Below are 224,722 nucleotides of genomic sequence, written 5' to 3'. Positions count from 1 at the left end.
TTCAGCCTCGAACAGCCCTTCTTTCGACCTCAACGGCCTCGGTCGTCACACTTCCCGCCCCGGCCACAGGTCCACTTCCAGCGCCTTTTCCAGATTGGCGATGGTGAGCAGATCGGGCCAGGCCTCACCGGCCAGGGCCTTGGCAATCGTGTAACGGGCGACCCCGCTGCGCCGGGACAGCTCCGCGGCCGACCAACCTTTCTCGGCGATCGCCGCGTGGAGCCTGCCGGCCAGCGCCTGGGCGACACGCGCCCCGTGATGCTCCTCCATGACGGCCTCAGGCCACGCGCCGCTGGCGCAGTACGCGCGCGGCGGCAGTCGACGGGCATCTCCTTGGGGCATGAGGTGAAGTCTGACCCATCCGGTCCTCCCCGGTCGCGCGGGACTGCTGCCGCCGCTACATGTTATTCGAATAGCACCCCTCCTGCTGGGGTGCTGGTGTGGCGGCATGTGATGAGTCAGCGCATTGATTCCTATCGCCCGGCCGGCTCCCCCGCGGGGTGGAGCCGCGTCGGCGATGAAGTGCGCCGTGTGGTCCGTCTCGCGGACCCTCTCCTGCCCTACAAGGCCCGTGAACTACTCACTGCACTGGCCCAGTTGGCGCTCTTCTGCGACGGAGAAGGACTGCCCGCCAACGCCGAGGTATGGCTCTCCCGCGAAGCGATCGAAAGGTTCATCGCCGTCGGCTGTCCCCAGGTCGGCGACAGCACTCGGGGCAACTACCGCACCCGGCTCGTTCGTCTGCGCGAAGTCGTGATCGGCGGCGAATGCCGGACTGGGCAGCCGTCCAAGCTGTCGCCCTCCGTCGCCAACAGCCCGTACAGCCGCACTGAACTCGCGGATCTGTGGGGCTGGGCCGGTGGGCAACCCACCGAGGAGCTTCGCTGGGGGTGCAAGACGCTCATGGCACTCGGTCTGGGAGTCGGCCTCGATTCACCAGAGGTCATCCCCGTACGCGTCCATGATGTCCGCAGGACCTCCAGTGGCACCGGTCCAGTCGTCGTGGCCACTCGCGGAACCCGCAAGCGCGAGATCCTCTGCCGCCGTCCCTGGGAAGGCGTCCTGGCATCCGCTGCCGACCGGGTGGACACCACCGGCACCGCCCGCTACCTGTTCCGCCCCAACTGCGGCAGCCGCGGCACCAACACCGTCACGAACTTCCTGGCACGCACCCAACCGAGCGCGAACGTCCCCCGCCTGGTGATGGGCCGCCTGAGATCCACCTGGCTTGTCGAACTCTTCGAAGAGCGGCTCCCCATCACCGTCGTCGTGGCGGCTGCCGGCGTGGACACCCTCCACGGTCTTTCGCGCATCCTCCCGTACCTGCCCGCCGTCTCCGCCAACGAAGCGGCCCGCCTGCTGCGGGGCAGCCGATGACGGTCTCCCACGGGCTGCCCAGCGACCGGCACGAGCGACTGTTGGACATGCGCGCGGAGCGCCGACACATCAGCGATGCCGACGTCGAAACCGCAATCGAGGAGGTGGACGGCAGCGAACTCGTCGCACTGCTCGAGGAGTTCGTACACCTACCGCGGGGCCGGCGTCGCAGTCTGCACCTCAGAAGCCTCCTCATCGGCCTCTACCTGTGCACGCAGGACACCGGGGGAAAGATCGTCCTGGAACGAGTCACCGACATCCTGTACTTCCGCGTCTCCCCACGGGTGCGCGAGATGCTGGGCATCCCCGATTACGGCGACAGCGACCAGGGCTTCGAAGCTGCCTACGCGGTCGTCCGCCGGCTCTTCCACGCGATGAAGAACGCGATGAACCCGTCCCCGCTGCCACCCAACGGACACCTCTCCCGCGGCCAAGCCAACGCCCTGACCACTGCGGCAGACGTCGAAGACCTGGAAGAGCGCGAGCGCCGCCTGGCCCTGTTCACAGAGTTCGTCCTGGACGCATCCGTACGCCCTCTCCACAGCCTGCTGACGGAGCTGGCGGAGGTCTCTCTGGGTGTGGACGCCACCCCTGTCCGAACGTTCTCTCGCGGCCGCCGCACGAACGGACCAGAGCTCGCCACCGACCCGGACGCCGGCTGGTACGTGCGGGAGGGCGACCACAGGGATCCCGACGCACCGGTCGCCGAGTCCATGCGCCCGTCTCCGCCGCCCTCCAAGAAGGGAAAGCTCAAGCCTTCCCAAGACAGGCGAAAGACCTCGCTCAAGAAGAAGTACCTCTTCGGCTACGACGCCCACCTGATCGTGACCCGAGACGCCGAGCATGACGCCGTACTCCTCGACGACGGGACCCCCAACCCCAACGTGCTCCCGGCCCTGGTCCTCGGGGTCGCACTCGACAAGCCCGGTCAGCGCCCGGCCTACAACGGTCTGAAGGTCCTCAACCGACTCCGGGAGCGTGGATACAAACCTGGCTACCTTGCCGGCGACCGCGCCTACAACAACTCCGAGCCCGACGAGTGGCAGCTCCCCGTCCGGGCCATGGGCTTCAAGCCCGTCTACGACTACCGCGCAGACCAGCTCGGCAAGCAGGCGGGCGCACAGGGCGCGATCCTCGTCGAGGGCCGCTGGTACTGCCCCTCCATGCCCGAGCCACTCATCCAGGCCACCATCGACCTGCACGCCGATCGCATCGACCGGGAGACGTGGGTCCGATTGATCGCCGCCCGTCGCAGCTACCGCATCATGCCGAAAGAGAACGCCGACTCCGACGGCTACCAGCGGATGATGTGCCCCGCTCAGGCGGGCAAGGCCCAGTGCCCCATCAAGCCCCACACCATGGGTCGCGGCATCCACCTGCCCCTCATCGACCCGGAGCCCAGCCCCACCGGCCCGCTCAAGGTCTGCCGCCAGCGCACGATCACTGTGAGCCCCGAGGCCGGCGCCAAGCAGTGGCAGGCCCTGGACTACGGCGGCCCTGAATGGCAGCGGGTCTACTTCCGCCTCCGCAACAGCGTCGAGGGCTACAACGGCTACGCCAAGAACCCCCTCGCTGAGGGCATCGAGTCCGCCGGGTCCCGCCGCATCCGCGGCGTCGCGGCACAAACGATCCTGCTCGCCTTCCAACTGGCCCACGCAAACAGGCGCAAGATCAGGAAATGGCTGGACACGTTGTCGCTAGGCGGCGAGCGCCCACGCAGGCGCACCCACCACCGCCGGCAGACGAAAGTACCGAAGAGCTGGACCCCGACAGGCCACCTGGCACCAGCGGCATAGATCGCTTCGCCCGGCACTTCCACCACCACTGAGACAGGCCCCACCCGTGAGATAGCTCACGCGCGGGGCCTGCCGTATGCCCTGATCAGGCTGTGTGATGACTCACAACGATCATGGAAACGAGAAGCGGGCCCCTGCGGTGACTTCTGTCACCTACAGAGACCCGTTTCGTCGGTTTCTCAGAGTGCGCGAGGGGGGAGTTGAACCCCCACGCCCTTGCGGGCACTGGAACCTGAATCCAGCGCGTCTGCCTATTCCGCCACCCGCGCATTGGGTGTGTCCTCGGGGCCTTCCCTTGCGGTCCGGCGCCTTCCGACACCCAGAACATTAGCACGGCGGCCAGGGTGGGTTCACATCCCTTATCCGCAGGCAGCCGCCCGCCCAGGCCCGAGCTGGGGCCCACCAGCGCAGTCGGCGGCCGCCCCCGCACAGTGACCGATCCGCGGCGCCCCGCGCTCCGTATCAGGGAGTACCTGTTCACGTATCAACCTCGTACCGGTCCTGGGCATCTCCCCAGAAGCCGGTCGGGGTCCACAGTCAGGTGCGGGACACTGGTTTGCGGCCGCCTCTACGATCCATGGCAAGACTGTGTGCCGAAGGAGTTCGAAGCACAGCTCCGGAGGGAACTTCGAGGGCGTCGACACCCGTCGACCGGGCCGACAGGGGGAACCAGCCGATTTACCGGCGCGTGGATACGATCAGTAAGCAGTACCAGGTAAGGCAGTGCCCGCCCGGCGGGATGCAGGACGAAGCAGGCTACGGAGGAGGTGCCCCATGGGAGTCCTGAAGAAGTTCGAGCAGCGTCTCGAAGGTCTGGTCAACGGCACCTTCGCCAAGGTGTTCAAGTCCGAGGTCCAGCCGGTGGAGATCGCCGGAGCGCTCCAGCGCGAGTGCGACAACAACGCGACGATCTGGAACCGCGACCGGACCGTCGTACCCAATGACTTCATCGTGGAGCTGAGCACACCGGACTTCGAGCGGCTGAGCCCCTACTCCGGCCAGCTCGGCGACGAGCTCGCCGGCATGGTCCGCGACTACGCCAAGCAGCAGCGCTACACCTTCATGGGCCCGATCAAGGTGCACCTGGAGAAGGCCGACGATCTCGACACCGGCCTGTACCGCGTGCGCAGCCGCACCCTCGCCGGCTCCACCGACCAGCAGGCCGGCGGCCGGCCGGCGCCCGCACCCGCCGCCCCGGCCGGGCGGCCCGGTGGCCCCCAGGGCCAGGGCGGCTACGGCTATCCGCCGGCCGCCGCGCCCGCCGGCGCCCCGCCCATGCCGCCCGCGCCGCCGCCCGGCGGACGTCCCGGCGGCTACGGCTACCCGCAGCCCGCGGGCGGCCAGCGTCCTCCCGCCGCACCCGCGGCAGGCGGACGCACCCGCTACTGGATCGAGATCAACGGCACCCGCCATCAGATCTCCCGCGCCACGCTCGTGCTGGGCCGCAGCACCGACGCCGACGTGCGGATCGACGACCCCGGCGTCTCCCGCCGGCACTGCGAGATCCGGACCGGAACGCCCTCGACGATCCAGGATCTCGGGTCCACCAACGGCATCGTGGTGGACGGGCAGCACACCACCCGCGCTACGCTCCGCGACGGCTCGCGGATCGTCGTGGGCAGCACCACCATCATTTACCGGCAAGCCGAAGGGTGAAGCGGGGGCAATGTCAGAGCTGACCCTCACGGTCATGCGGCTGGGTTTCCTGGCCGTACTGTGGCTGTTCGTGATCGTGGCCGTGCAGGTCATCCGCAGCGACCTGTTCGGTACGCGTGTCACCCAGCGCGGGTCCAGGCGCGAGGCCGGACGCCAGCAGCAGGCCGCCCGGCAGGCGGCCGCGCCTCCGCAGCAGCGCGGCCAGCAGGGCGGCGGCCGCCAGCGCCGTAACGCTCCCTCGAAGCTGGTCGTGTCCGAGGGCACCCTCACCGGCACCACCGTCGCGCTCCAGGGCCAGACGATCACCCTGGGCCGGGCGCACGACAGCACGATCGTGCTGGACGACGACTACGCCTCCAGCAGGCATGCCAGGATCTACCCGGACCGCGACGGCCAGTGGATCGTCGAGGACCTGGGCTCCACCAACGGCACATACCTCGACCGAACGCGGCTGACGACCCCGACGCCGATTCCGCTGGGCGCGCCGATCCGCATCGGCAAGACCGTCATCGAGCTGCGGAAGTAGTGCTACATCATGAATGAGCGCGAGCGGAGCGAGCACGCAGCGGTGGCTCACACCACGGGCCCCGGCGCGCTCCCGACCGGAGGGTGGGCACCGTGCGGATGTACCCGGAGCCGACGGGCGAGGTGCGCATGAGTCTGTCACTGCGCTTCGCCGCCGGATCGCACAAAGGCATGATCCGGGAGGGCAACGAGGACTCCGGATACGCCGGACCCCGCCTGCTCGCCATCGCCGACGGCATGGGCGGCGCGGCCGCGGGCGAGGTCGCCTCCTCCGAGGCGATCTCCACCATCGTCGCCCTCGACGACGACGTCCCCGGCTCGGACATCCTCACCTCGCTCGGCACGGCCGTGCAGCGCGCCAACGACCAGCTGCGCTCGATGGTCGAGGAGGACCCGCAGCTGGAGGGCATGGGCACCACGCTCACCGCCCTGCTGTGGACCGGGCAGCGCCTCGGCCTCGTCCACGTCGGCGACTCCCGCGCCTACCTCCTGCGCGACGGTGTCCTCACCCAGATCACGCAGGACCACACCTGGGTGCAGCGGCTCGTCGACGAGGGCCGCATCACCGAGGAGGAGGCGACCACGCATCCGCAGCGCTCACTGCTGATGCGCGCCCTGGGCAGCGGCGACCACGTCGAGCCCGACCTGTCGATCCGTGAAGTCCGCGCCGGCGACCGGTACTTGATCTGCTCCGACGGCCTGTCCGGCGTCGTGTCCCACCAGACCCTGGAGGACACCCTCGCCAGCTACCAGGGCCCGCAGGAGACCGTGCAGGAGCTCATCCAGCTCGCGCTGCGCGGCGGCGGCCCCGACAACATCACCGTGATCGTCGCGGACGTCCTCGACCTGGACACCGGCGACACCCTCGCCGGGCAGCTGTCCGACACCCCGGTCGTGGTCGGCGCGGTCGCCGAGAACCAGCAGCACCACCCGCACGACAACGGCATCATGCAGACCCCGGCCGGACGCGCCTCCGGGCTCGGCCGCCAGGTGCCCGGACAGGGCGGCGGGGGCGGCGAGTTCGGCCCGCCCGGCTCCGGCGACACCACCGGCTACGCCCCGTCGGGCAGCTTCGGCGACTACACCGACGACGACTTCATCAAGCCCCGCACCGGCCGCAAGTGGCTCAAGAGGTCCTTCTACTCGGTCCTCGCGCTCGCCGTCATCGGCGGCGGACTGTACGGCGGCTGGCGCTGGACGCAGACGCAGTACTACGTCGGCACGAACGAGGAACACGTCGCCCTGTACCGCGGGATCAGCCAGGACCTGGCCTGGGTCTCGCTCTCGAAGGTGGAGAAGGACCACCCCGAGATCGAACTCAAGTACCTGCCGCCCTACCAGCAGAAGCTCGTCGAGGCGACCATCGCCGAGGGCGGTCTGAAGGACGCCCAGGCGAAGATCGACGAACTCCAGCTCCAGGCCACCGCGTGCAAGAAGCGGGCCGAGCAGCAGGCCGCGCAGAGCGAGCAGAACGCCAAGACCGGCGAGGGCGAGGCCGGAGGCACCACGGGAACCACCCGTACCTCTCTTACGTCCAAGGCGACGTCGACGCCGAATCCCTCGGCGTCGGGCAAGCCCCCGTCCTCGTCCCCCTCCACCTCCCCGACACCGACTGCGACGCCAAGCCCCGGCCCCACACTCTCGGAGGAAGAGCAGAAGGTCGTTTCGAACTGCGGTACGCAGTAGGCAAGCCGCGAGAGGCCCCGTCACACCATGAGCAGTACTACGAACTCGCCGACGCATCACACTTCCACGATCGGCGCGATCGGCGCGCCGAGCAGGCGCAACACCGAGCTCGCGCTGCTGGTGTTCGCGGTCGTCATCCCGGTCTTCGCCTACGCCAACGTCGGCCTGGCGCTCAACGACCAGGTACCGGCCGGCCTGCTGGGCTACGGAATCGGGCTCGGCCTGCTCGCGGGCATCGGCCATCTCGCCGTACGGAAATTCGCGCCGTACGCCGACCCGCTGATGCTGCCCCTGGCCACCCTGCTCAACGGCCTCGGCCTGGTCGTGATCTGGCGCCTCGACCAGTCGGAGAAGCTGCAGGCGAGCAAGACCTTCGTCGAGGCGGCCCCGCGCCAGTTGCTGTACTCCGCCCTGGGTGTCGGCCTGCTGGTGGCGGTGCTGATCTTCCTCAAGGACCACCGCGTCCTGCAGCGCTACACCTACATCTCCATGGCCACCGCGCTGGTCCTGCTCCTGCTGCCGCTCGTCCCCGGGCTCGGCGCCAACGTCTTCGGGGCCAAGATCTGGATCAAGATCCCCGGCCTCGGCACGGTCCAGCCCGGTGAGTTCGCCAAGATCGTCCTCGCCGTCTTCTTCGCCGGCTACCTCATGGTCAAGAGAGACGCCCTGGCCCTGGCCAGCCGCCGCTTCATGGGCCTGTACCTGCCGCGCGGACGCGACCTCGGCCCGATCATCGTCGTCTGGATGATCTCGATCCTCATCCTGATCTTCGAGACCGACCTCGGTACATCCCTGCTGTTCTTCGGGATGTTCGTCATCATGCTGTACGTCGCCACCGAGCGGACCAGCTGGATCGTGTTCGGTCTGCTGATGTCCGCGGTCGGCGCCGTCGGTGTGGCGAGCTTCGAGTCGCACATCCAGACGCGTGTGTCGGCCTGGCTCGACCCGATGCGCGAGTACACGCTCAGCCGCACCCCCAACGGCGACGGCCTCGTCCACTCCGAGCAGGCCATGCAGGCCCTGTGGGCCTTCGGCTCCGGCGGCACCCTCGGCACCGGCCTCGGCCAGGGCAACTCCGACCTCATCGGCTTCGCCGCCAACTCCGACTTCATCCTCGCCACCTTCGGCGAGGAACTCGGCCTGGCGGGCGTCATGGCGATCCTGCTGCTCTACGGGCTGATCGTCGAACGCGGCGTGCGCACGGCCCTCGCGGCCCGCGACCCCTTCGGCAAGCTGCTCGCCGTCGGCCTGTCCGGCGCCTTCGCCCTCCAGGTCTTCGTCGTGGCCGGCGGTGTCATGGGCCTCATCCCGCTGACCGGTATGACGCTGCCCTTCGTGGCGTACGGCGGTTCCTCCGTCATCGCCAACTGGGCACTGATCGGCATCCTGCTCCGCATCAGCGACACCGCACGCCGCCCCGCGCCCGCACCCGCGCCCAACCCCGACGCCGAGATGACCCAGGTGGTCCGTCCGTGAACAAGCCCCTACGCCGGATCGCGATCTTCTGCGGGCTGCTCGTCCTGGCCCTGCTCATCCGCGACAACTGGATCCAGTACGTCCAGGCGGACGAGCTCAGGACGGACAAGGCCAACCGCCGCGTCACCATCGAGCGCTACGGCACCCCGCGCGGCAACATCATCGTCGACGGCAAGGCCATCACCGGCTTCGCCGAGACCTCGGGCAGCGACTTCAAGTACAAGCGCACCTACACCAACGGACCCATGTGGGCCCCCGTCACCGGATACGCCTCGCAGGCCTTCGGCGCCAACCAGCTGGAGTCCATCGAGGACGGCATCCTCACCGGCAACGACGACCGGCTGTTCTTCCGCAACACCCTCGACATGCTCACCGGCAAGGAGAAGGAGGGCGGCAACGTCGTCACCACCCTCAACGCCGCCGCGCAGAAGGCCGCGTACGAGGGTCTGAAGGACCGCGGCAAGGGCGCGGTCGTGGCACTGGAGCCCTCCACCGGCAAGATCCTGGCGCTGGCGTCCTTCCCGTCGTACGACCCCTCGTCCTTCGCCGGCAACTCCACCACGACCGACTCCAAGGCGTGGACGGCGCTCCAGAAGAAGAACAACCCCGACGACCCGATGCTCAACCGGGCGCTGCGTGAGGTCTACCCGCCCGGCTCGACCTTCAAGGTCGTCACCGCCGCCGCAGCCCTGGAGCACGGGCTGTACACGGACGCCGACGCGAAGACGGACTCGCCGGACCCGTGGGTCATGGAAGGCACCACCACCAAGCTGCCGAACGAGGGCAACATCCCCTGCAAGAACGCGACCCTGCGCGTCGCCCTGCAGTACTCCTGCAACACCGTCTTCGGCAAGGTCGGCTCCGACCTCGGCAACGACAAGATGCTGGAGACGGCCAAGAAGTTCGGCTTCACCGAGGAGCAGTTCACCCCGACCCGCGCCAGCGCGTCGGTCTTCTCCGACGACATGAACCCCTCGCAGACGGCACTGTCCTCCATCGGCCAGTTCAACACCGCCGCGACGCCGCTCCAGATGGCCATGGTCGCCTCGGCCGTCGCCAACAACGGCACGCTGATGAAGCCGTACATGGTCGACGAGCTCCAGACCAACAACCTCGACGCCATCGAGAAGACCGACCCGGAGGAGATGAGCAAGCCGCTGTCGGCGGAGAACGCTCAGAAGCTCCAGTCCATGATGGAGACGGTCGTCGAGGACGGCACGGGCAAGAACGCCCAGATCAGCGGCGCGAAGGTGGGCGGCAAGACCGGTACCGCCCAGCACGGCGTGGACAACAGCGAGAACCCCTACGCGTGGTTCATCTCCTACGCCAAGCTCGGCGACGGCAGCTCGCCGGTTGCCGTGGCCGTCGTGGTGGAGGACCAGAACGCGGTCCGCGACGACATCTCCGGTGGCGGCCTCGCCGCACCCATCGCCAAGAGCGTGATGGAGGCGGTCATCAAGAGCAAGAAGTGAACCTGCTCACGTCCCCTTCACATCGGTGCACGTTGCGATACCGGTCCTGTATCGGGTTACGGGCTTGGCCAGGTCACACAAGATGAGCCGGGTACGGTATGCCCGGACGGCACACCGACCCACCCACAAGGGTGAGGTCGGGACCGACGGAGAGGGCTGGTAGGTAGCTATGGAAGAGCCGCGTCGCCTCGGCGGCCGGTACGAGCTGGGCCAGGTGCTCGGCCGTGGTGGCATGGCGGAGGTCTACCTCGCGCATGACACCCGGCTCGGCCGCACCGTGGCGGTGAAGACGCTGCGCGCGGACCTCGCTCGCGACCCGTCCTTCCAGGCCCGGTTCCGCCGGGAGGCCCAGTCGGCCGCCTCGCTCAACCATCCCGCGATCGTGGCGGTCTACGACACGGGCGAGGACTACATCGACAACGTGTCGATCCCGTACATCGTCATGGAGTACGTGGACGGCTCGACGCTCCGTGAGCTGCTTCACTCCGGCCGCAAGCTGCTGCCGGAGCGCGCCATGGAGATGACGATCGGCATCCTCCAGGGTCTGGAGTACGCCCACCGCAGCGGCATCGTCCACCGCGACATCAAGCCCGCGAACGTCATGCTGACCCGCAACGGCCAGGTCAAGGTGATGGACTTCGGCATCGCCCGCGCCATGGGCGACTCCGGCATGACGATGACGCAGACCGCGGCGGTCATCGGCACCGCGCAGTACCTGTCGCCGGAGCAGGCGAAGGGCGAGCAGGTGGACGCGAGGTCCGACCTCTACTCGACCGGCTGTCTGCTCTACGAGCTCCTGACCGTACGGCCCCCCTTCGTCGGCGACTCTCCGGTGGCCGTGGCCTACCAGCACGTCCGCGAGGAGGCCCAGGCCCCGTCGGTCTTCGACCCCGAGATCACGCCCGAAATGGACGCGATCGTACTGAAGGCCCTGACGAAGGACCCCAACTACCGCTACCAGTCGGCCGACGAGATGCGCGCCGACATCGAGGCATGCCTCGACGGCCAGCCCGTCGCCGCCACCGCGGCCATGGGTTCGGTGGGCTACGGCGGCTACCCGGACGACCAGCCGACCACGGCCCTGCGCGCCCAGGACGCCGGCGCCACGTCGATGCTGCCGCCCATGAACCCGGACGACGGCGGCTACGGCTACGACGACCGCCCGGACCGACGCCGCCAGAAGAAGTCCAACACCTCCACCATCCTGTTGGCGGTCGCGGCCATCCTGGTCCTCGTCGGCGCGATCCTCATCGGCAAGTGGGTCTTCGACGGGAACAACGCCAGCAACAGCCAGGTGGCTGTGCCGAGCCTGGTCGGTGAGACGAAGGAAAGCGCACAGGACCTGCTCAGCAACATCGATCTCAAGCTGGGCGAGATCACTCCGAAGGAGTGCGCGAACCAGCCCAAGGACAAGATCTGCGAGCAGACCCCCGCGGCCAAGTCCAAGGTCGACAAGGGCTCCACCGTCGACATCGTGGTGTCCACGGGCGCGCCGAAGGTGACGGTGCCGAGCGTGATCGGCCTGAGCCTGGACGAGGCCAAGTCGAAGCTGGAAGCCGGCGACTACGAGTTCGAGGTCAAGACGGAGACACGTGAGGTCTCCTCCGACGAACCGGGCACCGTCCTCGACCAGGACCCGAGCCGTGGCGAGGAAGTGGAGAAGGGCTCGACCATCACCCTCACCATCGCCAAGGAGGAGGAGAAGGCCACGGTGCCGGACGTCCTCGGCAAGTCCTGTGACGAGGCGACGGCGCAGATGGAGGCCAATGATCTGGTCGGCACCTGCACCGAGGTGGACACCCAGGACCCGAACCAGGTCGGCAAGGTCATCGCGACCACGCCGTCGGCCGGCACCCAAGCCGACAAGGGCGACACGGTGACCATCCAGATCGGCAAGCAGGCCCAGCAGCAGCAAGTCACGGTCCCGACCGTGACCCAGCTGTCGCTCAAGGACGCCAAGAAGGCCTTGGAGCAGGCGGGCCTCTCGGTCGGTCAGATCAGCGGTTCCCAGGACGACAACGCCGTGGTCCTCAGCCAGGACCCGCAGCCGAACACCCAGGTCGCCCAGGGCACCGCGGTCAACCTGGTCGCCTTCGGCCAGGGCGGCAACAACAACGGCGGCGGCGACAACGGCGGACAGATCTTCGGCGGCGTGACCGGAACATCGGCCCGCACGGAGGACTGACCCCGAACCTCATGAGTGAGGCCCCGGTGTCCTGAGCAGGGCACCGGGGCCCTTACCTTTCGCTGTGGGCCCGGGACCTGTACACACCCCAAGTTCATCGAGTGTTTGTGCTATTGTCAGGTCCACATCATCCCATGCGCATCACCTTTCACACGGGGAGAAAAACCGCAGATGCTCAAGACCCGCACAGCCACCGTCCTCGGCACCATCGCCGCAGCCACCATGCTCACCATCACCACAGCCTCCGCCGCCGACGGCCACCAGCACGCCACCGCCGTCGCCGGTCCCGACTGGGATGAATTCATGTGCGACGACGCCGTCGGCGCTCGCGCCTGCTTCTTCCACGACGGCGACTGGTTCTCGATCGAGGACCGCGACAAGGACGGCCACTCCGCAGTCGTCAAGTGGAAGATCAGCACCTCCTACAACGGCCCCGCCGTTCGCTCCGGATACATCTGGAACACCTCCGGCAACGACACCGTCCGCTACATGAACAAGGACTTCCCCGAGCTCTACGACGTCTACTTCTACGCCTGCGAAGGCAACTGGAGCACCAAGACGATCATCCAGGGAAGCTGCGGCACCGGCCAGTCCGGCCTGGCCTAGCAACACCACGGGCATGCGCACGGACCCGGCCCTGAACGCCCAACACTTCGTCCACTACGCCGGATAACTGTGCGCATGCCGATCGTGTCTTCACATTTCATGACTCGTTGATCGGGTGGGGTGGGGGCTCAGAACCCCGCCCCGGCCATACGGCCACACCGCGATCGAGGGGCAGAACGTGATCAACGAATCGGCACTGCTGGAATCCAAGAGCCTGCGCGACAGCGTGCTGGAACGAACCGATGTGCTCGACAGAGTGAAGGCCCTGTCACTGCTGCCGGACGGGATGCATGTGACGACGGCGATGGTGGCGACGTACTTCGAAGTCGCCGAGAAGTCATCAACAACCTGCTGAACCGCCACCGGCAGGAGCTCGAGGCCAATGGACTGCGAGTACTTCGTGGGCCTGAGCTGCGAGAGTTTAAGGAACTCAACTTGAGTTTCTATCGGAGCGGTTATCCACAGCCCCGCTCCAGCCTGGCCATCTGGTCCCGCCGCGCCGTCCTCAACGTCGCCATGCTCCTCCGCGACAGCGAAGTCGCACGTCAGGTGCGTGTGTACCTCCTCGACATGGAGTACCTGGCCCGCACACAGCCTGTGGAAAACTCAGCCCCCACCGACGACACGTCCCTCGACGACCGCATCGACCAACGCATCACCCACATCCTCGGCAAGACCGTCGTCCCCATGTTCAACGCCCTGATCGAAACGTCGGGCGAGCACCGCAAGGAACTGATCGCCCTCCGGGCGGGCGTCCAGCGCATCGAGCGACGCCTCCACCAGCACCACGCCCGACTGCAGAGGCTCGAAGGGGTACGAGACGACCGGCCCGCCGTCGGAGTCATGGCCGCCATGGACGCCATGCACGGCCGCACCTTCGAGCACCACATCGCCAAACTCCTCCGCCGCGACGGCTGCACCAACGTCGTCGTGCAGGGCGGCCACGGAGACCGGGGCGTCGACATCATCGCGCTCACGGCCGACGGACGACGACTCGTCGCCCAATGCAAAAGGTTCGCGCCCTACCTGAACATCACCAGCCCCGAGGTCCAGAAGTTCATCGGGGCGGGGAAGGTTCTGCACAACGCGGAAGTGGCGCTCTACGTGGCGACGTGCCCCTTCACCCCGGAGGCCCTGACCATCGCCGCCCAAGCCGGCATCACCGCGGTGCACCGTGGACTGCTCGAGGGCTGGAGCGCAGGGGAACCGCTGACGGTCCTGGAGTAATCACGACCAGACGCACAGAGGCCCGAAGCCGCAAAGGTTGGTTGCGGCTTCGGGCCTCCGTCATGTTAGCCGCGCAGCTCCTCCGGCAGCGTCCGTTCCTCGTCCACCTTGTCCACCCGCTCCAGTTCGCCCCACACGACGTATCGGTAGCGGCTCGTGTACACCGGCGTGCACGTCGTCAGGGTGATGTAGTGGCCCGCCTTCGTCCTGCCCGATTCCTTCGGGATGTCCGAGAGGACCTGGACGTTGTACTTCGACGTCTCGGGAAGGACGGCGTAGACCTTGTAGACGTACCACTTGTCCTTCGTCTCGAAGACGATCGGGTCGCCCTTCTTGAGCTTGTGGATGTTGTGGAACTTCGCCCCATGGCCGTCCCGGTGCGCCGCGAGGGAGAAGTTCCCCTTCTTGTCCGAGGCCGGAAGGGTCGCCTTGACCGGGTCGGTGTAGTAGCCGGCGACACCGTCGTTGAGGATCGACGACGTCGTGCCCTTCTCCACCAGAATGTCGCCCTTGGTCATCGCGGGGACATGCAGGAACCCGATGCCGTTCTTGGCGTCGTACTCGGCGGGACGACCGGAGTCCCCGTCCTGGTGGGCCCAGATGTCACGGACCTTGTCCGCCTGTTTGTCCGCCGCCCGGTCGGCGATCACGTTCGTCCACCACAGCGAGTACACGACGAACAGGCCCAGCACCAGGCCCGCCGTGATGAGGAGTTCGCCGAAGACGCTGACGGCCATCGCGATCCGGCCCATGCGCCGACGGCGCACCGGGGGACGTCGTGAGGCGGGCGCGGCCGTGTGGTCTTCCGTGCCCTCGGTGGTCGCTGCCACTTTTCATCTGCCCTTAACTGACGAGCGCATCCGGCTTGCCCTTGCTGCGCGGCCGTTCCTCGACCATCTTGCCCCAGACGATCAACCGGTACTTACTGGTGAACTCCGGCGTGCACGTGGTGAGTGTGATGTAGCGGCCCGCCTTGGTGAAACCCGACCCCGGCGGAACCGGCTCCAGCACACTCACATTGCTCGGCGACGTCACCGGAAGAATCGACGCCATCTTGTACACGAAGTACTTGTCCTGCGTCTCCACCACGATCTCGTCGCCCTGGGCGAGCCGGTTGATGTAGCGGAACGGTTCACCGTGTGTGTTGCGATGCCCGGCCAGACCGAAGTTCCCGGTCTTGTCACCCGGCATCGCCGTCTTCAGCTTGCCCTCGCCGTAGTGACCGACCATCCCCCGGTCGAGCACCTTCTTGTTGCTGATGCCCTCCGCGATCGGCACCACGACATCCAGCTTCGGAATGTGCAGGATCGCGAAACCCTGCCCCGGCTCGAACGTCCCCGGGTTGCGCTTGCCGTTGGCCCAGTCGTCCTGGAGGCTGCTGGCCTCCTTGTCCGCCTGCGCATGCGCCCGGACATTGGTCCACCACAGCTGGTAACTCACGAACAGCAGCATCAGCACGCCGGTCGTGATGAACACCTCACCGATCGCCCGGCTGGCGACGGTGGCCGGGCTGGCCTTGCGCGCCCTGGCCTGCCTGCGGGCCTCCACGCGGGAGAGGGGAGCAGCGGACTGCTCCTCCGAGCCCGACTCGGCAGCCTCCGACGCTTGACGGGTGCCCCCATGACGCCCGTGACGCCGCTTGGCGGCCTTTCTCCGGGCCGCACGGCCACCCGTCGGGGATCCAGCGGCCGAAGCGGCGGAGGAGGCGGCAGAAGGCCTCATGGACTCGCCGGCGGACGGTGGGGCCGAAACCCGCAGGGCTACGGTCTCGTCGTCCGCCGGGGGTATGTACGGCTCGGCATACGGCTCGGCATACGGCTGCTCGCCATAGGACTGATCGCCATAAGCCTGCTGACCGTAAGCCTGTGTGACGTAACTCTCCCCGCCGTACCACTCCCCAAGCGCACCAGAACCCTCGTACGGCTGCTGCCCGTACGAGGTCCCCTGGTCGCCGGCGTCGCCGTAGGAATCCGTGAAGGACTCCCCGTACGCGGCGCCGGACTCGCGCTCAGGGCGCAGGGCGGTCACGCCGATGCCCTGCCCACCACCGGGGCGAGCCCCACCGACCTCGCCACCGCGCCCTCGTCACCGCACTCCACCAGCCAGTTGGCCAGCATCCGATGCCCGTGCTCGGTCAGCACCGACTCCGGATGGAACTGGACACCCTCGACCGGAAGTTCACGGTGCCGCAGCCCCATGATGATGCCGTCGTGGGTGCGCGCGGTGACCTCCAGGTCAGCCGGCACCGTGACCGGCTCCGCCGCCAGAGAGTGATAGCGAGTCGCCGTGAAAGGCGACGGCAGACCGGCGAAGACACCCTTGCCCCCGTGCTCCACCAACGAGGTCTTGCCGTGCAGCAGCTCCGGCGCACGGTCCACCACACCGCCGTACGCCACCTGCATCGACTGCATACCGAGACACACACCGAAGACCGGCACCCCCGTCGAGGCGCAGTGCCGCACCATCTCGACGCAGACTCCGGCCTCCTCGGGCGTACCGGGGCCCGGCGACAGCAGAACGCCGTCGAAGCCGTCCTGGGCATGCGTGGTCGACACCTCGTCGTTGCGCAGCACCTCACACTCGGCGCCCAGCTGATAGAGGTACTGGACCAGGTTGAAGACGAAGCTGTCGTAGTTGTCCACGACAAGAATGCGCGCGCTCACTGGTTGTCCACCGTCACATCGTTGAAGGGCAGGAGCGGTTCGGCCCACGGGAAGACGTAGTTGAACAGGACGTAGACCACGGCCATGACCAGCGCGAGCGAGAGCAGCGCCTTCAGCCACGCATTCCCCGGCAGATGCCGCCAGATCCAGCCGTACATGCCGTCCCTTCCGTCGCACCACGGCACTCAGACTCACGCCGTACAGCCAACAGACTAACGGCGCAACGCCTCCGGTTTCCCAGCCTCCACAGGCTGCGTGGAGTCCAGGTGAGCCCACACGATCAGCCGATGACTGTGCCCCCACTCGGGATCGCACGTGGTCAGCGTCAGATAGCGGCCTTCACGCGTGTACCCCGACTTACGGGGCACAGGGTCAATCACCTCAACGTCGGAGGGCAGGGTTTTGTAGGGGCCTTTGTCGATCCGATACGTGAACCAGGTCGTCCCGTCCGTCAGCACCACCGCGTCACCGGCCCGCAGCCGGGGAAAGTCCTTGAACGGATCGCCGTACGTGCGCCGATGACCCGCGACGGAGAAGTTGCCCCTCTGACCGAGCTGGGCGGTGTTCGCGTAGTGGCCGAGACCCTTCTTCAGGGTCTTGGTCGCGGTGCCTTCGAGCACCGGCTTGTTCCACGTGAAACCAAGCCGCGGGATGTACATGATCGCGAAGGCCCTGTCCGCCGCGTACGGCGCCGGTTTCGGCGGGCTCACGGTCGCACCCGGACTCGCCGCCGCACCGCCGGGAACCGTGTCCGTCGGGCGCACCGCACCCCGCGCCCACTGCTCCTGCAACTGGTCGATCTGGTCGTCCATGACGTTGTCGGCCTTCACACCCGTCCAGAAAAGTACATAGACGACGAAAAGGACGATCACGGTGCCGACGGTGATACACAGTTCGCTGACGGTCCTCACGACGACGCGCACCGGCAGCTCCAGGGAAGATCACTCCACGGGCTTGGCGTATTGCAGATCCACTGTGCCCGAGTAGCCCGGCAGAGTCACCGTCCCGTCCTCCGTGACTTTCCAACCGAGGCCGTACACATTCACGTAGACCATGTAGTTCTGGATCGCCGTCGACGCAGCGAGCGCCTGCTGCATCTTCTCCGGGTCACCCACCGCAGTGATCTTGTACGGCGGCGAGTAGACCCGCCCCTGGAGGATCAGCGTGTTACCCACACAGCGCACGGCGCTGGTGGAGATCAGCCGCTGATCCATGACCTTGATGCCCTTGGCACCGCTCTGCCACAACGCGTTGACCACGGCCTGCAGGTCCTGCTGATGGATCACCAAATAGTCGGGCTGCGGCTCGGGATACCCCGGAAGCTTGGCCGTGGCATCCGGCGGGGCGTCATTCAGCGTGACCGAAATGGCCTCACCCGTCAGCTTCTGAGTGCCCGCGTTGTGCTCCAGCGCCGCGAGCTTGTCGTCCTCGGCCTTGGTACTGCCATCGTCCCGCTCCGCCAGCGCCTCCACGTCATCACGCAGCGACGCGTTCACATCATCGAGCTCACCGTTCTCACGACTGCGCTCATGGATCAGGTCCGAAAGCTTCAGCAGCGAGGCATCCGTACGGATATCAGTGCCTTTGGCAGTATTGAAACTGGTGAAGAAGATCAGCCCGGCGAGAGCGAAGACCGCCGCCGTGAGCACCCGCACCGGCCGGAAACGGCTACGGGCAGGGCTGGATCCCGTTGGGGGAGAGTCGGCAGAATTGCTCAACGTACCCTTATCTCCTTCGGCGCCGCGGAAGCACTACGCTAACGGACGCCCGGGGGAGCCATCAGAGTCCCCTTGTACACCCCCCGAGCCCGACCAGTTCCCTGCGCGGCCACGCAGCGCATCGACAGGAGAGACCCTCGTGCCGAAGTCACGTATCCGCAAGAAGGCCGACTACACGCCGCCGCCGTCGAAGCAGGCGGCCGCCATCAAGCTGAACAGCCGCTCCTGGGTCGCGCCCGTGATGCTGGCCATGTTCGTCCTCGGCCTGGCATGGATCGTCGTCTTCTACGTGACGAACGGTTCGCTGCCCATCGAGGCGCTGGGCAACTGGAACATCGTGGTGGGCTTCGGCTTCATCGCCGCCGGATTCGGCGTCTCCACCCAGTGGAAGTAGCGCCCGAACCGTCGGCCACCTCGCGGTGAACGCAGCTCTGCCCAGGGCTATCCGCTGAGTTATCCACAGCTTGCAGCAATTTCCACAAGTCGGCTGGGGAAAAGAAAGACGATCTGTGGATAACCCATCGGACGTTGACGCCGGTATGACTGCCACACCGGCCACCCGAGAGCACTCCGAACACTTGTACGCCCCCTGTCTGACCTGCGAGAACATGGGTCAAAGGCAGGGGGCGTGAGTATCCCCACACCGTACGCACAAGATCCGCCACACGCTGTGGACAACAGGGCCGCTCACGTGGATAACGTCCTGGCTCAGGTGAGCTGGACCGTCCTCAGCACGGTCATCAGCGCCACCGCGGCCAGGACCAGCGCACATGTGCCGTACTGCACCAGGGCTCGGTGCTCACGCGGGGCGTGGACCATGGCGTAGCCGATGACGACGCCGGCCACGAGGCCGCCGATGTGGGCCTGCCAGGCGATGTTGCTCCAGCCGAAGGTGAAGATGAGGTTGATCACCAGCAGGGCGATGATCGGGCGCATGTCGTACTGGAGCCGGCGCATCAGCACGGCGGTCGCGCCGAAGAGACCGAAGATGGCGCCGGAGGCGCCGAGGGATGCCTGGGTGGGGGCGGCGAGCAGATAGGTGAGTGCGCTGCCGGCCAGGCCGGAGCAGATGTAGAGCGTGAGATAGCGGGCGCGGCCGAGGGCGGCTTCCAGGGGTCCGCCGAGCCACCAGAGGCTGAGCATGTTGAAGGCGATGTGCCAGATTTCCTCGTGGGTGAACATCGAGGTCACCAGGCGGTACCACTCGCCTGTGGCGACGCCCTCGGCGGGTGTGAAGGGGGCCGGTGGCCACTCGCCTCGCAGGACGAGGTCGTAGAGCAGGGCATCGCTCGTCTGGACGGCGATGAAGACGGCGAGGTTGATCCCGATGAGGATCTTGGTGAGGAGCCGGGGGTCGGCGGCGATGGTGCCGCCGGCGATCGTGCGGGGCTGGGCGGCGGTGGGGGCGTGACCGGTGCCGGAGCCGTCGCGGACGCAGTCGGGGCATTGGAAGCCGACGGAGGCGCTGACCATGCATTCGGGGCAGATGGGCCGTTCGCAGCGGGTGCAGCGGATGCCGGTCTCGCGGTCCGGGTGGCGGTAGCAGCCGGGCAGGTTCTGCGCGTCCTGTGGGCTGCCGGCCGACTGGTCCATGAGGTCCCCTAGGTCGTCGTACGCGATGCACGTCCTCATGCACCGCCCCGCTCATCCTTACGGACGAGCGGGGCGTTTGGTTCCCTGTGGGAGGTGTCGGACTCAGCCCTCGCGGGTCTCCACGACGACCGACTCGATGACGACGTCGTTCACGGGACGGTCGGTGCGCGGGTTCGTCTGCGCGGTCGCGATGGCGTCGATGACCTTCTGGCTGGCGCCGTCGTTGACCTCGCCGAAGATGGTGTGCTTGCGGTTCAGCCACGTCGTGGGGGCGACGGTGATGAAGAACTGCGAGCCGTTGGTGCCCGGGCCGGCGTTGGCCATGGCCAGCAGGTAGGGCTTGTCGAACGAGAGGTCCGGGTGGAACTCGTCCTGGAACTGGTAACCGGGGCCGCCGGTGCCGTTGCCCAGCGGGTCGCCGCCCTGGATCATGAAGCCGCTGATGACCCGGTGGAAGACCGTGCCGTCGTAGAGCTTGGCCGTGGACTTCTCTCCGGTGGCGGGGTTCGTCCACTCACGCTCACCCTGGGCGAGTTCGACGAAGTTCTTGACCGTGATCGGCGCGTGGTTCGGGAGGAGCCGGACCTCGATGTCGCCTTGGTTGGTCTTCAGGGTGGCGTAAAGCTGCTCAGCCACGATCTGCCTTCCGTTGTCTTCCTGTGACCCCCCGATCCTCGCACGGTCTGCGGGATCCGTCGCCCGCCACTCGTTCACGGGCGCGCAACCGGGGGCTTCTGCGGCAGAAATGTGGGTGAGTGGGTCCTTGGCGGGGGCGCGCGGCGGCGAACCGTGGCATTGTCGACGACAAGCCACCGTTGAATCGCATTGGTCCGGTATTGGGTTTGATCAAGCCTATCGGCACCCATATGCCCGCCCGCACATGCCGCGGAGCGCTCCGGCAGGCATGATCCGTAAAAGGGTGGAAAGTCGAAATACCGTACGCCACCGAGGAGGAGGATCCCGTGACCCGCATCGACAGCGTGCGCGCCGCGACCGGCTCGGCGAAGGACAGCGTGCTGCACGCCGCGGAAGTGGTGGCGCCCTACGCCGACACCGCCAAGGACAGGGCCGCACTGTATGCGCACGAGGCACGCGTACGGCTGGCGCCGATGGTGTCGCAGGCCACCGATCAGGCCCGCGCCCAGGCTCGTCTGCAGTACGACGCGCATCTCGCGCCGCGGCTGGAGCAGGCTCTTACGCATGTGCCGCCGAAGGTCGACCTGGCCGCTCATGAGGCTGCTGTCCGTACTCGCAAGGCTGCCCGGCAGGCGGCCGACTACTCACGGCCGAGGATCGAGCAGGCGGTCGCCGCGGCCGGGCCTGTGCGTGACGAGGCCGCCGCGCGTGGTGCGGCGGCGTTGGCCGCGTTGCGCGGTCAGGTTTCGCCGCAGGAGATTCAGCGGCTGGTCCGTAGGCATGAGCGGCGGGCGAGGGCCGGCCGTGTGGTGAAGGTGCTGGCTGTGCTGGGTGTCCTGGCGGGCGGTGCCGTGGCGGCGTGGAAGTGGTGGGACAAGCAGGCCAACCCGGATTGGCTGGTCGAGCCGCCTGCTGCGACCGAGGTGCCTGAGTCGAACCGTCTGACGTCCGTGGACGGCAGCGGTCAGGACGGCTTGGACCCGGAGGTCCAGGCGAAGGAGGCCGAGGAGGAGGCTGCGCGGCGGGACGAGGGCCGGTGATGGACCAGGGCCCGGTGATGGACCAGGGCCGGTGACCTGAGGGTTTTCCCTTTCATCTTCATCGACGAGTGGTGTGCGACCCGTGCGGCGGGCGTGCACCACTTTGTCGTTCGTTGCCGCGCTGTCAGGTGTCGGCGATGATCGCCTCGCCGAGGGCGGCCATGGAGTCGGCGAGTTGGTCCATCCACGCGGAGACGGGTCTGCCGCCCTCGGATTGGAGGGCGACGAAGGCGCCGTCGTAGCCGGCCATTCCGAAGGGGGCGAGGGTCTCGGCGATCTTGTCGGCGGTCTCTTCGCCGACGCTCTGGAAGGACGAGCGGATCATGTGGGCCATGTAGGCGCGTCCTTCGTCGCGGACGGCGATGACGGTCTGCAGTGCTTCGGGCGCTTCTGCCGCTTCGCGGCTCATGACCAGGACGAGGAGCAGGCGTAGGAATTCCTCGCCGTCTTCCATGACTTCGCCGGTTCGGCGGAGGTACCAGTGGAGCCGTTCGCGGGGGGTGCCGTCTTGTGGGGGGTCGCGGTGGGCGTCGCGCATGGCGGCGAAGAAGTGGTGGGCGCCCTGTTCCATGACGGCGGAGAGCAGTCCGGCTTTGGATGAGAAGTGGTGGTAGAAGGCGCTCTTGGGCAGGCCGGTCTCTTTGACGAGTGCCGACATGGATGTGCCGGCGTAGCCGCGTAGGGACATCACGCGGGCGGCCGCGTCCAGGATCTCCTGCCGTGACCGGCGGCCGCGGCGGTTGCTGCGTGGTTCCGGCGCGGGCGTCTCGATCGTGTCCACTTTCCGGAGTTTAGGCGACGCCGGAGTGTGCTTTCGCGGTGGGACGCCGTGGCGACGGGGCTGTGGGCGGGGCTGGTGCTCGCCGTGTGCGGGAAATCGGTGGCCGGAATCTCTTGACGGGTTACGGAGGGGCGTTGTTACCTTCGGAATGTACCGACCGATCGGTCCAATACTTGGTGGATCGGTTCTCTTCTTCCTCCCTCGCGTCCGGGCCTGACCCACGGAGCCAGCGCATGACCAAGAGATACGCGGATGTCGCGATTGTCGGCTACGGCCCGACCGGTGTGATCGCCGCACTCACCCTCGCCCGATACGGCATCTCCGCCGTCGCCTTCGAACGGGACCGGGACATCTACCCCCGGGCGCGTGCCGTGACGGTGAACGACTGGACGATGCGGATCTTCCAGGACCTCGGCATCGACGAGCGCGTCGAGAAGGTGATCGACCCGCAGCGGGCGCTGCGCTGGGTGACCTACGACCGTACGGAGATCATGCGGATCGAGCATCCGCCGTCCACCCTGGGCCGCGCTCCGCGCTTCTACAACATCTACCAGCCGACGATGGAGGCCGAGCTGCGCGCGGCCGTGCGGGAGCGCTACGACGACCTGGTCACCGTCCACTACGGCGACGAGGTCACCGGCATCGAGCAGGACGCCGACGGTGTCACCGTCACCTCGGTGGCCGACGGTGCGACCCGCACCATACGGGCCCGGTATGCCATCGGTGCGGACGGCGGCAGCAGCGCGACCCGTGGCCGTATCGGCTGCAAGCTGCTCGGCGACACCGACAACGTCACCTGGGTGGTCGTCGACTGCCATGTGAAGCGGTGGTGGCCGGACCGCGACTTCCTGACCTTCTGGTCCGACAAGGAGCGCCCCGTCGTCGACATCGCCTTGTCCGCGGGCCATCACCGGTGGGAGATCCCGCTCAAGCCCGACGAGACCCCGGCGGACTATCCGACCGCCGCCGAGGTGTGGCCTCTGCTGAAGGCGCTCGGCGTGTCCGAGGACGATGTCGAGATCCACCAGCACGCCTTCTACCAGCATCACGTGCGGATGGCCGACACCTTCCGCCAGGGGCGGGTCTTCCTGGCCGGTGACGCGGCGCATCTGATGCCGCCGTGGGCCGGCGCGGGCATGCAGACCGGCATGCGCGACGCGCACAACCTGGGCTGGAAGCTGGCCCGTGTGCTCAAGGGCGAGCTGCCCGAGAGCTGGCTGGACACCTACGAGGCGGAGCGGCGCCCGAGTGCCGCCTTCTACACGGGTCTCGCGATCGGCCTGGGCCAGGTGATCAAGCAGGAGCTCTCCGAGGAGGAGCAGGCCGCGATGAACGCGGTGCCCGAGAACACGGTCACCCCGTTCGAGCCGCCGCTGACCGCTCCGCCGGTCCTCGCGGGCGGCTGGATGCGTGGTGAGACCGGTGACGCCAGCGTCATCGGCCGAATGATCCCGCAGCCGATCACCGGTGACACCGCCGGCCGGATGGCCCGCCTGGACGATCATCTGGGCCACCACTTCGTGCTGCTCGGCGACGACGTCGACCCGGCGACGCTGCTGTCGGCCGAGGAGAGGGCCGGCTGGGACGCGCTCGGGGCCCACTACCGCGCGGTGCGTCCGAAGACCTCGCACACCGAGGGGCCGGACGAGCTGGTCGATCTGGACGAGGTCGTCCTGCCCTGGATGCGCCGTTACGGGGCCCGTGTCATCGCGGTCCGTCCGGACCGGTTCGTGGCTGCCGCCGACACCCACGGCCTCGCCGTGCCCGCCGTCGGAGAGTTCTGAGAGTGAGGAGTAGAGAGTTGTCCGGTGTCAAGGAACTCGGTTACGTCGTCTACGAGGTGAGCGGCCTCGCCGACTGGGAGCACTTCGGTGTCGACCTGCTCGGCATGCAGCTCGGCGAGCGGACCGGGGACGGTTTCACGCTGCGTACCGATGAGAAGGCGCACCGCTGGGTCGTCACGGAGGGCCCGGCCGACGATCTGGTGGCCACCGGTTACGAGGTCGAGGGTGCGGGCGCGCTCGATGCGCTGGTCGTGAAGCTGCGTGCGGCCGGTGTCGAGGTCACCGAGGGCGACGAGGCTCTGGCCGCCGCGCGGAAGGTGGACCGGATCTTCCTCACCGCCGACCCGATGGGCAATCGGATCGAGCTGGTCGAGGGCCTGGCCGAGGCCGCCACGCCGTTCGTGTCCGCGTCGCTGCTCGGTGGTTTCGTGACCGGCGCCGGCGGTGCGGGACATCAGGTCCTGCTGGCGCACGGCGTGTCCCGCGAGACCTACCTGGGCTTCTACCTGGACCTGCTCGGCTTCAGGATCAGCGACATCATCGTCGAGGAGCTGGCCCCGGGTGTCGTCGCCGATCTGATCTTCCTGCACTGCAACGGCCGCCATCACACCGTGGCTTTCGGGGATCTGCCGTCGCCGAAGAAGACGCACCACTTCATGGTCGAGGTCGATGACATCCGTGACGTGGGTCTGGCCTACGACCGGTGCATGGACGCCAAGCAGCCGTTCGAGATGACGCTCGGCATGCACCCCAATGACCACATGTTCAGTTTCTACGTCTTCACGCCGTCCGGTTTCAGCATCGAGTACGGCTGGGGCGGGCTGATCATCGACGAGGAGACCTGGGAGGTGAAGACGCTCGACCGGCTGCACAGCTGGGGTCACCGCCCCCCGGGCGTCGTCGCCGGTCTGCTCGCCGCCGCGCCGAACCCGATGGAAGAGAACCACTGATGCCCCTCGACCCGCAGGACATCGCCCGCACCGTCGAGACCGCCGACTGGAGGCTGCGCTATTACGAGGCGGGCTCCGGCCACCCGGTCATCCTCCTGCACGGCAGCGGTCCCGGAGCCACCGGCTGGAGCAACTTCTCCGGCAACATCGAGGCCCTGTCCGAGCACTTCCATGTGTACGCCGTCGACATGCCGGGCTGGGGCGAGTCGGACGCCGCCACCGTCGACCGGCTCGACCACGTCGAGGCCGTGATCCAGTTCATGGACGTCCTCGGCATCGACAGGGCCGCCTTCGTCGGTAACTCGATGGGCGGGCAGACCTCGATCCGCCTCGCCACCGAGCACCCCGAGCGGATCTCCCACCTGGTCACCATGGGACCGCCGGTGGGGATGCGGCTGCCCACTCTCTTCGGCGCCGGCGACGGCCCGTCCGAGGGTTTGAAGGTCCTGATCGAGGCGTACCGGGACGCGAGCCCGGAGAACATGCGCCGGCTCGTCGAGATCATGGTCTACGACAAGGCACGGTTCGCCACCCCCGAGCTGTGCAAGGCCCGTTCGGACGCCGCTCTCGCCCGGCCGGAGCATCTGCGCAACTACGTGGAGGGCCTGCCCAAGGGTGCCCCGCTGCCCAAGTGGGTCAAGCCCGAGCTGCTGCCGACGATCCAGGTGCCGACCCTGCTGATCCATGGGCGTGACGACCGCGTGGTCTCCTACGAGACGTCGCTGTTCCTGCTGGCGAACATCCCCGACAGTCGTCTGGTGGTGCTGAACCGCTGCGGTCACTGGGCGATGATCGAGCACGCCGAGGAGTTCAACCGGCTGGTCACCGACTTCGTCGCCAACAACTGAGCCACGGGCCGACTGAGCCACGGGCCGACCGTCCATGAGCGGGCCCGTACGACGCCGCCGCGCCGGCGGTGTCGTACGGGCCCGTTCGTCTGTCAGGAGCTTTCCTCGGCGAGGTCCTGTTCCAGGGCACGCGCCGCGGCGTCCAGGGTGGCGACCAGGGACCGCAGGCGCAGCGGGTCGTAGCGCACGCTGGGCATGGAGACGGACAGGCCGGCCAGTGCGGTGCCGTCCCGGTCGCGCACCGGTACGCCGACGGCGGTCAGACCGCGTTCGGACCGCCCCCGGTTGACGGCGAACCCGTTGCTGCGCAGCCGCCGTAGTTCGGCCCGCAGCCGGTCCGGATCGGGGCGGTCGGCCGGGCGCTCGCGGTACCGCTCGGCGTCGTACACCTGGTCCAGTTCCTCGTCGGGGAGGTCGGCGAGCAGCAGCAGCCCCGCCGTGGTGCGGTGGGCCGGGAACACCATGCCCTCGCGGGAGCCGACCCGCAGGGCCTGCCGGCATTCGACGCTGGCGATGAATCGCACCGTGTCGCCGGTGCGCACTATCAGGTTCGCGGTCTCGTCCAGCAGGTCGACGACGCGGTGCAGATGCGGGAGGGCCGCGGCCCGCAGCCGGGAGACCAGGGACTGGGAGTGCGAGGCGAGTTCCAGGACCGGGCCGGCGCGGTATACGCGGTCCTCCCCCCGCACGGCGAAGTCCCGGTAGACCAGCATCGCCAGGATCCGGTGGGCGGTCGATCTCGCGACGCCCAGCCGTTCGGCGATCTGCGACACGCTCGCGCCGCCCTCCAGTTGCAGGATGGCCGCCGCCCGCAGTGCGTGGTCCACGCTGGCGATGGGGTAGGGCGGCGGTGTCTTCAGCGGCTTGTCCATGTGGTGCTCCCCGGCGCCCGGTGGCGGGTCGGCGACGCCGGTCGCTGCCGCCACCCCTCTCTCATTGTTCTGCTATCCAGAATATCTCTGTTCTCCAGAGAGAAACCGCGCACGCTGAGGCTTGTGACGCACTCCTCCTTCGCCCACGACATCGCCTCCGGTTCTCCGGTGCGGCTGCAGGCCGTCGCCGCGCAGGGGCAGCCCGAGGTCACCCCTGCTCTCGAAGAGCTGTACCGGGGCTTCGAGAACGAGCTGCTCGTCCCGCTGTGGACCGAGATCGGCGACCTGATGCCGGCCCACCCGCGCTCACGCGCCGCGGCGCACCTGTGGCGCTGGGAGCGGCTGCGTGAGCTGGCCGCGCGGGCCGGCGGCCTCGTCCCGGTCGGCCGTGGCGGCGAGCGCCGTGCCATCGCGCTGGCCAACCCCGCGCTCGGCGGCCGGCCGTTCGCGACCCCGACGCTGTGGGCGGCCGTCCAGTACCTGATGCCCGGTGAGGACGCCCCCGAGCACCGCCACACCCAGCACGCCTTCCGCTTCGTCGTCGAGGGCTCGGGCGTGTGGACGGTCGTCGGCGGCGACCCGGTGCCGATGAACCGCGGTGACTTCCTCCCGCAGGCCGGCTGGAACTGGCACGCCCACCACAACGCCACCCGCGAGCCGATGGCCTGGATCGACGGCCTGGACATCCCCTTCCAGTACGTCACCGAGGCGCAGTTCTTCGAGTTCGGCCGCGACGAGATCACCGACGCCGAACGGATCACCCCCGAACGCTCGCGTTCCGAGCGCCTGTGGGCCCACCCGGGTCTGCGCCCGCTGTCGGCCGCCCCGAGCACCCCGGGCAGCCCGCTGCTCTCCTACAAGTGGGAGTACACCGACGCCGCCCTGCGCGACCAGCTGCTGCTGGAGCGGGAGGGCTACGGCGGCACCGTCGAGCCCGGTCACGCCGCGGTGCGCTACGCCAACCCGCACGACGGCTGCGACGTGCTGCCGACCATCCGCGCCGAGTTCCACCGCATCGCCCGCGGCGCCGAGACCGCGCCCGTGCGCGAGACCGGATCCTCGGTCTACCAGGTCTTCGACGGGTCCGGCGTGGTGAGCGTCGGGGAGAGGTCCTTCACGGTCAGCCGCGGCGACCTGTTCGTCGTCCCGTCCTGGGAAGCGTTCTCCGCCCGCTCCGAGGCCGGGGCGGGCGACTCCGACTCCGGCGCCCTGGACCTCTTCCGCTTCTCCGACGCGCCCGTCTTCGAGGCGCTCGGGCTCAACCGCACCCAGAAGGACGCCTGACCATGAAGCTCGCCACCATCCGCACCGCCGACGGCACCCGGGCGGTCCGCCTCGACGGCGACGTCCACATCGACCTCGACCACGCCGACCTGGGCGAACTGTTCGCCGAGGCCGACTGGCAGGCCAAGGCCGCCGCCGCCCGCGGCACCGCCTACCCGGCCGAGGGCGCCCACTTCGCACCGGTCGTCCCGAACCCCTCCAAGGTCATCTGCGTCGGCCACAACTACACGAACCACATCAAGGAGATGGGCCGGGAGCTGCCCAGCCACCCGACGCTCTTCCCCAAGTTCGCCGACACCCTGCTGGGCGCGGGCGACGACATCGTCAGACCGGCCGAGACCGACGCCCTCGACTGGGAGGTCGAACTGGCCGTCGTCATCGGCGAGCAGGTGCGCCGCGCAGACGAACGGCAGGCCGCCGAAGCCATCGCCGGCTTCACCGTCATGAACGACATCTCGGTGCGCGACTGGCAGTTCCGGACCATCGAATGGACCCAGGGCAAGATCTGGGAGGCGACCACCCCGGTCGGCCCGTACGTCGTCACCCCCGACGAGGTCGGCGGCGTCCGCCCCGCCCTGAAGGTCAGGACCGTCGTCGACGGCCAGGTCATGCAGCAGGACGACACCGGCACGCTGCTGTTCGACCCGGTCTTCCTCGTGCGGTACATCTCCACCGTGATCACCCTGCGCCCGGGCGACATCATCGCCACCGGCACCCCGGCCGGCGTCGGCAACGCCCGTGACCCCAAGGTCTTCCTGCTGCCCGGGCAGAGCGTGGTCACCGAGATCACCGGCCTGGGCGCCTGCACCAACAAGGTCGTCGCGGCATGACCAGCGGCCCCCGCACCTTCGCCGACGCCCGCCGCTGGGCCCTGATCGGCTCCGAGCTGACCTTCGAGGCCGTCGCCGGACTCGACGACACCGGCTACGCCGCGCCCAGCGCCCTGCCCGGCTGGACGCGGGCCCACGTCGCCGCCCATGTCGCCGCCAACGCCGAGGCACTGTCGAACCTCGTCCACTGGGCCGCCACCGGCGAGGCCACCCCGATGTACGCCTCCGCGGACGAGCGCGCCGCCGGCATCGAGCGGGGCCGTGTGCTGCCGGCCGCCCGGCTGACGGCGTGGCTGCGCCGCTCGGCGGACAGCCTTGAGGCAGGGATGGACCGGCTCACCGAGGAGCAGTGGCGCCACGAGGTCGTCACCGCCCAGGGCCGGACCGTCCCCGCCACCGAACTGCCGTGGATGCGTTCCCGTGAGGTGTGCGTCCACGCCGTCGACCTGGCGAGGGGTGTCTCCTTCGCCGACCTGCCGGCCGACTTCCTCGCCGCCCTGTGCGACGACGTCACCGGCAAGCGCGCCGCGGCCCCCGGCCCGGCCGTGACCCTGCGGGCCGCGGCCATCGGCGCCACCTGGAAGCTGCCGGGCGACGGCGAGCCCGTCCCGGTCACCGGCGAACCGCACGACATCGCCGCCTACCTCACCGGACGGGACACCGGCCTGCGTGCCACCGACGGCTCACCCGCCCCCACGCTGGGCGCCTGGCTCTGATCCGGGGCCGGCCCCGCACTCCCAAGGAAGCGCACATGAACCCTGAACCCACCCCCGACGTCCTGGTGGTCGGCGGCGGCATCGGAGGCCTCAGCACCGCCTACGCCCTGTCCCGCCACGGTCTGCGGGTACGCGTCCTGGAACAGGCCCCGAAGTACGGCGAGGTCGGCGCCGGCCTGCAGATCGCCCCCAACTGCACCCGCATCCTCGCCGAGTACGGCCTGCTGGACGAGGCCAAGTCGCTGGGCGTCGTCCCCGAGAACATGGTGATGCGGGACGCGCTCGACTCCCGGGAGCTGACCCGGCTCGACCTCGGCGACCTCGAACGCCGCTACGGCTTCCCGTACATGGTCATCCACCGCAGCGACCTGCACGGCATCTTCCTGCGCGCCTGCGAGCGGGCCGGTGTCGAGTTGTTGAACGACCAGGTCGTCGTCGGCTACGAGAACGTCGAGGGCGGCGCCCGGGTCCTGCTGGAGGACGGCCGGGTGGAGTCCGCGCCGCTGGTCGTCGCGGCCGACGGGCTGCACTCCGTGGCCCGCCGCCAGTTGATCGGCGACGACGTGGTCAGCTCCTCCTACGTCGCCTACCGCGCGGCCGTCCCGATCCAGCAGGTCAAGGACAACGGCATCGCGGAGAGGGACGTCACCGTCTACATCGGCCCGCACTGCCACTTCGTCCAGTACGCCCTGCGCGGCGGCGACATGTTCAACCAGGTCGCCGTGTTCGAATCGCCGAAGGCGCTGGCCGGCCGGGAGGACTGGGGCACCCCCGACGAGCTCGACGCGGCCTTCGAGGACACCTGCGACACCGTCCGCAAGGGCATTCCGCTGATGTGGCGGGACCGCTGGTGGCGGATGTTCGACCGCGACCCGATCGAGACCTGGGTGCACGGCCGGATCGCCCTGCTCGGCGACGCCGCGCACCCGCCGCTGCAGTACATGGCACAGGGCGCGATCATGGCGATCGAGGACGGCTGGGTGCTCGCCGGGCACTACGCCCGGCTGGCCGCGGCCGCCCCGGCCGGTGCCGAGCCGGACTGGGACGGCGCCCTGGCCGCGTACGAGGCGGTCCGTGTGGAGCACTGCCGGCGGGTGCAGACGACGGCCCGCGCCTGGGGCGAGCTGTGGCACCTCGACGGTTCCGCGCGGCTGCGGCGCAACGCGGTCATGCGGGCGCGCGACACCTACGACTACTCCTTCACCGACTGGGTGTACAGTCCGACCGCGCTGACGCCGGACGAGGAGCCCGCGATGTTCACACCGATCCCGCTCTCCTCGGCGGCCGTCCAGGAGCCGGTGGGCTGAGCGGTCGTACGTGTTCAGGGGCGTCGGCGGGCGAGGGTGGTGCCCAGGCCCGTGGCCGCGGCGCGTACGGCGTTCGCATGGGCCTCGGGACGGAAGCGTCCGGCCGGGCCGGTCACGCTGATGGCGGCGACCGCCGTCCGGCCGTCGGGCGCGAGGACCGGCGCTGCCACGCACAGCAGGCCCGGTGTCGACTCCTCGTGCTCGTAGGCCACGCCCGTCTCGACCGCCTTCACCAGCTGCCGGCGCAACAGGCCCGGGGCGATCACGGTGTGCGGGGTACGGCGCTCCAGCGGGGCGGTGAGAACGGCGACCCGCTCGTCCTCGTCGGCGTGGGCCAGCAGGACCTTGCCGATCGCCGTGCAGTGCAGCGGCATCCGACCGCCGGTGCGGGAGGGCGCCTTGGCCTGGCGGTGCCCGCCGATCTTGGCGACGTAGACCACCTCATGGCCCTCGCGGACTCCGAGGTGCACCGTTTCGTGGGTGCGTTCGTACAGATCCTGCAGAAACGGCATCGCCAGCTCCAGCAGGGTGCGTTCGGCGGCGGCACGCAGACCGAGCTCGAAGAGACCACCGGAGAGCCGGTAGCCGTGGTCGGTCCGGTCGAGCAGCCGATGGTGGACCAGGTCCCCGGCGATGCGATGGGCGGTGCCCTTCGCCAGACCGGTACGCCGCACCAGCTCGGCGAGCGGCAGCACGGAGTCGGCCGGACCGAACGCCCGCAGGATCGCCAATGCCTTGCCCAGGACGGTGTCGCTGTCGTCCATGGAAAAGAGCGTACCGCTGAGTGGAACGCCGCCTTCGAGCTCGCCGCACCCCTTCCCGCAGATTGGATGACATGCCCCGCAACCACCCCGCTGTCGGCATCGACAGCATCGCCGCCGCGGCGGCCCGGCTCCGTCGGGCCGCCGCCACCGGCCTCCCCGCCGCCCCCGTGCGCGACCTGATCGGCCGCGACGACGTCAACGCCGCGTACGCCGTGCAGCAGCGGCTCGCCGCCGAGCGGATCGCGGCCGGTGCCACGGTCGTCGGCCGGAAGATCGGCCTGACCTCCGCGGCCGTACAGCGGCAGCTCGGCGTGGACCAGCCCGACTTCGGGTTCCTCTTCGACGACATGGAGTACGCCGACGGCTCCGTCGTACCGGCCGACGCGGTCCTCCAGCCGCGGGTCGAGGCCGAGATCGCTTTCGTGCTCGGGGCCGACCTGGCCGAGGGAGTGCTCGACGACGCCCAGGTGCGCGGGGCCATCGACCACGCCGTCGCCGCGATCGAGATCTGCGGCAGCCGGGTGGCCGACTGGGACATCAGCTTCGGTGACACGGTCGCCGACAACGCCTCGGCCGGCGGCTACGTCCTTGGCGCGCGGCGCGTCCCGCTCACCGGGTTCGACCCCGTCGCGGCCGAGATGGCCATGACCGTCGACGGCGAGACCGTCTCCACCGGCAGCGGCGCCGCCTGCCTCGGTGACCCGGTGGCCGCCGTCGTGTGGCTCGCCCGCCAGGCCCGCGACCTGGGCGAACCGCTCCGCGCGGGCCAGGTCGTCCTCTCCGGCGCCCTCGGCCCGATGCGTCCGGTGACGCCGGGCGCCGCCGTCCACGCCACCGTCGCCGGCCTCGGCACGGTGTCCGTCACCTTCTCCGCCAAGGAGCGACGATGAGCAAGACCAAGGTCGCCGTCATCGGGTCGGGCAATATCGGCACCGACCTGATGATCAAGATCATGCGCACCGCGCAGCACCTGGAGATGGGCGTCATGGTCGGGATCGACCCGGCCTCCGACGGTCTGGCCCGCGCCGCCCGCCTCGGGTTCGAGACCACCGCCGAGGGCGTGGACGGGCTGCTGAAGTCGCCGCGGATCGACGAGATCGGCATCGTCTTCGACGCCACTTCGGCCGGAGCGCACACATACAACGACGAGAAGCTGCGTCCGCTCGGCATCCGCATGATCGACCTGACGCCGGCCGCGATCGGCCCGTACGTCGTCCCGGCGGTCAACCTCGAAGAGCACCTCGACGCGCCCAACGTCAACATGGTCACCTGTGGCGGCCAGGCCACGATCCCGGTCGTGGCCGCGATCAGCCGGGTCGTCCCGGTGGCGTACGCGGAGATCGTCGCCTCGATCGCCGCCAGGTCGGCCGGTCCCGGCACCCGGGCCAACATCGACGAGTTCACCGAGACGACCTCCTCGGCGATCGTGCGGGTCGGGGGCGCCCGGCGGGGCAAGGCGATCATCATCCTCAACCCGGCCGAGCCGCCGCTGATGATGCGTGACACGGTCTTCGCGCTGGTCACCCTGCCCGAGGGCGAGGACGGTGAGACGGCGAAGGCGCAGATCACCGAGTCGGTCCGCAAGATGGTCGCCGAGGTCTCGGCGTACGTCCCGGGCTACCGGATGGTCCAGGACGTCCAGATCACCCCGATCCCGGCGCTCCAGCCGGTCGGGACGCTCCTGGCGGACGGCGCCACCGCACGGCCGACGCACCAGGTGTCGGTCTTCCTCAAGGTCGAGGGCGCGGGCATGTACCTCCCGGCGTACGCCGGGAACCTCGACATCATGACCTCGGCCGCGGTGCAGATGGCCGAGAAGATCGCCGCCTCGAAGGAGACCGCGAAGTGAGCACCCCGATCTTCGTCCAGGACGTCACCCTCCGCGATGGAATGCACGCCGTCCAGCACCGCATCACACCCGACGACGTCAAGCGCATCGTGGTGGCTCTGGAGGAGGCCGGCGTCGACGCGATCGAGGTCGCGCACGGCGACGGCCTCGCCGGCGGCTCGCTCAACTACGGCCCCGGATCGAACACCGACTGGGAGTGGATCGAGGCGGCCGCGTCCGTCCTGACCAACGCCCGCCTCACCACCCTGCTGCTGCCGGGTGTGGGCACCGTCCACGAACTGAAGCACGCCTACGACCTCGGCGTCCGCTCGGTGCGGGTGGCCACCCACTGCACGGAGGCCGACATCTCCGCGCAGCACATCGCCGCCGCCCGCGAGCTGGGCATGGACGTCTCCGGCTTCCTGATGCTCTCCCACATGGCCGGGCCCGAACAGCTCGCCCGGCAGGCCAAGTTGATGGAGTCCTACGGCGCCCGGTGCGTCTACGTCACCGACTCCGGCGGCCGGCTGACGATGAACGACGTCGCCGCCCGGGTCCGCGCCTACCGTGACGTCCTCGACCCGGCCACGGAGATCGGCATCCACGCCCACGAGAACCTCTCGCTCTCCGTCGCCAACTCCGTGGTCGCGGTCGACAACGGCGTCTACCGCGTCGATGCCTCGCTCGCCGGACACGGCGCGGGCGCCGGCAACTGCCCCATCGAGGCCTTCGTCGCCGTCGCGAACCTGTCCGGCTTCCAGCACAACTGCGACCTGTTCAAACTCCAGGACGCCGCCGACGACATCGTCCGCCCCCTGCAGGACCGCCCGGTCCGCGTCGACCGCGAGACCCTCACACTCGGCTACGCCGGCGTCTACTCCAGCTTCCTGCGCCACGCGGAGACCGCCGCGCGACGCTACGACGTCGACGTCCGCGACATCCTGACGGAATGCGGCCGACGCCGCCTGATCGGCGGCCAGGAAGACATGATCGTCGACATCGCCCTCGACCTGGCGGCCGCCCGCTGAGGTGTTCCTGGGTGCGGCGCGCCCAGGAACACTGTCCGTCGATCATGGCTGGGCCCCGGCTACTTGCTCGGCTCGGCCGCGCAGGCCAGGTCCTCGGCCGGGCGCTGTCCGGTGGTCAGGAACGCCGTCACCGTGTCGTTCGCGCAGGTGTTGCCGCCGAACGGGTAGACGCCGTGCCCGCCCTGGTCGGCGGTGACCATCCTGGCCCGCTCGCCGAATGCCTGCCGCAGCTTCCTCGCGCCGGCCAGCGGCGTCCCCGGGTCACGTTCGTTCTGCACCATGAGCACGTTCGACGGGCCCCGGTCACCGATGTGCACCGGCGGCTCGACCCGCTCGTCCGGCCAGTACGCGCACGGTTTGATGCTTCCGGTGATCCCGCCCAGCATCGGGTACCTCAACCGGTCGACGGCGGCATTGCGCTGGTAGTCCCGGACCTTCGTGGGCCAACGCGAGTCACCGCAGATCACGTGGAGGTGACTGGCAAGGAGGTTCTCCGGGACCGGTGGTGGAGGCGGCACGGGCCTGCCCTTGTCGAGCGCCTGCCAGTTCTCGGCCAGCGTGGGCATGAGGCCCTCGACGTAGAGGCGGTCGAACGTCAGCCCGCGAAACAGCGTCCCGTCGATGCCGGCAACCGGTTCGGCGTCGAGGCGCTCGGCGAGTTCGAAGAACTTGGCCCTCACCTGCTTCGGCGTGCTGCCCAGACCGTACTCGGGGTGCGCCGCCGCGAACGCCGCGAAGTCCGGGAACCGGTCCTCCATTCCGCGGCCGAGCAACCGGAAATCCGTGACGTCGTAGCCGCCTGGGCCCATGTTGCTGTCGAGCACGATCCGGTCGCTGCGCTCGGGGAACATCGTCGTGTACACCGCGCCGAGGTAGCTGCCGTAGGAGGAGCCGAAATAGGAGACCCTCGGCTCGCCCAGCGCCGCCCTGATCCGGTCCATGTCGCGCGCGGTGTTCGCGGTGGTGGTGTGCGGCAGCATCCACGCCGTCTTCGAGGTGGCGCACTGCCGGGCGATGGTCCGCGCGTTGTTCGCCTCGCGGGCGACATCGGCCGCGGTGTGCGCGTACGGCGGGAAGTTGCCGCGTTCCTGCTGCCGCGGTGTCAGGTCGCAGGTGACCGGCGTGCTGCGGCCGACGCCACGCGGGTCGAAGCCGATCACGTCGTAGGAGTCGAGGACGTCCTTCGGTATCCTCGCGGCGGCCAGGAGCGCCGGGTAGTCGAGTCCCGAGCCGCCGGGGCCGCCCGGGTTGGTCAGCAGCACACCGCGGCGCTTCGACGGGTCCTTGCTCGCCAGGCGGGAGACCGCGATGTCGATCTGCCGGCCCTCGGGGCTGCGGTAGTCCAGCGGGACGTGGAGCGTCGCGCACTCAAGACGGGGCGGGTCGGCTTTCTGCACCGGATCCTCCTGTGCCGGATCCTCCTGTGCCGGATCTTTCTGCGACGCGTCTTTCTGTGACGCATCCTTCTGTGGGCACGGGCCCCACCGCAGGGAGTCCGGGACAGCTGTCACCGTCTCCGGAGTCGTCGCCCTCGCCACCACGCCGGTCGCGCTCGCGGCGACCGCGACCGCGGTGGCGGTGAGGGCGAGGGCCAAGGTCTTCCTGCGCATCCGATGCATCCGATGTCCTCTCCAAGGGGGCGCACGAGGGCCATTGCCTGCCGGGTGTGTGCAAGCCTCCGTCCCGTGCCCGGCTTCGTGTCCGAGTCCTGTGTCCGGCTTCGTCTCGCCCAGGTGGTTCCGGCACGTGAACAACACTGTTCCGTCGGCCCACTTGGCACATCAGCCCAGTGGTCCGAACCGTCTTCGACCGCGGTAGAGGCGGACAGCCGACCGAGGTCGAGGCGGACATTCGACTCCGGTCGAAGACGCATCAGCCTCTGGACCGACCCGCCGGGCCCAGGGCCTCGCGATAATGACCGGGTGAACACGGACGTCGCGCCACGCCACGACGGATGGCAGCAGACCTGGCGGCTGGCGGCGGCCGCGGCCGCGGGCGTACCGGTCTGGTTCTCCACCGGTGTGCTGCTGCGGGGGCAGGGGGTCGAGCCGGGCTCCTGGTTCTTCATCGCTGATCCGCTGGTGGCTCTCGGCTGCCTGACCGCGCTCGCGTGGCGGCGGCGGTTCCCGCTCGCCATCGCCATGACGGTCGCGATCGCCTCGACCGCCTCAACAGCCGCCACGGGTGCGGTACTTCTGGCGCTCGTCTCGATCTCCACCCGTCGCCGTCCGGTGGAGATCGGGGCCGTCGTGCTGGCCTACGTGACCGGGTCGCAGTTCAGCGGCGGGCTCTACCCGATCCAGGGTCCGGCGCCCTCGTGGTGGCTGCAGCTGATGTTCCCGGCACTGACCGCGGGCATCGCGGTGGCCGTGGGTACGGCCATCGGCGCACGGCGCGCGGAGGTACGGTCCCTGCGGGCCCGGGCACAGAGCGCGGAACGCGAGAAGAGCGCCCTCGCGGCGCAGGAACGGGCCCTGGAACGCAACCGGATCGCCCGTGAGATGCACGACGTGCTCGCGCACCGGATCTCCCTGGTCGCCATGCAGGCCGGAGTCCTCGACCACCGCGGCGACCTGGCGGCCGAGGAGCGCCGCATGCTGATCCGCGGCATCGCCGACGGTTCCCACCAGGCACTGGAAGAACTACGAGACGTCCTCGGCGTGCTCCGAGCCGATCCGGACCGGCCGGAACCACCACAACCCACCCTCGACCGCATCCCCGAACTGGTCGCCGACGCCCGCTCATCGGGGCTGGACGTCACGCTCGCCACCACCATGACGGGACATCCGTCCGACACTCTCGGGCGCACTTGCTACCGGATCGTGCAAGAAGGACTCACCAACGCCGCAAAACACGCCCCAGGCGCGCGCGTCCACATCACCCTCGAAGGAACAGCGGGCGACATACTGCGGGTCGACGTCCACAATTCCCGGGCCAACACAGCCACCACGGCCACCACGAGAAGCGCACCGCCACCCGCATCGGGATTCGGCCTGCTCGGCCTCACCGAACGCGTCGCCCTCGCCGACGGGCACCTCGACCACGGCCCCACACCCGAGAACGGATACCTCCTCACCGCACAACTGCCCTGGCCGAACCACCACCACAGCGAGAAGAGACCATAAGTGGACAGCCAACGGGAGCCGGTGCGCGTCGTCATCGTCGACGACGAACAACTGGTGCGGATGGCACTGCGGCTCGTCATCGACGGCGAACCGGACCTGACCGTCGTCGCGGAGGCGGCCGACGGGGACGCCGCGCTCACCGTGGTGGACGAGCAGCGCCCGGACGTCGTACTGATGGACGTGAGGATGCCCGGCCGTGACGGCCTCAGCACGACCCGTGAACTCCTCGCCCGGCCGATGCCGCCACGGGTGCTCATGCTGACGACCTTCGACTCCGACGACCTGGTGCTCGGCGCACTGCGCGCCGGGGCACTCGGGTTCGTCCTCAAGGACACCCAGCCGCCGCAGATCCTCGACGCGGTGCGGACCGTCGCGGAAGGCAACCCCGTGCTCTCTCCGGCGGCCACAGCACGGGTGATCGCCGCGGCCACCGCACCGCAGTCCCCGCACTCCCGCGACTCGTCCCGTGATGCCGCACGCAGGAAGCTGTCCGCACTGACCGGACGAGAACTCGAAACCGCCCAAGCCATCGCGGACGGCCTGGACAACCCGGACATCGCCCGGCGGCTCAACATCGGCATCGCCACCGTCAAAGCCCACACCAGCAGCCTCTTCGCCAAGCTCGCGGTCCACAACCGGGTCCAGATCGCGCTCCTGGTCCGGGACGCGGAGCAATGACCTGCTCCACTCGGACTGATCGTGTGCGAGCTGATCGCGTGCGAGGTGTTGCGTTGCGGGCCGCGGCCCTCGTCCGCCGATCAGGACAAAAAACACCCCTCCGACCGCGTCTCCGCAGGTCAGAGGGGTGTATGCGAGTGGAGCCTAGGGGAGTCGAACCCCTGACATCTGCCATGCAAAGACAGCGCTCTACCAACTGAGCTAAGGCCCCTCAAAAAGAGACGTCCGGCCGGAGGAAAACCCATACCGGCGGGCGCCCAGACCAGAGTACCCGGTCGCCCCCCGGATCCCGCAAAAGGATTGGGGGTCCCGGTAAACGACCACTCTCCGTAAGATGCTCGGCGTGGTTCGCGACAGCGAACCGCGGTTCTGGGGAAGCGATGGGGAGACGCAATGGACGCCGCACAGCAGGAAGCCACCGCAAGAGCGCGGGATCTGCAGCGGAACTGGTACGGGGAGCCGCTGGGGACGCTCTTCCGTAAGCTCATCGACGATCTTGGTCTCAACCAGGCTCGTCTCGCGGGGGTACTGGGACTGTCCGCACCGATGCTGTCGCAGCTGATGAGCGGACAGCGGGCAAAGATCGGCAATCCCGCCGTGGTCCAGCGGGTGCAGCTGCTGCAGGACCTGGCGGGGCAGGTCGCGGACGGCAGCGTGAGTGCGGCCGAGGCCACCGAACGCATGGAGGAGATCAAGAAGTCGCAGGGGGGCTCGGTGCTCAGCAACACCACACAGACGACGAACAGTTCGGGCGCGCCGACGGTCAAGCGGGTCGTGCGCGAGATTCAGTCGCTGCTGCGCTCGGTGGCCGCCGCGGGCGACATCATCGAGGCCGCGGAGACCCTCGCCCCCACCCACCCGGAACTGGCAGAGTTCCTCCGGGTGTACGGCGCCGGCCGCACCTCCGACGCGGTCGCGCACTACCAGTCCCACCAGAACTGACCCCCTGGCCCGGTCGCCGAGGGGGTTCGGCAGCCGGGCCGACGGTGTGCGTCCTGAGCGGGCACGACGGGGGTCGTGCGGGGGAGTCCGCGAAGGACGGTCAGCGAGGGGGAGTCGTATCGCTCGTCGTGGGGGAAGCAAGGGGGGTAACCGGAGGGGGAGGAGCGACGCACAGCCATGGGTGAGGTCTTCGCCGGGCGCTACGAACTGGTCGACCCGATCGGACGCGGTGGCGTCGGCGCCGTCTGGCGCGCCTTCGACCACCGCCGCCGACGCTATGTGGCCGCCAAGGTGCTGCAGCAGAGCGACGCGCACTCGCTGCTGCGCTTCGTCCGCGAACAGGCACTGCGGATCGATCACCCCCATGTGCTCGCGCCCGCCAGCTGGGCCGCCGACGACGACAAGGTCCTGTTCACCATGGACCTGGTCGCCGGCGGCTCGTTGGTCCATCTCATCGGGGACTACGGCCCCTTGCCGCCCTCGTTTGTCTGCACCCTTCTCGACCAGCTCCTCGCGGGGCTGACCGCGGTGCACTCGGAAGGTGTCGTCCACCGCGATATCAAGCCCGCCAACCTGCTCCTCGAAGCCACCGGCACGGGTCGCCCAAGGCTCAGGCTCTCCGACTTCGGAATCGCCATGCGGCTCGGCGAGCCCCGCCTGACCGAGACCAACCTCGTGGTGGGAACGCCCGGTTACCTCGCACCCGAGCAACTCATGGGCGCGGAGCCGGACTTCCCCGCCGACCTGTTCGCCGTAGGGCTGGTCGCGCTGTATCTGCTGGAGGGGGCCAAGCCGGACGCCAAGGCGCTCGTCCAGTACTTCACCACGCACGGGACGCCGGGTGCGCCCAAGGGCATTCCGGAACCGCTGTGGCAGGTGGTGGCCTCTCTGCTGCAACCGGATCCGCACGCGCGGTTCCGCACGGCGACGGGTGCGCGCAAGGCCCTCGCCGCGGCCGTCGAGCTCCTGCCGGAGCCCGGACCCGACGACGAGATCATCGAGATCTTCGACCAACTCGGGCCGCTGCCATCGGGGTTCGCGCCGGAGGGTCCGCTCAAGCGGGCGCCGGGGATCGAAGGGGAGCGGACCGGCTCCGGCCAGTTCCAGGCCGGCGAGCGTTCGGTCGGGACGTCGGGCTCGGTGAACGGTGTCGGACCTGACCCGAGGAGCATCGGCTCCGTACCGAGCGGCACCGGGTTCGGGGCCGCCGGCACCGGGCTCGGGGCAGCCGGCACCGGGCGAGGCACGGCCGACAACGGGCGGGACGCATCCGGCACCGGAACCGGCTCCGGCTCCGTTTCCGGCGATCCGGGTCACCTGCCGGCTGGGCAGACACCGCGCGAGCCCTCCGCCTCCCCACAGGCGGGCGACAGCAGCGGCTCCGTCAACATGTCGGACACCGGCAGCTTCCATCTGCCGCTCCCGCAGCCCACAGGCTCCTCCCCGCAGGAACAAACGCCCTCGCGACAGCCGTACGCGGCACAGGCACCTTTCCAGCCCCAGTCGCAGCCCCAGCCGCAGCCCCAGCCGCAGCCGCAGCCGCAGCCGCAGGTCCCGACGCAGGGACCGGTTGCACACGGCGAAGTACGCAGAGGCGGCACCAGCCACCAGGGCGCCCAGCATCACCCGGCCGACCACCGCCACGACCAGCAGACCGGCAATCCCCCGACCCAGAACCCCCAGACCGGCATTCCCCCGGTCACCAGCTCCCCCTACGACACCACTCACGTCCTGTCCTCCCCCCAACCACACACGCCGCAGTACCCGCATCAGCCTCCGACGACGCCGCCCCAGCACCAGCGCGTCGATGCCTCTACTGCTTCGTACACCGCTCAGAGCCCGCAGGTTCCACCTTCGGCTCCCCCAGTTCCGCAGCCACGCCGTCGCGGCGGTCACCGAGCCGTCCGCCGAGCGGACCGCGGCCCCGCCCGCCGCCCCGGCCCGCCCGCCAAGGTGGCAGTGCCACTCCTGCTGCTGGCGCTGGCCTGTTACGCCGTGGGTTTCTGGGCCCTGGCCCAGCTCTGAGAACCGGATGGCGGGTGCCCTGGCCCAGAGGACCCCAAAGCCCTCCCGCCTGACTCCAAGCCGCCCGCCTGATCGCAAAGCACGCCGCCTGACCCCAAGCCCTCGCCTGACCCCAAAGCCCGCCGCCTGACCCCAAAGCCCGCCGCCTGACCCCAAAGCCCGCCGCCTGATCCCGAAGCCCGCCGCCTACAAGGCCCCGACCCTCCGCCGGGCCACCACCATCCACACCCCCAACACCACCAGCACCAAGGTCCCGGCCCCGAGGCCGCTGACCGCGAGCACGGTCAGCGCGGCATCCCCGCCGCCTCCGGCCCCGCCCCCGACTCCGCCGGCCGCAGCCGCCTCCCGGTCGCTCTCCGAGACCTGGAACACGTCCCTCGGCTCGGACTCCCCCGCATAACCGGGCCCGGCCTCGGCCGAATGTTCCTCCCGCACGCGCAGCGTCAGCTCGAACGGCCCGTCGCCGTACCTCTCGGCCACCACCACCGACAGATGCACCACGAGGTAGTAGGAGCCCGCGAACCGCATGGCGCTGAGCCGGGACGTGCGGGCGTACCGGTTCTCGTAGGCGACCGGCGGCAGGGGGTCGAGTTCGGCGGACTTCTCGCTGCCGTCGTAGTTGGCGCCGGCGTCGTCGACGAATCCACGTGCGGGGTTGTAGAGGGCGAGGTTCAGGGCCCCGACCGCGTAGCCGTCACGGCTCTTCGAGGCGCCCAGTTCGGCGGTGGCGTGCAGCTGGCGACCCCAGTCGAGCGGCACCTTGTAGAAGAGGGTCCGCCCGGGCTCGATGTCGGAGGTCCACGCGCCCTCGCCGACCGGTACCGCCGAGGCGAAGCCGGAGCCGCCCTTGCGGCGCTCGCCCTCGCCGGTGAGGGGGTCGGGTGTGGCGGAGTCCCAGGTCTCGGGGGCGCTGGTCTCGCCGGCCTGCTTCAAGGGCGGTTCGGTGACGGCGAAGAGTTCCAGGGCCCAGGTGTCCGGCGCGGACTCCGCCGTGGAGACGCGCTCGACGATCACGTCGTAGGCGCCCGCGGTCTCGCAGCGGGTCCGGGCGGCCGAGATGTCGCGCGTGCCCCATACCGCGATCGGGCGGGGGCTGTGGGCGACGCCGAAGGTCTCGGTGTCCTGGGAGCAGGAGTGGCCTGTGGCGTCCCGTACGGTCACCTCGATGCCGTCGCCCGCGTAGAGCGTGCTGCCGGAGGCGGGGACGGCGGTCACGGCGACATACGCGTCCGAGGTGTCGTCGAGGTCGAGGCGATAGTGGATCTCCCCGTCGCCGGGCAGGGAGCTCTTGTAGGTCGTGCCCGGGGCGAGAGGTGCGGCGTCCGCGGTGCTCGCGCCTCCGGTGACGGGGCGGGCGTCCGGCGCGAAGACGTACGGATCAGGTGTTCCGGCGGCGAGGGCGGGCCCGTTGGGCAGGGCGGCCGTCGCGCACAGCAGCAGCGCCGCCACGATGGCCGCACGCGCGCGTACCGGCGTAGAACCGCGCCACTTCCTCGCGGGACGCCACCACGCCGTACGCCGCCTCATCACGCGCCACCCCTCGTCACCACAACCGGACCTTGGACTCGCCCATCCTGCCCAGCCCGGCCGCGCGTCACCCCCACAATCCGTACGGCCGTCCGAAAAGCCCGGCTCTACGGCCTCCGGTCCGCCCGCGCAACTCGAAGCGGCGGCGCGACTCGAGGCGGCGGCGCCGTACGCCCCGGTGGGTACACAAAACCCCGGCCGCGTGGGCGACCGGGGTGTGTGTGCGATCCGATGTCGTGACTCACGAACCTGTGGGCACGGAGTCAGTCGCCTCCGTCCACAGATCCTGCTCGGCGCGATCCGCCTGGATCTGGCGGTACACGAGGAGCCCGCCGATGGCGGCCAGTGCGACCAGGAGAAGCTTCTTCACCGCGCGACCTCGTCTTTCCTTGACGTAGGGGACCTCTGGCGCCCGACTATACACACCGGTCGATATCAATCGGTGACCTGAGTCCGGGCTCAACTGCCCGTCGCCGCACCCCAGTAGAAGCGGATGCCGCCGCTCCGATCGGAGGGTGATCACACCCCGACGGACGGTGACCTTTGGCCCCTTTCCTCCATCTTCGCTCACTCATCGAATGCCATGCATCCATTCGAGTGCTGTTCATCTGAAGATCGACGCGCCACGGGCGTCGGTCCATGACTTCTCAGCCCCCATACACATCATTGGGAAAGTACGCAAATCGCCCAACCCGAAAGTGAGGGGCCATGACCAGGAACAAGGTCATGAACCTGTGGACCGCCATCGTCACCGCCTTCCTCGCGCTGTGCACGGCGCTCGGATTCGTCACCAACACCGCCGCGGCGGCCGTGCCGCACACCGAGACCAGCCGCCGGAGCAACGGCGACGACAACAACCGCAGCGCCGAGCTGCCGGTGCCGGCGATGCCCCAATGGGCCTGGTCCTACGCCAGAGCACTGCCCCCCACGATGAAGCAGCGCATCCGAGCCGAGGCACACGGCAAGACCCCCAGCTGCCGCCACCGCCCGCTCACCGAGACGGAAGCGGCCACCACGGGCTCGACCACCCGGGAATGCGCCCACTCCGCGGAACCGGCGCAACCACTGGTCCCGCACCAGCGCTGAACCCCGGCTCGACCCGAGCTGTGACCCTCTGCCTCAAAGCCTGTTGCCACACCTGTTCCAAGTGCTGTTCCTGAACCTGCTCCACAGCAACACCCAGGCGAACTGCTTCGCCCCTGCTCGTCCCCGACTCATCGCGTATCGACGATGTGCCGGAGATAGGTCCACGGGTCGTCGAGGTACCGCCGCCAATGATCGACGAGTTCCAGATCCCGCCAACCGGCGGGACGCATTCCGTGGTCACCCACCTCGATGATCTCGGCGCCCGGAAGCGCCGTCAGCACGGGTGAGTGCGTCGCGCAGATGATCTGTGCGCCGGAACGCCCCAGTTCGTGCAGCAGACCCACGAGTTGAAGACAAGAAGCGAAGGACAGCGCAGCCTCCGGCTCGTCCAGGACGTACAGCCCAGGCTCCTGAAACCGCTCGCGGAAGGCCATCAGAAAGCCCTCGCCGTGGCTCATCTCGTCCGCGGCGCCGGACAGCCTTCCCGACTTCTGCTCCCGGTCCAGCGCGTCGAGCGCCGTCTCCGCCCGCAGGAAGAATCCTCTGCGGCGCGTCCGAGGCCCACGCAACATACGACGACCGGCTGCTGTCGCCTCGAACTTCATCCGCCCGCCCAGGGCCGACGGCTCCCGCCAGGTCGCGTACTTGTAGCCCGCGGATCCGCCCCAGGAGTCCAGGCCGAAGCCCTCCGCCAGCGCCTCGACGAGGGTCGACTTCCCCGAGCCGTTCTCCCCCACCAGGAACGTGACGGGCGCGGTGAATCTCAGACCGTCCTCCAGGAGCTGCCGCACACACGGCACCGACCACGGCCAGCCGTCGCCCTCCCCCCGCTCGTCCTCGGCGACATGCGCGTATGCCCGTTCGACGATCATGTCGAAAGGCTCTCATCCGGCACTGACAATCGGACATGCGAAAACCCCCAGCCGTATCGACTGGGGGTTTCTCGCTGTGGGGCTAACAGGATTTGAACCTGTGGCCTCATCCTTATCAGGGATGCGCTCTAACCAACTGAGCTATAGCCCCGCCGCGCTCTGCGGTGTATCCCGCGCGCTGACTCCTGAAGATTAGCGCACGACCGGGGCAGTCCCAAAATCGGTTGTCGGAGGACCGTCAGCGGCGGTTCAGCGCCAGGTCACTCGTCCTCGGCGAGCGTCAGCTCGACGCCGCCCACGAAGCCGGCGGAGAGGTTGTAGATGAACGCGCCGAGCGTCGCCAGCGCCGTCGCCAGGACGACGTCGATGACCGCGATGATCGACGTGAACATCAGCACGTGCGGCAGCGACAGGAACGACTGGAGGTCGAAGCCGTTCGACTCGTTCGAGCCGGTCGCCTCGGAGATCGTGCCGCCGACCGTCGAGAAGACACCCATGGCGTCCATGACCATCCACAGCACCGCGGACGCCACGATCGTGCAGAGGCCCAGCGCGATGGAGAGCAGGAAGCTGACCTTCATCACCGACCACGGGTCGGCCTTGGCCACCCGCAGGCGCGCCTTACGGGTGCGCGGCGTCGTACGCGCCCCCGTGCGGGGCCGACGCACCGCGCCCGCCGGAGCGCCCGTCTGGTACGCCTGCGGCGGGTGGTAGGGCCCGGCGGCCTGCTGCGGCTGCCGTTCCCCGGGAAGCGGCGAGCCCGGGGCCGCCTGGTGCGCGCCCGCGGGCTGGGGCTGCGGCTGGGCGCCCGGCGCCCCGGCCGCGTACTGCTGGGCCTGCGGGCCTCGGGTGTCCGTCACGGTTCCCCCCTGGGATCCGGGTGCGTCGGGCGAGGGAGACCCTTTCGCCGGCGACTTGATCGCTTTCAGCTGGGTGGTGTGCGTGTCCGTCGCAGGCGCGGCGGAGCCACGGCCGCCGCCCGTCTCCGTACCGGCCGTAGAACCGGTCGAGGTACCGGACGATCCGGCGCCCGTGGCTCCGCTCACGATGACTCTCTCCTCGTGCTACTCGGCCGAGGGTGCGTCCTCGTCCGTGCCGATGGTCGTGGCGGCTCCCTCGGCGGTCTCGTCGACGACCACGTCGCCGTCGACTTCCTCCGCCTCGCGTCCCGCCTCGGCGTTGCGTGCGATACCCACGACGGCATCGCGCTTGCCCAGGTTGATCAGTTGGACGCCCATGGTGTCACGGCCCGTCTCCCTGATCTCGTTGACTCGCGTACGAATCACACCGCCGCCCAGCGTGATGGCGAGGATCTCATCGGTCTCCTCGACCACCAGCGCGCCGACGAGGGAGCCGCGGTCCTCGACGATCTTGGCGGCCTTGATACCGAGGCCGCCGCGACCCTGGACGCGGTACTCGTCGACCGCGGTCCGCTTCGCGTACCCGCCGTCGGTGGCAGTGAACACGAACGTACCGGGTCGAACAACATTCATCGAGAGCAGCTCGTCTCCCTCGCGGAAGCTCATGCCCTTGACGCCCGAGGTGGCGCGGCCCATGGGGCGCAGCGACTCGTCCGTAGCGGTGAACCTGATCGACTGCGCCTTCTTGCTGATCAGAAGAAGATCGTCGTCGGGCGACACGAGCTCGGCGCCGATCAGTTCGTCATCGGATCCGTCCTCCATCTCACGGAGGTTGATCGCGATGACACCGCCGGAGCGCGGCGAATCGTAATCCTTCAGAGGCGTCTTCTTCACCAGACCGGCCTTGGTGGCGAGCACGAGGTAGGGAGCCGCCTCGTAGTCGCGGATCGCGAGGATCTCGGCGATCGCCTCGTCCGGCTGGAAGGCCAGCAGGTTCGCCACGTGCTGCCCGCGCGCGTCCCGGCCGGCGTCCGGAAGCTCGTACGCCTTCGCCCGGTACACCCGGCCCTTGTTGGTGAAGAACAGCAGCCAGTGGTGGGTGGTCGAGACGAAGAAGTGGTCGACGATGTCGTCTTCCTTCAGCTTCGTGCCGCGTACCCCCTTGCCGCCGCGCTTCTGCGCCCGGTAGTCGTCCGTCTTGGTGCGCTTGACGTAGCCGCCGCGCGAGACGGTGACGACGATGTCCTCTTCGGCGATGAGGTCCTCGATGGACATGTCGCCGTCGTAGGGCACCAGCATGGTCTTGCGGTCGTCGCCGTACTTCTCGACGATCGCCGCCAGCTCCTCGCTGACGATGCCGCGCTGGCGGACCGGCGAGGCGAGGATCTCGTTGTACTCGGTGATCTTCGCCTGGAGCTCGTCGTGCTCCTGGATGATCTTCCGGCGCTCCAGGGCGGCCAGTCGGCGCAGCTGCATCTCGAGGATGGCGTTCGCCTGGATCTCGTCGATCTCCAGGAGCTCCATCAGGCCCGTACGCGCGATCTCGACCGTGTCGCTGGCCCGGATCAGCGCGATGACCTCGTCGATGGCGTCCAGGGCCTTCAGCAGGCCGCGCAGGATGTGCGCGCGCTCCTCGGCCTTGCGCAGCCTGAAGCGCGTACGGCGGACGACGACCTCGATCTGGTGCGTCACCCAGTGGCGGATGAACGCGTCCAGGGAGAGCGTGCGCGGGACGCCGTCGACCAGCGCCAGCATGTTGGCGCCGAAGTTCGTCTGCAGGTCCGTGTGCTTGTAGAGGTTGTTGAGTACGACCTTGGCGACCGCGTCCCTCTTGAGCACGATGACCAGCCGCTGGCCCGTGCGGGACGACGTCTCGTCACGGACGTCGGCGATACCGCCGATCTTGCCGTCCTTCACCAGGTCGGCGATCTTCTGCGCGAGGTTGTCCGGGTTTACCTGGTACGGCAGCTCCGTGACCACCAGGCACTGGCGGTTCTGGATCTCCTCGACCTCGACGACCGCGCGCATGGTGATGGAGCCGCGGCCGGTGCGGTACGCCTCCTCGATGCCCTTACGGCCCACCACAAGGGCGCCCGTCGGGAAATCGGGGCCCTTGATGCGCTCGATGAGGGCGTCCAGGAGCTCCTCGTGCGAGGCCTCCGGGTTCTCCAGGCACCACTGGGCGCCGGCCGCGACCTCGCGCAGGTTGTGCGGCGGGATGTTGGTCGCCATGCCGACCGCGATACCGGCGGAGCCGTTGATCAGCAGGTTCGGGAAGCGGGACGGCAGGACGGTCGGCTCCTGCGAGCGGCCGTCGTAGTTGTCCGTGAAGTCGACGGTCTCCTCGTCGATGTCACGGACCATCTCCATCGACAGCGGCGCCATCTTGCACTCGGTGTAGCGCATGGCCGCCGCCGGGTCGTTGCCCGGAGAGCCGAAGTTGCCGTTGGAGTCGACGAGCGGCATGCGCATCGACCACGGCTGGGCGAGACGGACCAGGGCGTCGTAGATCGAGGAGTCGCCGTGGGGGTGGTAGTTGCCCATGACGTCGCCGACGACACGGGCGCACTTGTAGAAGCCGCGCTCGGGGCGGTAGCCGCCGTCGTACATGGCGTACAGGACGCGGCGGTGGACGGGCTTGAGGCCGTCGCGGACGTCCGGCAGCGCGCGGGAGACGATGACGGACATCGCGTAGTCGAGGTACGAGCGCTGCATCTCCGTCTCGAGCCCGACGGGCTCGACACGCAGGATCTGTCCCTCGTCAGGCGTGACGGGAGTGTTCTCGTCGGTCATTGCTGGTGAAAGTCCTTCCTGGTGCGGTCAGCTGAGACCGACTCAGATGTCGAGGAAGCGGACGTCCTTGGCATTGCGCTGGATGAACTGGCGGCGGGCCTCGACGTCCTCGCCCATGAGGACCGAGAACAGGTCGTCGGCCTGGGCGGCGTCGTCGAGGGTGACCTGGCCGAGGACGCGGTGCTCCTGGTCCATGGTCGTCACACGCAGTTCCTCGGCGTTCATCTCGCCGAGACCCTTGAAGCGCTGGATCGAGTCCTCGCGGACGCGCTTGCCGCGCTGACGGCCCATCTCCAGGAGGGCGTCGCGCTCACGGTCGGAGTAGGCGTACTCGACCTCGTCCCGGCCCCACTTGATCTTGTAGAGCGGGGGACGGGACAGGAACACGTGCCCGGCCTCGACCAGCGGCCGCATGAAGCGGAACAGGAAGGTCAGCAGCAGGGTGTTGATGTGCTGGCCGTCGACGTCGGCGTCCGCCATCAGGATGATCTTGTGATAGCGGAGCTTCTCGATGTCGAAGTCCTCGTGCACACCCGTGCCGAAGGCCGAGATCAGCGCCTGGATCTCCTGGTTCTGCAGGATCTTGTCGATCCGCGCCTTCTCGACGTTGAGGATCTTGCCCCGGATCGGGAGGATCGCCTGGTACTGCGGGTTGCGGCCGGACTTGGCCGAGCCGCCGGCGGAGTCACCCTCGACGATGAAGATCTCGCACTTGGTGGGGTCGTTCGACTGACAGTCGGAGAGCTTGCCCGGCAGCGAGGCGCTCTCCAGCAGTCCCTTGCGACGGGTCAGGTCGCGGGCCTTGCGGGCCGCCACGCGCGCGGTGGCCGCCTGGATGCCCTTGCGGACGATGTCCGCGGCCTCGTTCGGGTTGCGGTCCAGCCAGTCGTTGAGGTGCTCGTAGACCGCCTTCTGCACAAAGGTCTTCGCCTCCGTGTTGCCCAGCTTGGTCTTCGTCTGGCCCTCGAACTGCGGCTCGCTCAGCTTCACCGAGATGATCGCCGTCAGGCCCTCGCGGATGTCGTCACCCGTGAGGTTGTCGTCCTTCTCGCGCAGCAGCTTCTTGTCGCGCGCGTACTTGTTGATCAGGTTGGTCAGGGCCGCGCGGAAGCCCTCTTCGTGCGTACCGCCCTCATGCGTGTGGATGATGTTGGCGAAGGAGTACACGCCCTCGCTGTAACCGCTGTTCCACTGCATGGCGACTTCGAGGGAGAGGGCCTTGTCCTTGTCCTCGGCCTCGAGGTCGATCACCGACGGGTGCACCACATCGCCCTTGCGGGAGTTGAGGTACTTCACGAAGTCGACGATGCCGCCCTCGTAGTGGTACGTGACGGCCTTGACCTCGGCCTTCTCGTCCGCACCGGCCTCGTCCGCACCGGAGGTGGCCTTCGCCGACTCGCGCTCATCAGTGAGTTTGATCGTCAAACCCTTGTTGAGGAACGCCATCTCCTGGAAGCGCCGCGAGAGCGTCTCGAAGGAGTAGTCGGTGGTCTCGAAGATGTCGGCGTCGGCCCAGAAGGTGACCGACGTGCCCGTCTCCTCGGTGGCCTCGTGCTGAGCCAGCGGAGCCGTGGGGACGCCCATCTTGTAGTCCTGCGTCCAGCGGTGGCCGTCGGTCCTGACCTCGACGGCGACCTTCGAGGACAGCGCGTTCACGACGGACACGCCCACGCCGTGCAGACCACCGGAGACCGCGTAGCCGCCGCCGCCGAACTTGCCGCCCGCGTGCAGCACGGTCAGCACGACCTCGAGCGCCGGCTTGTTCTCGGAGGGGACGATGCCCACCGGGATGCCACGGCCGTTGTCGACGACGCGCACGCCACCGTCGGCGAGGATCGTGACCTCGATCGTGTCCGCGTGACCGGCCAGCGCCTCGTCGACGGAGTTGTCCACCACCTCGTAGACGAGATGGTGCAGACCGCGCTCGCCGGTCGAACCGATGTACATACCGGGTCGCTTGCGAACCGCGTCCAGACCCTCGAGGACGGTGATGGCACTCGCGTCGTAGGACGCCGTGACGGAGGCCTCGGCGCCTGGGGCCGCGGCCTCGGTGGACGGGATGTTCTCGTTGGGGTTGCCGGAATCGGCCACGAAGCGCCCTTTCTGGCACAGCACGAGCCGGGCTCGTCGGCGGGTTGCCGGAGCGGCTGCGGCATGTTGCGTTGGTAAGCCTTGATCAGCGTTGCTCAGCTTTTCCCGGACGGTCCCCACGAGTGGGGCGGGATTGCGCTCCAGTCTACCGGTAGCGCCGACAGTGATGGGGGTTTGCCGGTACCTGAGTCCGCATGTGCCGCCCTGAACCCGCCTCTTCCGACTCCCGATATGCGGATGGGGGCTCCAAGAGGCTCACAGAGCCACTCAGCGCTTCCGGCCGTCAACCCTTTGCTACTTAGGAGTCAGGTCGCGATTCGCAACCGCGTGCGGTCGTACGAGGACGAGGTCACAGACGTCGTTCCGTAACCGGCGCCGGCTACTGATGTGATGTCGGTCACCTGTGCCCGACGGGGCTGTAGAGGCTGCTGTTACGGGGGTTCCGCAGGCCGATCGGACGCCGCCGGCCAGTGCACTCACCCGTATGTGTCGCCGGGACCCGTGCTGCCGGGGGCGCGCAGCGGGCCGTAACGGCGGGCCGGGCCGCCGGGGCCGTTCACCTTGATCTGGCGGACCGCGCCATGCCCGAGGTCCTCGTTGAGGCGGGCGACCAGCGTCGGGGCGAGCAGCCGCAGGTTCGTCGCCCAGGCCGTCGAGTCGCAGCGCACGACCAGGACCCGCTCGTCCTCGTCGTACCTCTCCGGCACACAGTGCTTGGCGACGTCGTCGCCGACGATCTGCGGCCAGCGGCCCATCACACCGCCCACCGCGGCCGGGGTCTCCCAGCCCCGCTCGGTGATCAAGCGGTTAATGGCGGCGCCGAGCGCCAGAGGGTCGCGTCCGTCGGCCCGCGCACCGGAGCGCAGGCCGCCCCCGCGCCGCGCCTGCTTCCTCTGCTGCGCCGCGTCCCCACGCGCGCGTGCCTGCTCCTTGGCTGCCCTCAGCGCCACACGCGCGAGGTCGACGCCGGAAGGCTCCGGAGCCTGCTTGGGAGCTCCAGGGCCGTCAGGGACGCTCTCGGACGGATTCCCGGACGGGTTCTCGCTCATACGCGCTCCACCGTCCCCTCAGCCACCGTGTACCGCGCCCCCGCCAGAACGGGCGGCACATCGTCGTCGACCGCGGCCGTCACCAGGACCTGCTCGCCGGGCGCGACCAGCTCCGCCAGCCGCTCACGCCGCCTGGCGTCCAGCTCGGCGAACACGTCGTCGAGGACCAGCACCGGCTCGTTGCCCTCGGCCCTGAGCAGGTCGTACGACGCCAGGCGCAGCGCCAGCGCATACGACCAGGACTCGCCGTGCGAGGCGTAGCCCTTGGCGGGCAACTGACCGAGTTTGAGAAGCAAATCGTCCCGATGAGGCCCTACGAGCGTGACGCCCCGCTCGATCTCCTGCTTACGGGCCTCGGCGAGCGCCGCCATCAGCTGCTCGAAGAGATCCTCGCGCGTGTGCGCCTCACCGGGAGCCGACGGCTTGTAGTCCAGCGCGACCGGGCCGCCGCCGGGGGCCAGCTGCTCGTACGCCTTGTCGGCCAGCGGTTGGATCGTCGCGATCAGGTCCAGGCGCTGGGCTAGCAGCTCGGCGCCGGCACGCGCGAGGTGCTGGTCCCAGACGTCGAGGGTCGACAGATCCATCGAGCGGCCGCCGTGCCTGCGGGCCAGCGCGGCCGACTTCAGAAGGGTGTTGCGCTGCTTGAGGACCCGCTCGTAGTCGGAGCGCACGCCCGCCATGCGCGGCGAGCGGGCGGTGATCAGCTCGTCGAGGAAGCGTCGCCGCTCGCCGGGGTCGCCCTTGACCAGCGCGAGATCCTCCGGCGCGAACAGCACGGTACGGACGATGCCGAGCACATCACGTGGCCTGACCTGCGAGGACCTGTTGATCCTGGCGCGGTTGGCCTTGCCCGGGTTCAGCTCCAGCTCGACCAGCTGCTGCCGGTCCCCCTGCCGCACCTGCGCCCGGATGACCGCCCGGTCGGCACCCATGCGCACCAGGGGCGCGTCGGAGGCGACACGGTGGCTGCCGAGGGTGGCGAGATAGCCGACGGCCTCCACGAGGTTCGTCTTGCCCTGGCCGTTGGGACCGACGAAGGCGGTGACGCCCGCATCGAGCGGGACCTCGACCCTGGCGTACGAGCGGAAGTCGGCCAGCGACAGATGCGTGACGTGCATGGTCGTTCGCCGACCTCCCCCAACATGTGGTTGAACCGTCCCCAGTTGTGGACAACCGGGCCACCCCCGAGGGTGCCAGGCCGGCATCCCCAGGGTGTGGATTACTTGTTCTCGTTTCTCGGTCTTGTCGTGCTCGGTCGTACGGCGCCCGGCGGGCTACTTCTTCTCCACCGCGTGGCCGCCGAACTGGTTCCGCAACGCCGCGATCATCTTCATCTGCGGCAAATCGTCCTGGCGGGACGCGAACCGCGCGAACAGCGACGCCGTGATCGCCGGCAGCGGCACCGCGTGGTCGATCGCGGCTTCCACAGTCCAGCGTCCCTCACCGGAGTCCTGTGCAAAACCCTTGAGCCTGTCGAGGTGCTCGTCCTCGTCGAGGGCGTTCACCGCAAGGTCCAGCAGCCAGGACCGGATGACCGTGCCCTCCTGCCAGGAGCGGAAGACCTCCCGGACGTCGGTCACGGAGTCGACCTTCTCCAGCAGCTCCCAGCCCTCCGCGTAGGCCTGCATCATCGCGTACTCGATGCCGTTGTGGACCATCTTCGCGAAGTGGCCCGCGCCCACCTTGCCGGCGTGCATCGCGCCGAAGTCGCCCTCGGGCTTCAGCGCGTCGAAGAACGGCTGCACCTTGGCGACGTCCTCCGCGTCCCCGCCGTACATCAGCGCATAACCGTTCTCCAGGCCCCAGACGCCGCCGGAGACGCCGCAGTCGACGAATCCGATGCCCTTGGCCGCCAGCTCCCGCGCGTGCCGCTCGTCGTCCGTCCAGCGGGAGTTCCCACCGTCCACCACGACGTCACCGGGCTCCAGGAGCTCGGCGAGCTCGTCGATCGTCGACTGGGTCGCGGCACCGGCCGGGACCATCACCCAGATCACGCGCGGGCCGGGGAGCTTACCCACAAGCTCTTCCAGGCTGTGGACATCCGCGAGGTCCTGGTTGCGGTCGTATCCGACGACGGTGTGGCCCGCGCGGCGTATCCGCTCGCGCATGTTGCCGCCCATCTTGCCGAGGCCGACGAGACCGAGCTCCATCAGTTGTTCCTTAGGTTGCTGTGGCGTATGAGGCACCTTCATGCCCACGCCAGAGCCTAAACCCGGACGCACGCGCACATCCGTGGGCATACGCGCTCATACGTACGCCCTCACCTGCGGCTTCTCAGAGGACCTCCCGAACGGGCCGGTGATCCACAGCCGTGCCGGGACTGTGGAGGAAGATCCGCGCCGAGTACCCGTCTCCGGACGAGCCGACGGCCGGGAAATCCACTGATTCCCCGGCCGCTGTGGACAACGTCAGCCGCTCAGACGCACCGGCATGATCAGGTACTTGTAGGCCTCGTCCGCCTCGGCGTCCAGCGCCGGCTTGCCGCTCAGCAGCGCGGGCTTGGTGGACGTCGTGAACGACAGCTGCGCCACCGGGGAGTCGATCGCGCTCAGGCCGTCCAGCAGGAACGTCGGGTTGAAGGCGATCGAGATGTCGTCGCCGTCCAGCTGGGCGTCAACCCTTTCCACAGCCTGTGCGTCATCGCTGGAACCGGCCTCCAGGATCAGCACGCCCTGCTCGAAGCTGAGCCGCACCGGGGTGTTCCGCTCGGCGACCAGGGCCACACGCTTGACGGCCTCCACGAAGGGGGCGGTCTCGATCACGGCGACGGAGTTGAACTCGGTCGGGAACAGCGTGCGGTACTTCGGGAGGTCGCCCTCCAGCAGACGGGTCGTCGTCCGGCGACCCGCGCCCTCGAAACCGATCAGACCCTCGCCCGCACCCGAGCCCGAGAGCGCCAACGTGACGCTGTCGCCGCTGGTCAGCGCCTTGGCGGTGTCCAGGAGCGTCTTGGCGGGGACCAGGGCGACCGCCGAGGCCTCCGGGTTCTCCGGCTTCCACAGGAACTCGCGGACCGCGAAACGGTAGCGGTCGGTGGAGGCCAGCGTGACGGTGTCGCCCTCGATCTCGATGCGCACACCGGTCAGGACGGGCAGCGTGTCGTCACGGCCGGCGGCGATGGCGACCTGGGAGGCCGCGGAGGCGAAGACCTCGCCGGGGACGGTGCCCGTGGCGGTCGGCATCTGCGGCAGGGCCGGGTACTCCTCCACAGGCAGGGTGTGGAGTGTGAATCGCGAGGAGCCGCAGACCACGGTCGCCCGTACACCGTCTGTGGAAATCTCCACCGGGCGGTTGGGCAGAGCGCGGCAGATGTCGGCGAGCAGCCGGCCGGAGACGAGGACCGTGCCCTCCTCCTCGACCTCGGCCTCGACGCTGACACGAGCGGAGACCTCGTAGTCGAAGCTCGACAGGCTCAGCTGACCGTCCTCGGCCTTCAGCAGGAGGCCGGCGAGGACAGGCGCCGGCGGACGGGCCGGGAGGCTGCGCGCCGCCCAGGCCACGGCCTCCGCGAGTACGTCGCGTTCCACCCGGATCTTCACTGTTGCCGCCTCCTGCTGTTGCCGGCGCTTCTCGCCCTGCCTGGCTTCGTCGTCTGTCGTGGTGTCGTCGGCCCCAGTGAGGGGAAGGACACCGGGAACAGTCTGACGCACCCCACTGACAGTAGGTGCCTCTCGGGGTCAAGTCGTGACGAGGGGCAGCCGGGAGCCGGACAGCGAGTTGTGCACAGGGCCCTCTTCGAAACGGATTCCCAGCTCTCTCTAGTTGGGAGTAGTAGTAGGGCCTGTGGATACCGTGGATAACCACGTTTTCCCAGTTCAGAGCAGAGATTTTGTCCACGGGCCCTGTGGGCGGAGGCAGTGGACAACCGAGCGTTTCTGTGGAGAACGGAAAGTTCTGCACACCCCATGCACAGCCTGGGGCGACTTCTCCCCAGCCCCGTCCCCAGCTTTGCTCACCTTTCCCACAGCCCGACCCGGCACCTTTGTGTGACGCCTTTCACTCGACCCGGTGAGGAGGCGCGTCGCGTTGCCGAACAGTGGACAGCGGTGTGGAGAAGCTGGGGATCGCTGGGGACAACTCGCCCCAGCCTGTGGGTTGTCGGTGGACAACTTCATGCACAGCCTGTGGATCTTCTCGCTGTCCACAGTCTGTGGAGATCGTTCGTCCACGAATCCACATGCAGTTGACCTGGTCCGATCGTCTTTCAACAGGGCCCGCTGTGGACACAGTCTGGACAACTTCCCAGTCCCCAGGGTGTGGACGCCAGAAAGTCACCGAATCTGTGGAGAGTGGCCGTAACCCGGCAGGTATTCGAACAGCCGAGGTCCGCGACATGACGAAGGGCGCCCCGGGATCTCGTCCCGAAGCGCCCTCAGTGACGTACGAGCGGCCCTCGCGGCCCGCCCGAGGCCGGCTCCGTCAGCCGTTCTTGATGCGGTTGGTGAGCTCGGTGACCTGGTTGTAGATGGAGCGCCGCTCGGCCATCAGATTGCGGATCTTGCGGTCCGCGTGCATCACCGTGGTGTGGTCGCGGCCGCCGAACAGCGCGCCGATCTTCGGCAGGGACAGGTCCGTCAGCTCGCGGCACAGGTACATGGCGATCTGCCGGGCGGTGACCAGCTGGCGGCCGCGCGAGCTGCCGCACAGGTCCTCGACCGTGAGGCCGAAGTAGTCGGCGGTGGCGCTCATGATCGCCGTGGAGGTGATCTCCGGGGTCGCGTCGTCGCCGCCGGGGATCAGGTCCTTGAGGACGATCTCCGTCAGGCCCAGGTCCACCGGCTGCCGGTTGAGCGAGGCGAAAGCGGTCACACGGATCAGCGCGCCCTCCAGCTCGCGGATGTTGCGCGAGATGCGGGAGGCGATGAACTCCAGTACCTCCGGCGGGGCGTTGAGCTGCTCCTGGACCGCCTTCTTGCGCAGGATCGCGATACGCGTCTCCAGCTCGGGCGGCTGGACGTCGGTGATCAGACCCCACTCGAAACGGTTCCGCAGCCGGTCCTCCAGAGTGACCAGCTGCTTGGGCGGCCGGTCGCTGGAGAGCACGATCTGCTTGTTGGCGTTGTGGAGCGTGTTGAAGGTGTGGAAGAACTCCTCCTGCGTCGACTCCTTGTCCGCGAGGAACTGGATGTCGTCGACGAGCAGGATGTCCATCTCGCGGTAGCGCTTGCGGAAGCTGTCGCCCTTGCCGTCGCGGATGGAGTTGATGAACTCGTTGGTGAACTCCTCCGAGCTCACGTACCGCACGCGCGTGCCCGGGTAGAGGCTGCGCGCGTAGTGCCCGATCGCGTGCAGCAGGTGCGTCTTGCCGAGTCCCGACTCCCCGTAGATGAAGAGGGGGTTGTAGGCCTTCGCGGGCGCCTCGGCGACGGCGACGGCGGCCGCGTGCGCGAAGCGGTTGGAGGCGCCGATGACGAAGGTGTCGAAGAGGTACTTCGGGTTCAGACGTGCCGTCGGCTCGCCGGGGCCGGGCGCCGGCGCGGGCTGCGCGGCCAGCGGACCGGGGGCGCCGGTGGCGGGCAGGCCGGGGCCGACGGGGCCGCCGCGGTGCACATGGCCGGAGCCGACGGGCGGCTCGGGCAGCTCACGGCGGCCGTCGCGGTCGTAGTCGGCGCGCGGCTGGTCGTAGTCGGGCCGCTGCTGCTCATATTCGGAGCGGTGCTTGTCGTAGTCGGAGCGGTGCTGCTCGTACTCCGAGCGGTGACCGTCGTACGGCGGCCGTTCCATCGGCTGCGGGCGGTAGTCCTGGGAGGGGCCGCCGTAGGAGTCCTGCTGGTACGGGTCCTGCTGGTAGGAGTCCTGCGACGGGGAGGCATAGGGGTCCCGCTCGGGGAAGCCGAGCCGCTGCTGCTGCCAGCTGTACTCGTCCTGTGTCGGACGCGGCCAGCTGCCGGGGGTGTGCTCGGGGCGCTGGTACTCGCCCGGGTAGGCCGGGCGTGCGGTGGGCAGCGGGTCGGCGGGGCCGGACATCTGGTCGTCGGCGCGGTGGCGGCCGTAGCTCTCGTACGACGGGAGCTCGGGCTCCTCGTAGCGGGGCTGCGGCGGGGGCTGGGGCGCAGGCGGGGCCGGGGGTTCGCCGGCGGAGTCGTCGACGGTGATCGCGATGCGGATCGGCCGGCCGCACTCGCGGCTCAGGGTGTCGCTGACGATCGGGGCGAGACGGCCCTCCAGTACGCCTTTCGCAAATTCGTTCGGTACGGCGAGCAGGGCGGTGTCCGCGACCAGCGCGAGGGGCTGGCAGCGCCGGATCCAGTGCTCGTCCTTGGTCTCCACTCCCTGCCCGCGGCCTTCACCGCCGAGAAGTTGCTCCAGTACTCGTGGCCACACTGCGGCAAGATCGGCAGGTACGTCAGCCACAGGGCACGCTCTCTCACAGGTCCCACGAACGTGTGATTGTGGGACGGGTCGGGATTCAATCGGGTGGAGCCAGAATCAAGGGGACAAGGGAACGAATCGGAGTCCAGCCACGGTAGTCAGGGCGGTGGGTGCGGTTCAAGTTGTTGTCCCCAGCCTGTGGATAGTGTCTCCCAGTGACCCCTGGTTTGACCGGATGGCGTAGCCGCGCGTACCGTAACCAGGTCGAGTTGTCGATGGCTGCTGCCGCCTGCCTCCGATGGGCACAGATCGCGTCAGGTGATCGGGAAGCGGTGCACTCGGGCGTAACTGCGAGCTACTCGTGGGCGCACGGTGACAGCCAGGACGGCACCCGCCAAACACCGATTTATCTCTGGAGCCCCCGAGTGAGCAAGCGCACCTTCCAGCCGAACAACCGTCGTCGCGCGAAGACCCACGGCTTCCGCCTGCGGATGCGCACCCGCGCCGGCCGCGCGATTCTCGCGAACCGTCGTGCCAAGGGTCGCGCCAGCCTGTCCGCCTGATCCTGATCAGGTCATGACGTCGTGCTGCCCACCGAGAACCGGCTGAGGCGGCGCGAGGACTTCGCGACCGCGGTACGACGGGGTCGCCGGGCAGGCCGCCCGACACTCGTCGTCCACCTTCGTAGCGGTGCCACGGACCCGCACGCGCCTGGGGAGAGCGCTCCCCCGACGCGTGCGGGTTTCGTCGTGAGCAAGGCAGTGGGTGGCGCGGTCGTACGGAACAAGGTGAAGCGCAGGCTTCGCCATCTGATGCGCGACCGAGTCGACCGGCTGCCCCCCGGTAGCCTGGTAGTCGTACGAGCGTTGCCCGGTTCGGGTGATGCCGACCATGCACAGCTGGCCCGAGACCTGGATGCCGCTCTGCAGCGGCTGCTGGGAGGGGGCGCGCGATGAAGTACCCACTGCTGGCTCTGATCAAGCTGTACCAGTGGACGATCAGTCCGCTGCTCGGGCCGGTGTGCAAGTACTACCCGTCGTGCTCCCACTACGGGTACACGGCCATCGACCGGCACGGTGCGATCAAGGGCACGGCGCTCACCGCCTGGCGCATCCTGCGGTGCAACCCGTGGTCACTGGGCGGTGTGGATCATGTCCCGCCGCGCAAGCGACCACGGTGGCACGAAATGGTGCGCAACGCGTGGCGCGCACGGAAGGGCGGGCCCTCCGCCGCCGAAACGGCCATCGAAGGTGAAGTTCCTTCAAGCCCGGCCGCAGAGACCCCGTCCCATGTCCAAGGAGCATGATTAGTGGACACGATTGCCAGCCTCTTCAGCTTCATCACGACACCCGTTTCCTGGGTCATCGTCCAGTTCCACACCGTGTACGGCGCCATCTTCGGCCCTGACACCGGGTGGGCCTGGGGCCTGTCCATCGTGTCCCTGGTGATTCTGATCCGTATCTGCCTGATCCCGCTCTTCGTGAAGCAGATCAAGGCGACCCGGGCCATGCAGACGCTCCAGCCCGAGATGAAGAAGATCCAGGAGCGCTACAAGAACGACAAGCAGCGTCAGTCCGAAGAGATGATGAAGCTGTACAAGGAGACGGGCACCAACCCGCTCTCCTCGTGCCTTCCCATCCTGGCGCAGTCGCCGTTCTTCTTCGCCCTGTACCACGTGCTCAACAGCATCGCGAACAATGACACCGTCGGTGTCATCAACCAGAGCCTGCTGGAGAGCGCGCAGAAGGCGCACATCTTCGGTGCCCCGCTGGCCGCGAAGTTCACCGACAGCTCTGCTGAGGTCGCCGCGCTCGACGCCTCGCTGACCACCGTCCGCATCGTCACCGCGGTCATGATCGTCCTGATGTCGGCGTCGCAGTTCTACACGCAGCGCCAGCTGATGACGAAGAACGTCGACACCACGGTGAAGACGCCGTTCATGCAGCAGCAGAAGATGCTGATGTACATCTTCCCGGTCATGTTCGCCGTCTTCGGCATCAACTTCCCCGTCGGTGTCCTCGTCTACTGGCTGACCACCAACGTGTGGACCATGGGCCAGCAGATGTACGTCATCCACAACAACCCGACCCCGGGTTCCAAGGCCCAGGCCGCGTACCTGGAGCGCTTGACCAAGCACGTCACGAACCACGGCAAGACCCGCCGCCGGGGCGAGCGCGCCATCGTCAAGGCCATCGTCGCCAAGGGCCGCGACCGCAACGAGTTCGAGCGCAAGTTCATCAACGGTCTGACCAAGGCCGGCCTCGCGGCGCAGGCCGACGGCACCGTGGTGAAGAGCGAGGGCGCCGTCGCCACCGTGACCGAGGACGGTACGCCGACCACGGCGACGCCCAAGCGTCAGCAGCCGAAGCGGCAGAGCAAGTCTCAGCGTCAGTCCGGTGGTCCGAAGCAGGCCGGCGAGCCGACCTCGCTGGAGAAGTCCGAGCCTCAGGACGCCAAGCCCGACACCGCCAAGAAGGCCGCGCCCAAGTCCGGCAGCAGCGGCCGCAGCAAGGCCCAGTCCGGGCAGCGCAAGGGCGGTCCGCAGCGCCCCAAGTCCCCGTCCAAGAAGTAAGAAGGAGCCCATCCCGTGACGGAAGGCACCACCTCCGCCGCTGCCGAGGGTGCAGACACCCTGACTCGCCTGGAGCAGGAGGGCGAGATCGCGGCGGACTACCTCGAGGGTCTGCTCGACATCGCCGATCTCGACGGCGACATCGACATGGATGTCGAGGCCGACCGCGCCGCTGTGTCGATCATCAGCGACGCGGGCAGCCGAGACCTGCAGAAGCTGGTCGGGCGTGAGGGCGAGGTGCTGGAGGCGCTTCAGGAGCTCACGCGCCTGGCCGTGCACCGGGAGACCGGGGACCGCAGCAGGCTGATGCTGGACATCGCGGGCTACCGGGCCAAGAAGCGGGCCGAGCTCTCCGAGCTGGGCGCCAAGGCCGCCGCCGAGGTCAAGAGCACAGGCGAGCCCGTGAAGATGAAGCCGATGACGCCGTTCGAGCGCAAGGTCGTGCACGATGCGGTGAAGTCGGCGGGCCTGCGGAGCGAGTCCGAGGGCGAGGAGCCGCAGCGGTTCGTCGTCGTACTTCCCGCCTGATCGGTCTCTACGTTTCTCCGGCCCCGTCTGTGCGCAGGCGGGGCCGAACTTTGTCAGCCTGTTAGTTCTGGTGGTTCTGGTGATCGGCGCCCGGAGCGCCGGCGCGGTACGGAAGGACGGTCCCCGTGACGGAGGCAGCGGAGCTCCCCCCTGTGCCCGAACAGGCACGTGAGGTGTTCGGCGATCGCTACGCTGATGCGGTCCGCTACGCCGAACTGCTCGCTGAGGCGGGTGTGCAGCGTGGCCTGATCGGCCCGCGAGAGGTGCCCCGTCTGTGGGAGCGCCATCTGCTGAACTGCGCGGTGCTTTCGGAGGTCGTTCCCGAGGGTGTGACGGTGTGCGACGTCGGCTCGGGGGCCGGTCTGCCCGGCATCCCTCTGGCACTGGTCCGGGAGGACCTGAAGATCACTCTCCTGGAGCCTCTCCTGCGGCGGACGAACTTCCTGACGGAGGTCGTGGAGCTGCTGGGGCTCGATCATGTGACGGTCGTCCGTGGTCGTGCCGAGGAAGTCATGGGGAAGCTGCCGCCCGTGCATGTGGTGACCGCTCGTGCCGTGGCTCCGCTGGACCGGTTGGCCACCTGGGGCATCCCTCTGCTGCGCCCGTACGGCGAGATGCTGGCGCTCAAGGGCGACACCGCGGAGGAGGAGCTGAAGAGTGCGGCGACCGCTCTGAGCAAGCTCGGTGCGGTGGAGACCTCGATCCTCCATGTGGGCGAGGGCGTAGTGGATCCGATGTCCACGGTCGTGCGCGTTGAGGTCGGGGAGAGCCCGGGCGGTGTGCGCTTCGCGGCGAAGCGGGCCAAGGCGGCCAGGACGGGACGTGCCCGTCGACGACGCTGATCCGTCCTGACGACGAGACGTACTCCACACAAGCTGGCAAACCTACCCATGCCGGAGTGTCGCGACAGTTCGGCCTCGGCTGCTGTGCATCGTGTTTCACGTGAAACGTCGCTCACTGCTGCACGGCATCATCAGCCGCGGCCGCGCCGCCGAACCGCGTGACCGAAAGCCCCTCGGTTCCCTGAGAGAGGGTGCTTCCGACAACTCTCCGTCCCCCGAGAGGGGTACGGAGGTTTCCACAGTGGTGGATTTCTCCACAGAACAACAGGCCTCACTGGTTCACGACCCCGAAGACATGGGAGGCTCTGTTCATAGCGAGCCTGAAGTCGAGGAGAGTGAATCCTTGCGGTCCGACGCCAACATCGCGGGACCGATGACCGATCCGGTCCCCGGTCCCCGTACCGAGTCGATGGGGGACGATGTTTCACGTGAAACACCGCCCCCGATGGACGACACTCCCATCGGTCGTGCTGCCCAACTGGCGGTGGAAGCTCTGGGCCGCGCCGGCGAGGGCCTGCCACGGCCCGAGCAGACCCGTGTCATTGTGGTCGCCAATCAGAAGGGGGGCGTGGGCAAGACGACGACCACCGTCAACCTTGCCGCGTCGCTCGCCCTGCATGGCGGCCGCGTACTGGTCATCGACCTCGACCCTCAGGGCAACGCGTCCACTGCCCTGGGGATCGACCACCACGCCGAAGTTCCTTCGATCTATGACGTGTTGGTCGAGAGCAAGCCGCTCGCCGAAGTCGTCCAGCCGGTCCCCGATGTCGAGGGTCTCTTCTGTGCCCCCGCCACGATCGATCTCGCCGGTGCGGAGATCGAGCTGGTGTCCCTGGTGGCACGTGAGAGCCGGCTCGAGCGGGCGATTCAGGCTTACGAGCAGCCACTCGACTACGTCCTCATCGACTGCCCGCCCTCGCTCGGTCTGCTGACGGTCAACGCGCTGGTGGCCGGGCAGGAGGTCCTGATCCCGATCCAGTGCGAGTACTACGCGCTGGAGGGTCTGGGGCAGCTGCTGCGCAACGTCGACCTGGTGCGGGGCCACCTCAACCCCGCCCTGCATGTCTCGACGATCCTGCTCACCATGTACGACGGCCGGACGCGGCTCGCGTCCCAGGTCGCGGATGAGGTACGCAACCACTTCGGCGACGAGGTGCTGCGGACGAGCATTCCTCGCTCGGTCCGTATCTCCGAGGCGCCTAGTTATGGGCAGACGGTGCTGACTTACGATCCAGGATCGAGCGGTGCCTTGTCCTACCTTGAGGCCGCACGAGAAATCGCGCTGAAGGGCGTCGGTGTCAGCTACGACCCGACGAACGGCCACTTCGGCGCCCAGAACAATCCGAGCATGGTGGAGGGGATCCAGTGAGCGAGCGACGGAGGGGTTTGGGCCGTGGACTCGGCGCACTGATCCCCGCGGCACCGACGGAGAAGACGGTGCCCCCGGCTGCGGTGGGGGGATCTGCTTCCGCCTCCCCGGCCGCTGTGCCGGTGCTGACCGACCGCGGGGTGGCCGCGGCCAAGGTGGCTACGCTGCCGCCTGTTTCACATGAAACAGAGGAGCATCCGCCGAGCCTCGTCGTGGAGGCGCCCGCCGCTCCCATGGGTGCTCACTTCGCGGAGATCCCCCTCGACGAGATCACGCCGAACCCGCGTCAGCCGCGTGAGATCTTCGACGAGGACGCGCTTCAGGAACTGGTTACCTCCATCCAGGAGGTCGGTCTCCTCCAGCCGATCGTCGTGCGGCAGATCGCTCCCTCGCGCTACGAGCTCATCATGGGCGAGCGCCGCTGGCGGGCCTGTCGTGAGGCCGGCCTCGAAGCGATCCCGGCGATCGTGCGGGCCACGGATGACGAGAAGCTTCTCCTGGACGCGCTGCTGGAGAACCTGCACCGCGCTCAGCTGAACCCGATCGAAGAGGCGGCTGCCTACGATCAGCTGCTGAAGGACTTCAACTGCACGCATGACCAGTTGGCTGACCGGATCGGCCGTTCCCGGCCTCAGGTCTCCAACACCCTGCGTCTGCTGAAGCTCTCGCCCAAGGTCCAGAACCGGGTGGCGGCCGGAGTGCTCTCCGCAGGCCACGCGCGAGCCCTCCTCTCTGTCGAAGACCCGGAGGAGCAGGAGCGGCTGGCCTACCGGGTGGTGGCCGAAGGCCTCTCCGTACGGTCCGTCGAAGAGATCGTGACCCTGATGGGCTCCCGGCCGCAGAAGACCCCGCGGGCCAGGGGGCCCCGGGCGGGCTCCGTTCCTTCGCCGGCGCTGTCCGACCTCGCGACGCGGCTCTCGGATCGCTTCGAGACGCGAGTGAAGGTCGAGCTGGGTCAGAAGAAGGGCAAGATCACCGTCGAGTTCGCCTCGCCGGAGGACCTCGAGCGCATCCTCAGCACGCTTGCTCCGGGCGAGAAGCTCGCCCTGCAGAAGAGCCTCCTCGCTGACGACGGCGACGAGGACATCGAGGGCTGAGGCTCACGGCCGGGCGGGTCAGCTGTCCGACTCGTTCATGCGGGCCGTGTCCGGTGTGTACCGGAACACGGCCCGCACTTTGCTTTCTGGCGGTATCGATGGAATCCCAACGTGGATACGATGCGATCGGGTATGGCGCATCCACCTGGCAGACCTCTTAGGGGAGGCGGGGTCCATGCGAACGGTGAGCCGCACCGGACTGGTGAGCGCGGGTCTTGGGCTGGGCGCGGTCGGCGGATTCGTCGGCAGCCTGCTCAGGGAACGAAGCGCCCTGACAGCCGCTCGCGATGCCGCGGGCGAAGGAAGCGAGGAACAGCCTTCATGGGGCGTCGGCTCGTACCGCTCACGCTGGACAACCTTCCGGACCTTCCCAAGCGCTGCCGCTCGTGTGTCTTCTGGGAGTTGGACCCGGTCAGCGGTGAGGCAGCGGTAAAGGCCGGCACGTCCGCACTGGAGAAGGAAGCCTGGATCTCCGCCGTCCTGTTGGACTGGGGCTCCTGCGGTCGAGTCGTCTACGTCGATGAAGTGCTGGTCGGCTTTGTGCTGTACGCGCCTCCGGCTTACGTCCCTCGTGCGACGGCTTTCCCCACGAGCCCTGTCTCGCCGGACGCGGTGCAGTTGATGACCGCGTTCATCATGCCGGGCTATCAGGGCCAGGGGCTGGGCAGAGTGATGGTCCAGACGGTCGCCAAGGATCTGCTGCGGCGGGGCTTCAAGGCGATCGAGGCCTTCGGTGACGCTCGGTGGAAAGAGCCGGCGTGTGTTCTGCCCGCAGACCATCTCCTGGCCGTGGGCTTCAAGACGGTCCGTCCTCACCCCACCTCCCCGCGGCTGCGGCTGGAGCTGCGGACGACGCTGTCCTGGAAGGAAGACGTGGAGATGGCGATCGACCGGCTGCTGGGCGCGGTGCAGAAGGAACCGGTACTGCGCCCCCTCTAAAGCAAATGGGCCAACCCGCTCGGGTTGGCCCATTCGTGTTTCACGTGAAACATCACTCGGCGATGAAGTCCTCGAGGTCGCGGAGGATCGCGGCCTTCGGCTTCGCGCCAACGATGGTCTTGGCGACCTCGCCGTTGTGGTAGACGTTCAGCGTCGGGATGGACATGACGCCGTACTTGGCGGCCGTACCCGGGTTCTCGTCGATGTTGAGCTTGACGATCTCGATCTTGTCGCCGTGCTCGGCGGCGATGGCCTCCAGCGACGGCGCGATCTGGCGGCACGGACCGCACCAGGCGGCCCAGAAGTCCACCAGGACGGGCTTGTCGCTCTTGAGGACGTCCTGGTCGAAGGAGTCGTCGGTCACGTTCTTCAGGGTGCCGGCCACGGCGGGCTCCTTAACTGATGGGGTGCGTGGGGAGGATGGGGGTCAGACAGAGGTCTTCTCGGGCTCGGCCTTCTCCTCGTCCGCGAGGGCGGCGAGGAAGCGCTCGGCGTCGAGGGCGGCGGAACAGCCGGTGCCGGCCGCGGTGATGGCCTGGCGGTAGGTGTGGTCGACCACATCACCGGCACCGAAGACGCCGGTGAGGTTGGTGCGGGTCGAGGGGGCGCTGACCTTGAGGTAGCCCTCCTCGTCCAGCTCCAGCTGGCCCTTGAACAGCTCGGTGCGCGGGTCGTGGCCGATCGCGATGAACAGGCCGGTGACCGCGAGGTCCGAGAGCTCGCCGGTCTTGATGTTGCGCAGCTTCAGCCCGGAGAGCTTCTGCTCGCCCTGGACCTCGGCCACCTCGCTGTCCCAGACGAACTTGATCTTCGGGTCGGCGAAGGCGCGCTCCTGCATCGCCTTGGAGGCGCGCAGGGTGTCCCGGCGGTGGACGATCGTCACGGACTTGGCGAAGCGCGAGAGGAAGGTCGCCTCCTCCATCGCGGTGTCACCGCCGCCGATCACGGCGATGTCCTGGTCCTTGAAGAAGAAGCCGTCACAGGTGGCACACCACGAGACGCCACGACCGGAGAGGGCGTCCTCGTTCGGCAGGCCGAGCTTGCGGTGCTGCGAGCCGGTCGCGACGATGACGGCCTTCGCACGGTGGACCGTTCCCGCGGTGTCGGTGACGGTCTTGATCTCACCGCTCAGGTCGACGTTGACGATGTCGTCCGGGACGAGCTCGGCTCCGAAGCGCTCGGCCTGGGAGCGCATGTTGTCCATGAGCTCGGGGCCCATGATGCCGTCCTGGAAGCCCGGGAAGTTCTCCACGTCGGTCGTGTTCATGAGCGCACCGCCGGCGGTGACGGCGCCCTCGAACACCAGCGGCTTCAGCGACGCGCGCGCGGTATAGAGCGCCGCCGTGTAGCCGGCGGGCCCGGAGCCGATGATGATCACGTTTCGGACGTCGCTCACGGCTTGATTCCTCGTCTCTGGAATACGTCGTCGGACCGGTGGGAGCCCCTTTCAGAACTCTCACCCCACCCAACGGATCCTAAGGGGCGCGCATTCCCACTGTGTCCGGGCACACGGTGAGGCCTCACCGTAGGGGTTGCCACGCTTGACGAAGACGAACCGCCGGCCTCTCAGGGACGCGCGTAGGACTCCGTCAGGAGAACCTTGGCACTGGTGGTCGACGGGTGTGTCACACAGTTCGCGTCGACGAGATAAGCGGTGACCTTGCTGGTGTCAGAGGCATCGGTGAGGACGACGAGCAGAACGTCCTTGCCCTGGAAGGTGCCCTCCTGTGCGGCGAGCGCCGGGTCATCGCGACCGATGCCCTTCTGGATGCACTCGGGCACGGTGATCTCCCGCAGGATCTTCGGGCTCTCGGTGTCGGGCCCGCCCCTCACGCCCATGCTCTCGTCCGGGCCGCGGGACTTGCCGATGTTGTTGCCGCTCGTGGCGAGGAGGTGGTCGACCTGCTTCTCCAGTTTCGCCGCCGAGAAGGTGTCGGCGGCGGTCTGCCCGCCCTCGGCCGTGGGACCGGATCCTCCGCCACCCATCAGTGAGGTCAGCAGTACGGTGCCGAGGCCCAGGGCGGCGGCCGTGAACGCGGCACTCAGGACGGCGACCTTGCGGCGTCCCGTCCTCTTGCGGTCCTTGCGGCCGGGGCCGGTGGTGGAGGAGCGGGCGTGGCCTGCCGGGCGATCCGCTGCTGCCGATGTTTCACGTGAAACATGCGTGCCGTCGTCCTCAGTGGACCTGCCGCCGTCGGCAGCGGAGACCGCACGGGGGCCGCCGGCGGGCGCAGGCGCGTCGGCCTCATGCGGCGTCGTCGCGTTCAGCAGGGCCTCCGCGGCGAGCGCGGCGTCGATGCGCTCCGCGACATCCGAGGGCATCCGTGCCGGGCCGGGCAGCGTGCCGAGCAGTCCCCGGATCTCTTCCAGCGAGGCGTGGACGTCCGCGCACAGCTCGCACTCGTCCAGGTGCCGGCGTAGATCGGCGGTCCTGGACGGAGGGAGGAGGCCCTCGGTGAGGTCGGAGATCTCGGCGACGTCCGGGTGCCCGGCCATGTCTGTCGTGGATGTCACGCTCGCCCACCTCCGCCCTTCACTGCGGCTGAATCACTCGGCCCTGTATCGCGCGGATCCGTGTCCTGTGACCTACTCGCCTTCGGACCCGCTGCCGGTGGGACGGATGTCCCGTGCGTCCGGTTCCGCCTCTCGTCGGGATCCTTGCCGCCACCGGCGCTTTCCGGCCGCAGATGGGTGAGGAGAGGCAGAAGTCTGGCTCTGCCCCGTGCACACCGACTCTTGATCGTGCCCGTCGGGACGTCGAGAACCCGAGCGGCCTCGGCGACGGGGTAGCCCTGCATGTCGACCAGGACGAGGGCCGCCCGCTGGTCGGGCGGGAGCGTGCCGAGCGCTTCCAGTAGCTGGCGGTGCAGATCGTTGCGCTCCGCGGGAGCCGAGGCGGATTCGTGCGGCTCCAGGAGCTGCTCCAGGCGCTCTGTGTCGTCGACCGGGGACGTCTTCCGGGAGGCCGCCTTGCGGGCGCGGTCCAGGCAGGCGTTCACCGTGATGCGGTGCAGCCACGTGGTGACGGCCGACTGGCCCCTGAAGGTGTGGGCGGCCCGGTAGGCGGAGACGAGGGCGTCCTGGACGGCGTCAGCGGCCTCCTCGCGGTCACCCAGCGTCCGCAGCGCCACGGCCCAGAGGCGGTCGCGGTGACGCCGCACGATCTCCCCGAAGGCGTCGGGGTCTCCCTCTACATGCAGGGCGAGGAGGTCCTGATCGCTTGCGTCACCGTATGCGCTGCCATCGGCCATCGGACCCCCCTCCCTTCGCCTGCGGTCAGTCGTCAGCCGGTGAACTTCACGTCGGTGACGGCCTGCTTGTAACCGGCACTGCTGTAGCCGTCCGAAGGAGCGTTCGGCACGGCTGTGATCCACAGAAGTACGTACTGCGTCTTCACCGCCTTCGAGGCTTTCACGGTGAGAGAGGTACCGTCCGTCGTGGCGGTTCCGATCTGCGTCATCCCGTCGATCCCTGTCGAGGGGGACAACGAGTCGGTGGCGTACAGGACGACGGTCGTGCGATCCCCGGCGTACTTGAGCCCTATCGACGCGGTGGAGATCTTCTCGGACGAGCCGAGTTCGTAGACGATGCCCACGCCCGGCTTGTACGGGGCGAGTGTCGGGCCGGCGTTGTAGCGCTTGGTGCGCCAGTAGGTCGAACTGTCACCGTCGTAGGTGTTGTCGACGTCGCCCGGCGCCTGGGCATCGCCGCTCACGACGTACTCCTGAGCTCCCTCGACCTTGACCGGCTTGGCCGGCTTGTTCGCGTCGCTGCCCTTGTCGCCGTCGTCCGTCGTCTGCGTCTGGTTGGAGTCCTCGGACTTGCCGCCCTGATCCATCAGCGCGTCCGCCAACTGCCAGCTGCCCAGGCCCAGAGCTGCGATGAGGAGGGCCGAGACGGCCCACTTCAGGGCCTTGCCGGTGCGGCTCTGCAGCGGGGGCGGCGGAGCCGGCATCTGCTGGGTGGCGCCGGGACGCGTTTGGCGGCCGTAGGTGCCCTGCTGGTACGTCGTGCGCTGATAGTCCGGCGGGGCCGTGAACGAGGGCTCCGGCGGGCGGATGCGGGGCATCTCGCCGATCGCCTTCACCAGTTCCTCCGGCGTGGTGCACGCGGACTCGTGGCGGGAGGCGGTCGCACCGTCGTTGGCCAGCGCCCGCATGGCGAGCTCGGACAGCCCACGGTGGACACCGGCACGCACCTGGTCGGGCGCGATCAGCCCGACGTCCTTGGGCAGCCCGGACAGGCCGTAGGCGTCGCTCTCGTACGGCCAGCGCTGGGCGAGCGCGGCGTACAGCAGGGCGCCGATGGCCTCCGTGTCGGTGCGCTGCGGGGTGTCGGAGCTGATGCCCCGAAGCGCGGCGTTCACGGCGAGGCCGCGGATGCGCCACTGGCCGGTGGAGGTGCGCAGCACGGCATTCGGGTTGAGCCGCAGATGGGCGAGACCCTCGCGGTGGGCGGCGGCCATGGCCGCGGACACCTGGGTGACCATCTGGTAGGCGTCGTACACCTCCAGCGGACCGGAGGCGAGAAGGGTCGTCAATTCCGTGGCGTCAGGGAGCCATTCGTGGACGACGTAGACGAGGTCGTTCTCCTCCACGGCGTCGAGCACCTGGACGAAGCGCGGATCACCGAGCAACGCGGAGGAGCGGGCCGCGGCCAGAACGGAACGCGCCCGTGCGTGGTCCGCGGGCAGGATGTGCACGCCGACGGCGCGACGGAGTTTCTCGTCGACCGCACGCCAGCTGCTGAAACCGTCCAGACGGGTGACGCACTCCTCGAGGCGGTACCGTCTGGCGAGTTTGTGGCCGCTGTGCAGTTCGGGCGGTGAGACCTTCCCGGGACCCTCGGTCCCGCCACTCCCCTGTGCCTCGTCGATGTCCGTGTCCCGCTCCCGATTCTTGGCCACCCCGTCGGCCGTGGACTGGTCCGCCTGGGCGGTCAGCGGCTCGTCGCCGCTGTTGTCTGCCACGTCGACGGCAGCCGTGCTCCGTTCCGCCACCGTCGTTCCTGCCTCCCCATCCATTGCGCGCCGTTGGACCTCGTGCGCGCCGTCCGACGCCGAAACCAATTGTGCCCACAGTCCGCCGCTATGCACGACACACGATGGCGGACGATGGTTGTGCGCGTACCCCGGTTCAGCGACCCAGACGCCCGCGAACCATGCCGACCAGTGAGTTGAGCTCGTCGATCCGCATCCTGCGCGCAGCGACGAAGAAGACTCCGAGCAGTACCGCTCCACCGGCCAGGAGAGCGGCGAAGGAACCCAGCGCGCCCTGGCCGAGCGTCCGGGTGACTCCGTAGCAGGCCGCGCCGCTCAGCAGCGCCGCGGGTACCGAGGCGATGCACAGCCTGGTGTACGTCCGCATCACCCGGGTGCCGTCGAGGTCGCCGCCGAGCCGCTTGCGCAGCCGGCTCCAGGCGACACCGACGCCGATCGCGTAGGCCAGGCCGTACGAGGCGGCCATGCCGACCACGGCCCAGCGGGCCGGCAGCACGAGATAGCAGAGCACCGACGCCCCCGCGTTGCCCGCGGCCACGATGACCGTGTTGTAGAAGGGGGTGCGGGTGTCCTCGTAGGCGTAGAAGGCGCGCAGTACGACGTACTGCACCGAGTAGGGGATCAGGCCGAGGCCGAAGGCCATCAGCATGAAGCCCATGTTGGTGGCCTCGCTCGTGCCCGAGGAGCCGAACATCAGGGTGCACATCGGGATGCCGAGCGACACGAATCCGAAGGCGAGCGGCACGATCGCCACGGCTGTCGTCCGCAGGCCCTGGGAGATGTCGTCCCGGACGGCGCCAGGGTCGTCCTCGGCGGCCGAGCGCGAGATGCGCGGCAGCAGGGCCGCCATCAGGGACACGGTGATGATGGCCTGCGGCAGGCCCCAGATCAGCTGGGCGTTGGCGTAGGCGGCGAAGCCGGTGCCGTCTTCGTCGGAGGCGATGCCGGCGGCCGTGGAGAGCTGGGTGACCACGAGCGCGCCCGCCTGGTTGGCCAGGACGAACAGGATGGTCCACTTGGCGAGCACGGCCGCTTTGCCGAGGCCGTGGCCCCGCCAGTCGAAGCGCAGCCGCAGCCGGAAGCCGGTCTCGCGCAGATACGGGATCATCGCCAGCGCCTGGACGACCAGTCCGAGCAGGACGCCGATGCCGAGGAGCCGCTGGCCCTCCGCCGGGATGTTCGTGACCGCCATGCCGGAGTGCTCGGCGGTGCCGTACACCCACAGGAACATGCCGAGCGTCACGATGATGACGATGTTGTTCAGGACCGGGGTCCACATCATCGCGCCGAAGCGGCCGCGCGCGTTGAGGATCTGGCCCATCACCACATGGACGCCCATGAAGAAGATCGAGGGCAGGAAGTAGCGGGTGAAGGTGACCGCGACGTCGTTGGCGGCGGGGTCGTTGGCGACCTTGGTGGACAGCGCGCTGACGAGCATCGGCGCGGCGTACATCGCGAGCGCGGTCAGGGCGGCGAGCGCCACCATCACCAGCGTCAGCAGACGGTTCGCGTAGGCCTCGCCGCCGTCCTCGTCGTCCTTCATGGCGCGCACGAGCTGCGGCACGAAGACGGAGTTGAGGCCGCCGCCGACGGTCAGGATGTAGATCATCGTCGGCAGCTGGTAGGCGACCTGGAAGGAGTCGCCGAGCAGGCCGAGGCCCAGTGCCGAGACGATCAGCATGGACCGGACGAAGCCGGTGAGCCGGGAGACCATCGTCCCCGCCGCCATCACGGCGCTCGACTTCAGCAGACCTCCGGCCCGGCCGGCCTTCTTCCCGGTGGGCGCGGGCGCAGGTGCGGGCGTAGGAGGGGCCGTCTCGGCGCCCGCGGGGGGCGCAGGGACCGCGGCGGGGGCGGGAGAAGGTGCCGGGACCGTGGGCTGTGCCTGGTACTGCGGGTGGCCGCCCTGCTGCTGGTCGCGGAAGAGGTGCGCGAAGGCGTCGTGCTCCTGCTGTTCCCCGCCGGAGTGTGAGACGAGGTCGTCGACGCCCACGTACTGGGTCGTCCGGGGGTCGTCACCGTACGGCAGGTACTGGGTCGGGCCCTCCGGCTCCGGCGCCGGGGTCTGGGCCCACACGTGCGGGTCGGGGGCGTAGGGCGACTGGGGCGGCTGGGAATAGAGGGGCTGCTGGGGCGGGTATGTGCCCGGCGGGGGCGGCGGGTGCGCGGCACGGTCGTACAGCGCCTCGGCGACCGGGTCCTGGGCGGAGAGCTCCTGGCCCCGGTAGGGGTCCTGGTCGTAGGCGTCCTGGAGGTACATGTCCGCGGGCTGCTGCGGCGGCACCTGGCCGGGCTCGGGCGGCGGGCCCTCGGGGTGCCCCGAGCTGCCCGCAGCCTGGCCGCGGTCACCGTCGTACGGCGCGTTCATGGCTACCCCACCTCATCGTCCCGGGCCCACCGGCCACGACATCGCTCAACGGTCCACTCTCTCACCCGTGCCGGACGGGTCGGCGCTTTCCGCTGCGGTGTCCGGTGTCGGGTCACTCGGCTGCTCCGGGGCGCCTTCCCCGTCACCGGTGCGGGACTCCTCCTTGAGAACGTCCTCGGGTGTGAGACGGTCCGCGGGGGTTTCCGGGTTCTCCGGATCGTCGTCCGCGCCCGTCTCCTGCGGGCCGTCCTCCTCCGCGTCACGGGCCGCGGCGCGCTTGCGCTGCGTGTACATCCGGAACCCGGCGAGGACCAGCAACAGGAAGCCGCCGCCGATGACCAGCATCACGGTGGCTGTGAACTCGGTGACCTTCACCTCGAAGGTGACGGGCAGACCGTACGCCTGGCCGTCCTCCGTGTACAGCTGGGCGATCACCCTGGCCTGGCCGTTGGCCTGGGCCGAGGTGGTGAACTTCACCGTCTGGCTGTGTCCGCCGGAGACCGAGACGTCCTGCTCGTCGTAGGCGTCGCTGCCGATCTCCAGACGCCTCGGGCTCGTGGAGGTGAGCCGCAGCACCAGGTGCTCCACGCCCTGGACCAGGTTGTTCTGCACGGTCACGGGGATCGTGGCGCTGCGTCCCGAGAGCTTGATCTCGGACTTCTCGATCAGGGTGACCTGATCGGCCAGGGAGTTGATGTACGCCTCGATGGCGTTGCGGGAGTCGGCCGCCTCCGCAGAGCGGCCGCGCCAGGAGGTGGACATCTCGCGGTTCATGGCCCGGCCGAAGGGGGTCACGACGCGGGACGGGTCGCTGAGGATGACCTTGAAGTTGTCGAGCTTGTTCTGCGTCGTCGCGATCTGCTCGAAGGCGGCGCGCGGCAGCTCCTGCTTGCGCAGCGAGGAGGGGTACCTGGAGGCCGGCGGCACCTTCGTGGTGGCGCCGGAGTCCGGCTTGGCCGTGGCCGCGGCCGTGAGCTCCTGGGACTGGGACCAGGACCCGCCCTGGAGCGCGGTCACCGCCGCGGCCATCGCCTGGGCCTGGCTCGCCGTCGGCATCCGCTGGGGGGCGAAGACGATGCTGCGCTGCTTGTCCGACTGGAGGTTCAGGGCCAGGCTCTGTGCGAGGAACCTCTGGACGGCCAGCGTGGAGCTGGAGGCTCTGGTCAGGTTGCCCTGGAACACCGTCGACATGCGTGCGTCCGCGACGACCGCCGTCGTGCCGCCGCCGATGGGGCGGGCCGCGGAGGGCGTGTAGGGCAGGCCGCCCGTCTCGATGAGGCTGTCGCTGCGGGCGATCACCTTGTCCGCGCCGGCGGAGGTGGCGACCTTGACGATGGACGGATCGACGGCGCCGTTCACAGGCCAGGCGAAGTCGGTCGTCGGTTCCACATGGAGCACCGATTCGACGGTGTCGGCTGCGACGTCGGTGGCCTCCTTGAGGTGGCTCAGGGAGCCGGTGACGTTCGTGCCGTTGTGCGCGAGGGAGGCCAGGTCCGGGTCGGCGAAGGGCAGGGCGACGACCTCCTTGTCCTGCACCGCCTCCTGGAGCTCGGACAGCCACTGGTTGGCGACACCCTGGTGGGTGCCCGCCGTCGTCGTGTCGCCGTCGCCCTGGACGCGGTAGCTCTCCGTCATCGCGTCCACGGAAGCCAGCAGGTCGGGATCGATCACCCAGGTGACGTCGAGTTCCTTGCCGAGCGACACCATCTGCTGGAGGCGCCCACCGGGGGAGATCTCCTTGGCGAGGTCGTCGTCGCGGAAGACGGGCGTCTGGGACTCGTCGGATCCCGTCTGTGCCGTCATGTGGGACGTGGAGATGAGCGGCCACAGAACCGTCGTCTTCGTCTTGGTGTCCGCTCCGTCCGGCTGCCACGGCAGGAACGTCCGCTCGATGCCCAGCACCTGGTTCCAGGGCCGCGCCGCCGTCTCACCGGACAGGGAAACGGAGAACTGGTAGACCCCGTCGCCGCCGAGGTCGAGCTTGTCGACCGGCACCGAGATGCTGAAGTTCTGGGAGACCCCCGGGGTGAGCTTCGCGAACTCCTTGACGTACTTCCCGCCCACCGGGGATCCGTCGAGCCCCTGCTGGTAGTCGGTGCGCCCGACGACCGTGTCGACGTCCGAGCGGGTGTTCAGGAGGCCCCCGAGCCGCAGGTCCACCTGCGCGTCGGTGACGGGCTGCTTGCCCTTGTTGGTCACCGTGCCGGACACGGTGACGGTGTCGTCCTCACCGGGCACCGTCGGAGTGAGCGAGTCCACAGCGACGTCGACGGTGTTCGAGCCGGAAGCGGCCTTCAGGGAGTCCTGTCCGACCGCGTGTGAGGGCGCCGCGGCGGGCAGCTGGAGCAGGCCGGCCAGAAGTGGCGCCCCGGCGAACAGTGCTCCGGTGCGCCGCACCCAGCGGCGGGCAGGTGAGGGACTCATCCCCAGGAAGTCTGCCGCCTCGGCCACGCGCTCGCCCGTCCCTCGTCGTCGTCAGTGGTCGTCGGAATGTGCGTCCACGCATGGTAACGATGCGCGCTGAGGGGAAGTGCCGCGGACTGCCCCCCAAGATCGGCCCGAGGAGCCGGCCTGTCCCGTATGTGCATTTATAAGGGGAGGGCCGTCACCAAGTCGTAAAGGTAGTGACCGGCAGCCCCTCGGTCGCCTCGGCGGAGGCGCCTGTGTGCGCCGAGTGCACGTTTAATGGAGGCGCCCGCGCATGCCCGGGCCACGTACCCTCTTCTGTTGTGCCGAACGCCAACGAAGACAAGTCCAGTGCCCTGAGTCAGGTGCAGCACCGCGCGGTGAGTGAACTGCTGCGGGTCGCGCCTGTCGCCGACGACCTCGCCCGCCGTTTCAAGGACGCCGGGTTCTCACTCGCGCTGGTCGGCGGATCGGTCCGGGACGCGCTCCTCGGTCGGCTCGGCAACGATCTGGACTTCACCACCGACGCTCGTCCCCAGGACGTGCTGAAGATCGTGCGCCCCTGGGCGGACGCGGTGTGGGAGGTGGGGATCGCCTTCGGCACGGTCGGTGCACAGAAGGATGCCCGCGTCGGAGACGCTGATCGACGCTTTCAGATCGAGGTGACGACCTACCGCTCGGAGGCGTACGACCGGACTTCACGCAAGCCCGAGGTGTCGTACGGCGACTCGATCGAGGAGGACCTCGTCCGGCGTGACTTCACGGTCAACGCGATGGCGGTCGCCCTGCCGGAGAAGCAGTTCGTCGACCCGCACGGTGGGCTGGAGGACCTCGCGGCGCGTGTGCTGCGCACCCCGGGTACGCCGGAGGCGTCCTTCTCCGACGACCCGCTGCGCATGATGCGTGCGGCGCGCTTCGCGGCCCAGCTCGACTTCGACGTGGCCCCCGAGGTGGTGACGGCCATGAAGGAGATGGCCGAGCGGATCGAGATCGTCTCGGCCGAGCGGGTTCGGGACGAGCTGAACAAGCTGATTCTCTCCGCCCACCCGCGCAAGGGTCTGACGTTGCTGGTCGACACCGGTCTCGCCGACCATGTGCTGCCCGAGCTGCCGGCGCTGCGGCTCGAGAGCGACGAGCATCACCGTCACAAGGACGTGTACGAGCACACGCTGATCGTCCTGGAGCAGGCGATGGCGCTGGAGGAGAACGGTCCCGACCTGGCCCTCCGGCTGTCCGCTCTGCTGCACGACATCGGCAAGCCGCGCACGCGTCGCTTCGAGAAGGACGGCCGGGTCTCGTTCCATCACCATGAGGTGGTCGGCGCGAAGATGACGAAGAAGCGCATGACGGCGCTCAAGTACTCCAACGAGCTGGTGAAGGACGTCTCACGTCTGGTCGAACTCCACCTGCGCTTCCACGGCTATGGCACCGGGGAATGGACGGACTCCGCCGTGCGACGCTACGTCCGCGACGCCGGCCCGCTCCTGGACCGTCTGCACAAGCTGACACGCTCGGACTGCACGACGCGTAACAAGCGCAAGGCGGCGGCTCTGTCCCGCGCCTACGACGGCCTGGAGGAGCGGATCGCTCAACTGCAGGAGCAGGAGGAACTCGATTCCATCCGCCCCGACCTCGACGGCAACCAGATCATGGAGATCCTCGGCGTCGGGCCGGGGCCGGTGATCGGCAGCGCGTACAAGCACATGCTGGAGCTTCGGCTGGAGCATGGGCCGATGGGGCATGACGATGCGGTGGCGGCGCTCAAGGAGTGGTGGGCCGAGCAGAGCTGAGCCCTGGGAAGTGCGGCATGTTTCACGTGAAACATGCCGCACCCGGATACGCCGAGGGGCGATGTTTCACGTGAAACATCGCCCCTCGGCGTCTGGGAAAAGACTTACTTGGAGGACGCGAGTTCCTCGAGGCACAGGGTGAAGTTGTCTCCGTCACCACTCTGCGTGTACTCGGCGTACTTCGTGCGGTCGCATCCGCCGCCGCTGCCGTCCTTCTTGTCGGCGACCTTGTACGCGGCCTTGGAGTCGCCGCATTCCACGACCTCGAGGTCGGGGTCGGTGACGCTGTTCGGGTTGCCGATGCTCATGCAGTCGCCAACCTCCGCCGTGTTGGCGTCGTCCCGGCTGGCTATGAAGCCGCCGATGACCACACCGGCGACGACCACGGCCACGACGATGTTCTTGATCTTCTTGAAGGTCCACTTGCGCTCGGGCTGCGGCGGAACCGGCGCGTACGGCGCCCCCTGCTGAGGGAACCCCGGCTGACCCGGCTGCTGCGGGTACGGGGCCTGGCCCTGCGGCGGCTGACCCTGGGCGTACGGGTTCTGGCCCTGAGCGAATGGATTGCCCTGCGGCGGCGTTGTCACTTGGGGGTCCCCCTAGAACATGGGTGCGTGATCGCGAACAATGGCGCGATGTAAGACGGACGTAAGCTACCGGGCCCCGCTGACAACTCTGTACTCGGGAGTGCCTCTGTGTCATTGATGTGACACAGACCGATGCTCAAAGCGGGCCATAGCCGCAGCAACTGCCGCGTAGATAACGGCGACTGTGACAATGAGGGGGGCTGAACGGCCGTCCGGCGGAAGCATCAGAGCCGCCACTCCGGCCGCTCCCACGAAGGCGACGTTGAACAGCACGTCATAGACGGAAAAGGTTCGGCCCCGGAAGCCGTCCTCGACCGAGGACTGCACGATCGTGTCCGTCGAGATCTTCGCGCCCTGTGTCGTCAGGCCGAGCACGAAGGCCGCCACCAGCATGGGAGTTGCGGCGAAGGGCAGGCCGAGGGCGGTCACCAGGACGGCGGCGATGCCCGCGCATACGGCGATCCAGCGGCCGGGGCCGAGCCGCGCGGCGGCCCAGGGGGTCACCACGGCCGCCGCGAAGAAGCCGGCGCCGGAGAGGGCCAACGCCAGCCCCAGCAGGGCGAGTCCGTCATCGGCGTTGGAGGAGAAGGCGTACCGGCACAGCATCAGCAGCATGACGAGCAGAGCGCCGTAGCAGAAGCGCATCAGCGTCATCGTGAAGAGCGCCCAGGCGGCCTCGCGGCGCGGCGGAGCGGAGAGATGGCGTACGCCTGCCGCCAGGTCGCGGGCGGTGCCGGAGAGCGCTGCCCCGAGATCTGGCTGCACCAACTCGCGATCGGGGCCGAGCAGTTCCGGCGCCATACGCAGTGCGGCCAGCCCGGCGCACAGATACAGCGCGGCTCCCAGCAGCACCACGGCGGCATCGGAGTCCCAGACCACCAGCCGTACGACGAAGGCCAGGCCGGCTCCCGCAGTCGCGGCGAGCGTTCCGGCGGTCGGGGAGAGCGAGTTGGCGATGACGAGCCGCTCTCCGTCGACCACACGTGGCAGCGCGGCGGACAGGCCGGACAGAACGAAGCGGTTGACGGCGGTGACGCACAGGGCGGAGGCGTAGAACAGCCAGTCCGGGACCTCGGTGACGATCAGGGCGGCGGTCGCCGAGGCGAGCAGGGTGCGCAGCAGGCTGCCGTACAGCAGGACCTGGCGGCGGCGCCAGCGGTCAAGCAGAACGCCCGAGAAGGGGCCCACCAGGGAGTACGGCAGGAGCAGCACCGCCATGGCGGAGGCGATCGCGGTGGCCGAGGTCTGCTTCTCCGGGGAGAAGACGACGTAGGTGGCGAGCGCGGTCTGGTAGACGCCGTCGGCGCCCTGGGAGAGCAGGCGTACGGAGAGCAGGCGCCGGAAGTCCCGGAAACGCAGCAGGACCCGCAGGTCGCGTACGACGGACATGGGGCACAGCCTCACATACGGGAGGGTCCCCGGGCGGTACAACCCGGGGACCCTCCACAGCCCTGGCAGGAGCGTTTCGATGCAGCGCCGTCTGCTTAGCGCTCGACCTCGCCCTTGATGAACTTCTCGACGTTCTCGCGGGCCTCGTCGTCGAAGTACTGGACCGGCGGGGACTTCATGAAGTAGCTGGACGCCGACAGGATCGGGCCGCCGATGCCCCGGTCCTTGGCGATCTTCGCGGCGCGCAGGGCGTCGATGATGACGCCGGCGGAGTTCGGGGAGTCCCAGACCTCGAGCTTGTACTCCAGGTTCAGCGGGACGTCGCCGAAGGCACGGCCCTCGAGGCGGACGTAGGCCCACTTGCGGTCGTCGAGCCAGGCCACGTAGTCGGACGGGCCGATGTGGACGTTCTTCTCGCCGAGCTCCCGGTCGGGGATCTGCGAGGTGACGGCCTGCGTCTTGGAGATCTTCTTGGACTCGAGGCGGTCACGCTCGAGCATGTTCTTGAAGTCCATGTTGCCGCCGACGTTCAGCTGCATCGTGCGGTCCAGGACGACACCGCGGTCCTCGAAGAGCTTCGCCATCACGCGGTGCGTGATGGTCGCGCCGACCTGGGACTTGATGTCGTCGCCGACGATCGGGACGCCCGCCTCGGTGAACTTGTCCGCCCATTCCTTCGTACCGGCGATGAAGACCGGCAGCGCGTTGACGAAGGCGACCTTGGCGTCGATGGCGCACTGGGCATAGAACTTCGCCGCGTCCTCGGAACCGACGGGCAGGTAGCAGACGAGGACGTCGACCTGCTTGTCCTTGAGGACCTGGACGACGTCGACCGGGGCCTCGGCGGACTCCTCGATGGTCTCTCGGTAGTACTTGCCGAGACCGTCGAGGGTGTGACCGCGCTGGACGGTCACGCCGGAACGGGGCACGTCGCAGATCTTGATCGTGTTGTTCTCGCTCGCGCCGATGGCGTCCGCGAGGTCGAGGCCGACCTTCTTCGCGTCGACATCGAACGCGGCGACGAACTCGACGTCCTTGACGTGGTAGTCGCCGAACTGCACGTGCATGAGGCCGGGGACCTTCGACGCCGGGTCGGCGTCCTTGTAGTACTCGACTCCCTGAACCAGCGACGCGGCACAGTTGCCCACGCCGACGATGGCTACGCGAACCGAACCCATTCCGGTTGCTCCCTGTGTGTACGAGTGAGTTCCTGAGTGGAACTCACGTGGCGGTGTCGCCGGGCGTATCCGGCCGGGGGTCGTCCCCCGGCCGGGGCAGGCCGCCCGGCGCTCCAGTGGTGTTGTCCTGCGAGTCGGGCCCCCCGGAGGCGGAACCCCTCAGGTCCCGTCCGGCCCGCTCGCTCTCGATGAGCTCGTTCAGCCAGCGCACCTCGCGCTCCACGGACTCCATCCCGTGGCGCTGAAGCTCAAGCGTGTAGTCGTCGAGGCGCTCCCGGGTGCGCGCCAGAGAGGCGCTCATCTTCTCCAGGCGCTCCTCCAGCCGACTGCGACGGCCCTCCAGCACGCGCATGCGCACGTCCTGGGGTGTACGTCCGAAGAAAGCGAATCGGGCAGCGAAATGCTCGTCCTCGTACGCATCGGGTCCGGTCTGGGAGAGCAGCTCCTCGAAGTGCTCCTTACCTTCCGCCGTCAATCGATAGACGATCTTGGCGCGACGGCCCGCGAGGGGTGCGGCGAGCGCGTCCTCGGTGGTGTTCCCCGGTTCCTCGATCAACCAGCCGTTGGCGACCAGCGTCTTGAGGCAGGGATAGAGCGTGCCGTAGCTGAACGCACGGAACACGCCCAGCGACGTATTGAGTCGTTTGCGCAGCTCATAGCCGTGCATCGGGGACTCGCGCAGCAGTCCGAGTACGGCGAACTCGAGGATCCCGGAACGTCGGCTCACCCCTCGCCTCCTCGTCGTATCTCGCGCTGATGTATCGACTCGATACATCAAGACGATAGAACGGCCTTCCGCACGCGACAAGTGGGGGAACGGTGAACGGGATCACATCAACGATTCATGTGGAGCGAGTTGCCTGATTTGGGGTGAAGTTCGGGGCTAGGAGGACTTTGACGGTGCGTAGTCTGTGCGCCATGCATAACACCGGGAACCGAGTGACACCTGAGGGCGTCGCCATCCTTGGTGCAGTACGGATGAATGAGGAACGGACCACATCCGTACTCCGGGGGGACCGGAAAACCGCCGTCGTTGCCAGGCGCCCAGGGGTGCGCCTGCCCGAGGAGTAGTCGTTCGATGAGCGAGCACCGTCGCAAACCGCCGCAGCCGCAGGGAGGCGGACGTGCCGCGGCCCGACGCGGTCAGGCCGGCTCGTCCTCCGGCCGCCGAGCGGCACCGCGAGGCGCCACCGGATCTCCCTCCGACTCGTACGGGTCGGGTCCCACCGGTTCGGTGAGCGAGGAACGTCCGTACGGCGGCCGCGCCGAAGCACGACGCGCGGCCCAGAGAAGCGCCGGTGGCCGGCGCAGGGCGCCTGAACCGGGCAGAGGCGGCCGTCGCGCCGCTCCCGGGGGGCCGAGCGGCCCCGGGCGTGGCAGAGGACGTCCAGGACCGCCCCCCAAGAAGCGGTTCATCGACTATCCGCGTGCGGGCAAGGACGGCCTCGCGCGCTGGGTGCCGTCGTGGCGGCTCGTGACCGGAGCCTTCCTCGCGTTCATGGGCGGTCTGATCGCCGCCGCGGGCATCGGGTACGCCATGGTCGGGATCCCGAAGGCCCAGGACACCGCCCTGGCGCAGAACAACGTCTTCTACTGGTCCAACGGCAAGCAGATGGCGGCGACCGGCGGTCAGACGAACCGCCAGCTCGTGAGTGATGCGGAGATCCCGAAGGAGATGAAGGACGCGGTGGTCTCCGCCGAGAACGCGTCCTTCTACGACGACAAGGGCATCGACCCGGCGGGTATCGGGCGTGCTCTGCTCAACATGGCGCGGGGCGGCGAGACGCAGGGTGGTTCGACGATCACCCAGCAGTTCGTCAAGAACACCTACCTGAGCCAGGAGCAGACGCTCTCCCGCAAGTTCAAGGAACTGTTCATCTCCATCAAGGTCGGCCAGAAGCTGTCCAAGGACGAGATCCTTGCCGGCTATCTGAACACCGCCTACTACGGCCGTAACGCCTACGGCATCCAGGCGGCGGCTCAGGCGTACTTCGGTGTCGACGCCACCAAGCTCACCACCACGCAGTGCGCCTTCCTCGCCTCCGTTCTGAAGGGTCCGAACTTCTACAACCCCGACGGCGGTGTGGGAGCGGGTGCCTCGCAGGGCGAGAACACCAAGCGGGCCAAGGACCGCTGGTCGTGGATCCTGGGCCGCATGGTCGAGGTCGGACGCATGACGCCCTCGGAGCGGGCCAAGGTCGGCGACTTCCCCACGCTGAAGAAGCAGAACTCGAACCTCTCCGGGCAGTCCGGCTATCTGATCGACATCGCCAAGGAGTACGTCGCCAAGAAGGCGAACCTCTCTCCCGAGGATCTGGAGAAGGGCGGCTACCGGATCTACACGACCTTCGACAAGGAGAAGGTCAACCAGATGGCGACCGCCGTCGAGAAGACGCGCAAGAGCTTCCTCAACACCAAGAAGCGGGAGAAGGACAAGTACGTCCAGTTCGGTGGGGCGTCGGTCGATCCCAAGTCCGGAGCGATCGTCGCGCTGTACGGCGGCGAGGGCTACGACAAGGGGCACTACTCCAACAACGCCAACACGCTGGGTGTGCCGGTCGGCTCGACCTGGAAGCCCATCGTGCTGGCCGCCGCGATGGAGTACGGAACCTACGAGACCGACGGAGAGCCGCTCTCGCCGCTGGCCAAGTACAACGGCAATGACCTTCTGGAGATCAAGGACCAGAACGGCGACCCGATCATGGGCGACAACGGCAAGCCGTTCCGGCAGAAGAACGAGGGAACCACGCCTTGGGGCGAGGTGACGCTCCGGAAGGCCATGGAGCAGTCGATCAACAGCCCGTTCGCGCAGCTGGGTATCGATGTCGGCCTGACCAAGACCCAGGACATGGCCGAGAAGATGGGTATCTCGTCCAGCTTCTTCGACAAGGCCAACATCAGGAACGTGTCCTTCTCGCTCGGTACGTCGACCCCCAGCGCCATCCGCATGGCCGACGCGTACGGCACCTTCGCGGCGTCGGGTGAGCACTTCGAGCCCTACTCGGTCACCAAGGTGCTCAAGGACGGCGAACCGCTCGAAGGATTCGACAAGCCCGAGAAGCAGATCGCCATGGACGAGAACGTCGCGAACAACGTGACGGACGTCCTGGAGAACGTGGTCAAGAACGGCACCGGCAAGAAGGTCGCGGACATCGGGTTCCCGGTGGCCGGCAAGACGGGTACGACCGACGAGAACAAGTCGGCCTGGTTCGTCGGCTACACCAGGGAGCTGTCCACAGCCGTCACGCTGTTCCGGACGGACCCCGGCAAGGGCAAGCTGCTCTCCATGAATGGAACCGGTGGCGTGCCCTCCATCCATGGTGGTGACATCCCGGCGCAGGTTTGGAAGGACTACATGGCCGAGGCCATGAAGGGCATCGACTACGAGGAGTTCCCGGAGGCAGAGCCCATCGGCGAGATCATCGAGGAGACTCCCACGCCGACTGTGGCGCCGTCGCCCACCGAGACGGTCGAGGAGAGTCCGACGCCGACCCCGACGCCGACGGAGACGGAGACATCGCCGACGCCGACACCCACGGGCACCTGCAGTGAGTTCGACTGGCAGTGTGACAACAGCAACGGTGGACAGAACGGCGGCTCGGACGGCGGCACAACCTCGTCGCCGACGCCAACGGAAACAGAGACGGACAACAGCGGAGGCAATGCCAACGGCAACGGAGGCATCTTCGGTGGACCGTCAGGCTGACCGAGGGCTCATCTGACGCTGGAAGGCCGGTGGCCGGCACCCATGAGGCGGGTGCCGGCCACCGGCTTTTGTCGCTCGTACGTGGGCTCTGGCGGCGGGCTGTTTCACGTGAAACGTCGGTTTCACGTGAAACACTCGAACGCCGCACCCCCTTCTCTCTCGCACCGTTCTCAGACTGGTACGGCAGGATGTGCCCCATGCCCAGTGCAGAGACGACGCCCACGAGCGTGCACGAGCCCGACCCGGTGCGGCCGACCAAGGAGGACGAGGTCGCCGCGAACGGGAGCGAGCTGATCGGCGGTCCCATCGGACGACGTGCCCTGCTCGGGACGTCCTGGTGGACTCCCGTGCGGATCGTCGCGCTCGTGGCGATCGGCATGTTCGCCCTCGGGCTGGTCCAGAAGGCGCCCTGCTACAACGGTGCCTGGTTCTTCGGCGCCAGCTCGCAGTACACGCATGCCTGCTACTCGGACATTCCGCACCTCTACCAGGGCCGCGGCTTCGCAGAAGGGCTGGTGCCGTACTTCGACCAGCTCCCCGGCGACATGGAGTACCTCGAGTACCCGGTGCTGACCGGAGTCTTCATGGAGGTCGCCTCCTGGCTCACGCCGGGCAGCGGCAGCATCCAGGACCAGGAACAGTGGTACTGGATGGTCAATGCCGGGATGCTGATGGTGTGCGCGGCCGTGATCGCCGTCTGTGTGAGCCGCACGCACACCCGACGCCCCTGGGACGGTCTGCTGGTCGCCCTGGCGCCGGCCTTCGCGCTGACCGCGACCATTAACTGGGACCTGCTGGCCGTCGCTCTGACGGCCGCGGCGATGCTGATGTGGTCCCGAGGCCGTTCCCTCGCCTTCGGGATCCTCCTGGGGCTCGCTACGGCCGCGAAGCTCTATCCCGTCTTCCTGCTCGGCCCGTTGTTCGTCCTGTGCTGGCGTGCGGGCAAGTGGCGTGACTTCGGCAGGGCGCTGGGCGGCACCGTACTCGCCTGGCTGGTCGTGAACCTGCCGGTGATGCTGCTCGCCTGGGACGGCTGGTCGCAGTTCTACCGGTTCAGCCAGGAGCGCGGCGTCGACTTCGGATCCTTCTGGCTGATCCTGGCCCAGAACTCCTCCGACCCGCTGAGCACCGAGACCGTCAACACGCTTGCCACGCTGCTGATGCTGCTGTGCTGCGTCGGCATCGCGGCGCTCACCCTCACCGCGCCCAGGCGCCCGCGCTTTGCCCAGCTGGCCTTTCTGATCGTCGCGGCGTTCATCCTCACCAACAAGGTCTACTCGCCGCAGTACGTCCTCTGGCTGGTGCCCCTGGCCGTCCTGGCCCGGCCGCGCTGGCGGGACTTCCTCATCTGGCAGGCGTGCGAGGTCGCCTACTTCCTCGGGATCTGGCTGTACCTCGCGTACACGACCAGCGGAGACGCCCACAAGGGACTGCCGCCGGACGGCTACCACTGGGCGATCGGCGCGCACCTGCTCGGCACGCTGTACCTGTGCGCCGTCGTCGTACGGGACATCCTGATGCCGGAGCGCGATCCGGTCCGGCGAACCGGTGAGGACGACCCCTCGGGCGGCGTCCTCGACAGGGCGGAGGACGCGTTCGTGCTCGGTGCCGCGACGCATCCACCCCGGCATGCGGCCCACTTCGAGGGGCCCCAGGTGGAGTGGGGCAAGAGCGGGGCGACCGGAAGTTCGCTCTGAGCGAACAGCCCGTAGAGAGGGCACGTCCAAGGACATAAGAGAGGGCACGCCCAAGGACAGACGCGAGGCGGGCCCGAAAGCGAGAAGGCCGTACACGGAGCAGCCCGTGTACGGCCTTTCGTGGTTACCGCGGTGCCGGGCGCAGTCGCTCAGCGGCCCGGTGACGCCGGATCAGCGGTCGACGATGCGGTCGAACTGCGTGGTGGTGTGCCGCAGATGGGCGACCAGCTCGTCGCCGACCTTCGGCTCCGGGGCGTCCGAGGGGACGAACAGGATCGAGACCTGCATGTGCGGCGGCTCAGCGAACCAGCGCTGCTTGCCTCCCCACACGAAGGGAGAAAGGTTCCGGTTGACCGTGGCGAGGCCGGCCCGTGCGACGCCCTTGGCACGCGGCATGACGCCGTGCAGGGCCTTCGGGGCCTCAAGACCCACCCCGTGCGACGTACCGCCCGCCACGACCACCAGGAAGCCGTCAGAGGCCGCCTTCTGCTGCCGGTAGCCGAAGCGGTCGCCCTTGGAGACGCGCGTGACGTCCAGGACCGCGCCGCGGTACTCGGTGGCGTCGTGGTCCCCCAGCCACAGCCGCGTGCCGATACGCGCGCGGAAGCGGGTCTGCGGGAACTGCTGCTGGAGGCGGGCGAGTTCCTCGGCCTTGAGATGGCTGACGAACATCGTGTGCAGCGGCAGCCGGGCCGCGCGCAACCGGTCCATCCAGCCGATGACCTCCTCGACGGCGTCGGAGCCGTCGGTGCGGTCCAGCGGCAGGTGGATGGCGAAGCCCTCCAGCCGGACGTTCTCTATGGCGGCGTGCAGCTGCGGCAGATCGTGCTCGTTGACGCCGTGCCGCTTCATCGAGGACATCACCTCGATGACGACACGGGCGCCGACCAGGCCGTACACGCCGTCCACCGAGGACACCGAGCGGATGACCCGGTCCGGCAGCGGGACGGGTTCCTCGCCGCGCCGGTACGGCGTCAGCACCAGCAGGTCACCGCCGAAGTAGTCCTTGATGCGCGCGGCCTCGTACGTCGTGCCGACGGCGAGTATGTCCGAGCCCAGCCGCGTGGCCTCCTCCGCGAGCCGCTCGTGCCCGAACCCGTAGCCGTTGCCCTTGCAGACCGGGACGAGACCCGGGAACTGCTCCTGCACGTGCTTGTGGTGCGCCCGCCAGCGCGCGGTGTCGACGTAGAGGGTGAGCGCCATGGCCGGACCTGGAACCTTTCTCGTGGCTGCGGTGTATCAGAGATATGGAAACTATCGACGGTGCAGCTGTTGACGGTATCGAAGCAGAGATCGCAAGGTCAGCGACGCGACATGTAGATGTCGAGGGCCTTGTGGAGCAGCTTGTTCAGCGGGAAGTCCCACTCGCCCAGGTACTCGGCGGCCTGGCCGCCCGTGCCCACCTTGAACTGGATCAGGCCGAAGAGGTGGTCGGTCTCGTCCAGCGAGTCGGAGATGCCGCGCAGGTCGTAGACGGTGGCGCCGAGCGCATAGGCGTCGCGCAGCATCCGCCACTGCATCGCGTTCGAGGGCCGGACCTCACGGCCGATGTTGTCGGAGGCGCCGTAGGAGTACCAGACGTGCCCGCCGACGATCAGCATGGTCGCCGCCGACAGGTTCACCCCGTTGTGCCGGGCGAAGTACAGCCGCATCCGGTTGGGGTCCTCGGTGTTGAGGGCCGTCCACATGCGCTGGAAGTACGACAGCGGACGCGGCCGGAAGTGGTCGCGCACGGCGGTGATCTCGTACAGGCGCTGCCACTCCGCGAGGTCCTGGTAACCGCCCTGGACGACCTCGACGCCGGCCTTCTCGGCCTTCTTGATGTTGCGTCGCCACAGCTGGTTGAAGTTCTTGTGGACCTCTTCCAGGGACCGGTTGGCCAGCGGCACCTGGTAGACGTAGCGAGGCTGTACGTCGCCGAAGCCGGCCCCGCCGTCCTCGCCCTGCTGCCAGCCCATACGACGCAGCTTGTCGGCGACCTCGAAGGCGCGCGGCTCGATGAAGTCGGCCTCGATGTCGCGCAGCCGCTTCACGTCCGGGCTCTGGATGCCCGCCTTGATGGACGTGGCCTCCCAGCGCCGGATGATCACCGGCGGGCCCATCTTCACGGAGAAGGCGCCCTGCTGCTTCAGGTGCGCCAGCATCGGTTCCAGCCACTCGGTCAGATTCGGCGCGAACCAGTTGATGACCGGTCCCTCGGGCAGATACGCGAGGTAGCGCTTGATCTTGGGAAGCTGGCGGTAGAGGACGAGGCCCGCGCCGACCAGCTCGCCGCTCCGGTCGAACCATCCGAGGCTCTCCGAACGCCACTCAGCCTTGACGTCAGCCCAGGCCGGGACCTGCATGTGGCTGGCCGCGGGCAGGCTCTGGATGTAGGCCAGATGCTGCTCGCGACTGATCGTCCTCAGGGTCAGGCTCATTCGGGGCGCTCCTCGGGCTGGTGTGTCCCCATGGGTACAGGGGCTCCGGCTCTCGCGCCGAAGCCTACTGCGCCTTCGGAGCGCCTCGACTGGGCGTACGGAAGCTTCGCCCCGGCTTCCGCTTCGCCGAGGCGTTCGAGAGTGTTCTATGCGGTGTTCTACCGGTGTTCGGGGGACGGTCGCCCCGGCCGGTGCGAGAAGGGCTCTGCCCCCGGCGTCAGAAGCCGCCGAAGAGCCCCCCGTGCGCCATGCCGAGGAAGAAGCCGAGTCCGGAGGCACCGAGACCCACGATCAGGCCGAAGCGCTCACGGGTCGTCTCCGAGATCCACTGGCCGTACGCACCCGTGAGGATGCCCACCAGACCGGTCCAGGAGCTGAGCAGGTGCAAGAAGTGGAACTGGGCCGTGATGAACGACGTGATGCCGAGCACCAGGGTCACCACGAGCAGGGTGTCCTGGATGGGATGGGACTGTCCGTCCGTGGCGAAAAGGCCTCCGACGGTGTTGGGTCGCAATGCCTGTGCCATAGGGCACCTCCTGCGGAAGACGGCGCATCGTAGCGCCATACACACCCGATGTGTACAGATTGTGGGCGACGGCGGCCGGATTTCAACCGGAAGCAGGTGTGCGGGTACTGTGTACCGTCTGCACCGATGTCTGCCCGGGCCTGCTCGGGGAAACCGCGAGGTCACCCCGATTGTCAGTGCCCGCCGATACCGTTGCGTACGCATCACAACCCTCCTGCCACGGAACGACCGTGGCCGCTGAGTCCAAAGGAGGTGGGTTCCACATGCGTCACTACGAGGTGATGGTCATCCTCGACCCCGATCTGGAGGAGCGCGCTGTCGCCCCCCTGATCGAGAACTTCCTCTCCGTCGTCCGTGAGGGCAACGGCAAGGTCGAGAAGGTCGACACCTGGGGCCGTCGTCGTCTCTCGTACGAGATCAAGAAGAAGCCCGAGGGCATCTACTCGGTCATCGACCTGCAGGCCGAGCCTGCGGTCGTCAAGGAGCTCGACCGCCAGATGAACCTGAACGAGTCGGTCCTCCGGACCAAGGTCCTCCGCCCCGAGACCCACTGAGCTCTCCCGCTCAGCTGATCTCGGGATTCGAGTAGCAGCACAAGCAGCCAGCAGCAAACCCGCCGAGAGGTTCCCCCATGGCAGGCGAGACCGTCATCACGGTCGTCGGCAATCTTGTCGATGACCCCGAGCTGCGCTTCACCCCGTCCGGTGCGGCGGTCGCGAAGTTCCGTGTCGCGTCCACCCCCCGCACCTTCGACCGTCAGACGAACGAGTGGAAGGACGGCGAGAGCCTGTTCCTGACCTGCTCGGTCTGGCGTCAGGCGGCGGAGAACGTCGCCGAGTCGCTCCAGCGAGGCATGCGCGTCATCGTGCAGGGCCGGCTGAAGCAGCGGTCCTACGAGGACCGTGAGGGCGTCAAGCGCACGGTCTACGAACTGGACGTCGAGGAAGTCGGCGCCAGCCTGCGGAACGCCACGGCGAAGGTCACCAAGACCTCCGGTGGCGCCCGTGGTGGCCAGGGTGGTTACGGCGGCGGTGGCGGCCAGGGTGGCGGCGGCTGGGGTGGAAACTCCGGCGGCGGCCAGCAGGGTGGTGGCGGTGCTCCCGCCGACGACCCGTGGGCGACCGGCGCTCCCGCCGGTGGCCAGCAGGGCGGCGGCGGTGGCGGCTGGGGTGGAAACTCCGGCGGCGGTGGCGGCGGCTACTCGGACGAGCCCCCCTTCTAGACCCTCGGGTCTGGGGCGGGCCGTACCCCAAACTTCTTGATCACACAGGAGAAACACCATGGCGAAGCCGCCTGTGCGCAAGCCGAAGAAGAAGGTCTGCGCTTTCTGCAAGGACAAGGTCACGTACGTGGACTACAAGGACACGAACATGCTGCGGAAGTTCATTTCCGACCGCGGCAAGATCCGTGCCCGCCGCGTGACCGGCAACTGCACGCAGCACCAGCGTGACGTCGCCACGGCCGTCAAGAACAGCCGTGAGATGGCGCTGCTGCCCTACACCTCCACCGCGCGATAAGGGAAGGGTGACCGAAACATGAAGATCATCCTCACCCACGAGGTCTCCGGCCTCGGCGCCGCGGGCGACGTCGTCGACGTCAAGGACGGTTACGCTCGCAACTACCTGATCCCGCGGAAGTTCGCTATCCGCTGGACCAAGGGTGGCGAGAAGGACGTCGAGCAGATCCGTCGCGCTCGCAAGATCCACGAGATCCAGACCATCGAGCAGGCCAACGCTGTCAAGGCCCAGCTCGAGGGTGTGAAGGTCCGTCTGGCCGTCCGCTCGGGCGACGCCGGCCGTCTCTTCGGTTCCGTCACCCCGGCCGACATCGCTTCCGCGATCAAGGCTGCCGGTGGCCCCGAGGTCGACAAGCGCCGCATCGAGCTGGGCTCCCCGATCAAGACCCTGGGCGCCCACGAGACGTCCGTGCGTCTGCACCCCGAGGTTGCCGCCAAGGTCAACATCGAGGTCATCGCGGCCTGATCGCTGCGCTCGGCTTGAACAGCTGAATGAAGGGGCCGTACCTGCTGAGGTACGGCCCCTTCACTGTGTTTCACGTGAAACCGCGAAACCACGTGTTTCACGTGAAACAGTCAGCGCGTCGCGCCGGTGACGATCCAGCGTCCCGAACGGGCCCGTAGCCAGAGCGTCAGCATGCGCACTGCCATCATCAGCGTCATGGCCGCCCAGACCGCTGTGAGACCGCCACCGACCACGGGGACGAGCAGCGCGACCGGAGTGAACACGGCCAGCGTGAGCACCATGGCCCAGGCGAGGTAGGGGCCATCCCCCGCTCCCATCAGGACGCCGTCCAGTACGAAGACGACGCCGCAGATCGGCTGCGAGAGGGCCACCACGACAAGGGCGGGCAGGGCAGCCTCCTTGACGACTGCGTCGCTGGTGAACAACGGCAGGAAGAGTGGCCGGGAGATCAGCACGAGCAGGCCCAGGGCGACGCCTGCTGCGATGCCCCACTCCACCATGCGGCGGCAGGTGGCACGGGCACCCTCCACGTCGCCGGCGCCGAGATATCTGCCGATGATGGCCTGGCCGGCGATGGCGATGGCGTCCAGTGCGAAAGCGAGCAGGCTCCACAGCGAAAGGATGATCTGGTGTGCCGCGATGTCCGCATCCCCGAGACGGGCTGCGACGGCCGTCGCGATCATGAGGATCGCCCTCAGCGAGAGCGTACGGACCAGCAGAGGCACTCCGGCCTGTGCGGACGCCCTGATCCCGGCCGCTTCGGGACGCAGGGCTGCACCGTGCTTGCGGGCTCCGCGAACCACGACCACGAGATAGACCGCGGCCATGCCGAACTGGGCGATGACGGTGCCCCAGGCTGATCCTGCGATGCCGAGGTCGGCGCCATAGACGAGGCCGACGTTGAGGGCGGCGTTGGCGACGAACCCTGCCACGGCGACATAGAGCGGTGTTCTCGTGTCCTGGAGGCCGCGCAGGACGCCGGTGGCGGCGAGCACGACGAGCATGGCCGGTATGCCGAGTGCCGAGATCCGTAGATAGGTGGTCGCGTAAGGAGCCGCGGTGTCCGAGGCACCGAAGAGTTCCACGAGAAACGGTGCTGTGGGCAGGACGACGGCGATGACGGCGACTCCCAGGAGGATGGCCAGCCAGATGCCGTCCATGCCCTGGCGTATCGCGGCCTGAAGGTCGCCGGCGCCTACGCGTCGGGCTACGGCTGCCGTGGTGGCATAGGCGAGGAAGACGAAGACGCTGACGGCGGTCATGAGGAGGGCGGAGGCGACCCCGAGACCGGCGAGCTGGGCCGTGCCGAGATGGCCGACGATCGCACTGTCGGCCATGACGAAGAGGGGCTCGGCGACGAGTGCGCCGAAGGCCGGGACGGCCAGTGCGACGATCTCTCGATCGTGCTGTCGCCGGGCAGCCTTGGGTCTCGCGGGGGCCTGTGTCATGGCCATCAATCTAATCGTCCACAGGTAAGAGATGCAACTGAGTAGTGACCCTTACTTCTCGTCTCGCGTTGTGTGCTATCGCGCACCGTTCGAAGCGATCTTGGTCCGACTGGGGAAGTTTTTCTTCTGCACAGCCGGTGGACGGTAAACCAGCAGGTCAGGTGGGGGTGTCGGGAATCCTTCGGAGCTTGTTCACAGGGCTGTCCACCGGGTCGTGCACAGGTTTTGAGGAGTTCTCCACAGCATCCGGGCCGTCGTCCACATGGCCTGTGGATAACCAGATTGGCTGACGGTGCCCGCGGGCCTACCGTGGTCCGGCGCCCGCTCCGTCCGTCGGCCGTGAAAGCGTCACAAAACCGACGTGCCTGAACCGGAGTTGGGCCTCTTATTTGTCAGTGGCGTGCCGTAGAACAGAGAGGCACGGCGAGGTCCGCTCGGCGGACGGGAGGAGGTGGCTCGGTGAGCATTTCCGAGCCCTTGGACGACCCGTGGGCCGACAGCGGTCCCAGTGATCGTCTGCCCGCCTCCCGCCGACGTGGCGACGGTGGTCGAGGGCGCGACGAGCAGCATGATCGCGGCCGTGACAATGGCGAGTGGGAGGGCGGCGGTTCGACCTTCGAGCGGGTGCCGCCGCAGGACCTCGACGCCGAACAGTCCGTCCTCGGCGGCATGCTCCTGTCCAAGGACGCCATCGCCGATGTGGTCGAGGTCCTCAAGGGCCATGACTTCTACAAGCCGGCGCACGAGACGATCTTCCAGGCGATCCTCGACGTCTACGCCAAGGGCGAGCCGGCCGACCCGATCACCATCGCCGCCGAGCTCACCAAGCGTGGTGAGATCAACAAGGTCGGCGGCGCCTCGTATCTGCACACGCTCGTCCAGACGGTGCCGACGGCGGCCAACGCCGAGTACTACGCGGAAATCGTCCACGAGCGGGCCGTGCTGCGCCGCCTGGTCGAGGCCGGGACGCGCATCACACAGATGGGATACGCGGCCGACGACGACGTCGACGAGATCGTCAATCGCGCCCAGGCCGAGATCTACGCCGTCACCGAGCAGCGCACCAGCGAGGACTACCTCCCGCTCGGCGACATCATGGAGGGCGCGCTCGACGAGATCGAGGCGATCGGCTCACGCACCGGCGAGATGACCGGTGTGCCCACCGGGTTCACGGACCTCGACTCCCTCACCAACGGTCTGCACCCGGGCCAGATGGTCGTCATCGCGGCCCGCCCCGCGATGGGTAAGTCCACGCTCGCCCTGGACTTCGCACGCGCGGCATCGATCAAGCACAACCTGGCGAGTGTCATCTTCTCCCTGGAAATGGGGCGCAACGAGATCGCGATGCGTCTGCTGTCGGCCGAGGCACGCGTGGCCCTGCACCACATGCGTTCCGGGACGATGACGGACGAGGACTGGACCCGGCTGGCGCGACGGATGCCCGAGGTGTCGGCGGCGCCGCTCTACATCGACGACTCCCCGAACCTGTCGATGATGGAGATCCGTGCGAAGTGCCGTCGGCTGAAGCAGCGCAACGACATCAAGCTCGTGATCATCGACTACCTCCAGCTGATGCAGTCCGGTGGCTCGAAGCGTTCCGAGAGCCGTCAGCAGGAAGTCTCGGACATGTCCCGTAACCTCAAGCTCCTCGCCAAGGAGCTGGAAGTCCCGGTCATCGCGCTCTCGCAGCTCAACCGTGGTCCCGAGCAGCGTACGGACAAGAAGCCGATGGTGTCCGACCTGCGCGAGTCCGGCTCCATCGAGCAGGACGCCGACATGGTGATCCTGCTGCACCGCGAGGACGCCTACGAGAAGGAGTCGCCGCGCGCCGGCGAGGCCGACATCATCGTGGGCAAGCACCGTAACGGTCCGACGGCGACGATCACGGTCGCCTTCCAGGGCCACTACTCGCGGTTCGTGGACATGGCGCAGACCTGATCCGCGTCCCTGCCGGAATGCGCTCGACTCCCGAGCGGTCGGCAGGGTGGACTGGGGGGCATGACGACATCTCAGGACGAGTTGCTTCCCACCACGCGCCGTGCGCTGTTGCACCGCATCGCCACGGCCCAGTCCGAGGGGCGGGCGCCCTCGATGGTGGCCGCGGTCGTGCGGGACGGCCGGGCGGTGTGGCACGGCTCGCGTACCTCGGTGGACGGGCACGGGCCGGACGAGCATGTGCAGTACCGCATCGGCTCGATCACCAAGACCTTCACCGCCGTTCTCGTTCTGCGTCTGCGTGACGAGGGCCTGCTTGCCCTCGGGGACCCGCTGGAGAAGCATCTGCCGGGCACCGGTGCGGGGGAGGCCACCATCGCCGAACTGCTCGCGCACGCGAGCGGGCTGGCGGCCGAGTCGCCCGCGCCCTGGTGGGAGCGGACCCCCGGATCGCTGCGGCCCGAGCTGTCCGACGTCCTCGGCGAACAGCCGTTCCGGCATCCGTCGGGCCGCCGGTTCCACTACTCGAACCCCGGTTACACGTTGCTGGGCGCGCTGATCGAGAAGCTGCGCGGAGCCTCCTGGGAGGACGTACTCCGGCGGGAAGTGCTCGAACCCCTGGGACTGAGCCGCACGAGTGCGCGGCCGCAGGCGCCGCACGCCGGAGGCTGGGCCGTGCATCCCTGGGCCGATGTGATGCTTCCCGAGCCGGTCGAGGACCTCGGTCGTATGGCGTCCGCCGGTCAACTCTGGTCGACCACCGATGACTTGGCGCGGTTCGCGGCCTTCCTGATCAAGGGAGACGACCGGGTGCTCAGTGCCGAGTCGCTGCGGGACATGAGGACGCCCGCGGCTCCGATGGAGGTCGCGGACGTGTCGGGCGGCTATGCCTACTGCCTGGGCCTGGAGCTCCGCCACCAAGATGGCAGGGCCCTTCTCGGTCACTCGGGCTCGCTGCCCGGCTTCGTCGCGTGCCTCACCGTCAGCATGGAGGACGATCTCGCCGCTGTCGTCCTGGCCAACTGCACCTCTGGGCCGCTGCTGTTCACGGTGGCCGCGGATCTCGTCCGGATCGTCGCCGAGGCCGAGCCGAGGATTCCCGAACCGTGGCGTCCCATGCGGGACTTCGACCCGTCAGTCCTGGAGCTGGCCGGGCAGTGGTACTGGGGCACACATGCCTTCGCGCTGCGCTTGACGGCCGACGGACCCTCCTTGGAGCCGCTGTCCGGCAAGGGACGCAGCGCGCGGTTCCGGTCCAACGGCGACGGCACATGGACAGGACTGGACGGCTATTACGCCGGCGAGCTCCTGCAGGCCGTACGACGGCCGGACGGGTCCGTGGACCACCTGGACCTCGGGTCGTTCGTGTTCACGCGTCAGCCGTACGGAGAGGGGGCCGCTGTGCCGGGTGGAGTGGACCCCGACGGATGGCGGGGGATCGGCGAGCTCTGACTGTTCGGATCGGAGTGCATCGGGTGCCGTGCCTGTGCCGCGTGGCGCTCGACCGGCTGGCACCTGTTTCACGTGAAACAGGCGCCAGTCCGTTTCACAGCTCGAGCTTGAAGCCCATGTGCGAGGACGCGAAGCCGAGCCGCTCATAGAAGCGGTGGGCGTCCGTACGGCTCTTGTCGGAGGTCAGCTGCACCAACTGGCAGTTCTGACGCCGGGATTCATCGATCGCCCACTCGATGAGCCGCGTGCCCAGGCCGCTGCCGCGCTCGTCGGAGTGGATGCGTACGGCTTCGATGATCGACCTGGTCGCGCCACGTCGGGACAGTCCGGGGATGACCGTGAGCTGGAGCGTGCCGATGACGCGTCCCTCGCGGACGGCGACGACCAGGTGCTGGTTCGGGTCGGCGGTGAGCCGCTCGAACGCGGCGAGGTACGGGGTCGGGTCGTCGAGCGATTCGCGCTGTGCGCCGAGCGGATCGTCCGCGAGCATGTCGACGATCGCGGGGATGTCCTCGGTGACAGCGGGGCGTATCTCAAGATCTCCCATGCTCGCACCCTATGCGGGCGCCGGGAGCGACTCCACGACCCGTACCAGCGGAACCAGCTCAGGGTTCTTCGCCGCCTCGTCCAGGGCCTCACGCAGGGCCTTGTCGTTGGTGGGGCGGGCCTCGGCGAGGAGTGCGAGGCCGGCTTCGGTGACGTCGGTGTAGATGCCGCGGCGGTCGGTGGGGCAGAGGTAGCGGGAGAGGAGGCCCCGGTCCTCGAGGCGGGTGACGAGGCGGGTGGTGGCGCTCTGGCTGAGGACGACGGCGTCGGCGACCTGCTTCATCTGGAGGTGGCCGCCTTCGCCGCTGTGCTGGCGGCTGAGGACGTCGAGCAGGGAGTACTCGCGCACGCTGAGGTCGTGGCGGGTCTGCAGGGCGCGTTCGATGTGCGTCTCGATCCTGCCGTGGAGCAGGGAGAGGGCGCACCAGCCCTGGGCGAGGGCGGTGAGTGCGGGGTCTGTCGCTGTCATGGCGGTTCCTCCGTCCCGGAGCGGCTGAAGTCAGGGTAGAGCAGGATCGCAATAGCCTGCGCTTGCAAGTATGCCGCGCCTGCAAGTATTGTCTTCGAACGTAAAGCGCTCCTGCAATCTTCCGGAAGGTGTACCCCTCTATGCCTCTCGCGCTTCTGGCCCTCGCGATCGGGGCCTTCGGAATCGGAACGACCGAGTTCGTGATCATGGGCTTGCTGCCCGAGGTCGCGGGTGACTTCGGCGTCTCCATCCCCACCGCCGGGCTGCTGGTGACCGGATACGCGCTGGGCGTCGTCCTCGGCGCCCCGCTGATGACCGTGCTCGGCACCAAGGTCTCCCGCAAGCGGATGCTGATGCTGCTGATGGGCCTCTTCATCGTCGGCAACCTGCTGTCCGCCGTCGCCCCCGCCTTCGCGATCATGCTGATCGGCCGTGTGGTCGCCTCGCTCGCCCACGGTGCCTTCTTCGGCATCGGCTCGGTCGTCGCGGCCGACCTGGTCGCCCCGGACAAGAAGGCCGGAGCCATCGCGATGATGTTCACCGGTCTGACCGTCGCCAACGTGGTCGGCGTCCCGCTGGGCACCTTCGTGGGACAGTCCGCCGGCTGGCGCGTCACCTTCGGCATCGTCGCCGCCCTCGGCGTGATCGGCCTGATCGGCATCGCCAAGCTCGTCCCCGACTTGCCCAAGGCCGAAGGCGTACGTCTGCGCCATGAGCTCGCCGCGTTCAAGAACGCCCAGGTCCTGCTCGCCATGGCGATGACGGTCCTCGGCTTCGGCGGGGTCTTCGCGGCCATCACCTACATCGCGCCGATGATGACCCACGTCGCCGGTTTCGCCGACGGCTCCGTCACCTGGCTGCTGGTCCTCTTCGGGCTCGGCATGGTCGGCGGCAACCTGATCGGCGGCAAGTACGCCGACCGCGCGCTGATGCCCATGCTGTACGTCTCCCTGGGCGCCCTCGCCGTCGTGCTCGCGCTGTTCACGCTCACGGCACACAACAAGGTCCTCGCGGCCGCCACCATCGCGCTGATCGGCGCCCTCGGCTTCGCCACCGTTCCACCGCTGCAGAAGCGTGTCCTCGACCAGGCGCACGGCGCCCCGACGCTGGCCTCGGCGGTCAACATCGGCGCCTTCAACCTCGGTAACGCCCTCGCCGCCTGGCTCGGCGGGATGGTCATCGCGGGCGGCTACGGCTACACGTCGCCCAACTGGGTCGGCGCCGCCCTCGCCGCGTCCGCGCTGCTGCTCGCGTTCCTCTCGGCCGCACTGGAACGCCGCGACGGGGCCGCCGGCAGCCAGGTTGTCGCGGGCAGCACGCCCGTCGAGCAGCGAGCCGCCGTTCACCACTGAGCCGACCCGAGTGCGGGGTCAGGGCCGCCCCGCACTCCCGGCTCCGTGCACAGCACCACACCGCCCCACCGCAGTACCCACAGCAAGGAGAACCCCCTCATGAGCACCACCACCGCAGTCGCCCCCCTGACCACCCAGGACGCCGACCTCCTCATCGCCGCCGCTCACCGCGCGGCCGAAGAGGCCGGAGTGAGCGTCAGTGTCACCGTCCTGGACGCCGGGGGACATCTGCTCGCCTTCCGCCGTGACGACCGGGCCGTTCTGATCGCCGGGGAGACCAGCACCCGCAAGGCCTACACGGCACTCCAGCTCAACGCCCCCACCGCCGACCTCGTCGATGCCGTACAGCCCGGAGGGCTCTTCCACACCCTGCCCACCGCACTCGACCGTCCGCTGCTGTTCATCGCGGGCGGTGTGCCGGTCCACCGGGACGGCCGACTGATCGGCGCGATCGGTGTCGGCGGCGGCGCGCCCGACCAGGACCATGGCTTCGCGACGGCCGCGATCGAGGCGCTCGCCTGACGGCAGCCTCGCATCGAACTCGCCTGACAGCGCCCACACATCGAACTCGCCTGACAGCACCCGCACATCGAAAAGGAAGCGCCGGTCCCCGATGGGACCGGCGTTTCCATGCGTGGGGCAGCCCGCGGTCGAGCCTCAGCCCGCGGCGACGGTCAGGGGAGCGAAGCGCCGGGTCCAGTCGCCGGGCAGCTCGGAGATGCCGTATGTCATGACCGAGTTGAAGGCGACCGAGGCCAGGCCGTGCTCCTTCAGCCAGGCCACCAGCTCCTCATGGCGTACGTCGATGTCCGTGCGCAAGGGTCGGTCGGTGTGGGCGGCGAGGGAGGCGATGAGTGCCTTCGCGGTCTCGGTGTCGCGGGCGATCAGCGGGCCCACGACCTGAGTGTCCATGTTGGGCCAGGCGCCTGTGTAACCGATGATCCGGCCCTTGTCCTCGGCGACGCGCAGCTGGTCGGCGAAGGCGGGCAGCCGCGTGATGATGTGCGTGCGATCGGCGCCGAACACCTCCTCGTCGAGCCGCACGATGGCGCTGAGGTCCTCGGCGGTGGCGGCACGCGTGGAGACCGAGGGCACCGCCCCACCGGGCGTGAACCGGCCGCGCAGCATCTCCGCCCGACCAGTGACCTTGAAACCGAGCTCCTCGTACAGCGGACGGCCGTTCGGTGTCGCGTGCAGCGTCAGTGGTGTCGTGCCCATCAAGTCGACGATGTGACGCATGAGCCGGCGCCCGACGCCCCGGCGGGCATGCCGCTCGGCGACCAGGACCATGCCGATGGCTCCCAGGTCTGGGCGCTCCCGCGGACCGTACTCCGTGACGACGCACGCGCCGACGAGCCCGCCGTCGGGGTCGTCGATGCCGTAGCCCCTTCCGGCTGTGAGCAGGAACCCCCACTTGTGTTCCTCTCGGGGCCAGCCCCGATCCTCGGACAAGTCGGCGCAGGCGGTGAGGTCGCGAGGCGTCAGACGGCGGATGGGCAGAGCGGCGAGGGAAGGAGTCGGCACGCAGGTCAGGCTGTCTGACAACCGCCCTGATCGTCCACCCGTTTCCGGAGAGAGGCGCGACCTTTTGGCCATGTCATGGGCGCCCGCACAGGATGTCGATAGCCGCTGGGTGTTTCACGTGAAACATGGGCGAACGCCGAGCATCCGCCAAAGGGCCTTCCAAGACAGCCAAGGGGCTGAAGGCATTCGCCATTAGCCTCATGGCTCATGGCTCATGGCGAGACTTCACCTCTTCGACCTGGACGGCACGCTTCTGCGTGGCACCTCTGCACCCGTGGAGATCTCACGGCAGCTCGGGCTGGAAGTGGAGACAGTCGCGCTCGATCGGGAGATCCAGGCAGGGTTGATCGGCCCTCCGGAGTATGCGCAGCGGGTGCACGCGCTCTGGGCCGATCTCACGGATGTCCATGTGACGGCCGCTTTCGAGGGCGCGCCTTGGATGGCCCGGATCCGGGAGGTCTGGACCGAGATCAGGGGACAGGGCGACTACTGTGCCGTGATATCGCTTTCGCCCTCATTCTTCGTGGAGCGGCTGACGGGCTGGGGCGCGCACGCGGCGTATGGCTCGCGTTTTCCGGCCGTGCCGTTCACCGAGCCCGTCGACCCGGCCGGAGTGCTCAGTGCCGAGGCAAAGGTCCGCATCGCCGACCGGCTCTGCGAGGAGTTCGGTGTGACGCGCGCCGAATGCGTCGCCTATGGCGACTCGCTGTCGGACAAAGACCTGTTCGGGGCTGTCCCGGTGTCCGTCGCGATCAACGCGGACCGTCATCTGGCCGGCCTCGCGACCCATACCTACATGGGGATGGATCTGTGGGAAGCCTATGAATTGGTGCGCAGCGGCCGGTAATTGAAGGAATTGACCGTTCGTCCCCTCGCCCATTTCGTGAGGGCGCAAGGGGGGACTTGTGATCGGGGCCTCGGCCGGTAGGGTCGACTCCGGTTCGTGTCCGAGCTGTGATCCAGACTCCCGGTGTGGACCGAGTGCAAGACAGAGCAGCGTAATGGGACGGAGAGATCGAAGACCCACATTCTCGGTTATGGAGCCAAGGCGCTGACGCTCGGTGGGATGCTGCGGTGAGAGCACTGCGGCCAATGTCACACTCTCGACTTACTTGTCCGTACTGGGTGTGAATACGGGTTGAATGTCGCCGCATCGGATCGCGGCAACGAACGGGGAATGCAAGACGTCACGGGGGAACAGGCACCTTCCGATCAGGAAGTGCGCAGACCGACCGAAAGATGTTCGAGGCGAGGCACACCATGGACGCTCCGACCACCACGTCGGCCGACAACGGCACTTCCGGCGGCGGGGGCGGCTGGTTCACGCCGCGCAAGCAGCCGGCGACGACTCCGGGCACTGAACAGGAACCCACCGAGGGCCGACGACTTGCCGCCATGCGACCGGTGGGCAGGACCTCGACCGCCGACGGCACGGTTCCACCGGCCGGCCAGGATCGTGACCCCGGCTCCGACGACGCCCACCAGTCAGGCCCTGACCGCCCGCACCACGCGGGTGACGGGGCGGCGGCCCCACAACCGGGGGCACCGCCCGCGACGCCGACCCCCGAACCGCCCATGGCGGGCCACATACCGCCCCCGCATCCGACGCCGTCCACCGCTCCGGCCGCAGACCAAGTCCCGTACGCCGTCGCTCAGGCGGCCACAACACGGGCCCAAGCGCCGGGCCCCAGCCCTTTCGCGGCGTCCGAACCCCTCACGGCGCCCACCTCCCTCGCGCAACCGACATCCCTAGCGCAGCCGACGTCCCTCACGCAGCCGACGGCCTCGGACCAGCTGCACGTCCCGGCTCAGCGCCCCGCACCCGCTCAACCCGCCTCCCCGGACGCCGTACTGATCCGCCGGACGATGGCCGAGGTGGGCCCCGTGGCCGACAAGGTCACCTCGTACTTCTATGCGCTGCTCTTCGTACGCCACCCCGATCTGCGCTCCCTGTTCCCCGCCGCGATGGACACCCAGCGCGACCGGCTGCTGAAGGCCCTGCTCACCGCGGCCGAGCACATCGACAACAAGCCCGTCCTCGTCGACTACCTGCAGAACCTCGGCCGAGGACACCGCAAGTACGGCACCAGGCCCGAGCACTACCCGGCCGTCGGAGAGTGCCTCATCGGTTCGCTCAGCAAGTACGCGCCCGACGTCTGGAGCGGCGAGATGGAGGCCGCCTGGGTCCGGGCGTACACGACGATCTCGCAGGTCATGATCGACGCCGCGGCGGCCGACGAACTGCGCGCCCCCGCCTGGTGGTACGCGGAGGTCGTGTCGCACGAGCTGAGGACGTCGGACGTCGCCGTCCTCACCGTCCGCCCCGACCAGCCCTATCCCTTTCTCGCCGGGCAGTACACGAGCGTGGAGACGCCCTGGTGGCCCAGGGTCTGGCGGCACTACTCGTTCGCCTCCGCGCCCCGCTCGGACGGCCTGCTGACCTTCCATGTGAAGGCCGTGCCCGCGGGCTGGGTCTCCAACGCGCTGGTGCACCGCGCCCGCCCCGGCGACATCATCCGGCTCGGTCCGCCGGGCGGCTCGATGACCGTCGACCACACCACCGACAGCGGGCTGCTCTGCCTGGGCGGCGGCACCGGCATAGCGCCCATCAAGGCACTGGTCGAGGACGTCGCCGAGCACGGCGATCGGCGACCGGTCGAGGTCTTCTACGGCGCCCGGACCGACCAGGACCTGTACGACATCGACACGATGCTCAGGCTCAAGCAGTCCCACCCCTGGCTGGAGGTCCGCCCCGTGGTGGACCGGCAGGGACTGCTCCAGCTTCCCGAAGCCATACGCGAGTACGGGCCCTGGACCGAGTACGACGCCTATGTCTCCGGGCCGCCCGGCATGATCCGCAGCGGAGTCGACGTACTGAGAGACATCGGCATCCCGGTCAGTCGCATACGCCATGACTCGGTGGAGGAGCTCGTCGCCGCGATCTGATGTCAGCCCAGGTCGGGCGCGTGCATCGCGCGCACGCCCTCGATGTTCCCGTCGAGGTAGTGGCGCAGGGACAACGGCACGAGATGGACGGACGCGATCCCGACCCGGGTGAACGGCACCCGCACGATCTCGTACTCGCCGACCGGCTCGTCCACCTCCGGGCCATGCCGCAAGGACGGGTCCATGGTCCCCAGGCGGCAGACGAAGAAGTGCTGCACCTTTACACCGGTCGCTCCGCCGTCCTCGCCGATGTGCTCCACCGTGTCGACGAAGCAGGGCACCACATCGGTGATCTTGGCGCCGAGTTCCTCGTAGACCTCGCGGTGCAAGGCGTCCACGACGGTCGAGTCCGTCGGCTCGACGCCGCCACCGGGCGTGAGCCAGTACGGATCCATGCCGGGCTTGGTGCGCTTGATCAGGATCAAGTCGTTGCCGTCCAGCAGAACGGCGCGTGCGGTGCGCTTGACCACGGGTCGGACGGTCATGGGAGAAATGTGGCCCGGCTGGTTCCACGTGAAACATCGCGAAACGTCACCCGTCGAGCTCACCGGGTGATGTCCCGGAAAGGCTCTGCTCACGCCCAGTCCGAGGCCGCTCGAAGCAGCCACTCATGAGCCCGCGCGATATGCGGCATCGCCAGCGTGCCGGTGCGGACGACCAGGAAATACGTCCGCAACGGCGGCACCGGCGGATCATGCAGGGCGACGACCTCGCCGCGCTCCAGGGCGGTGGCACACAGATAGCGGGGCAGCACCGCGAGCCCGGCCCCCGCGACGGCACAGGCAAGGACCGCACGCAGGTCAGGGACGATCACCGTGCCCGGGGCCGCGGGACGGGAGTCGTAGACCGCAGCCCAGTAACGGGAGACGAAGGGGAGCGACTCGTGCACCTCCACCACCGGCACGTCCTCCAGGGCATGCGCGCCCTTGTGGCGCAGCTGACCCGCGCCGATCCGGTCGACCCAGTGGGGAGCGGCGACGAGCATGTGTTCCTCGTCGCAGAGCGGAGTCGCCGTGAGCAGAGCACCGCGCGGACGGGCCGTACTGATGGCCAGATCGTGATGCCCGGCGGCCAGCCCTTCCAGGGCCTCCTCGGCGTTCCCGAAGGACGCGCGTAACGCGAAGCCCTGGCCGTCCTCGCCGGTCAGCTCGGTGAGCGCGGGCAGCGCACGCTCGGCCGTGAACTCAGGAGGCCCGGCGAGGTGCAGGGTTCGTAGGGAGGACTCGTCGTCGACACCGGTCTCGGTGATCTCCACCAGGGCGTCCAGATGCGGCGCGGCCTTGTGGGCGAGCTCGTCGCCGATGGTCGTGGGTGTCACGCCGCGGGCCTGCCGTAGAAACAGAGGGCGGCCCAACTGCCGCTCCAGGGTGCGGATCTGCGAGGTCACGGCCGGTTGCGACAGTCCCAGCAGCGCGGCGGCCCGGGTGAAGGAGCCGGCCCGGTGCACGGTCACAAAGGTGCGCAACAAGGCCAGATCCATACCCGACGCTCCCCTTCCCCGCCCTTCTCCCCACCCCCAGGGCAGGGCCCAACTATAAATAAGTCGATAGGTCGCTGTCGCTACTGTGATTGGACACTGACAGAGAGTCAACTAGCCTTGTTCGCGCGGTTCTTCGCGCGCGGAACCGAGGGCGGTCCGAGCCACGAGGGGGGAGGCTCGGACCGCCCGTTCTACGTATCAAGCCATCGACGGACGAGGGCGGCAGCCCCGGTCACCCAGCCGATTCGTCCAGCGCGCGCAGCACATCCGCCACCAGATCCTGCGGATCCTCCGCGCCCACGGACATCCGGATGAAGCCCTCCGGTACGGCGTCACCGCCCCAGCGTCCGCGCCGCTCGGCCGTGGAACGCACCCCGCCGAAGCTGGTCGCGTCGTCGACGAGCCGCAGGGCGTCCAGGAAGCGCTCGGCACGCGCCCGCGTGGGCAGCGTGAAGGACACCACGCAGCCATGGCGCCGCATCTGCCGCGAGGCGATCTCGTGCGACGGGTCACCGGGCAGCCCCGGATAGCGCACCCCGAGCTCCTCCGGCCCGTCGCGCAACGCCTCGGCGACAGCGAGGGCATTGGCGCTCTGCCGCTCCACGCGCAGTTGGAGCGTGGCGAGGGAACGGTGGGCGAGCCAGGCCTCCATGGGGCCCGGAATCGCCCCGACGATCTTCCGCCAGCGCCGGACCGCCGACATGGCCTCGGCGTCGCGGCCCGTGACGTACCCCAGGAGCAGGTCGCCGTGCCCTGTCAGCTGCTTGGTGCCGCTGGCCACCGAGAAGTCCGCGCCGAGCTCCAGCGGACGCTGCCCGAGCGGCGTCGCGAGGGTGTTGTCGACGGCGACGAGAGCGCCGCGCGCATGAGCCTCCGCGGCGAGCCGCCGGATGTCGCACACATCGAGGCCGGGGTTGGACGGCGTCTCGATCCACAGCAGCTTCGCGCCGTCCAGGACGCGGAGCTGGGCGTCCCCGCCGGTCGGCGCGGTGCGCACCTCGATGCCGTACGCCTCCAGCTGCACCCGCGCCAGAGGCAGCGCCTGATAGCCGTCGTTCGGCAGGACGACCGTGTCGCCGGACCGCAGCTGGGAGAAGAGCACCGACGAGATGGCGGCCATGCCTGAGGCGAAGGCCAGCGTCTCGACGCCGTCCTCCCCGGGCGCCTCCAGCTCGCCGATGGCGCGCTCCAGATGGGTCCAGGTCGGGTTCTCGTCCCGGCCGTAGGTGTACGGCCCCGTCGGCTCGCCCGGCAGGTGATAGTGGGCGGCGAACACCGGGCCCGGCAGGGTCGGCTCGTACTTGACCGGCTCGGGCAGGCCCGCCCGCACCGCGCGCGTGCCGTCGCCGCCGGAAGGCGGCCCCTGGGGGCTCGTGTCGCTCATGCCGCGTGTCCCTCCACTTGCTCGCGGACCGCGGCGAGCAGGCCCGTGCTCGCCGCCTCCACCATGTCGAGGCACTCCTCGAAACCGTCCCTGCCGCCGTAGTACGGGTCCGGCACATCGAGGTCGTCGCCCGCCGCGGCGTCATAAGAACGCAGCATCCGTACCTTCGCCGCGTCCTCCGGCGACGGAGCGAGGCGCCGCAGGGCCTTGAGATGACCGGTGTCGAGGGCGATGACGAGGTCGAGGCGCGCGAACCAGGACGGCTGGAACTGACGGGCCGTGTGGCCGCCGTCGTAGCCGTGCTCCTCCAGGACGGAGACGGTGCGCGGGTCGGCCGGGTCGCCCTCGTGCCAGCCGCCGGTGCCGGCGCTGTCGACCTCGACCCGGTCGTCGAGCCCGGCTTCCTCGACGCGGGCGCGGAAGACGGACTCGGCCATCGGCGAGCGGCAGATGTTGCCGGTGCAGACGAAGCAGACGCGGTAGGTCATCGGGTGTTCAGTCCCCGTCGGGCAGGGCGAGGTTGAGCGCCCAGGAGACGATCGAGATGATCAGGCCGCCGAGCACGGCCGTCCAGAAGCCGTCGACATGGAAGCTCAGGTCGAGCTTGTCGGCGAACCACGAGGTCAGCAGCAGCATCAGCGCGTTGACGACCAGCGTGAACAGGCCGAGCGTCAGAATGAGCAGAGGCAGGCTGAACAGCTTGACTATCGGCTTGACCAGGAAGTTCACCAAGCCGAAGATCAGCGCGACGAGGAGCAGGGTGCCTATCTTCTTGCCCGTGCTGTCACCGGTGAGGGTGATCTTGTCGAGCAGCCAGACGGCGACCGCCAGGGCGCCCGCGTTGGCGATCGTCTTGACTACGAAATTCTTCATGTGTCTGATCGTGGCAGACGAGATCGGCCATGAGCACGGGGATGAGGGCGGACGACAGCGATGAAGGCATTCCGGCTGGATGAACTGGAGGCGGAGCGCGCCGCCAATGAGGGCGCCTACCTGCAGTTTCTGCGAGAGCGGAACATGTCGGTCGGCCTGTACGCGCTCAACGCCGGCGACCACGATCCACAGAAGCCGCACAACCAGGACGAGGTCTACTTCGTTGTGAGCGGCCGCGCCCAGATCACCGTCGGCATGGAGACCACGAACGTGGCACGCGGCAGTGTCGTCTATGTGCCGGCCGGAGTCGCCCACAAGTTCCACCACATCAGCGAGGACCTGCGGGTGCTCGTGGTGTTCTCTCCGCCCGGGAGCTGACCTTCGGCCTCGGGGTTCCCTAGGGGTTCGATCAGGGGAGGACAAGGGCTGTGCGGTCCCCGCGGGGGCACCTGCCCGTCCTAGCATCGAGTGCAGGGAATCAGCAGATTCACGGAAATCAGGACCCGGCACAGGACGGGCGGAGAGGTAAGGACAAGGGCGATGCGTGAAATCTTCGCAGGACTGCCGTGGTGGGTGAAGTGGATCGCGGTGCCGGTCATCGCCCTGGTCGTGTTCGGCGGGCTGATAGCCAGTGTGGTCGGATTCGTGATCGGACTGCTCTTCAAGGTGCTGGTCTTCGTGGCACTGGTCGGTGGACTGATCTACGTCGTACGGAAGTTCATGTCGAGTTCGTCGTCTCGCAGCGACTGGTGAGGACTGTGGGAACCGGGAGGCGGTAACAGGAATCACCGGTTCCCTCGGGCGAGGGAAGTTTCCCGGGCGGGCCGTCCGCGGGCGGTGGCGGGCCAATAGAGTCCGGAAATCGACGCGGGGACCGACCCCGCGAGCGGCGTACACCCCACCCGTGTTCCCGCACGGGCTGCCCCCCTCGCGCTTCGGGAGTGACCCTTGGCCAAGGTAGACACCGCACCCTCAGACCCCCACGCACCCCCGGCCCGGCCGCGCTCCTCCGTACCCCAGGTGCCGCGGCAGGCCTCCCCGGAACCCTCCGAGCCGTCGAACTCCGCGACCCTCATCGGATCCGTCCAGCGCGCGATGCGCCTGCTGGAACGCGTCGCCGAGCACGAGTACGGCGCCCCCGCCAAGCAACTCGCCCGCGAGACGGGCCTGGCACTGCCGACGGCGTACCACCTCCTGCGCACGCTGGTGCACGAGGGCTATCTGCGGCGCGACAAAGGGCTGTTCTTCCTCGGTGAGGCGGCCGTACGGCTGAGCAGCAGCGGAGCCGAGCAGAAACGTCGCAGCACGGTCGCCGACACGCTCGCGCAGTGCCGCGACGCCATCGGTGTGCCCGTGTACTACGCCCACTACCGCGACGGTGAGATCGAGGTCGTGTGCGTCTCCGACACCCCCGGCAACCCGGCGGTCGAGGAATGGGCCGACTTCCGCGAGACCGGCCACGCCCACGCCATCGGCCAGTGCCTGCTGTCCCAGCTTGACGAGGACGCCCGGCGCGACCACCTCGAACGCCATCCCGTGCAGTCGATCACCCCGTACACGGTGCGCGACAGCAACTCGCTGCTCCGCCGCCTCGAACGAACGAGCCGGATGGAGCCGGTGATCGAACGTCAGGAGTACGCGCTGGGCACGGTGTGCGCGGCGATCCCGATCACGCTCGGCACCACGGCCGCGACGATGGCCATTTCCCTGCCCGTCCAACAGTCCGACCGGCTGCTGTCGGTGGCACGGCAACTCCAGGAGGAGGTCGGGCGCCTCCTGGGGTCACTGGCGATCTCTATCAGTATCTGAAAACTCACTCCTTGTGATCTCTCGTGTACGTTCAGCAAGATTCCACCAGGCCTGGGGTCCGGTCCCGGCCAGTCGAAGGCAACCGACGGGGTAGGCGATGCGAGAGTCCGTACAGGCAGAGGTCATGATGAGCTTTCTCGTGTCCGAGGAGCTCTCTTTCCGCATCCCGGTGGAGCTGCGCTACGAGACGTGCGATCCCTATGCGGTGCGGCTGACCTTCCACCTGCCCGGGGATGCCCCGGTGACCTGGGCCTTCGGTCGGGAGCTGCTGGTGGACGGGGTGGGCCGGCCGTGCGGGGAGGGTGACGTACGCGTCTCACCTGCCGGTTCCGAGACCCTGGGCGATGTTCTGATCCGGCTTCAGGTCGGTGCCGACCAGGCGCTGTTCCGTTCCTCGGTGGCGCCTCTGGTGGCCTTCCTCGACCGCACAGACAAGCTGGTGCCGCTCGGCCAGGAGGGCGCGCTCGCCGACTTCGACGCCCATCTCGACGAGGCCCTGGACCGCATCCTCGCGGAAGAGCAGAGCGCCGGCTGAAGCGTTACGTCGGTGTGGGGCGGGGTGGCGTAACGCTTCAGCGGCGCACAAGGGGCGCGTGGGAGCGCTCCTTTGTCGCCGGGTGTACTTTGCGCTCCGCCGGATGGGTGAAGTCGGCCGCAGCGGATCGGCGCCCTTCAGGTGGCCACGTCTCGGCTGGCCGCCCGTCGCCGGCGCCGCTTCTGCCTACTCCGGGGACGCTGTTTGAGGGCGGGGTTTCCACTGACACGGTTTCCGCCGACTTCCGTAGTCACGGTTCCGCCGACGTGGCTTCCGTGGTCACGGTTTCCGCCGACACGGCTTCCGTAGTCACGGCTTCCGTTGTCACAGCACCCCTGCGTCACCGCTTCCTCCGGCGGCCCCGTCCTCCCCTCCCGGGGCCCGGCTGAGCGCTTCCCGTGGCCGGCGGGCCGCCCGCGGGCACCGGCACGGCACCGACCGGCACCGAGCCCGTCTCCGGCCGGTCGGCCGAGACCACCAGGGCCGCGAGGGCGGTGGTCACCGGCACCGACGCGACCAGACCGATGGAGCCCACCAGAGTGCGCACGATCTCCTCCGCGACCAGCTCGCTGTTGGCGACCGTACCCACGCCGCTCTGCGCGATCGAGAAGAGCAGCAGCAGTGGAAGCGCGGCGCCCGCGTAGGCGAGGACGAGGGTGTTTACGACGGAGGCGATGTGGTCGCGGCCGATGCGGATGCCCGCCCGGTACAGCCCGCGCCAGCCCATCGTGGGGTTGGCTTCGTGCAGTTCCCAGACCGCGGAGGTCTGGGTGACCGTCACGTCGTCGAGCACACCGAGCGAACCGATGATGATGCCCGCGAGCAGCAGACCGCTCATGTCGATCGACGGATAGAGCCCGTGGATGAGGCCGGTGTTGTCGTCGGTGTTGCCGGTGAGTGCGGCCCAGTCGATGAACACCGAGCCGAGGATGCCGATCAGCAGCAGTGAGATCAGCGTGCCGAGCACCGCGACCGATGTTCTCGCCGAGAGGCCGTGGCACAGATAGAGCGCGACCAGCATGATCGCGCTCGACCCGACCACTGCCACGACCAGCGGGTTCGAGCCCTGGAGGATCGCGGGCAGGATGAAGAAGTTGAGCACCAGGAAGCTGATGGCCAGCGAGATCAGGGCCATGAGGCCCCGCAGCCGGCCGACGACCACGACGGCGATGGCGAAGATGCCGGCGAGCACCGACAGCGGAACGCGACGGTTCACATCGGTGACGGCGTACTGGAGGTCCTTGGGCGCGGAGGGTTCGTAGGCGACCACGACCTCCTGGCCCTCGTGCAACTGGCGCGACTGGTCGGGCTGCACGATCTCCGTGAACGTACGGCCCTTGTCCTTGCCGGTGTCGACCCGGATCGTCGCCTTCTTGCAGGTGCCGCTCTCCTGCTGCGCGGCGGAGGAGCCCTCTGCGGTGGAGGTGTCGCCGGTCGGCGGCACACCCGAGGCATTGACGTCCTTGCAGCTCAGCTCGACGACCTTGGTGACCGTGGCCTGCTGCGTCTGCCGGTCGAAGCCGACACCGGTGCGCTCGTGCCCCGGGGCACCGCCCGGCCACAGCACCGCGAGACCCACCACCACCGCGGCGGCGAACGGGATCAGAACGGCCGCGATGACCTTGCGCAGATGCCGGGAGACGGGAGTCGCGGGACCGTGAGCGTGGCTGTGCGAGTGTCCGTGCCCGGGGCCATCTCCATGCCCGTGACTGTGACCGTCGCCGGCACCGTCACCGCCGCCGTCACCACCGCCTCGCCTGCCGCCGGATCCGGGACCGTGACCATGGCCTCCACCGGCATCGGGACCGGGACGATCGCCCGGACCGGGTCCCTGCCCGTGCGGGCTGCCACCTGGGCCGGGGCCTTGCCGGTACGGGCCACCGACCGGACCTGCCCCCGGTCCGTGCGGACCACTGTCCGGACCTGTCCCCTGTCCGTACGGACCGCTGCCCGGACCTGTCCCCTGTCCGTACGGACCGCTGCCCGGACCAGTTTCCTGCCCAAACGAGCCACTGTTCGGACCAGCTCCCTCCCCGTACGGGCCACCGGAGCTGCGTCCACGATTCTGCGGGCCACCAGCTCGGCCCCCAGGCTCCCGTGCTCCACCGGGCCGAGGTCCCGATTCATGCCAATTGCCTGCTTCACCCCGATCCTCCCGCATCCCGCCAGGGCGAAGGTCGTGCTCGTGCCAACCGCCGGTTTCAGCCGTGCGACGGTCGGGGCCGTCCGTGGAGCCACCGCCGAATCCACCGTCGTAGCGGCCTCCGGGTACGCCCGAACCTCGGCCATCCGTACGGCCGTTACCCCGTGCGGGGCCATTTCCGGAGCCCGAACCGCGGGGCGGATCGGGCGGTGGGTACGGAGGTTCATGCGTCGTGGTCACCGCCCGATCATCGCAAGAACGGTGGGGGCCCTCTGTTCAGCGCGCCCGAATTGACGCTAGCGTGGTGCCACCTTTGTACACGCGGGAGCTCGGAGCACCGGGCTGAGAGGGCGCTGACCTCCGTCCCAGCGATGTTTCACATGAAACATCACCCATCGCGAGTGATGTTTCACACGAAACGTCGGCAGACGGATACCGCTGCGTCGACCGCCGAACCTGTTACCGGGTAATGCCGGCGTAGGGAGTAGGTCTCATGACCATCAAGGACGCGCGCACGCCTGCCTCCAGCCAGGACGAACAGCCCATTCAGGGTGAAACGTCCACGGAGGCCGGGAAGTCCATCGGCTGGCACAAGGCGTACGTCGAGGGCTCACGCCCCGATCTGCGGGTGCCGGTCCGCCAGGTGCACCTCACCAACGGGCAGTCGGTCACGCTGTACGACACGTCCGGCCCGTACACCGATCCCTTGACCGAGACCGACGTCCGCAGGGGGCTCACCCCGTTGCGGGAGAACTGGATCATCGCTCGCGGTGACACCGCGGAGTACGCGGGTCGTCCTGTCCGTCCGGAGGACGACGGGATCAAGCACACCTCGCCGCGCGGCGGCCTGCGCAACCTCGACGCCGTCTTCCCGGGACGTCCGCGCCAGCCCCGTCGCAGCCGTGACGGCAAGGCGGTCACGCAGCTCGCCTACGCCCGCCGGGGCGAGATCACACCCGAGATGGAGTTCGTGGCCATCCGGGAAAACGTCTCTCCCGAGGTGGTCCGTGAAGAGATCGCCGCGGGCCGGGCGGTGCTGCCCGCCAACGTAAATCACCCGGAGATCGAGCCGATGATCATCGGCAAGCGGTTCCTGGTGAAGGTCAACGCCAACATCGGCAACTCCGCGGTCACCTCCTCCATCGAGGAGGAGGTCGAGAAGATGACCTGGGCGACCCGCTGGGGCGCCGACACGGTCATGGACCTGTCGACCGGCCGGAACATCCACACCACCCGCGAGTGGGTGCTGCGCAACTCCCCCGTGCCGATCGGCACGGTGCCGCTCTACCAGGCGCTGGAGAAGGTCGACGGCCGCGCCGAGGAGCTGACCTGGGAGATCTACAAGGACACGGTCATCGAGCAGGCCGAGCAGGGCGTGGACTACATGACCGTCCACGCGGGTGTGCGCCTGCCGTACGTCCCGCTCACGGCCAACCGCAAGACCGGCATCGTCTCGCGCGGCGGCTCGATCATGGCGGCGTGGTGCCTGGCGCACCACAAGGAGAGCTTCCTGTACGAGAACTTCGAGGAGCTCTGCGAGATCCTCGCGACGTACGACGTCACGTACTCGCTCGGCGACGGCCTGCGGCCCGGCTCGATCGCGGACGCCAACGACGAGGCGCAGTTCGCCGAGTTGAGGACGCTCGGGGAACTCAACCAGATCGCCAAGCGTTTCAACGTACAGACCATGATCGAGGGCCCGGGACATGTCCCGATGCACAAGATCAAGGAGAACATCGACCTTCAACAGGAGATCTGCGATGAAGCTCCGTTCTATACGCTCGGCCCGCTGACCACGGACGTCGCGCCGGCGTACGACCACATCACTTCCGGCATCGGTGCCGCGATGATCGCCTGGTGGGGCACGGCCATGCTCTGCTACGTCACGCCCAAGGAGCACCTGGGCCTGCCCAACCGTGACGACGTCAAGACCGGCGTCATCACCTACAAGATCGCAGCCCACGCGGCGGATCTCGCCAAGGGCCACCCGGGTGCGCAGGACTGGGACGACGCGTTGTCCGACGCCCGCTTCGAGTTCCGGTGGGAGGACCAGTTCAACCTCGCCCTGGACCCGGACACGGCACGGGAGTTCCACGACGAGACCCTGCCGGCCGAGCCCGCCAAGACGGCCCACTTCTGCTCCATGTGCGGGCCGAAGTTCTGCTCGATGAAGATCTCCCAGGACATCCGCCGTACCCATGGCGGATCCCGGGAGGAGATCGAGGAGGGTATGGCTCAGAAGTCGCAGGAGTTCGCCGCGGCGGGTAATCGGGTGTATCTGCCGATCGCTGACTGACCGCCGGTACGAACGCGCTGCTCTGGAGAGGAAGGGGCTTCACAGGGCAGCGCTTCGGGCGGCCGCAGGACGGGGACGTTTGAACAGGACTTCTACTCTTGGCCGGTGACGCTGTACTACGACCCCGTTGCGCGGCTCGGCAGGGACCGTGAGGTCTTTCGAGGCCGTTGGGAGGACCGGCTCTGGCTCAACGTTCCGGGGCCCTTTTACGGCGGCGAGACCGACACGTGTCGTACGGGTCGGCTCTCCGCTCCCCACCACGTCCTCTACGGCGGCACGTACTTGACCGAGTACGTCTACCGGCAGCCGCGGACGCGCGCAGAGACAACTCGGCTGGTGGAAGCGGCTGATTGTGATCCGTGTCTCGGGTACGGCTGCGACGGCGACTCGCGGTGGACACCCGGTGCGGTTCGGGAGTGGTGGCGCGACCGCGGACGGATCACGCAGTACCTCTCCACCGAGGACTGGGAAGCCGTCGACTGGCCACAGCAAGGTCTGGCCGGTGCCGTTCGCGACTATGAGTCCTACCTGGCCGGGCCCTTGGCCGCGGACTTGCGGATCTACCTCTTTTGGCTGGAGGAGGGCCGCTCTCCCACAGCCGGTGAACGGCTTCCAGACCTCTAGCCGGCAGGTCAGCGGGTCCTCTGTGCTGCTTCGGGCCTGATGCGATCGCGGACCGATGTCTCGGCCGACGTCTCGAACGACGTCGCGACCCGCCTCTGCCGGCTGTTCGGCTTGCGCCTCCCCGAGGAGTTGTCCCCGGGGTTCCGTCGAGGAGGTCCCCTGGCGGGGCTTTCTCACGGCGGGGGCGCAAGCCGAGGGGCTACTCCGGCTGGTGTTCCGGCCCTCCGAAGTCCGGGCTCGTGTAGTCCGGGCTCGTGTAGCTCGGACGCGGGCCAGGGACGGCACCGTTGTCCGGGCTGCTGAAACCCGGACGGTCGTAGCCGAGGTTCGGGATACGGCCGGCCGGTGTCGTCGGTGGCGTGCGGTGCAGTGCCGCCGCCGTGCCGGGGTCGGCGAGTGCCTCCCGTAGGAAAGGCAGGACACCGCGCTCCAGCAGGGCTTCGCGCCAGGCTTCCCTGGCCCGGGCCACCTCTTCGCTCAGTTCGCCGTACGGCCCCGAGTCGAAGGCCGGCCGGTTGCGCAGGGCGGTGAGCAGGAGTCCGACGGCGGCGACCAGGATCGCGGCCGCCGCGATGGCGCCGAACACCCATCCGGTGGTGAGCATCGTCTGGGCGAACGCCGGCTCGGGGTCGAACATCTTCAGGATGTAGCCGACGAGCAGGAATATCGCCGCGGCGGTGCCCGCGAGGACGGGTGCCAGGACGGCGAGCACGGCAACGACTCCGGGGCCGGCCGTCTCGGCGACTTCTCCCATGGTGGTGGCGAGCCCCATCGCGCCCGTGCCCGACTCGGTGGAGCCGGACTCACGGGAGGACGACGGGGTGGACGGCGCCGGCTGGCGCAGTTCCTCGCGGACCTTCACGTAGTGCTGGTACTCGGTCGCCGCGGCCGCCGTGATGAGTGCGGTGGCGTTCAGCGCCATGGTGCGCAGCTGTTCGGGGTTGAGCCGCTGTCCCACAGCGGCCAGTTCCGGGCGGTGTGGTGCGGAGCGCAGCGCCTCGTCGAGGATCCGCTCGTACTCTTGGCGGTCCTCACTGTGCAGGTACTGCGGAACGCTGTTCATGTGCATCCCCCGATGCTCCGTAGGGCTTGGGGCTCGCATGCCAACGAGCCGTCGGGCAGAAACGGAGGGGAGCCTGCTACGGATAAGCCGATGGTAGAGCGGTGACGGCACAGGGTGACAGGGGGTTTGCCAAAATTGGGCCCTGGCCTGCGCCGTACTCCGTTCCTGCGTGGTGGGGGGACGCCTGCCCGGTGAACGTTCAGATATCCAGGGGAAGTTGCTGGACCAGCAGCTTTCCGGCCATGGTCACACCGCCGTCCATCGCGATGGCGAGCCCTTCGGCGTAGACGTGCGGTCCCTCCACCAGGGGCCTGGTGCTGTCCTCGCCGTCCTCGGAGCCGACCTCGCCCAGCAGATACGGAATGGGGCTGTGGCCGTGAACGATGCGGGTGCCGCCGTACGTATCGAGCAGCGAGCGGACATGGTCCGGGCCGCCCTCGTCGCGGAAGGAGAAGCGTCTGGTGAACTTGCGGAAGAGATCCCAGACCTCGTCGGCGTCGTTGCGTGTGAGTGTCTCGCGGACCGTGTCGTTGACCGCTTCGATCGAGTCGCCGTAGTCGAGATAGGCCGTGGTGTCCGAGTGCACGAGCAGATGCCCGTCGACCTCTTCCATGGCGTCAAGCCGGGACATCCACTGCAGATGGTGGTCCTGGAGGCGGTCCATGTCGGTCTTCTGGCCGCCGTTGAGCAACCAGGCCGCCTGGAAGGTGGCGGTGCCCGCGCCGGAGTTGACGGGGGTGTCGCCGAAGCGCTTGGCGCCGATCAGCAGCAGTTCGTGGTTGCCCATGAGGGCCTTGCAGTAGCCGCCGGCCGCCGCGGCCTCGGCGGACAGCCGCATCACGAGGTCGATGACGCCGATGCCGTCCGGGCCGCGGTCGGTGAAGTCGCCGAGGAACCACAGCCGTGCGGTGCCCGCGCACCAGTTCCCCGCCGAGTCGATCAGGCCCTTCTCCTGGAGAGCGGCCACCAGCTCGTCGAGATAGCCGTGCACGTCACCGACGACGAACAGGGCACCGGCGCCGATCGTCGACTGCTGGGCCGGCAGGGAGGCGGGGTCGACATGCACCTGGACAGTGTCGCCGCGGTTGATGACCGGCAGGTCGCGCTGTGTGGGCGTGTAGCCCTCGGGATACGTCTCCTCGAGGGGCGGGGCGACCTCGCCGGTGTGTGTGCTGTGGGCGTACGGACCGGTCTCGTGGACGTAAGCGGGCACCCGGAAGTCGCGCAACGTCGCCGTGCGCTCCACCTCGGGTCCCTGACCGGCCCCCTGAGTCATCAGACCCCTCCACCATCGCGCCGCATCTGCACCACATCGGACTGCCTGGTCGCAGCGGCCCGCGAGTGTCGTGGGCCCATCATAGGAATGCCGATCGCGCCATGTGATGACCCAGGGGTGGTGAATCGGAGCAGGACTCCTGTTCACCGCGGCTTTCGCCCCGATTGGGCAGGGCTTCTACCACTCGACGAATGCGCCCTGCCCGCCCCCGACCTGCCTTTGCCGTGCTTCGGCGCGCGCCTAGGGTTCCTCGGGTGACCGCGGCGGACTGACTGTCGTACGCGGCGGGCGTCGCTGGGACGAGGTACGCACGATCAACTCCGTCGGTATCACCTGCTCGACCGGCTGGTCCGACTCGACCCCCTCGATGGCGTCGATGAGGAGCTGGACCACCGCCGTTCCGATGCGGCGGGGCTTGAGCGAGAGCGTGGTGATGGGCGGCTCGGTGTTGGCGTACACCGTGGACTCGCTGCAGCACACCAGAAGCAGGTCGTCCGGTACGCGCAGGCCGTATCGGCGGGCGGCGGCGAGCAGGTCCGTGCCGTTCGGGTCGAACAGTCCGTAGACGGCGTCGGGCCGGTCGGGCCTGGCGAGCAGCCGGTCGGCGGCGACGGCGCCCGCGCACGGGTCGTGCGCCGGGTAGGCCTCGTACACCGGGTCCTGCCCGACCCGTTCGCACCAGCGCAGATACGCCGTGGTCGACAGATGGGTGTACGTGTCCGTCGTGGTTCCGGTCAGCAGACCGATCCGGCGGGCGCCCGCGTCGGCCAGGTGGTCGAGGATGCCCATCACGGCGGCCTCGTGGTCGTTGTCGACCCACGCCGTGACCGGAAGCGAACCGGCGGGGCGCCCGTCGGAGACGACCGGGAGGCCCTGTCTGACCAGTTCGCTGACGACCGGGTCCTGGTCGGACGGGTCGATGACGACCGTGCCGTCGAGGGCGACGTTCGACCACACGTCGTGGCGCGAGGTCGCGGGGAGGATCACGAGGGCGTAGCCGCGGGCGAGCGCGGCCGAGGTGGCCGCGCGGGCCATCTCGGCGAAGTACGCGAACTCGGTGAAGGTGAAAGGTTCATCCCCGTACGTCGTCACGGTCAGGCCGATGAGTCCCGACTTGCCGGTACGGAGTGTTCGGGCCGCCGCCGAGGGCCGGTAGCCCAGCCGGTCGGCGACCTCGCGGACATGGCGTCGGGTGGCGTCGGGGAGCCGGCCCTTGCCGTTGAGGGCGTCGGAGACGGTCGTGATGGAGACTCCGGCGGCGGCAGCCACGTCTCTGATGCCCGCTCGACCGGGCCGACTGCCTCGACGTGAGGTTTCCGCGCGGCTCACCTGGTGCTTCCCTGCTGCTGTCATGGCGAGCCGATAGTAGGGCTCATGCGGTGGGGTAGTGCGGACGCATATGCAATCGTTGACAGGCACGTTTCTGCAAGGTCATAGACCGTCAGATTCCTTTGAAAGCAAGGGAGTTGAACGATCCAATGGCAAGACGTGGCTTGTCGGCGCGCATGGGCCTGCCAAGTGTCCGATGTTTCGAAGAGGTCTCAACTCACCTGCACGGGGGATGCGCGCCACGGAGCGAGCCACCGGCGCGTAGATATATGTGTGGCGCGCCCCCTGATTCGTGCGCCTTCGTACGACGATGCCCCTGATGCTGGTGTGACAGATGTGATCAGCGGACGGGTCTGCCCCACCGGTGGAGATCGGGCTCTTCCTCACCTGTACGCATCGGCGCGGAATCCTCATAAGGTGAGAAGTATTGGAGCCGGCGGTGGTGATGGGCCGCCGGTGGTCGCGAGGAGGACTGCGGTGAGCGAGACGAGCCCCAAGCTGCGCGCCGAGCTGGAGGGAATCCCCACCTACAAGCCGGGCAAGCCTGCCGCGGCCGGTGGCCCGGTGGCCTACAAGCTGTCCTCCAACGAGAACCCCTATCCGCCGCTGCCCGGCGTGATGGAGACCGTGCTCGCCACCGCCTCGTCCTTCAACCGCTACCCGGACATGATGTGCACGGGGCTGATGAACGAGCTGTCCGAGCGCTTCGGTGTCCCGCTCTCCCACCTGGCCACCGGCACCGGCTCGGTCGGTGTCGCCCAGCAGCTGATCCAGGCCACCGCCGGCCCTGGCGACGAGGTCATCTACGCCTGGCGGTCCTTCGAGGCGTACCCGATCATCACGCAGATCAGCGGTGCCGCCTCCGTGCAGGTGCCGCTGACGGCGGGTGAGGTGCACGACCTGGACGCGATGGCCGCCGCCATCACCGACCGCACCAGGCTGATCTTCGTCTGCAACCCGAACAACCCGACGGGCACGGTCGTGAAGCGGGCCGAGCTGGAGCGGTTCCTCGACCGGGTGCCGAGCGATGTCCTGGTGGTGCTGGACGAGGCGTACCGCGAGTTCATCCGTGACCCCGAGGTGCCGGACGGCGTGGAGATCTACCGCGAGCGGCCGAACGTCTGTGTGCTGCGGACCTTCTCCAAGGCCTACGGCCTAGCCGGTCTGCGCGTCGGTTTCGCGATCGCCCAGGAGCCGGTCGCGGCGGCCCTGCGCAAGACGGCCGTGCCCTTCGGGGTGAGCCAGCTCGCGCAGGACGCGGCCATCGTCTCGCTGCGTGCCGAGGACGAACTGCTCGGCCGGGTCGGGTCGCTGGTGTGTGAGCGCAACCGTGTGGGCGAGGGGCTACGGGCCCAGGGCTGGACGGTGCCCGAGACCCAGGCCAACTTCGTGTGGCTGCGGCTGGGGGAGCGCACGGTGGCCTTCGCCCAGGCGTGTGAGCAGGCGGGCGTGGTGATCCGGCCGTTCCCGGGCGAGGGTGTGCGGGTGACGATCGGAGAGGCCGAGGCGAACGACATCTTCCTGAAGGTGGCGGAAGGGTTCCGGAAGGAGCTCTAGGGGCTCCGCGGCCACGGTCGGCCGCGGGTGCTACGTCGGCACGGTCACGCGTCCACCAGTTCCACGCGCACGGGGTCGCCGTCGCGGACCGTCGCCAGCAGGCGGGCGTCGCCGTCGAGGCGGCCCAGGATGTTGCACGGGCTCGCGAGGCGGCACTCGGCGCCTCGCGAGATCGGTGTCGGTCCGTAGGGGAGCGCGAGCGCGTCGCCGTCCGTCCAGAAGGCGACTGTGCCAGGCTCGACCACCTGTCGGGCGTCCGTTTCACGTGAAACGGACACGCCTGTGTCGAAGTACACCTCCTCGCCCCAAGTGCGAGCAGTGGAGCTGAGTGGGAGGGCCTTGCTGAGGGCTTGCGAGGTTGCGGTGTCGTCGAGGGTCGCGGTGAGGTGCCCCGAGGGCCAGGAGATTCGTATTTGAAGCGGTGTCTGGGTCTGCATGCTGGCGATTCAACAATATGTTGAAGTTCTCGCCAAGGGGTTGCGCTGAACGAGGGACCCCCCTTGGGGGCCTGGAAGGCCGGTGCTGCATAATTGCTTGTGAATGTGAACGCTTTCACAAGCGTAGGTAAGGAGCAGCGACGTGGACCTGGCTTTGGCGCCGGAGACCCTGGCGCGGTGGCAGTTCGGCATCACCACCGTCTACCACTTCCTGTTCGTCCCTCTGACGATCTCGCTGGCCGCCCTCACGGCCGGGCTGCAGACCGCCTGGGTGCGCACGGAGAAGGAGAAGTACCTCAGGCTGACGAAGTTCTGGGGCAAGCTCTTCCTGATCAACATCGCGATGGGCGTCGTCACCGGCATCGTCCAGGAGTTCCAGTTCGGCATGAACTGGTCCGACTACTCCCGCTTCGTCGGAGACGTCTTCGGTGCTCCACTCGCCTTCGAGGCGCTGATCGCCTTCTTCTTCGAGTCCACGTTCATCGGGCTGTGGATCTTCGGCTGGGACAAGTTGCCGAAGAAGATCCACCTGGCCTGTATGTGGATGGTCTCCATCGGCACGATCCTGTCGGCGTACTTCATCCTGGCGGCCAACTCCTGGATGCAGCACCCTGTCGGCTACAAGATCAACGAGGCCAGGGGACGGGCCGAGCTCACCGACTTCTGGCTCGTGCTGACCCAGAACACCGCGCTCGCGCAGGCCTTCCACACCCTGTCGGCGGCCTTCCTCACCGGCGGCGCGTTCATGGTCGGCATCTCCGCCTTCCACCTGCTGCGCAAGAAGCACATCCGCGAGATGAAGACCTCGCTCAGGCTCGGCCTGGTCACCGTCGCCATCGGCGGCCTGCTCACCGCCGTCAGCGGTGACACGCTCGGCAAGATCATGTATGAGCAGCAGCCGATGAAGATGGCCGCGGCCGAGGCCCTGTGGGACGGCGAGAAGCCGGCCCCCTTCTCGATCTTCGCCGTCGGTGACGTCGACAAGGGCCACAACAAGGTCGCCATAGAGATCCCCGGTCTGCTGTCCTTCCTGGCCAAGGACGACTTCACCTCGTACGTCCCCGGTATCAACGACGTCAACAAGGCCGAGCAGGAGAAGTACGGCCCCGGCGACTACCGGCCCAACATCCCCGTCGCCTACTGGGGCTTCCGCTGGATGATCGGCTTCGGTATGGCATCGCTCGCCGTCGGAGTGGCCGGACTCTGGCTGACCCGCAAGAAGTTCATGCTGCCGCAGCACCTCAGGGTCGGTGAGGACGAAGTGCCGCATCTGGTGCTGCTCCCGAACAAGGCGCTCGGCCCGAAGCTGACCAAGTGGTACTGGCGCATCGCGATCTGGACCCTGGCCTTCCCGCTGATCGCCAACTCCTGGGGCTGGATCTTCACCGAGATGGGCCGCCAGCCCTGGGTCGTCTACGGCGTCCTGCGCACCCGCGACGCGGTCTCCCCCGGTGTCTCCCAGGGCGAGGTCCTCACCTCGATGATCGTCTTCACCACGCTCTACGCCATCCTCGCCGTCGTCGAGGTCAAGCTCCTAGCGAAGTACGTCAAGGCCGGCCCGCCCGAGCTGACGGAAGCCGACCTGAACCCGCCCAAGAAGATCGGCGGCGACTCCCCTGACGCCGACAAGCCGATGGCCTTCTCGTACTAGGCAGAGGGAGCTGCACAGTCATGGAACTTCACGACGTCTGGTTCGTCCTGATCGCGGTCCTGTGGATCGGCTACTTCTTCCTGGAGGGCTTCGACTTCGGGGTCGGCGTCCTCACCAGGCTGCTGGCCCGCAACCGGCCCGAGCGGCGGGTGCTGATCAACACCATCGGCCCCGTCTGGGACGGCAACGAGGTGTGGCTGCTCTCGGCGGGCGGCGCCACCTTCGCGGCCTTCCCCGAGTGGTACGCGACGCTCTTCTCCGGCTTCTATCTGCCGCTGCTGCTCATCCTGGTCTGCCTGATCGTCCGGGGTGTCGCCTTCGAGTACCGGGCGAAGCGGCCCGAGGAGAAGTGGCAGCGCAACTGGGAGCAGGCCATCTTCTGGTGCTCGCTGCTCCCGGCGTTCCTGTGGGGCGTGGCCTTCGCCAACATCGTGCGGGGCGTGAAGATCGACGCGAGCCATGAGTACGTCGGTACCGTCCCCGATCTGCTCAACCCGTACGCGCTCCTCGGCGGCCTGGTGACGCTCTCGCTCTTCACCTTCCACGGTGCGGTGTTCACCGCGCTCAAGACCGTGGGGGAGATCCGGGAGCGGGCGCGGAAGCTGGCGCTGTGGCTCGGACTCGCGACCGCCGTGCTGGCCGCGGTCTTCCTGCTCTGGACGCAGATCGACAACGGCGACGGCCAGAGCCTGGCCGCGCTGATCGTGGCCGTCGTGGCGCTGGTCGCGGCGCTTGCGGCGAACCAGGCCGGGCGCGAGGGATGGTCGTTCGCCTTCTCCGGCGTCACCATCGTGGCCGCCGTGGCGATGCTCTTCCTGACGCTCTTCCCGAACGTCATGCCGTCCTCGCTCAATGAGGACTGGAGCCTGACGGTCAGCAATGCCTCGTCGAGCCCCTACACCCTGAAGATCATGACCTGGTGCGCGGTGATCGCCACGCCGATCGTGATGCTCTACCAGGGCTGGACCTACTGGGTCTTCCGCAAGCGGATCGGTACGCAGCACATCGCTGAAACCGTGCACTGAGGTGTGTTTCACGTGAAACCAATCGACCCACGTCTCCTGCGATACGCCCGTGCCACCCGCCTCTTCCTGATCGCGGTCGTCGGTCTGGGCGTCGTCGGGGCGGTACTGGTCATCGCGCAGGCGATGCTCATCGCCGAGACGGTGGTGGGGGCGTTCCAGCACGGCATGTCGGCCGCTGAACTGCGCACTCCCCTACTGCTGTTGGTGGCGGTCGCGATCGGTCGTGCGGTGGTCGCCTGGCTCACCGAACTCGCCGCCCACCGCGCGAGCGCGGCGGTGAAGTCGGAGCTGCGGGGGCGGCTGCTGGAGCGTGCCGCCGAGCTGGGTCCCGGGTGGCTGAGCGGGCAGCGGACCGGATCGCTGGTCGCCCTCGCCACCCGGGGGGTCGACGCCCTCGACGACTACTTCTCGCGTTATCTGCCGCAGTTGGGCCTCGCGGTCGTCGTACCGATCGCGGTGCTGGCGCGGATCGTGACCGAGGACTGGGTCTCGGCGGCCATCATCGTCGGCACCCTGCCGCTCATCCCGATCTTCATGATGCTGATCGGCTGGGCCACGCAGTCACGGATGGACCGTCAGTGGCAGTTGCTCTCCCGGCTGTCCGGCCACTTCCTCGACGTCGTCGCCGGCCTGCCGACCCTGAAGGTGTTCGGCCGGGCCAAGGCACAGGCCGACTCGATCCGGCGGATCACCGGTGAGTACCGCAGGGCGACGATGCGCACCCTGCGGATCGCCTTCATCTCCTCCTTCGCGCTCGAACTGCTCTCCACGCTGTCGGTGGCGCTGGTGGCCGTCACGATCGGCATGCGCCTCGTCCACGGCGAGATGCATCTGTACGACGGCCTGGTCATCCTCGTGCTGGCGCCCGAGGCCTATCTCCCGCTGCGCCAGGTGGGCGCCCAGTACCACGCGGCGGCCGAAGGGCTCTCCGCGGCCGAGGAGATCTTCGAGGTGCTGGAGACACCGGTGCAGGCGTCCGGGACCGCGGCGGTGCCGACCGGTGGGGTGTCGTTCGAGCAGGTCTCCGTCCGCTACCCCGGCCGCACGGCCGACGCCGTGTCGAACGTGTCCTTCGCCGTCGAGCCCGGCGAGACGGTCGCGCTCGTCGGGCCGAGCGGCGCGGGCAAGTCGACGCTCCTCAATGTGCTGTTGGGGTTCGTGCGGCCGACCCACGGGCGGGTGCTGGTCGGGGGAGCCGATCTCACCGGACTCGAACTGGCGGAGTGGCGCTCGCGCATCGCCTGGGTGCCGCAGCGCCCGCACCTGTACGCCGGGACCATCGCCGAGAACGTACGGCTGGCGCGTCCCGACGCCGACGACGCGGCCGTGCGGCGGGCGCTGGCGGATGCCGGAGCGCTGGAGTTCGTGGACGCGCTGCCCGGGGGCGTCGACACCGTGCTGGGCGAGGACGGGACCGGGCTGTCCGCGGGCCAGCGGCAGCGGCTCGCGCTGGCCCGGGCGTTCCTCGCGGACCGGCCCGTCCTGCTGCTGGACGAGCCGACGGCCGCGCTCGACGGCGCCACCGAGGCCGAGGTCGTGGGGGCCGTGCGACGCCTCGCCGTGGGCCGGACGGTGCTGCTGGTCGTGCACCGGCCGGCGCTGCTGGGGGTGGCGGACCGGGTGGTACGGCTCGCCGAGCCAGCGGCGCCCGGTCGGGCGGATGCCCTGTCCAATGCGGATGGCCTGCCCAAGGCCGAAGCGCCCGTCACCCCTCGGAACGAGGGCGGCGAAGCGCACGGAGAGCCTGCCGGCGCGGATGCCGAAGACGTACCGCTCGCCGCGGACGCGCGCGGTGTCCTCGCCCGCGTCCGTGCCATGTCCGGCCCCCGACGCGGCCGGCTCGCCCTGGCGCTGCTGCTGGGCAGTCTGGCGCTCGGCAGTGCCGTCGGTCTGATGGCCACCTCCGGGTGGCTCATCTCGCGAGCCTCGCAGCAGCCGCCGGTGCTCTATCTGATGGTCGCCGTGACGGCGACGCGGGCCTTCGGCATCGGGCGGGCCGTGTTCCGGTACGCCGAGCGGCTGGTGTCGCACGACGCGGTGCTGCGCATGCTGGCCGACACCCGGGTCGCCGTGTACCGGCGCCTTGAGCGGCTGGCGCCCGCCGGGCTGCGTCGCACCCGGCGGGGCGATCTGCTGTCGAGACTCGTCGCCGATGTGGACGCCCTTCAGGACTACTGGCTGCGCTGGCTGTTGCCCGCCGCCGCCGCGACGGTCGTGTCCGCGGGGGCCGTCGGCTTCACGGCCTGGCTGTTGCCCGAGGCCGGCGCGGTCCTCGCGGCGGGGCTGCTGGCGGCCGGGCTCGGCGTCCCGCTCGTCACCGGTGCCGTCGCCCGCCGCGCCGAGCGCAGGCTGGCCCCCGCCCGGGGAGTCCTTGCGACGCGCGTGACGGACCTCCTCACCGGCACCGCGGAACTGACCGTCGCGGGCGCGCTGCCCAGCCGTACGGCCGAGGCGCGCCGGGCCGACGGGACCCTCACCCGGATCGCCTCGCGCGCCGCCACCGCGACCGCGCTCGGGGACGGGCTCACCGCGCTGATCTCCGGGATCACCGTCGCCGCAACCGCCCTCGTGGGCGCCCAGGCCGTCGTGGACGGGCGGCTGAGTGGCGTGACGACGGCCGTGGTCGTGCTCACCCCGCTGGCCGCCTTCGAGGCGGTCCTCGGGATGCCGCTCGCCGTGCAGTACCGCCAGCGGGTGCGCAAGAGCGCCGAGCGGGTCCACGAGGTCCTGGACGCACCCGAGCCCGTACGGGAACCGGAGCGTCCCAGGAAGGCGCCCGCATCGCCCTTCCCGGTCGCCGTCAGGGGCCTGACCGCCCGTCACGCGGGGCAGGAACGGGACGCGCTCGCCGGGCTCGACCTGACCCTGGAGGAGGGCCGCCGGATCGCGGTCGTCGGACCGTCCGGATCCGGCAAGACGACGCTGGCACAGGCCCTGCTGCGCTTCCTGGACGCGGACGCGGGCTCGTACACGCTGGGCGGTGTCGACGCCTACGCGCTCGACGGCGACGACGTGCGGCGGCTCGTCGGGCTGTGCGCGCAGGACGCGCACCTCTTCGACAGCTCCGTGCGCGAGAACCTGCTCCTCGCCAGGAAGGACGCCACCGAGGCCGACCTGCGTGACGCCCTGGGCCGCGCGCGGCTGCTGGACTGGGTCGACGGTCTGCCCGACGGGCTGGACACGCTCGTGGGCGAGCATGGGGCGCGGCTGTCGGGCGGGCAGCGGCAGCGGCTGGCGCTGGCACGCGCGCTGCTCGCCGACTTCCCCGTCCTCGTGCTGGACGAGCCCGCCGAGCATCTGGACCTTCCGACCGCCGACGCTCTCACCGCCGACCTGCTGGCGGCGACCGAGGGCCGTACGACCCTGCTCATCACGCACCGGCTGGCCGGCCTGGAGGCCGTGGACGAGGTGGTCGTGCTGGACGAGGGGCGCGCGGTGCAGCGAGGGACGTTCGCGGAGCTCGCCGCCGTGCAGGGGCCGCTGCGGGGGATGGTGGAGCGGGAAGAGGCGGCGGACCTGTTGGTGGGGGCGCCCTAGCCGCATATCGGCTCATCACATCAACTGCCGCACTGGCCCGTCCGCGTCACATCGTCCCCCAGGTGTACGACCTGAACAGGCTCCGACCCGACTTGCGGGTCAGGATCGCTGACATGCGCTCATATCGCGGTCGCCTTCAGGTCGTTCCGGCGCTGCTGTGTGCGCTCGCGCTCCTCGTGGCCAGGCCGGCCGAAGCCGTCGCCGACGACTCGGACACGCATGGCGGCAGCGGCAGCGGCCGCGGCCTCAGCGCGCAAGTGGTGAAGCTGTACGAGGAAGTGGCGCGGGCGACGAAGCGGTACGAGGCGGGGCGGCAGGAGGCGGAGGAGCAACGGGCGCACGCGCAGCGGATCGAAAAGCTGCTCGACCGTGAGCGACGGGAGATCGGCGCCCTGCGTGAGGACCTGGGCCGGATCGCGCGTGCCCAGTACCGCACCAGCGGCGGGATGCCATTGACCGCGCAGCTCATCCTCGCGTCGAGCCCGGAGCAGCTGATGCGCGGTCAGCGGGTGTTCTCGCAGACGAACCTGGCCGTCAACAACGCCATCGAGAAGAGCCGTCGCGCCGAGAACCGGCTCGCCAAGGACGAGGCCAAGGCCGAGGCCGCCTGGCAGGTCCTGGAGAAGCGCAACACGGAGCTCGCCGAACTGAAGAGTGGTATCGAGGAGAAGCTCGAAGAGGCGCGCTGGGAGTTGCAGGGCCAGGCCGACGCCTCCGTGGCCGCCGGCTCCTGCCCCGGTGCCGTGCGGCTCGACCAGGAGGACAAGGAGGTCGACGGCGCGTGGACCACGCCGGTGGAGTCGTACGAGCTGTCCGCCTCGTTCGGCAGCGGCGGGTCGCGGTGGGCGAACCGGCACACCGGGCAGGACTTCGCGGTGCCGATCGGCACACCGGTGCGTGCGGCCGGGGACGGACGCGTGGCCAGGGTGTCGTGCGGCGGAGCGTTCGGCATGGAGGTCGTCGTCCAGCACACGGACGGCTACTACACGCAGTACGCCCATCTCGCCGCGGTCGCCATCGACCAGGGCGAGCGCGTCAACACCGGACAGTGGATCGGCCAGTCTGGCACGAGCGGCAACTCCACCGGCCCGCATCTGCACTTCGAGGTGCGCATCACCCCGGAGATGGGCTCGGCGGTCGATCCCGTGCCGTGGCTGGCGGACCGGGGAGCGCCGCTCGGATAGCGCCAGGGCCTGCCCGGCGGATCATGCGGCCGTCGCGGCAGACCTAGCCGCGCTCGGCCAGCATCCGCTCGATGATCACCGCGACCCCGTCCTCGTTGTTGTCGACGGTCCGTCCCGACGCGGCGGCGACGACGTCCGGGTGGGCGTTGCCCATCGCGTACGACCGGCCCGCCCACGTCAGCATCTCGACATCGTTGGGCATGTCCCCGAAGGCCACGACCTCCTCGTGCGAGATACCGCGCTCGGCACAGCACAGGGCCAGCGTGCTCGCCTTGGAAACGCCGGGGCCGCTGATCTCCAGCAGGGCGCTGGGGCTGGAGCGGGTGACATTGGCGCGGTCGCCGATGGCGAGGCGGGCCAGGGTGAGGAAGGCGTCGGGGTCGAGCGTGGGGTGATAGGCGAGGATCTTGAGCACGGGCTCGCCGGCGCCGGGAGCGTCCGGTGCCAGGAGCTGCTCGGCCGGCGCGAGGTTGTCCGGTATCTCCATGTGCAGCTTGGGATAGTCCGGCTCCTGGTAGAACCCGTACGTCTGCTCCACCGCGTACACCGTGCCCGGCGCCGAGTCCCGCAGCAGCCGTACGGCGTCCAGCGCGTTCTCCCGCGCCAGCTCCCGTACCTTCACGAAACGGTGGGCGCCGGGGCCGCCGTGCAGGTCGACCACGGCGGCGCCGTTACCGCAGATCGCCAGGCCATGACCGTGGACATGGTCGCTGACGACGTTCATCCAGCGGGCGGGGCGGCCGGTGACGAAGAACACCTCGATGCCCGCCTCCTCGGCGGCGGCCAGCGCGGCGACCGTGCGCGGGGAGACGGACTTGTCGTCCCGCAGCAGGGTGCCGTCCAGGTCGGTGGCGATGAGCCGCGGGCGCACGGCGGCGTCCGGGTTCTGGGGCTGTCGAGTCGCTGAGGTCACCGCGTCATTCTCCCGCATATGCCTGCACGGTCGTGCGGCAGTCCGCACATCTGAGGCGGTCCCTGAGGAGATCCCGTCCCTGTGAACACCGTCGGCACCGCCCTCACCAGCACTGTCACGCCCAAATGCGGCCGCCGTGCTCACCGCAGCTGTGCCGCCGCTTCCATGGCGATCTGCTCGAAGACCTTCTCGTCGGCCGCGAAGTCCGAGTCGGGGATCGGCCAGTGGACCACGATCTCGGTGAACCCGAGCTCCTGATGGCGTCCCGCGAAGTCCACGAACGCGTCGAGCGACTCCAGCACACCGTTGCGTTCCGGGGTGAATCCGGTGAGCAGCACCTTGTCGAGGTCGGTCACGTTCCGGCCGATCGTGGCGCACGCGTCGGACAGCTTCTCGACCTGCCCGCGAATGGCCTGAAACGACTGCTCGGGGGTGCCGCTCTCACTCACCTTCGGGTCGCCCGTGGTCACCCAGGCCTGCCCGTACTGCGCCGCCAGCCGCAGCCCGCGCGGCCCGGTCGCGGCCACCGCGAAGGGCAGCCGGGGCCGCTGCACACAGCCCGGGATGTTGCGGGCCTCGTGCGCCGAGTAGAAGTCGCCCTCGTAGGACACCGAGTCCTCGGAGAGCAGCCGGTCCAGCAGTGTGACGAACTCGGCGAAACGGTCGGCACGCTCACGCGGCGTCCAGGGCTCCTGGGCGAGCGTGGTGGCGTCGAAGCCGGTGCCACCGGCACCGATACCGAGCGTGATCCGTCCGCCGGAGACGTCGTCGAGGGAGATCAGTTCCTTGGCGAGGGTCACCGGGTGCCGGAAGTTCGGGGAGGTCACCAGGGTGCCCAGCCGCAGCTGGTCGGTGACGGCCGCAGCGGCGGCCAGGGTCGGCACGGCACCGAACCACGGGCCGTCCCGGAAGCTGCGCCAGGACAGGTGGTCGTAGGTGTACGCGGCGTGGAAACCGAGCTGCTCCGCCCGCTGCCATGCCGTGCGACCCCCTTCGGACCAGCGGCGGTACGGGAGGATCACGGTGCTCAGGCGCAGACTCATGTGTCCGAGCGTATGCGGCCGAACGGGTTTCACGTGAAACGGTCACCGCACGCGGCTGCTCAGCCACGGAGTGAGGGTGATCACCGGCATGAACTCGCGATGGGTCCGGTCGCCCGGCAGCGGCACGATCAGGAAGTAGCCCGGAGGGAAACGGCGCGCCTTGACGTGGGCGAGCCCGTCGAAGACGGAGCGGACGAAGGCGGGCACGTCGTCGCGGGGGACGTCGGGGCACTCGATGCCCTCGACGGTGATCAGCGCGTCGTCCTCCGGGAAGAGCCGCACGCTCACCCGGGGCGAGCCGCCCAGATCGACGTACGCCTCATGGGGCAGCGAGCCGTCCGGGTCCACGGTGATACCGACACCGGCGGCGCTGCGGCGGGAGGTCTGGTCGGCGCCGATGTCATGGCTCACCTCGATCTCGCGACCGTACTCGGCGGCGAGGGCGCGGAGCGCGGTGACGGCGGACTCGGTGGTGGAAAATTGGTCCATACCACTGATCATGCCGGACCGGGGGTCAGCTCATGCGGGGAAGCGGGCAATTCGGGGCGGGGGCCGGGGCCCGGGGGTGGGGGCTCGGAGTCGGGGACTTGGGCCCTGGGCCGGCGGCCGGGAGTCTGAGTCCGGCGCCTGGGAGTCTCCGGGCCGGGAGTCACCCTGCCGGGAGTCACCGTGGCGCTCCCGGGAGGGTCAGTGCGCCTCGGGGAAGCGCAGGTACTCCGGTGGCACAGCCTTCGTCAGCCACACCCCGTTCGCGCTGACGTGGAAGACATGGCCGTCGCGGTGCATGGCGCCGGTGTCCACGGAGAGCACCACCGGGCGGCCGCGTCGGGCGCCGACCCGTGTCGCGGTCTCGCGGTCGGCCGAGAGGTGCACGTCGTGCCGGTTCATCGGCCTGAGCCCCTCGCTGCGGATCGCGTCCAGGTTGCCGGCCACGGTGCCGTGGTAGAGGTACGGCGGCGGGGTCGCCGGGGGCAGTCCGAGGTCCACGTCCACGCTGTGGCCCTGACTGGCCCGGATCCGCGTGCCCTCGATCGCGAAGCGCTTCTTGTCGTTGGCGGCGACCACGTGGTCCAGCTCTTCCCGGGTGAACCGGAATCCGTGCGCGGTCGCGGCGGCGATCAGCGTGTCGATCTCGACCCAGCCGCCCTCGTCGAGAGTCAGCCCGATGCGCTCGGGCTGATGGCGCAGGTGCTTCGAGAGGTACTTCGACACCTTCACGGTGCGTCTTTCGTCCATGCCGATAGCCTGCCGGTCGCGACGGGAATCACGCGAATGATTTCGCTCTCGATGTTTGATCCACAACCAAGTGCGGTTATCCACAGGGGAATTGGCGATTCTGTGGACAACGAGCGTTCACTTCACGGGGTTTCGTCAAGATCACCTGACGGGCTGTGAATTGCGGCAAGCCGGTCCAAGGCCCGCGCCCGCACCTCGCGTTCGGCGGCCAGTGTGATGAACTCGGCGGCACCCTCCGGGCCAACCAAGGCTTCCACAGCCTCCATTGTCTTTGCGGGAATCGCTATATTTCGATCAATTTTCCGGGAATGCGGGTCCTCGACCGCGCCCAGATGCTGACGTAGGTGCCGGCCCGCCAACAGACGCATGGCGCGGGCGAGTTCCGCGTCCACCGTGTGCTGGGCGAGCGGGCGCAGCCGTCGTACCAGCGAGGCCGCTTCGGCCGCTTCGTCGTCCGTCGGACGGTGCGGTCCGTCGAGGTAGCGGGCGAAGACGTGCTCGGTGGTGAACTCCAGGAAACGGGCGGCGATGTGCTCGACCTGTCCCCTCAACTCCCGTAGATGGCCCGAGATCGCGGACAGCGGCACGCCTGCGGCGTACAACTCGACGGCCACGGCCAGCTCTTGAGGGCTCGGCACGACGAACGAGCCCTCGTCGCCGGGCACCGGCTCCAGCACGCCGAGCTCCACGGCGTCGGCCACCGCCGCGTCGTCAGGAGCGCCGCCGAAGCGCTCGTCCAACTCGGCACGGGAGATCCGCACCGCCTCCTCGTCGGTCCACGGCCCGTCCACCTCGGCCGCCAGCCCGAGCACTCCGCCCAGTCCGCGGCCGGCGTCCCAGGCCTCCAGGAGCTCCTTGATGGAGGCCAGGGTGTAGCCGCGGTCCAGGAGGTCGGCGATCTGGCGCAGCCGGACGAGATGGGCGTCGGAGTAGAGGTTGGCGCGGCCTCGGCGCTCGGGGCGGGGGAGCAGGCCACGGTCCTGGTAGGCGCGGATGGTGCGGACGGTGGCACCGCTGAGGTGCGCCAGGTCCTCGATCCGGTAGGTCTTGTCCACGCCGGTCCACCTCCGCGCGCATCCGAGGGCCACCGCACCGACCCTCCCACCCAGCTCAACAGCCATCTCGGGGAAGCCCCGATCCAGCCAGGCAGCTCATCGGGGGACGGCCCGATCCAGCTCAGCAGCCCTTCCGGGCAGGCCCGATCCAGCTCAACAGCCCTGTCGGGAAAGCCCCGACGCCCCGCTCCCCGCGAACCCCTCAACCTCCGCGCACAGTTCCGCCGCCCCCAGGACTCACAACGGCGGCTCGAGCCGCGCGATCCTGCGCAGGGCCCTCGGCGTGAACCGCGACATCAAATACGCCCCGCGCGCCTCCGGCGTCACCGGTACGACGGCCTCGCCGCGCACCACCGCCCGCAGGATCGCGTCGGCGACCTTCTCCGGCGGATAGTTCCGCAGCCCGTACAGCCGCGCGGACTTCTTCTGGCGCCGCTTCTCCTCCTCGGCGTCGACGCCGGCGAAGTGCGCGGTCGAGGTGATGTTGGTGTTGACCAGGCCCGGGCATATCGCCGTGACGCCGATCCCCTGCCCCGCCAGTTCCGCGCGCAGGCACTCGCTCAGCATCAGTACGGCCGCCTTGGAGGTGCTGTACGCGGGCAGCGCCTTGGAGGGCTGGAAGGCCGCCGCCGACGCGGTGTTGACGATGTGGCCGCCCTGTCCGCGTTCGGCCATCTGCTTGCCGAAGAGCCGGCAGCCGTGGATGACACCCCACAGATTGACGTCGAGGACCTTCTTCCAGTCCTCGGGTGTGGTGTCGAAGAAGGAGCCCGACAGGCCGATGCCGGCATTGTTCACCAGCACGTCCACCACGCCGTACTCGGCGGCCACGCGCGCGGCGAGCTTCTCCATGGCCTGCTCGTCGGAGACGTCCACCGTCTCCGCCCAGGCCTCGGGCGCCCCGATCAGCCGGGACATCTCGGCGGTGCGGCCCGCGGACTCCGCGTCCCGGTCGACGGCCACCACGCGTGCGCCCGCTTCGGCGAACGCGTACGCCGTCGCCCGCCCGATGCCGCTGCCCGCGCCGGTGACCAGCACGAGCTGCCCGCCGAAGCGGTCGGCGTACTTCCCGGTCGCCGTCACCCCTGCCGGTCGCCCGCCCTCGACGGACGTCACGAACTCCGTGATCCAGGAGACCAGTTGGTCGGGCCGGGTGCGCGGTATCCAGTGCTTCGCCGACAGCGTGCGCCGGGTCAGCTGCGGAACCCACAGCTCCAGGTCGTCGTAGAGCCGCTCCGACAGGAACGCGTCCCCGAGGGGCGTGATGAGCTGCACGGGCGCGTGCGCGTACGCGTCCTGGCGCGGCCGGGTCAGCCGCGACCGTACGTTGTCGCGGTACAGCCATGCTCCGCGGGCCGCGTCCGTCGGCAGGGACGGGGTCGGGTAGTCGCCGCCGGGGACCTGCTCCACGCGCTCCAGGATGCGCGGCCAGCGCTTGCCGAGGGGGCCTCGCCAGGCCAGTTCGGGCAGCACGGGCGTGTGCAGCAGGTACACGTACCAGGACTTGGCGCCCTGGCCGAGGAGCTGGCCCACGCGGCGCGGGGTCGGGCGCTTGACGCGCTGGTTGATCCAGTGGCCGAAGTGGTCGAGGGACGGCCCGGACATCGAGGTGAAGGAGGCGATCCGGCCCTCGGTGCGTTTGACCGTGGCGAACTCCCAGGACTGCACCGAGCCCCAGTCGTGCCCGACCAGGTGCACGGGCCGGTCCGGGCTGACCGCGTCCGCGACAGCCAGGAAGTCGTCCGTCAGCTTCTCCAGCGTGAACCCGCCCCGCAGCGGCTTCGGCGCCGTGGACCGGCCGTGGCCGCGGACGTCGTACAGCACGACGTGGAAGCGGTCGGCCAGCCGTGGGGCGACCTCGGACCACACCTCCTTGCTGTCCGGATAGCCGTGCACCAGCATCACCGTCGGCTGCCCGGCATCGCCCAGCTCGGCGACGCACAGCTCGACGCCGCCGGTCCGTACGACGCGCTCACGCGCGCCCTGAAGCGTCAACGGCACCGTCACTTCTCCTCCGCCCAGCGCCGCACGTGCGGCAGATCGTCGTCCAGCCAGAAGGCGCTCTGCTCGGGGTCCGCGGAGTCGGTGACGACCAGGATCTCCTCGAACTTCGCGCCGGTGCCCCGGAAACCCAGGTGGGGTTCGACCGCCCACAGACCCGGCTGCGGCGGGTGGTCGGAGAAGCGGTACGGCGACCACAGCGGCGACCAGCCCTCGCGGTGACCGTGCAGCGCGTCGCTCGCCAGGCCCTTCAGGGACTGGGTGCCGAACCCGAACACATGCGCCGACCAGCGGCGTTCGGCGACCCGGTCGACCTTGTGCGCGATCACGCCGAAGGGATAGGCGCGGTGCCGGTTGGCGTAGCCCTGGCGGACCATGAGGCGGTCCACGTCCTCGTAGATCTCCCGCAGCGGCCGCCGCTCGCGGACCTCGCGCAGGATCAGCTCCCGGTGCGCCTCCAGGTCGGCCATCAGCCTGTCCTGGACCGGGTTGATGCCGAGCGAGCCGGAGTAGCCGATGTCGGCCGTATAGCCGTCGTACACGGGTGCCATGTCCAGGATGAACGGCATCCCGGGCTCCAGGCGGCGGTTGGTGGGGAAGAACTGCAACGGGATCCGGAAGTTCACGAACGCCGTGCGGTCCCCGAACCAGGCGAAGGGCAGATGGAACCAGTCGCGCACGCCGCGCTCCCGCAGCCACTCCCGCTGCATGCGCGCCGCCTCGCGCTCGGTGACGCCAGGCTCCAGCCGCGCCGCGACGGCCTCGGCGCATTCGTACGCCAGCCGCTGGACCCTTCTGAACCCCTGCAACTCCGCGGATGCCGCCGAGCGCTCGCCTGAAACCGCCGTAGTCATGCCACCGCCCCACCTGTCCACACCGACTGCGGTACGTGTCCGTAACTTGACACCGGTGAATGTGACAGTTGTTAGAGGCTGCGTCAATAGGGCTGCCGAAGGCTGTGGAAAACACTCATGATGTGGAAAACCGGGGCGTCGTTGTTCGACCTCAGGGTGACCCCTAGGGCCCCGTAGTCCTGGAGGGTGACTTCAAGACAGCTCTGCGGGGTGACGTCCGGCGTGGTCCGTGTCACTACCTTCGTGGTGTGACTGTGATCGCGACCGAAAGCCTGAGCAAGCGGTTCCCCAGGGTGACCGCGCTTGACCGGCTGACCATGGACATCGGGCCCGGGGTGACCGGACTCGTCGGAGCCAATGGTGCCGGCAAGTCCACCATGATCAAGATCCTGCTGGGTCTGTCCCCCGCCACCGAGGGCCGTGCCGAAGTGCTCGGACTCGACGTCGCCACCAAGGGCGGCGCCATCCGTGAGCGGGTCGGGTACATGCCGGAGCACGACTGTCTGCCGCCCGACGTCTCGGCCACCGAGTTCGTCGTGCACATGGCCCGGATGTCCGGACTGCCGCCCACCGCCGCGCGTGAGCGCACCGCGGACACGCTGCGCCATGTCGGCCTGTACGAGGAGCGCTACCGCCCCATCGGCGGCTACTCGACCGGCATGAAGCAGCGCGTGAAGCTGGCGCAGGCCCTGGTGCACGACCCGCAGCTGGTGTTCCTGGACGAGCCGACCAACGGCCTCGACCCGGTCGGCCGCGACGAGATGCTCGGCCTGATCCGCCGTATCCACACCGACTTCGGCATCTCGGTCCTGGTCACCTCGCACCTGCTGGGCGAACTGGAGCGCACCTGCGACCACGTCGTCGTCATCGACGGCGGCAAGCTGCTGCGGTCCAGCTCCACCACCGACTTCACCCAGACCACCACGACCCTCGCCATCGAGGTCACCGACAGCGACGACCACCCGGACGGCACCCGCGCGGTGCGCGACGCGCTCCACGCGCGCGGGGTGGACGTCCTCGACGGTGCAGGCGGACTCCCTGGCGCCGGTCACATCCTGCTGCTCACCGCGCAGGGCGAGGAGACCTACGACCTGGTGCGCGACGTGGTCGCCGACCTCGGCCTCGGCCTGGTACGCATGGAGCAGCGCCGGCACCACATCTCGGAGGTCTTCACCGACGGCGGGCAGAACGCCGGCGCACAGCGGAAGGAGGCGGTCGGCCATGGCGGTTGAGCACCCCGTAGCCTCACAGTCGGGTGACCAGACCCGGATCCACAACATCGGCTACCGCAACTACGACGGCCCCCGCCTCGGCCGCTCGTACGCGACCCGCTCGCTGTACTCGCAGTCCCTGCGCGGCGCCTACGGCCTCGGCCGCTCGGTGAAGTCCAAGGTGCTGCCGATGCTGCTGTTCGTGGTGATGTGCGTGCCCGCGGCCATCATGGTCGCCGTCGCGGTCGCCACCAAGGCCAAGGACCTGCCCGTCGACTACACGCGCTACGCGATCATCATGCAGGCCGTGATCAGCCTGTACGTCGCCTCGCAGGCACCCCAGTCCGTCTCCCGCGACCTGCGCTTCAAGACCGTGCCGCTGTACTTCTCGCGGCCGATCGAGACCGCGGACTACGTCCGGGCGAAGTTCGCCGCGCTGGCCTCCGCGCTGTTCATCCTCACCGCGGCCCCGCTGCTGGTGCTCTACGTGGGCGCGCTGCTGGCCAAGCTCGACTTCGCCGACCAGACCAAGGGATTCGCGCAGGGACTCGTGTCCGTGACACTGCTCTCGCTGCTGTTCGCCGGCATCGGCCTGGTCATCGCGTCCGTCACACCACGCCGGGGCTTCGGCATCGCCGCGGTGATCGCCGTGATGACCATCTCCTACGGAGCCGTCTCCACGCTCCAGGCCATCGCCGACGCGCAGGCCATCGACGGCGGGGGCAGCTCCGGCGCCATCGCCTGGATCGGCCTCTTCTCGCCGGTCACGCTCATCGACGGTGTGCAGTCCGCCTTCCTGGGCGCGACCTCCGCGTTCCCCGGCGGCGTGGGCCCGAGCAACGGTGAGGGCGTCGTCTACGTCCTCGTCAGCCTGGGCCTGATCGCCGCCAGCTACGGCCTCCTGATGCGCCGCTACAAGAAGGTGGGACTGTGACCACGCTCCAGATCGACCATGTCTCCCGCTGGTTCGGCAATGTGGTCGCCGTCAACGACATCACCATGACGATCGGCCCCGGCGTCACCGGCCTCCTCGGCCCCAACGGCGCGGGAAAGTCCACCCTCATCAACATGATGGGCGGCTTCCTGGCGCCCTCCACCGGAACCGTCACCCTCGACGGACAGCCGACCTGGCGCAATGAGGCCATCTACAAGCACATCGGCATCGTCCCCGAACGCGAGGCGATGTACGACTTCCTCACCGGCCGTGAATTCGTCGTCGCCAACGCCGAGTTGCACGGCCTGGGCGACAAGGCCGCCCAGAAGGCGCTCGCCACGGTCGAGATGGAGTATGCGCAGGACCGGAAGATCTCCACGTACTCCAAGGGCATGCGCCAGCGCGTGAAGATGGCGAGTGCCCTCGTGCACAACCCCTCGCTGCTGCTGCTCGACGAGCCGTTCAACGGCATGGACCCGCGCCAGCGCATGCAGTTGATGGACCTGCTGCGGAAGATGGGCGACGAGGGCCGCACGGTGCTGTTCTCGTCCCACATCCTCGAAGAGGTCGAGCAACTCGCCTGGCACATCGAGGTGGTGGTCGCCGGACGGCACGCGGCCAGCGGTGACTTCCGCAAGATCCGCCGCCTGATGACCGACCGCCCGCACCGCTACCTGGTGCGCTCCAGCGACGACCGCACCCTCGCGGCCGCGCTGATCGCCGACCCGTCGACGTCCGGCATCGAGGTCGACCTCGCCGAGGGCGCGCTGCACATCCAGGCCGTCGACTTCGGCCGCTTCACCACGCTGCTGCCGAGGGTGGCGCGGGACCACGGCATCCGCCTGCTCACGGTCTCGCCGTCCGACGAGTCCCTCGAGTCCGTCTTCTCGTATCTGGTCGCGGCGTAGGAGGCCGAAGATGTACGACCCCACAGTCGCCCGGCTCACCTACCGAGCCCTGCTCGGCCGCCGCCGGGCCCTCATCCTGGGCGCGCTGCCCCTGCTGCTCATCGCGATCTCGATCGCGGTGCGTGCCCTGGCCGGAGCCGACGACCAGACCGCGTCCGACCTGCTCGGCGGACTGGCGCTGGCCACCATGGTGCCCATCATCGGCGTCATCGCCGGCACCGGCGCGATCGGTCCGGAGATCGACGACAGCTCGGTGGTGTACCTGCTGTCCAAGCCGGTGAAGCGGCCGACGATCATCTTCACCAAGCTGATCGTGGCGATCGCCGTGACGATGGTGTTCTCGGCGCTACCCACCTTCATCGCCGGGTACATCCTCAACGGCAACGGCCAGCAGATCGCCGTCGCCTACACGGTCGCCGCGCTGGTCGCCTCCATCGCCTACGCCGCGATCTTCCTACTGCTGGGCACGGTGTCCCGGCACGCGGTGGTCTTCGGTCTCGTCTACGCGCTCGTCTGGGAGGCCCTGTTCGGCTCCCTGGTCGAGGGCGCGCGCACGCTGAGCGTCCAGCAGTGGTCGTTGGCGGTGGCGCAGAAGGTCGCCGGCGGAGACCTGGTCACGTCCGACGTCGGCCTGACGACGGCCACGGTGCTGCTCGCGGTGGTCACGGTGCTCGCGACCTGGTACGCGGGCCAGAAGCTGCGGTCGCTGACGCTCGCAGGCGAGGAGTGAGTGAGCCGGCTCACAGAAAGAAGCGGAGCGTAAAGGAGCGGGCCTCTTCAGGGGCCCGCTCCTGACGGAGGCTTCACCCGGGTCCGGGCACACTGGGCGAACGGGGTGCACTGCACGAACTGGAGGACGGGGATGGCAGGCGGCAGGTCACCGCACGAGGATCGTGAACAGTCCGGGGACGACACCTGGGACGACCTGGTCCTGGACGACGACTTCATCCGCGCCGCCGAGACCGCGGAACCCTCCGCCCGGGCCCGGATGCTGACCGAGCGCTGGCGCCGGGAGGAGCCCGAACCGCAGCCGTGGCGCTCCGACGAACCGCCCGCCGGGTGGTTCTTCAGCAAGGCGCGACGGCGCAAGTGGCGGCGCCGATAAGGGGCGTACGGCGGCTTTCCCGGGCCCTTTAATCAGTGGCGCCCAACTCGGCGTACAGGCACAGTGGTTATGTCCACATCGCCGGACGGTGAGTCCGGCGCCACGTTCTGGGAGAGGAGCCGGACGATGTCCATGCACGGCAGTACGTCCAGCTCCCGTCAGGGCAGCCGGCGGCGGACTTCGGGGTAATCCCTACTCCTCCGTAGAGTCCGTTCCGCACGGGGAGCTGCCCGGGGCGGCCGCTTCGAGCACGCGATGTCGCTCTCGCGTGGGCCGCCCACCCGGAGGATTGGCCGAGTGGTAAGGCACCGGTTTGCTAAACCGTGGTCGGGCTGCAAGCCCGCGCACGTTCGATTCGTGCATCCTCCGCAAGACGCTGTGACTGCGACCGCGCAGCACTTCGAAGCCAGGGGCGAGTGAACCCACCAAAGGGGCGCGGGGCTGTGTCGATATGCGGCTCCGCCGCGTGGGCGAGACCAGCAGCACAAGGCCCGTGGTCACGCGACGACCTCAGCCCAGCAGACGCTCCAGTACCAGCGCGATTCCGTCCTGCTCGTTGGAGGTCGTCAGTTCGTCGGCCACGGACTTGAGTTCCTCGTGGGCGTTGGCCATGGCCACGCCCCTCGCCGACCAGGCGAACATCGGGATGTCGTTGGGCATGTCGCCGAAGGCGATCGTGTCCGCCGCCTTCAGGCCCAGGCGGCGGGCCGCCAGGGACAGGCCGGTCGCCTTGGACAGGCCGAGGGGGAGCAGCTCCACGATGCCCTCGCCCGCCATCGCCACCGTGACGAAACCGCCGGCGGCCTTGCGCGCGGCCTTGACCAGCTCGTCGTCCGTCAGGTCGGGATGCTGTATGTAGATCTTGTTCAGCGGGGCGGTCCACAGATCCGACGCGTCCGTGAACGGGGTCGACGGAAGGCTGCCCGTGACCGCGTACCCGGGCCCCACCAGGACATCGCCGTCCAGGCCGTCACGGCTCGCCGCGAGGAACAGCGGGCCGACCTCCGCCTCGATCTTGGCCAGTGCCACACCCGCCAGCTGGCGGTCCAGGGTCACCGATGTCAGCAAGCGGTGCTCGCCGACGTCGTACACCTGCGCCCCCTGGCCGCACACGGCGAGGCCCCGGTAGCCGAGGTCGTCGAGGATGTGCCGGGTCCAGGGGACCGCGCGGCCGGTGACCACGATGTGCGCGGCACCGGCCTGCGTGGCCGCGGCGAGGGCGTCACGGGTGCGCCGGGAGACCGACTCGTCGGAGCGCAGAAGCGTTCCGTCGAGGTCGGTCGCGATCAGCCGGTACGGGAAGCCGGTGGACGAACCCCCGCCGATTGCCGTCTCGCTCACTTGGCGACCGGCTCCAGGACCTCCCGGCCGCCCAGGTACGGGCGCAGCACCTCGGGGACCCGGACGGAGCCGTCGGCCTGCTGGTGGTTCTCCAGGATCGCCACGATGGTGCGCGGTACGGCGCACAGCGTGCCGTTGAGCGTCGCCAGCGGCTGGACCTTCTTGCCGTCACGCTGCCGTACGGACAGGCGGCGGGCCTGGAAGCTGTCGCAGTTGGAGGCCGAGGTCAGCTCGCGGTACTTGCCCTGGGTCGGGATCCACGCCTCGCAGTCGTACTTGCGGGACGCCGACGCGCCGAGATCGCCGGAGGCCACGTCGATGACCTGGAAGGGCAGCTCGAGGCCCGTCAGCCACTGCTTCTCCCACTCCAGGAGCCGCTTGTGCTCGTTTTCCGCGTCCTCGGGGGCGACGTACGAGAACATCTCGACCTTGTCGAACTGGTGCACGCGGAAGATGCCGCGGGTGTCCTTGCCGTAGGTGCCGGCCTCGCGGCGGAAGCACGGCGAGAAGCCGGCGTAGCGCAGCGGCAGCTGGTCGGCCTCCAGGATCTCGTCCATGTGGTACGCGGCGAGAGGGACCTCGGAGGTGCCGACCAGGTAGTAGTCGTCCTTCTCCAGGTGGTAGACGTTCTCCGCGGCCTGGCCGAGGAAGCCGGTGCCCTCCATGGCGCGCGGGCGGACCAGCGCGGGGGTCAGCATCGGGATGAAGCCGGCCTCGGTGGCCTGGGCGATCGCCGCGTTGACCAGGGCCAGCTCCAGCAGGGCGCCGACGCCGGTGAGGTAGTAGAAGCGCGAGCCGGAGACCTTGGCGCCGCGCTCGACGTCGATGGCGCCCAGGGCCTCGCCGAGCTCCAGGTGGTCCTTGGGCTCGAAGCCCTCGGCGCCGAAGTCGCGGATGGTGCCGTGCGTCTCCAGGACGACGAAGTCCTCCTCGCCGCCGACGGGCACGTCGGGGTGGACGAGGTTGCCGAGCTGGAGGGCGAGGCGCTTGGTCTCCTCGTCGGCCTCGTGCTGCTCGGCGTCGGCCGCCTTGACGTCGGCGGCCAGCTGGCTCGCCTTCTTCAGCAGCTCGGCCTTCTCGTCCCCGGAGGCCTTGGGGATGAGCTTGCCGAGCGACTTCTGCTCGGAACGCAGCTCGTCGAAGCGGACGCCGGACGACCTGCGCCGCTCGTCGGCAGACAGGAGGGCGTCGACGAGCGCGACGTCCTCTCCACGGGCACGCTGCGAGGCGCGCACTCGGTCGGGGTCCTCACGAAGCAGGCGAAGGTCAATCACGCGCTCAAGGCTACCGGGGCGGGGTGACAGCCCACGACCCGCTATTCCGAACTGCGGCTTACATTCAGTTATGGGGTAAATGCGAGGGGTGTCAATAAAAGGCGTCTCACTCCCTGGAACGGGTAAGGCGCACGGTCCCCGGTTGACTCGATTCCCTTGTGGAGAACGGGACTTGGGGCGCGGTTGTCCACAGGAATCCCCAGCCTCCGAAGAGTTATCCACAGGGTGTGTGGACGGACTGTGGATGTCGGAATTGATCACTCCGTAACTCGGTGATCAGGTCGAGGATTCCCAGGACAAACCCGTCCCACCCGCACTTTCGAGTGGAAAACGGTCGCCCCAAAGGATTGCCCAAAGGAAAAGAGTGGACGAAGGGTGACTTGCGCGTCGGTGGACTCCGAAGCGGCCTGGGGAGCGATTTGTCGACAGACTCACCCCCGCTTATCGACTTGTCCCCAGGTCGAGATGAGTACCTGTGGATAACCCCTGTGGATAACGATAATCGGCTGGTAGTACTGGCTGGAAACCCACACGGAAGCGGCCCGGCCGACGGCTCCGGCCGGCTGCCCGGGCCGGCTGCGTGGGCAGCCGGCCCCGGAGTAGCTGGGAACTGCTCAGAAGCGTCCGTCCTGGCAGCGCGCCACCCAGTCCGCCGCCGACACGAACTCCTCGTCGGACGTCCCCAGGCGCGGCCGCTCCGCTTCTCCCGGCTTGATGTCCGCACGCGGATACGAACCCAGGAAGCGCACCTCCAGGCAGATCCGCTTGAGCCCCATCAGCGCCTCGGCGACCCGGCGGTCGGAGATATGGCCCTCGGCGTCGATGCAGAAGCAGTAGTTGCCGATGCCCGCGCCGGTCGGCCGGGACTGGAGCAGCATCAGGTTGATGCCACGCGTGGCGAACTCGCCCAGCAGGTCGCGCAGCCCACCGGGATGGTCGTCGCGCTGCCACAGCACGACGGACGTCTTGTCCGCACCGGACGGAGCGGCGGGACGCGCGGGCCGGCCCACCAGTACGAACCGGGTCTGGGCGTTCTCCGCGTCGTGGATCCCGGTCTCCAGGGCCTCGAGGCCGTACAGCGCGGCGGCGAACTCACCGGCGAAGGCCGCGTCGTACTGGCCCTCCTGGACCAGACGGGCGGCGTCCGCGTTCGAGGCGGCCGACTCCCAGTGGGCGTCGGGGAGGTTGTTCTTGAGCCAGTTGCGCACCTGCGGCTGGGCGGCCGGGTGGGCCGAGACCGTCTTGATGTCCGACAGCTTCGTGCCGGGCCTGACCAGCAGCGCGAAGGTGATCGACAGCAGCACCTCGCGGTAGATCATCAGCGGCGCGCCCGCGACCAGCTCGTCGAGCGTGGTCGTGATGCCGCCCTCGACGGAGTTCTCGATCGGTACGAAGGCGGCCTCGGCCTCGCCGAGACGCACCGCGTCCAGCGCGGACTGCACGGACACATAGGGGATCAGCTCCCGGGTCGCGGCCTCGGGAAGGGTGCGCAGGGCGGCCTCGGTGAAGGTGCCCTCGGGGCCGAGATAGGCATAGCTCGCTGGCATGACCTCACCCTAATGGCCCTTGTGAAACCCGGCGCACGTCTCTGGGCCGCGCGCCACCCCTCAGGGCGACCTCACTGGCGTACGACTGTGCCGAACCCGGACGGCCCTCCCGGCCCCGGCACCGTCACTCCTCTCGGCCCCGGCACACCCCGGCACCGTCACCCCTCAAGGAGGCGCTGCCCCACGTACTCCCCCTCCGACGCGCCGCCCGGCACGGCGAACAGGCCGCTCGACTCGTGGCGGATGTACTTCGACAGGGCGTCGCCCCGGTCGAGCTTGCGCTGGATGGTGACGAAGCCGCGCAGCGGGTCGGCCTGCCAGCAGATGAACAGCAGGCCCGCGTCGGGCACGCCGTCCGTGTCGATGCCGTCGTGGTACGAGAACGGGCGCCGCAGCATCGCCGCCCCGCCGTTCTGGTCGGGCCGGGTGATACGGGCATGCGCGTTGATGGGGACGACCAGATTCCCCGCCTTGTCCGTCTTCTCCAGGTCCATCTCGGTCGTCTCGGTGCCCCCCGACAGCGGCGCCCCGTCGGACTTGCGGCGCCCGATGACGTCCTCCTGCGCCTTGACCGAGAGCCGCTCCCAGTCGTCGAGGAGCATGCGGATACGGCGTACGACGGCGTAGGAGCCGTTCGCCATCCAGGCGGGGTCCTTCGAACCGGACTGCGGCACGAAGATCCGCTCGTCGAAGTCGGCCTCCGCCGGCTTGGGATTGCGTGTGCCGTCCATCTGGCCCATGAGGTTGCGGGCCGTCATCGGATGCGAGGTGGCGCCGGGCGAGCGGTTGAAGCCGTTCATCTGCCAGCGCACCTTGGCCGCCCGGCCCGCGTCCTTCTGGATCGCGCGCAGGGCGTGGAAGGCGACCAGCGCGTCATCCGCACCGATCTGCACCCACAGATCGCCGTTGCTGCGCGCCCTGTCGAGCTGGTCGGAGGAGAAGTCGGGCAGCGGGTCGAGGGCGACCGGACGCTGCTTCTCCAGGCCGGTCCGCGCGAAGAAGCTGTGCCCGAAGCCGAAGGTGATCGTCAGCGACGAGGGCCCGGCGTCCCGGGCGACATCCGTGTCGTCCTGCTGAGCCGCCTCGCCCGCCATCAGCCGCCGTGCCGTCTCCGACCAGCGGCGCAGCAACGCCGCCGCCTCCTTGCGGCCCGCGCCCGCCGCCAGGTCGAAGGCGACGAGGTGACCGCGTGCCTGGAGTCCCTGGAGGATGCCGGGCTGATGTTTCCCGTGAAACATCACCTGTTCGGCCCCCAGCGAGGCGAGCGGCGTCGCCCCGGCGGGCCGGGCGGCGTACCCCACGGCCCCGCCGGCCGCGCCGAGCACCAGACCGGTGGCACCGGCGGTGCCGAGCAGTTGCCGCCGCGAAAGAGCTCCCGCGCGGGAGGCACTTTCGGAGGCGCCGCCATTAAGTGGGGCGTCGCCCTTGAACGCAGGCTTGGCCCCGGCCTCGGACGTTGCCTTGGCCCCCGTCGTGGACGTCGCTTTCGGCGTCCGCGGTGTCCGCGGCGTGCGGGCCTCCGGAATGGACTGGTCAGACATGGTGAGGGTCAGCCGATCTGCGCGTTCTTGGAGACGGTGGTCTGGTCGATGTCGGTGGTCCGTACGGTTACGGAGACCTTCCATTCGCCGGCCATGGGGATCTGCACCCCGCTCGCCGACCAGTGTCCGGTGGTGATGTGGTCGGGGACGACGGGCAGCGGCCCGATGTCCTGCGACTCGAGGGTGAAGGCGACCTTGACCTCGGGGATGTCGAAGGCACGGCCGTTGGGCCGCTGCACGTAGACATGCATCTCGTTGCCGCCCACGCGCGCGGGGTCGAGGTCGACCCGTACGACGCCCTTCCCGTCCTCGCCGCCGGTGTCGAAGGACATGTCCAGGGTCAGCGCCCCCGCCGACGACGCGTCCGCCGCAGATGCCGAGGCGGCGGCCTTGGCCTGCTCCTCCGTACGCCCCGGTTCGGTCGACGTCAGCATGGTGGTGACGGCGAGGAGGACGACGGCGACACCCGCCTCGGCGAGCACCGAGCGGCGCAGTCCGAACCGGTTCGGGTCGACGTCCCGCAGCTGCTTCTGCCGTGCCGTGTCCATCGCGGCCTGCTGCCGGGCGAGCTGCGCGGCCCGCTCGGAGTCGCCGTCCGCCTTGCCGGAGCCCGCGGCGCCCTTCTTGCCGGAGCCCGCGGCGCCCTTCTTGCCGGAGCCCGCGGTGCCCTTCTGACTGGAGCCCGCGGTGCCCTTCTGACTGGAGCCCGTGGTGCCCTTCCCGGAGGAACCCGCACGCGCGGGCTCCCTCTCCTCGGCGCCCTCGACGGCGTCCGACTCCTTCCGCGGCTTCACCACGACGGCCTCGGCCAGTCGCCCCGTCCACCGCCGCGAGACCCACGCGATGCCCACCAGCACCACCACGAGCCCGATCTTGACCAGCAGCAGCTGCCCGTATCGGGTGCCGGTGAACGCCGACCACGAACCGAGCTGCCGCCACGACTGGTAGATCCCGGTCGCGACGAGCGCGAGCACGCTGCCGAAGGCCAGGCGGGAGAACCGTCGTACGGCCGAGGCGTCGAGCGGGGTGTCCGCGGGCGCCCGGTAGAGGGCGACGAGCAGTGCCGCCAGCCCGCCGAGCCAGCCCGCGACGGCCAGCAGATGGATGATGTCGACCGGCATCGCGATCCCGGCCTGGAGCCCGGTCGAGGCGTGCTCGGACATCGCCCAGCTCGCCGCGAGCCCGGCCGACACCACGATCCCGCCGATGGCGAGCCCGAAGGTCAGGTCCCGCTTCTCCTCGTCCTCGCGCTTCTCGTACGCCCCGAACAGCACCGCGATGAACAGCGCCGCCGCGGCGAGCAGCAGCAGTCGGGAGACCAGTGCGGCGCCGGTCTTGGTCTGGAGCACCTGTCCGAGCAGGTCCAGGTCGAAGATGTCCCCGACCTTGCCCGTGCTGGTGTACGAGCCGCGCAGGAGCAGCAGGCCGAGCGTGGCGGCGGTCAGCGCCACCCAGCCGCCGACGGTGAGCCGCTGCAGCGCCCGCACGCCCGCCCCGCGCTGCCAGCAGGCGAGCACGAAGGCGGCGCCGCCGACCATGACGATGAAGCCGGCGTACGACACGTACCGCCCGAAGCCGTAGAGCGTGCCGACGACTCCGCCGCCCGCGGTCTGCCCGGAGACGGAGACGGACGTCTGGGAAGGCGCGCCGATGGAGAAGGTGAAGGCGCCGGCCACGGGATGGCTGTCCTCGGACACCACCTGGTAGGTGACGGTGTAGGTGCCGTCGGGCAGTCCGCCGTGCAGCTTCACGGAGTACGTCGTCCCGCTGGGGTTGGCCGGGTCGCCGCGGTCGACGCGCTTGCCCTTGGGGTCGAGCACCCGCAGGGAGTCGTCGGACAGGGCGACCTTCTCCGAGAAGGTCAGCGAGACCTGTGCCGGGGCCTTCTCGACCACCGCCCCCTGCCGGGGGTCGCTGCCGGTCACCGCGGCGTGCGCGGAGACCGGCCCGGCACCGGCGAGGAGCAGGCCGGTGGCGGCCAGGAGCAGCAGCACCAGCGTCCGGACGCGGGGTGCGATGGTCTGGGTCAAGGCGATCTCTCCCTCAGTGTCCGGTCTTCGGGTTGTACGTCGCCGATTTCACCGGCATCTGGACCGTGACGGTGCCGGACTCGGTGAAGTGGAGCTTCACGGTCACCGTCTCGCCCTGCATCGGCTTTCGCTTCAGCTTCTCGAACATCAGATGGTTGCCGCCGCTTTTGAAGACGAGTTGACCGTGCGCGGGGACGGGGAGGTCCTTGACCTCCTGCATCGAGGAGTCGACGGTCTCGTGGGCCGTCACCTCGCCGACGTCGCTGGTCACGGACGTCAACTCGTCTTTCGTACCGCCCTTGTTGGTGACCGTGAGATAGCCGGCCGCCATGGAGTCGGAGACGGGCTGCGGCATGTAGGCGCCGCTGACCGACACCTCGGCCGCGGAGTCCTGCGCGTCGTCGGAGCCGCAGCCCGCGAGGAGCAGGGCCCCGGTCAGTACCGCGACGGGCGCGACCGCACGCCTCACGGCTTCTCCCCCTCGATCAGCTTGGGGAGGTCCTTGGTGTAGTCGTCGACGGTGGCGCGCTCGGTGTAGAGGACGTACCCGGCGTCGGTCTTCGGTGAGAACGCCACGACCTGGGTGCCGTGGGTGGAGACCATCTTGCCGTTCTTGTCCTTGTGCGGTGCCTCGATGGTGATGCCGAGGGTGCGGGCGCCGGCCTGGATGGTGTCGAAGGAGCCGGTCAGGCCCACGACCTGCGGGTCGATGCCCTTGAGCCACTTGCCGAGCGCGGGAGCGGTGTCGCGCTCCGGGTCGGTGGTGACGAAGACGATGTTCAGCTCGTCCTGCTCGGCCTTGGGCAGCTGCTTCTTGGCGACGGCGATGTTGTTCATCGTCAGCGGGCAGACGTCGGGGCAGTTGGTGTAGCCGAAGTAGATCAGCGTCGGCTTGCCCTGGGTCTCCTTGCGGAGGTCGTACTTCTTGCCGTTCGTGTCGGTGAGGACCAGGTCCGGCTTCTCGAACGGCTTGTCGAGCACGATGGCCGCCTTGTCCGAGCCGGGTTCCTCGGAGACGACGGTCACGGGCGAGGCGCTGTCGTCGCCGTTGCCGCAGGCGGTCAGGGTCAGGGCCGCGGCGGCGAGCAGGGCGGCCGCGGCGAAGGTCTTCTTACGCATGCCAGGTCTTCTTACGCATAGAAAAATGTCCTAGTTGTCCAAGTCGGCCCAGGGTGAGGGCTCCGGCGCGCACCGGGGGCGTGCCCGGTGCGCGCCGTGAACCGAAGGGGCGTCAGGCGTCGGTGCGCCGACGGCCGGCGAGGACGCCGTACGCCACACCCAGCGCGCCGACGACGATGCCGACCACGCCCAGGATCCGGGCGGTGGTGTCGCTGCTGTCGGCGGGCTCGGCGGCGTCGGTCTTCGCGGCGGCGGCCTCGGAGTCGTCGGAGTCGGCGGCCTTGTCGGCGGAGGACGAGCCGTGGTGGCCCTCCTCGGCGGCGGACAGCGCGAGCACCGGCGCCGGGTTCTCGGGCTCGTCCTTTCCCTCCTGAGGGACCTCGATCCAGCGCACGACCTCCTTGTTGGAGTACGTCTGGATCGCCTTGAAGGTGAGTTCGTCGGTGTCCTCGGGGAGCTGGCCGATGGAGACGGGGAACTTCTGGAAGTAGCCCGGCTCGACGCCCTTGCCCTCGGCGGTCCAGGTGATCTTGGAGACCGCCTCGGAGATCTTCTCGCCGTGCAACTCGATCGGCTTGTCGAGCTTGGACTTGGTGACCTCGATCTTCCAGCCGGCCATGGGTTCCGGCATGGCGGAGGCCAGCGGGTGGTCGGTCGGGAAGCTGACCTCGAGCTTGGTGGTCGAGGCGTTGTCGCGCTCGTTGGGCACCTTGAAGTCGACGACCGCGTAACCGCCCTTGGCGGCGGTGCCCTCGGGCTGCACGCTGACGTGGGCGAAGGCGGGCATGGACAGGGCGAGCACGGCCGTGCCGGCGAGGGCGCCTACGGCGGCGATACGAGAGGCCTTCATGCGAAGCACTCCACTGTGAGTGAGATTCGGATTCCGGAGGTGAAGAGGAGTACGCGCGCGTGGTGGTGCCCGATCAGAGGGAAAGCCCGGGAGGCCCGGAAGCCGGAAGGGCAGAAAGCCCGGGAGGCCGGGAAACCGGGAAGTCCGGCGAGAAGAGATCCCTGGACCGGAGAACTCGCGCACGCACGCGTGCCGCACGACGGCGGCCCTTCATCCGGTGGAGCGAAGGTCGCGTCGTGTCAGGCGGCGAGGGCGAGCACGTCGGCCGGCGGACCGCGCCTGATCACCGTGTGCTGGAGCGTGACGGTACGTGGCGCGCGGCGCGCGAGGGACTCGGTGCGCAGGAAGCGCGGGCCCGCCTCGGGAGCGCCCGGGAGCCCGGAACGCAGGGCACGCACCAGCGCGAGCGCCCCGCGCAGGGAACGTACGAGAGCCCCCTCGGCGACCGAGTGCGCCGACAGCGCGGACATCTCGACGATCCGCAGCAGGGCCAGGTCGCCGCGCCGCAGCAGCCATCCCGCGACGACCGCCGCGAGTATGTGGGCGAGCACCATCGGCAGGGACGGCAGCAGCGAGGCGGCCGAGCCGGTGCCGGTGGCGGCGGAGACGGCGTCCGCCGACGGGTGCGAGGCATGCGCCCCCGTGGCCGGACCGATCCGTGCGTCGGTGAGCATCCGCTGGGCCTGGGCGGGGCTGATGGCCGCCGCGGCGGTGCCGCACACCAGCCGCGCCGCCCGCTCGACGAGCGCGGCGTCGGACATCGACGCGGAGCCGGACATCGAGGCGGTGCCGGAGGCTGCGGCTCCAGCGGTCACCGTCACATGCTGCCCGAGCCCGAACAGCGAGTGCAGAACGGTCTGTCCGACCGCGAGCAACGCCGCGATGCCGGGCAGCGAGCGCTCACGCCCCGCGAACGGCAGGGCGACGACCAGGACTCCGAGGAACCCGGCGCCCAGCGTCCACATCGGAACCGTGGCGCAGGAGCCGAGGACATGCCCGACCCCGGCCAGCACGACGCAGACCGCGGCGAACACCGCGGCCCGCAGGACCCGGAGATCGCTTCCGGAGCGCGTCGTGCGCGGGTGGGGGGCAGTCATGGCGGGCTCATCATCGCACTGGCCTTATGGCCGCCATACGGCAGGTCCGCAAGATGCGGTTCGGGTGGTTGGGGATGAACGAGAAATACGGGGTATATGCGGCCGTAGAACCGGAAGATCACCTTCTGGTGTGGGCCGCCACCACATACACCGATTCCGACGTGGGCGCATCGACCATATGGGCGGCATCACGTCAGGGATGTGCTTACAGGCGGGCACTCGCGGCAATACGTAACGGTATGTCGAGCCGCGGCCAGGAGGCTGGAGCATGAGCATCTGGTGGTCACTCCATTTGCGCCGTGAAGCCGCGAGCGTTCCCCTCGCCCGGCGACTGCTGCTCGGCACCATGGAGACGGCGGGCGTGGACCCCGACATCTCCTACGACCTCTCCGTCGCCCTCAGCGAGGCCTGCGCCAACGCCGTCGAGCACGGCGGTGGCGGCACGACCGACGGCTCCCCGCAGGCGTATCGCGTCACGGCCTATCTGGACGGCGAGAAGTGCCACATCGAGGTCGCCGACTCGGGCCCGGGATTCACGGCCCCCCAGCGCGCCCCGCGCCTGGCGTCCTTCGACGCCGAGGACGGCAGGGGCCTGTGTCTCATCAACGAGCTCGCCGACCACGTCCAGATCGGCAACAAGCCCGACCGGGGCGGGGCGATCGTCAGCTTCGACAAGATCCTCAAGTGGCGCAAGGACGCTCCGCTGATGGCGGTGTAGCACCGGCGGAGACTTCCTCCGCCGCCTGTTTCCTCGGCACTCACAGCCGTCGCACAGCGCCGCCTCAACCCCCTGATGGGTGGCGCCCCTAACGTCCTGTCCATGACGGGACATCACAAGAACCACTCGATCACCCGGCGCCGCGCTCTCGCGGCCACCGGTGGCACGGCCGCCGCGGGCGCCTCCAAGGGCTACAAGGGCGGCAGGCCGCCCGGGGATGCGCCCAGCGGCACCCCGTCGGCCTCGGCGTCCTCTTGAGGGGTACCGCCGTGAGAGGTACGGCCATGAGGCGTACGGCCTTGAGGGGTACCGCCATGAGCGGCCGTGAGGACGAGGCGCTGGCGCAGGCGGCCGTGACCGCGCTGACCGGGGCGCTGGCCCTGGCTCCCAAGCCGGGCCTGCCCGACCCGCGCGACCTCGGCGCCCGCGCGAGCCGTATGGACCATTGCAGGCTGCGCTGGTCGGCGAAGGCACTCGCGCCGGGCCTCGCGGCGATGGCCGCGGCCGCCCGCCGCACGGGCGAGCCGACCCCGGGGCTCCGCACCGAACTGGGCGCGATCGGCAGGTGCACCGAGCACTCGGTGCACCTCGCGGGCGGCGGTCACCGGGGCGCGCTGTGGGCGCTCGGCCTGCTGGTCGCCGCGGCCGCGCTCGACCCCCGGGCAGGCGCGCGGGACATCGCCGCGACCGCCAAACAGATCGCCGCACACACCGACAAGCGCGCCCCGCGCAGGCCCTCCCGGGGCTCCTCGATGTCCGCGAAGTACGGCGCCGCCGGGGCCCGGGGCGAGGCACGGGCCGGATTCCCGCACGTGCGGCGGGCATTGAACGCCCTCATTAGCTCCCGTGCAGCCGGAGCCACCGAGGAACAGGCCCGCCTGGACGCCCTGCTCACGGTGATGTCCACCCTTCAGGACACCGAACTCCTCTACACGGCGGGCCCCATGGGACTGCGCCACGTCCAGGCGGGCGCCAGGGGCGTGATGGAGGCGGGTGGCACGGCGACGAAGGCGGGCGCGGCGGCGCTGACCACCCTCGACATCGACCTGCACGCGCGCGCGTGCAGCCCGAGGGGGAGCGCGGGCCTGCTGGCAGGCGCAGTCTTTCTGGACTCATTGCCGGTCATTGCAACCCCGTAGGGGCGCGGGGAACTGCGCGACAAGCCCCCACCACCCGCAGACCGCAACGATGGCCGGCCACCCTTCGGCACCCGGCCATCGATCCGACGTCAGCCCTTCAAGGAGGCCATCCAGCTCTCGACCTCATCAGACCGCCGAGGCAGCCCAGCGCTCAGGTTCCGGTTCCCCTCCGCCGTCACCAGGATGTCGTCCTCGATCCGCACCCCGATGCCCCGGTACTCCTCCGGCACGGTCAGGTCGTCGGCCTGGAAGTACAGCCCCGGCTCGACGGTGAGGACCATGCCGGCCTCCAGCGTGCCGTCGACGTAGGACTCCACGCGCGCGGCAGCGCAGTCGTGGACGTCCATGCCGAGCATGTGCCCGGTGCCGTGCAGCGTCCACCGACGCTGCAGCCCGAGCTCCAGCACCCGCTCCACCGGCCCCTCGACGAGCCCCCACTCGACCAGCTTCTCGGCGAGCACGCGCTGCGAGGCGTCGTGGAAGTCCCGGTACTTCGCGCCCGGCTGCACCGCCGCGATCCCGGCCTCCTGGGCCTCGTACACGGCGTCGTAGATCTTCTTCTGGATCTCGCTGTAGCGGCCGTTGATCGGCAGCGTGCGCGTGACGTCGGCGGTGTAGTACGTGTGCGTCTCGACGCCCGCGTCCAGCAGGAGCAGGTCGCCGGACCGCACGGGCCCGTCGTTGCGCACCCAGTGCAGCGTGCAGGCGTGTGGGCCGGCCGCGCAGATGGAGCCGTAACCGACGTCGTTGCCCTCGACACGCGCGCGGAGGAAGAACGTGCCCTCGATGTAGCGCTCGCTCGTCGCCTCCGCCTTGTCGAGGACCTTCACCACGTCCTCGAAGCCGCGGACCGTGGAGTCGACGGCCTTCTGCAGCTCGCCGATCTCGAACTCGTCCTTGACCAGCCGTGCCTCGGAGAGGAAGACACGCAGCTCGTCGTCGCGCTCGGCGGTGACCTTGTCGGTCAGCGCGGCCTCGATGGCGGCGTCGTAGCCCCGTACGACACGCACCGGACCCGTCGCCTCGCGCAGCTTGTCCGCCAGCTCGCGCACGTCGGAGGCCGGGATGCCGTACAGCTTCTCCGCCTCGGTCAGCGAGTGACGGCGGCCGACCCACAGCTCGCCCTGGCCGGAGAGCCAGAACTCGCCGTTCTCCCGGTCGGAGCGGGGCAGGAGGTAGATCGTCGCCTCGTGGCCGTCCGCGACGGGTTCCAGGACGAGGACGCCGTCCTCGGTCTGGTTGCCGCTGAGGTAGGCGTACTCGACGGAGGCGCGGAAGGCGTACTCGGTGTCGTTCGAGCGCGTCTTCAGGTTGCCCGCGGGGATCACGAGGCGCTCGCCCGGGAACCGCGCCGACAGTGCGGCGCGCCGTGCGGCGGTCTCGGCGGCCTGGGCGATCGGCTGCAGGTCGTGCAACTCCGTGTCGGCCCAGCCGGACTTCATGTTCTCGGCGAGCTCGTCGGACACGCCCGGGTACAGGCCGTTCTTGCGCTGCTTGATCGGCTCCTCGGACTCAGTCTCCGGGTCCGCTGCGGTAGCAGCAATGGACTCGGCCGGGGTGAGCTCGTCGGCCACGGTCATCCTCCTCGATACGGCACTGGACCCCGTCCATCGTACGGTCGTACAGGACGGAGCCCAGGGCAGCAGGACGGCATGCCCGCCGGTGTTATGGCGCGGACCACGTGCCTGTTATGGCTGACCACGCCCCTGCCACGGGAGGTGACCGCAGCGCACGCGGGCCCCTGCTGCCATTACTCGAAGCGTGCCGCCAGCAGGACGACGTCCTCGTCGCTGTCCGCTTCGTCCGCCCCGTCGGGCAGCACGGTCCGCAGGACGTGGTCGACGACGGCGTCCGGATCGTGCCGGATCGCCCGTGGCACCCCGGCCGCCGCCGCGTGCAGCCGGGAGAAGGCACGGTCGGTGGCGTCGCCGGTGCGGTGCAGCAGCCCGTCGGTGTACAGCAGAACCGTCTCTCCGGCTTCGGCGGTGATCTCCACGCTCGGCGCCTCCCAGCAGGCCAGCATGCCGAGCGGGGCGGAGACGGAGGTCTCCACGAACTCGGTGCGCCGGTCGCCGATCAGCAGCGGCGGGGTGTGTCCGGCGCCGGCGAGCGTGATCTTGCGCAGGGCGGGCTCGCAGTAGGCGAACAGCGCGGTGGCGGAGCGGGCCGGCTCGGTGAGCCGCAGCAGCAGCTCCAGGTCGGACAGGACCGCGACCGGGTCCTCGCCCTCCATCACGGCGTACGCCCGCAGGCTGGCCCGAAGGCGGCCCATGGCGGCGACCGCGCTGGGGCCGGATCCGGTCACCGAGCCGACCGCGAGGCCGAGCGCGGCGTCCGGCAGCGGCAGCGCGTCGTACCAGTCGCCGCCCCCGCGCGGGCCGGTGCGGTGCCGGGCGGCGAGCTGGACGCCGGCCATGCGGGGCAGCCGGGAGGGCAGCAGTTCCTCGGCCATCGTCCGCATGCACGCGCGCGTGCGCTCGACTTCGAGGAGCCGGGCCAGGTGTTCGGTGGCGTAGCGGGTGTACAGGCCGATGAGGTGGCGCTGGCGCTCGGACGGTTCGGCGGGCTCGTCGTACAGCCAGACGGCGGCGCCGAGACGTCCGGCGGCGTCCGTGGACAGCGGCACGGCGTAGCTGGCGGCGTAGCCGAGGCGGGCGGCCACCTCGCGGTGCCGGGGGTCGAGTCCGTCCTCGGAGAGCAGGTCGGGCTGGGCGATCTCGGCGTCGCCGCCGGGCAGCCCGTCGAGGATCCTGCCGTACGACATCGCGCTGCGCGGCACCGTCTCGATGTGCCCGAGGTCGGCGCGGGCGAGGCCGAGGCCGATGGTCGTGTCGGGGCCGAGGCCGTCCGCGGGTTCCAGGACGACGAGTCCGCGCCGGGCGCCGACGAGGGCGGATCCGGCGCGCAGCAGTTCTTCGAGGGCGTCGGCGAGGGTTGCCGTGCGGGCCAGGCGTTCGGTGAGTTCGTGGAGTGTCGTGAGGTCCGAGACCCAGCCTGCGAGGCGGTCCTGGAGCAGTGCGCCGGGTGCGCTCGGCGGGGTGACGGCTGAGGCCCCCGAGGACGCGGGCGCGGGCGCGACAGTGTGTGCGGGCGAGGGAACCGTCGAATCGATTCCGGCCACTTTCGGAGGGTGAGGAGCGTTCATGGCGTCCGGCTTTCCGACCGGTGCGTATTGCTCAAAAGCATCGCAAACCCCCATGTCATTCTGCGCCGCTAGCAGTGTCTCCACATGTACACGCACTCGTAAGGGGATGTCCAGCATTGTCCTGCTGGGATTCCTGGTGTCCGCGAGCAACCAGAGCACTCCTCGTGGACCTCTTGCGCAAAGGCAAAGTTGGCTTAAAACTGCCTCAGGGAACGGGGTATTGCGGTCGACTGGTTTCGCTCCACGGAGCGTCACAGCGGTCGTGATGGGTACGTACTCGGTGAAGGCCAGGGGTGGTTGACAACCGCCCGGAACCTGGTGACGGACCCGGGCGTCTTAGCCACCGACGATCGTGCCCCATCCTCCCGTGGCGGAGGCGAAGAGAAATACGCGCGACGGCAAAACGCCAGACTTCGCCACCCCACGCCACGCCCATGCTTTTGGTAGACGCAGTATGGACGAGGCTGCCGCGGAAGCAGCCAACGCTCGGCCCATAGGGGTTTCCCCTGCTCGAAGCAGGGGTGTGATGCGCCAACAGGTACGCACAGTGAAGTGATCGACACATGGTGTGATGTGGTCCACGGTGTTGCCAGCGGTGCAACGGAAAGGAACGAGCGCTCATGCGCGAGATCCTCGGAAGGCGACGCAGGCTCCTGCGCGGTGACGGGAGGCCTGAGCTGATCAGCGCGGCCCTGACCTTCGCGACGGAATGGCAGTGGCCCGTACTCCCAGGAGCGACGACGCACCGGCAGGGGCATTCCCGCTGCGGCTGCCCCGACCCCGAATGCACGGTTCCCGGTGCCCACCCCTTCGACCCCGGACTCCTCGCGGCCACCACCGACGAGCGCATGGTGCGCTGGTGGTGGACCAACCGGCCCGCGGCCCCGATCATCCTCGCCACCGGAGGCGCGGCGCCCTGCGCGGTCAGCCTCCCCGCCCTGCCGGCCGCCCACGCACTGACCGCGCTCGACCGCATGGGCATGCGTCTCGGCCCGGTCGTCGCCTCGCCCGCCCGCTGGGCGATCCTCGTGAAGCCCTACTCCATGGAGCAGCTCGGCGAACTGCTCTACGCCAAGGACTTCGTCCCCGGCTCGCTGCGCTTCCACGGCGAGGGCGGCTATCTCGCACTGCCCCCCTCCGAGACGGGTCAGGGGCCGATCAGCTGGCAGCGCGCCCCGCTGCCCGGCTCGGCCTCCCCGTGGGTGCCCGATGTGGAGGCCGTCGTCGACGCCGTGGTCGAGGCCCTCACTCGTACGGGTGTGAGCGCCCCCGAGTTGTAGGGGTGTCCGGCGCGCGCGGAACGGCGTACGCGCGCGCGGTCGTTATCTTCCGGATATGCCGCGTCATTCCAGGGGAAAAAGGGCACCGTCGTCACATCGCCGCGGGCCGAACCAGCGAAGAGTCCGTCTGATCGCCCTCGCGTCCGTCGCGGCGGCCGCGATCGCGCTGCCGCTCGCCTGGGCCGCCGCCGGTCAGGTCGTCGAGGCGGGCCGCGCCGCCGTGGGCGCGCCCACGCGCGACGCCGTACGGTCCTCCCCGGACGCCCCGAAGGACGGCGCGAAACGTTCGACTCCGCGAGGCGACGCGAAGGCGCCCTCGGCCACGCCCACCGACTCGCCGGTGCTGCTCGATCTGGGTCTCTCGACCGCCGTGCGCTGCGGTCCCGAGCTCACCTCGCCCGAGGGCGTCGAGGCGCAGACCTGTGTCCTCACCCAGGGTGAGGACACCTGGGCGCGCACCTACTTTCGCAATGCGACCGGCGGTGCGCTGGACTCCGTACTGAGCCTCATGGGGCCCGGCGGACGCACGATGCAGATGCGCTGCGAGGTGAGCGCCGAGGACGAACCGGGGACCTGTGAGACGCCCCGGCAGCGCACACGCGCGGCACTGGACGCCTACACCGCGGTCACGGAGTTTGCGGACCGGACCGGTGGCGGGGCGCTGCTGCTGCGTTCCGCCAGCAACTCCGCACCGGACAAATCCGGGGCCCCCACGGACGGTTGACGGTCGACGTCATTCCGTAAAGCAACGTGCCACATGGAAAGACCCGGTTGCTGGCGACGGGGGATGCACCAGCAACCGGGCTAATGGAACGGTAACAAGAGATCGGCCGTTCGCAAATTCGATCCGGGCTTTCAAGTCACGGATTCCCTTGCTCCGCAGGGGAGTTGTGATCGGATTCACCCCTCCCGCGCGGCCCGGTTGGGCTGAACGGCCGTTCAGCCCAACCCGGTCTTCGCCACGCGTGTCAGCTGAGCGTGACCTGCCGGTTGGTCAGACCGCCGCGCGCGCGACGCTCGTCCGGCGTGAGCGGAGCGTCCGTGGCCAGGGCCGCGGCGAGGCGCTCGGCGAACTCGGCCGCCGGCTTCTCCACGTCCTCGGCGCCGACGCCGCTCGGCAGGTCCCAAACAGGCACGGTCAGGCCGTGAGCACGGAAGGAACCCACAAGCCGGGTGCCCTCACCGAGGTTGGACCGGCCCGCGGCGTGCAGCCGCGCGAGGGCGTCCAGAAGCTGCTCCTCGGGGTGCGGCATGACCCAGCGCAGGTGGTTCTTGTCCGGCGTCTCGCACCAGTAGGCGGCGTCCACACCGGTCAGCTTCACGGTCGGAATGGCCGCGGCGTTCGCCCGCTCCAGGGAGGCGGTCACTTCCGGAGTGGCGTTCTCCGCGTCCGGGACCCAGAACTCGAAGCCCGGGTGCACAACTGGCTCGAAGGCGCCTTCTGGATCGAGCAGATCCTGGAGCCGGGGACCGTCGGCGGGGGCACGGCGACCCTGGACCGGGGTGCCGGGCTTGGCGGCGAGGGCCTGCTGGAGGGTGTCGGCGAGGTCGCGGCTGATGTCGCCGGACGCCGTGTCGTTCTGCAGGCCGAGCAGCACCGAGCCGTCGTCGCGGCGCAGGGCCGGCCAGGCCATCGGCAGCACCGTGGCCAGCGTGACGGACGGGACACCTTCCGGCAGGCCGTCCTTCAGGGGCAGTTCGACGGTGGCGGCCGGCACCAGCTCACGCAGGGCCACCCAGTCGCACTCGCCGGGCAGTCCCTCGAAGGGGCGCTGGACCAGCTCGGTCACCGCGTGTGCGGCGGCCCGGCCGTGACAGGCCTTGTAACGCCGGCCGCTGCCGCAGGGGCAAGGCTCACGCGCGCCGACCACCGGGATCTCTGCGTCGCTGAGCTGCGGGCGCTTGGCCTTGGTCTGGACTCGCTTCTTGGCCATCGTGGGTGTCTCCCGGTTACGGCTCGTCTGTTACGGGCGCGAGCCTAGCCGTTCACGCCATGGCCGACGGGAGGCTGTGGACAACGCAGCGGGTCGCGCCGGGAGTCTGTGGACGAACCGCCGTTGCCGCGTGTCCGGAGTCTGTGGGCCGACTGCTGTTGTCGTGCGTCGGGAGTCAGTGGACGGACCGCCGTTGCCGCGGGTCGGGAGTCAATGGGCCAACTGCCGTTGCCGCGTGTTCGGAGTCTGTGGGCCGACCGCCGTTGCCGCGTGTCGGGAGCGGAGCCGGTCCGGCCCCTCGTCAGTCGAGGTCGTCGAAGGCGTCCGCGAAGTCCAGGCCCGGTATCGCGCGGATCGAGGGGGCCGCGACGCGCGTAGCGAAGTCGTCCCGGCGGTGCCCGGCATCAGGATCGTGTACGTCGTCGTGGACCACCACCCAGACCGTGACCTCGCCCCGGGCGTCGTCCCGTACGCCCCAGTCGTCGGCGAGAGCGGTGATGATGTTCAGCCCGCGGCCGCCGTGTGCGGTGACCGAGGGCGTGGCCGGAGCAGGGCGAGTGGGTCCGCCGCCGTCCGTCACCTCCACCGTGAGCCTGCCGCCGGAGTCCACCCGCCAGGCGGCCCGGACGTCGCCGTCCCCGGCGAGCGCGTCACCCAGCGGTCGGCCGTGTTTGCACGCATTGCTCAAGAGTTCGGAAAGAATAAGTACGGCATCGTCGATGACCGATTCCGCAACGCCACCCGTGCGCAGCTGCTTGCGCATCCGGTGTCTTGCTTCCCCCACGCCCGCAGGACCATGGGGTACGGCCATGCTCGACGACGTGGGCACCTCCTGTGCCACCACCAACGCCACCCCCGAGACCTCCTTTGCCCCACGCCACGGTGTGGATGCCCCATTGGCCTGTACCGGAAACCGGCCAATCAACGTCCGGCGACGCATTCACAACGATCGAATACGGACCGAACGCGCCGGAGCACTCCCTGTAATCAAGATGGCTGGAATTCTTCGGTGTGGCCGAGAGTGGAGGATGGGGCCGGAGGGGTAGCGGGGTCAAGAGGTTGTACAGGGATTCAAGGGGATATAGGGGTTACCCGCTGCGCGGCCCGCTTCGCGGGTGCTGTGTGACCCGTTTCGCGGGCGCTGGGTGACCCGCTTCGCGGGTTGTTGCGTGCCCCCTTTGCGCCCGCTGTGTGACCCTTTCGCGAGTGCGCGCGGGTCAGCGGCCGAGTTGGTGCAGCACCGCGCGCGGGCGGTTGGTGATGATGGCGTCGACGCCCAGCTCGACGCAGAGGTCGACGTCCTCGGGCTCGTTCACGGTCCATACGTGCACCTGGTGGCCGGCCTGCTTCAGGCGGTGCACATAGGCCGGATGACTGCGCACGATCCGGATCGAGGGACCGGCGATGTGGACCCCCGCGGGCAGCCGCCCGTCGCGCAGCCTCGGTGAGACGAACTGCATCAGGTAGACCGTCGGCAGCGTCGGGGACGCGGCACGCACGCGATGCAGCGAGCGCGCCGAGAAGCTCATGACCCGCACCGGGGACTCGGCCATCGAGGCGGGCGTATCCAGGCCGAAACGCTTCAGCAGAAGCAGCAGCCGCTCCTCGACCTGCCCCGCCCACCGGGTCGGATGCTTGGTCTCGATGGCCATCTCCACGCGCCGCCCGGCGTCGGCGACGAGTTCCAGCAGCCGCTCCAGGGTCAGTACGGAGGTGTCCTCGGGGTCCTCGGGCCGGAACTCCCAGTCGGGCTCCTCGGCCCGGTTCTTCCACGAGTCACGGTTCTTGCGTGAGCCGAAGTCGAGGGCGGCGAGCTCGGCGAGCTCCAGCGCCGAGACCGCGCCGCGGCCGTTGGACGTACGGTTGACGCGGCGGTCGTGTACGCAGACGAGGTGGCCGTCCGCGGTGAGGCGTACGTCGCACTCGAGGGCGTCCGCACCGTCCTCGATCGCCTTCTTGTAGGCGGCCAGGGTGTGCTCGGGAGCGTCCTCGGAGGCTCCGCGGTGGGCGACGACTTGGATCTGGTGCTGCCGTGCGTGGGTCACCGCGTCATGGTGCCACCGCACCGGGGTGGTCGTGCGACCGGACTGGTTTCCGGAGCGGTTCCGGAGTGGTTTCCGGAGGGCTGGGATTGCGCCCTTTTGGTCGTGGATGACCTATATAAAGAGTGGCCGCGGACGCACAGGCACCGCTTATGGTGCTCTGACGGCCCGTGGGAAAAGCTGACGGCATACAAAAAGACATGCACAGCTGAAACGCACCGGCCATGAACAAGCGTGAACGGGCGTGACCGAGTGCGACCGACAACACCAGCCGTGGATCTAGGAGAGAAGCTGTGAGCACCGAGAACGAGGGCGCCGCGGTACCCCCGGCCCCGTCCGCACCCCCCGTGCCGGCGGATGCTCCTGCTGCTCCGGCATCCCAGGACTCCCCGGCTCCGCGTGCCGACGCCGAGCCCACCGCTCCGCTCCCGCCCGTGCCGAACACCGCGCCGGCGAACTCGAACGGCACACAGTCGTACGGCACACAGTCGTACGGTCCGGATCCGTACGCCGCGCAGGCCGCCGCCAACGGGGCGCAGCCGCCGGCCGACGGATCCCAGCCGCCTGCCACCCGGCACGGGCCCCAGCCGCCTGCCACTCCGCACGGCGCCCAGCCGCCGACCGCGCCTCACGGCGGACACCCGCCGGTCTCCCAGGGCTCGGCCCCCGACGCCTCCTGGCCGCCTCCGCCGCCGCCCGGCACGCCGTACGGCGATGGCGGTGCCGGTGCGAGCGGTGCGGGTGGTGCCGGTGGCGCGGGCGGTGTGGGCGGTTCCGGTGGGGGCTCCGGCTGGGGTGCCGGCTACCAGCAGCCGGCACCGAAGTCCGGTCGCGGGCGCGGCGGTCTGCTCGCCGCGGTCCTCATCGCCGCGCTGGTCGCGGGCGGCCTGGGCGGCGGCCTCGGCTACACCCTGGCCAAGAACGACGACAACACCTCCTCGACGACCGTCTCCGCCTCCGACAGCGGCGGCTCGGTCAAGCGCGACCCGGGCACCGTCGCGGGCGTGGCCGGCAAGGCGCTGCCCAGCACCGTCACGATCCAGGCCGAGAGCAGCAGCGGCGAGGGTGGTACCGGCACCGGCTTCGTCTTCGACACCGAGGGCCACATCGTCACCAACAACCACGTGGTGGCCGACGCGGTCGACGGCGGCAAGCTCACGGCGACGTTCCCGAACGGCAAGAGGTACGACGCCGAGGTCGTCGGTCACGCACAGGGCTACGACGTGGCGGTCGTCAAGCTCAAGAGCGCCCCGTCGGACCTCGTGCCGCTCACGCTCGGCGACTCCGACAAGGTGGCCGTAGGCGACTCGACGATCGCCATCGGCGCCCCCTTCGGCCTGTCCAACACGGTCACCACCGGCATCATCAGCGCCAAGAACCGCCCGGTGGCCTCCAGCGACGGCACCGGCTCCAACGCCTCCTACATGAGCGCCCTCCAGACGGACGCCTCGATCAACCCCGGCAACTCCGGCGGCCCGCTGCTGGACGCGCAGGGCAATGTCATCGGCATCAACTCCGCGATCCAGTCCGCCGCCAACGGCCTGGGCGGCACCAGCCAGTCCGGCTCGATCGGCCTCGGCTTCGCCATCCCGATCAACCAGGCCAAGTACGTCGCCCAGCAGCTGATCAAGACCGGCAAGCCGGTGTACGCCAAGATCGGCGCCTCCGTCTCCCTGGAGGACACCGGCGACGGCGCCAAGATCACCGAGCAGGGCGCCAGCGGTTCGGACGCGGTGGAGGCGGGCGGCCCCGCCGCCAAGGCCGGCCTCAAGCCGGGCGACGTCATCACCAAGCTCGACGACACGGTGATCGACTCCGGTCCCACCCTGATCGGCGAGATCTGGACCCACCAGCCCGGCGACAAGGTCACGATCACCTACGAGCGAGGCGGCAAGACGAACACCGTCGAACTGACCCTGGGTTCCCGCACCGGCGACAGCTGAGGCGACGGCCACGCACGCGTGGGCGCGGCTCTCGATGAGGGCCGCGCCTTGTGGCGTGCCGCGCTCATTCCTTGCCGCGCCCGCGAGCGTGCTGACGGTGTCCATTCACTCGCATGGACTATCGTGCCTTCTCGACCTGGACTGTTCGCGAATGGGAAGCAGCGCGCGAATGGGATACGGAAGAGGGGGCGGTCTCGCGGTGTCCGATCTTGGGCGGCTCGTCGCCGACCGGTACCTGCTGGTGGAGCGGGTGGGCAGTGGCGGCATGGGCACCGTGTGGCGGGCCGAGGACACACTGCTGGGCCGTCATGTCGCCCTGAAGAAGCTGCACATCCCGCCGCACCTCCAGGACGACGAGGTGCAGACCCTCTACGAGCGCACCCGCCGGGAGGCCCGCAGCGCCGCCCGGATCGCCCATCCCAACGTGATCGTGGTGCACGACGTGCTCGACGACGAGGGGCTGCCGTGCATCGTCATGGAGTACATACCGTCGCTCACCCTCAGCGACGTACTGAAGCAGCGGGGCGCTCTGCCGCCGGCGGAGGCCGCCCGGATCGGCCGCGCCATGGCGTCCGCGCTGCGTGCCGCCCATGACGCCGGGGTCCTGCACCGGGACGTCAAACCGGCGAACGTCCTCCTCGGCGACGGCGGGCGGATCGTCCTCACCGACTTCGGGATCGCCATGGAGTCGGGGACGTCCTCGCTGACCAAGCCCGGCGAACTGATCGGCTCCATCCGCTACCTGGCGCCCGAACGGCTCAGGGGCGCGCACCCCGAGACCGGTCCCGCCAGTGACCTGTGGGCTCTCGGGGCGACGCTGTACCAGGCGGTCGAGGGCCGGGACCCGTTCCGTCGCGCCACCGCGATCGAAACCGCGTACGCCATCGCCACCGACCCCTACGAGCCCCCGCGCAGCGCCGGCGAGCTGGCCCCGGTGATCGAAGGTCTCCTGGTCAAGGAACCCGGCCGACGCATGGACGTGCACGAGGTCGAACGCCGCCTGACGGACCTGACCGGCACACGCACGACTCGCGTCGAGACGACGGTGCGAGGAGAGAGGGCCGACGAGCCGACGGGCCGTGAGCGGACTCGTACGGAGCTCGCGGAGGGCTCTGAAGGCCATGGCCCCGGTGATCGAACCGGCCGATCGGGCAGGGGCAACCGCCGCCGTTCGGTGCTGTGGTCGGTCGTGGCGATGACACTGGTCGCTTGTCTTGCGGGCGGGACCCTGTGGTGGCTGAAGGGCGGTGGAACCGACCAGTCGTCGGCTCACGGTTCCGGCTCCGGCACCGGCGCCGAGACGCCCACGTCCTCGGCGAGCGCTCCGAGTTCGGGCCCGACCACCCCACCGCCGGTGCCCACCGGCCACCACCTGGAGGACGCGGGCGGCGGTCTGTCCGTGCCGGTGCCGGACGGCTGGGTGCCCAAGACGCTGCCCGGCGGCGAGCTTGCGTACATCGACCCGACCGGCCTGGTGGGTCTGCGGGTCAACGTCGTCGAGTTCGCCGGCACCGATCCCGTCCAGCACTGGCGGGAGACGGAGGAGGACCAGACCCGCCGCGACAACCCCGGCTACGAACGCGTGCGGATGGCGTCGACGACCTTCCGCGGCCGACCCGCCGGGTACTGGGAGTTCACCTTCGACGGCACGGCCCGCAAGTTCCGGGCGGCGGAGCTGGCCTTCGCAGGCGACGACGGCACCCAGTACGTGATCTACCTGTCCGCGCCGGACGCGCAGTGGCACGAGTACCGCCCGGTCTTCGAGACCGCCACCAACGGCGCCCGCCTCAGCAACGACAAGCCCTGACAACCGCCCCTGCCCCACCTCCCTGCCCCACCCCCTGCCCCCCCGGGCGCCCCGCCCTCACTGCCCACAGGGACCACACACCCCGCGCACTACGCAAGGCCGGTACTCTGTACCCGCTCCGCCCCGGGCGGGCCGGAGCACAGGTGGGTTGCCCGAGCGGCCTAAGGGAACGGTCTTGAAAACCGTCGTGGCAGCGATGTCACCGTGGGTTCAAATCCCACACCCACCGCAGCATGAGAGCCTCTGACCCGCGGAAAGGTCGGAGGCTCTCGCCTTGTTCGCTCCCCGCCATTGATCGTTGTTCTCCGTGGTTTCCCGGCCTGCCGACCTGACGGTCGGCGGGCCCACACCGTCAGGTCATCGACCTCAGCTGATCCAGTTCGCTGCCGATCGCATCCCGCAGCACATCGTGCTGGGAGCCGAGACTGAACCGCTCGTCACTCCAGCGGTCACGCGGATACAGCCACACCGGCTTGCCCACCAGTTCGGCCGGCTCCCAGTCGAACCTCGGCCATACGTGCGCATGCAGGAACGGGTCCGTGTTGCCGAGGATCTCCAGGTTGACCCGGCGGAAGCCGGGGTCGATCCGGCCACAGGCCCGCTCGACCGCTTCTCCCAGGTGGTCCATGTCGGACAGGAACGACCGTCGCTTGGCCCTCGGCAGGTCAGACAGCCGCTGAACACCCGGTTCGTCCGTGAGGAGAACCGAGTACCCGGGCAGGAACTGAACGTCGCCGATCACCGCGAAGCCAGACTCAAGTTGCCGCATCACGGTCGGGTTCTCGCCCCGCAGAGCAGTCCCGATCCGGTCCGTCCGCCAGTCGCCGCTCATGGACCGAGCCTACCCATGAGTGATCAAGGCGTGCTCTTCGCTCCCCACCGCCCTCACCTACTTCAAGAACCAACCAAGTGAGGCGAGGAGCAGCCCTTGGTCGTTCTCCGAGATCCCATCAGTGATCGCTCATGACGTCTGTCACGCATGGGCGGTGTCCAATTCGCGTCTATGGGCCGTGCATATGCACGGCTACTCTGCGTGCCCATGGGGAAAGTAGTGCGTCTGTACTGGGGATACATGGTGGCTGCTGCCTTAGTCGTTGCCTGGAGCCAGCAATGGGCCTTGCCGGTGATCGTGGCTCTGTCACTCGGCGTCTCGGCCTACGCCGCCTTCCAGGTACCGGTCTGGTGTGGAGCGGTTAACCGAGACGGGCAGACCTACTGCCGCAACAACGCCTATGGCGTACTGATGGGATGCTCGAAGCGTCAGCACAGATGGCAGAAGCTCAAGATGATCGTTCTGCGCAGCAAGGTCGGGAACGTGAGTCGCTCCGTGTTTCCAACGGCCAAAGAGAAGTTCAACGGCGCCCTGGCCATAGGAGGGCTGCTGTCGGCTGTTGCCGCAGTGATCGTTCCTGCTGTGACCGGCGGCTGAGCGGGCACGATCGTGCGCCTGGGGCACGTAGAGGGCACGACAAGCAAGGCTGCGACTGCGGCGACCCGGCTTCGCTGGTCTGGCCTGCGTGGGAGCGGAGATCTCGCCCGACCCCCATCGAAGAGGCACCCCTTCTGGCCGGACTCCGCGGAAAGCCGATTTCCCCGCCGATCTGCCGCCCCCCGCCCCTCCCCCTCGGCATGCGCCGACCCTAGAGCTCGTAGTCCCGCGCCAGCCCCTCCCAGTCGACCTCCCGCAGCGAGTCCTCCGCATCGCAGCCGGACGGCACATGCGTCGTGGGCTGGAACCAGATGATCGTCAGGGCGGAGCGGTGAAGGACCGGGTCGTGGGCGCGGTCGAGGGCCGTGGAGTGGAACGCGCCCACGCAGGCCACCTGAGGCAGCACCTCGACCGGGCCGAACGCGCCGGCGTACTGGTCGGGATACTCGCGTGGCGGCGGCACCAGGTGCACCGGTGTGGAGGGATGGGCGCGTGCCGCGGCCTTGATCAGGCTCTTGATCTTCATCTCGTTGACCGGCTTGCACGGGTAGCCCTCCAACATGCCGCCGTACGTCGAGGAGAGCCGCAGCTCCGAGAGGTCGAGCGAGCGGCCGGACGTGAGGACGACCCTGGTCAGCGACATGGTCGGCACTCTAGGGCGGTGGTGCATCGAGCTCCCGTGAATTTCAGGGCCGGTCAGTCGCCCCGACGCGGTCGAGGTCGGCGGCAGCCTCATGCCGTCAGGGCGGTCGTTCGCGTGCGTCCGTAGTGGCAGTCGTACGAGTAGGGGGCGCGGCAGGGCGGGCATGTACGTCGGCGGGGGGCAGGGCGGGCATGTACATCGGCGGGGCTGGCGGCGGGCAGTGTGCGTGCGTACACACGTCCACGCGCGCGTAAGCCGCGTAGCACGGACTTGCTCGCGTACACACGCACACGCGCCCGTACACACGCACACGCGCGCCTACGCACGGACATGCGCGCCTAAGCACGTCCATCAGGGCCGATGCCCCGTCAACCGTGCCGCCGACGCGATCGTCGCGCGGGCCTCGCGTTCGGTCAGGCCGGTGTTGAGGGCCGCCTCGACGAGTGGGGCGACCAGGGCGGGGCCGATTCCGTCCTCGTACGCGCGGCACGCCGCCCAGAACAGTCGGGTGTTGCGCTGGCCCTCGTGCGCGGCCAGTACGAACTGGACGAGGCCCTGGCCGTGGCCGCCGGTCGACGGGGGCGCGGGGTGGTGCGTGCGAGGTGGGGGGAGCAGGAGGCGCAGGAGGGCGCGCGGGCAGCGCGCGGGGGCGATGTGGGCCGTGCCGGGGGCGGTGCTGTAGACGCCGTGGTCGGTGCGGGAGCCGGGGCCGACGAGGTAGCCGCCCGCGCCCCGGATGTCGATGCCCGGTGCGAGCCGGCCCGCCGAGTTGGGGACGACGACGTCGGGCGGGCCGGTCAGCCAGAGGTGGCGGCCGCCGCTCGGGGTCACGACGACCACTGTGGGCGGAATCGTGAACAGATGGCGCAGCGCCAGTTCGCGCAGGGCGGCGGAGGAGTCCGTACCGGATTTGGTGTCGAGGTCGATGCCGATCAGGTGGTGCGGGGGCAGCCCACAGGCGATGCCATAGCCGGTCGCCCAGGGGGCGGAAGCGAAGAGTTCGCGGATGCGGGCGGGGTCGGTGGAGGCGTCGTAGACGCCGTGCCCGAAGCGGCCGCACTCGCCGTGGCAGGGAGCGGGGTCGGGGTCGTCGCGGTGGGGGGAACGCAGGGCCGGGAGCTTCGTCCGGGACAGGGGAATGACGGCCAGTCCGCGCTCGGCGGCTGACAGGGCGTGTGCGAGGGCCAGCGTCGTGGCCTGCCGGTCTGTGGTGGCCATGCCTCCATGTTCGTACGGATGTTCGAAAAAGGAAAGAGGGATTGGTCGCGACCCGCCGACGATCCGCCGGTGGACGGAGATTGGCCGGAAGCGTGCCGGAACCTTTCACCCCTTGTGCCGCTTGAGGCGGAACTGTCCGTACTGCCCTGCATCGGGAGTTGAGAGTGGTGAAAGGGGTTTATCGACTTGTCATCACGCTTGAGGGCGAATCAGGGCTTCCGGGGTGGTTCGCCGGGGATTCGGTGGGCAACTCTGATCTCGCGACGTCGTGAACGACTCCGGGGCGGTCGGCCAACTGCCTGGGAACAAGCCGTACTTCATGCGTACTGCATGCACCACCAAAGCGTCCGGCGGGGAGCCTGGGCGCACCTGTTCTGGAGGAACAACATGGCAAGCATCCGTACTGCCCGCGTCATCGCAGCCGTCTCCGCCCTACCGCTCGCTGTCGCCCTTTTCTCCGGCGTCGCGACGGCGGACAACGGCGCCATCGCGGACAACGGATCCAGCGCGACTGTCACGGAGACGGAGGCCGCTCAGGGCCTCATCGGCAGCGGGGTCGGTGGCGACAACTGGGGCACCTCGTCCACCACCCAGCAGCAGGCGACCGGCTCCGGTGCCTCGAACCAGAGCAACACCGCCCAGGTCAACGGCTCCGCCTTCACGGCCGTCAACCAGGGCAACGACAACACGTCGGTCAACTTCACTCCGCTCTGGTGGTGAGCTGAGGGGGTCGGTGCCCCGGTGCTCAGGCATCGGCCCCCTCGGAACTGTGGGTGTGCTGTGGGGTGTAACGCGTCTGCGCGGCGGTGCTTCGGTACCGCCGCGCAGGCGTTTTCGGCTGTCGTGACGCCGGTTCTGCGGGGGCCGCGGTGCGGGTACTCCCGTCGGCCTTGACGGTCCGTCGGCCTTGGCAGTCCCGTCGGCCTTGACAGTCCATCGGCCTTGACAGTCCCGTCGGCCTTGACAGTCCATCGGCCTTGACAGTCAACCGCATCTGACGGACAGTCAGAAATCTTGGTGGGTCAGGTGAAAGTTCTCGAGAACTCGTGGGAACCGGATCGGCGGTCGCGGTGTACCAGAAGTGTCAGTGCGATGCGCCGTGGGGCGATGGCGCGATGAGGACGATGGGGACGAGGGGGCGACGGTGGGGTACGGGCCGGGGGTGAGCCAACAGGTGGCGGCGGACGACGAGCTCGACATGCGGCTGAAGGCCTACGAGGGCCGGCCCGCCGCGGTGACGCGTGCGGGAAGGGATGCCGTGAACGCGGCCATGATCCGGCACTGGTGCGAGGCGATGGGCGACACCAATCCGGCGTACTCGGGTCCTGACGCCATCGCACCGCCCACCATGCTCCAGGCGTGGACCATGAGCGGCCTCACCGGCCGCCCGGGCCGCGCACACGCCTATGACGAGCTGCTCGGCCTGCTCGACGAGGCGGGCTATACGTCGGTGGTGGCCACCGACTGTGAGCAGGAGTATCTACGGCCCCTGCGTCCCGGGGACGAGATCACCTTCGACTCGGTCGTCGAGTCGGTGTCGGAGAGGAAGATGACCAAGCTCGGCACCGGCTACTTCGTCACGACCCGTATGGACATCCACGTCGGACCCGACCTGGCGGGCACCCACCGCTTCCGCATCCTCAAGTACACGCCCCGGCCGCCGGCGGGACGGTCGAGGCCCGACCGCGACCGTCAGCAGAAGCCCGCCCGCCCCCGCCCCGTCGTCAACCGCGACAACGCCGGCTTCTGGGAAGGCGTCCGACACCGCAGACTCCTCATCCAGCGCTGCACCGACTGCGGCACGCTCCGCCACCCCTGGCTGCCCGGGTGCAGCGCCTGCGGGGGCCCGGACTGGGACACGGTCGAGGCGTGCGGCGAGGGCACGGTCTATTCGTACGTCGTGATGCACCACCCGCCGTTCTCCGCCTTCGACCCGCCCTACGCGGTCGGCCTGATCGAACTGTCCGAGGGCGTGCGGATGATCGGCAATGTGCTGGGAGTGCCGTGCGACAAGGTGCGGATCGGGATGCCGGTGCGGCTCGAATTCCACGAGTACGACGAGGAGTTGGTGCTGCCGGTCTGGCGTGCCCCGGAGGCTGAGGAGGCGGTCGCATGAGCGGCGACGAGCGGACCGTGGAGAGCCGAATCAGGGCGGGTGACGAACTGGCTCCGCTGGAGATCCCGATCACCCGCACACTGATCGTCGCCGGGGCCGTCGCCTCCTGCGACTACCAGGACGTGCACCACGACCCGGAGTTGGCCCACCAGAAGGGCTCTCCCGACATCTTCATGAACATCCTGACGACGAACGGCCTGGTCGGCCGCTACATCACCGACCACTTCGGATCGACGGCCATCCTGCGCAAGGTAGCCATACGACTGGGGGCGCCCAACTACCCGGGCGACACCATGGTGTTGACGGGCCGGGTGGAGGAGGTCGACGGCGACACGGCGACGGTACGGGTGGTCGGGGCCAACGGCATCGGCAAGCACGTGACCGGCACGGTGACGGTGACCGTGCCCGCGGGAGAGTCGTCCGCCACTGCGTCCGCGGGAGAGCCGTCCGCCACCGCGTCCGCGGAGGGCCCGGCATGAGCGTGCGGGAGCGGGACGCCCTGGGCGGTCGGGCGGCGATCGTCGGTATCGGGGCCACCGAGTTCTCCAAGGACTCCGGACGCAGCGAGCTCCGGCTGGCCGTGGAGGCGGTGCGGGCCGCGCTGGACGACGCGGGGCTCACGCCCGGGGACGTGGACGGGATGGTGACGTTCACGATGGACACCAGCCCGGAGATCACCGTGGCGCAGGCGTGCGGGATGGGGGAGCTGTCCTTCTTCTCCCGGATCCACTACGGCGGCGGCGCCGCCTGCGCGACCGTCCAGCAGGCCGCGCTCGCGGTGGCGACGGGGGTCGCGGAGGTGGTGGTCTGCTACCGGGCCTTCAACGAGCGGTCGGGCCGGAGATTCGGCTCGGGTGTGCAGCACCGGGAGCCGTCGGCGGAGGGCGCGGCGCTCGGCTGGTCACTGCCGTTCGGGCTGCTCACCCCGGCGTCCTGGGTGGCCATGGCGGCCCAGCGCTATCTGCACACCTATGGGCTGACGCCGGAGGCGTTCGGGCATGTGGCGGTGGTGGACCGCAAGTACGCGGCGACCAACCCGGCCGCTTACTTCCACGGCAGACCCATCACCCTCGCCGACCACACGGCCTCGCGCTGGATCGTCGAGCCGCTGCGGCTGCTGGACTGCTGCCAGGAAACCGACGGCGGCCAGGCGATCGTCGTCACCTCCGTCGAGCGGGCCCGAGACCTGCCGCACGCACCGGCTGTCATAGCGGCCGCAGCTCAGGGCGCCGGCCGTGGGCAGGAGCAGATGACGAGCTTCTACCGGGACGATCTCACCGGCCTGCCGGAGATGGCCGTGGTGGCGCGGCAGCTGTGGCGGACGGCGGGCCTGGGGCCCGGGGAGATCGACGTGGGGATCCTCTACGACCACTTCACACCGTTCGTCCTGATGCAGCTGGAGGAGTTCGGGTTCTGCGGAAAGGGGGAGGCGCCGGGCTTCGTGGCCGAGGAGAGGCTGCCGCTCAACACCCACGGGGGGCAGTTGGGGGAGGCGTATCTGCACGGGATGAATGGAATCGCGGAGGGGGTGAGGCAGGTGAGGGGGACGTCCGTGAATCAGATACCCGGAACCGAGCGGGTGCTGGTGACGGCCGGAACAGGGGTGCCGACCTCGGGGCTGGTGCTTGCCGCCGACGGGTGACCCTCAGGGGTAATCCCGCAGTAGGCCTCCCTCCCTCGTCCACCTTCAGGAGGTGGAGTCAGCCCCACCCCTACAACCTGAGGCGGACTTGGCTTCGGCACCTGCGGCCGATCCGCCGAAGTAGGGGTCGCTCATAGCGTGGAGCCATGACCACACCCGTCTGCACCAGCGCTTCCGACGCCGCGACGCGGTCCCTTCCGAGCGCGACGTATCCCTCCTTCACGTCGTACGTACGGGCCCGCCAGCCGGTGCTGCTGCGTACCGCCCGCTCGCTCACCGCGAACCCGAGCGACGCGGAGGATCTGCTGCAGACCGCGCTGGCCAAGACCTACGTCGCCTGGGAGCGCATCGAGGACCACCGTGCCCTCGACGGCTATGTGCGCCGGGCGCTGCTCAACACCCGGACCTCGCAGTGGCGCAAGCGTAAGGTCGACGAGTTCGCCTGCGACGAGCTGCCCGAGCCGGAGCCGGTGCCCGGCCAGGACACCGACCCCGCGGAGCAGCAGGCGCTGCACGACGCGATGTGGCGCGCGATCATGCGGCTGCCGGCACGGCAGCGGGCGATGGTCGTCCTGCGGTACTACGAGGACCTCAGCGAGGTCCAGACGGCCGAGGTGCTCGGGGTCTCCGTGGGCACGGTGAAGTCGGCGGTGTCGAGAGCGCTCGGCAAGCTGCGCGAGGACCCGGAGCTGGGCCTGGTTCGGTGATGAGCCGGAGCTACGCCTGGTCCGGTAGGACCCTCGCGGCCGGCGGTGAGCCCCTCCCCTCACCCTCGGCGGCAGAGCTCTCTCACCCCTACCGGCTGAGCTCTGTGAACGCAACGTGACATGATCGATCGCCCGACCCTAGTGACATACCGCGCGGTATGCGCGCAGAATCTCCGCAACCCTTACCGCCGCGTAGGCAATGTCGCCCCCGGGAGGACGCCGTGCTGAGCACCGTGCAGGACGTACCGCTGCTGATCTCGAGGATCCTGGCCCACGGGTCCACGATCCACGGCACATCGCAGGTCACCACCTGGACCGGTGAGGCCGAGCCGCACCGCCGGTCCTTCGCCGAGGTCGGGGACCGCTCGGCCCAGCTGGCGCATGCCCTGCGCGAGGACCTGGGAGTGGTCGGCGACGAGCGGGTCGCGACCCTGATGTGGAACAACGCCGAGCACGTCGAGGCCTACTTCGCGATCCCCTCCATGGGCGCGATCCTGCACACCCTCAACCTCCGGCTCCCGGCCGAGCAGCTGGCGTGGATCGTCAACCACGCCGCCGACCGCGTCGTCATCGCCAACGGCTCGCTCCTCCCCCTGCTCGCCCCGCTGCTCCCGCACCTCAAGCCGGTCGAGCATGTGGTGGTGGCCGGTCCGGGCGACCGTTCCCTCCTCGCGGGCGCCTCCGTCCAGGTCCACGAGTACGAGGACCTGATCGCCGGCAAGCCGACCACGTACGACTGGCCGGAGCTGGACGAGCGGCAGGCCGCCGCCATGTGTTACACCTCCGGCACCACGGGCGACCCGAAGGGCGTCGTCTACTCGCACCGTTCGATCTACCTGCACTCCATGCAGGTCAACATGACCCAGTCGATGGGTCTGACGGACCAGGACACCTCGCTCGTGGTGGTCCCGCAGTTCCACGTCAATGCCTGGGGCCTGCCGCACGCCACCTTCATGACCGGCGTCAACATGCTGATGCCGGACCGCTTCCTGCAGCCCGCGCCCCTCGCCGAGATGATCGAGCGCGAGAAGCCGACGCACGCGGCCGCCGTGCCCACCATCTGGCAGGGCCTGCTCGCCGAGCTCAACGCGAACCCGCGTGACGTCTCCACCCTCGGCCAGGTCACCATCGGCGGCTCGGCCTGCCCGCCGTCGCTCATGAAGGCGTTCGACGACCTCGGCATGCGGGTCTGCCACGCCTGGGGCATGACGGAGACGTCCCCGCTCGGCACGGTCGCCCGGCCGCCGGCCCACGCGGTCGGTACGGAGGAGGAGTTCGGGTACCGGCTCACCCAGGGCCGTTTCCCGGCGAGCGTCGAGGCCCGGCTCACCGGCCCCGGCGGCGAGCGCATCCCGTGGGACGGCGAGTCGGCGGGCGAGCTGGAGGTGCGCGGCCCCTGGATCGCCGGCGCCTACTACAACGGCCCCGACGCCGAACCGCTGCGCCCCGACGACAAGTTCAGTGAGGACGGCTGGCTGAAGACCGGCGACGTCGGCGTCATCTCCCCCGACGGCTTCCTCACCCTCACCGACCGCGCCAAGGACGTCATCAAGTCCGGCGGCGAGTGGATCTCCTCGGTCGACCTGGAGAACGCGCTGATGTCCCACCCGGACGTCGCCGAGGCCGCCGTGGTCGCCGTCCCCGACGAGAAGTGGGGCGAGCGTCCGCTGGCCACGGTCGTTCTCAAGGAGGGCGCCAGCACCGATTTCGAGGCCCTGCGCAGCTTCCTCGCCGACGAGGGCAAGATCGCCAAGTGGCAGCTGCCTGAGCGCTGGACGGTCATCGAGGCGGTGCCGAAGACGAGCGTCGGCAAGTTCGACAAGAAGGTGCTGCGCAGGCAGTACGCCGAGGGCGGGCTGGACGTCACCAAGCTCTGACGGGGGGCGCTGTAGGGGAACTGTCGTCGGTCAGCTGCGGGTTGTCCGTGGCTGGCCGCGCAGTTCCCCGCGCCCCTTAAAAGGGGCGCTTCGGCAGAGACCGTCAGTTCGTCCCGTCAGTTCGTCCCGATCCGCGACAGCAGATCCACGATCCGTGCCTGCACCTCGGCGCTGGTCGAGCGTTCCGCGAGGAACAGCACCGTCTCGCCGGAGGCCAGCCGCGGCAGGTCGGCCTGGTCGACGGCGGCGGTGTAGACGACGAGCGGGGTGCGGTTGAGCTGGCCGTTCGCGCGCAGCCAGTCCACGATCCCGGCCCGGCGGCGGTGCACCTGCATCAGGTCCATCACGACCAGGTTCGGCCGGAAGTCGCCCGCCAGCATCACCGCGTCGGTGTCACTCGCGGCCCGCGCCACCTGCATCCCCCGCCGCTCCAGCGTCGCGGTCAGCGCCAGCGCGATCTCCGCGTGCTCCTCGATCAGCAGGACACGCGGCGGGTGCTGCTCGCTGTCCCGGGGGGCCAGCGCCTTCAGCAGTACGGCGGGGTCGGCGCCGTACGCCGCCTCCCGCGAGGCCTGGCCGAGCCCGGCCGTCACCATCACCGGCACCTCGGCCGCGACCGCGGCCTGCCGCAGCGACTGCAGCGCGGTCCGGGTGATCGGCCCGGTCAGCGGGTCCACGAACAGCGCGGCCGGGAACGCCGCGATCTGCGCGTCGACCTCCTCGCGCGAGTGCACGATCACCGGCCGGTAGCCGCGGTCGCTCAGCGCCTGCTGGGTCGTCACATCCGGCGCGGGCCAGACCAGCAGCCGCCGCGGGTTGTCGAGCGGCTCGGGCGGCAGCTCGTCGTCCATCGGCTGCGGGCGCGGGGTGTCGGCGACCTCGATGGCGCCGCCCGGCCCGTCCAGGGGTTCGGGGCCCTCGGCGGCGTTCTCGTCCGGCGCGCCTATGGCGTACGACCGTCCGGCCGCCTCGGCCGCCGGCGCCAGCCGCGACTGCCCGGCCATCGAAGGCTGCGGCTGCCCGCCGAGCGACGGCTGCGGCTGTGCCGCGGTCACCGGCTGCTCGGCCGGCGGATGCGGCCGCGCCGTCTGCTCCGCCGGGGCACCGGCGCGGGCGGTGGGGTCGGGCGGCGTACCCAGCTTGCGGCGGCGTCCACCGTTGGTCTGATGCGGGGGAGGCGTGGCCGACGACTGCGCGGCGGGCGCGGGCTGCTGCACCTGGGCGGCCTGCCGGGTGAAGGGCACGCCCTGCCCCAAGGTCCGCACACTGATCGCGCGACCCTGCGTCGAGTTCGGGTCGACGGGAGCGCCCGGAGCACCGGGCCCGGCGGCAGCGGCGGCTTCGGCGGGAAGCGGTTGCGCCGCCCGCTGCTGCCCGCCCGCCGCGGCGGATGCGGTTTCGGGAGGCAGGGGAGTACCCGGAGCGGGCGTGCCCGGCCCCGGCTGGCCCCCCTGCCCCGGCTGCGGGACGTTCGGAGTCGGCGGTACGGGGGTGGCGGCGGCGTTCGGCGCCACGGCCGTACCCGCACCGGAGCTGTCGTCGGCAGCGGGCCACGGCTGCGGGGCCGGGACGCCCTGCGCCGGCGTGCCCTGCGCGGGGACACCCTGACCGGGAGCCGCCTCGACGGGCAGGGGCCGGCCCGGCGCGGGCTGGGCCTGAGCGGCGGCCTGGACGGGCTGCCCGGCCACTGACAGGGCCTGCGCCTGCTGCGCCGGCACCATCTGCCCCGGAGCCATCTGCCCCTGAGTCACCTGTCCCGGAGCCACCTGCCCCTGGGGCACCTGCGCCGGGACCTCCTGCGCGGGCGCGCCGGCGGCCTCCGCCGGCTGGGCCACGGCGCGTCGGCGACGCCCGGTCGGTGCGCTGGTGGGGTGCGGCTGCGGCGGGGTGTGGTCGTCAGCCTGATCGTGCGGTACGGCATCGTGCCGGCCCTCGTCACCGCGTACGCCTCCCGGCGCCCCCTGCCCCTGCCCCGGAACCTGGGCCGGAACCGGAACCGGAGCCGGAGCCGCGGGAGAAACCGGAGTCATCGAGGCGGCGGCAGCCGGACCCGCGCCCGGCGCCTGAGCCGGCTCGGCCTGGCCCGGCCCCTGTGCCGCCTCGGCGGGCGCGCGGTCCGCCTCGGCCGGCGGCAGCGCGAACACCGTACGGGCCCCCGCCTCCTGCGCGGCACTCCGTTCGGCCGCCGCGGCCAGGGCACGGCGACGCCGCCCGGTCGGCTGGGAGGCATCGCCCGAGGCGGCCGTACCGGACGCGGCAGCCGCCGGAGTGGTGTCGGCGGCCGGAGCGGGCAGGGCGGGCGGCAGCGCGTGCTGCTCCCCGCCGTCCCGCCGGGCACGTCGTCCGCCGGGGGCGGGCACGCCCTGCGGCGGTACGGTCCCGCCCAGGCCGTTCCCGGTCGCGGCGGCCCCGGCGGCGTGCTCGGCGGCCGTCACCACGGCGCCCTCGGAGACATCGCCGCCGTCCTCGGCGGGACGTCCGCGGCGCCGCCCGGTGCCGCCGGAGGCCTCGCCGCCACCGCCACCGCCACCGCTACCGTCACCCGTGCCTGCGCCCCCGCCCGCGGGCAGCTCGGGCGCGGCCGCACGCCTGCGCCGTCGTCCGGTGGGCGCGGCGGCCTCGGCGTCGGATCCCGCGGCGTCGGCCTCGGGCGTGTCGCTCTCCAGGAAGGCGTCGACGGAGGCCCGCCGGGCCCGCCGCCGTCCGGTGCCGCCGCCAGGCCCGGCACCCGCGGCACCGCCTTCGGTCCCGTCAGCCCCATTGGCCTCGATAGTCCCATTGGTCCCGATAGCTCCATTGGTCCCGTCGGCCCCGTCCTCGGCGGCAGCGGAGGGAACGGCCGCGACGGCCCCCGCCCCACCCCCGATGGGCACTTCGAGAACGAACGCGCTGCCGCTCATCCCGGGCACCTCGTGCGTCTGGAGCACGCCGCCGTGCGCCCGTACGATCCCGCGAACGATCGGCTCGTGCACCGGGTCTCCCCCGGGATACGGCCCGCGCACCTCGATCCGTACGACCTCGCCGCGCTGTGCCGCGGCCACGACGACGGTGTTGTCCAGGTAACCGCCCGCCGACACGGGCGAGTTGCCGGTGGCGTCGACCCCGGCGACATCCGCGACGAGATGCGCGAGCGCGGTGGCGAGGCGCCGCGGGTCGACCTCGGCCTCGATGGGCGGCGCGTGCACGGCGAACTGCACCCGCCCCGGGCCGATGAGGTCGACGGCCCCGTCGACACCCGCGGCGACGACGGCGTCGAGCATCACCTTCGTACGGACGACCTGCTCGCCGCCGGAGTCCAACTGCTGGTAGCCGAGGACGTTGTCGATGAGTGTCGTGATCCGCGAGTAACCGGCGGACAGGTGATGCAGCACCTGGTTGGCCTCGGGCCACAACTGCCCCGCGTCGTCGGCGGCGAGCGCGGCCAGCTCGCGGCGCAGTTCGTCCAGCGGGCCGCGCAGCGACCCGGCGAGGAGCGTCAGCAGCTGGTCGTGCCGGCCGGACAGCGCCTCGTAGCGGTCCTTCTCGCGCTCGCCGAGAGCGGCGTAGCGGTCCTCGCCGGCGGCGAGTTCCTCGGCGTGCCGCTCCTGGAGCTCCTCCACCTCGGTGACGTGCTTCTGCCGCAGGGCGGTCAGCTCGGAGGCATGCTCCTCGGCGAGCCGTTCGAGTGCGTCCTCGTGCTGCTTCTGCGCGGCGTCCTTCTCGTCGGCCAGCGTGTCGTAGGGCCGCCGGTCGGTGAAGGTCATCACGGCACCGACGAGCTGATCGCCGTCGCGCACGGGCGCGGTCGTCAGGTCGACGGACACCTTGTCGCTGCTCTTGGACCACAGCACCTGCCCGCGCACCCGGTGCTTGCGCCCGGAGCGCAGGGTGTCGGCGAGCGGGGACTCCTCGTACGGGAAGGGCGACCCGTCGGCACGGGAGTGCAGGACGAGGGTGTGCAGCTCGCGCCCGCCCAGGTCGCTGGCCCGATAACCCAGTATCTGAGCGGCGGCCGGATTGACGAGGACGATCCGCCCTTCGGTGTCGGTCCCGACGACGCCTTCCGACGCCGCCCGCAGGATCATCTCGGTCTGCCGCTGCGAACGCGCCAGCTCGGCCTCGGTGTCGACGGTCCCGGAGAGGTCGCGCACGACGAGCATCAGCAGCTCGTCGCCGGTGTAGCCGTAGCCGTCGTAGGCCTGGCCGCCGTTCTCAAGATTCGCGGACGTGACCTCGACCGGGAACTCACTGCCGTCGGTCCGCCGGGCCATCATCCGGGTCGGCTTGGTCCGCCCCTGCGGATCCATGTGATCGGGCCGCCGCATGGACCCGGGGATCAGCTTGGAGTCGAACTGAGGCAGCAGATCGAGCAGCCCACGCCCGACCAACGCGGTCCCCGGAGCCTCGAAGGTCTCCAGCGCGATGGTGTTGGCGTTGACGACGGTCCCATTGGCGTTGACCAGCACCAACGCATCGGGAAGCGCGTCGAGTATGGCTGCGAGGCGAGCAGCGCCTCGGGATGGCCTGCTGCTCACGAGACGCTTCCTCCCTGTTACCGCACCTTGCCGACCGCTCGGGCCATCTTGCCAACCGGCCCGCGGCGTGTCACGCGAGGGAGTCTAAGGGCTGGGGTTGCGCTCGCGACGCCGGATGAGAGGGAGGTCGCACGACGAAGTGACCCAGAACGTACGACCGCCTGTGCCGTCGTCCTTCCCGTGTCCGCCCGGTGTCCACGCCGACTTCGCGAGACCTTCGCGGGACTTTTGCGGATCCGGTGCGTCCGGTATGGAAAGCCTGTGCGACGGGGGACGGGCGACGCCGGCGACGGACCGCACATCGGACCTTCGGCTCATCGACGATCGGCGGGGCCCGAGGCGCGCTTGCTTCTGCCTAGGACGGGCGTCCTTGCGCCCGCAGGTCGGGAAGGAGTGGCACGAGCCGGTCCCACCGGGCGATCTCGCACCCGTCGCTGCGGTCGAAGCGGGCGTCGACGGGGCGCCCGGCCCAGGTCCCGGTGACGCGCGCGGTGGCCGGCCCGCCGTACTGCATGGTGCAGAAGGTGCCCTGCGGCACGGGAGCGAAGGCGTCCTTGCCCCAGCGGGTGCCGCGGTCGAGCGCGGCACAGGCGTCGGCGGCGCGAGGGTGGTCGCCGCGGGCCGGATGGCAGGCCAGCTCGTACGTCCCGTCGGCGCCGCCGGCCCTGCGGACGGTGACGGTGAGACGGTCGCCGGCCCGACCCGGGTCCTTGAGGAGCGGGACCGCGGCGGGCGCGGCGGCGGCCGGTGCGACGGAGGTGAGGCCGAGGGCGGCGAGGGCACTGGCGGCGGCGAGGGTACCGGTGGTGGCAAGGGCGCCGGTGGCGGCGAGGAAGGCCCGGCGAAGGCGGCCGGCCCGGGCGGAACGATTGACCTGCAACATGACCTGACCAACGCCGCACACCCTCGGACGTTGCGGCCCTCGCAGCACGCCGGGAAGGGCTTTGCCCTGCGACCTCTCCGACTAGTACCGTGGGAGTCGATTGGTGACAGCGCGCTCGACTGTGTCATCATCTGCACGCACCACTCGCGCTCGCGCGGGCGGCTGTGCTGGAGGCGTCGCCTAGTCCGGTCTATGGCGCCGCACTGCTAATGCGGTTTGGGCCTTAAAGCCCATCGAGGGTTCAAATCCCTCCGCCTCCGCGCTCGATCACGAAGCCCCGGTCCCTGGACCGGGGCTTCGTCGTTCGCCCTGCTCGGACCGCCCGTCCACCGCCCGCCCGTCGGGCGCCTCAGAGGGCGTTTTCGCAGGTCGCAAGGGGTGGGGTAAACGGATTTCACATGGCGGCGGCAGTCATGTAATGTTCTTCCTGTCGCCGCGAGCGGGCCAGAAGGACCGGGAGCAGCGGGAAAACACAACAAGCACTCGTAGCTTAACGGATAGAGCATCTGACTACGGATCAGAAGGTTGCAGGTTCGAATCCTGCCGAGTGCACATAGATCAAAGGCCCCGGAGCGATCCGGGGCCTTTGAGTTTTTCGGGCTGTACGGCAGCGAAGTTTCGGTCGGCAGTGTGGTCGAGGTTGGTGTTGGTGCGCGGTCGGCGCTGGCAGGTCATCCGCTGGCCATCGACGAAGCCCGGCCGTCGGTTAGGTCCCGGACGTGTCTCCGGGCCGCCCCCGGACAGGCCGGGGATGCAACCATTCCCTTCAGAGCTGGAACCCCCGGAAGCCGACCGCGCGCTTGCGACCCTAGCCACCGGCACTGACAACGGGCCCGCCGACGATCGACCGAGGGCCGCTTCGGCCGGGATACAGCGCAGGCAGCAGAGGGCCGACCTCGGGTCAACCGGCCGTGAACGCCCGTGAACGCCCTTCAACGTGGCTCAGCACCCTGCCAACACAGGTGCAAGCCATGGACATTGGAACGGGGCGAACCACTTCAGGACCGGAATACCAGTCCGCCGGACAGGTTCACGGAGACGCGACCCGGGCGGTCCGTACGGTGCTGCGCGCATCCTGAGTGACCGCCCCCGGCCTCCAACCCCCGCCCCCGACCGCTCCCGTCGGCTACTTGCCGTCCTTGTCGTCCTCCATCCGTAGGGCCGGATGGTGGTTCAGGGGCTGGTCCGGGACCAGGCGGGACAGGGCCTCCGTGAGGCGTTCGCAGGCTTCTCTCAGGGCGCGGACCGTGTGGTTGCGTTCGGCGATGGTGGCGGAGAGGAGGAGAGAGGTCAGGGCCACGGTGCCGTTGAAGGCCTGGAGGATGACCATCTTGGCCAGGAGGTCCTGGCCGGAGAACGGGCCCACTCCCTCCGCGCCGGCGGTGATCGCGACCACCGACGTGATCAGCGCGCAGGGCGCGGCGCCCGGGAGTTGGAAGCGGAAGGCCGCCCAGAGAAGGAAGGGGACGGCGAGGAAGAGGAGGTTGAGGGAGCTGCGGGTGGCCACGACGGAGGCCACGGTCGTGCCGACCAGCAGGGCCGCCGCCTCGACCCAGCGCAGCACGGGGATGTCGTGCGGCCGGCGCAGGGCGCGCGCGGCCAGCAGCAGGGGCGCGATGACGAGGACGCCCATCGCGTCGCCCGTCCACCACACCGACCAGGTCGGCCAGAAGTCGTCGGCCGTGAGCGCCTCGGAGGCCACGAGGACCCCCGTGCCGATCGTCGCGCTGATCAGCATCCCGCCCAGGGCCCCGAGGAAGATCAGGGCCAGGGCGTCCTGGAGCCGGTCCAGAGCGGGGCGGAACCGCACTCGCCGCAGCATGAGGAAGGCGCAGACCGGGGCGATCGTGTTGCCGGCCACGATGGCGAGGACGGGCAGGATCGACGGTCCGAGCGTCACGTTCACCACGAACGCCCCGAGCGCGATGCCCGGCCACATGCGCAGGCCCCACATCAGCAGGGCGACCAGGGCGATGCCGGTCGGCGGCCAGAAGGGCGTGACCTGGCCCCGTACCAGCTGCTGCTCCAGGCCCAGTTTGGCGCTGCCGTAGTAGGCGGCCGTGACCAGGGTCAGGCGCAGGGCGTGGGCGGCGTAGTCGCGGAGCCGTGGGCTGTCCGTCTTCTGCGACGTCATGGGGGCGACCAGACCGTACATGCTGCCGCTCACCCTTCGCCGAAGTCGCCGAAGTCGCCGACACCGCCGGCATCACCGAAGTCGCCATAGCTCAGGACGAGGACCGCCGCGTCGTCGCTGTGGCCGGTCAGGTCCGCGACCTTGATCACCTCGGCGGCCAGGTCCTCCGGCTCGGCGCCGCAGCCGTCGCCGACCAGGTCGGCCACCCGCTTCAGGCCGTCGTCGATGGGATAGCCGGGGCCCTCCACCACGCCGTCGGTGAGCAGGACGAACGAGCCCGAGTCGGTCAGGCGCCGACGGGAGGAGGGGTAGTGCTCGCCGGCGTTGATGCCGAGCGGCAGTCCGCCGTCGTTCAGGACGATCTCGCAGCGGCCGCCGGTCGTGGCCCAGACCGCCGGGACGTGCCCGGCGCGGGCGTCGCGCAGCTCCCTGGTGGCCGGGTCGAAACGCAGGAATGTGCAGGTCACGAAGAGTTCCGAGGCCATCGCGACGAGCAGGTCGTTGGTGTGCCCGAGTACCTCGGCCGGGTCCGTGGTGGCGGTGGCGACGGCGCGTAGGCAGGTGCGCACCTGGCCCATCAACGCCGCCGCCTCGACGTCATGGCCCTGGACGTCCCCGATCGCGAAGCCCACCGAGCCGTCCGGCATGCGGAAGCCGTCGAACCAGTCGCCGCCGATGTCCAGACCCACCCGCGCGGGCGTGTACCGGCCCGCCGCCCGCAGGCACGGCACGGTCGGCAGCTCGGCGGTGAGGACCTGCCGCTGGAGCGCGGCGGCGAGCTCGACGCGTGCCTGGTGGAGCTTGATCTGGTCCAGTATCCGGCCGGTGAGATCCCCGAGCTCCTGGAGCAGCTCTCTGGTGGCACCGGCCGAATCGGTGCGGCGGTGGGCCATGGCATCACACCCCGGGTTCCCTGCGGAGCGCTCTATGCGGCGATACGTCGCATATGTGGCGCTTTCACGGTACCCCGCGGCGACGGGCGGGTCCTCCCTGGCTGCCGGACCGATTGAGGCCTCCCGGACCGATTGAGGCCTGCCGGACCGATTGAGGCCTGCCGGACCGATTGAGGCCTGCCGGACCGATTCAGTCCTGGTCGCCGAACGCGAGCGCGTCCAGGTCCCCGTCGAAGTCCTCCCCCAGCCCCGGCAGGCCCAGGAACATCCGCTCCAGCGGGTCGGGCGCCGGCTCCCGCGGTCCGTCCCGTACGGCGTCCGGCGCCGTCTGGAGGGTCTGTTCCGTCCAGATGCACTTGCCGGTCGGTGTGTACCGGGTCCCCCAGCGCTGCGACAGCGCGGTGATCAGCTGGAGCCCCCGGCCCCCCTCGTCCGTCTCCGTCGCCCGGCGTATGCGCGGCATCGTCAGGCTGCCGTCGAAGACCTCGCAGATCAGGGTGGCACCGTGCAGGAGCCGTAGCCGCAGCGGGCCCTTGGCGTGGCGGATGACGTTGCCGACGAGCTCGCTCGCCAGCAGCTCGGTGGTGGGGGTGAGGGACTCCAGGTCCCAGACCGATAGCTGCTTGCGGATCAGGGCGCGGGCCTGGCCCGCCGCCCTCGGGTCCTTGGGGAGCGGCCAGGAGGCCATGCGGGAGTCGGGCAGCGCGTGCAGCCGGGCCAGGAGCAGGGCCGCGTCGTCGGCCGTCTGCTGGCCGGCGGGCAGCAGGGTCGAGGTGACCCGCTCGCACAGCCGCTCCAGGTCGGTCACCGTGCCGTCCGCTTGGGCGGTGCGCAGCACCTCGGCCAGGGCCGCCATGCCCTCGTCCATCTCCCGCCTGGACGACTCGACCAGACCGTCGGTGTACAGCGCCAGCACGCTGCCCTCGGGGACCTGGACCTCCGTCGTCTCGAAGGGGGGCTCGGCCGCGCCCAGGGGCGGGTCGGCCGACAGGATCGGGAAGACGACCGTGCCGTCGGGATGGAGGAGGGCCGGCGGCGGGTGGCCCGCCCTCGCCATGGAGCAGACCCGGGTCGTGGAGTCGTACAACGCGTACAGACACGTCACGTACGACTCCTCGCCGAGGGCGCCGACGATGTCGTTGAGCCGGCTCATGATCTCGTCGGGCGGCAGTTCGAGGTCGGCCAGGGTGTGCACGGCCGTGCGCAGCCGGCCCATGGTCGCCGCCTCCGGCAGGCCGTGGCCCATCACGTCGCCGACGACCAGGGCGACCTGGCCGCCGGACAGCGGGATGATGTCGTACCAGTCGCCGCCCACGTCCATGCCCTGGCCGGCCGGCAGATAGCGGGCGGCGGCGTCGCACGCGGGCAGGGCGGGCAGGTCCCGGGGGAGCAGGCTGCGCTGGAGTTCGCGGGACCGGGTGTGCTCGGCGTCGAAGAGGCGGGCCCGCTCCAGGGCCTGGGCGACCAGGGCGCTGGTCGCGGTGAGCAGGGTGCGCTCCTCGTCGGTGAGGTGGCGCGGGTGGTCGAAGGTGATCGCGCAGATGCCGAAGGTGTGGCCGGAGGCCGTCAGTGGGAGCAGCGCCCAGGACTGCTTGCCGGCGCGGGCGGGCAGGTCGGCCAGCTCGGGGTAGTGGGCGGAGAATTCGTGGGGGGTGGACAGGAACAGGGGGGTGCCGGCGAGGATCGCGTCCCACAGCGGGCTGGTCTGCGTACGTGCGCGGCCGTCGAGCACGGCGAGGACGTCGTCCGGGTAGCCGACGGAGCCGACGGTGTGCAGCCGGTCGCCCTCCACGGTCTGTACGACCAGACCGGACGCCTCGAACGGCGGGAGCACGCCGCGGGCGACCGCCTCCACCACGTCCGTCGACGTCGTCGCCTTGGCGAGGGCCGCCGTCAGCTCCCCTATCCGGGCCGCGCGCTCGGTGGCGGCCCGCTCGGCCGACCGGCGCTCCTCTTCCAGCCGCCGTCTCTCGGTGACGTCGGTGAAGTAGATGGTGCGGCCGTCGGGGCCGGGCACCAGCCGCAGATGGCACAGGCGCCCGTTCGGCAGCCGTACGTCGAAGCTCACCGACTTCTCCGCGGCGGCGGCCTGCCGGCAGCGGATCTCCAGACCGGGCACCTGCTCGGCGGCGGGCAGGTCCCACAGCAGACAGCCGAACAGCTCCTCCTCGGAGAAGCCCAGGGTGCGTTCGGCCGCCAGGTTGGCGAAGGTGATGCGCCAGTCGTCGTCCATCGCCAGGAAGCCGTCGCTCATATGGCGCAGGGCGCGGCTGAGGGCGTCACGGGCCGAACGCGGCTCATTGCTGTCCCAGCCCACCCCTATCATCCGGTGGGGTTCGCCCTGTTCGTCGTACGTCGGTCTGGCGCGGGCCTGCGTCCAGCCCCAGGTGCCGTCCAGTTTGCGCACCCGGTACTCGGCCTCGAAGACACCGCCGGTGCGGATCGCGCGGTCCGCCGCGGCCAGCGTCGGCGGCAGGTCGTCGGGGTGCACGCACCGCATCCAGTTCTCGACCTTGCCGGTGTAGTCCCGCGGCAGGGTGCCGTACAGCTCCAGGGCGGCCTCGTCCCAGATCAGTTCGCCGGTACGGATGTTCCAGTCCCAGGAGCCGACGCTGACCTCCTTCAGGGCCTGGCGCAGCCGCTCGCCGTTGTGCTCGGGCTGCTGGGCGGGCCGCACGGGACCGGTCGGCGGGGGCGCCTGGCCCATCCGGTCCTCGGTCCAGGAGACGACGGCGCGCAGGAACTCCCAGTGGTCGGGGCCGGGTTCGCCGGGGTCGCCCATCAGGACGCTGAGGGCGCCGGTGCCGCGGTTGCCGCTGTACAGCGGCAGGGCGGCGAGGCCGGTGCCGGGCCAGGCGGCGTCCGGGGAGTCGGCCGCGCCGGCCGGGCTCAGCGGGATCCAGACGCCGTTGCCCTCGCGCAGCGCACGGGCCGGGGCCAGGGGGCCCTCCTGGCCGACGATCTCCCAGGAACGGGTGAGGGCGGGCGGGAGTCCGGTGGTCGACACCAGGCGCAGCGCGGACATCGGGCCCCGTAAGTGGATCATGCCGCCCAGCGCGCCCAGTTCGCCCACCGAGTGCTGGAGGGCCAGCCGGAACACCTCGCTTTCCGCGACACCGGGGGTCACGGTGCTGAGCAGTGCCAGCCGAGCGTTCATGTCGCGGACTTTACCGTTCCGGCCTCGGACGAACCCACGCTTCGCAAGATCCTCACGGGTGCCGCGAAGTGCACTGAAAGACAGTCAACAGCCGGAGACATAAGTGGAGTTGGAGGTTCATGGAGCGCGCCGCGCGGGAGCCTCGGGCGGTGGCTACTTGAAGGCGCCGGCATTCCGTTCCGTCCAGTCCGCGAAGGAACGGGGCGGTCGACCGAGGACGTGTTCCACGGTCGGGCTCACCCGCCGCAGCGCCGCCGGTGGAGTGCCCAGCATGTCGAGGGTGCTCTCGACGACCGGCTCGGGCATGGCGTGCAGCATGTGTGCGCGGGCCTCGGCGCGGGTCAGTTCGACGAACCGGACCGGCTCTCCCAGGGCCGCCCCGATCGCGGCGGTCTGCTGCCGGGGTGAGACGGGCGCCGGGCCGGTCAGGTCGTACACCTCGCCGGCGTGGCCGGGTGCGCGCAGGGCTGCTGCGGCGACCTCCGCGATGTCGGCCGGGTCGACGCTGGGCAGGGCGGTGTCGCCGAAGGGGGCGGCGACCTCTCGTCGTGTGCGGACCATGTCGGCCCACTGGAGGGCGTTCGAGTGGAAGGCGCCGGGCCGCAGCATCGTCCACTCCAGGCCGGACGCCTTGACGGCGTCCTCCAGCACCGAGGGGTGGTCGCCCGTGCCGACGCCCTGGGACGACAGCAGGACCGCACGCCGGACGCCCGACGCCCGTGCGGCATCCAGGACCGCGCCGAGGTCGCCGTCGGCCGCCATGAAGTCGCCGGAGGTCAGCAGGAACAGGGCCTCGGCTCCGTCGAGCACGGGCTTCAGGCGCTCGGGTTCGGTGAGGTCGGCCTGGTGATGGGGGACGCCCGTCGGTACGCCGTCCGCGGAGATCCGGCGGGAGACCGCCGTCACCCGCTCGCCCGCCTCCACCAGCGCCCGCACAAGTGGCCGTCCCACATTGCCCGTTGCTCCGGTCACCACGATCATCATCGGTCTCCGTTTCCGAGTTCGGATCTCGTACGGCGACGCTACTGTTGCGGGGGTAGTAGGTACCTAGAGGAAAGTATTGGCGGACGGGGGTAGTTGTGACCGAGGACACAGAGGCTCGGGCTCCGCGAGGTGCCGATCCGGCGAACGCCTGCCCGATCGCGCCCGTCGTCGACATCGTCTTCAGCCGCTGGACCACCCCGATCCTGTGGGCGCTCCATGAGTACGGCCGTCAGCGCTTCGTCGAACTGGAGCGCCGCATCGGCACGATCACACCGAAGGTGCTGACCCAGCGACTGCGGCAACTGGAGCGCGACGGGCTCGTCGTGCGCACCTATCACGCCGAGGTTCCGCCGCGCGTCGAGTACGAGATCAGCGAACTGGGGCGCAGCCTCGCGCCGTTGTTCGCCGCGCTGTCGCGTTGGTCCGTACATCTGGACGCGGTCGAGCAGGCCAGGGAGGCTTACGACGCGCGGGAGGAGCGGCGGGGGCCGGGGGCCGTCCGGACCCGCTGACCGGGGCCGGGCTCAGCCCTTGTCCTTTTCGCGCATCTCGTCGACGTAGGCCTGCGCGAGCCCCGTCGTCCGGGTGAACCAGTCCGTGAGTACGGCGATCTCGTCGGCGGAGTAGCTCGCGAAGAGTTCGTTGAGGCGGGCGTAGTAGGGGCCGTAGAGGGCCTCGGCCCGGGCGACCGCGGACGGTACGGCGGCCACCCGGACCCGGCGCCGGTCGGCCGGATCGGGGCGGCGGGTGACGTAGCCGGCCCGTTCCAGACGGTTGAGGATGCCGGTCACCGCGCCGGTGGTGACATGGGCGTGTTCCGCGAGGTCGCCGGCCGTGAGCAGGTCGTCGCCCGCCTTCAGCACGCAGGCGAAACAGAGCAGGTCGGTGATGTTCAGGCCCAGCCGCTGGGCCATCTCCTGCTGGCCGAGCAGGTGGGCGGCGATGAGTGAGTCCATCGCCTCCAGTGCCTGGGCCGGGGTGGCGGTGGGGCGCGGCGTGGCGTGCATCTTCCTTATTACCTTAGCTCGTGAGAGATTAACTATCTAAACTTCTTACGACGTGAGAGATTCCGGTCCCTCACGGACGTGGGGTGATTTCCGCTGCCCTGCCGCGGGACGAGAAACGAGAGGGAGGCAGTCACGTGAGCCAGTATGACGAGGGGCACACGGTCGCGGGATGGACCGGAACCGGCATCGCGACCGTCGGATCCGCCGTGCTGGGTGCGGGGATGTGCGTGGTCTCGGCCGCGCTGATCGTGGGCGGGCTCGGGATCCTGGCGGCGAGCGTCCTCGTCACCTGGGCCCTGCATCTGTCCGGCTGGGGCAAGCCCTCGGGCCCGCGGCCCCGCGGACAGTGGCCCATGGGGGTGCGCGACCGGACCGTGCGGGACGGGCATCCGGACTGCTGGGGCTGCCGGCTCGCGGGGCGCGGCCGGCCCAAGACCGCGGCGGGGCCCCAGGTACTGCCCGAAAGGGTGTCCGAGGCAGTGCCCGAGGGGGTGTCCGAGGTGGTCGCCGTGGCCGGCGAGGCCGAGCCCGCTGTCGCCGAGGCCGGTCCGGCCGGTCGCTGAACGGGCGTTGTCAGTGGCGGCCTCTAGGCTCGAAGAGCGATGGCACAGGCATGGAGATGCAAGGGGCTGCGCTGGTCGGGCGACGGCCCCGAGCTGGCATGGGACGGCGGTCGGCGCTCGGCGCTGACCTGGGGGAAACGGGTGGCCTTCGGGGTCGCGGACGGGGGTGTGCGGACATGCGTGGGAGCACGGGGGCATACGTGTCCGGTGCGGGCGGCCGTGTCGGGGCGCAGCACGGGGGCGCGCTGCGAGGAGTGTGCGCGGCTGGACCGGGCGCACTCGGTGGCCGCCGACACGATCGCCGACGATCCACGGCCGTACCACGTATATCTGGCCTGGTTCGGCCCCGGGATGACCAAGGTCGGCATCACCGCCCTTGAGCGCGGCTCGGCGCGGCTGCTTGAGCAGGGGGCGGTCTGCTTCAGCTGGCTGGGTGCCGGCCCGCTGATGGCGGCACGGCGCACTGAGGAACTGCTGCGGGCGGCGCTGCGGGTGCCGGACCGGATTCCGTACGCCGACAAGCGGGCGGTGCGCTCCGCGCTGCCGGCGTCGGCGGCGGAGCGCGCGGTGGAGGTCGAGGACCTGCACGCCCGGGCCGTGGCGCTCCCCGCCTGGCCGGAGTCACTCGTCCGCGAGCCCTGCCAACCCGTCGACCACACCACGGTGTTCGGGCTCACGGACCTCCCGGCCGCCGTAGGTGAGGTGACCGAGCTCGTCGCGGGCGGGGCGGTGAGCGGACGGCTGGTCGCGGCGGCCGGGCCGGATCTGCACATCGAGACGGGCGGTGGAGTGGTGGTCGTCGACACACGGCTGATGACGGGCTGGGAACTGCTGCCGACCGGCGGGGACGGGGAACCGACCGTGCCGGTGAGGGGGTTCAGGGAGCGGGAGGTGACTGTGCAGGACGGGTTGTTCTGAGCGGGGGCGGGGGCAGGGACGGGTGCGAGGTGGGGGCGGAAACCGCTCTCCTCCAAGATCTTCCCAGGGGTTGCCTGAGAACTTCCTGTGCGTTTCTCAGGAAAATCACAGGCAGCGGAAAGCGTGTTCTAAGAGGGCCCCGACAAGGTGTCCACCATGACCACGACCTCGCCCCAGGGGCGCACCGAACTGCTGAGGCCGGACGGGAGCCCCGTCCGAGTGCTTGTGGTGGACGACGAGTTGTCGATCACCGAGCTGCTGTCCATGGCCCTTCGTTATGAGGGCTGGCAGATCCGCAGCGCGGGTGACGGCACGGGTGCCGTCCAGACCGCGCGTGAGTTCCGGCCCGACGCCGTCGTCCTGGACATGATGCTCCCGGACATGGACGGCCTGACCGTCCTCGGGCGGCTGCGCCGCGAACTGCCGGACGTGCCGGTGCTGTTCCTGACGGCCAAGGACGCCGTCGAGGACCGTATCGCCGGGCTCACCGCGGGCGGGGACGACTACGTCACCAAGCCGTTCAGCCTGGAGGAGGTCGTCGCCCGGCTGCGCGGACTCATCCGGCGTTCGGGCGCCGCCGACCGCCGGTCCGACTCCGTGCTCGTCGTCGGGGACCTCACGCTCGACGAGGACAGCCACGAGGTGTCGCGGGCCGGGGACAACATCCATCTCACCGCCACCGAGTTCGAGCTGCTGCGCTTCCTCATGCGCAACCCGCGGCGCGTGCTCAGCAAGGCGCAGATACTCGACCGCGTGTGGTCGTACGACTTCGGCGGACAGGCCAATGTCGTGGAGCTGTACATCTCCTATCTGCGGCGGAAGATCGACGCCGGTCGGGAGCCCATGATTCACACCCGGCGCGGTGCCGGTTATCTGATCAAGCCCGCCGCGTCATGAGCGGACGACGACGGACGCGTGCGCAGCAGCGACGGGCGGGTCAGCCGCGTACCCTGCGGACGCGGCTCGTCGTCGTGTCCTTGGTGCTGATCGCCGTGGTCGCCGCCGTGATCGGGACGGTGACCACGCTCGCTCTGCGGTCCCATCTGTACGGCCAGTTGGACGACCGGCTGCGCGAGGTCAGCGGACGGGCCGCGGGCGTCGCGCCTCCCGGCGCCGAACCCGACAAGAAGGACGCGGGCGACAAGCGCGCCCCGGCCTTCACCCTCGATCAGCTGGTGATGAAGGGGCCCAACTCCAAGAACCTGGTCGCCGCCAAGGTGCAGGGCGGCGTCATCACCGAGGCCAAGGTCAGCAAGGAGGACGACGACGCCGCCGACTTCAGCGGTCTGGTCCCCGTCGGCCTCACCGAGGACCAGATCGGCGTGCTCAACTCCGTCTCCCAGGACGGTGCGGAGCACACCGTCGAGCTCCCGGGCCTCGGCAACTACCGGGTCACGTACCAAAGCGGCGACAACGGCAGCTACTACGTCGCGATCCCGACCACCGATGCCGACAAGACGCTGAGCACCCTCATCCTCATCGAGGCCAGCGTCACCGCCGCCGCCCTGGTGGCCGCGGGCATCGCCGGCACGGTGATCGTCGGCGTGGCCACCCGCCCCCTGCGCCGGGTCGCCTCCACCGCCACCCGGGTCTCCGAACTCCCCCTCCACACCGGAGAGGTGAACCTCAGCGAGCGCGTCCCCGAGTCCGAGTGCGACCCCCACACCGAAGTCGGCCAGGTGGGCGCCGCCCTCAACCGCATGCTCGACCACGTCCACGGCGCCCTGCACTCCCGCCAGCAGAGCGAGACGCGGGTACGGCAGTTCGTGGCCGACGCCAGCCATGAGCTCAGAACACCCCTCGCCTCCATCCGCGGGTACGCCGAACTGACCAGACGCGGCAGAGAAGACGTCGGCCCGGACACCAAACACGCCCTGGGCCGTATCGAGTCCGAGGCCGGGCGCATGACCCTCCTCGTCGAGGATCTGCTGCTGCTCGCCCGGCTGGACGCCGGACGTCCGCTCCAGTTCGAGCAGACCGACCTGATCCCGCTCGTCGTCGACACCATCAGCGACGCCCGCGCGGCCGGCATGGACCACACCTGGCGCCTGGACCTGCCCGACGAACCCGCGCTCGTGTCGGCGGACGCGGCCCGGCTGCAACAGGTCCTCGTCAACCTCCTCGGCAACGCCCGCAACCACACCCCGACCGGCACGACGGTCACAGCGCGTGTGCAACGACGGGGCCCGTGGCTGTGCGTGGACGTCGAGGACAACGGCCAGGGCATCCCGCCTGATCTGCTGCCGCACGTCTTCGAACGGTTCGCGCGCGGCGACTCCGCGCGCTCCCGTGCCACCGGCTCCACCGGCCTCGGCCTGGCCATCGTGCAGGCGGTGGCCACCGCGCACGGCGGTGCCGTGACCGTCGACAGCGTGCCCGGACGCACCGTCTTCACGGTGCATCTGCCCGCGCTCCCCGTGCCGCCGAGCGCCGAAATGAGCTGGCAACAGCACTCACAGGCACAGCACAGCGTCACCACATGGGTGGAACAGGGCGTCTGACGAAAGTCGGTTCCATGCGAACCGACTCTTCTCCCGGCACCCTGCCGGCGCGGGAGCACCTCCCGGCCGGAGACGCCGGTACGCCTGTCCTGGACGTAGTGATCCCCGTCTACAACGAGGAGAAGGACCTCCGGCCCTGTGTGCTGAGACTGCGTGATCACCTCAAGCGCACCTTCCCGTACGCATTCCGCATCACCATCGCGGACAACGCGTCGACGGACACCACCCCGCTGGTGTCACGGTGGCTGGAGGCGGAGCTCCCGGAGGTCAGGGCGTTCCGGCTGGAGCAGAAGGGCCGCGGCCGGGCGCTGCGGACCGTCTGGTCCACCTCGGAGGCCCCGATCCTCGCCTACATGGACGTGGACCTGTCCACCGACCTCAACGCCCTGCTGCCGCTGGTCGCGCCGCTGATCTCCGGTCACTCGGACCTGGCGATCGGCTCCCGGCTCAGCCGCAGTTCGCGCGTGGTGCGCGGCGCCAAACGGGAGTTCATCAGCCGGTCCTACAACCTCATCCTGCGCGGCTCCCTCCAGGCCCGCTTCTCCGACGCCCAGTGCGGCTTCAAGGCGATACGGCGCGATGTCGCGCAGGTGCTGCTGCCGCTGGTGGAGGACACGGGCTGGTTCTTCGACACCGAGATGCTGGTGCTCGCCGAGCGCGCGGGACTGCGGATCCACGAGGTTCCGGTGGACTGGGTCGACGACCCCGACTCAACGGTCCACATCGTGAGGACGGCGACCGACGACCTCAAGGGCGTGTGGCGGGTGGGCCGGGCCCTGGCGACCGGCTCGCTGCCGCTGGACCGGCTCACCCGCCCCTTCGGCGACGACCCGCGCGACCGCGAGATCAAGGACGTACCCAACGGCCTGGCCCGCCAGCTCGTCGGCTTCTGTGTCGTCGGCGGTCTGTCGACCCTCTTCTACCTCCTCCTCTACAGCGGCTTCCGCGTCTTCACCGGCTCGCAGATCGCCAACGCGCTCGCCCTGCTGGTCTCCGCGGTCGCCAACACGGCGGCCAACCGGCGCCTCACCTTCGGAGTGCGCGGCCGGGCCGGCGCCGTACGGCACCAGGCGCAGGGCCTGGTCGTGTTCGGTATCGGACTCGCCCTGACCAGCGGTTCGCTGGCCGCCCTGAACGCGGCCGGCAGCGACCCGGCGCACTCCACCGAACTCGCGGTCCTGATCGCCGCCAACCTCGCGGCGACGGTCCTGCGCTTCCTGCTCTTCCGGGCGTGGGTGTTCCCGGACCGCCGGGACGACACCGGCCCGGCGGCCGTCGCCTCACACCTCCCGGCCTGGCGGGACGCCACCCTGCGGCTGCAGCCGGTGCGCCCGCACGACACCGACTCAAGGGACTACCGATGAGCGTCAACTACGACCAGCAGACCCACGAGAGCTACGGCAGAGACGCGGGCCCCGCCACCTGGGGCCCACCCCCGGCCCCGGACGCCGGCGAACCCGAGCAGCCCTTCGTACGTCGGCTGTGGCACGGCCGACCCGAGGATCCCCGCTGGGCACGCCCCGCCTTCCTCGGCCTCCTCCTCGCCACCCTCCTCCTCTACCTCTACAACCTCAGTGCCTCCGGCTACGCCAACTCCTTCTACTCGGCGGCCGTCCAGGCCGGCAGCGAGTCCTGGAAGGCGTTCTTCTTCGGCTCGCTGGACGCGGCGAACGCCATCACCGTCGACAAGCCCCCGGCCTCCCTGTGGCCGATGGCCCTGTCGGTCCGCCTCTTCGGCCTCCACTCCTGGGCGATCCTGCTCCCCGAGGTCCTCATGGGCGTCGGCACGGTGGCCGTGGTGTACGCGGCCGTACGCCGTCGGTTCGGCCCGGCGGCCGGCCTGATCTCGGGCGCGGTGCTCGCGCTCACCCCCGTCGCGGCGCTGATGTTCCGGTTCAACAACCCGGACGCGATGCTGGCCCTGCTGATGGCCGTGGCCTGCTACTTCCTCATCCGCGCCCTGGAGGACGGCCGTACCAAGTGGCTGGTCTGGGCCGGAGTCGCGATCGGCTTCGCGTTCCTCGCCAAGACCCTCCAGGCCTTCCTGATCCTGCCGCCGCTCGCGATCGTGTACGCGGTCTGCGCGCCGGTGCCGGTGCGGAAGCGGATCGGCCAGCTGGCCGCGGGGCTCGCCGCGATCGTCGTGTCCGGTGGCTGGTGGGTCGCGATCGTCGAACTGTGGCCTGCCTCCTCCCGCCCCTACATCGGCGGCTCGCAGAACAACTCCTTCCTTGAACTGACCTTCGGCTACAACGGCCTCGGCCGCCTCAACGGCGACGAGACCGGCAGCGTCGGCGGTGGCGGCGGAGGCGGAAACGGCGGCGGCAACTGGGGCGAGACCGGGTGGGACCGGCTGTTCAGCTCCAGCATCGGCGGCCAGATCTCCTGGCTGATCCCGGCCGCGCTGATCCTGCTGGTCGCGGGATTGGTGGCCACACTCCCCCACGCTCGAACGACCTCGCGCGGGGGGACCCCCATGGCCCGCCGTACGTCGGTGACGCGCGGTTCGTTCCTGGTCTGGGGCGGCGCGCTGCTCACGACCATGCTGGTCTTCAGCTATATGCAGGGCATCTTCCACGAGTACTACACGGTGGCCCTCGCCCCGTACATCGCCCCGCTGATCGGCATGGGGGTGGCGCTGCTGTGGGAGAAGCGGGAGCAGACCTGGGCGTCCCTGACGCTCGCGGGTGCGATGACGGCCACGGCGGCCTGGGGGTACGTCCTGCTCAACCGCTCCTCCGACTACCTGCCGTGGCTGAAGTGGGTCGTGCTGGTCGGCGGTCTTGCCGCCGCGCTGGGCCTGATCTTCGCCTCGAAGCTGGGACGCCAACTGGCCCTGAGTGTCGTCGGGTTGGGGCTCGCCGCGGCGTTGGCCGGGCCGGCCGCGTACACCCTCACCACGGTGAACGAGGGCCACACCGGCTCGATCGTCACCGCGGGTCCCGCGGTCGCGGGCGGTCGTGGGGGCCCCGGCGGTGGCGGCGCTGGCGGCATGGGCGGCGGCCCCGGCGGGGGCGGCATGCCCGGCCAGAACCAGCAGGGCCAGCAGGGCCAGCAGGGCCAGGGTCAGCAGAACGGCAACGGCTTCCCCGGTGGCGGGATGCCGAACCAGCAGGGCCAGAACCAGCAGGGCCAGAACCAGCAGGGCGGCATGCCCGGTGGTGCTCAGAACGGCGACGGCGGTCGCATGGGCGGCGGTGGCGGCATGGGCGGTCTGCTCAACGGTGCCAGCGTCAGCGACGAGGCCAAGGAGCTGCTGGAGAAGAACGCGAGTCGGTACACCTGGGTGGCCGCGGCCGTCGGCGCGCAGAACGCCGCGAGCTACCAGCTCTCCACCGGCGACCCGGTCATGGCGATCGGCGGCTTCAACGGCAGCGATCCGTCCCCGACCCTGGCCGAGTTCAAGAAGTACGTGGAGGACGGCAGGATCCACTACTTCATCGCCGGCGGCAACGGCGGCGGTGGTGGCATGGGCGGCAGCAGCGACGGCACCTCCTCGCAGATCAGCTCCTGGGTCCAGGAGAACTTCGAGTCGGTGACCGTCGACGGCAGCACCTTCTACGACTTGACGCAGCCGAAGAGCGACAGCTGACGGTCCCTGCGACAAGGGGCGGTGGCCCGGCCCACCGCCCCTTTCCCATGCCTCCGAATGTGCGTTGTACGCCGTATAGGGATTGCTCTACGGTGTATACCATGACGACATCCCCCCAGGAACAGGCCCCGGCCCCGCCGCGGCCCGAGGCTCCGGGCGGCCACCCGCAGCGCTGGCTGATCCTCGGTGTCCTCTGCCTCGCGGTGCTCACCGTGGTCCTCGACAACACCGTCCTGAACGTGGCCATCCCCTCGCTCACCCGTGAACTGGGCGCGGCCACCTCCGACATCCAGTGGATGATCAACGCCTACTCGCTGGTGCAGTCAGGTCTGCTGCTCACGGCCGGCAGCGCCGCCGACCGCTACGGCCGCAAGAAGATGCTGGCTGTGGGCCTGGCGCTGTTCGGCGTGGGCTCGCTGGTGGCCGGTCTCGCCGACTCCACGGGCCAGTTGATCGCGGCGCGTGCCGGGATGGGCGTCGGCGGCGCACTGCTGATGACCACCGTGCTGGCCGTGGCGATCCAGATCTTCACGCCGGAGGAGCAGCCGAAGGCGATCGGCATCTGGGCCGCGGTGAACTCGCTGGGCTTCGCGGCCGGACCGCTGCTCGGCGGCTTCATGCTGAACCACTTCTGGTGGGGCGCGATCTTCCTGATCAACATTCCGGTGGCGGTGCTCGCCCTGGTGGCCGTCGTGGCGCTCGTCCCCGAGTCGAAGAATCCGCAGGGCGACCGCCCCGACCTGCTGGGCGCCGTGCTCTCCACGATCGGCATGGCCGCCCTGGTGTACGCGATCATCTCCGGTCCCGAGCACGGCTGGACGTCGGGCCGGGTCCTGCTGACGGCGGCGGTGGCCGTCGTCGTGCTGGCCGCCTTCGCGTACTGGGAGAGCCGGATCCCGTACCCCATGATCGATATGCACTTCTTCCGGAACCGGCGGTTCATGGGCGCGGTCTCGGGCGGTGTCCTCATCACCTTCGGCATGGGCGGGTCGCTCTTCCTGCTCACCCAGCACATGCAGTTCGTGCTCGGCTACGAGCCGCTGGAGGCCGGGCTGCGGACCGCTCCGCTCGCCCTGATGATCGTGGCGCTGAACTTCACCGGCCTGGCGGCGAAGTGGGCGGCCCGGCTGGGCACCCCGCTCGCCATCGGGCTCGGCATGGCGGTGATGGCGGCGGGCCTGGCCTCCATCGCCACGATGGCCTCCGGTGGTTACGCCGGGACGCTGCTGGGGCTGGTGCTCATCGGCGCCGGGGCGGCGGTGGCGAGTCCGGCGATGTCACACGCGATCATGAGTGCGATTCCGCCGGAGAAGGCCGGAGTCGGCGGGGGGATCAACGGAACGGTGGCGGAGTTCGGCACCGGGCTGGGGGTCGCCGTGCTGGGGGCGTTGCTCAACTCGCGGTTCGCGGCGTTGATTTCCGTGGCGGCGACGTCGCTGCCAGCGGCGTTGTCCTTGGCGGACGGCGAGGCGGAGAAGGGACGGATCCTGGACGCGTTCTCCTCCGGGCTTGAGACCAGTTTGCTGGTGGGGGCGTTGGCTGTGCTGTTGGGGGGATTGGTCGCGGGAGCTTTGCTGCGGCGGGCTGAAAGGGGAGATTCCGCCTGAAAGCTCGGGGCATACCGTTGTCGGGCGACTGCGGGCCGTAGTGGCTGGTCGCGCCCACGCGGCGGAGCCGCATATTGATACAGCCCCGCGCCCCTTCGGGGCGCAGCCGATTGCATGTCTAGGAAGGTGCGCCATGGCCAGGGCAGCCCGGGAGTCCGCGCGGACCAGTGTCTGGCTGGAGGGCAAGGAGCGTCGAGGTGGGCGCGGGGGCAGTCAGCCCTCCGGGCTCGACCGGGACCGGATCACCGAGGCGACGGTACGGCTGCTGGACGCCGAGGGGCTGGCCAAGTTCTCCATGCGGCGGCTGGCGGCCGAGCTGAACGTGACCGCGATGTCCGTCTACTGGTACGTCGACACCAAGGACGACCTCCTCGAACTCGCCCTGGACGCCGCCTTCGGTGAGCTCACCCTGCCCGACCCGGAGACCGACGAGGACTGGCGCGACCAACTGCGCGCGCTGGCCCGGGAGTACCGTGGCCTGCTGGTTCGGCACCCGTGGCTGTCGCCGCTGATCGGCACCTACGTCAACATCGGCCCGAACAGCCTGGCCTTCTCCCGCCACGTCCAGCGGATCATCCGCAGGACCGGCCTGCCCGCGCACGGCCTGGTCGCCGCCATTTCCGCGGTCTTCCAGTTCGTGTACGGCTTCGGCACGATCGAGGGCCACTTCATCGCCCGCAGCACGGCCTTCGGCATGACGCCGGACGACTACTTCCACCACGCCATGAGCACGGTGACCCGCTCCCCCGAGGCCGCCGAGGTCGTCCAGGACTCCGCGGAACTCATGGAGGCCAGGGGCGGCGACACGGTCGAGGAAATGTGGGAACGCGACTTCGAGTTCGCCCTGGACCTCTTGGTGGCGGGCATCGAAGCGATGGTGGCGCGAAGCGCACCGTCAGGGGCGCGGGGAACTGCGCGACCAGCCACCACGGAGCAGCATCCGCATGACGACCCGCGCCCCCCGAGCGCCTAGGCGTCGCCCTCGACCAACCGCGCGGGAAAGCCCCCGGTGGCCACCGGCCCCCACTTCTCCGGTGTCACCCGAATGATCGACTTGCCCTGCTTCAGCATCGCCGACCGGTACTCGTCCCAGTCCGGGTGCTCACCGGCGATGTTCCGGTAGTACTCGACGAGCGGTTCCACGGAATCCGGCGAGTCGATGACCTCGGCGGACCCGTCGACCTGCACCCAGGGCCCGTTCCACTCGTCGCTGAGGACGAGGACGCTGACCCGCTGGTCCCGCTTGGCGTTGCGTGTCTTGGCCCGCTCGGGATACGTGGACATCACGATCCGCCCGGAGTCGTCGACCCCGCAGGTCAACGGCGAGGCCTGCGGGCCGCCGTCGGTCCGCCGGGTCAGCAGGACGGCGCGATGACGGGGCCGTACGAAGTCGAGCAACTCTTCGAGCGAGACGCGGGTGTTGGTCGCGATGTTCGGTGCCATGGAACGCAGCCTAGGGGCCGAGGGGCCCGTTCAGCCTGACCCTGCCGTGCTCACGCTTGCGGCAGTGTCTCGCCCTGCACCGCCTGGATGTCCAGCTCCACCTTCAGCGTCGTGCCGATCGCGGCGATGCCCGCCTGCACGACCTGGTTGTAGTTCATGGCGAAGTCGTCCCGGTGCAGCTCCGTCGTCGCGCGGAACGCGGCCCGCGTCCCGCCCCAGGGGTCGGCGCCCGTGCCGAGGTAGGCCAGGTCCAGGTCGACCGGCCGTACGACACCGTGCATGGTCAGCTCGCCGTGGACGGTCCAGCGGTCGGTGCCGGCGGCGGCCGTGACCCCCGTCGAGCGGTACATGATCTCGGGGTACTTCTCCACATCCAGGAAGTCCGGCGACTTCAGATGCCCGTCCCGCATGCCGTTGCCCGTGTCGATCGAGTCGGCCCGGATCACCGCCTCCACCCGGGACTTGGCGATGTCGTCCGGCGCGATCTCGATGGCGCCGGAGAACCGTGTGAACCGGCCGTGCACGCTGGAGATGCCCAGGTGCTGGGCGACGGCGGCCACGCTGGAGTGCGCCGGGTCGACCGTCCACGGTCCCGGTGGCGGCAGCTCCGTGCCGCCCTGGCGGGCCAGGGTCACCGTGCCGACCTCGGCCCGGCCGCTCGCGGTGACGATCGCGCTCGCGGCGGCGGGCGCGTAGCCGACCGCGGTGACGATGACGGTGTACGCCCCGGGGGCCAGCGGATTCGCGTCCCGTACGGCCCCCTCCGCGTCCGCCTCCAGGCGCAGCACCTGCGTCCCGGTCATGTCCGTCACCGTGACGACCGCGTGCGACACGGCCCACCCGTCCCGGGTACGGATCCTCGCGGTCAGTCCCATCTCACGTACTCCTCAGAAGGTCTCAAGAAGAACCGGCCCGCGGCGGGCGACGCACCTCCGCTCAGAGCGCGCCGCCCGCCACGGGCCGGGGCGTGGCCCGGTCGCCAATCTCCCGCCTGCCGCGCGGTGTCTGGCACGCGCATCTGCCGCGTTGTCGTCGGTCGCCGACTCCCCCACTCTCGACTTCGCTCGAGCGGGGGGACCCCCATCGCGTCGACTCCCTCCTCCGCCTTGCGGCTGCACGCACCAGACACCGCGCGGCCCGCCCTTCGGGCGGACGACGGGAGATTGACGACCGGGCCACAACTACTCGCCGGGGTGGGCGAGTTCGATGTCGTGGTCGTCGGTGCCGGGGCCGGTCACCGTCAGGGCGGTCGCCACCGGCGGGTAGCCCGTCGCGATGACCGTGTACTCGCCGCCGTCCAGGTCGGTGAAGGCGTACGCCCCGTCCGGACCGGTGGTGGCGGTGCCCACGACGTTGCCCGCCGCGTCGAGCAGGGTCACGCGGGCGTCGGCCAGCGGACCGTGCGGCGCCCGTACGACGCCCTGGACCTGCGCGCCGGCCTCCAGGTCGACCTCGATCCGGGTGACCCCGGTGCCGCCGACCTCGACGGGCAGGGCGCGCGGCCGGTAGCCGGCGGCGTTCACCGCGACGGTCACGGCACCCGGCACCAGCTCGGCGAAGCCGAACTCGCCCTGCTCACCGGTGACGGCTGTGGCCAGCAGGTCCCCGCGCACATCGGTCACGATCACCATCGCGTCCTTCACCGGCAGCGCGCTCTGCGCGGTGCGCACCACGCCGCTCAGGCCACTGGTGCCGCTGAGCAGGATGTCGTACGACAGCGGGCCATCGCCGTTCACCACGACCGTCGACGCCTGTGGCTGGAAGCCGTCGGCGGAGGCGATCAGGACGTACGATCCCGCGCCCGGAGCATCGACGGAGTAGGAGCCGTCGGGCTGCGCCACCGAGCGGCCCAGCTGGCGGCCGGCCAGCGAGATCAGCGTGACCGCCGCCTGCGGTACCGGCGCGCTCTCGGCGCCCCGCACGAAGCCGCGGACCGGCACACCGCCGGACGCCGCGCCGCCGGCCTCCTCGCCGCGGGCCACCGTGGCGACGGCCGTGAGCGGCTGGGTGCCCTCGGGGGCGGTCCCGGTCTCGGAGGCGGTGACGGCCCAGCTGGGCACGCGCTCCTGTGCGGAGGCCGAGGCCGCCGCGGCCGGTGCCGCCGCCGGGGTCTCGGCCGGCTCCGGGTTGTCGGCCTCCGCGGCCTGCGCCAGCGCGCCCTTGGTCTTCAACGGGACCTCCTTGATGAACAGGGCGAACAGGAGGGCGAGGAAGGCGATCGGCGCCGCGTACAGGAAGACGTCGGCGACGCCATGGCCGTACGCGCTCTCGATGACCGTGCGCACCGGGCCGGGCAGCGCGTCGAGGTCGGGGATCTCACCGTGGCCGGAGGAACCCTGCACGCCGAGCTTGGTGAGGCCCTCCTCGGCGTAGTGGGTGATCCGGTGGCTGAGGACCGCGCCCAGCGCGGAGACGCCCATGGCGCCGCCGAGGGAGCGGAAGAAGTTCACGACCGAGCTCGCGGCACCCAGGTCGGTCGGAGCGACCTGGTTCTGCGTGGCGAGGACGAGGTTCTGCATCATCATGCCGACGCCGAGACCCAGCAGGGCCATGAAGATCGCCACGTGCCAGTACTCGGTGTCGTAGCGGATCGTGCCGAGCAGCCCGAGGCCCGCGGTCACCAGCACACCGCCGGCCAGCAGCCAGGCCTTCCAGCGGCCGGTGCGGGTGATGACCTGGCCGGAGACGGTCGAGGAGATGAACAGGCCCACGATCATCGGGATGGTCAGCACGCCGGACATGGTCGGCGACTCGTTGCGCGCCAGCTGGAAGTACTGGCTGAAGAAGATCGTGCCCGCGAACATCGCGATGCCGACGAACAGGGAGGCCAGCGAGGCCAGCGTGATGGTGCGGTTGCGGAACAGGCGCAGCGGGACGATCGGCTCGCTCGCCCTGGTCTCGATGAAGATGAAGATCAGGAGGAGGGCGAGTGCGCCGCCCGTCATCGCGCCGGTCTGCCAGGACAGCCAGTCGTACTTGTCACCCGCGAAGGTCACCCAGATCAGCAGCAGGCAGACCGCGGCGGTGATGAAGAAGGCGCCCGCCCAGTCGACCTTGACCTTCCGCCGGACCACCGGCAGGTGCAGGGTGCGCTGGAGCACGATCAGGGCGACGACCGCGAAGGGCACGCCGACGTAGAAGCACCAGCGCCAGCCGAGCCAGTCGGTGTCGGTGATGACGCCGCCGATCAGCGGGCCGCCGACCATCGCGGTGGCGAAGGTCGCGCCGAGGTAGCCGTTGTAGCGGCCGCGCTCACGCGGGGAGATCATCGCCGCCAGGATGATCTGGGCCAGTGAGGACAGACCGCCCATGCCGATGCCCTGCACGGCACGGAACGTGATGAGCATGGCCGGGTTCTGGGACAGACCGGCCGCCGCGGACCCGGCGACGAAGATGACGAGGGCCAGCTGTATCAGCAGCTTCTTGGAGAAGAGGTCGGCGAGCTTGCCCCACAGGGGTGTGGACGCGGTCATCGCCAGCAGTGACGCGGTGACCACCCAGGTGTAGGCGCTCTGGCCGCCGCCCAGGTCCTTGATGATGTCGGGCAGAGCGTTGGAGACGATCGTCGACGACAGGATCGCGACGAACATGCCGAGCAGCAGCCCGGTCAGCGCCTCCATGATCTGCCGGTGGTTCATGGGAGTGCCGTCCCCGGCTCCGCTCCCGTGCTTGGCGTGGGCCCGCACACCGGCTGGTGTGGTCGTTGCCATGGGATTCCTTTTCCTACTGGGTGATCGCGGGTGTACGGCAGTCGAAGCTGGCTCTCAGCCGGGCCATGAGCCGGGTGAGCGCCTCGACGTCGTCGTCGGTCCAGTCGCTCAGCCGCTCGGCCAGCAGCTGCGTGGTCCGCCGGGACATCTCCCGGATTCGGTCCTCGCCGGCCGGGGTGAGGTGGAGGATGCGGCTGCGCTTGTCCGCCGGATCGGGGGAGCGCTCGATCCAGCCGCGCTCGGCGACGTGGGCGACATGACGGCTGGTGACCGACATGTCCACGGCGAGCAGCTCGGCGAGCTTGCTCATGCGCATGTCTCCGTGGCCGGCCAGCAACGTCAGTACGGCGGCGGATCCGGCGGGACAGTCGGACGGCAGCGTCCGTCCCATCTCGCGTTTCACGGCGCCGAAGGCGCTGAACTGGCGGACCAGCTCCTCGTACTGCGCCTGCTCGGCCATCACACCTCCCGCTTGTTTGTTGCTTAGGGCAACCATAGAAGCGTTTGGTTGCTACAGGCAAACAAATCAGCTCTGGCGGGGTATAAAAACTTGGCAAAGGCAAGTATTGCGACCGTAAATGTGCAGGTGGGGCGGGTTCTGTGGCCCCTGTGCAGGGGTTGGGCCCCCACTTGGGCCGCACGGGCGGATTCGCTAGGGTCCAGGCCATGGCTAACACCCAGGGCCCCCAGGGCAACCACGACCCCGCAGGCAGCACCCAGATGTTCCGCGCGTTCGTCGACGAGGGCCCGCAGGGCGGTCGTCGGCAGCAGGCTTCTTCCGGTCCGCGCATCGGCATGATCATCGGCGTCGTCGCCGCGGTCGTGATCGTGGCGGCGGTGGCCTGGCTGGCGCTCAAGTAGCCGCTACGGCTACTGCTCCCACCGGACGGTGACGTCCCGCGTCTCGATGTGCATGCCCAGCGGCACGCGCCAGGCGTCGACGCACACCGTCCAGGTCTTCTCCTTGCGCACCCCGGCCCCGATCGGCGCCGGGAGTTCCTCCGACGACTCGATCGTCGCCCAGTCGATGCCGAGCGCACCGATGATGTGGGTCCCGAAGGTCACGGTCCCCGAACGCACGGCCGTGCCGCCCGAGTTGTGCAGGTCGAGCGTCACCTTCTCGCACCAGCGCTTGTCCGTGGGCTCCCGCACGGGGTCGCTCACGGTCAGCTTCGCGGGCGAGGGTGGCGCCGAGGATGCGGAGCCGCCGGCCGAACTGCCGGACGGGGTGGCCGAGTCGGCGGGCTCGGCCGCGGGGCCGTCGGTGCCGCTCGGGGGACGGGCGGAACCCTCCGCCCCCGCGTGCTGGGTTCCTGGGGAGGACGTCGGCCCCTGACTCTCCTGACTCCCCTCCGGCTCAGGGGAGTTGCCGGAGCCGCCGGCCCCACCATTCCCGCCGGTACCGCCGCTCGATCCGCCGTTCTCCGGCTCGTCGAGCGGTACCAGCGTCACCTCGCCCGTGGGTGCGGCGGCCTTGCCGGAGACGCGGGGCGGGCCTCCCGCCGCTCCCGTGGCGACGTATCCGTCGTCGCCCCCGCCGCCCCCGCACGCGGCGAGCGTCCCGCCCAGGCAGACGACGGCCGCCGACGCGCCGATCAGGGCGCACCGACGGCCGTGTGTCGAGGTCGTCCATGTCCGGCGAAGCATCGGGCCATGGTGGCTGACGCTCCGTCAAATATGAAGGGGTCAGTCGGAGATGAGCCCCTCACGCAGCTGTGCCAGGGTCCGGGTGAGCAGCCGGGAGACATGCATCTGGGAGATCCCGACCTCCTCGCCGATCTGCGACTGGGTCATGTTGGCGAAGAAGCGCAGCATGATGATCCGCCGCTCACGGGGCGGGAGTTTGGCGAGCAGGGGCTTCAGCGACTCCCGGTACTCGACGCCCTCCAGGGCGGAGTCCTCGTAGCCGAGCCGGTCCGCGAGCGAGCCCTCGCCGCCGTCGTCCTCCGGGGCCGGGGAGTCCAGCGAGGAGGCCGTGTAGGCGTTGCCGACCGCGAGGCCGTCGACGACGTCCTCCTCGGACACGCCCAGCACGGTGGCGAGTTCGGTGACCGTCGGGGAGCGGTCCAGCTTCTGGGAGAGCTCGTCGCTGGCCTTGGTGAGGGCCAGCCGCAGCTCCTGGAGCCGGCGCGGGACGCGCACCGACCAGGACGTGTCGCGGAAGAACCGCTTGATCTCGCCGACCACGGTCGGCATCGCGAACGTCGGGAACTCCACGCCCCGTTCGCAGTCGAAGCGGTCGATCGCCTTGATCAGGCCGATGGTGCCGACCTGGACGATGTCCTCCATCGGCTCGTTGCGCGAGCGGAAGCGGGCCGCCGCGTAGCGCACGAGCGGGAGGTTGAGCTCGATCAGGGTGTCCCGGACGTAGGCGCGCTCGGGGCTGTTCTCGTCCAGTGCGGCGAGCCGCAGGAACAGGGAGCGGGACAGGGTGCGGGTGTCGATGGCTCCCGGTGACGGGAGGGCCGGTACGGCCTCGAGGGCCGTGACGTCGTCGAGAACGGCGTCGGGCGCGGACTCGCTCTTCGTGAGCGTGAGCACCTTCGAGCTGCCCTGGTCTGCGGACATGCCACCCCCTTTGGGTCGCGGGACGGTCGTGGCGAACGCTCCGATCGAGGAACGCCAGCCTTCACCTGAATACCGGAGCCGAAGCCACGGCAAACGCGCTTCCCGAAGAATGTCACATGTCGGCAACACGCTGTAGTGACATGTCGACATGTGAGACTTGAATCCGCCCTGGATAAAGGGGGTCTGACGGTATTTCGGATCAGAACTGTCGGGATCTGCCCTGGTGAGCGATTCGCTCGCGACGGTGACCGGTCGATCCTGTATGCGGTTAGGCGTCGATCCGGTTCGCCGAACGCAGCCGCTGGAAGCTACGCGCGAGTAGCCTCGATACGTGCATCTGGGACACCCCGAGTTCCGCACTGATTTGCGACTGGGTGAGGTTGCTGTAGTACCGCAGAAGAAGGATTCTCTGTTCGCGTTCGGGGAGTTGCACCAGCAGATGCCGTACGAGGTCCCGGTGCTCCACGCCGTCCAGGGCCGGGTCCTCGTAGCCGAGCCGGTCCAGCAGTCCGGGCAGCCCGTCGCCCTCCTGGGCGGCCTCCAGCGAGGTGGCGTGGTACGACCGCCCGGCCTCGATGCAGGACAGCACCTCGTCCTCGGTGATGCGCAGCCGCTCGGCGATCTCGGCGGTCGTGGGGGTGCGTCCGAAGGACGTGGTGAGGTCCTCGGTCGCGCTGTTGACCTGGACCCACAGCTCGTGCAGCCGGCGCGGCACGTGCACCGTGCGGACGTTGTCCCGGAAGTACCGCTTGATCTCGCCGACCACGGTCGGCATCGCGAACGTCGGGAACTGCACGCCCCGGTCCGGGTCGAAGCGGTCGATGGCGTTGATGAGTCCGATCGTGCCGACCTGGATCACGTCCTCCATCGGCTCGTTGCGGGAGCGGAAACGGGCGGCCGCGTAGCGCACGAGCGGGAGGTTCGCCTCGATGAGCGCCCCGCGTACGCGGGTGTGCTCCGGCGTGCCCGGCGTCAGGTCCTTGAGCTCCCCGAAGAGGACCTGGGTGAGTGCCCGGGTGTCGGCGCCGCGGCTGCGGGGCGGCGGGGACGCGGGGGTGGTGTCCTCCTGGGGCGAGTGGGTCGTGGCTTGAGGCGCAGTACTGGCCGGCACGGTCAACTCCACCTCGTGATCCATCAACTCATCCGTCAAAAGCGGTCATAGCATCACAAGACAGTTCATTGTGTTCAAGTACCGCATAATCCCGTGTTGAGAATGAGAGGATGCGTAAGACACGCGAAAACCCCCCGCCGTTACGGCGGAGGGCTTCGGGTGGATCGAGGGGCGGCGCGGCTCGGCAGAGGTGTGGCGCGGCTCAGAATTCGTAGTCGGCGATCACCCAGGTGGCGAACTCCCGCCACAGGGCGACGCCCGCCTGGTGTTCGGGGTGCTCCGCGTAGACGCGCAGGGCGGCCGTGTCCTCGAAGGCGGAGTTGATGGCGAAGTCGTAGGCGATGGGGCGGTCGCTGAAGTTCCAGCCCAGTTCCCAGTGCCGCAGCTCGGGGATCTTGCCCTCCAGTGAGCGGAAGGCCTCGACGCCCGCCACGACCCGCGGGTCGTCGCGCTCGACACCCTCGTTCAGCTTGAAGAGGACCAGGTGGCGGATCATGAGTACTCCCTAGCTGTCGCCTCCGTTGGCGATCCACGTCATGAAGTCGCCGATCGCCGCGGCGGCGTCCGAGATGCCCTCGAACCCTACCGTGACGTAGTCCCCCGCCTTTTCCGGGTCCGTGATGATCACGTAGAGCACGAAGACCGCGAGCACATAGACGGCGATCTTCTTCGAATTCACCGCCATCGCGGCCTCCCCTGTGGCTGGTGTGCCTGCCGTGCCTGCCATGCCTGTCGTGCCGAATGAGTCGAAAGAGCCTCGGGTTACCGGCGGTGAGTGTAACCTTCGCCCCTCCGCGTAGATCAACAGCACGAAGGGCCCCGTCCATCGGACGGGGCCCCTCTTCAGCGGTAGCGGAGGGATTTGAACCCTCGGTGACTTGCGCCACACTCGCTTTCGAGGCGAGCTCCTTCGGCCGCTCGGACACGCTACCGAGGGAGACCTTACAGCACGCCCGGCCATGCTCTGAAATCGGTATTCGCGGCCCGTCAACGATCCCGGAAGAAGTCCGTGAGTCGGCGGGCGCACTCCTCGGCGAGCACGCCCTCGATCACTTCGGGCCGGTGGTTCAGCCGTCGGTCGCGTACGACGTCCCAGAGGGAGCCGGCCGCGCCCGCCTTCTCGTCCCGGGCGCCGTAGACGACCCGGTCCACCCGGGACTGCACGATCGCGCCGGCGCACATCGTGCAGGGCTCCAGCGTGACGACGAGCGTGCAGTCCGACAGCCGCCACTCGCCGAGCGCCGCCGCGGCCCTGCGGATCGCCAGCACCTCGGCGTGGGCGGTCGGATCGCCGGTCGCCTCACGCTCGTTGTGGCCGGTGCCCAGGACGGTCGTGCCGTCGGCGGACAGCACGACCGCGCCGACGGGGACGTCCCCGCCCTGGACGGCCCGTTCGGCCTCGTCCAGGGCGAGCCGCATCGCGGCCCGCCAGCGGTCGCGCACGGGGTCGAACGAGGTCAGCGGACGGTCTCCAGGACCTCCGAGGCGCCCAGCGCCTCGGCGATCGCGCTGAGGGCGTCCTCGGCGTCCAGGGACTTCAGCTCCTTCTCGCCGACGCCGAGGTCGTCGAGGATCTCGCTGTCGCCGACGGGGCTGTGCGGCACCGCGTCGGCACCGCCGCCGTCCTCGTCGTCCTCGGAGTCGCCGTCGGGCTCCTCCGTGCCGTCGAGGTCCAGGGAGTCGAGGTCGGCGTCGTCGTCGCCGGGCTCCCTTCCGAGCAGTTCGTCGGTGAGCAGGATCTCGCCGTAACTGCTGCGGGCGGCTGCTGCGGCGTCCGAGACGTAGATACGGGGGTCGTCCTCGCCGTCGATGCGGACGACGCCGAACCAGGCGTCCTCCTGCTCGATCAGCACCAGCACCGTGTCGTCCTCGGGAGAGGCTTCACGGGCCAGGTCGGCCAGATCCGACAGGGTCTCCACATCGTCGAGCTCTGTGTCGCTCGCTTCCCACCCGTCTTCGGTGCGCGCGAGCAGTGCGGCGAAGTACACCGTGACTCTCCCACTGGTCATAGGCGTGCCGGTTGGGGGTCCCCCCGGCGGAGGTTGGGGTGGGGCGGCTCGGTGTCCGAGCCCCACCCACTCGGAATCGTGGCAGAAACAAGGCGTTCAGGGGACGTCTTCGGCTCCCTGTGTCCGGCAGTTTTGATCGCGTGGGCCCGAGGGTTCCGCGAGCAGGTCTGTGAAGGACTCACGGACTCACCAGCGCACTCGTTGCCGCCACGTGCGGATCGTACGCGGGTTTTCCGGGTGTCCACGCACCCTCACCGCCCAACCGCCCGGAGAACAGCCGATCTTCCCGCGCGACTCGCCCTACCAGCGGAACGTCCGCATGCGCAGCGCATGCCGCAGTCGGGCCGCCTTGGCGCGGCGCGGCTGGACGCGGTCGCGCAGTTCGCGGGCCTCGGCGAGTTCCCGCAGGAACTGGGCCCGGCGCCGCCGGCGCGCGGCGTCACTCTGGTCCGGCGCGTCCTCGGTGGGACGCTCCGGGGACTCAGGATCAGGCATCGGCTCACCACCCCCGCTACGTCCCTCCCACTTTCCCTCCGATGGGGGGTTTGATGCCAGCGCACGGGTGATGCCGCGGCATCGGGCTTGCCGTGTGGGGGGACGCCGGGCATACCCGGCCCGGTTAATGTTGTGGACATGCGTCTCCACGTCGTCGACCACCCCCTGGTCGCCCACAAGCTCACCACGCTGCGCGACCAGCGCACCGACTCCGCGACCTTCCGTCGGCTGGCCGACGAGCTGGTCACCCTGCTCGCCTACGAGGCCACGCGGGACGTGCGGACCGAAGCGGTCGACATCACGACCCCGGTCACCGGCACCACCGGCGTCAAGCTGTCCCACCCGCGCCCGCTGGTCGTGCCGATCCTGCGCGCCGGCCTCGGCATGCTGGACGGCATGGTCCGGCTGCTGCCGACCGCCGAGGTGGGCTTCCTGGGCATGATCCGCAACGAGGAGACGCTCCAGGCGTCCACGTACGCCTCGCGGATGCCGGAGGACCTCTCCGGGCGCCAGGTGTACGTCCTGGACCCGATGCTGGCCACCGGCGGCACGCTGGTCGCGGCGATCCAGGAGCTCATCAAGCGCGGTGCCGACGATGTGACCGCCGTGGTGCTTCTCGCCGCGCCCGAGGGTGTGGAGCTGATGGAGCGGGAGCTGGCGGGGACGCCGGTGACGGTGGTGACGGCTGCTGTTGACGATCACCTCAATGAGCAGGGGTACATCGTGCCGGGGCTCGGGGACGCGGGGGATCGTCTCTACGGGGCGGCCGAGTAAGAGCCGGGGGTTGTTCGCCCTATCGCCGTGAGGGCGCGGCTGCGTGGCGACTGCCGGTCCGTTGCGGCTGTTCGCGCAGTTCCCCGCGCCCCTTTCGGGGCGCCTCTAGCAGCCCTTCCTCGAAGCTGAGGCAGTCGGCTTCGGGTTGGACAGGGCGGTCAGGGCCTTGTCGGCGTCCGGCTTCTTCGTGAGTTCCTTGAAGCGGTCGCCGATGATCAGGTCCACGGTCGCGCCCTTGCGGGTGGCCTCGGTGCGGCGTTCGGCCGTGGTCAGCTGGGTGGCGAGCACCGGCAGTGAGGTGTTCAGGGAGGCGGCCGGGCCGAGCAGCAGTCCGGTGCCCTTCACCTTCTTGTCGTACTCCTTGGTCGCGTTGCCCACGTCGCCGATCTTGAAGCCGCGCTTCTTCAGCTCGTCCGCCGTCTTCTTGGCGAGCCCGCTGCGGGTCGTCGCGTTGAAGACGTTGACCGTGATGCCCGCCGGTTTGGGCAGTGCCGCGGTCGCGGTGGGCGAAGGCGTGGCCCGGATCCCGCAGCCGGACTTGGGGCCGGCGGCCGAGGCCTCTCCGCCGCCGCCCGTGAAGACGTCGATGAGCTGGAGCGTGCCCCAGCCGACCATGCCGAGCGCGCCGAGGGAGGCGACGGCGAGGACGGCGAGCCTGCCGCGTCGCCGACGCCGCCGCATCCGTGGGTATTTGTTCCCCTTGATGCGGTACTGGCCGCCCATGCCCTGGGGAGTCAGCATGCTCATGGGCGCAGCGTAGTCCGCTCGGGCGGCAATGCCTACTAGATGATCATTCGATGCCGCACGGACTTACCCGAAAGGGGCAACCGGCGACGCCCGGGCGTGTCAGCCGGGGATCAGTCCAGTTCCAGGACTCTCGCGTGCAGCACCTGGCGCTGCTGGAGCGCCGCGCGCACCGCGCGGTGCAGGCCGTCCTCCAGATACAGGTCGCCCTGCCACTTCACGACATGCGCGAAGAGGTCGCCGTAGAACGTCGAGTCCTCGGCCAGCAGGGTTTCCAGATCGAGTTGACCCTTGGTCGTCACGAGCTGATCGAGGCGGACCGGGCGCGGCGCGACGTCCGCCCACTGCCGGGTGCTTTCCCGGCCGTGGTCGGGGTACGGCCGGCCGTTTCCGATGCGCTTGAAGATCACACGGAAAGCCTACCGGTCAAGACGTTCCGGGCGCAGCCATGGCGCGGTAGTGCGACGCTGGAAAAGATTGGTCAAACCGGTATGAAACGGCAAAGGTCGAGGGAATGACGGCCGGATCGGAAGCCGGATCTGAGGCCGGAACGGAAGCCGGAACGGACTCGTACGGAAGCCGAGGTGGCCCGGGGTCGGGTCGAACACCCTGCCGGATCGCGGTCGGACGTCGTGCCGGATCGCACGGGGACGTCCTGCCGGACCGGAGTCGGTCGCCCGTTCGAGGGCGAGAAGCGTGCGGAGGGCTGACATGAGCGACCGGAACAGCACGCCCAAGGCCGGGGCAGGGGCCGGGACCGCGCGGCGGGCCGCCGCTTCCGAGGTGGGCCGTGCCGCCGCCCTGCCGAGGGAGGCCCTGGAGATCGCCGCCGGCTACGCCTTCACCGGGCCCGCCCTGCACCTGGGCGCCCTGCTCTGGGAGGGCGGCTGCCTGCCGGACGCGCAGATCCGGGTGCCGTTGCCCATGCTCAACCGGCACGGCCTGGTCGCGGGCGCCACCGGCACCGGCAAGACCAAGACGCTCCAGCTGATCGCCGAGCAGCTCTCGGCGCAGGGCGTGCCCGTGTTCCTGGCGGACATGAAGGGCGACCTCTCCGGTGTCGCGGCGCCGGGGCAGCCGGGCGACAAGGTCGAGGCGCGTGCCGCCGAGGTCCAGCAGCGGTGGGCGGCGAAGGGATGTCCCGCCGAGTTCTACGCCCTGGGCGGCATCGGCCGTGGCATCCCCGTGCGGGCCACGATCACCAGCTTCGGGCCGGTGCTGCTGTCCAAGGTGCTGCGCCTGAACCCGACCCAGGAGCAGTCCCTCGGGCTGATCTTCCACTACGCCGACACCAAGGGCCTGGAGCTGGTCGACCTCAAGGACCTCAGGGCCGTCGTCGCCTTCCTCACCTCCGACGAGGGCAAGGGCGAGCTGAAGGGCATCGGCGGGCTGTCGGCCGCCACCGCCGGGGTGATCCTGCGCTCCCTCACCGCCTTCGAGGCGCAGGGCATGGACGGCTTCTTCGGGGAGCCGGAGTTCGACACGGGCGAGCTGCTGCGGACCGCGGAGGACGGGCGGGGGGTGGTGTCGGTGCTCGAACTGCCCCCCGTGCAGGACCGGCCCCAGCTGTTCTCGACGTTCCTGATGTGGCTGCTGGCCGACCTCTTCCACGATCTGCCCGAGGTCGGGGACATCGACCGGCCGAAGCTGGTGTTCTTCTTCGACGAGGCGCACCTGCTGTTCGACGACGCCTCCGAGGCGTTCCTTGACGCGATCACGCAGACCGTGCGGTTGATTCGCTCGAAAGGGGTCGGCGTCTTCTTCGTGACGCAGACGCCGAAGGACGTGCCCGCCGAGGTCCTCGGCCAGCTCGGCAACCGGATCCAGCACGCGCTGCGCGCCTTCACCCCGGACGATCAGAAGGCGCTGAAGGCCACGGTGAAGACGTTCCCCAACTCGGCGTACGACCTGGAGGAACTCCTGACCGGCCTGGGCACCGGCGAGGCCGTGGTGACCGTGCTGAGCGAGAAGGGCGCCCCGACGCCGGTCGCCGCGACCCGGCTGCGGGCACCGGAGTCGCTGATGGGTCCGCTGGAGGCGGGCGCGCTGGAGCGGGCGGTGACGTCGTCGGCGCTGTACGAGCGGTATGCACAGGCTGTGGACAGGGAGTCGGCGTACGAGAGGCTCCAGGAGCCGCGCGAGGGCGGGAAGGGGCCGGACGAGATCCGCGGCGGCAAAGGACCCGACGAGCTCCGCGGCGGCAAAGGCCCGGATGAGATCCGCGGCGGCAAGGGTCCGGACGAGATCCGCGAGGCGACGGCCGGGGCGGCGGGGCACAGGGCCCGGCAGAAGGAGCAGCCCTCCGTCGTCGAGCAGGTCGTCGGGAGCGGCATCTTCAAGTCCCTGGCTCGGTCGGTCGGTACGCAGATCGGGCGCGAGATCACCCGGTCGGTCTTCGGCACGGCGCGGCGGAGGCGGTGACCCGGAGAAGGCCGCCCCCGCCGCGGCCGCGTCAGCCGCGCTCCCGGTCCTTCCGGGGGAGCTGCGGCTTGTCCTTCTTCGCCTGAGGCTTCGGCGTGTTGCGTGTGGCCTCGGCGCGCAGCAGGGCGCGCAGGACCGCGTAGTGGTCGGTGGGCATGACTGTGCTCCTTGCGTCGTACTGACTGACCTCGTCGCGGGGGTCTGTCAGCAGCGCAGGACCACGGTGCGCAGGATGTGCGGGACGTACGACGGCCGGGGCGGCGCGCAGCGCCGGGTGCCCGCCGGGGTGCCGGTCGCCGGCCCCTGCGGCGGGCCCGGCCGCTGCCGTACGGATGTGCGCCGCTCGGCGCGGGCCACCGGCCGCAGGGCCGTGTCGGGGACGTCCTGCTCGGCGATCTCGGCGGCCGCGGCCACCGGGGGAAGGGCGTGGGCCTGCGCGTGCGCGCCCGGCACCAGCAGCGCGAGCAGCAGCACGAGGACCCGCAGCCAGGTGCGGCTGCGCGAGCGGCATCGTGCGGTACTCACGGAAGGTCATCTCCCCGGATGCCGTGCGGAGTTCATCCCGTCCGGCGGGAGAACCGCCCGCACGGCGTACGGGGCTGGGGTGGGTATCACTGTGCGTGTCACAGTTCGCGCGGCACCTGACGGGCCATTTTCCGCAGCCGCAGCGCGGTGACCAGCTCGACCAGGCCGACCGCCACCAGCCAGCAGCCGCCGAGCACCATGAGCACGGTGATCGACTCGACCGGCGAGACGATCAGCACGATCCCGGCGAGGAACGTGACCACGCCGAGGAGGATCTGCCAGCCGCGGGCCGGCACGGAACTGTCGGAGGCGGCGGCCAGGGACTGGGTGATGCCGCGGAAGAGCCAGCCGATCCCGATCCACAGCGCCAGCAGCAGGATCGACTGCATCGCGCCGCGGAAGCAGAACAGGCCGAGCAGGACCGACACGGTGCCGCTGACGAAGGCCAGCACCCGCAGCGAGGTCGTGCGGTGCGTGCCGAAAGCGGCGACCAGTTGGAAGACGCCGCTGATGACGAGATAGAGGCCGAACAGGACACCGGCGACCCGCAGTGAGGCGTCCGGCCAGGCCAGCACGAAGACACCGAGGACGAGGGAGGCGAGACCGGTGACCAGGACGACCTGCCAGGCGGCGCGGGAGAGCGCGTGCAGCGGGCCCTCGAAGGGCGGCTCGGGCTCACGCGAGGTCGTCGGGCCCGGTGGTCCGGTGGGGTGGCCGGAGTGGATCCGGCGGTCGTCGTAGTCCCGGCCCCAAGGGGAGCCGCTCGGCGCCTCGGTCATGCTCCATGCTGGGAACGAGGCCACGATGCCCGCCATTCGAGGCGGGCCAGTCGGCTGACGCCGGGGTCTGCCAGTGGTGGGCCGCCGCTGGAGGCGGGCCCCACGGCCGCTGCCATTCGCCGTGGTCGGCCGGCCGAGGTCGGCATCTGCCTGTGGTGGGTCGTTGTTGGAGACCGGGTCCCTCGGCCGCCATTCGGTGCGGGGCATGCGGCTGACGCCGGGGTCTGCCTGGGGATGGGACGCCGCTGGAGACGGGCCCCACGGCCGCCGCCATTCCGCCTGGTCGGTCGACCGGCGTCGGTGTTCGCCCGTGTCGGGACGTTACTTGCGGGCCGTCTTCGCCGCCTTGGCCGCCGCCTTCATCTCCTGCTTGTGTGCGCGCACCTTGGTCAGTGACTCGGGACCGGTGATGTCGGCGACGGAGCGGAAGGAGTCCGTCTCGCCGTAGGCGCCCGCGGCCTCCTGCCAGCCCTTCGGGCGGACGCCCAGCTGCTTGCCGAGCAGCGCCAGGAAAATCTGTGCCTTCTGCTTGCCGAACCCGGGCAGGTCCTCCAGCCGGCGCAGCAGCTCGCGCCCGTCCTCGACGCCCTTCCAGACGAGCTCGGCGTCGCCGTCGTAGCGCTCGACGAGGTACTGGCACAGCTGCTGGATCCGCTTGGCCATGGAGCCCGGGTACCGGTGCACGGCCGGCTTCTCGGAGAGGAGGGACACGAAGGCGTCCGGGTCCTGGGCGGCGATGTCGTGCGCGTCCAGGTCGTCCGCGCCGAGGCGGTCCGCGATCGTGCGGGGTCCCTTGAACGCCCACTCCATCGGGACCTGCTGGTCCAGCAGCATGCCGACGAGCGCGGCGAGCGGGCTGCGGCCGAGGAGCGCGTCGGCCTCGGGGTCCTGGGCGAGATGCAGGGTGACGTCCATGCCCCCGATGATGCCGCGCGCGTCGCCCGGACGCGCGCGGGGGATGCCGGTCCGGCACGGGCGCATCAAGGGGTGTACGCCCGTGCCGGGATCAGGGGCGCCAGTACCCCAGCGCGTTCACCCGCTGCTTGGGCAGGCCCAGCTCCTTGCGGACGTAGGAGATGAGGGTGCGGGTGGTCGCCGTGTCGCAGGCGATCCAGACGTACGGGTCCGGCGTGTCGGCGAGCAGGCCGGGCAGGTTCTCCTTCACCTGGGCGACCAGGTGGGCCCCGGCGTCGCGCCGCGGCAGGGTCCGTACGTCGTGGCGGGACTCCTGCGCGCGGAAGGGCAGGCCGTCGCGCTCGCCCTCGAACCACACCGTGGCGGGGGCCGCGTCCAGGGCGTCGAGCAGGGAGTTGAGGGCGGGCAGGGAGGCGGTGTCGGCGATGGCGAAGACATGGGAGGGGGCCGGTTCGGGCCGGGTGAAGCCGGTGCCGTGGACGGTCGCCTCGATGGTGTCGCCGGACTTCGCCGTGCGCGCCCAGTCGCTGGCGACGCCCTCGTGCAGGGCGAACTCCAGGCTGAAGGTGCCGGCCTCGGGGTCCGGGTCGACGAGGGTGTAGGCGCGCTGATGGGGCTTGCCCGCGTTGTCGAACCAGAGCCGGACCCACATGGTGGGGTGGACGCCGGTCGCCTTCAGCATGCCGCCGTCCGTGAGGTGCACGCGGCGGTAGTGCTCGGTGACGTCCTCGGCGCCCGTCACCGTGAACACGAAGTCCTTCGCGCGCAGCAGCTTCAGGACCGCGCCCTCCCAGCCGTGCCCCTGCCCCATGGCGTATTCACCTTTCGCGTACGATTCCCGCACCATCAGCAATAACTTAGGGAAGCCTAACCTAAAGCAAAGGAGCGGCACAGGTGACCGGCGAGATCTTCCGCGATGCCTGGGGCATTCCGCATCTCCGGGCCGACGGGGCCACCGAACTCGCCCGGGTGCAGGGCCGTGTCACCGCCCTGGACCGGGCCTGGCAGCTGGAGGTCGAACGGCACCGGGCACGGGGCACCTCGGCCTCCTTCCTCGGTGCCGAGGCCCTGCCCTGGGACCGGTTCGTCCGACGGACCCGCCTCGACGACACGGCGAGACGCTGTTTCGCCGAGCTGGAGAGACAGGACCCGGAGACGGCCGGGTGGGTGCGGGCGTACGTCGACGGGGTCAACGAGGGACTCGCCGAAGGCGCCCGCCGCACGCCCGAGTTCGCGAGGACGGGGCTGACTCCGGGGCGTTGGGAGCCCTGGACCCCGCTCGGCATCTGGCTCGGCATCCACATCCTGTTCGCGGGCTTCCCGGCCAAGCTCTGGCGCGAGCAGGTCGTACGGCACCTCGGTGCGGACGCGGTCGGGCTGTTCGCCGCCGACGGGCCGGGTGTCTCGGGCAGCAACGGCTGGCTGGTGAGCGGCGAGCGGACCGTCACCGGGCACGCGCTCATCGCCGGCGACCCGCACCGCTTCATCGAGGAGCCCGGCGTCTACCAGCAGATCCATCTGTCCTGCCCCGAGTTCGACGTCATCGGCATCGCCGTACCCGGCATCCCCGGCATCGCCCACTTCGGACACACCGGCACGGTGGCCTGGGCCATCACCAACGCCATGGCGGACTATCAGGACCTGTACCGGGAGCGGTTGCGGCGCACCGGCGCGGGCATCGAGGCGCTGGACCCGGACGGGGTGTGGCGACGGGCCGTGCGGCACACGGAGGTCGTGGAGGTCGCGGGGGAGGAGCCGGTCGAGGTCGAGGTGATCGAGACGGCTCGGGGGCCGGTGGTGATCGGGGGGCCGGAGGGGTTGCCCGACGGCTTGCAGGAGAGCATGCGGCAAGGTCTCCAGGAGGGCTCGCAGGAGGGCATGCGGCAAGGTCTCCAGGGTCTCCAGGAGGGCCCGCAGGAGGGTCTCCAGGCGGGCCTGCAGGAAGGTTTCCTCGGTGGGCTCTCCGACGACGAGCCGCCCCTCGCCATGGCCCTCCGCTACCCACCCCGCGTCACCGCCGACCTGGGCTTCAGTGCCCTCCTCCCCCTCCTGCGCGCCCGCAGCGTCGCCGACGTCGACCGTGCCGTGGACCTCTGGGCCGAACCCGTCAACGTCGTCCAGGCCGCCGACACCGAGGGCGGGCTGCTGCACCGCGTCGCCGGGAACGTGCCGGTGCGCTCCGAGGCCAACGGCATCCGGCCCGTGCCCGCCTGGGAGCCCGGCCACGAGTGGCACGGCCGGCACGAGCCGCCGCGCGGCGGACTCACCGACGGCGTCGCCGCCATGGCCAACCAGCGCGGCCTCGCCGCACCGCTGGGCGTGGAGTTCGCCAAGCCCCACCGCGCCGACCGCATCACGGCCCTGCTGGCGGAGAAGGAGCGCTGGTCGGCCGCCGACATGCCGGCGATCCACATGGACACCCACCTGGCCTCGGCCGAGCCCCTGCTGGACCTCCTGCGCTCCCTGGGCACCCTCACCCCCGAGGCCGACCGCATCCGGCGGACCCTCCTGTCCTGGGACCGCCGGATGGACGCGGACAGCGAGGCCGCCGCCGGGTACGCGGCGGTGCGCGGCGCGGTCGTACGGCGACTCGCCGCGCACCCGGCCTTCGCCGCGCTGGCCGTCCCGCCCGCCTACCCCGAGGTCCTCCTCCCCTGGCTTGCCCTGCTCCCCCGCGTCGGCCTGGCCCTCGAACACCTGCTGCGCGCCGAGGAGTTGTACGGCATCGACCGCGCCGGGACCGTGCGCGCGGCGGTCGAGGAGGTGGCCGCCGAGCAGGCCGCAGGGGAGCGGCCCGGCACCTGGGGCGACACCCACCGCCTCGCCCCCTGGCGGGCCCTCGCCGACCCGTCGTACGACGAACCCGCTCTCTCCGGCGACCACGACTGCGTGCTCTGCACCTCGGCGGTCCCCGGCCTCACGGACCTGAGCGCACGCGGCCCCGCCGCCCGCTATGTCTGGGACCTGGCCGACCGCGAGGCCAGCCTCTGGGTGGTCCCCCTGGGCGCCTCCGGCATTCCCGGCTCGCCCCACCACCGCGACCAGCTCCCCCTGTGGGTGGGCGGAGAACTGGTCCTGGTCGTCACCGATTTCACCGAGTTGGAGAAGGAAGCAGATGTCTGAGCACCCGGAGCAGCCCGGACGACACCGGCAGTTCATCGCCGGCTTCGGCACGGTCGGCATCCGCCCCCTGGACGCGCGGGCCGACGCCGAGGTCGTCCATGGCTGGGTCGGCGTGGAACGGGCCTCCTTCTGGGGCATGAACGGCCTGACCAGGGACCAGGTGTCCGAGATCTACGCCCACATGGCGGGCCTCGACACCCACCACGCCTTCCTGATCCTGCGCGACGACGTCCCGGTCGCGCTCCTGCAGACCTACGAGCCGGAGGCGGACCGGGTCGGCGAGTGCTACGAGGTTCTCCCCGGCGACATCGGCGTCCACCTGCTGCTCGCCCCCGCCGGCCCCGAGGGGGCGCGGCCCGGCTGGACCTCCGTACTGCTCGGCGTGGTCGCGTCGTACGTCTTCGGCACCCTGGGCCGCCGGCGGGTCGTGGTCGACCCGGACGTGCGCAACGAGAAGGCCGTCGCCCGGTTCCTCAAGCAGGGTTTCGAGGCCGGTCCCGTGGTCATGCTGCCGGAGGTCGACATCCCTGATGTGTACATCCCGCCGAAGGAGGCCCAACTCGCCTTCCTCACCCGGGAGGTAGCGTTTGCGGGGTGACCCCGGAAGAACTCGTCGCCCACTACCGCCTGGAGCCGATCCCGCGTGAGGGCGGGCTGTTCCGGCGCACCTGGGCGGGACCCGAGCTGTCCGACGGGCGGCCGCAGGGCACCGCGATCGTCGTCCTGCTCACCCTGGACGACTACTCCGCCCTGCACCGCCTGCCGTCGGACGAGGTGTGGCACTACTACCTGGGCGACCCCCTGGAGATGCTGCTCCTCGCTCCCGACGGCACCTCCCGCACCGCCGTGCTCGGCCCCGGCATACAGCGCGGCGAACACATCCAACTGACGGTCCCGGCCGGGACCTGGATGGGGGCGCGGGTCGCGGCCGGCGGTTCGTGGACCTTCTTCGGCTGCACGATGGCGCCCGGCTTCACCTACGAGGGCTACGAACACGGCGACCTGGCCGACCTGACGGCGCGCTATCCCGCCGAAGCGGACCGGATCGCGGGACTGTGCCGCCCATGAGCGGACTCCTTGACGGACAGGTCGCCCTGGTCACGGGCGCGGGCGGCGGCATCGGCCGGGGGATCGCGACGCGGTTCGCCGAGGAGGGGGCGGCGGTCGTCCTGCACTGCCGTACGGTCCCGGGCGCGGCGGCCGAAGTCGCCGACCGCGTCCGGGAGTCGGGAGGGCGGGCGCTGGTGCTGCGGGCCGACCTGACGGACGAGGACGCGTGCCGCCGGCTGCTGGACAAGGCGGCCGAGTGGGGTGGCGGGCGGCTCACGGCCCTGGTCAACAACGCGGGCGTACAGCCCCTGCGGGAGCTGCCGGGGATGTCGGCGGCCGAGTGGCGGGCGGTCGTGGACGCCAACCTGACGACCGTGTTCGCCTGCACGCAGGCGGCCGCGGAGATCATGGGGAACCAGGCCGGTGGCGGTTCGGTGACCCACATCGCCTCCATCGAGGCGACCCACCCGGCACCCCGGCACGCCCACTACAGCGCCGCCAAGGCGGCGGTACGCATGCACGCCCGCTCCGCGGCCCTGGAGTACGGCCCCCTGGGAATCCGCGTCAACACGGTCTCCCCCGGCCTGATCCACCGCGAGGGCCTGGAGGAGTCCTGGCCGGAGGGCGTACGCCGCTGGACGCAGGCGGCACCCATCGGACGCCTGGGCCGCCCGGAGGACGTGGCCGACGCCTGCGTCTTCCTGGCCTCCCACCTGGCGTCCTGGATCACCGGCCACGACCTGGTGGTGGACGGCGGGGTGTCGGCGCGGCCGACGTGGTGAGGGACGGACGGGCGATGCCGCAGGGCCCGGTCAGCCGAGCGGACAGGGCAGGACCGGCATCAAGTGGTTCGGGGAGCAGGTCACGAGGGCCAGGTGCAGGTACGCGGGGCGTTCGAGGTAGTAGCCGTACGACACGTCGACTCCCGTGGCGAGCCGTTCGGCGGCGGAGTCGGTCAGTCGGCTCAGGCGACCGGTGTCACGGTCATGCTCGTATGCGAACCGTTGCGCATGCTCGGCCAGCCGCTCCCCGAGCCAGGCGGCCGCTTCCTTCGCCTCGTCCCACGTGCCACGAACGAGCCAGCGTGGCTTGACGAGCCAGTACGCCGTCTCCAGTGGCGGAAGGTCAACGATCGGGAATTCGGCCGCCACCTCGCGGTAGCGGTGGATCAGTTCCGGTCTGCTGCCTGCCGGTGGCTGTTCGGGATGCGAGGGCCGTCGTAGGGCCTCGTTGTCGAAGCGCTCCTTGGGGCCGGTCCATAGATAGCCGTGGTGGTGCACCAGTCGTTCCCGTTCGAGCAGCGCCAGTCGGGCCGGATTGGGGGGCGGGGATGAATCCGGCCCGACCGGCCCGACTGGTCTGGAGGAGGTCAGACGTTCAGGCCGAAGCGCGCCGGGTCGATACCCGCCGCGTCCAACTCCTCCGTGGTGAAGCGGAGCGGCTGCGCATCTGGCCGCTTGCTGTCACTGAGGGCCCAGGAGTCGTCGCCGATGCGGGCCAGGGTCACGCACCCTTCGGTGCAGGGGCCGCCGCACGCCTTCACGAACGAAGCCCCGTCGATGTGGAGCGCGTACAGGTCGGTTCCGTTCTGCATTACCGCACCTTCCTGCTCAACTGATCTGATCGCAGCCATGGCTGACCGCCGCCGACCGGGTCGGGCGGGAGTTCATGGGGGCGAGAGCCCTCAGCGGCCGGAGCGCCTGCCGCGTTCCGTGCAGCGCCGGCACTGGCAAGGCGGCCATGCGGTGGTGAGCAGCGGATGAAGATCGTCCGTAGCGAATACAGCCCGGTCGGGACCCCAGGTCTGCCGTGCGTCATGAGAAACCCGCATGGTCATCAGAGGCCGGTTGGCGAAGAGACTCATGTCCGTTCCCTCGCTCACGACGCATGCGCCTCTGCCTGGTGTCCGCGCAGTTCCACATTGCGGTCGGATGCAGCGCTGTAGTCAGCGCTGGAGCGGGCGTTCTGCCGGGCGACCACGAGGGACAGGCAGTCGGCACAGCCAGGTACGGCGGAGGGCTCGTAGGGTGGCTCGGCCAGGTCGTAGTCCCGCGGTTGCTGCGTCTCCATGCGTCGCCTCCATGGCTGTTCGGCGCTCGGTGGAACGAAGTTATGGAGACGCCGAGTTGCCGATCCAGGGACTTGCGTGAGCTTGCGCAGCGATCACCCGAGTGCGTCGATGGCGGCTGAGATGATCGATCTTGCTCGTGTGCCGTACACGGCGATGGCGGACAACTCGGCGAACGCCTTCGTGTACTCCGCGATCTCGCCGGGTTGCGTGACGGTCAGGTGCGCGGAGACGAGTTCCACGTTCACCTGTGCGTCGTCGTACATGGTGAACGACTCGACGGGCCATCCGACCCCGCGCGGTGTGCCGAGAGGGATGACGCCCAGGCTGACGGAAGGGAGCGAGGCGACAGAGATCAGGTGGCCGAGTGCTCCGGCCATGGCATCGCGGTCGCCTATGACAGTGCGCAGTACCCATTCCTCGACGAGCATGGCGAAACGGTGGTCGCCGGTGTGCAGGATGCGCTGCCGGTCCATGCGGACGGCCACGGCGTCGTCGATGTCGCCTGGCACGTCTCGGAGGTGGGCCACGGTGCTCAGTACGGCGCGGGTGTAGGCGGCGGACTGAAGCAGACCGGGGATCACCCAGGACTGGTAGACGCGGAACCGGCGGGTGCGCTCGAAGAGCGGCGCCACAGAATGCTGGACGCGCCGAAGGCCCGCCCGCTCCATGCGCCGCCACTGAATGTAGGCGCCCTCTATACCGCGCGCCGTGGCGATCAGGTCGGCGGTCTGGCTCTGGGCGTCGCAGAGGGTCGTGTACGTCCGAATGTCCACGTCGGACGGGGAGGTGCGTCCGTTCTCAAGTCGAGAGCACTTCGACTCGTGCCAGTCGGCACGCCTGGCCAGCTCTCGCGCCGTAAGGCCGGCGTCCACGCGGATTTCGCGGAGACGTCGGCCGAGGGCCTGCAGTGCCTGCTGAACACCGGATGAAGTCACGCTGCAGATTGTGGATCAGGTGAGCCTGTAGTCCTCGTGTGGCACCGCAAGGGCCCAGACGGCTTCGAAGGCATCAGCACACAGCTTCACGACTCCCGGGTCGTCAGTGAACTCCTCGTCGTCCGGAGCGAGTTCTCCGTCACCGGCGAAGTGGTGGAAGATGACCGAGCTGTGGTCGAAGAGCCAGAAGTCGTTGCCCGGCAGAGCCAGAGCGGATGCGCGACGGCGGGGCAGCCAGCGCACCTGCTCGCCGGCCTGCACGGTTGGGTCGGTCAGGTGGTGCTCGAACCGGATGTAGTCCGATACGGGCTCTGACACGATCCTGGCCCTGCGGACCTCGACCCCCTGGGCTACGAGGTCGCTGATGAGCCGTAGCCATGGCCGGCGCTTCGGGTCGCTCTCCGCGGGATCGCTGCGGACGCCGTTCTGCCAGGCGGCGTATCGAGGGTCGGAGCGCATGTAGCCGTCGCGCATCTCCAGGTGGACGGCGGAGCGGTTGCAGCTCCGCAGTCGGTCCTCAAGAGTCGGCACGGCCACGGTCCTTCACCTCCGGGAAGAACTGCACCATGCGCTTCGGGATCTCGATCACGTCCTCGTGGCCGGGAAGGTCCAGCTGAGAACGCCGAGTCTCGTCGTCCACCTTCCAGCCCTGCACCAGGTAGGTGGCCTTCTCGTCGTCGAGGTAGATCGTGGGCGACTTGCCCTCCGGGCCCTCGGGGTCCTGGCCAAGTTTGATCAGAGCCATCGTTGCCTCCTGGTTGTTGGGCGTACATGCTCGATCTTGTGCTCAACGTGCAGCGACCACCAGGAACTTGCGGGAACTTGCGCGCGGACTATCGCCCTGCGGTCGCCGCATGCGAGAGGAAGTCGGCCCAGGCGGTGGGCCGGAGGTTGAGGTGGGCGCCGGCCGGGTTCTTGGAGTCGCGGATGTGGATGGTGGTGGGGGTGGTGGCTATCTCGACGCAGTTCGAGCCGTCGCCGCTGTAGGTGGACTTCTGCCAATGGAGGGTCTGCATGGCTGGTTCCTTCACAGGTCCTGGATGCGATGGTGGATGAAGTCGCGTGTCTCGGCGGGGTCGAGCGCGCAGGACTCCGTGCGGTCCAGTACAGCCCGGTATTTGCTCAGCTGCGCCTCGGCATCGAGGAATTCGCAGGCGCCGTGGTGTGAGTCCAACTGGACCGTGTCGAGCTGAGGGACGGGTCCCTCGAGGTAGTCGAAGGACTGGCCGGTCGTGGGGAAGCGGTCCGTACCGAAAGGGATCACCCGGACTGTGACGTGGGGCAGTTCGCTCATGTCGAGCAGGTGCTTGAGCTGCCCACGGGTGACGACGGGGCCGCCGAAGTCCATGCGTAGTGCCGTCTCGTGGATGGTCGCTGTATACGGGGGCGGATCCGCGCGGTGCAGGATGCCTTGCCGCTTGATGCGGTGCGTCAGGCGGTGCTCGACCTCGTACTGCCGCATCGGCGGCACAACCGACCGGAAGAGGGCTCGTGCATGGTCGGTGGTCTGCAGGAGCGCCGGGATGTGGATGACGAGTGCCGCGCGCAGGGCGCTGGCGTGGTGCTCCAGTTCGGCCAGGTCGACGAGTGCGGCGGGTACATGCTCGCGGTACTCCTCCCACCAGCCGCGCGCCCGGCGCCCGGTCATGGCGGCCAAGGCGTCGATGAGCGCCGCGTCCGAGCAGTCGTAGGCGGATGCCACGGCTCGGACACGGTCGGCGCTGAGGGAGCTTCGGCCGGTTTCGATCATGCTGACGCGTCCCTGGTTGACCCCAAGATGCGTGGCCGCTTCGGTCACGGTGAACCCGGCACGCTCACGGAGTTTGCGCAGCTCAGCGCCGAGTCGCCGTTGGCGCAGGGTGGGGTTGTTGGTGGGTGGCAAGGCGCCTCCTTCCGGGCCGCGATGCGGCGCTCCTGTAACCCACACGAGGCAATTGCAGGTTCATCTTCCAGGTTGAGGGAGATTTATCTCCCATCGAGGTCTACCTTAGTACCCGCGTCGCCCAACTCCCCTCGCCCACAAGCCGGAAGCGCACCAACCCAGGCAATGCCACCGCCGGGCACGGCAGTTGAGCGAGCTCAAACCCACCTTCCCTCTGAGACTCCTGGAGGACTCCATGCGCACCGTATCCCCGCCCGACACCTGGGCATACGCCCTCCGCCTCCCCCACCACCCCCGCGCGGCCCGGGTCGCACGCATGACCGTACGGTCGGTGCTCGCCAGTCACGGCAGGCTCGGGGTCGTCGATGCCGTTGAGCTGCTGACCTCGGAGATGGTGACGAACACCTACCTGCACACCGACGGCCCCGCATCACTCCGTCTGACCGCCCTCGCCGACGGACGTCTGCGCGTCGGGGTCTGGGACAGTCACCCCCGTATTCCCGCACCCTTCGAGCGTCCGCCCCACGGCCACGTCCCGGTCGCCCCGCCGGAGGCGGACGGTGGTCGCGGCCTGTGCCTCGTGCAGGAGTACGCCGACTGCTGGGGCGGTGTGTCCCTCGGTGACGGCAGTCTCGACCGTCATGCCGGGAAGCTCCTCTGGTTCGAGGTAAGTGGGTGAGTGCGTGAGCGTGGAGGCCTCTCCAGCCGTACATACCATCGAGGCCTCAAATCCGACGACGGAGATGTGAACAGACGTGGTGGGGTGCGATGACGGACGACGACCGCGCCGCCGACTTACCGACCGGCGACAACTTCAAAGGCTGGTGCTGCTGGGCACCCTGCTGGTCCTGTTCCTCCTCGGCGGCACGGGCCCCGCGTCGGCCCACGCCGCCCTCCGTGCCACCGACCCCGAGGACGGGAGCGTCCTCAAGTCGGCCCCGGGCGACATCACCCTGACCTTCACGGAGTCCGTCGGTCTGCTGGAGGACTCCTTCCGCGTGCTGGACCCGGACGGCCGCCGGCTGAGCACGGGCGAACCCGAGCATGCGCGCGGCGGCGGCGCCGAGACGGCCCGCGTGACGCTCCCGGCGAAGCTGGCCGAGGGCACGTACACCGTCGCCTGGCGGGTGGTGTCGGCCGACAGCCACCCCGTCTCCGGCGCGTTCACCTTCTCCGTCGGCAAGCCCTCCCTCACCACGGCCACCGTGGACACCGGTCCCACCGAGGACCCGGCGACCAAGAGCCTCTACAACATCGCCCGTTATCTGGCCTACCTCGCCGGCGCCCTGCTCATCGGCACGGCGACCTTCATGGCCGTCTGCCGCCCGCCCGACGCCCCCGTCCTGCACCGGCTGCTGAAGGCCGGCTGGTGGACCCTGCTCGGTGCGACCCTCGCCCTGCTGGTGCTGCGTGCCCCGTACGAGACGGGCGACGGCCCGCTGGGCGCCCTGAGCGCGGACTCCGTCACCCGCACCCTGACCGGCCGCCCGGGCGAGGTACTGCTGGCCCGCCTCGCCCTGCTGCTCGTGGCTGCCCTGTACCTGCTGCGGCTGGCCCGGCTCCGCAAACCCTTCGGCTGGGCCGGCGCCGCGCTCGCCGGCGGCCTCGCGATGACCTGGGCCGCCGGCGAACACGCCTCCGCGGGCATCCAGGTCCCGGTGGCGATGACGTCCTCGGCGCTGCATCTGCTGGCCACGGCGGTCTGGCTGGGCGGCCTCACGGCCCTGCTCGTCACGCTGTACCGCGCGCATCTCACCCCGGCGGCCGTCACCCGCTTCTCCCGCCTCGCGTTCGCCTCCGTGACCGTCCTGGTCGTCACCGGCGTCTACCAGTCCTGGCGCGGCCTCGGCTCCTGGGACGCCCTCACCGGTACGACGTACGGCAGGCTCCTCACCCTGAAACTGGCCGGTGTCGTGCTGCTGCTCGGTGCGGCTGCGGTGTCCCGGCGCTGGACGGCCCGGCTCGCGACGGCCGGTGGGGAGGCGGATGCGGGCGGGGAGAGGGGCGTGCACGCGGAGGCGTCCGTGCGCGCCGAGACGTCCGTGCGCGCCGAGACGTCCGTGCGCGCGGAGACGTCCGTGCGCGCGGAGACGTCCGTGCACGCGGAGACATCCGTGGACGCGGAGACGTCCGTACGGGAGAAGGTCCCTGCGCCGGTGGGCGGCCCCCCGCTGCACGAGACGCCCGACGCGGCACCGGAGTCCGCCGTACCGGAATCCTCCGCACCGGCCGAGCACGAGCCCGCGCAGCGTCGTGCCCTGCGTCGATCCGTCCTCGCCGAAGTCGCCGTCGGTGCCGCGGTCCTGGCGGTCACCACGCTTCTCACCAGCACCCTGCCCGGCCGGGCGGAGGCCGAGGCGGCGGCCGGGGCGCCGGCCGTGGTCGGTGCCTCCGTCACCAACGTCCCCTTCGACGTGGGCACCCCCGGCGGCCGCGGCAAGGTGCAGATCACCATCGACCCCGGCCGGGTCGGCGACAACTCCATCGAGGCCCTCGTCTACGGGCCCGACGGCGGTGTGTCCGTCGTCCCCGAACTGCGGATCTCCTTCACGCTGCCCGCCAAGGACATCGGCCCCGTCGACGCCGGACTCACCGACAAGGGCGGCTACTGGGGCAACAGCTTCCTCAACCTGCCCATCGCCGGGAAGTGGGAGATGAAGGTGACCGTGCGGACGACCGAGATCGACCAGGTCAGCGAGACCAGCACCGTAGTGATCCGCTAGGACGGCACCCCCTCCGCACCGCCTCCGACCGCCTCCCGCACCGCACCGGCGGGCTCGATCCGGTGCCCCCTGAACAGGGTTCGAGATGTCGGTCACGTTTCCAAAACGTCGATCGTCATCTCTTGACGTATGACCTGACATACGGCTGTTATTGCGCCACCGTGTTCGGTCAAGTTGATTTCTGATCGATTGCGACGGACTTCAACACGTCCACCCTCACGATCGAACCTTGCCCTCAGGAGCCGTAGATGCCGTACTTCCCTCCCTCCGGTCTCTCACTGCCGTCCCCCAGCCCGAGCCGCCGCACCCTGCTGCGCGGCATAGGCGGCGCCGCCGTCCTCGGCGCGGGCGTCCCGCTGCTGAGCGCCTGCGGCGGCAGCGGTACGGCGAGCGACCCGAAGACCGTCACCCTCGGCTCGAAGGCGTCCGACGCCGTGCCGAAGAAGGCGTTCGCGGACATCTACGCGGCCTACAAGAAGAAGTCCGGCATCACGGTCGACGTGAACACCAAGGACTCCAACACCTTCCAGGAGCAGATCAACTCCTACCTCCAGGGCACGCCGGACGACGTGTTCACCTGGTTCGCCGGCTACCGGATGCAGTTCTTCGCGGCCAAGGGGCTGGCCACCCCGATCGACGACGTGTGGAAGAGCATCGGGGGCAACTTCCCCGAGGCGATGCACAAGCTCAGCAAGGGCGAGGACGGCAAGTACT

At 69.6% G+C, this 224,722-nt stretch carries 210 protein-coding genes and 8 tRNA genes (1 of these 218 only partly in view); 103 read left to right on the top strand and 115 right to left on the bottom strand.

From position 1 onward, the window contains the following. Positions 1-45: 45 nt before the first annotated feature. Complete coding sequence (locus tag ACFPQ9_RS09960) at positions 46-342, bottom strand: helix-turn-helix domain-containing protein (RefSeq protein ID WP_380849927.1); 297 nt, start codon at positions 340-342, stop codon at positions 46-48. A 189-nt stretch (positions 343-531) separates the two neighbouring features. Here ACFPQ9_RS09960 and ACFPQ9_RS09955 point away from each other — a divergent pair, with 189 nt between their 5' ends. Together ACFPQ9_RS09955 and ACFPQ9_RS09950 are read left to right on the top strand one after the other, a co-directional pair. Then, positions 532-1,377 (top strand): hypothetical protein, encoded by an 846-nt coding sequence (locus ACFPQ9_RS09955; RefSeq protein WP_380849924.1) that lies wholly within the window; start codon positions 532-534, stop codon positions 1,375-1,377. Then, entirely contained in the window at positions 1,374-3,173 is a 1,800-nt protein-coding gene (locus ACFPQ9_RS09950) for a hypothetical protein (protein WP_380849921.1), read from the top strand. The genes ACFPQ9_RS09955 and ACFPQ9_RS09950 overlap by 4 nt, the downstream gene beginning before the upstream one ends. Positions 3,174-3,358: 185 nt before the next feature. Here ACFPQ9_RS09950 and ACFPQ9_RS09945 read toward each other — a convergent pair. Beyond that, positions 3,359-3,442, bottom strand: a tRNA-Leu gene (locus tag ACFPQ9_RS09945). A 505-nt stretch (positions 3,443-3,947) separates the two neighbouring features. On the opposite strand from ACFPQ9_RS09945, the gene ACFPQ9_RS09940 reads away from it, so the two are divergent. The 9 genes from ACFPQ9_RS09940 (at position 3,948) to ACFPQ9_RS09900 (ending at position 14,006) form a co-directional block, all read left to right on the top strand. Then, entirely contained in the window at positions 3,948-4,829 is an 882-nt protein-coding gene (locus ACFPQ9_RS09940; RefSeq protein ID WP_380849918.1) for an FhaA domain-containing protein, read from the top strand. Positions 4,830-4,839: 10 nt separating this feature from the next. Beyond that, entirely contained in the window at positions 4,840-5,355 is a 516-nt protein-coding gene (locus ACFPQ9_RS09935) for an FHA domain-containing protein FhaB/FipA (RefSeq protein WP_190070995.1), read from the top strand. Between the two features lie 98 nt (positions 5,356-5,453). Further along, positions 5,454-7,040: a Stp1/IreP family PP2C-type Ser/Thr phosphatase gene (locus ACFPQ9_RS09930; RefSeq protein ID WP_380850087.1), complete on the top strand. Its 1,587-nt coding sequence runs from the start codon at positions 5,454-5,456 to the stop codon at positions 7,038-7,040. A gap of 27 nt (positions 7,041-7,067) precedes the next feature. After that, on the top strand, positions 7,068-8,516 hold the full coding sequence (locus ACFPQ9_RS09925) for an FtsW/RodA/SpoVE family cell cycle protein (RefSeq protein WP_380849913.1): 1,449 nt from the start codon (positions 7,068-7,070) through the stop codon (positions 8,514-8,516). Continuing rightward, a complete protein-coding gene (locus ACFPQ9_RS09920) occupies positions 8,513-9,988 on the top strand; it encodes a peptidoglycan D,D-transpeptidase FtsI family protein (protein ID WP_380849910.1) in 1,476 nt (491 codons plus the stop codon). Before ACFPQ9_RS09925 ends, ACFPQ9_RS09920 begins: the two co-directional genes overlap by 4 nt. Positions 9,989-10,157: 169 nt before the next feature. Beyond that, positions 10,158-12,173: a Stk1 family PASTA domain-containing Ser/Thr kinase gene (gene pknB / locus ACFPQ9_RS09915; RefSeq protein ID WP_380849907.1), complete on the top strand. Its 2,016-nt coding sequence runs from the start codon at positions 10,158-10,160 to the stop codon at positions 12,171-12,173. Positions 12,174-12,344: 171 nt separating this feature from the next. Further along, positions 12,345-12,779: a hypothetical protein gene (locus ACFPQ9_RS09910; RefSeq protein WP_380849904.1), complete on the top strand. Its 435-nt coding sequence runs from the start codon at positions 12,345-12,347 to the stop codon at positions 12,777-12,779. A gap of 178 nt (positions 12,780-12,957) precedes the next feature. After that, entirely contained in the window at positions 12,958-13,134 is a 177-nt protein-coding gene (locus ACFPQ9_RS09905; RefSeq protein WP_380849901.1) for a hypothetical protein, read from the top strand. Between the two features lie 80 nt (positions 13,135-13,214). Continuing rightward, complete coding sequence (locus ACFPQ9_RS09900; protein ID WP_380849898.1) at positions 13,215-14,006, top strand: restriction endonuclease; 792 nt, start codon at positions 13,215-13,217, stop codon at positions 14,004-14,006. Positions 14,007-14,071: 65 nt separating this feature from the next. On the opposite strand, the gene ACFPQ9_RS09895 is transcribed toward ACFPQ9_RS09900, so the two are convergent. Genes ACFPQ9_RS09895 through ACFPQ9_RS09870 form a run of 6 tightly spaced genes read right to left on the bottom strand, consistent with a single transcriptional unit; the run spans position 14,072 to position 18,387 of the window. Further along, positions 14,072-14,836: a class E sortase gene (locus ACFPQ9_RS09895; protein ID WP_380849895.1), complete on the bottom strand. Its 765-nt coding sequence runs from the start codon at positions 14,834-14,836 to the stop codon at positions 14,072-14,074. 13 nt (positions 14,837-14,849) lie between these two features. Continuing rightward, positions 14,850-16,034 carry a class E sortase gene (locus ACFPQ9_RS09890; protein ID WP_380849892.1) on the bottom strand — a complete coding sequence of 395 codons (1,185 nt, stop codon included), beginning with the start codon at positions 16,032-16,034 and terminating at the stop codon, positions 14,850-14,852. Next, complete coding sequence (locus ACFPQ9_RS09885; protein WP_380849889.1) at positions 16,031-16,669, bottom strand: aminodeoxychorismate/anthranilate synthase component II; 639 nt, start codon at positions 16,667-16,669, stop codon at positions 16,031-16,033. Before ACFPQ9_RS09885 ends, ACFPQ9_RS09890 begins: the two co-directional genes overlap by 4 nt. Beyond that, positions 16,666-16,827 (bottom strand): hypothetical protein, encoded by a 162-nt coding sequence (locus tag ACFPQ9_RS09880; RefSeq protein WP_380849886.1) that lies wholly within the window; start codon positions 16,825-16,827, stop codon positions 16,666-16,668. The genes ACFPQ9_RS09885 and ACFPQ9_RS09880 overlap by 4 nt, the downstream gene beginning before the upstream one ends. A gap of 54 nt (positions 16,828-16,881) precedes the next feature. Next, positions 16,882-17,592, bottom strand: coding sequence for a class E sortase (locus tag ACFPQ9_RS09875; RefSeq protein ID WP_380849884.1), 711 nt, complete (start codon positions 17,590-17,592; stop codon positions 16,882-16,884). 18 nt (positions 17,593-17,610) lie between these two features. Beyond that, the gene (locus ACFPQ9_RS09870; protein WP_380849881.1) at positions 17,611-18,387 is read right to left on the bottom strand and encodes a DUF881 domain-containing protein; all 777 of its coding nucleotides are present in this window, start codon (positions 18,385-18,387) and stop codon (positions 17,611-17,613) included. Between the two features lie 139 nt (positions 18,388-18,526). Here ACFPQ9_RS09870 and crgA point away from each other — a divergent pair, with 139 nt between their 5' ends. Further along, on the top strand, positions 18,527-18,781 hold the full coding sequence (crgA, locus tag ACFPQ9_RS09865) for a cell division protein CrgA (protein ID WP_380849878.1): 255 nt from the start codon (positions 18,527-18,529) through the stop codon (positions 18,779-18,781). Between the two features lie 314 nt (positions 18,782-19,095). On the opposite strand, the gene ACFPQ9_RS09860 is transcribed toward crgA, so the two are convergent. Together ACFPQ9_RS09860 and ACFPQ9_RS09855 are read right to left on the bottom strand one after the other, a co-directional pair. After that, positions 19,096-19,980, bottom strand: a complete 885-nt coding sequence (locus ACFPQ9_RS09860; RefSeq protein WP_380850084.1) for a rhomboid family intramembrane serine protease — start codon at positions 19,978-19,980, stop codon at positions 19,096-19,098. Between the two features lie 102 nt (positions 19,981-20,082). Then, entirely contained in the window at positions 20,083-20,616 is a 534-nt protein-coding gene (locus ACFPQ9_RS09855) for a peptidylprolyl isomerase (RefSeq protein ID WP_380849875.1), read from the bottom strand. A 326-nt stretch (positions 20,617-20,942) separates the two neighbouring features. Between ACFPQ9_RS09855 and ACFPQ9_RS09850 the strand changes: the two genes are divergently transcribed. Further along, entirely contained in the window at positions 20,943-21,656 is a 714-nt protein-coding gene (locus ACFPQ9_RS09850; protein ID WP_380849872.1) for a DUF5324 family protein, read from the top strand. A 124-nt stretch (positions 21,657-21,780) separates the two neighbouring features. Here ACFPQ9_RS09850 and ACFPQ9_RS09845 read toward each other — a convergent pair whose 3' ends face one another. Continuing rightward, on the bottom strand, positions 21,781-22,437 hold the full coding sequence (locus ACFPQ9_RS09845; protein WP_380849869.1) for a TetR/AcrR family transcriptional regulator: 657 nt from the start codon (positions 22,435-22,437) through the stop codon (positions 21,781-21,783). Positions 22,438-22,670: 233 nt separating this feature from the next. Between ACFPQ9_RS09845 and ACFPQ9_RS09840 the strand changes: the two genes are divergently transcribed. The 3 genes from ACFPQ9_RS09840 to ACFPQ9_RS09830 are packed head-to-tail and all read left to right on the top strand — an operon-like array spanning position 22,671 to position 26,019. Next, positions 22,671-24,221 carry an FAD-dependent monooxygenase gene (locus ACFPQ9_RS09840; RefSeq protein ID WP_380849866.1) on the top strand — a complete coding sequence of 517 codons (1,551 nt, stop codon included), beginning with the start codon at positions 22,671-22,673 and terminating at the stop codon, positions 24,219-24,221. 17 nt (positions 24,222-24,238) lie between these two features. Beyond that, positions 24,239-25,171, top strand: a complete 933-nt coding sequence (locus ACFPQ9_RS09835; RefSeq protein ID WP_380849863.1) for a VOC family protein — start codon at positions 24,239-24,241, stop codon at positions 25,169-25,171. Next, positions 25,171-26,019: an alpha/beta fold hydrolase gene (locus tag ACFPQ9_RS09830; RefSeq protein ID WP_380849860.1), complete on the top strand. Its 849-nt coding sequence runs from the start codon at positions 25,171-25,173 to the stop codon at positions 26,017-26,019. Before ACFPQ9_RS09835 ends, ACFPQ9_RS09830 begins: the two co-directional genes overlap by 1 nt. A 92-nt stretch (positions 26,020-26,111) precedes the next feature. On the opposite strand, the gene ACFPQ9_RS09825 is transcribed toward ACFPQ9_RS09830, so the two are convergent. After that, entirely contained in the window at positions 26,112-26,891 is a 780-nt protein-coding gene (locus ACFPQ9_RS09825) for an IclR family transcriptional regulator (RefSeq protein WP_380850081.1), read from the bottom strand. Positions 26,892-27,014: 123 nt separating this feature from the next. On the opposite strand from ACFPQ9_RS09825, the gene ACFPQ9_RS09820 reads away from it, so the two are divergent. From ACFPQ9_RS09820 to ACFPQ9_RS09805, 4 genes are read left to right on the top strand one after another with little or no spacing between them, the layout of a single operon-like run. After that, entirely contained in the window at positions 27,015-28,175 is a 1,161-nt protein-coding gene (locus ACFPQ9_RS09820) for a cupin domain-containing protein (protein WP_380849857.1), read from the top strand. Between the two features lie 2 nt (positions 28,176-28,177). Further along, positions 28,178-29,005, top strand: a complete 828-nt coding sequence (locus ACFPQ9_RS09815) for a fumarylacetoacetate hydrolase family protein (protein WP_380849854.1) — start codon at positions 28,178-28,180, stop codon at positions 29,003-29,005. Further along, positions 29,002-29,721 (top strand): maleylpyruvate isomerase family mycothiol-dependent enzyme, encoded by a 720-nt coding sequence (locus ACFPQ9_RS09810; RefSeq protein WP_380849851.1) that lies wholly within the window; start codon positions 29,002-29,004, stop codon positions 29,719-29,721. Before ACFPQ9_RS09815 ends, ACFPQ9_RS09810 begins: the two co-directional genes overlap by 4 nt. Before the next feature lie 35 nt (positions 29,722-29,756). After that, complete coding sequence (locus ACFPQ9_RS09805; RefSeq protein ID WP_380849848.1) at positions 29,757-31,028, top strand: FAD-dependent oxidoreductase; 1,272 nt, start codon at positions 29,757-29,759, stop codon at positions 31,026-31,028. Positions 31,029-31,042: 14 nt separating this feature from the next. Here the strand turns inward: ACFPQ9_RS09805 and ACFPQ9_RS09800 are convergent, their stop codons facing one another. Then, positions 31,043-31,792, bottom strand: coding sequence for an IclR family transcriptional regulator (locus tag ACFPQ9_RS09800; RefSeq protein ID WP_380849845.1), 750 nt, complete (start codon positions 31,790-31,792; stop codon positions 31,043-31,045). Between the two features lie 71 nt (positions 31,793-31,863). On the opposite strand from ACFPQ9_RS09800, the gene ACFPQ9_RS09795 reads away from it, so the two are divergent. Genes ACFPQ9_RS09795 through dmpG form a run of 3 tightly spaced genes read left to right on the top strand, consistent with a single transcriptional unit; the run spans position 31,864 to position 34,648 of the window. Continuing rightward, a complete protein-coding gene (locus ACFPQ9_RS09795) occupies positions 31,864-32,682 on the top strand; it encodes a 2-keto-4-pentenoate hydratase (protein ID WP_380849842.1) in 819 nt (272 codons plus the stop codon). Beyond that, positions 32,679-33,641, top strand: coding sequence for an acetaldehyde dehydrogenase (acetylating) (locus ACFPQ9_RS09790; protein ID WP_380849839.1), 963 nt, complete (start codon positions 32,679-32,681; stop codon positions 33,639-33,641). Before ACFPQ9_RS09795 ends, ACFPQ9_RS09790 begins: the two co-directional genes overlap by 4 nt. Continuing rightward, positions 33,638-34,648 carry a 4-hydroxy-2-oxovalerate aldolase gene (gene dmpG / locus ACFPQ9_RS09785; RefSeq protein WP_380849836.1) on the top strand — a complete coding sequence of 337 codons (1,011 nt, stop codon included), beginning with the start codon at positions 33,638-33,640 and terminating at the stop codon, positions 34,646-34,648. Before ACFPQ9_RS09790 ends, dmpG begins: the two co-directional genes overlap by 4 nt. Before the next feature lie 59 nt (positions 34,649-34,707). On the opposite strand, the gene ACFPQ9_RS09780 is transcribed toward dmpG, so the two are convergent. Continuing rightward, positions 34,708-36,267, bottom strand: coding sequence for an alpha/beta hydrolase (locus ACFPQ9_RS09780; protein ID WP_380849833.1), 1,560 nt, complete (start codon positions 36,265-36,267; stop codon positions 34,708-34,710). 303 nt (positions 36,268-36,570) lie between these two features. Here ACFPQ9_RS09780 and ACFPQ9_RS09775 point away from each other — a divergent pair, with 303 nt between their 5' ends. Then, positions 36,571-37,773, top strand: coding sequence for a sensor histidine kinase (locus ACFPQ9_RS09775; RefSeq protein WP_380849830.1), 1,203 nt, complete (start codon positions 36,571-36,573; stop codon positions 37,771-37,773). Then, the gene (locus tag ACFPQ9_RS09770) at positions 37,774-38,451 is read left to right on the top strand and encodes a response regulator (RefSeq protein WP_380849827.1); all 678 of its coding nucleotides are present in this window, start codon (positions 37,774-37,776) and stop codon (positions 38,449-38,451) included. A gap of 138 nt (positions 38,452-38,589) precedes the next feature. On the opposite strand, the gene ACFPQ9_RS09765 is transcribed toward ACFPQ9_RS09770, so the two are convergent. Next, positions 38,590-38,662 (bottom strand) — tRNA-Ala (locus ACFPQ9_RS09765). 182 nt (positions 38,663-38,844) lie between these two features. Here ACFPQ9_RS09765 and ACFPQ9_RS09760 point away from each other — a divergent pair. Together ACFPQ9_RS09760 and ACFPQ9_RS09755 are read left to right on the top strand one after the other, a co-directional pair. After that, a complete protein-coding gene (locus tag ACFPQ9_RS09760) occupies positions 38,845-39,393 on the top strand; it encodes a helix-turn-helix domain-containing protein (protein WP_380849824.1) in 549 nt (182 codons plus the stop codon). A gap of 177 nt (positions 39,394-39,570) precedes the next feature. Further along, complete coding sequence (locus tag ACFPQ9_RS09755; RefSeq protein WP_380849821.1) at positions 39,571-41,418, top strand: serine/threonine-protein kinase; 1,848 nt, start codon at positions 39,571-39,573, stop codon at positions 41,416-41,418. Between the two features lie 186 nt (positions 41,419-41,604). On the opposite strand, the gene ACFPQ9_RS09750 is transcribed toward ACFPQ9_RS09755, so the two are convergent. Beyond that, the gene (locus tag ACFPQ9_RS09750) at positions 41,605-42,945 is read right to left on the bottom strand and encodes a hypothetical protein (protein ID WP_380849818.1); all 1,341 of its coding nucleotides are present in this window, start codon (positions 42,943-42,945) and stop codon (positions 41,605-41,607) included. Positions 42,946-43,186: 241 nt separating this feature from the next. Further along, on the bottom strand, positions 43,187-43,315 hold the full coding sequence (locus ACFPQ9_RS09745; RefSeq protein WP_003999697.1) for a DLW-39 family protein: 129 nt from the start codon (positions 43,313-43,315) through the stop codon (positions 43,187-43,189). A 338-nt stretch (positions 43,316-43,653) separates the two neighbouring features. Here ACFPQ9_RS09745 and ACFPQ9_RS09740 point away from each other — a divergent pair, with 338 nt between their 5' ends. After that, positions 43,654-44,031, top strand: a complete 378-nt coding sequence (locus tag ACFPQ9_RS09740) for a DUF6344 domain-containing protein (protein ID WP_380849811.1) — start codon at positions 43,654-43,656, stop codon at positions 44,029-44,031. Positions 44,032-44,159: 128 nt separating this feature from the next. Here the strand turns inward: ACFPQ9_RS09740 and ACFPQ9_RS09735 are convergent, their stop codons facing one another. From ACFPQ9_RS09735 to dnaA, 10 genes are all read right to left on the bottom strand, one after another. After that, complete coding sequence (locus ACFPQ9_RS09735) at positions 44,160-44,903, bottom strand: AAA family ATPase (RefSeq protein WP_380849808.1); 744 nt, start codon at positions 44,901-44,903, stop codon at positions 44,160-44,162. Positions 44,904-44,980: 77 nt separating this feature from the next. Next, positions 44,981-45,054 (bottom strand) — tRNA-Ile (locus tag ACFPQ9_RS09730). Between the two features lie 109 nt (positions 45,055-45,163). Then, positions 45,164-45,949: a DUF3566 domain-containing protein gene (locus tag ACFPQ9_RS09725; protein WP_380849805.1), complete on the bottom strand. Its 786-nt coding sequence runs from the start codon at positions 45,947-45,949 to the stop codon at positions 45,164-45,166. A gap of 18 nt (positions 45,950-45,967) precedes the next feature. After that, a complete protein-coding gene (gyrA, locus tag ACFPQ9_RS09720; RefSeq protein ID WP_380849802.1) occupies positions 45,968-48,556 on the bottom strand; it encodes a DNA gyrase subunit A in 2,589 nt (862 codons plus the stop codon). A 42-nt stretch (positions 48,557-48,598) separates the two neighbouring features. Further along, positions 48,599-50,671 (bottom strand): DNA topoisomerase (ATP-hydrolyzing) subunit B, encoded by a 2,073-nt coding sequence (gene gyrB, locus ACFPQ9_RS09715; RefSeq protein ID WP_380849799.1) that lies wholly within the window; start codon positions 50,669-50,671, stop codon positions 48,599-48,601. Between the two features lie 452 nt (positions 50,672-51,123). Continuing rightward, entirely contained in the window at positions 51,124-51,696 is a 573-nt protein-coding gene (locus ACFPQ9_RS09710; RefSeq protein WP_380849796.1) for a DciA family protein, read from the bottom strand. Next, complete coding sequence (gene recF / locus ACFPQ9_RS09705) at positions 51,693-52,814, bottom strand: DNA replication/repair protein RecF (protein WP_380849793.1); 1,122 nt, start codon at positions 52,812-52,814, stop codon at positions 51,693-51,695. The genes ACFPQ9_RS09710 and recF overlap by 4 nt, the downstream gene beginning before the upstream one ends. Before the next feature lie 156 nt (positions 52,815-52,970). After that, on the bottom strand, positions 52,971-53,846 hold the full coding sequence (gene gnd, locus ACFPQ9_RS09700; RefSeq protein ID WP_380849790.1) for a phosphogluconate dehydrogenase (NAD(+)-dependent, decarboxylating): 876 nt from the start codon (positions 53,844-53,846) through the stop codon (positions 52,971-52,973). A gap of 258 nt (positions 53,847-54,104) precedes the next feature. Beyond that, on the bottom strand, positions 54,105-55,235 hold the full coding sequence (dnaN, locus tag ACFPQ9_RS09695; RefSeq protein ID WP_190071244.1) for a DNA polymerase III subunit beta: 1,131 nt from the start codon (positions 55,233-55,235) through the stop codon (positions 54,105-54,107). An 880-nt stretch (positions 55,236-56,115) separates the two neighbouring features. Beyond that, positions 56,116-58,050 (bottom strand): chromosomal replication initiator protein DnaA, encoded by a 1,935-nt coding sequence (gene dnaA / locus ACFPQ9_RS09690; protein ID WP_380849787.1) that lies wholly within the window; start codon positions 58,048-58,050, stop codon positions 56,116-56,118. Between the two features lie 383 nt (positions 58,051-58,433). Between dnaA and rpmH the strand changes: the two genes are divergently transcribed. The 9 genes from rpmH to ACFPQ9_RS09645 all read left to right on the top strand — a co-directional run bounded on the left by rpmH (position 58,434) and on the right by ACFPQ9_RS09645 (position 65,355). Further along, the gene (rpmH, locus tag ACFPQ9_RS09685; protein WP_015659252.1) at positions 58,434-58,571 is read left to right on the top strand and encodes a 50S ribosomal protein L34; all 138 of its coding nucleotides are present in this window, start codon (positions 58,434-58,436) and stop codon (positions 58,569-58,571) included. Positions 58,572-58,592: 21 nt separating this feature from the next. Next, the gene (gene rnpA / locus ACFPQ9_RS09680; RefSeq protein WP_380849783.1) at positions 58,593-58,964 is read left to right on the top strand and encodes a ribonuclease P protein component; all 372 of its coding nucleotides are present in this window, start codon (positions 58,593-58,595) and stop codon (positions 58,962-58,964) included. Further along, complete coding sequence (gene yidD / locus ACFPQ9_RS09675; protein ID WP_107904969.1) at positions 58,961-59,314, top strand: membrane protein insertion efficiency factor YidD; 354 nt, start codon at positions 58,961-58,963, stop codon at positions 59,312-59,314. The genes rnpA and yidD overlap by 4 nt, the downstream gene beginning before the upstream one ends. A 3-nt stretch (positions 59,315-59,317) precedes the next feature. After that, positions 59,318-60,580: a membrane protein insertase YidC gene (gene yidC / locus ACFPQ9_RS09670; protein ID WP_380849779.1), complete on the top strand. Its 1,263-nt coding sequence runs from the start codon at positions 59,318-59,320 to the stop codon at positions 60,578-60,580. A 15-nt stretch (positions 60,581-60,595) separates the two neighbouring features. After that, positions 60,596-61,108 (top strand): Jag family protein, encoded by a 513-nt coding sequence (locus ACFPQ9_RS09665; RefSeq protein ID WP_380849776.1) that lies wholly within the window; start codon positions 60,596-60,598, stop codon positions 61,106-61,108. A 125-nt stretch (positions 61,109-61,233) separates the two neighbouring features. Continuing rightward, complete coding sequence (rsmG, locus tag ACFPQ9_RS09660; RefSeq protein ID WP_030947159.1) at positions 61,234-61,950, top strand: 16S rRNA (guanine(527)-N(7))-methyltransferase RsmG; 717 nt, start codon at positions 61,234-61,236, stop codon at positions 61,948-61,950. Between the two features lie 295 nt (positions 61,951-62,245). After that, positions 62,246-63,319, top strand: coding sequence for a ParA family protein (locus ACFPQ9_RS09655; RefSeq protein WP_380850076.1), 1,074 nt, complete (start codon positions 62,246-62,248; stop codon positions 63,317-63,319). Next, a complete protein-coding gene (locus tag ACFPQ9_RS09650) occupies positions 63,316-64,416 on the top strand; it encodes a ParB/RepB/Spo0J family partition protein (protein WP_380849773.1) in 1,101 nt (366 codons plus the stop codon). Before ACFPQ9_RS09655 ends, ACFPQ9_RS09650 begins: the two co-directional genes overlap by 4 nt. 321 nt (positions 64,417-64,737) lie before the next feature. Beyond that, complete coding sequence (locus tag ACFPQ9_RS09645; protein ID WP_380849770.1) at positions 64,738-65,355, top strand: GNAT family N-acetyltransferase; 618 nt, start codon at positions 64,738-64,740, stop codon at positions 65,353-65,355. A gap of 52 nt (positions 65,356-65,407) precedes the next feature. Here the strand turns inward: ACFPQ9_RS09645 and trxA are convergent, their stop codons facing one another. The 7 genes from trxA to ACFPQ9_RS09610 all read right to left on the bottom strand — a co-directional run bounded on the left by trxA (position 65,408) and on the right by ACFPQ9_RS09610 (position 75,173). Continuing rightward, positions 65,408-65,740 (bottom strand): thioredoxin, encoded by a 333-nt coding sequence (gene trxA, locus ACFPQ9_RS09640; protein ID WP_380849767.1) that lies wholly within the window; start codon positions 65,738-65,740, stop codon positions 65,408-65,410. 42 nt (positions 65,741-65,782) lie between these two features. Further along, complete coding sequence (trxB, locus tag ACFPQ9_RS09635; RefSeq protein WP_380849764.1) at positions 65,783-66,751, bottom strand: thioredoxin-disulfide reductase; 969 nt, start codon at positions 66,749-66,751, stop codon at positions 65,783-65,785. A 170-nt stretch (positions 66,752-66,921) separates the two neighbouring features. Then, positions 66,922-67,869, bottom strand: coding sequence for an anti-sigma factor family protein (locus tag ACFPQ9_RS09630; RefSeq protein WP_380849761.1), 948 nt, complete (start codon positions 67,867-67,869; stop codon positions 66,922-66,924). After that, on the bottom strand, positions 67,866-68,606 hold the full coding sequence (gene sigM, locus ACFPQ9_RS09625) for an RNA polymerase sigma factor SigM (RefSeq protein WP_380849758.1): 741 nt from the start codon (positions 68,604-68,606) through the stop codon (positions 67,866-67,868). Before sigM ends, ACFPQ9_RS09630 begins: the two co-directional genes overlap by 4 nt. Positions 68,607-68,638: 32 nt before the next feature. Further along, positions 68,639-70,354: a protein kinase family protein gene (locus ACFPQ9_RS09620; RefSeq protein ID WP_380849755.1), complete on the bottom strand. Its 1,716-nt coding sequence runs from the start codon at positions 70,352-70,354 to the stop codon at positions 68,639-68,641. A 136-nt stretch (positions 70,355-70,490) separates the two neighbouring features. Next, positions 70,491-72,722: a murein biosynthesis integral membrane protein MurJ gene (gene murJ, locus ACFPQ9_RS09615; protein ID WP_380849752.1), complete on the bottom strand. Its 2,232-nt coding sequence runs from the start codon at positions 72,720-72,722 to the stop codon at positions 70,491-70,493. Positions 72,723-72,767: 45 nt separating this feature from the next. Next, positions 72,768-75,173, bottom strand: a complete 2,406-nt coding sequence (locus ACFPQ9_RS09610) for a DUF6049 family protein (protein ID WP_380849749.1) — start codon at positions 75,171-75,173, stop codon at positions 72,768-72,770. A 278-nt stretch (positions 75,174-75,451) separates the two neighbouring features. Here ACFPQ9_RS09610 and ACFPQ9_RS09605 point away from each other — a divergent pair, with 278 nt between their 5' ends. Further along, the gene (locus ACFPQ9_RS09605) at positions 75,452-76,918 is read left to right on the top strand and encodes a CCA tRNA nucleotidyltransferase (protein WP_380849746.1); all 1,467 of its coding nucleotides are present in this window, start codon (positions 75,452-75,454) and stop codon (positions 76,916-76,918) included. Positions 76,919-77,022: 104 nt separating this feature from the next. Here the strand turns inward: ACFPQ9_RS09605 and ACFPQ9_RS09600 are convergent, their stop codons facing one another. The 4 genes from ACFPQ9_RS09600 to ACFPQ9_RS09585 form a co-directional block, all read right to left on the bottom strand. Beyond that, the gene (locus ACFPQ9_RS09600) at positions 77,023-77,505 is read right to left on the bottom strand and encodes an LppU/SCO3897 family protein (protein ID WP_380849743.1); all 483 of its coding nucleotides are present in this window, start codon (positions 77,503-77,505) and stop codon (positions 77,023-77,025) included. Between the two features lie 111 nt (positions 77,506-77,616). Then, positions 77,617-78,894 carry an MFS transporter gene (locus tag ACFPQ9_RS09595; RefSeq protein WP_380849740.1) on the bottom strand — a complete coding sequence of 426 codons (1,278 nt, stop codon included), beginning with the start codon at positions 78,892-78,894 and terminating at the stop codon, positions 77,617-77,619. A gap of 95 nt (positions 78,895-78,989) precedes the next feature. Beyond that, positions 78,990-80,072: an inositol-3-phosphate synthase gene (locus ACFPQ9_RS09590; protein WP_380849737.1), complete on the bottom strand. Its 1,083-nt coding sequence runs from the start codon at positions 80,070-80,072 to the stop codon at positions 78,990-78,992. 43 nt (positions 80,073-80,115) lie between these two features. Further along, positions 80,116-80,799: a PadR family transcriptional regulator gene (locus ACFPQ9_RS09585; protein ID WP_330355165.1), complete on the bottom strand. Its 684-nt coding sequence runs from the start codon at positions 80,797-80,799 to the stop codon at positions 80,116-80,118. 351 nt (positions 80,800-81,150) lie between these two features. Between ACFPQ9_RS09585 and ACFPQ9_RS09580 the strand changes: the two genes are divergently transcribed. Together ACFPQ9_RS09580 and ACFPQ9_RS09575 are read left to right on the top strand one after the other, a co-directional pair. Continuing rightward, entirely contained in the window at positions 81,151-83,778 is a 2,628-nt protein-coding gene (locus tag ACFPQ9_RS09580; RefSeq protein ID WP_380849734.1) for a transglycosylase domain-containing protein, read from the top strand. Between the two features lie 197 nt (positions 83,779-83,975). After that, positions 83,976-85,475 (top strand): glycosyltransferase family 87 protein, encoded by a 1,500-nt coding sequence (locus ACFPQ9_RS09575; protein WP_380849731.1) that lies wholly within the window; start codon positions 83,976-83,978, stop codon positions 85,473-85,475. A gap of 171 nt (positions 85,476-85,646) precedes the next feature. Here the strand turns inward: ACFPQ9_RS09575 and ACFPQ9_RS09570 are convergent, their stop codons facing one another. The 3 genes from ACFPQ9_RS09570 to ACFPQ9_RS09560 form a co-directional block, all read right to left on the bottom strand. Continuing rightward, on the bottom strand, positions 85,647-86,678 hold the full coding sequence (locus ACFPQ9_RS09570) for an alanine racemase (protein ID WP_380849728.1): 1,032 nt from the start codon (positions 86,676-86,678) through the stop codon (positions 85,647-85,649). A 98-nt stretch (positions 86,679-86,776) separates the two neighbouring features. Continuing rightward, positions 86,777-87,895 (bottom strand): peptidoglycan bridge formation glycyltransferase FemX, encoded by a 1,119-nt coding sequence (femX, locus tag ACFPQ9_RS09565; protein ID WP_380849725.1) that lies wholly within the window; start codon positions 87,893-87,895, stop codon positions 86,777-86,779. A gap of 217 nt (positions 87,896-88,112) precedes the next feature. Next, on the bottom strand, positions 88,113-88,421 hold the full coding sequence (locus ACFPQ9_RS09560) for a hypothetical protein (protein ID WP_380849722.1): 309 nt from the start codon (positions 88,419-88,421) through the stop codon (positions 88,113-88,115). A gap of 263 nt (positions 88,422-88,684) precedes the next feature. Between ACFPQ9_RS09560 and rpsF the strand changes: the two genes are divergently transcribed. From rpsF to rplI, 4 genes are all read left to right on the top strand, one after another. Then, positions 88,685-88,975 carry a 30S ribosomal protein S6 gene (gene rpsF, locus ACFPQ9_RS09555; RefSeq protein ID WP_005482942.1) on the top strand — a complete coding sequence of 97 codons (291 nt, stop codon included), beginning with the start codon at positions 88,685-88,687 and terminating at the stop codon, positions 88,973-88,975. 77 nt (positions 88,976-89,052) lie between these two features. Further along, a complete protein-coding gene (locus tag ACFPQ9_RS09550) occupies positions 89,053-89,643 on the top strand; it encodes a single-stranded DNA-binding protein (protein ID WP_380849719.1) in 591 nt (196 codons plus the stop codon). 58 nt (positions 89,644-89,701) lie between these two features. Further along, complete coding sequence (gene rpsR, locus ACFPQ9_RS09545; protein ID WP_003949403.1) at positions 89,702-89,938, top strand: 30S ribosomal protein S18; 237 nt, start codon at positions 89,702-89,704, stop codon at positions 89,936-89,938. Between the two features lie 18 nt (positions 89,939-89,956). Then, on the top strand, positions 89,957-90,403 hold the full coding sequence (gene rplI, locus ACFPQ9_RS09540) for a 50S ribosomal protein L9 (RefSeq protein WP_380849707.1): 447 nt from the start codon (positions 89,957-89,959) through the stop codon (positions 90,401-90,403). Positions 90,404-90,513: 110 nt separating this feature from the next. On the opposite strand, the gene ACFPQ9_RS09535 is transcribed toward rplI, so the two are convergent. Then, positions 90,514-91,851: an MATE family efflux transporter gene (locus tag ACFPQ9_RS09535; RefSeq protein ID WP_380849704.1), complete on the bottom strand. Its 1,338-nt coding sequence runs from the start codon at positions 91,849-91,851 to the stop codon at positions 90,514-90,516. A gap of 459 nt (positions 91,852-92,310) precedes the next feature. Between ACFPQ9_RS09535 and dnaB the strand changes: the two genes are divergently transcribed. Together dnaB and ACFPQ9_RS09525 are read left to right on the top strand one after the other, a co-directional pair. Further along, complete coding sequence (gene dnaB, locus ACFPQ9_RS09530) at positions 92,311-93,789, top strand: replicative DNA helicase (protein ID WP_380849701.1); 1,479 nt, start codon at positions 92,311-92,313, stop codon at positions 93,787-93,789. Positions 93,790-93,849: 60 nt separating this feature from the next. Beyond that, complete coding sequence (locus ACFPQ9_RS09525) at positions 93,850-95,238, top strand: serine hydrolase domain-containing protein (protein WP_380849698.1); 1,389 nt, start codon at positions 93,850-93,852, stop codon at positions 95,236-95,238. A gap of 94 nt (positions 95,239-95,332) precedes the next feature. On the opposite strand, the gene ACFPQ9_RS09520 is transcribed toward ACFPQ9_RS09525, so the two are convergent. Continuing rightward, positions 95,333-95,785 carry a GNAT family N-acetyltransferase gene (locus ACFPQ9_RS09520; RefSeq protein WP_380849695.1) on the bottom strand — a complete coding sequence of 151 codons (453 nt, stop codon included), beginning with the start codon at positions 95,783-95,785 and terminating at the stop codon, positions 95,333-95,335. 9 nt (positions 95,786-95,794) lie between these two features. Next, entirely contained in the window at positions 95,795-96,253 is a 459-nt protein-coding gene (locus ACFPQ9_RS09515; RefSeq protein WP_380849692.1) for a MarR family winged helix-turn-helix transcriptional regulator, read from the bottom strand. 140 nt (positions 96,254-96,393) lie between these two features. Here ACFPQ9_RS09515 and ACFPQ9_RS09510 point away from each other — a divergent pair, with 140 nt between their 5' ends. After that, positions 96,394-97,605, top strand: a complete 1,212-nt coding sequence (locus tag ACFPQ9_RS09510; RefSeq protein ID WP_380849689.1) for an MFS transporter — start codon at positions 96,394-96,396, stop codon at positions 97,603-97,605. Positions 97,606-97,704: 99 nt separating this feature from the next. After that, the gene (locus ACFPQ9_RS09505; RefSeq protein WP_380849686.1) at positions 97,705-98,127 is read left to right on the top strand and encodes a GlcG/HbpS family heme-binding protein; all 423 of its coding nucleotides are present in this window, start codon (positions 97,705-97,707) and stop codon (positions 98,125-98,127) included. Between the two features lie 135 nt (positions 98,128-98,262). On the opposite strand, the gene ACFPQ9_RS09500 is transcribed toward ACFPQ9_RS09505, so the two are convergent. Then, a complete protein-coding gene (locus tag ACFPQ9_RS09500) occupies positions 98,263-99,129 on the bottom strand; it encodes a GNAT family N-acetyltransferase (protein ID WP_380849683.1) in 867 nt (288 codons plus the stop codon). Between the two features lie 214 nt (positions 99,130-99,343). Between ACFPQ9_RS09500 and ACFPQ9_RS09495 the strand changes: the two genes are divergently transcribed. Both ACFPQ9_RS09495 and ACFPQ9_RS09490 read left to right on the top strand, forming a co-directional pair. After that, entirely contained in the window at positions 99,344-99,976 is a 633-nt protein-coding gene (locus tag ACFPQ9_RS09495) for an HAD family hydrolase (protein ID WP_380849680.1), read from the top strand. A 413-nt stretch (positions 99,977-100,389) separates the two neighbouring features. Then, positions 100,390-102,075, top strand: coding sequence for a globin domain-containing protein (locus tag ACFPQ9_RS09490; protein WP_380849677.1), 1,686 nt, complete (start codon positions 100,390-100,392; stop codon positions 102,073-102,075). Positions 102,076-102,077: 2 nt separating this feature from the next. Here the strand turns inward: ACFPQ9_RS09490 and ACFPQ9_RS09485 are convergent, their stop codons facing one another. From ACFPQ9_RS09485 to ACFPQ9_RS09465, 5 genes are all read right to left on the bottom strand, one after another. Continuing rightward, positions 102,078-102,560, bottom strand: coding sequence for an NUDIX domain-containing protein (locus ACFPQ9_RS09485; protein ID WP_380849674.1), 483 nt, complete (start codon positions 102,558-102,560; stop codon positions 102,078-102,080). Between the two features lie 89 nt (positions 102,561-102,649). Next, positions 102,650-103,555, bottom strand: a complete 906-nt coding sequence (locus ACFPQ9_RS09480; RefSeq protein ID WP_380849671.1) for a LysR family transcriptional regulator — start codon at positions 103,553-103,555, stop codon at positions 102,650-102,652. A gap of 232 nt (positions 103,556-103,787) precedes the next feature. Then, a complete protein-coding gene (locus ACFPQ9_RS09475) occupies positions 103,788-104,939 on the bottom strand; it encodes a cystathionine gamma-lyase (RefSeq protein ID WP_380849669.1) in 1,152 nt (383 codons plus the stop codon). Then, the gene (locus ACFPQ9_RS09470; RefSeq protein ID WP_380849667.1) at positions 104,936-105,427 is read right to left on the bottom strand and encodes a low molecular weight protein-tyrosine-phosphatase; all 492 of its coding nucleotides are present in this window, start codon (positions 105,425-105,427) and stop codon (positions 104,936-104,938) included. Before ACFPQ9_RS09470 ends, ACFPQ9_RS09475 begins: the two co-directional genes overlap by 4 nt. 7 nt (positions 105,428-105,434) lie before the next feature. Then, entirely contained in the window at positions 105,435-105,812 is a 378-nt protein-coding gene (locus ACFPQ9_RS09465) for a phage holin family protein (protein WP_380849665.1), read from the bottom strand. 60 nt (positions 105,813-105,872) lie between these two features. On the opposite strand from ACFPQ9_RS09465, the gene ACFPQ9_RS09460 reads away from it, so the two are divergent. The 4 genes from ACFPQ9_RS09460 (at position 105,873) to ACFPQ9_RS09445 (ending at position 108,156) form a co-directional block, all read left to right on the top strand. Then, the gene (locus ACFPQ9_RS09460; protein WP_380849663.1) at positions 105,873-106,190 is read left to right on the top strand and encodes a cupin domain-containing protein; all 318 of its coding nucleotides are present in this window, start codon (positions 105,873-105,875) and stop codon (positions 106,188-106,190) included. A 162-nt stretch (positions 106,191-106,352) separates the two neighbouring features. Next, on the top strand, positions 106,353-106,565 hold the full coding sequence (locus ACFPQ9_RS09455; RefSeq protein ID WP_030820182.1) for a DUF5326 family protein: 213 nt from the start codon (positions 106,353-106,355) through the stop codon (positions 106,563-106,565). 195 nt (positions 106,566-106,760) lie between these two features. Beyond that, the gene (locus ACFPQ9_RS09450) at positions 106,761-107,621 is read left to right on the top strand and encodes an IclR family transcriptional regulator (protein WP_380849660.1); all 861 of its coding nucleotides are present in this window, start codon (positions 106,761-106,763) and stop codon (positions 107,619-107,621) included. A gap of 97 nt (positions 107,622-107,718) precedes the next feature. After that, the gene (locus ACFPQ9_RS09445; protein ID WP_062707976.1) at positions 107,719-108,156 is read left to right on the top strand and encodes an SsgA family sporulation/cell division regulator; all 438 of its coding nucleotides are present in this window, start codon (positions 107,719-107,721) and stop codon (positions 108,154-108,156) included. A gap of 340 nt (positions 108,157-108,496) precedes the next feature. Here ACFPQ9_RS09445 and ACFPQ9_RS09440 read toward each other — a convergent pair whose 3' ends face one another. Both ACFPQ9_RS09440 and ACFPQ9_RS09435 read right to left on the bottom strand, forming a co-directional pair. Continuing rightward, a complete protein-coding gene (locus tag ACFPQ9_RS09440) occupies positions 108,497-109,741 on the bottom strand; it encodes a YibE/F family protein (RefSeq protein ID WP_380849658.1) in 1,245 nt (414 codons plus the stop codon). A 17-nt stretch (positions 109,742-109,758) separates the two neighbouring features. Then, a complete protein-coding gene (locus tag ACFPQ9_RS09435) occupies positions 109,759-110,070 on the bottom strand; it encodes a hypothetical protein (protein ID WP_380849655.1) in 312 nt (103 codons plus the stop codon). Between the two features lie 722 nt (positions 110,071-110,792). Here ACFPQ9_RS09435 and thiC point away from each other — a divergent pair. Continuing rightward, positions 110,793-112,595 (top strand): phosphomethylpyrimidine synthase ThiC, encoded by a 1,803-nt coding sequence (thiC, locus tag ACFPQ9_RS09430; protein WP_380849652.1) that lies wholly within the window; start codon positions 110,793-110,795, stop codon positions 112,593-112,595. A gap of 105 nt (positions 112,596-112,700) precedes the next feature. After that, on the top strand, positions 112,701-113,219 hold the full coding sequence (locus ACFPQ9_RS09425) for a ferredoxin (RefSeq protein ID WP_380849649.1): 519 nt from the start codon (positions 112,701-112,703) through the stop codon (positions 113,217-113,219). Positions 113,220-113,418: 199 nt separating this feature from the next. On the opposite strand, the gene ACFPQ9_RS09420 is transcribed toward ACFPQ9_RS09425, so the two are convergent. From ACFPQ9_RS09420 to ACFPQ9_RS09410, 3 genes are all read right to left on the bottom strand, one after another. Beyond that, positions 113,419-114,288 carry a hypothetical protein gene (locus ACFPQ9_RS09420; RefSeq protein WP_380849646.1) on the bottom strand — a complete coding sequence of 290 codons (870 nt, stop codon included), beginning with the start codon at positions 114,286-114,288 and terminating at the stop codon, positions 113,419-113,421. Between the two features lie 193 nt (positions 114,289-114,481). Continuing rightward, entirely contained in the window at positions 114,482-115,558 is a 1,077-nt protein-coding gene (locus ACFPQ9_RS09415; RefSeq protein WP_380849643.1) for a metallophosphoesterase, read from the bottom strand. A 240-nt stretch (positions 115,559-115,798) separates the two neighbouring features. Next, positions 115,799-116,911: a LacI family DNA-binding transcriptional regulator gene (locus ACFPQ9_RS09410; RefSeq protein WP_380849640.1), complete on the bottom strand. Its 1,113-nt coding sequence runs from the start codon at positions 116,909-116,911 to the stop codon at positions 115,799-115,801. A gap of 453 nt (positions 116,912-117,364) precedes the next feature. Between ACFPQ9_RS09410 and hisC the strand changes: the two genes are divergently transcribed. Beyond that, positions 117,365-118,444 (top strand): histidinol-phosphate transaminase, encoded by a 1,080-nt coding sequence (gene hisC, locus ACFPQ9_RS09405; RefSeq protein WP_380849637.1) that lies wholly within the window; start codon positions 117,365-117,367, stop codon positions 118,442-118,444. Positions 118,445-118,488: 44 nt separating this feature from the next. On the opposite strand, the gene ACFPQ9_RS09400 is transcribed toward hisC, so the two are convergent. Next, a complete protein-coding gene (locus tag ACFPQ9_RS09400) occupies positions 118,489-118,881 on the bottom strand; it encodes a cyclophilin-like fold protein (protein ID WP_380849634.1) in 393 nt (130 codons plus the stop codon). Between the two features lie 142 nt (positions 118,882-119,023). Between ACFPQ9_RS09400 and ACFPQ9_RS09395 the strand changes: the two genes are divergently transcribed. From ACFPQ9_RS09395 to ACFPQ9_RS09380, 4 genes are all read left to right on the top strand, one after another. Beyond that, on the top strand, positions 119,024-120,532 hold the full coding sequence (locus ACFPQ9_RS09395) for a cytochrome ubiquinol oxidase subunit I (RefSeq protein ID WP_380849631.1): 1,509 nt from the start codon (positions 119,024-119,026) through the stop codon (positions 120,530-120,532). A 20-nt stretch (positions 120,533-120,552) separates the two neighbouring features. Further along, complete coding sequence (cydB, locus tag ACFPQ9_RS09390; RefSeq protein ID WP_380849628.1) at positions 120,553-121,557, top strand: cytochrome d ubiquinol oxidase subunit II; 1,005 nt, start codon at positions 120,553-120,555, stop codon at positions 121,555-121,557. Between the two features lie 12 nt (positions 121,558-121,569). Continuing rightward, complete coding sequence (gene cydD, locus ACFPQ9_RS09385; RefSeq protein WP_380849625.1) at positions 121,570-125,094, top strand: thiol reductant ABC exporter subunit CydD; 3,525 nt, start codon at positions 121,570-121,572, stop codon at positions 125,092-125,094. A gap of 113 nt (positions 125,095-125,207) precedes the next feature. Further along, complete coding sequence (locus tag ACFPQ9_RS09380) at positions 125,208-126,278, top strand: M23 family metallopeptidase (RefSeq protein WP_380849622.1); 1,071 nt, start codon at positions 125,208-125,210, stop codon at positions 126,276-126,278. Between the two features lie 43 nt (positions 126,279-126,321). Here the strand turns inward: ACFPQ9_RS09380 and ACFPQ9_RS09375 are convergent, their stop codons facing one another. The 7 genes from ACFPQ9_RS09375 to ACFPQ9_RS09345 all read right to left on the bottom strand — a co-directional run bounded on the left by ACFPQ9_RS09375 (position 126,322) and on the right by ACFPQ9_RS09345 (position 133,380). Continuing rightward, the gene (locus ACFPQ9_RS09375) at positions 126,322-127,209 is read right to left on the bottom strand and encodes a Cof-type HAD-IIB family hydrolase (protein ID WP_380849619.1); all 888 of its coding nucleotides are present in this window, start codon (positions 127,207-127,209) and stop codon (positions 126,322-126,324) included. Positions 127,210-127,331: 122 nt separating this feature from the next. After that, entirely contained in the window at positions 127,332-128,234 is a 903-nt protein-coding gene (locus ACFPQ9_RS09370) for an LLM class flavin-dependent oxidoreductase (RefSeq protein ID WP_380849616.1), read from the bottom strand. Positions 128,235-128,276: 42 nt separating this feature from the next. Next, entirely contained in the window at positions 128,277-128,723 is a 447-nt protein-coding gene (locus ACFPQ9_RS09365) for a hypothetical protein (protein ID WP_380849613.1), read from the bottom strand. A gap of 198 nt (positions 128,724-128,921) precedes the next feature. After that, positions 128,922-129,470, bottom strand: coding sequence for an RNA 2'-phosphotransferase (locus ACFPQ9_RS09360; RefSeq protein ID WP_380849610.1), 549 nt, complete (start codon positions 129,468-129,470; stop codon positions 128,922-128,924). A gap of 122 nt (positions 129,471-129,592) precedes the next feature. Continuing rightward, the gene (locus ACFPQ9_RS09355) at positions 129,593-130,591 is read right to left on the bottom strand and encodes a MerR family transcriptional regulator (protein WP_380849607.1); all 999 of its coding nucleotides are present in this window, start codon (positions 130,589-130,591) and stop codon (positions 129,593-129,595) included. 171 nt (positions 130,592-130,762) lie between these two features. Next, positions 130,763-132,520 carry an SDR family oxidoreductase gene (locus ACFPQ9_RS09350; RefSeq protein ID WP_380850073.1) on the bottom strand — a complete coding sequence of 586 codons (1,758 nt, stop codon included), beginning with the start codon at positions 132,518-132,520 and terminating at the stop codon, positions 130,763-130,765. A gap of 8 nt (positions 132,521-132,528) precedes the next feature. Continuing rightward, the gene (locus tag ACFPQ9_RS09345) at positions 132,529-133,380 is read right to left on the bottom strand and encodes a M24 family metallopeptidase (protein WP_380849604.1); all 852 of its coding nucleotides are present in this window, start codon (positions 133,378-133,380) and stop codon (positions 132,529-132,531) included. Between the two features lie 254 nt (positions 133,381-133,634). Here ACFPQ9_RS09345 and ACFPQ9_RS09340 point away from each other — a divergent pair, with 254 nt between their 5' ends. From ACFPQ9_RS09340 to ACFPQ9_RS09315, 6 genes are all read left to right on the top strand, one after another. Then, complete coding sequence (locus ACFPQ9_RS09340) at positions 133,635-134,612, top strand: ABC transporter ATP-binding protein (protein ID WP_380850070.1); 978 nt, start codon at positions 133,635-133,637, stop codon at positions 134,610-134,612. Then, positions 134,602-135,525 (top strand): ABC transporter permease subunit, encoded by a 924-nt coding sequence (locus ACFPQ9_RS09335; RefSeq protein ID WP_380849601.1) that lies wholly within the window; start codon positions 134,602-134,604, stop codon positions 135,523-135,525. Before ACFPQ9_RS09340 ends, ACFPQ9_RS09335 begins: the two co-directional genes overlap by 11 nt. Then, a complete protein-coding gene (locus tag ACFPQ9_RS09330; protein WP_380849598.1) occupies positions 135,522-136,433 on the top strand; it encodes an ABC transporter ATP-binding protein in 912 nt (303 codons plus the stop codon). Before ACFPQ9_RS09335 ends, ACFPQ9_RS09330 begins: the two co-directional genes overlap by 4 nt. A 10-nt stretch (positions 136,434-136,443) precedes the next feature. Further along, the gene (locus tag ACFPQ9_RS09325) at positions 136,444-137,163 is read left to right on the top strand and encodes an ABC transporter permease subunit (protein WP_380849595.1); all 720 of its coding nucleotides are present in this window, start codon (positions 136,444-136,446) and stop codon (positions 137,161-137,163) included. A 132-nt stretch (positions 137,164-137,295) separates the two neighbouring features. Further along, complete coding sequence (locus ACFPQ9_RS09320) at positions 137,296-137,538, top strand: SGM_3592 family protein (protein ID WP_380849592.1); 243 nt, start codon at positions 137,296-137,298, stop codon at positions 137,536-137,538. A gap of 283 nt (positions 137,539-137,821) precedes the next feature. Continuing rightward, positions 137,822-137,907, top strand: a tRNA-Ser gene (locus ACFPQ9_RS09315). A gap of 141 nt (positions 137,908-138,048) precedes the next feature. On the opposite strand, the gene ACFPQ9_RS09310 is transcribed toward ACFPQ9_RS09315, so the two are convergent. From ACFPQ9_RS09310 to ACFPQ9_RS09270, 9 genes are all read right to left on the bottom strand, one after another. Then, positions 138,049-138,879 (bottom strand): HAD family hydrolase, encoded by an 831-nt coding sequence (locus ACFPQ9_RS09310; RefSeq protein ID WP_380849589.1) that lies wholly within the window; start codon positions 138,877-138,879, stop codon positions 138,049-138,051. After that, positions 138,876-140,153, bottom strand: a complete 1,278-nt coding sequence (serS, locus tag ACFPQ9_RS09305; protein WP_380849586.1) for a serine--tRNA ligase — start codon at positions 140,151-140,153, stop codon at positions 138,876-138,878. Before serS ends, ACFPQ9_RS09310 begins: the two co-directional genes overlap by 4 nt. A gap of 614 nt (positions 140,154-140,767) precedes the next feature. Beyond that, positions 140,768-141,700: a prephenate dehydratase gene (gene pheA / locus ACFPQ9_RS09300; protein WP_380849584.1), complete on the bottom strand. Its 933-nt coding sequence runs from the start codon at positions 141,698-141,700 to the stop codon at positions 140,768-140,770. Between the two features lie 158 nt (positions 141,701-141,858). After that, positions 141,859-143,241, bottom strand: a complete 1,383-nt coding sequence (efeB, locus tag ACFPQ9_RS09295) for an iron uptake transporter deferrochelatase/peroxidase subunit (protein WP_380849582.1) — start codon at positions 143,239-143,241, stop codon at positions 141,859-141,861. An 8-nt stretch (positions 143,242-143,249) separates the two neighbouring features. Further along, positions 143,250-145,271 (bottom strand): copper resistance CopC/CopD family protein, encoded by a 2,022-nt coding sequence (locus ACFPQ9_RS09290; RefSeq protein WP_380849579.1) that lies wholly within the window; start codon positions 145,269-145,271, stop codon positions 143,250-143,252. 13 nt (positions 145,272-145,284) lie between these two features. Further along, entirely contained in the window at positions 145,285-145,740 is a 456-nt protein-coding gene (locus tag ACFPQ9_RS09285) for a copper chaperone PCu(A)C (protein WP_380849576.1), read from the bottom strand. Then, positions 145,737-146,390, bottom strand: coding sequence for an SCO family protein (locus ACFPQ9_RS09280; RefSeq protein WP_380849574.1), 654 nt, complete (start codon positions 146,388-146,390; stop codon positions 145,737-145,739). Before ACFPQ9_RS09280 ends, ACFPQ9_RS09285 begins: the two co-directional genes overlap by 4 nt. Positions 146,391-146,502: 112 nt before the next feature. Beyond that, a complete protein-coding gene (locus tag ACFPQ9_RS09275; RefSeq protein WP_380849571.1) occupies positions 146,503-147,240 on the bottom strand; it encodes a YcnI family copper-binding membrane protein in 738 nt (245 codons plus the stop codon). 239 nt (positions 147,241-147,479) lie between these two features. Beyond that, positions 147,480-148,337, bottom strand: a complete 858-nt coding sequence (locus tag ACFPQ9_RS09270; RefSeq protein WP_380849568.1) for a hypothetical protein — start codon at positions 148,335-148,337, stop codon at positions 147,480-147,482. A gap of 268 nt (positions 148,338-148,605) precedes the next feature. Between ACFPQ9_RS09270 and ACFPQ9_RS09265 the strand changes: the two genes are divergently transcribed. The 3 genes from ACFPQ9_RS09265 to ACFPQ9_RS09255 all read left to right on the top strand — a co-directional run bounded on the left by ACFPQ9_RS09265 (position 148,606) and on the right by ACFPQ9_RS09255 (position 150,194). Then, positions 148,606-149,055 carry an ATP-binding protein gene (locus ACFPQ9_RS09265; RefSeq protein WP_380849565.1) on the top strand — a complete coding sequence of 150 codons (450 nt, stop codon included), beginning with the start codon at positions 148,606-148,608 and terminating at the stop codon, positions 149,053-149,055. 102 nt (positions 149,056-149,157) lie between these two features. Further along, positions 149,158-149,313: a hypothetical protein gene (locus ACFPQ9_RS09260; protein ID WP_380849562.1), complete on the top strand. Its 156-nt coding sequence runs from the start codon at positions 149,158-149,160 to the stop codon at positions 149,311-149,313. Positions 149,314-149,369: 56 nt separating this feature from the next. After that, positions 149,370-150,194: a triphosphoribosyl-dephospho-CoA synthase gene (locus tag ACFPQ9_RS09255; protein WP_380849559.1), complete on the top strand. Its 825-nt coding sequence runs from the start codon at positions 149,370-149,372 to the stop codon at positions 150,192-150,194. A gap of 89 nt (positions 150,195-150,283) precedes the next feature. Here ACFPQ9_RS09255 and ACFPQ9_RS09250 read toward each other — a convergent pair whose 3' ends face one another. Both ACFPQ9_RS09250 and ACFPQ9_RS09245 read right to left on the bottom strand, forming a co-directional pair. Beyond that, a complete protein-coding gene (locus ACFPQ9_RS09250; RefSeq protein WP_380849556.1) occupies positions 150,284-151,768 on the bottom strand; it encodes an aminopeptidase P family protein in 1,485 nt (494 codons plus the stop codon). Positions 151,769-151,944: 176 nt separating this feature from the next. After that, on the bottom strand, positions 151,945-153,456 hold the full coding sequence (locus ACFPQ9_RS09245) for a PP2C family protein-serine/threonine phosphatase (protein WP_380849553.1): 1,512 nt from the start codon (positions 153,454-153,456) through the stop codon (positions 151,945-151,947). A 503-nt stretch (positions 153,457-153,959) separates the two neighbouring features. Between ACFPQ9_RS09245 and ACFPQ9_RS09240 the strand changes: the two genes are divergently transcribed. Continuing rightward, complete coding sequence (locus ACFPQ9_RS09240; protein ID WP_380849550.1) at positions 153,960-154,619, top strand: bifunctional DNA primase/polymerase; 660 nt, start codon at positions 153,960-153,962, stop codon at positions 154,617-154,619. 55 nt (positions 154,620-154,674) lie between these two features. Continuing rightward, on the top strand, positions 154,675-155,343 hold the full coding sequence (locus ACFPQ9_RS09235; RefSeq protein ID WP_380849547.1) for a hypothetical protein: 669 nt from the start codon (positions 154,675-154,677) through the stop codon (positions 155,341-155,343). A gap of 244 nt (positions 155,344-155,587) precedes the next feature. On the opposite strand, the gene ACFPQ9_RS09230 is transcribed toward ACFPQ9_RS09235, so the two are convergent. From ACFPQ9_RS09230 to ACFPQ9_RS09220, 3 genes are all read right to left on the bottom strand, one after another. After that, on the bottom strand, positions 155,588-156,553 hold the full coding sequence (locus ACFPQ9_RS09230; RefSeq protein ID WP_380849545.1) for a DUF5926 family protein: 966 nt from the start codon (positions 156,551-156,553) through the stop codon (positions 155,588-155,590). A 301-nt stretch (positions 156,554-156,854) separates the two neighbouring features. Further along, on the bottom strand, positions 156,855-157,493 hold the full coding sequence (locus tag ACFPQ9_RS09225) for an ATP-binding protein (protein WP_380849542.1): 639 nt from the start codon (positions 157,491-157,493) through the stop codon (positions 156,855-156,857). A gap of 277 nt (positions 157,494-157,770) precedes the next feature. Then, positions 157,771-158,598 (bottom strand): glycerophosphodiester phosphodiesterase, encoded by an 828-nt coding sequence (locus ACFPQ9_RS09220; RefSeq protein ID WP_380849539.1) that lies wholly within the window; start codon positions 158,596-158,598, stop codon positions 157,771-157,773. 290 nt (positions 158,599-158,888) lie between these two features. On the opposite strand from ACFPQ9_RS09220, the gene ACFPQ9_RS09215 reads away from it, so the two are divergent. The 3 genes from ACFPQ9_RS09215 (at position 158,889) to ACFPQ9_RS09205 (ending at position 162,574) form a co-directional block, all read left to right on the top strand. Continuing rightward, the gene (locus ACFPQ9_RS09215; RefSeq protein WP_380849536.1) at positions 158,889-160,538 is read left to right on the top strand and encodes a S1C family serine protease; all 1,650 of its coding nucleotides are present in this window, start codon (positions 158,889-158,891) and stop codon (positions 160,536-160,538) included. Positions 160,539-160,737: 199 nt separating this feature from the next. Beyond that, positions 160,738-162,345 (top strand): serine/threonine-protein kinase, encoded by a 1,608-nt coding sequence (locus ACFPQ9_RS09210; protein WP_380849533.1) that lies wholly within the window; start codon positions 160,738-160,740, stop codon positions 162,343-162,345. 142 nt (positions 162,346-162,487) lie between these two features. After that, positions 162,488-162,574, top strand: a tRNA-Ser gene (locus tag ACFPQ9_RS09205). Positions 162,575-162,697: 123 nt separating this feature from the next. On the opposite strand, the gene ACFPQ9_RS09200 is transcribed toward ACFPQ9_RS09205, so the two are convergent. Then, positions 162,698-163,177, bottom strand: coding sequence for a diadenosine tetraphosphate hydrolase (locus ACFPQ9_RS09200; protein ID WP_380849530.1), 480 nt, complete (start codon positions 163,175-163,177; stop codon positions 162,698-162,700). 207 nt (positions 163,178-163,384) lie between these two features. Here ACFPQ9_RS09200 and ACFPQ9_RS09195 point away from each other — a divergent pair, with 207 nt between their 5' ends. Continuing rightward, positions 163,385-163,774: a hypothetical protein gene (locus ACFPQ9_RS09195; RefSeq protein WP_380849527.1), complete on the top strand. Its 390-nt coding sequence runs from the start codon at positions 163,385-163,387 to the stop codon at positions 163,772-163,774. A gap of 211 nt (positions 163,775-163,985) precedes the next feature. On the opposite strand, the gene ACFPQ9_RS09190 is transcribed toward ACFPQ9_RS09195, so the two are convergent. Next, entirely contained in the window at positions 163,986-164,417 is a 432-nt protein-coding gene (locus ACFPQ9_RS09190) for a hypothetical protein (protein WP_380849524.1), read from the bottom strand. Positions 164,418-164,768: 351 nt separating this feature from the next. Then, positions 164,769-165,635, bottom strand: coding sequence for a bifunctional DNA primase/polymerase (locus tag ACFPQ9_RS09185; protein ID WP_380849521.1), 867 nt, complete (start codon positions 165,633-165,635; stop codon positions 164,769-164,771). A 387-nt stretch (positions 165,636-166,022) separates the two neighbouring features. On the opposite strand from ACFPQ9_RS09185, the gene ACFPQ9_RS09180 reads away from it, so the two are divergent. From ACFPQ9_RS09180 to ACFPQ9_RS09155, 6 genes are all read left to right on the top strand, one after another. Further along, positions 166,023-166,355 (top strand): hypothetical protein, encoded by a 333-nt coding sequence (locus ACFPQ9_RS09180; RefSeq protein ID WP_380849518.1) that lies wholly within the window; start codon positions 166,023-166,025, stop codon positions 166,353-166,355. A gap of 478 nt (positions 166,356-166,833) precedes the next feature. After that, on the top strand, positions 166,834-167,751 hold the full coding sequence (locus tag ACFPQ9_RS09175) for a bifunctional MaoC family dehydratase N-terminal/OB-fold nucleic acid binding domain-containing protein (RefSeq protein ID WP_380850067.1): 918 nt from the start codon (positions 166,834-166,836) through the stop codon (positions 167,749-167,751). A gap of 29 nt (positions 167,752-167,780) precedes the next feature. After that, on the top strand, positions 167,781-168,230 hold the full coding sequence (locus ACFPQ9_RS09170) for a MaoC/PaaZ C-terminal domain-containing protein (RefSeq protein WP_380850064.1): 450 nt from the start codon (positions 167,781-167,783) through the stop codon (positions 168,228-168,230). Then, entirely contained in the window at positions 168,227-169,393 is a 1,167-nt protein-coding gene (locus tag ACFPQ9_RS09165; RefSeq protein WP_380849515.1) for a lipid-transfer protein, read from the top strand. The genes ACFPQ9_RS09170 and ACFPQ9_RS09165 overlap by 4 nt, the downstream gene beginning before the upstream one ends. A 146-nt stretch (positions 169,394-169,539) precedes the next feature. Further along, on the top strand, positions 169,540-170,100 hold the full coding sequence (locus ACFPQ9_RS09160; protein ID WP_380849512.1) for a SigE family RNA polymerase sigma factor: 561 nt from the start codon (positions 169,540-169,542) through the stop codon (positions 170,098-170,100). Positions 170,101-170,321: 221 nt separating this feature from the next. Next, complete coding sequence (locus tag ACFPQ9_RS09155; protein WP_380849509.1) at positions 170,322-171,977, top strand: long-chain fatty acid--CoA ligase; 1,656 nt, start codon at positions 170,322-170,324, stop codon at positions 171,975-171,977. 116 nt (positions 171,978-172,093) lie between these two features. On the opposite strand, the gene ACFPQ9_RS09150 is transcribed toward ACFPQ9_RS09155, so the two are convergent. Together ACFPQ9_RS09150 and ACFPQ9_RS09145 are read right to left on the bottom strand one after the other, a co-directional pair. Beyond that, the gene (locus ACFPQ9_RS09150; RefSeq protein ID WP_380849506.1) at positions 172,094-176,491 is read right to left on the bottom strand and encodes a hybrid sensor histidine kinase/response regulator; all 4,398 of its coding nucleotides are present in this window, start codon (positions 176,489-176,491) and stop codon (positions 172,094-172,096) included. Between the two features lie 355 nt (positions 176,492-176,846). Then, positions 176,847-177,374 (bottom strand): SSI family serine proteinase inhibitor, encoded by a 528-nt coding sequence (locus ACFPQ9_RS09145; protein WP_380849503.1) that lies wholly within the window; start codon positions 177,372-177,374, stop codon positions 176,847-176,849. 169 nt (positions 177,375-177,543) lie between these two features. On the opposite strand from ACFPQ9_RS09145, the gene ACFPQ9_RS09140 reads away from it, so the two are divergent. Together ACFPQ9_RS09140 and ACFPQ9_RS09135 are read left to right on the top strand one after the other, a co-directional pair. Continuing rightward, a tRNA-Ser gene (locus ACFPQ9_RS09140) sits at positions 177,544-177,634 on the top strand. Between the two features lie 219 nt (positions 177,635-177,853). Beyond that, positions 177,854-177,926 (top strand) — tRNA-Arg (locus tag ACFPQ9_RS09135). Positions 177,927-178,500: 574 nt separating this feature from the next. On the opposite strand, the gene ACFPQ9_RS09130 is transcribed toward ACFPQ9_RS09135, so the two are convergent. The 4 genes from ACFPQ9_RS09130 to ACFPQ9_RS09115 form a co-directional block, all read right to left on the bottom strand. After that, on the bottom strand, positions 178,501-179,508 hold the full coding sequence (locus ACFPQ9_RS09130; protein WP_380849500.1) for an MASE1 domain-containing protein: 1,008 nt from the start codon (positions 179,506-179,508) through the stop codon (positions 178,501-178,503). A gap of 29 nt (positions 179,509-179,537) precedes the next feature. Next, entirely contained in the window at positions 179,538-180,401 is an 864-nt protein-coding gene (locus ACFPQ9_RS09125; RefSeq protein WP_380849497.1) for a PP2C family protein-serine/threonine phosphatase, read from the bottom strand. A gap of 190 nt (positions 180,402-180,591) precedes the next feature. Continuing rightward, positions 180,592-183,558 (bottom strand): SpoIIE family protein phosphatase, encoded by a 2,967-nt coding sequence (locus ACFPQ9_RS09120; RefSeq protein WP_380849494.1) that lies wholly within the window; start codon positions 183,556-183,558, stop codon positions 180,592-180,594. 153 nt (positions 183,559-183,711) lie between these two features. Further along, on the bottom strand, positions 183,712-184,539 hold the full coding sequence (locus ACFPQ9_RS09115) for an NAD(P)H-binding protein (RefSeq protein ID WP_380850059.1): 828 nt from the start codon (positions 184,537-184,539) through the stop codon (positions 183,712-183,714). A gap of 98 nt (positions 184,540-184,637) precedes the next feature. On the opposite strand from ACFPQ9_RS09115, the gene ACFPQ9_RS09110 reads away from it, so the two are divergent. After that, the gene (locus tag ACFPQ9_RS09110; RefSeq protein WP_380849491.1) at positions 184,638-185,054 is read left to right on the top strand and encodes a winged helix-turn-helix transcriptional regulator; all 417 of its coding nucleotides are present in this window, start codon (positions 184,638-184,640) and stop codon (positions 185,052-185,054) included. Between the two features lie 12 nt (positions 185,055-185,066). Here ACFPQ9_RS09110 and ACFPQ9_RS09105 read toward each other — a convergent pair whose 3' ends face one another. Next, positions 185,067-185,549, bottom strand: a complete 483-nt coding sequence (locus ACFPQ9_RS09105; RefSeq protein ID WP_380849489.1) for a MarR family winged helix-turn-helix transcriptional regulator — start codon at positions 185,547-185,549, stop codon at positions 185,067-185,069. A gap of 134 nt (positions 185,550-185,683) precedes the next feature. Between ACFPQ9_RS09105 and ACFPQ9_RS09100 the strand changes: the two genes are divergently transcribed. The 8 genes from ACFPQ9_RS09100 to ACFPQ9_RS09065 all read left to right on the top strand — a co-directional run bounded on the left by ACFPQ9_RS09100 (position 185,684) and on the right by ACFPQ9_RS09065 (position 195,703). Further along, positions 185,684-186,112 carry an HGxxPAAW family protein gene (locus ACFPQ9_RS09100; RefSeq protein WP_380849486.1) on the top strand — a complete coding sequence of 143 codons (429 nt, stop codon included), beginning with the start codon at positions 185,684-185,686 and terminating at the stop codon, positions 186,110-186,112. Positions 186,113-186,151: 39 nt separating this feature from the next. Continuing rightward, entirely contained in the window at positions 186,152-187,030 is an 879-nt protein-coding gene (locus ACFPQ9_RS09095) for a DUF2797 domain-containing protein (protein ID WP_380849483.1), read from the top strand. Positions 187,031-187,186: 156 nt separating this feature from the next. Beyond that, positions 187,187-187,927, top strand: coding sequence for a response regulator transcription factor (locus ACFPQ9_RS09090; RefSeq protein WP_041821748.1), 741 nt, complete (start codon positions 187,187-187,189; stop codon positions 187,925-187,927). Then, the gene (locus tag ACFPQ9_RS09085) at positions 187,924-189,531 is read left to right on the top strand and encodes a sensor histidine kinase (RefSeq protein WP_380849479.1); all 1,608 of its coding nucleotides are present in this window, start codon (positions 187,924-187,926) and stop codon (positions 189,529-189,531) included. The genes ACFPQ9_RS09090 and ACFPQ9_RS09085 overlap by 4 nt, the downstream gene beginning before the upstream one ends. Positions 189,532-189,545: 14 nt before the next feature. Further along, complete coding sequence (locus ACFPQ9_RS09080) at positions 189,546-190,895, top strand: bifunctional glycosyltransferase family 2/GtrA family protein (RefSeq protein WP_380849476.1); 1,350 nt, start codon at positions 189,546-189,548, stop codon at positions 190,893-190,895. Then, entirely contained in the window at positions 190,892-193,123 is a 2,232-nt protein-coding gene (locus tag ACFPQ9_RS09075) for an ArnT family glycosyltransferase (protein WP_380849473.1), read from the top strand. The genes ACFPQ9_RS09080 and ACFPQ9_RS09075 overlap by 4 nt, the downstream gene beginning before the upstream one ends. 101 nt (positions 193,124-193,224) lie before the next feature. Beyond that, entirely contained in the window at positions 193,225-194,730 is a 1,506-nt protein-coding gene (locus tag ACFPQ9_RS09070; RefSeq protein ID WP_380849470.1) for an MFS transporter, read from the top strand. A gap of 133 nt (positions 194,731-194,863) precedes the next feature. Next, positions 194,864-195,703, top strand: coding sequence for a TetR/AcrR family transcriptional regulator (locus tag ACFPQ9_RS09065; protein ID WP_380849467.1), 840 nt, complete (start codon positions 194,864-194,866; stop codon positions 195,701-195,703). Here the strand turns inward: ACFPQ9_RS09065 and ACFPQ9_RS09060 are convergent. From ACFPQ9_RS09060 to ACFPQ9_RS09045, 4 genes are all read right to left on the bottom strand, one after another. Then, on the bottom strand, positions 195,700-196,173 hold the full coding sequence (locus ACFPQ9_RS09060; protein WP_380849464.1) for a PPOX class F420-dependent oxidoreductase: 474 nt from the start codon (positions 196,171-196,173) through the stop codon (positions 195,700-195,702). The genes ACFPQ9_RS09065 and ACFPQ9_RS09060 overlap by 4 nt on opposite strands. Before the next feature lie 50 nt (positions 196,174-196,223). Then, positions 196,224-197,048, bottom strand: coding sequence for a YceI family protein (locus tag ACFPQ9_RS09055; protein ID WP_380849461.1), 825 nt, complete (start codon positions 197,046-197,048; stop codon positions 196,224-196,226). A 306-nt stretch (positions 197,049-197,354) separates the two neighbouring features. Then, entirely contained in the window at positions 197,355-199,811 is a 2,457-nt protein-coding gene (locus tag ACFPQ9_RS09050; RefSeq protein WP_465269564.1) for an MFS transporter, read from the bottom strand. Between the two features lie 85 nt (positions 199,812-199,896). Next, complete coding sequence (locus ACFPQ9_RS09045; protein WP_380849455.1) at positions 199,897-200,343, bottom strand: MarR family winged helix-turn-helix transcriptional regulator; 447 nt, start codon at positions 200,341-200,343, stop codon at positions 199,897-199,899. 206 nt (positions 200,344-200,549) lie between these two features. On the opposite strand from ACFPQ9_RS09045, the gene ACFPQ9_RS09040 reads away from it, so the two are divergent. After that, complete coding sequence (locus tag ACFPQ9_RS09040) at positions 200,550-200,744, top strand: hypothetical protein (protein WP_380849452.1); 195 nt, start codon at positions 200,550-200,552, stop codon at positions 200,742-200,744. Between the two features lie 9 nt (positions 200,745-200,753). On the opposite strand, the gene ACFPQ9_RS09035 is transcribed toward ACFPQ9_RS09040, so the two are convergent. The 9 genes from ACFPQ9_RS09035 to ACFPQ9_RS08995 form a co-directional block, all read right to left on the bottom strand. Beyond that, positions 200,754-201,530 (bottom strand): hypothetical protein, encoded by a 777-nt coding sequence (locus tag ACFPQ9_RS09035; RefSeq protein ID WP_380849450.1) that lies wholly within the window; start codon positions 201,528-201,530, stop codon positions 200,754-200,756. A 39-nt stretch (positions 201,531-201,569) separates the two neighbouring features. Continuing rightward, complete coding sequence (locus ACFPQ9_RS09030) at positions 201,570-202,451, bottom strand: RNA polymerase sigma factor SigF (RefSeq protein WP_380849447.1); 882 nt, start codon at positions 202,449-202,451, stop codon at positions 201,570-201,572. A 268-nt stretch (positions 202,452-202,719) separates the two neighbouring features. Beyond that, positions 202,720-203,586 (bottom strand): RNA polymerase sigma factor SigF, encoded by an 867-nt coding sequence (locus ACFPQ9_RS09025; protein WP_380849445.1) that lies wholly within the window; start codon positions 203,584-203,586, stop codon positions 202,720-202,722. 178 nt (positions 203,587-203,764) lie between these two features. Next, positions 203,765-204,058 carry a Dabb family protein gene (locus tag ACFPQ9_RS09020; RefSeq protein WP_030952811.1) on the bottom strand — a complete coding sequence of 98 codons (294 nt, stop codon included), beginning with the start codon at positions 204,056-204,058 and terminating at the stop codon, positions 203,765-203,767. A 9-nt stretch (positions 204,059-204,067) separates the two neighbouring features. Continuing rightward, complete coding sequence (locus ACFPQ9_RS09015; protein ID WP_380849442.1) at positions 204,068-204,247, bottom strand: hypothetical protein; 180 nt, start codon at positions 204,245-204,247, stop codon at positions 204,068-204,070. Between the two features lie 162 nt (positions 204,248-204,409). Then, positions 204,410-204,494 (bottom strand) — tRNA-Ser (locus tag ACFPQ9_RS09010). 55 nt (positions 204,495-204,549) lie between these two features. Continuing rightward, positions 204,550-204,981, bottom strand: coding sequence for a tRNA adenosine(34) deaminase TadA (tadA, locus tag ACFPQ9_RS09005; RefSeq protein ID WP_380850057.1), 432 nt, complete (start codon positions 204,979-204,981; stop codon positions 204,550-204,552). A 38-nt stretch (positions 204,982-205,019) separates the two neighbouring features. Continuing rightward, positions 205,020-205,550, bottom strand: a complete 531-nt coding sequence (locus ACFPQ9_RS09000) for a tRNA adenosine deaminase-associated protein (protein WP_380850054.1) — start codon at positions 205,548-205,550, stop codon at positions 205,020-205,022. 321 nt (positions 205,551-205,871) lie between these two features. Continuing rightward, the gene (locus ACFPQ9_RS08995) at positions 205,872-206,066 is read right to left on the bottom strand and encodes a hypothetical protein (RefSeq protein ID WP_380849439.1); all 195 of its coding nucleotides are present in this window, start codon (positions 206,064-206,066) and stop codon (positions 205,872-205,874) included. A 138-nt stretch (positions 206,067-206,204) separates the two neighbouring features. Here ACFPQ9_RS08995 and upp point away from each other — a divergent pair, with 138 nt between their 5' ends. Next, on the top strand, positions 206,205-206,840 hold the full coding sequence (upp, locus tag ACFPQ9_RS08990) for a uracil phosphoribosyltransferase (protein ID WP_380849436.1): 636 nt from the start codon (positions 206,205-206,207) through the stop codon (positions 206,838-206,840). A gap of 105 nt (positions 206,841-206,945) precedes the next feature. Here the strand turns inward: upp and ACFPQ9_RS08985 are convergent, their stop codons facing one another. Both ACFPQ9_RS08985 and ACFPQ9_RS08980 read right to left on the bottom strand, forming a co-directional pair. After that, entirely contained in the window at positions 206,946-207,563 is a 618-nt protein-coding gene (locus tag ACFPQ9_RS08985) for a LytR C-terminal domain-containing protein (protein ID WP_380850051.1), read from the bottom strand. A gap of 134 nt (positions 207,564-207,697) precedes the next feature. Further along, a complete protein-coding gene (locus ACFPQ9_RS08980) occupies positions 207,698-207,994 on the bottom strand; it encodes a type II toxin-antitoxin system VapB family antitoxin (protein WP_003999914.1) in 297 nt (98 codons plus the stop codon). Positions 207,995-208,295: 301 nt separating this feature from the next. Between ACFPQ9_RS08980 and ACFPQ9_RS08975 the strand changes: the two genes are divergently transcribed. Next, complete coding sequence (locus ACFPQ9_RS08975; RefSeq protein WP_380849428.1) at positions 208,296-210,005, top strand: helicase HerA-like domain-containing protein; 1,710 nt, start codon at positions 208,296-208,298, stop codon at positions 210,003-210,005. 31 nt (positions 210,006-210,036) lie between these two features. Here the strand turns inward: ACFPQ9_RS08975 and ACFPQ9_RS08970 are convergent, their stop codons facing one another. The 5 genes from ACFPQ9_RS08970 to ACFPQ9_RS08950 all read right to left on the bottom strand — a co-directional run bounded on the left by ACFPQ9_RS08970 (position 210,037) and on the right by ACFPQ9_RS08950 (position 213,035). After that, the gene (locus ACFPQ9_RS08970; protein ID WP_380849425.1) at positions 210,037-210,162 is read right to left on the bottom strand and encodes a hypothetical protein; all 126 of its coding nucleotides are present in this window, start codon (positions 210,160-210,162) and stop codon (positions 210,037-210,039) included. Positions 210,163-210,209: 47 nt separating this feature from the next. Beyond that, positions 210,210-210,530, bottom strand: a complete 321-nt coding sequence (locus tag ACFPQ9_RS08965) for a hypothetical protein (protein WP_380849422.1) — start codon at positions 210,528-210,530, stop codon at positions 210,210-210,212. A gap of 98 nt (positions 210,531-210,628) precedes the next feature. Beyond that, entirely contained in the window at positions 210,629-211,309 is a 681-nt protein-coding gene (locus ACFPQ9_RS08960) for an HdeD family acid-resistance protein (RefSeq protein ID WP_380849419.1), read from the bottom strand. 321 nt (positions 211,310-211,630) lie between these two features. After that, entirely contained in the window at positions 211,631-212,224 is a 594-nt protein-coding gene (locus tag ACFPQ9_RS08955) for an HhH-GPD-type base excision DNA repair protein (RefSeq protein ID WP_380849416.1), read from the bottom strand. Positions 212,225-212,315: 91 nt separating this feature from the next. Beyond that, on the bottom strand, positions 212,316-213,035 hold the full coding sequence (locus ACFPQ9_RS08950) for a siderophore-interacting protein (RefSeq protein ID WP_380849413.1): 720 nt from the start codon (positions 213,033-213,035) through the stop codon (positions 212,316-212,318). An 83-nt stretch (positions 213,036-213,118) separates the two neighbouring features. Between ACFPQ9_RS08950 and ACFPQ9_RS08945 the strand changes: the two genes are divergently transcribed. From ACFPQ9_RS08945 to ACFPQ9_RS08930, 4 genes are read left to right on the top strand one after another with little or no spacing between them, the layout of a single operon-like run. Next, positions 213,119-215,347, top strand: a complete 2,229-nt coding sequence (locus tag ACFPQ9_RS08945) for a penicillin acylase family protein (RefSeq protein ID WP_380849410.1) — start codon at positions 213,119-213,121, stop codon at positions 215,345-215,347. Beyond that, the gene (locus ACFPQ9_RS08940) at positions 215,340-215,945 is read left to right on the top strand and encodes a GNAT family N-acetyltransferase (protein WP_380849407.1); all 606 of its coding nucleotides are present in this window, start codon (positions 215,340-215,342) and stop codon (positions 215,943-215,945) included. The genes ACFPQ9_RS08945 and ACFPQ9_RS08940 overlap by 8 nt, the downstream gene beginning before the upstream one ends. After that, positions 215,942-216,415 (top strand): cupin domain-containing protein, encoded by a 474-nt coding sequence (locus tag ACFPQ9_RS08935; RefSeq protein WP_380849404.1) that lies wholly within the window; start codon positions 215,942-215,944, stop codon positions 216,413-216,415. The genes ACFPQ9_RS08940 and ACFPQ9_RS08935 overlap by 4 nt, the downstream gene beginning before the upstream one ends. Beyond that, complete coding sequence (locus ACFPQ9_RS08930) at positions 216,412-217,179, top strand: SDR family NAD(P)-dependent oxidoreductase (RefSeq protein WP_380849401.1); 768 nt, start codon at positions 216,412-216,414, stop codon at positions 217,177-217,179. The genes ACFPQ9_RS08935 and ACFPQ9_RS08930 overlap by 4 nt, the downstream gene beginning before the upstream one ends. 30 nt (positions 217,180-217,209) lie before the next feature. Here the strand turns inward: ACFPQ9_RS08930 and ACFPQ9_RS08925 are convergent, their stop codons facing one another. The 8 genes from ACFPQ9_RS08925 to ACFPQ9_RS08890 all read right to left on the bottom strand — a co-directional run bounded on the left by ACFPQ9_RS08925 (position 217,210) and on the right by ACFPQ9_RS08890 (position 221,285). Continuing rightward, a complete protein-coding gene (locus ACFPQ9_RS08925; protein ID WP_380849398.1) occupies positions 217,210-217,677 on the bottom strand; it encodes a hypothetical protein in 468 nt (155 codons plus the stop codon). An 89-nt stretch (positions 217,678-217,766) separates the two neighbouring features. After that, on the bottom strand, positions 217,767-217,991 hold the full coding sequence (locus ACFPQ9_RS08920) for a DUF397 domain-containing protein (RefSeq protein WP_380849395.1): 225 nt from the start codon (positions 217,989-217,991) through the stop codon (positions 217,767-217,769). 284 nt (positions 217,992-218,275) lie between these two features. Next, positions 218,276-218,467 (bottom strand): hypothetical protein, encoded by a 192-nt coding sequence (locus ACFPQ9_RS08915; RefSeq protein WP_380849392.1) that lies wholly within the window; start codon positions 218,465-218,467, stop codon positions 218,276-218,278. Positions 218,468-218,560: 93 nt separating this feature from the next. Next, positions 218,561-219,412, bottom strand: coding sequence for a helix-turn-helix domain-containing protein (locus ACFPQ9_RS08910; protein ID WP_380850048.1), 852 nt, complete (start codon positions 219,410-219,412; stop codon positions 218,561-218,563). Between the two features lie 6 nt (positions 219,413-219,418). Further along, entirely contained in the window at positions 219,419-219,934 is a 516-nt protein-coding gene (locus ACFPQ9_RS08905; RefSeq protein WP_380849389.1) for a DUF6879 family protein, read from the bottom strand. Continuing rightward, positions 219,921-220,148, bottom strand: a complete 228-nt coding sequence (locus ACFPQ9_RS08900) for a hypothetical protein (protein ID WP_380849386.1) — start codon at positions 220,146-220,148, stop codon at positions 219,921-219,923. The genes ACFPQ9_RS08905 and ACFPQ9_RS08900 overlap by 14 nt, the downstream gene beginning before the upstream one ends. A gap of 88 nt (positions 220,149-220,236) precedes the next feature. Further along, positions 220,237-220,419, bottom strand: a complete 183-nt coding sequence (locus ACFPQ9_RS08895; RefSeq protein WP_380849383.1) for a DUF397 domain-containing protein — start codon at positions 220,417-220,419, stop codon at positions 220,237-220,239. Positions 220,420-220,430: 11 nt separating this feature from the next. Next, positions 220,431-221,285, bottom strand: coding sequence for a helix-turn-helix domain-containing protein (locus tag ACFPQ9_RS08890; protein ID WP_380849380.1), 855 nt, complete (start codon positions 221,283-221,285; stop codon positions 220,431-220,433). 235 nt (positions 221,286-221,520) lie between these two features. Here ACFPQ9_RS08890 and ACFPQ9_RS08885 point away from each other — a divergent pair, with 235 nt between their 5' ends. The 3 genes from ACFPQ9_RS08885 to ACFPQ9_RS08875 all read left to right on the top strand — a co-directional run. Further along, positions 221,521-221,964, top strand: a complete 444-nt coding sequence (locus ACFPQ9_RS08885) for an ATP-binding protein (RefSeq protein ID WP_380849377.1) — start codon at positions 221,521-221,523, stop codon at positions 221,962-221,964. Between the two features lie 145 nt (positions 221,965-222,109). Next, a complete protein-coding gene (locus ACFPQ9_RS08880) occupies positions 222,110-224,008 on the top strand; it encodes a copper resistance CopC/CopD family protein (RefSeq protein ID WP_380849374.1) in 1,899 nt (632 codons plus the stop codon). Positions 224,009-224,256: 248 nt separating this feature from the next. Further along, positions 224,257-224,722: the 5' end (the start) of an ABC transporter substrate-binding protein gene (locus tag ACFPQ9_RS08875; RefSeq protein WP_380849371.1), read on the top strand. Its footprint extends 854 nt past the window's final position; only the first 466 of its 1,320 coding nucleotides appear in the window; it begins with the start codon at positions 224,257-224,259; its stop codon lies off the right edge, out of view.

The sequence above is a fragment of the Streptomyces coerulescens genome, from assembly GCF_042657965.1.
Classification (GTDB): domain Bacteria; phylum Actinomycetota; class Actinomycetes; order Streptomycetales; family Streptomycetaceae; genus Streptomyces; species Streptomyces coerulescens.
The sequence above is the reverse complement of the archived record's forward strand: the minus strand, read 5'-3'. Positions and strand labels throughout refer to the sequence as shown.

What these genes read in the sequence shown, in the direction of transcription:
- ACFPQ9_RS09960 (WP_380849927.1), bottom strand. Translation starts at nt 342, where the DNA reads ATGCCCCAAGGAGATGCCCGTCGACTGCCGCCGCGCGCGTACTGCGCC.
- ACFPQ9_RS09950 (WP_380849921.1), top strand. Translation starts at nt 1,374, where the DNA reads ATGACGGTCTCCCACGGGCTGCCCAGCGACCGGCACGAGCGACTGTTG.
- ACFPQ9_RS09940 (WP_380849918.1), top strand. Translation starts at nt 3,948, where the DNA reads ATGGGAGTCCTGAAGAAGTTCGAGCAGCGTCTCGAAGGTCTGGTCAAC.
- ACFPQ9_RS09935 (WP_190070995.1), top strand. Translation starts at nt 4,840, where the DNA reads ATGTCAGAGCTGACCCTCACGGTCATGCGGCTGGGTTTCCTGGCCGTA.
- ACFPQ9_RS09930 (WP_380850087.1), top strand. Translation starts at nt 5,454, where the DNA reads ATGTACCCGGAGCCGACGGGCGAGGTGCGCATGAGTCTGTCACTGCGC.
- ACFPQ9_RS09925 (WP_380849913.1), top strand. Translation starts at nt 7,068, where the DNA reads ATGAGCAGTACTACGAACTCGCCGACGCATCACACTTCCACGATCGGC.
- pknB (WP_380849907.1), top strand. Translation starts at nt 10,158, where the DNA reads ATGGAAGAGCCGCGTCGCCTCGGCGGCCGGTACGAGCTGGGCCAGGTG.
- ACFPQ9_RS09910 (WP_380849904.1), top strand. Translation starts at nt 12,345, where the DNA reads ATGCTCAAGACCCGCACAGCCACCGTCCTCGGCACCATCGCCGCAGCC.
- ACFPQ9_RS09880 (WP_380849886.1), bottom strand. Translation starts at nt 16,827, where the DNA reads ATGTACGGCTGGATCTGGCGGCATCTGCCGGGGAATGCGTGGCTGAAG.
- ACFPQ9_RS09860 (WP_380850084.1), bottom strand. Translation starts at nt 19,980, where the DNA reads ATGGACCAGTCGGCCGGCAGCCCACAGGACGCGCAGAACCTGCCCGGC.
- ACFPQ9_RS09840 (WP_380849866.1), top strand. Translation starts at nt 22,671, where the DNA reads ATGACCAAGAGATACGCGGATGTCGCGATTGTCGGCTACGGCCCGACC.
- ACFPQ9_RS09830 (WP_380849860.1), top strand. Translation starts at nt 25,171, where the DNA reads ATGCCCCTCGACCCGCAGGACATCGCCCGCACCGTCGAGACCGCCGAC.
- ACFPQ9_RS09825 (WP_380850081.1), bottom strand. Translation starts at nt 26,891, where the DNA reads ATGGACAAGCCGCTGAAGACACCGCCGCCCTACCCCATCGCCAGCGTG.
- ACFPQ9_RS09815 (WP_380849854.1), top strand. Translation starts at nt 28,178, where the DNA reads ATGAAGCTCGCCACCATCCGCACCGCCGACGGCACCCGGGCGGTCCGC.
- ACFPQ9_RS09810 (WP_380849851.1), top strand. Translation starts at nt 29,002, where the DNA reads ATGACCAGCGGCCCCCGCACCTTCGCCGACGCCCGCCGCTGGGCCCTG.
- ACFPQ9_RS09805 (WP_380849848.1), top strand. Translation starts at nt 29,757, where the DNA reads ATGAACCCTGAACCCACCCCCGACGTCCTGGTGGTCGGCGGCGGCATC.
- ACFPQ9_RS09800 (WP_380849845.1), bottom strand. Translation starts at nt 31,792, where the DNA reads ATGGACGACAGCGACACCGTCCTGGGCAAGGCATTGGCGATCCTGCGG.
- ACFPQ9_RS09795 (WP_380849842.1), top strand. Translation starts at nt 31,864, where the DNA reads ATGCCCCGCAACCACCCCGCTGTCGGCATCGACAGCATCGCCGCCGCG.
- ACFPQ9_RS09790 (WP_380849839.1), top strand. Translation starts at nt 32,679, where the DNA reads ATGAGCAAGACCAAGGTCGCCGTCATCGGGTCGGGCAATATCGGCACC.
- ACFPQ9_RS09780 (WP_380849833.1), bottom strand. Translation starts at nt 36,267, where the DNA reads ATGCATCGGATGCGCAGGAAGACCTTGGCCCTCGCCCTCACCGCCACC.
- ACFPQ9_RS09760 (WP_380849824.1), top strand. Translation starts at nt 38,845, where the DNA reads ATGGACGCCGCACAGCAGGAAGCCACCGCAAGAGCGCGGGATCTGCAG.
- ACFPQ9_RS09755 (WP_380849821.1), top strand. Translation starts at nt 39,571, where the DNA reads ATGGGTGAGGTCTTCGCCGGGCGCTACGAACTGGTCGACCCGATCGGA.
- ACFPQ9_RS09750 (WP_380849818.1), bottom strand. Translation starts at nt 42,945, where the DNA reads ATGAGGCGGCGTACGGCGTGGTGGCGTCCCGCGAGGAAGTGGCGCGGT.
- ACFPQ9_RS09740 (WP_380849811.1), top strand. Translation starts at nt 43,654, where the DNA reads ATGACCAGGAACAAGGTCATGAACCTGTGGACCGCCATCGTCACCGCC.
- ACFPQ9_RS09735 (WP_380849808.1), bottom strand. Translation starts at nt 44,903, where the DNA reads ATGATCGTCGAACGGGCATACGCGCATGTCGCCGAGGACGAGCGGGGG.
- gyrA (WP_380849802.1), bottom strand. Translation starts at nt 48,556, where the DNA reads ATGACCGACGAGAACACTCCCGTCACGCCTGACGAGGGACAGATCCTG.
- ACFPQ9_RS09710 (WP_380849796.1), bottom strand. Translation starts at nt 51,696, where the DNA reads ATGAGCGAGAACCCGTCCGGGAATCCGTCCGAGAGCGTCCCTGACGGC.
- recF (WP_380849793.1), bottom strand. Translation starts at nt 52,814, where the DNA reads ATGCACGTCACGCATCTGTCGCTGGCCGACTTCCGCTCGTACGCCAGG.
- gnd (WP_380849790.1), bottom strand. Translation starts at nt 53,846, where the DNA reads ATGGAGCTCGGTCTCGTCGGCCTCGGCAAGATGGGCGGCAACATGCGC.
- yidD (WP_107904969.1), top strand. Translation starts at nt 58,961, where the DNA reads ATGAAGTACCCACTGCTGGCTCTGATCAAGCTGTACCAGTGGACGATC.
- ACFPQ9_RS09655 (WP_380850076.1), top strand. Translation starts at nt 62,246, where the DNA reads ATGGGAGGCTCTGTTCATAGCGAGCCTGAAGTCGAGGAGAGTGAATCC.
- ACFPQ9_RS09645 (WP_380849770.1), top strand. Translation starts at nt 64,738, where the DNA reads ATGGGGCGTCGGCTCGTACCGCTCACGCTGGACAACCTTCCGGACCTT.
- sigM (WP_380849758.1), bottom strand. Translation starts at nt 68,606, where the DNA reads ATGGCCGATGGCAGCGCATACGGTGACGCAAGCGATCAGGACCTCCTC.
- murJ (WP_380849752.1), bottom strand. Translation starts at nt 72,722, where the DNA reads ATGAACGCGCCGTACGACGGTGACCGCGGCCAGGCTGCGGGCAGCTCG.
- ACFPQ9_RS09595 (WP_380849740.1), bottom strand. Translation starts at nt 78,894, where the DNA reads ATGTCCGTCGTACGCGACCTGCGGGTCCTGCTGCGTTTCCGGGACTTC.
- ACFPQ9_RS09590 (WP_380849737.1), bottom strand. Translation starts at nt 80,072, where the DNA reads ATGGGTTCGGTTCGCGTAGCCATCGTCGGCGTGGGCAACTGTGCCGCG.
- ACFPQ9_RS09580 (WP_380849734.1), top strand. Translation starts at nt 81,151, where the DNA reads ATGAGCGAGCACCGTCGCAAACCGCCGCAGCCGCAGGGAGGCGGACGT.
- ACFPQ9_RS09575 (WP_380849731.1), top strand. Translation starts at nt 83,976, where the DNA reads ATGCCCAGTGCAGAGACGACGCCCACGAGCGTGCACGAGCCCGACCCG.
- ACFPQ9_RS09570 (WP_380849728.1), bottom strand. Translation starts at nt 86,678, where the DNA reads ATGGCGCTCACCCTCTACGTCGACACCGCGCGCTGGCGGGCGCACCAC.
- femX (WP_380849725.1), bottom strand. Translation starts at nt 87,895, where the DNA reads ATGAGCCTGACCCTGAGGACGATCAGTCGCGAGCAGCATCTGGCCTAC.
- ACFPQ9_RS09560 (WP_380849722.1), bottom strand. Translation starts at nt 88,421, where the DNA reads ATGGCACAGGCATTGCGACCCAACACCGTCGGAGGCCTTTTCGCCACG.
- rpsF (WP_005482942.1), top strand. Translation starts at nt 88,685, where the DNA reads ATGCGTCACTACGAGGTGATGGTCATCCTCGACCCCGATCTGGAGGAG.
- ACFPQ9_RS09550 (WP_380849719.1), top strand. Translation starts at nt 89,053, where the DNA reads ATGGCAGGCGAGACCGTCATCACGGTCGTCGGCAATCTTGTCGATGAC.
- rpsR (WP_003949403.1), top strand. Translation starts at nt 89,702, where the DNA reads ATGGCGAAGCCGCCTGTGCGCAAGCCGAAGAAGAAGGTCTGCGCTTTC.
- rplI (WP_380849707.1), top strand. Translation starts at nt 89,957, where the DNA reads ATGAAGATCATCCTCACCCACGAGGTCTCCGGCCTCGGCGCCGCGGGC.
- ACFPQ9_RS09535 (WP_380849704.1), bottom strand. Translation starts at nt 91,851, where the DNA reads ATGACACAGGCCCCCGCGAGACCCAAGGCTGCCCGGCGACAGCACGAT.
- ACFPQ9_RS09525 (WP_380849698.1), top strand. Translation starts at nt 93,850, where the DNA reads ATGACGACATCTCAGGACGAGTTGCTTCCCACCACGCGCCGTGCGCTG.
- ACFPQ9_RS09520 (WP_380849695.1), bottom strand. Translation starts at nt 95,785, where the DNA reads ATGGGAGATCTTGAGATACGCCCCGCTGTCACCGAGGACATCCCCGCG.
- ACFPQ9_RS09515 (WP_380849692.1), bottom strand. Translation starts at nt 96,253, where the DNA reads ATGACAGCGACAGACCCCGCACTCACCGCCCTCGCCCAGGGCTGGTGC.
- ACFPQ9_RS09510 (WP_380849689.1), top strand. Translation starts at nt 96,394, where the DNA reads ATGCCTCTCGCGCTTCTGGCCCTCGCGATCGGGGCCTTCGGAATCGGA.
- ACFPQ9_RS09505 (WP_380849686.1), top strand. Translation starts at nt 97,705, where the DNA reads ATGAGCACCACCACCGCAGTCGCCCCCCTGACCACCCAGGACGCCGAC.
- ACFPQ9_RS09495 (WP_380849680.1), top strand. Translation starts at nt 99,344, where the DNA reads ATGGCGAGACTTCACCTCTTCGACCTGGACGGCACGCTTCTGCGTGGC.
- ACFPQ9_RS09490 (WP_380849677.1), top strand. Translation starts at nt 100,390, where the DNA reads ATGGACGCTCCGACCACCACGTCGGCCGACAACGGCACTTCCGGCGGC.
- ACFPQ9_RS09485 (WP_380849674.1), bottom strand. Translation starts at nt 102,560, where the DNA reads ATGACCGTCCGACCCGTGGTCAAGCGCACCGCACGCGCCGTTCTGCTG.
- ACFPQ9_RS09480 (WP_380849671.1), bottom strand. Translation starts at nt 103,555, where the DNA reads ATGGATCTGGCCTTGTTGCGCACCTTTGTGACCGTGCACCGGGCCGGC.
- ACFPQ9_RS09475 (WP_380849669.1), bottom strand. Translation starts at nt 104,939, where the DNA reads ATGAGCGACACGAGCCCCCAGGGGCCGCCTTCCGGCGGCGACGGCACG.
- ACFPQ9_RS09470 (WP_380849667.1), bottom strand. Translation starts at nt 105,427, where the DNA reads ATGACCTACCGCGTCTGCTTCGTCTGCACCGGCAACATCTGCCGCTCG.
- ACFPQ9_RS09465 (WP_380849665.1), bottom strand. Translation starts at nt 105,812, where the DNA reads ATGAAGAATTTCGTAGTCAAGACGATCGCCAACGCGGGCGCCCTGGCG.
- ACFPQ9_RS09460 (WP_380849663.1), top strand. Translation starts at nt 105,873, where the DNA reads ATGAAGGCATTCCGGCTGGATGAACTGGAGGCGGAGCGCGCCGCCAAT.
- ACFPQ9_RS09455 (WP_030820182.1), top strand. Translation starts at nt 106,353, where the DNA reads ATGCGTGAAATCTTCGCAGGACTGCCGTGGTGGGTGAAGTGGATCGCG.
- ACFPQ9_RS09445 (WP_062707976.1), top strand. Translation starts at nt 107,719, where the DNA reads ATGCGAGAGTCCGTACAGGCAGAGGTCATGATGAGCTTTCTCGTGTCC.
- thiC (WP_380849652.1), top strand. Translation starts at nt 110,793, where the DNA reads ATGACCATCAAGGACGCGCGCACGCCTGCCTCCAGCCAGGACGAACAG.
- ACFPQ9_RS09420 (WP_380849646.1), bottom strand. Translation starts at nt 114,288, where the DNA reads ATGCACATGAACAGCGTTCCGCAGTACCTGCACAGTGAGGACCGCCAA.
- ACFPQ9_RS09415 (WP_380849643.1), bottom strand. Translation starts at nt 115,558, where the DNA reads ATGACTCAGGGGGCCGGTCAGGGACCCGAGGTGGAGCGCACGGCGACG.
- ACFPQ9_RS09410 (WP_380849640.1), bottom strand. Translation starts at nt 116,911, where the DNA reads ATGACAGCAGCAGGGAAGCACCAGGTGAGCCGCGCGGAAACCTCACGT.
- ACFPQ9_RS09400 (WP_380849634.1), bottom strand. Translation starts at nt 118,881, where the DNA reads ATGCAGACCCAGACACCGCTTCAAATACGAATCTCCTGGCCCTCGGGG.
- cydB (WP_380849628.1), top strand. Translation starts at nt 120,553, where the DNA reads ATGGAACTTCACGACGTCTGGTTCGTCCTGATCGCGGTCCTGTGGATC.
- ACFPQ9_RS09380 (WP_380849622.1), top strand. Translation starts at nt 125,208, where the DNA reads ATGCGCTCATATCGCGGTCGCCTTCAGGTCGTTCCGGCGCTGCTGTGT.
- ACFPQ9_RS09375 (WP_380849619.1), bottom strand. Translation starts at nt 127,209, where the DNA reads ATGCGGGAGAATGACGCGGTGACCTCAGCGACTCGACAGCCCCAGAAC.
- ACFPQ9_RS09370 (WP_380849616.1), bottom strand. Translation starts at nt 128,234, where the DNA reads ATGAGTCTGCGCCTGAGCACCGTGATCCTCCCGTACCGCCGCTGGTCC.
- ACFPQ9_RS09365 (WP_380849613.1), bottom strand. Translation starts at nt 128,723, where the DNA reads ATGGACCAATTTTCCACCACCGAGTCCGCCGTCACCGCGCTCCGCGCC.
- ACFPQ9_RS09360 (WP_380849610.1), bottom strand. Translation starts at nt 129,470, where the DNA reads ATGGACGAAAGACGCACCGTGAAGGTGTCGAAGTACCTCTCGAAGCAC.
- ACFPQ9_RS09355 (WP_380849607.1), bottom strand. Translation starts at nt 130,591, where the DNA reads ATGGCTGTTGAGCTGGGTGGGAGGGTCGGTGCGGTGGCCCTCGGATGC.
- ACFPQ9_RS09345 (WP_380849604.1), bottom strand. Translation starts at nt 133,380, where the DNA reads ATGACTACGGCGGTTTCAGGCGAGCGCTCGGCGGCATCCGCGGAGTTG.
- ACFPQ9_RS09335 (WP_380849601.1), top strand. Translation starts at nt 134,602, where the DNA reads ATGGCGGTTGAGCACCCCGTAGCCTCACAGTCGGGTGACCAGACCCGG.
- ACFPQ9_RS09325 (WP_380849595.1), top strand. Translation starts at nt 136,444, where the DNA reads ATGTACGACCCCACAGTCGCCCGGCTCACCTACCGAGCCCTGCTCGGC.
- ACFPQ9_RS09320 (WP_380849592.1), top strand. Translation starts at nt 137,296, where the DNA reads ATGGCAGGCGGCAGGTCACCGCACGAGGATCGTGAACAGTCCGGGGAC.
- pheA (WP_380849584.1), bottom strand. Translation starts at nt 141,700, where the DNA reads ATGCCAGCGAGCTATGCCTATCTCGGCCCCGAGGGCACCTTCACCGAG.
- efeB (WP_380849582.1), bottom strand. Translation starts at nt 143,241, where the DNA reads ATGTCTGACCAGTCCATTCCGGAGGCCCGCACGCCGCGGACACCGCGG.
- ACFPQ9_RS09280 (WP_380849574.1), bottom strand. Translation starts at nt 146,390, where the DNA reads ATGCGTAAGAAGACCTTCGCCGCGGCCGCCCTGCTCGCCGCCGCGGCC.
- ACFPQ9_RS09275 (WP_380849571.1), bottom strand. Translation starts at nt 147,240, where the DNA reads ATGAAGGCCTCTCGTATCGCCGCCGTAGGCGCCCTCGCCGGCACGGCC.
- ACFPQ9_RS09270 (WP_380849568.1), bottom strand. Translation starts at nt 148,337, where the DNA reads ATGACTGCCCCCCACCCGCGCACGACGCGCTCCGGAAGCGATCTCCGG.
- ACFPQ9_RS09265 (WP_380849565.1), top strand. Translation starts at nt 148,606, where the DNA reads ATGAGCATCTGGTGGTCACTCCATTTGCGCCGTGAAGCCGCGAGCGTT.
- ACFPQ9_RS09260 (WP_380849562.1), top strand. Translation starts at nt 149,158, where the DNA reads ATGACGGGACATCACAAGAACCACTCGATCACCCGGCGCCGCGCTCTC.
- ACFPQ9_RS09255 (WP_380849559.1), top strand. Translation starts at nt 149,370, where the DNA reads ATGAGCGGCCGTGAGGACGAGGCGCTGGCGCAGGCGGCCGTGACCGCG.
- ACFPQ9_RS09245 (WP_380849553.1), bottom strand. Translation starts at nt 153,456, where the DNA reads ATGCTGGACATCCCCTTACGAGTGCGTGTACATGTGGAGACACTGCTA.
- ACFPQ9_RS09240 (WP_380849550.1), top strand. Translation starts at nt 153,960, where the DNA reads ATGCGCGAGATCCTCGGAAGGCGACGCAGGCTCCTGCGCGGTGACGGG.
- ACFPQ9_RS09235 (WP_380849547.1), top strand. Translation starts at nt 154,675, where the DNA reads ATGCCGCGTCATTCCAGGGGAAAAAGGGCACCGTCGTCACATCGCCGC.
- ACFPQ9_RS09230 (WP_380849545.1), bottom strand. Translation starts at nt 156,553, where the DNA reads ATGGCCAAGAAGCGAGTCCAGACCAAGGCCAAGCGCCCGCAGCTCAGC.
- ACFPQ9_RS09225 (WP_380849542.1), bottom strand. Translation starts at nt 157,493, where the DNA reads ATGCGTCGCCGGACGTTGATTGGCCGGTTTCCGGTACAGGCCAATGGG.
- ACFPQ9_RS09200 (WP_380849530.1), bottom strand. Translation starts at nt 163,177, where the DNA reads ATGAGCGGCGACTGGCGGACGGACCGGATCGGGACTGCTCTGCGGGGC.
- ACFPQ9_RS09195 (WP_380849527.1), top strand. Translation starts at nt 163,385, where the DNA reads ATGGGGAAAGTAGTGCGTCTGTACTGGGGATACATGGTGGCTGCTGCC.
- ACFPQ9_RS09190 (WP_380849524.1), bottom strand. Translation starts at nt 164,417, where the DNA reads ATGTCGCTGACCAGGGTCGTCCTCACGTCCGGCCGCTCGCTCGACCTC.
- ACFPQ9_RS09185 (WP_380849521.1), bottom strand. Translation starts at nt 165,635, where the DNA reads ATGGCCACCACAGACCGGCAGGCCACGACGCTGGCCCTCGCACACGCC.
- ACFPQ9_RS09180 (WP_380849518.1), top strand. Translation starts at nt 166,023, where the DNA reads ATGGCAAGCATCCGTACTGCCCGCGTCATCGCAGCCGTCTCCGCCCTA.
- ACFPQ9_RS09175 (WP_380850067.1), top strand. Translation starts at nt 166,834, where the DNA reads ATGCGGCTGAAGGCCTACGAGGGCCGGCCCGCCGCGGTGACGCGTGCG.
- ACFPQ9_RS09165 (WP_380849515.1), top strand. Translation starts at nt 168,227, where the DNA reads ATGAGCGTGCGGGAGCGGGACGCCCTGGGCGGTCGGGCGGCGATCGTC.
- ACFPQ9_RS09160 (WP_380849512.1), top strand. Translation starts at nt 169,540, where the DNA reads ATGACCACACCCGTCTGCACCAGCGCTTCCGACGCCGCGACGCGGTCC.
- ACFPQ9_RS09145 (WP_380849503.1), bottom strand. Translation starts at nt 177,374, where the DNA reads ATGTTGCAGGTCAATCGTTCCGCCCGGGCCGGCCGCCTTCGCCGGGCC.
- ACFPQ9_RS09130 (WP_380849500.1), bottom strand. Translation starts at nt 179,508, where the DNA reads ATGACGTCGCAGAAGACGGACAGCCCACGGCTCCGCGACTACGCCGCC.
- ACFPQ9_RS09125 (WP_380849497.1), bottom strand. Translation starts at nt 180,401, where the DNA reads ATGGCCCACCGCCGCACCGATTCGGCCGGTGCCACCAGAGAGCTGCTC.
- ACFPQ9_RS09120 (WP_380849494.1), bottom strand. Translation starts at nt 183,558, where the DNA reads ATGAACGCTCGGCTGGCACTGCTCAGCACCGTGACCCCCGGTGTCGCG.
- ACFPQ9_RS09115 (WP_380850059.1), bottom strand. Translation starts at nt 184,539, where the DNA reads ATGATCGTGGTGACCGGAGCAACGGGCAATGTGGGACGGCCACTTGTG.
- ACFPQ9_RS09105 (WP_380849489.1), bottom strand. Translation starts at nt 185,549, where the DNA reads ATGCACGCCACGCCGCGCCCCACCGCCACCCCGGCCCAGGCACTGGAG.
- ACFPQ9_RS09095 (WP_380849483.1), top strand. Translation starts at nt 186,152, where the DNA reads ATGGCACAGGCATGGAGATGCAAGGGGCTGCGCTGGTCGGGCGACGGC.
- ACFPQ9_RS09090 (WP_041821748.1), top strand. Translation starts at nt 187,187, where the DNA reads ATGACCACGACCTCGCCCCAGGGGCGCACCGAACTGCTGAGGCCGGAC.
- ACFPQ9_RS09085 (WP_380849479.1), top strand. Translation starts at nt 187,924, where the DNA reads ATGAGCGGACGACGACGGACGCGTGCGCAGCAGCGACGGGCGGGTCAG.
- ACFPQ9_RS09080 (WP_380849476.1), top strand. Translation starts at nt 189,546, where the DNA reads ATGCGAACCGACTCTTCTCCCGGCACCCTGCCGGCGCGGGAGCACCTC.
- ACFPQ9_RS09075 (WP_380849473.1), top strand. Translation starts at nt 190,892, where the DNA reads ATGAGCGTCAACTACGACCAGCAGACCCACGAGAGCTACGGCAGAGAC.
- ACFPQ9_RS09070 (WP_380849470.1), top strand. Translation starts at nt 193,225, where the DNA reads ATGACGACATCCCCCCAGGAACAGGCCCCGGCCCCGCCGCGGCCCGAG.
- ACFPQ9_RS09065 (WP_380849467.1), top strand. Translation starts at nt 194,864, where the DNA reads ATGGCCAGGGCAGCCCGGGAGTCCGCGCGGACCAGTGTCTGGCTGGAG.
- ACFPQ9_RS09060 (WP_380849464.1), bottom strand. Translation starts at nt 196,173, where the DNA reads ATGGCACCGAACATCGCGACCAACACCCGCGTCTCGCTCGAAGAGTTG.
- ACFPQ9_RS09055 (WP_380849461.1), bottom strand. Translation starts at nt 197,048, where the DNA reads ATGGGACTGACCGCGAGGATCCGTACCCGGGACGGGTGGGCCGTGTCG.
- ACFPQ9_RS09050 (WP_465269564.1), bottom strand. Translation starts at nt 199,811, where the DNA reads ATGAACCACCGGCAGATCATGGAGGCGCTGACCGGGCTGCTGCTCGGC.
- ACFPQ9_RS09045 (WP_380849455.1), bottom strand. Translation starts at nt 200,343, where the DNA reads ATGGCCGAGCAGGCGCAGTACGAGGAGCTGGTCCGCCAGTTCAGCGCC.
- ACFPQ9_RS09040 (WP_380849452.1), top strand. Translation starts at nt 200,550, where the DNA reads ATGGCTAACACCCAGGGCCCCCAGGGCAACCACGACCCCGCAGGCAGC.
- ACFPQ9_RS09035 (WP_380849450.1), bottom strand. Translation starts at nt 201,530, where the DNA reads ATGCTTCGCCGGACATGGACGACCTCGACACACGGCCGTCGGTGCGCC.
- ACFPQ9_RS09030 (WP_380849447.1), bottom strand. Translation starts at nt 202,451, where the DNA reads ATGTCCGCAGACCAGGGCAGCTCGAAGGTGCTCACGCTCACGAAGAGC.
- ACFPQ9_RS09025 (WP_380849445.1), bottom strand. Translation starts at nt 203,586, where the DNA reads ATGGATCACGAGGTGGAGTTGACCGTGCCGGCCAGTACTGCGCCTCAA.
- ACFPQ9_RS09020 (WP_030952811.1), bottom strand. Translation starts at nt 204,058, where the DNA reads ATGATCCGCCACCTGGTCCTCTTCAAGCTGAACGAGGGTGTCGAGCGC.
- ACFPQ9_RS09015 (WP_380849442.1), bottom strand. Translation starts at nt 204,247, where the DNA reads ATGGCGGTGAATTCGAAGAAGATCGCCGTCTATGTGCTCGCGGTCTTC.
- tadA (WP_380850057.1), bottom strand. Translation starts at nt 204,981, where the DNA reads ATGCGGCTCGCCCTGGACGAGGCCGAACGGGCCGTCCAGGGCGGGGAC.
- ACFPQ9_RS08995 (WP_380849439.1), bottom strand. Translation starts at nt 206,066, where the DNA reads ATGCCTGATCCTGAGTCCCCGGAGCGTCCCACCGAGGACGCGCCGGAC.
- upp (WP_380849436.1), top strand. Translation starts at nt 206,205, where the DNA reads ATGCGTCTCCACGTCGTCGACCACCCCCTGGTCGCCCACAAGCTCACC.
- ACFPQ9_RS08985 (WP_380850051.1), bottom strand. Translation starts at nt 207,563, where the DNA reads ATGGGCGGCCAGTACCGCATCAAGGGGAACAAATACCCACGGATGCGG.
- ACFPQ9_RS08975 (WP_380849428.1), top strand. Translation starts at nt 208,296, where the DNA reads ATGAGCGACCGGAACAGCACGCCCAAGGCCGGGGCAGGGGCCGGGACC.
- ACFPQ9_RS08970 (WP_380849425.1), bottom strand. Translation starts at nt 210,162, where the DNA reads ATGCCCACCGACCACTACGCGGTCCTGCGCGCCCTGCTGCGCGCCGAG.
- ACFPQ9_RS08960 (WP_380849419.1), bottom strand. Translation starts at nt 211,309, where the DNA reads ATGACCGAGGCGCCGAGCGGCTCCCCTTGGGGCCGGGACTACGACGAC.
- ACFPQ9_RS08955 (WP_380849416.1), bottom strand. Translation starts at nt 212,224, where the DNA reads ATGGACGTCACCCTGCATCTCGCCCAGGACCCCGAGGCCGACGCGCTC.
- ACFPQ9_RS08950 (WP_380849413.1), bottom strand. Translation starts at nt 213,035, where the DNA reads ATGGGGCAGGGGCACGGCTGGGAGGGCGCGGTCCTGAAGCTGCTGCGC.
- ACFPQ9_RS08940 (WP_380849407.1), top strand. Translation starts at nt 215,340, where the DNA reads ATGTCTGAGCACCCGGAGCAGCCCGGACGACACCGGCAGTTCATCGCC.
- ACFPQ9_RS08930 (WP_380849401.1), top strand. Translation starts at nt 216,412, where the DNA reads ATGAGCGGACTCCTTGACGGACAGGTCGCCCTGGTCACGGGCGCGGGC.
- ACFPQ9_RS08920 (WP_380849395.1), bottom strand. Translation starts at nt 217,991, where the DNA reads ATGCAGAACGGAACCGACCTGTACGCGCTCCACATCGACGGGGCTTCG.
- ACFPQ9_RS08915 (WP_380849392.1), bottom strand. Translation starts at nt 218,467, where the DNA reads ATGGAGACGCAGCAACCGCGGGACTACGACCTGGCCGAGCCACCCTAC.
- ACFPQ9_RS08900 (WP_380849386.1), bottom strand. Translation starts at nt 220,148, where the DNA reads ATGGCTCTGATCAAACTTGGCCAGGACCCCGAGGGCCCGGAGGGCAAG.
- ACFPQ9_RS08895 (WP_380849383.1), bottom strand. Translation starts at nt 220,419, where the DNA reads ATGCAGACCCTCCATTGGCAGAAGTCCACCTACAGCGGCGACGGCTCG.
- ACFPQ9_RS08885 (WP_380849377.1), top strand. Translation starts at nt 221,521, where the DNA reads ATGCGCACCGTATCCCCGCCCGACACCTGGGCATACGCCCTCCGCCTC.